Origin of the sequence: Nocardioides marinus (assembly GCF_013408145.1) — a bacterium.
Lineage (GTDB): Bacteria > Actinomycetota > Actinomycetes > Propionibacteriales > Nocardioidaceae > Nocardioides > Nocardioides marinus.
Genome location: NZ_JACBZI010000001.1, coordinates 793,251 through 1,019,009, shown reverse-complemented (window position 1 = coordinate 1,019,009; position 225,759 = coordinate 793,251). Strand labels below are relative to the sequence as shown.

Below are 225,759 nucleotides of genomic sequence, written 5' to 3'. Positions count from 1 at the left end.
CATAGAATGAAGTCAGATCGTTTGATTCCGACACAGGGAGGACCCCGACATGTCACACGAGATCGAGACCCACGGCACGCAGGCAGCAGCCGTCTTCGCCCGCAAGGACGCCTGGCACCGGCTGGGCACCACCGTCCGTGACCGCGCGTTCACCGCCGAGGAGGCCATGAGGCTCGGCCACCTGGGCGGCTGGGACGTCCGCAAGTTGCCGCTCACCACCGCCGAGGTCAGCGAGGGCGGCGTCACCGCCATCGAGGTCCCCGGCTTCGCCACGGTGCGCACAAACCCGTTCACCGGAGCGCCCGAGGCGCTCGGCGTCGTCGGCGGCGGCTACACCCCGCTGCAGAACGAGGACCACGCCGAGTTCCTGAACCTGCTGGCCGACGAGTCGGGCGCGATCTTCGACACCGCCGGGTCGCTGCGCGGCGGTCGGCAGGTGTTCATCACGATGCAGCTGCCGGACTCGCTCACGGTCGGCGGCAGCGACCGCGTCGACCTCAACATCGCCGCGCTCAACAGCCACGACGGGTCCAGCGCGTTCCGCATCCTCGTCACCCCGGTCCGTGTCGTGTGTGCGAACACCCAGAGCGCGGCCCTGCGCAACCACGAGTCGTCGTTCTCGATCCGGCACACCCGCAACGCCAAGGCCGCCGTGCAGGCCGCCCGCGACGCGCTCGGGCTGACGTTCACCTACGTCGACGCGTTCCAGGTCGAGGCCGAGCGGCTGATCCAGCAGACCATGACCGACGCCGCGTTCGATGCCCTGATCGACGCCACGTTCGGCAAGGCCGAGGCCAACGCCACCAAGCGAGTCCGCGAGACCGAGCGCCGCCGCCGCTCCCGGCTGCACTGGCTGTTCGCCGACGCCGACACCCAGGCCGGCATCCGCGACACCGCGTGGGCCGGCTACCAGGCCGTGGCTGAGTACGTCGACCACTACGCCCCGGTCCGCACCAAGGGCGACGAGCACGCCGCCCGCGCCACGCGGGTGCTCACCAGCGACGACCCCGACCGGATCAAGCGCCGCGCCTGGACCGCGCTCGCCCCGGCCTGACCGTCCGCCAGTTCCTGCGGTGGCGGGCTGAGACCCCGAGTCCGGCCCGCCACCGGCTCAACCGAAGGAGGAGCCATGACCGACACGACCGCCCACGCCAGCGCCGCCCCGGCGACGCCCGACACCACGCCGGTGGAGTGGCACACCGTGGACGCCGACGACCGCTGGCCGGGTCGCTGGACCGCGCACACCGCCAGCGTCCACGCCCATGGGCGCATCTACCTGATCCGGATCACGCCCGGTGACCACGCGACCTACCTCGCCCCGGGGTTCTACGCCGACATCGGCGGCGGCTACGGGCAGCGCTGGGCGATCAACACCCGCACGCTCGACGAGGCCAAGCGCCGCGCGATCGAGGACGTCCTGCGATGAGCCAGCCGACCGCCACGCCCGCCGACGTCGACGCCAGCGCCGCCAAGGACCGGCACACCCTCAGCGAGACGGCCTGCGACCTGATCGTCATCGAGCACCGGCTGCGCGACGTACGCCGCTGGACCCCCGAGGCCGCCCGCGCCCACCTGGACGCGGCCCTGTCCAGTGTTGCCACGGCACTGGACGCCCTGCACGCCGAGCACACCCACCGCACCACCGAACAGGAGCAGTTATGACCGAGCAGACCCAGCCCGACCCGACCGGCACTGTGATCAGCGCGGACGACCAGCGCGCCATCCGCGTAGCCATGAACGCAGTTCCCTACGCGGCTGACCTTCGCGTGCCGATCCCGCCACGCGGAGACCTCAGCGCCCGCGACGTTGTCGCCTTCCTCGACGGCCTGCGGGAGGTGCTGACCGAGGTCGCCGCACGAGCCGACGATCAGCACCGGCGTCTGCTCACCCTGGAGGCCGACGTGGGGGCGTTCCGCCGCCTCATCGGCACCGCGCCCGCCGAGGTGACCCCATGAGCGCGCACATCGAGTGGCTGGCCGCTCGCGAGACCAGCGTCCAGGTGTTCACCCCCGGCGAGGACTGGGTGGGTGCCGGTGAGCATCGTCAGCCGGTCCTCACCCTCGCCGGTGACGACGTGGTGGCGATCCAGGGCACGCCCGCCGAGTTGCGGGCGCTGGCCGCCCGGATCACCGCCGTGGCGACCGCCGCATCCGGGCGGCTCGACCTCGCCGCCCGGGAGGACCAGCCCGCATGAGCGACGACGCCACCCTGCGCGCTCTGGAGGCACGCGCCACGCCCGGCGCCTGGACTCCGGATGGTGACAAGATCCGCGCCACCGCCGCCGACGCCCTGCTGCCCGACAACATCCTCGTGGCCTACTACACCGGGCACGACCACCGGCTTGGCCTCAAGACCACCGGCCATGCCGCCGATGTCGAGTTCATCGCCGCCGCCCGTGACGCGCTCCCCGACCGTCTCGACCGACTCGACCGCATCCGCGATCTTCACGCCACGTGGGGCGAGCAGTCGCCCGAGGACGCTGACGGCTACCTCGACCTGTGGGAGACGCTCGGGGCCTCCTCGACGGCGAGCCCGCCTGACCCTCAGGCCGCAGGCCGCCCGTAGCGCTGTCCGCTGCGGGCGGCCTTCTGCGTCCGCCCAACCTCACCAGAGCGTCAGTTGCTCGCCCAGCAGCTCCTGGAGCCGCGCGAGGTCGTCGGCCACCAGCTGCGGGTCCTCGCGCGCCAGGTCGCGCAGTTCCCGCGCCCGCCGTCGCGGCCCGCGGGGATCGGCCAGCGGGCTGTACGGCAGCCGCCGCTGCACCGACCACTCCCGGCGGTTCTGCGCCGCGCTCGATACCACGACGTGATCCGGTGCGATCCGCTGGCACAGCGGGTTGTGACACCGATGCCCGAGCAGCCGCGCCTCCGCGAGCGCGTCCACCCCGTTCATCACCGCGAACGCGAACCGGTGCGCGATGATCACCCGCCCTGGCGCGTACCAGAACCGGCCATGTCCGCCGCCGTCCGTGCGCTCACGATCGGACCGACCGGCAACCGCGCCGGTCCACCACAGACACTCGCTCCCCGGCACCGTGGCGACCTTCGTCCGGTACCGCGCGAGCACGGCCGGATCGGTGATCGCTGCCGCGACCGCCGCGAGGCCGGCGTCATCCAGCCGACGAACCGGCACCCGCTCCCCCACTCCCAGCGGTCGCCAGCGCCGCATCGTCGCCGCCCTGCGCGCCGTCACGGTCGCTGTCCTGGTCGCCATCGTCGCCTGCCTGCGGCTCACTGGCGAGCCGCCGCAGTCGCGTCGCCTCGCGCACGGTGATCGTCTCGCCGCACCACTCGACGGCCTCGCCCAGGGACAGGCCCTCGCGCTCGGTCAACTCCCGCAGCGCCTCACCGGCTCGCTTCTCGGTCTCGGCCACCGCCGCGTCGCGCTCACCGATCGCGACCATGACCCGCTCGGCCAGGTCGATCACCCGGCGCTCCCGCTCCTCGCGCTCGCGCCGCCGCTTCTCGGCCATCTCCCGCGCCGTACGCCGTGCCTGCTGCTTGATCGTCTGCTGACTCATCCGGTCCTCACTCGTGTCGACATGGACCCTGACAGTCACCTACGACATTTCCCGGACCCCGAGCGATCACCGAACCGCAGAAGCCTTCAAACCCGCTCCCTCGACCCGTTCAGCCCACCCGATCCGAACCCGACGCCCCACCCGTCACCCATGCCCCTCAGCGTCCCCCCAGATTTCCGCGACCGACCAAGTGCCACACACCTCTTGCATTCTCGGTTCGCCGAATAGAAAGAACACCCCAGAAATCCGGTCCGAAGTGATCGCCCAGCCCGCCGGATCACACATAGGTGACCGTGACGATGAGCCTCCACAAGCTGACGGCCGGGTCGGGGTACGACTACCTGACCCGCCAGGTCGCAGCGATGGACGCCACCGACAAGGGCCACACCGGCCTTGCGAGCTACTACACCGAGAAGGGCGAGACGCCCGGCGTGTGGGTCGGCTCGAGCATGGAGGGCATCGAGGGACTCGACGCCGGCGACGTCGTCACCGCCGACCACATGCAGTCGTTGTTCGGCTCCGGCCACCACCCGCTGGCCACCCAGCGCACCAAGGAGCTGGACCTGCGCATCGGCCGCGACGACGCCGCCCGGCCGACCGAGGCCGACTACAAGACCGCGATCCGCCTCGGCACCCCGTACAAGGTCTACGACAACGACACCAGCCCGTTCCGGATCGAGGTCGCCAAGGGCATCGCGGCCCTGAACGAAGCCGCCGGCCTACCCGGGGACTGGCCGGTCCCCGCGGCCGACCGGGCCAAGATCCGCACCGAGGTGGCCGCCGAGTTCTTCCGTGCCGAGCACGGCCGCGAGCCGGCCGACGCCCGCGAGCTCGCCGCCACCATCGCCAAGCACTCCCGCCCGAAGACCAACGCGGTGGCCGGCTACGACCTGACCTTCTCCCCGGTCAAGAGCGTCTCGGTGCTGTGGGCGATCGCCGACCCCAAGACCGCCGCGGTGATCGAGCGGGCCCACCATGCGGCGATCAAAGACGCCCTGGACTTCATCGAATCCACGGCACTGTTCACCCGCCAGGGCACCAACGGCGTCCGCCAGGTCGACGTCCGCGGCCTGATCGCCACGGCATTCACTCACCGCGACTCCCGCGCCGGAGACCCCGACCTACACACCCACGTGGCCGTGGCGAACAAGGTCCAGACCCTCGACGGCAAGTGGCTAGCCATCGACGGGCGACCGCTGCACAAGGCAGTCGTCTCGGCCTCGGAGACCTACAACACCGCACTCGAGCGGCACCTGGTCGACGCCCTCGGCGTCCAGTTCGCCGAGCGCCCGAACGAGGACGCCCGCAAGCGGCCGATCCGCGAGATCGTCGGCGTCGACCCCAACCTCAACCGCCGCTTCTCCAAGCGCCGGCTCAACGTCGAGGACCGCCGCAAGGTCCTCGCGGCCGCCTTCCAGGCCACCCACGGCCGTCCGCCGACCCCGGTCGAGACCATCCAGCTGTCCCAGCAGGCGACGCTGGAGACCCGCGAGTCCAAGCACGAGCCGCGCTCGCTGGCCGAGCAGCGCGAGGCCTGGCACCGCGAGGCGGTCGAGGTGCTGGGCACCCCGCAGCGGGTCAAGCAAATGGTCCACGGCGCCCTCAACCCCAAGGGCGCGGCCCGCTCCCTGGCCGACTCAGCCTGGTTCACCAAGACCACCGACCGCATCGTGGCCACGATGGAGGGCAGCCGCAGCACCTGGCAGTACTGGCACGTCTACGCCGAGGCCCAGCGGCAGGTCCGGGCCGCCAATGTGCCCACCAACCAGGTCTCCCAGGTCGTCGACCTGCTCGTCAGCGAGGTCCTCGACGACCACTCGGTGAGCATGGCCCGCCCCTGGGACACCATCAACGAACCGGCCGAGCTGCGCCGCGCCGACGGCTCCTCGGTCTACACCCAGGCCGGCGCCGACCTGTTCACCTCGAGCAAGGTGCTGGCCGCAGAGCAGCGCCTGGTCGACGCCGCCGGCCGCCACGACGGGTACGCCGTCGAGGCCGCGTCGGTCGACCTGGCACTGCTGGAGTCGACCGCCAACGACATCACCCTCAACGCCGGACAGGCCACCCTGGTCCGGGAGATGGCCACCTCCGGCGCCCGGCTCCAGCTGGCGATCGCGCCGGCCGGATCGGGCAAGACCACCGCGATGCGAGCCCTGGCCAGCGCCTGGGCCGACGGCGGCGGAACCATCATCGGCCTGGCCCCCTCAGCCGCGGCCGCCGACGCCCTGCGCTCCCAGATCGACACCCAGACCGACACCCTGGCCAAGCTCACCCACTGCCTCGAGCAGGCCCGCGAGACCGGAGCCGCTATGCCGGACTGGGTCGCCGGCATCGACTCCTCCACCCTCGTGGTCATCGACGAGGCCGGCATGGCCGACACCCTCTCGCTGGACGCGGCGGTCTCCTACATCCTCGAGCGCGGCGGCAGCGCCCGGCTGATCGGCGACGACCAGCAGCTCTCCGCGATCGGCGCCGGCGGCGTGCTCCGCGACATCCGCGCCACCCACGGCGGGCTGCAGCTGACCGAGCTCGTCCGGTTCAAGGACCCCGCCGAGGGCGCCGCATCGCTCGCGCTTCGCGAAGGCAAGCCCGAGGCACTCGGCTTCTACCTCGACCGCGACCGCGTCCACGTCGGCGACCTGGCCACCATGACCGAGGACGTCTTCGCCGCCTGGCAGGCCGACCGCGCCGCCGGGCTCGACTCGATCATGCTCGCCCCCACCCGCGACCTGGTCAGCGAGCTGAACCAGCAGGCCCGCGCCCACCGACTCGAGGGGATCAACCCCACCGACGTCGCCGCCAATGGCCCGGTCCGCCGGCTCGCCGACGGCAACGAGGCCTCGATCGGCGAACTGATCATCACCCGCGAGAACAACCGCCGGCTGCGCACCTCAGCCACCGACTGGGTGAAGAACGGCGACCGCTGGACCGTCCTGGAGATCCACGACCGCGGCGACCTGACCGTCCAGCACACCCAGCACGGCCGCACCGTGCGGCTGCCCGCCGACTACGTCTCCCGCTCCACCGAGCTCGGCTACGCGTGCACCGTGCACACCGCCCAGGGCGTCACAGCCGACACCGTGCACGGCCTAGCCACCGGCACCGAGTCGCGCCAGCAGCTCTACACGATGATGACCCGCGGCGCGCACGCCAACCACGTCTACCTCGAGGTCGTCGGCGACGGCGACCCGCACTCGGTGATCCACCCGACCCTGGTCCGGCCGCTCACCCCCACCGACATCCTCGAGTCGATGCTGGGCCGCGACAACACGCAGCGGTCCGCGACCAGCCTGATCCGCGAGCAGGCCGACCCGGCCACCCGGCTCGGCGAGGCCGCACAGCGCTACCTCGACAGCCTCTACGTCGCCGCCGAGGACCTGCTGCGCCACGAGACCACGACCGGCGTCGACGGCACCACGGTCACCGTGGTCGACGCGCTGGACACCGCCGTCGAGACACTGGCTCCCGGATTGTCGGATGAGGCCGCCTGGCCCACCCTGCGCGCCCACCTGCTGCTGCTCGGCGCGGCCGGCGAGAACCCCGTCGAAGCCCTCCGGGCCGCCGCCGGCGACCGGGAGCTGGAGACCGCGCACGACCGCGCCGCGGTTCTGGACTGGCGCCTCGACGCCTCCGGCCTGCGCAACGCGGGCGCCGGGCCGCTGCCGTGGATGCCCGCGGTCCCGGCCCACCTGGCCGACGACCCGCACTGGGGCGCCTACCTCTCCCAGCGCGCTCACCTGGTCGAGCAGCTCGCCGACCAGGTCCGAACGCGGGCGACCGACCAGGCAGCACTGCCGGCGTGGGCACAGAACGGCCTCCGGCCCGAGGCCGCCACGGTCGCAAACGTCGAGGTCTGGCGCGCAGCCATGCAGGTCCCTGGCGACGACCGGCGACCGACCGGCGCACCGCAGCTGCAGAAGGCCTCCTCCACCTACCAGCGGCGGCTCAACCGCGCCGTCACCGGCGACCACACGCCGGCACTCAAGGAATGGCGCCAACTGCTCTACACCCTCGCCCCGCAGGTCCGCGACCACGAGTTCACCCCGCTGCTCGCCGAGCGGCTGGCCGCGATGTCCCGCGCGAGCGTCACCGCCCACGAGCTGCTGCGCACCGCCACCGCGCCCGACCACCCGGCCGGCCCGCTCCCCGACGAGCACGCCGCCGCCGCGATCTGGTGGCGCATGGCCCGTCAGCTCACCCCGGCAGTTGCCTCCCAGATCGGCGACGGCTCCCACGGCGAGAGCGTCACCACCGACTGGGCGCCTCGGCTCGCGGATCTGCTCGGTCCCGAGCGCGCCGCGAGCATCCAGGCCAGCACCTGGTGGCCCGCGCTCGTCGCGAACGTCGACCACGGCCTGCAGCGCGGCTGGCAGGTCGAGGCCCTGCTGGGCGCCGGCCGGGCAATGCCGAGCGACGGCTGGGAGGGCGTCGACGAGTGCCAGGCGCTGGTCTGGCGGACCTCGATCGCGCTGGAGACCGCCCCCGACGAGCACGCGCACGATGTCCACTTCGACGAGCCGCCCGCCGACCTGTGGGACGGGATCGAGCCGGACCCGGCAACGCTCGTCGACCACGCCGCCGACCCCGACTGGGCCGACTGGCCGCTCGCCGAGGACCCCGGCCCGTACGACGAGCTCGCGGCCGACGAGCACGTGGTGGATGCCGTCTCTGGCGACCTGGTCGACGTCGACGAGGCCCAGTACATCGAGTCCGACCTGACGCTGGCCGCCTACCTCCGCGACCTCGGCGGCACCCGCCTGGAGCCCACCGACGCCGACATCCGGCTCATGTACCAGCGCGCCGACGAGTGGCACACCTCCCCCGTCACGCGTGAGCGCATGGTCGAGATCAACGAGCTCACCCAGGCCTTCTTCGAGGCCCGGTTCACCGACTCGTGGGGCCGCGACTACCTCACCGGCCGGTTCGCCGTCGACCTCACCGGCGACGCGCGGTTCCGCCCCGGTCAGGCGCCGGCCGGGTGGACCAACCTGGTCGACCACCTCCGCGGCCGCGACGTCAGTGACGCAGAGATGCTTGCCACCGGCGTCGCCACCGAGGCCAGCACCGGCCGCCTCATCGACCGGTTCCGCGACCGGGTGATGTTCCCGGTGATCCACCAGGGCGAAGTGCTCGGCTTCGTCGGCCGCCGCCGCCCCGACCTCACCGACACCGACAAGGCCGGCCCGAAGTACCTCAACACCGCCGACACCCCGCTGTTCCACAAGGGCGCGCAGCTGTTCGGCGTCGTCGACGAGCTGCTCGCCGAGGGTGCCGTCCCGGTGATCGTCGAGGGCCCGATGGACGCCGTCGCCGTCACGATCGCCAGCGCCGGCCTCTACCTCGGCGTGGCCCCGCTCGGCACGTCACTGACCGATGAGCAGGTCGCGCAGCTCGCCGCCGTCGGCCGCGACCCGATCGTGGCCACCGACGCCGACCTAGCGGGCCAGGTCGCGGCCGAGCGCGACTTCTGGATGCTCACCCCGCACGGCCTGGACCCCGGCTACGCCCGGTTCCCCGACGGACTCGACCCCGCCGACCTGCTCGCTCAGCGCGGCCCAGCCGCGCTCACCGCCGCGGTGGCCAGCGGCCAGCCCGCCTTCCGGTCCCTGGGCGACCACCTCCTCACCGAACGCCTCGACAACCTCGGCGCCGAGCAGGCACGGGTGGCCGCCATGCGGGTCATCTCGGCACGTCCCAGCCTGGCCTGGGAGCCGGGCGCCAACCAGGTGCGGGCACGGCTGCAGCTCTCCCAGCTGCACGCCCGCCGGGACCTGCGGGACGCGGTTAGGACGTGGGATGCCGACCCGCGGAAGGCGGCCTTGGCCGAGCTGCACAAGAGCAGCGAGATCCGTGCCCGACTCTCGGCCGCGGCCGACAAGACGCCCGCCGAGCGGTGGGCGCCGCTGGCCCGCGAGCTCGACCCGCGCCTGCTAGAGCAGGGCGACTGGCCGGCCACCGCAGCGATGCTGCAGCAGGCCCACGAGCAAGGCCACGACGTCGGCGCCGCGACCCGCGCGATCGTCGCCGAGAAGCCCCTGGGCGACAGCCCCGCCCGCGACCTTCGCCACCGGATCGTCTCCCGTCTGGAGATCCCGATCGACACCGGCGAGAGCACCCCGGCGCCGACCACGTCGCAGGGAGCAGCGCGCGACCGGCAGGACGTCAACCGCCCGCGGCCGCCGCGGCGCGGCACTCCGCGACGCTGACTGGCCGGACTGTCCGGCCTCGGTCAGTAGCCTTGGGCGCCCACTCCCCCGGCCGATCAAGGTGTCATGTCTGCCACGAAGCGACCCCGGGGTGCGACGCGCGCTCAGGTGCGGCAGTTCCTTGCCGCCGCCGGCTACGCAGGTACCCCGCCGGACGAGTGGTCGACGCGTACGTAGATCTGGTGGGCGCCCGCAGGGCGCCCCGGCCTGCCGCGGCACCGGCTGGCGGTGCATCTGACCGCGCCGTCGCCGGGCTGGGTCGCTCCCTCGCTGGACGTCTTCGAGGCGGCGTGGCGAGAGCAGCAGCAGGCGCGCGCAGAGGCCGCCGCCACTGCACGGGCCGCAGTCGATCGGGTCACCGAGCTCGGCTAGGCGCCGGCCTTGCGGGAGCGGATCATCCGGACGCCCGCGCGTGAGGGAGTGCTGTCCTACAGCCCCTGAGCCGCGGTCTCTGGCCGTGGCCGGTGGTGCTGGTGGCGTCGAGGGCTAGTCGGCCGCCTGGTCGACCAGATGGCGGCGCATGGCGGCGAGCCGTGCCTGCGGCTCATGGTGGGTGGCGAACCAGCGTCGCTCGAGCCGCGCCCACGCTCGGCCGAGACCACCATCAGGCAGCGGCCGGGCGACGTTGTCCTCGTAGAACCGCATCAGCTCGGCGGCCGCGTCCAGGTCACGCGTCAGGTCGACGGCGAACAGATCGGCGGCGATCTCTTCGCGCCGGTCGAAGGCGACGCGCAAGCCCAGGAACGCTACGGCGGCAGTCATCGTGGCCAGCATCGCCGGGCCGGCCAGCTGCGGTGCAGCCGCGAGCGCCGTGACCGTGAGGCTGCCGCCGCTGGCGAGCACGAGCATCAGGTAGCCGAGGAGCCACGCGTAGCGCGCCGCGGCCGAGATCCGATCACGTCGGATGACGTGGGGCGAGCTCGTGGGCAGCCAGGCTCTGCTCCGCGGCGCAGCTGAGCCCGGTGAGTGCGGCTCGTGTGAACACCACGGTGGCCGGGTGTCCTGCTCGGAAACGGGTCACCGCCAGTCCGCCGTCTCCCACGACGCGGTCCGCGTCGCCGGTGGGCGCACCGAGGATCGCGACGACGTCGGTGGCAGGCGCTGCGATGTTCGCGAGCTCCGCGACGGTCGCCATCGCCGCGGCGGCCCGCTGCTGCAGCGCCTGGTCGACCGGCTCGGCGGCGCGGCGGGTGCGCCAGCCGTCCGACCAGGCGACCAGGACCTTGGCCAGCGCCGCGATCATCAGGACGGCGCCACCCAGGTAAGCGATCGCCGCGACGATGAGGAGGGCGTAAGCCACGGGGTCGGGCATGGCTCTAGGCCTTGACGGCAATAGCGGGCGGGATCGCTCAGAATCGCTCTGAGACAACGCACCGGCGCCCCGCGCCCGTGAGGCAAGGTTCCTGGTCTCTCAGCGGCGTTCTGAGGCCGATTCGAGCACCGAGCGCAGGCTTCGGCGTCATCTCGACGTGGCGGGAGCGAGTCCCACATCGAGTGCCGGCGTCGTCGACACCGGCGCACGGTCCTCCGCCGCGCGGCCGATGGCCTCTGACCGCTCCTTCATCTGCATTATGGGACGGCATGACCTTGGCGAGCGCTTTGCGCACGGCCAGGAAGTCGAGCGGGTAGTTGAAGCAGTCCGCGGCGATGTTCGAGTCCCCACGGTAGTCGAGGAAGTAGTGCTTGCCTTCGCCGGATCGGCGCGCGTCAGCGTGCGGTCGTGGCCGATGGCGTGTCCCGCGATCTGCCGCTTGATCTCGCCCTAGCCGCCGCGCTCGCGGGCCTGGTGCTCATGAGTGCTACCGCCGGCCACGGCTCCACCGCACCCGGCAGCCTCACCCGGTTCTCGGGCTCGCGCTGGCCGTCGGAGCAGGAGCAATCCACGCGGCACCGCGGTCACCGTTGAAACGCGGCCACCTTGGCGAACAGTTCGTCGGGCGTGATGCCAAAGGTCTCCCGGATGCGTGCCCCATCGGGGCCGAGGTCGACCACGCCGTAGTCGGTGTATACCCGGCTCACGCAACCGATGCCGGTGAGCGGCATTGTGCAGGCTTGGACGAGTTTCGGCGTGCCGTCCTTCGTGAAGAGGCTCATCATCACGTAGACGTCCTTCGCGCCGATGGCGAGGTCCATCGCGCCGCCGACGGCCGGAATGTCTCCGGACTTTCCGGTGCTCCAGTTGGCGAGATCACCGTTGGTTGCGACCTGGAAGGCGCCCAGCACGCAGACGTCGAGGTGACCGCCGCGCATCATCGCGAACGAGTCGGCGTGGTGGAAGTAGGAGCAGCCCGGCGTCTCGACGACGGGCACCTTGCCGGCGTTGGTGAGGTCCGCATCGACCTCCGCGCCCTCGGCCTTGCGGCCCATGCCGAGCATGCCGTTCTCGGTGTGGAGGATGACGTTGACGTTGCCGCTCTCGTCCTTGGGTAGGTGATCGGCGATCTTCGTCGGCTGGCCGATACCGAGGTTGACGTAGGAGCCTTCTGGGATGTCGTGGGCGATGACTGCGGCGAGTTGATCCATCGTCAGCGGTGCTCGGGTGCTGGTCTGAGCGGTCATCAGCGTGCTCCCTTGACGGTGTAGTGGCGGGCCTCGGTCTGGACGACCCGGTCGACGTAGATGGACGGGGTGACGATTCTCTCCGGGTCCAGGTAGCCAGTGGGGACGATCTCGTTGACCTGCACTATCGTGGTCGCAGCAGCGGTGGCCATGACCGGCCCGAAGTTGCGGGCGGTCTTGCGGTAGACGAGGTTGCCCATGACGTCCGACTGGTGGGCGCTGATCAGCGCGTAGTCGCCTCGGATGGGGTACTCGAGGATGTAACGCTTGCCGTCGATCGTGCGCTCCTCCTTGCCCTCGGCCAGGGGCGTGCCGACGGCTGTCGGACTGAAGAAGGCGCCGATGCCGGCACCGGCGGCGCGCATCCGCTCGGCGAGGTTGCCCTGCGGCACGACCTCGAGTTCGATCTTGCCCTCGCGGTAGAGCTCGTCGAAGACGTAGGAGTCGACTTGGCGAGGGAAGGAGCAGAGGATCTTCCGCACTCGTTTCGCCTTCAGCAGGGCCGCAAGCCCAACCTCGGCGTTGCCGGCGTTGTTGGCGACGATCGTGAGGTCTTTGGCGCCCTGCCGGATCAGCGCGTCGATCAGGTCGAAGGGCATGCCGGCCAGACCGAAGCCGCCGATAAGGATGGTTGAGGCGTCCTCGATGCCCGCGACCGCCTGGTCGGTCGTCGCCAAGATGCTGGCATGAGCCATGTCAGGCGACCTCGAGGTTTTCGAGGACGACGGCGAGGGCCTGGCCGACGCCGATGCAGATCGCGGCGACGCCGTAGCGCTCCTTCCTCTCCTGCAGGACCGCGGCAAGCGTGCCGATCAAGCGCCCCCCCGAGGCCCCGAGCGGGTGGCCGATCGCGATCGCACCGCCCTTGCTGTTGACGAGTTCGGGATCGGTCAGCCCCTCCTTGAGCCATGCGTCGATGCAGGCTAGCGACTGGACCGCGAAAGCCTCGTTGAGCTCGACGGCACCGACAGCCCCCCACGAGATGCCGGCGCCCGCGAGTGCCCGGTTGGCCGCCTCCACCGGGGCATAGCCGAAGTCCTGTGGGTCGAGGGCGAAGACGCCGCGACCGGCGATGCGGGCGATGGGGTCACGGCCGATCTTGGTGCTGGCTGATTCGGAGCCCAGCAGCACAGCGGACGCGCCGTCGTTGAGCGGCGAGGCGTTGCCGGCCGTGATTGTGCCGTCCTTGCGGAACACCGGCTTGAGGGCGGCGAGGGTTTCGGGCGTCGAGCTGGGACGGATGCCCTCGTCGCGGCGGAAGGTCTCGCCGTTGGGCAGCGTCACCGGGGTGACGAGCGCGTCGTAGAAGCCGGCCTCCCACGCGGCGTTGGCGAGCTGGTGGGAGCGGGCGGCGAACTCGTCTTGGCGTTCGCGGCTGATGCCGAAGCGCTCCCGGAGCTGCTCGTTGGCCTCGCCGAGGGCGACGGTCCACTCCTTCGGCATCTTCTCGTTGACCAGCCGCCAGCCCAGCGTGGTCGAGACCAGGGTTTCGTTGCCTGCTGGGAAGGGGCGGCTAGGCTTGGGCAGCACCCACGGCGCGCGCGTCATCGATTCGACACCCCCGGTCAAGATCACGTCGGCCTCGCCGGTGTCGATCGCGCGGGAGCCGATCATGACCGCGTCGAGGCTCGAGCCGCACAACCGATTGACCGTCGTCGCCGGCACCGACGGCGGCACACCGGCGAGCAGCAGCCCCATCCGACCGACGTTGCGGTTGTCCTCGCCAGCCTGGTTGGCACATCCCCACGCCGTGTCATCGATCACCGCCGGGTCCATGGAGGTCTCCGAGAGCACCGCGGCGACTGCCGCAGCAGCCAAGTCGTCAGGACGGACGCCGGCGAGCGTGCCACCGAGCTTGCCGAAGGGTGTGCGGGTCGCCGCGTACGCGAAGGCAGGCATGTCAATACCCTCGCTGAGGCTGGGTTCTGATCTGATCGGAACTCGCGTGCTCGGTGCTCATGGCAGGGATCCTTCCCAGGCTCCGCGCAGCAGCGCGGTGAGGTTCTCATCAGTGACAGGGGTGGGGTTGTTCATCGGGATGGCCGCCTTGGCTGGGCCTAGCGCTCTCGCTACGCCGGTTCGGGCATGCCGTAGTCCTTGAGCGCTCTGGGAAGACCGACGCTGATGTCGAGCCTGTCCCGCAGCGCCAGGAGCCCGTCGACGGCGGTGGTCGCCCCGAGAGCCGCTGCGATTCGTCGCTCGACATCGAGGGCGTTTGGTGCGTTGAACGCCAAGGACGTGCGGAAATCAGCAACACCTTCGATCGACCGAGCGCGCGAACCTCAGCCACCACTGCCTCAGCCGCACGACCGGCGTCGAGGACGACCCGTTGGCAGAAGGATTCATGCGTAATCCTCACCGGTTCGGCCGCAAGTCGGAGTCAGTGGTGCGGTCAAGTGGTCGCATCATCGTCGTTCCCGCTCCTTCCTGAGGGTCTGGCCAGCGAGCGCGGCCGCCCGGCCATCGTTTCCATACCGACCGGGAGTGCCTGCCACAACCAACCAAGGAATCGCCCGCCTCACCGTACGACTTCCGTTCTATCGACCACAAAGACGAACTGGGCGCCAATTCATTGATGTGTTGGATGAAAGCGCCTCGGCGTCATTTTCATGGGCAGCGTGCGGCGCTGGACGGTTACGCCCCCCGAGTCGACCGGTGCCGCTGACGAGCATGCCGAATCGCGGGCGCTCGGGCGCGCCAATGCGTTGATGACCGACTTCTCAACACCTCGGTGCGGAGGAACCTCGATGGCTGTCTACGACCGTAAGACCGTCCTCGAGGCGCCGGAACGTCTGCCCAAGGCAGGCTGGCGCAAGGCGCTGGACGCCGATGGCCAGCCTCGCGAGAGGTCGCCGAGCTCACTGCCGACCCGGTCAACGGCGTGGAGCGAGCCAAGGGCAACACGGTGACGTTGGGGGGCACCGTGTGGTCAGGTGGAAGCGCTTTGGTGGATGTCTGAGGGGTGCACGGCCAACGGGGTCACGTGTACCTCCATGTAGGTGAACAGGGGGAGGTTGGAGAGGATGGCGTGGAGCTCGTCGTTCGAATCGACGTCGAAGACCGAGTAGTTCGAGTACTCGCCGACGATGCGCCACAGGTGGATCCACTTGCCTTCGCGCTGCAGCTGCTGGGCGTAGTCCCTCTCCTGCCTCACGATCTGATCCCGGGTGTCACCGGGAAGATCGTGAGGCAGGTGGACGTCCATGCGGACGTGATAGAGCATCAGCTGGTGGGATCCAGCGTGACGTCGTACTGGACCAGAATGCTGCCGTCGGGCTGCTCTTGGGGGTCGAGCATGAGTTCGGGCTTGACGGCCTGCGCGATGTCGTCGTTGTTGTGGTCATCGCCGGGGAAGTAGAGCTGGGCGGTGAGCAGCTCGTGGCCAGGGGCCGAGACCTTGACGTGGATGTGAGCCGGTCGCCAGGCGTGCCAGCCCGCGGCCTCGATCAGGGCACCGGTCGCGCCGTCGTGTGGGATCTGGTACGGCTGGGGCTTGATGGTGTGGATGCGGAACTTCCCATCGTCCCCCACGGTGAAGACGCCGCGGAGGTTCCACTCCGGCTGGCCCTCGGAGAACTGGGAGTAGAAGCCCGCGTTGTCGTCCTGCCATACGTCGACCTTGCCGCCGGCTAGGGGGGTGCCGTCGGTGGACCTGATGACGCCTTCCCAGACCAGTGGCGTGCCGGACTCTTCCCGCTCGAGGGTGGATCCTTCTGCGCCGCGCTCGGGCGCGCCCGGGACGTAGTAGGGGCCTTCGATGGTGCCCTTGTTGCCCTTGCGGTGAGCGGTGGCCACCTCCTCGACTGCGTGCTCGACGAAGACATCGAGGAACAACGGCCACTCGCCGTCGGCACCGACCTGGATCAGCCACGCCTTGAGTGCGTTGTACTCGTCGTAGGTGACCTGGTGCTTGCGGATAGTGGCGTGGACAGCGCTGAGGACCTCGTGAGCCAGGGTGTCGACTCGGTCCTTGGGGACGTCCTTGACTGCGGCGAACGGGGACTTGTCCGCCTGGAACCGATCGGTTGCAGCTGCGCCGGAGGCCGACGCGGTGGCTGACTCGACTGTGGTCATGTTCTTCCTTCCATTCCTGTTGGTGCGACCTCCGGATGTTCCAGAGGGAGTCTGGTGCCCGGCCGTTCTTGGCTACTGGTCGAGCCGGTAGTAGGTGAGTTTCGATTCGTCGATCTCCACCGAGAGTCCGGCGCCCTGACGGACGACGAGCTCACCGTCATGAATCTCAAGGGGGTCGGTGAGGAGGTCGTCGCTCATGTCGAGGAAGTTCGACAGCTCTGCTGCTCGGCGCGAGGTCAGGCTGAAGGCCGCCCCGAACGCGGCGGTGCACATGGTGCCGAGCTGCCCGTCGATCTGGTTGCCCATGATGACTTCGAGGCCGAGTCCTTCGGCGAGGTGATGAACTCGTTGGCTCTGGGTGAACCCAGTCCTGGCGCACTTGATGCTCAGGGCTGTGGCGGAGCCGCCAAGGATCTCGCGGGTGACCTCGGCGGGGGTGGTAACCGATTCGTCGGCGACGAAAGAGATGTCGAGGTGGTCGACCAACCATCGCCGACCGAGAACGTCATCAGCTGGGCACAGTTCCTCGGCGAAGCTCAGGCCGAGGTCGGACATCTCCCGCATCGCCTGGAGCGCCTCCGTTGCGCTCCAGCCGCGGTTGCCGTCGACGTAGAGTTCGATCTCGTTGCCGAAGCGCTCGCGAAGTGTCCGGACGACGGCCGTGTCGAGGGTGTAGGGCTGCCGCCCAACCTTGACCTTGAAGGTCCGGATCCCATGGGTCTCGATCATCCGCTCGGCTTCGGCGACCATCTTCGCTGGCTCTTCGAATCCGAGCATGTGTGAGACGCGCAGGCGGTCGGTGTACCCGCCCAGCAGTGCGGTGACCGGCTGATTCAGGGTGCGTCCGAGGGCGTCCCACAAGGCGATGTCGATGGCGGACTTCGCTGCAGGATTGCCAACGGTGCGCTGGAGTCGCTGCTGGGCGCGTTCCCGGTCAAGGAGCGTGAGTCCGATCAGCTGCGGCGCGAAGATGGTCTCGATGACGGCCACGATGCCCGCCTGCGTCTCACCGTAGGTGAAGGGCCGCGGCGGCGCCTCGCCCACACCGACCACACCGTCATCGGTGTGGATCTTCACCAAGACGTGTTCGGCTGTGTGCACCTCGCCGCTGGCGAATCGCAGCGGCTTGACATACGGGATGGCGAACGGAATCGCCTCAACCTTGACGATCTTCACAGGCTGACCTCGTCGATGAACGAGCTGGACAGGCACGCAAGCTCGTGATCAGCCGCGAGGACACCCACGACGGCGCTGACGACAGGGCGCGGTTCCTCGGCGCGCCACCCGAGCGTCAGCTCAATGGACCCAGCGTCGGCGATGTCACGGAACCGCACACCGGCGAGCGGGAACGCTCGTGCTGAGGCCGGTACGAGGGCAATGCCCATGCCGGCAGCAACCAAGGACAGCAGGACAGCCGTCCCCGGCGCCTCATGGGCGCGATCGGGGACGAATCCGGCTGCCCGGCAGGCGCGGAGGATCGCATGGTTGACCGCGGAGTCCCGGCCGGCGTACCCGATGAAGTCCTCGTTGCGAAGGTCGATGAGTTGCGGGGCGGAGTGGCCGACGAGGCGGTGGTCCAGGGGAAGAGCCAGTATCAGCGGCTCCTCCTCGATCAGGTGGGTCGCGACACCGTCGCCCACCACCGGAGGGCGCAGCAGTGCGATGTCGATCGCTCCGGTCCGCAACCCTTCGCACAGCTCGGGGGTGAGGAAGTCGCCGCGTACGTCGATTGCGATGTTGGGCAGTTCGCGCCTGAGGGTCCGGACGACATGAGGCAGGTGAGAGATCGCCGCGGTGCCGACGGTTCCCAGCCGGACCAGACCGTGCTTGCCGTCGGCTAGGCGTCGCACCCCCCGCATGCTGTCCTCGACAGCGGCCAAGATCCGCCGGCTCTCCTCGAGGAAGAACTCGCCCGCAGGCGTGAGCGCGACGTGACGGGTGGTCCGGTTCAACAGTGTCACGCCAAGCTCGGACTCCAGGGACCGGATCGCCTGTGAGAGCGCGGGCTGAGCGATGAGCAGTCGCTCCGCAGCCTGTCCGAAGTGACAGGTCTCGGCGACAGCGGTGAAGTACCGAAGGTGACGCAGTTCCATACCGGGGCTCTCGTCTCTTGTCCGCGCACGGGTTGTGACGGGTATCACTTCACCGTAAGGGCTCTCTTCCATCACACACAAAGACCAATCACTCGTCGATTCATTGTCTAGCCCAATAAATAGGTTCAGGCGCTCAGATGGGCTATGAGGAGGTCGGCGACGGACTCAGGAGCCTCAATGGGCGCCAGGTGCCCCACGCCGGGTAGGACGGCGAGGTGGCCGTCTTGGACGCCCTCGGCGATCTCTCGCAGCAGTGGGACCGGTGTCGGGAGATCCTGGTCGCCAGCGATGGCGAGGACTGGCGCCTCGATCTCGGCGAGGCGGTCGGTGACGTCGAAGCCAGCCAGGGCATCGCAGACCTGCGCGTACCCGACGGTGTCGACCTCCAGGAGGCGCCGCGTGAAGGTGTCGGTGACGTCCGGCCGGCGTTGTGCGAAGCCCTGGGCGAACCAGCGCTGCAGTGACCCTTCGACCAGCACCTGGATCCCCTGGCCGGTGACCAGAAGCGCGCGTTCCCGCCACGATGCCCTGTCCCCGATCCGGGCACCGGTACAGGTCAGGATTGCAGCGGAGATCCGGGAACGGTGCTCCAGGAGCAGGTGGAGACCCACCGCGCCACCCACAGAGTCGCCGGCGTAGGCGAACCGAGGGTGACTGAGGCCGTTCATCTCAAGGAAGCGGTCGACGGAGGCCACCACACCGTATGCGATGGACTCCATCGACACGGGGTGCTCCGACACCGATCGGTTCGTGCCGTGTCCGGGTAGGTCCCAGCCGAGCACGTGAAAATGGTCGGTCAAGAGAGCGGCCACCTCCCCCCACAACTCTCGGACCGACGTTCCCAACGAGGGACCGACGACGAGGAGTGGGCTCGCGCGACTCGAGGTCAACTCGACGGTCGAGATAGCCGGTAGGTCAAGGACGGTCATGCCTGGCCCTGCAGGAGTTCCTTCAGGGAGAGACTGAGGTCATCTGCCCGATCAGGGTCGACGCCGCGCCCCTCCCCCAGTGCTCGCTTGACCGCCATGAAGTCCCGCGGGTTGTTGACCACGTCAGCGGCGATGAGGCGGTCCTGCTGGAAGTAGAGAACGGTGAGTCGGGCGGACTCCGCGCGCACGACGTAGGCGTCATACCCGTCGGAGATGCCGGCGATCTGGATCTTCAGATCAGCCTGATCGGACCAGAACCACGCGACCCCGCGGCGTGGCGTCTCCACCCCGGCGAGCACGTGGGCCGCCAGCTTGGACTGTTCCAACGCGTTGTTCACCGACTCGATCGTCAAACGCTGACCGGGAAGGTTCGGGTGGGGTTGTTCGGCGCAGTCACCCACCGCGACGACGCCGTCGATCGACGTCCGGCCCGCCTCGTCCACCACGATCCCGCGGCCACATTCCAAGCCCGCCTTCTCGGCGAGCTCTACATTGGGCAGGGCCCCCACACCCACGATCACGACATCGGCGGGAATCGTGGTTCCATCGGCAAGTCGGACGTGGGTGACCTGCCCGTCGACGTCGCCCATGAGCTCCACGACGCTGGTGTCGAGACGGATCTCGATGCCGGCTGCGGCGTGCCGCGTCATCAGGTGGTCGGACAGGGGCGGCGCGCATACCCGGCCCAGGAGACGTGGTGTCGCCTCGAGGACGGACACCTCGAGTCCACGTCGACGCGAGGCGGCGGCGACTTCGAGGCCGATGAAGCCACCGCCCACCACGACGAGCCGAGCCGTGTCCACGAGCGCGGACCGGACCTGTTTGGCATCCTCGATGGTGCGCAGGGAGTACACCCCGGCCAACGATGCACCGGGCACCGGCAACTCCCGTGCTCGGGCACCGGTGGCGAACGCCAGCTTCTCGAACTGCACCGTGGTGCCGTCATCGAGCGTCGCGGTCCCCCCCTCGTCGGCGAGGTCGACGCTCACGACCCGGCGGCCCTGGAGGACCTCGATGTCGTGCTCGTCAAGGAAGGCCGGTGCCCGCAGGGCGAGGTTGTCCTCGTCCTCCTTCCCTTCAAGGAAGCCCTTCGACAGCGGCGGCCGCTGGTAGGGAAGGTACGGCTCGCCTCCGATCACCATGATGTGCCCACCGAAGGCCAGGTCGCGCAGCTCGGTGGCCACCCCGAGTCCCGCTTCGCCCGCCCCCACGATCAGGACGTCGGTCTGCGACCTCGCGCCGCCTTGCTCGCTCACTGTTCGGGCGCGATCGTGAGTTCGAGGCCGTCGAGCTCCTCGGTCATCCGGAGCTGGCAGGACAGCCTGCTTCGCTCCTGGCGAGGTGTCTCGGCGTCATCGAGCATCTCGTCTTCAAAGTCCTCGGCCGCGCCGGTCGCCTCGATCCAGTGAGGGTCGACGAAGACGTGGCAGGTGGCGCAGGCCAGCGCACCGCCGCACTCTGCGACGATGCCAGGGACCCCGAGCTTGATCGCGGTCTCCATTGCTGAGGCACCGACCCGGGCCTCCACCTTGTGGGTGGTGCCGTCGGGACTGTGGAAGATGATCATCGGCATAGCGGATTCCTTCGGAGTGCGGGGCTCAGAAGAGCTCGAAGTACTCGCGGTGCTCCCAGTCCGTCACACCGTTGACGTAGGTGTCCGGGTCGGGGTTCGCCTCGACCCAGGCGTTGTAGCGGGTGATCTCGCTGCGCTTCATGGTGACCATGTAGTCGATGAAGACGTCACCGAAGGTCTTGCGGAAGAACGAGTCGGCCTCGAGGGCGTCCACGGCTTCGGCGAGGGTGGTGGGCAGCTGGGGCACGTCGGCGGCGTAGGGGTCTTCGCTGATCGGACCCGGGTCGACCTTGTTCAGGATCCCGTCGAGCCCCGACACGGTCTGGGCGGCGATGTAGAGATAGGGGTTGGCAGCGGAGTCCCCGACGCGGTTCTCGACGTGGGAGGCCACGTCGTTGGGTGCGCTGATAACCCGCATCATGGCGGCTCGGTTGTCCTGCCCCCAGGTGAGCCGGTCGGGGGCGAGAGAGTACGGACGGCGGCGCCGGTAGCCGTTGATAGTAGGCGTGGTGAACACGGAGGCGGCGATGCCGTGCTGCAGGCTGCCGCCGACGTAGTGCCGACCAAGTTCGGACAGCGGGGAGTTGTCAGTGGGGACCATCAGGTTCTCGCCGCTGTTGAGGTCGGCCAGCGAGGTGTGCAGGTGCCACCCGTTGGCGTAGAACCCGGCGATGGCAGGGGTACACATGAAGGAGGCGATGTGTCCACGGCGTTTGGCGATCTGCTTGACCGTCGTGCGGAACAGGGCTGCGGAGTCGGCAGCCTGGAGGCCTTCAAGGATGTCGAACGTTGTCTCGACCTGGCTCGGAGCCCACTCATCATCGAAGGAGCGCAGCGGCAGACCCATCTGGAGCAACGCCTTGCGGATCGGCTTGAGAACATCGTCGATCTCGTCGAGGTGATCGACGAGGAGGTAGTTGTATCCGCGACCGACCGGGGCCACGTGCGGCGGGTCCGCCGGGCTCCCTGGAGCGCCCAGGGAGCCACCGTCGAGTCGATTGTCGATCAGACGGGTCAGGTACCACTCCATCTCCACTCCGGCGATGAGCTTGGCGCCGGTGGCGGCGAGCGCGGCGAGGGACTCCTTGAGGATGGTCCGAGGAGCCAGCGGGAAAGGATGACCGTTGGACATGTAGAGGTCAGCGAAGACGAGGGCGGTGTTGTCGACCCAGGGCAGGATCGTGAAGGTGCCCGGATCCGGAACGGACTTCACGTTCGGGCTCCCGCCCAAGCCGTCGATGGCGAAACCGCCGTCTGCGCTGAAAGGGTTGAGCACGATCGCGTTCGCCGGGTCAAAGAAGAACGGGGCCATCGTGATGTCGTTGCCGGCCTCAAGCGCAGCAGCGTAGGCCGGCACGGTCAGCGCCTTGCCGCGCAGGAGCCCGTGCTGGTCGGGCCACACCAGGCGGACGATCTCGATGCCGTGCTGCTTGATGGTCTCCAGCGACCGCTGTGCGGCAGCCTGCTGCTCTGCGGAGTAGAGACCGTACTGCTCGACGAATTTTGCGGTTGTTGCCATGAATTGCCTCCGAATGAAGTGCGGACTGGTTGATGCGACCGGACGGGTTGAGCGACTCAAGACGTCGAGGCGCTGAGGCCCCGCAATGCTTGGAGCCAGTCGACAACCAGTCGTTCTCCTGGCGACGGTTCGGTCGCCGCGAGCTCTTGACGTAGTGCAGGGATATCGACGCCGAATGAGGCGAGCTTCTCGCCTTCGAACCCGAGCAGAGTCTCGATACCAGCCCGGTCCAGGTCGGGGTGGAACTGGATGGCCAGGACCGAGCCTGACGACCACGCTTGAACGTAGCGCTCGGAGACCGCGAGCGTTACCGCGTCGGGTGGCGGCACCATCGTGTCGGAGTGGAACGAGAAGAACCGACCCTCCAGGGCCTCCCCCGCGTCCTCAACGGCCTTGACATCGATGAACCCGACCTCGAGGCCCTTGTCGCCTGCCAGCGCGTGGCCTCCGAGTGCCTCAGCTGCGAGCTGGGACCCGAGGCACACGGCTATCGTCGGCACCCCAGCGTCGTACGCGGCGGCAATATATGCCTTCTCGTCGACGAGGTAGGGGTGGTTGTCGACGTCATAGGCACTTTGAGGTCCCCCCAGGACGATGATGCCCGCGACGTCTTGGAGCGGGGGGAGGGCATCGCCGACGACGGGCCGGGCGACGTGGTACGGGATGCCAACTTCGGCGGCGGCCTTCGCCACGACTTCGACGGAAGGGTTCTCGATGTGGCCGATGACGAGCACCGGACGCTGGTCGTTCATGGTTGGGTTCTCGGTTCGATTCGTGTGTGCCACGGGTCCCAGTGGTCGATTCCCGCCAGTGCGGCGAGCAGTTCGCTCGCGCTCTGGCGGTCGACGGCGACCCAGGTGTCATCAGGATGGACGCGGTAGGGGGTGAAGTCCCACAACTTGAGGGCCTTGGTCTGAGCGATGAGGGCGCGGGCTGCTTCGGCTTCCTTCTCCAGTCGGGCGACCCGACGGTGGAGGACAGCGTTCTCGCGGCGCAGGCGCTCCAGCTCGACGCTCGGGAGCGGTGGCGCTACGGATTCCTTGGCTTCGGTCATGTCAGTCATGGCTCAGAAGACGATCGTGAGGTTCTCGTGATACTGCTCGGAGTCGAGCAGGTTGGCTTGCTTGAGCCTGATCTTCCAGCCGTCGCCGTCTCGGGTGAGGACGTGCCCGTACCAGCCGGAGTAGGTCTTCGTCACGCCCGCACGGAACTCGTTGATGATGAAGTTTGACCGGACGAGCGTGTCACCGCCCGCGTGCTCGAGAACTGCGACGTTCCCGACGATCCGGATGGTGCGAGAAGCGGGGATCTGGCTGTACGCCAGCCCCGTGCGGAGCCAGTAGACCCGGTCGGTGAGCCGACGGCGGTCGTCGAAGGCGTGGGAGACCTCGGTGCGGGGCTCACCCCCGCCAGAGGTGACCGGGACCCAGTACAGGCAGTCGTCGGCGAAGAGGTCCAGCCAGTCGTTGAACCGCCCCTCGTCGATCACACGTGCTTCTCGAATCAGGAACGCCGTGACGTCAGCGAGGGTCGCCGCGTCTGGGGCCGGCCAGTCTTCGCCGAAGCTGTCGCGGTAGTGATCCAGGCGGTCGTAGAAGGCAGCGTCGACGTGATACGAGAAGGACGAGGTGTCGGCGTACTGGGCCGGGATCGATGAGGTATTCATGCCTGGTCTCCGTCCATGCGCTTGATCCATTCCACGTAGTAGCTGCGCATGTGCAGCTCGTCAGTGACGGCGGTCGAGACCACGCCGTCCTCCGGGGCGGACTGCCAGCCAGTTCCAAGACCGCGATTCATCAAAATCCACTCCTCTTCGACGACACCGAGGCCCCGCTGTACCTCCTCGAAGTTGGCTTGATCGTCGGGCTCGCCGAAGGCGGGAAAGTCTTCCTGGGTTCGCATCCGGACCGTGTTGACCTCTTCGGGGACACCTCCGATCGAGGTGGCGTGCCAGATGAGCTGGGTCTGGGCGACGGCGAGTGGTTCGATCACCTGGATCTGGTTCCCGATGATGAGCAGATTCGGGAAGATGCTGAGGTTGATCTGGGCGCCCACGCACAGGTCCAGGAGCTCGTCGGCGCGCTCGGGGTACTTGGCGCGGATCTCTTCCTCGAACCTCTCCCGTCCCGGCTGGGGGCGCTGGTTGACCCAGAAACCTCCCTCGTGGGCGGGCCGCTGGTCGATGACACTGTGCCCGTTGCCAAGCGAGTAGGAACGCATCGGTCCGTCGTCTGGGGTGCGACCGAAGTAGGACATGTCCTTGGAATCGCCCATGCGTGAAGCCATCTCCAGCAGCGACCGATGCGAGAAAGACGGGTGGTAGCCGTCGCCGGCGTTGTCGTAGGCCAACTTCCAGTTGCCGCGGTACCCCATCCGGTAGGCCGCGCTGCGGACGAAGACCTCGCCGTCGGGCGCTCGGTCGATCCAGTAGTCGAGCCACGTGGTGGCCGGTCCAAGCCAATCGGGCACCGAGGGGGCGTCCTCGTTGAGGGTGCCGAAGATGAAACCACGGTAGGTCTCGATCCGATTGACCTTGAGCAGGCCGAACTGCGACTTGTCGAAGTCCATCCCATAGCCCTCGGGCCACGGCGCGCCGACCAGCTCCCCGGTGTTGCGGAACGTCCATCCGTGGTACGGGCACTGGAAGCTCTTGGCAACCCCGGCCTCGTCGCGGCAGATGGTCGCGCCGCGGTGTGTGCATCGGTTAAAGATGCCGTGGAGGGCGCCGTTGCGGTCTCGTGTCAGGAGCAGCGGCCGCTGGCCCATCCGCACCGAGAGATAGGAGTGGGGCTTCGGCAACTGAGACTCGTGGGCCAGGTAGACCCACGACTGTCCGCCGAAGACCTTGACGATCTCCTCCTCGAACACGGCCGGATCGGTGTAGAGGGTTCGATGAACCCGGTCCTCCAGGACGCGATCACTCCACCGACTCAGTTCGGTGAGCGCACCGTCAGAGACCGTCTCGCCGATTGTCATCTTTTCCTCGCCCTCGTCGAATGCTTGGTCGTGCCCGCTGGAGCCCTTTCGCTGCGAATTTCGATTGCGCATAGTGGCTCCGTCGTAAGACGCTAACGATCCTGTGGCCAGTAACACAAAGACCAAATCAAGGCGAATTGATCAGTAGAATCAATGGATCGCTTGACTAGTCGCGCGGCTCCTTCTCAGTACGGGTGCGCGGCTGCGCACCGAGCAGGTCGTCCTTGATCTCACCGGTGTCCAGGTCGACCTCGACCAAGCGCGGTCGACCGACCGGTTCGGGCTGCTCATAGGCCCGTCGGTTGGCGGGCAGCGCGTCGACGTCGCGGGCGAAGGCGTTCTCACGCCGCTGGGTGCTGGCCTCGCCCAGGTGCTCGTTGTGTCGCGGCTTGGCCGGCCAACTCTTGTGCTCGTCGTCGCAGTGGGCCCGCAGCCGGTTGCGCATGCGGTCGGTGAAGGCGGGCAGGCAGTAGCGGTGCCACTCCTCGAGCGCGTCGCTGGTCATGGCCAGCCCAGCGCGGCGGCGCTGGTCGGCCAGCACCGCGATCTCGTGGACCATGTGCGGGTGCAGGGGCCAGCAGCTGGGGATGAGCCCGGAGACGTCCCAGGCGTACTCGCGGTTGAGCCAGGCCACGACGTCCTCGAGCCACTCCCACAGCTGGTACCGCAGCTCGGGGTCCAGGCACGTAGCCGGCTCCCAGGGCCGCGGCAGCAGGGCGTGGTGGCCCAGAGCCTTCTTCTCCTCCTCGGTGCCGTTGATGGCAATGTGGAGCTCGCGGTAGGCCAACCGGACCTGCTCCACAGGCACGGGGAACGGGAACACCATCGGACTGGGCGCGGCCCGTCGGGCCTGTTCGGTCGTCACAGCTCACTCCTTGTCGGTTCGGTGTCGTCGTCGACGAAGCCGAGACGGCGCGCCTCGACGAGCGCGGCGGTCGCCCGGGCCTCGGGGGTGATGACCATGCGGCGGTCGTTGGTGAGCCGCGCGCGCAGCGCCCGCTGGTCGGCCAGGAGCCGCTCGCCGGCCTTGCCCTCCACGCAGCGGTGCAGCTTGGCGATGATCGGCTTGCCGTTCTCGGCGATCACCAGGGCCCGCCGCTCGGGCAGCTGGCGGACCTCCTCGGGCCGCATGATGGGGATGTCGTCGCCGGAGAAGTTGCGGCCGCCGCCGTTGAACCCGCCGGTGGAGTGGGTGACGCGGCCGATGCGGACGGTTCCCAGCAGGTCGGAGATCTCCTGGTTGAACGCGACGTCCTTCGACCCGCCGAACATCACCAGCGTGTTGGTGAGCCCGAGAAGCGCCCGGGCCTCGTGCTCGCCGAAGATGCTGGTCAGCTGGGGCCGAGTCTGGGCGGCCCAGATGAACGACAGGCCCAGGGCACGCTCGTTGGCCATCCGGGTGCGCAGGGTCGGCAGCGGTGCGGTCGAGGGCAGCTCATCGAGCACCGAGACCAGGGGCGGGCACAGCCGGCCGCCCCACGGGGAGCTGTTGGCCAGCAGCAGGCCGGTGTCCAAGACGTGCTCGGCCACGGCGGTCATCAGCGGGCTGGCCGAGGCGTAGGGGTCTTCGCGGCCGAGCAGGTAGATGGTGCCGCGTCGACGGATCACGCCGGCGAGGTCGGTGGCGGGACGTCCGGGGCTGGGAATGCAGCGGCGGCGGATGTCGGCCTGGAAGAACAGCGAGACCGCCTGCTGCACCGTGGTGACGGTGTTGCCGGCGGTGCGGTCGTCACCGTTCAGCGCACCGTGCAGGAGGCCGTGCCAGAACGGCTCAGCGTGCGGGTGCCGCCGCAAGATCTCCATCGGCTGGGTGGCTGCGGTGGGGTTGGCGACCCACTGCAGCACGTCCTCGAGCGTCCTACCGGTCAGCGCCGCGGCGTGGAAGTAGCCCTGCAGCACCTTCGCGGACTCGGCGGCGTAGAACCGCGCAGCATCGTCGCCGGTGCCGCCGGTGATCGCGCCCTTGACGGTGCCGGCGGTGAAAGCCTTGGCGCGTCGCTCGGCGACCTTGGGGTCCACGCAGCCGGCGATCGGGTCCCAGATCAGCTCGTCGACGACGCCCTCGGCCAGTCCGAAGGGGTCGAGCACCACGCACGGCCGGTCGTCGCGGGAACGCTCGGTCAGGCTGAGCAGCAGGTCCTCGACCTTCGTCAGTGTCACCAGGGCGGCACCCGGAGCGCCGAGCAGCGCAGGGGTGAGCAGGTCGAGGGTCTTGCCGGATCCCTGCGGGCCGATTACGCCGGCGGTGCGGTCCCACGGCACCCACAGCTCGCCGCCTCGCGGCTCGTGGGCATCACCGATGCGCCAGCCCACGTCCCAGGGGTCGAACCTCAGCTTCATCGCGCCACCTCGGGAACGGTGTCCCCGCTCGGGGCGAGGCAGCGACGGCAGATCACCGCACGGCCGTGGCGTTCTTCTGCTCGGCGACCGAGGAGCAGGAAAGAGGCGTCGGACAGCAGGTCGCGCGCCTCGCAGAGGAGTTCCACCTGGCCGGCAGCCACGTAGTAGTGGCGCTCGACGAGGACCGGCCGGTGTCCGCGGCGGCGACAGCTGATGCCGCTCCGACGGCGGCCGCAGGTGCGAAGTGACGGGTTGCCGTGCAGTGGGGTCTCGTTGCTCATCGGTCTTCCTTCGTTCGGCGGCCGTCCAGGAGCCACGGGCTGAGGCCGTGGCCCAGCTGCGGGCCGGGTTGTTCGGTGAGGTCGCCGGCGGTGCGCTGGACCGGTGCCGGTGTCGCGGCGGCGTGCTTGCCGTAGAGGTCCGGGCGGACGATGCCGGCGACCTTGCGGAGCCGGGTGACGCCGAGCAGCTTCTCGGCCTCGGCTGCGGTCGCCATGCCTCGCATGCGGCCCGGGCCCCAGCGCTGGTAGGCCCGCGCGCCGAGCCAGATGGTCGCGGTGAGCAGCGCGACCTCGGCCAGGGCGAGGCTGACCCAGACCAGGCCGCTACCGGCCAGACCGTCGGACGTGGGGCTCGGCAGCCCGGCGTCGGCGTGTCCGCCGAGGACGCCAGGAAGGCTGGTCCAGAAGGCGGTGCCGATGGGTGAGGGGAACGCGCCGGCGTTGGCGTCGGGCCATGTCCATCCGGCGCCGGCGAGCAGATTGGCGACTGATCGTCCGAGCTGGATGCCGATGACACTGACGAACAGGGTCGCCAAGGCCACCGCTACGGGGATCTCCCAGGTCCACGGGTAGGGGTCTCGTCGTCGCTCACGCTGCATCGGTCTCGCCACCTCCAGGCGGTCGTGGGTCGTTGGGCCTCGCTGGTCACCTATGTGCCGTCAGTGCTCCGGTGCGATCACACGGCGCGGCTCGGGCGTGATGCGTTCTCTGCGAGCCAAGCCGAGGGATCGACGTTGTCGGGGCCGTAGATGGAGCCGTTCTTGAGGTGGACCTCGAAGTGGAGGTGGCAGCCGGAGACGTTGCCCTCCTTGCCGATCTGGCCGATCGGCTCGCCGGCTGCGACGGTCTGGCCGCGGCTGACGCTGACGGTCGCCATGTGGGCGTACCAGGTGGTCAGGGACCCGGCGCCGGTGGTGACCTTGACCAGCTGCGGCCCAGCCCAACGCCGAGTGGTGTCGATCTCGATGGTGCCGGCGTGGGCGGCGTAGACGGTGGTTCCGCAGGGTGCGGAGAAGTCGGTGCCGGTGTGCCACTTGGACCAGTAAGGGCCGGTCTCGTGCCAGTTGTGGTTGTCGGTCCCGACGTACTGCGCGGGCACCGGATAGACGACCTCGTCGCAGGAGGCGCCCTCGAGGCCGACCGGCTGGACGGAGGCGCCGGGCTTGACGTTGATGTGGACATGGTCGAGGTGGTTCTCGGTAGCGCTCCCCCGGTCCTCCATCGGCCGCCAGCCCTCGCCTGCGCGGGCGACCGACCAGATCCGCTGGTACCAGATGATGTAGTCGATGCCGAGCTTCTGGGCATTGGCCTTGGCGTAGGCGGCGAGACGGTCGCCCTGCGCGCGGCCCGCCGCGCTGAGTGGCACCATGAAGTCGGCCGCGAGCCCGGCCGGGTGGCCGTTGGGGTCGGTGGCGCTCTCGCGGTAGCCGCCGACGGTCTTGATGTCGAACATGGGGCCGAGGATGTTGACCAGCTGGGTCAGCTGCGGCTTGACCGGGCCGAGGTTGTACTTGGCCTCCGCGGTGTCGGAGTCGACTGCGCACCCGGCGCTGCTGCCGGCGGTGGTGGCGGTCACCAGCGGGTGGTCAGCGATCTTGCTGGCCTGGGTGCTGGTGTCGACCGCGGCGCTGGCCCAGGTGAGGTTCGCGCCGTAGACGTGGTCGATCGGCGCGTCCTGCTTGGGCTCCTTGCAGGGGTCGGCAGAGCCGCCGAAGGCGTTGCTCAGCTCAGGGGTCAGTGCGCAGTGCGAGGAGTTGTTGCCGTCCTTGCCGTCGTTGAAGTCGCCCAGGATCACCGCAGGGGTGCCGGTGCCGGCGAGCTCGGTCATCGTGGCCAACTGGCGGCGCAGCGCCTCCTGGCGGTGCCCGGCGGCGTTTCCTTGAGTGTTGGCCGGGTTGTGGATGCTCCAGACCCAGATCACCTGCCCGGTGGTCGTCGAGGTCAGCTGCACCAGGGGCATGCCGACGTCCTTGCCGCCGAAGTACGGGATGTCGACGAGGCGCCCGTCGGTCTGCTCCCACTCGTTGCGGTCCCAGATCACCCGGTTCTGTGCCTTCCCGCTGGCCGGGTAGATCCCCCACTTGGCCGCGTACTGGTTCTCCAGCGCCTGAGCCTGCGGGCCATGCACCTCCTGGAGGCCGGCGATCGTGACGCCGGCGTTCTCGATCGTGCGCATGGCGCCGGGCAGTCGCTTGTCCCAGGTGTCGTACCCGGGCCGCTCCCCCGGCTTGTCGGTGTGGCCGGCGCCGAGCAGGTTGAGGGTGCCGACGGTGATGGGGTTGACGGTCTCGCCCTGGCAGTTGGCGACGTTCGTGGTGGAGCCGTCGTCGGGCAGGTCCGGCAGGTCGCCGCCGAGCAGATCGGTGATGTCGCCGGCGACGTCCTCCCACTGGGCGTAGGCGTCGGGGTAGCCCGAGCGCTGGACGGCCTGCACGGCCTGGGTGAGCGGCATGTTCTGCCAGCCGGGGATGTCGAGGAGGCCGGGGTTGCCGGTGTGCTGGGCCTGGCCGAAGAACGCGCGGGCCGCGAGGACGGGGTTGGTGATCTCGGCCCGGCTTCCCCAGCCGGCCGAGGGGCGCTGCTGGAACAGGCCGCCGGAGTCGCGGTCACCTCCGGTGAGGTTGACCAGCTTGGACTCCTGGATCGCGGCGGCGATCGCGATCTGCAGCCCGTAGCGGGGAATCTCGAGGTCGCGGGCGACCTGGGCGATGGTGATCGCGTCGCGGGCCTGCTCGGCGGTCATGGTCGGGTAGTTGGACGCGAACCGCAGCCGCATCAGCTGGGCGAGCACGTCGCCGGCCGGCGGCTCGGCGGACGTCCGGGCGGTGGTCGCCGCGGGCACGATCCCGTCGGTCGTGGTGGTGGTCTCGGGCGCGCTCTCCGGGCCGGCGCCGTTCATCGCGATGCGAGCCGAGAGCCAGTGGTGATCCGACACCATCGTGCCGTCCCAGCCCTGCTCGAGACGGGCGCCCTGGTGGTGCGGGAAGAAGATGAAGTCGACGCCGTGGTTGTGCCATCCGTAGCCGGCGGCCTTCATCTTCGCGGCCGCCGTCCAGGGGATGTCGGTGTAGGAGGCCTGGGTGTTCGTGTCGCCGCCGATCAGCACCGGACCGTGGGCGGCCAGCGAGTTGCGCAGCTGCAGCAGGATGTCCATTCCGGCGCCGTACTGCTGGGGCCGGGTCAGCGGCGGGTTGCCGTGCTGCTTCGGCCAACGGTGCGGGTTGGTCATGTGGTGGGTGGAGACCACCGAGACCACGGCGCCGTCGGCGCGGCGCAGCATCACCCACGTCGCGAAGCGGTCCCAGGTGACGGGGCGGCCGTCGTAGAAGGTCTTGTCGTCGTCGACGAGCTGGACCCGGCCGCCGTTGACCTTCGTCCAGGTCGAGCTCTTCCAGAGCACGATGTTGCCCACGGCCTGCTCGGCACCGGCGCCGGTGCCGGCGGCTGCCTCCACCCGGAAGGCGGAGTAGCCGGGAGCAGCTGCTTCGATCTGCGCCAGGCTCCAGCCGCCGGCCTCGTTGAGGGTGACGAACTCCGGGTTCTTGGACAGCACCTTGGGCATCGAGGCCCGGAACCCGTCGAGGCCGGAGCGGCGCGGGATGTTGGCCTGCGCCATGGTGATCTTGCCCTTGACCGGGCCGCCCACCGGGCCGTCGATGGCACCGAGGTCACCGAGCTCGGTGGGTCCGGTCTGGTTGGTCTGCGTGCGGCACTCGGCGGCCGCGGTGGTGCTCATCACCACCATCAAGCTGACGAGGAGCGGAAGCCCCATGAAGATGATCAGGACGGGCAGTCCCGCGAGCAGCAGCTTCTTCATGACAGGTCAGTCCCGAGGGTCGCGCGCACTCAGGCGGCGGACTCGATCGCCTCGTTGGTGTAGTAGAGCTTCTTCTCCAGCGGGTGGAGCACCGTCTGGACCTTGTACATGGCGTCACCGATGCACCACAGCGCGCGGCCCTTGTCCTGCATGGCCCACCCGGAGACGAGGTCCTGAGCGATCGGGCCGAGACCGAGCATGGAGTCGAGCTCGCGGGCGACACGGGGCTTCTGGGCACCGAGGATCTTGATGTCGGCCAGCTCGAGGAGGTCCTTGGCGATCATCGCGGCCTGGGAGTCGGCGTCGCCGACCGAGAGCAGGTCCGAGGGCTTGTGGAGGTTGCAGAACTGGATGTCGCCGCCCTTGCCGGCCATGCCGCGCGAGAGCCGCAGGTCGGCGTCGAAGCTCGCCACCGCGGCGGTTCCGAGGCGCATCTGCTTCCAGACCTCGTCGCGCACGACGATGCGCAGGTCGCCGGGCTCGGCGATCTCCCTCAGCCCACGGCCCCAGGAGTTCATGCACAGCAGCGCGATGCCCACTGCCTCATCGCCCAGGCCGTCGAGCCGGGAGAGGCTGAACGACTGGATCGGCGCCTTCCAGTCGACCTCGATGTTGGTGAAGTCGTCGAAGAGACCGGCCAGCGTGCCGTTGACGAGCTCACCGAGCGCGTTGCGCAGCAGGCGGGTCTCGTCGAGGAAGACGCGGGTGTTCGCGTACTCGCACACCCGGACGAGCTCCTCGGTGGGGTTGCGCAGCAGGTCCCACAGCCGCGGGATGGTGGTCTCGGCCAGGACGCTGTTGCCGGCGGCGTAGCCGGTGAGGATCGCCAGGGCGTTGCGCACGACGTCGGACTCGTCGGGGCCGAACGGCACCCGGCGCTCGTCGTCGATCTTCATGCTGCCGACCAGGCCGCGGACCAAGACCAGCCACCGCTTGAAGATGATCGTGGCGCGACGCTGGGCTTCCTCGGCCGAGAGCTTCTCCCAGCCGTCGCCGAGCGGGCCCTTGTCCAGCGGGTTGACCCGGGCAGTGAAGCCGGGAGCGATGACGAAGGGCTCGACGCCGAGAGCGTGGCACAGCGACTCGTACTCGTCCTTGACGTCTCCGGTGACCAGGGTGCGGTAGCCGAACGGCATCATCCGGGTGCAGAAGCCCTTGGTGGTGCCGGACTTGCCGCTTCCCGGCTTGGCGAACTGGAAGATGTTGGGGTTGGTGGCGGGCACGTCGTCGCGCAGCACCCACCCGAACGGGTCGCAGTAGAAGCTGCCGCCGGAGAGCTGGTCGACGCCCATCTGCGCGCCGGTCGGGGGTAGGGCCGGCGCGGAGACGAAGGGCCAGAACACCGGGGCCTGGTCGCTGGTCATCCGCCAGGCCATTGCCGGGGCGGTGGAGGCGGCCCAGCCTCGGCCGGGTCGAGCGGCACCGCGGCGCGGCGCGTACCGGAAGAGCCGGGGCTCCTTGGGCTCCGGGGCGAGCGTGGGGATCGTGGGCAGGTCGTGCCCGAAGTCGGAGAGCAGGGCGGCCATGTCGCGGCCGCCGCGGCGGTTGCGGCGGGTGGTGGTGGTCATCAGGCGTCTCCGCTCCGGGTCAGGCTCGTGCCAAGGGGGATGGTGGACGCGGCGAACCCGACGTCCTGGGCGAGGTCGAGGCGCAGCGGCGCGAACCCGGCACGCCGGACCGAGGCGTCCAGGCGGCGACCGAACTCGGTGATCCTCATCGTCTTGGGGACGGTCACCGTGCACACGCCGTAGGGCCGGGTCAGCGAGTTGCCGCGGGCCAGCTTGGCGTCGAGCCCGCGCGCCTTGTGGGCCTCGTCGCGCTGCTTGGCGCGGGTCTTGCGGCCGAGCTTCTCGTTCATCCCCTCGGCCAGGTCGGCGGCCCACTCGGCGTTGCCGGACTGCCGGTCGGCCTTGGACTGGCACACGATCGGGTAGGCGACGACGAACGAGCGCCGCTCCCCGAACTCGCTGGGGGTCAGGATCGGCGCCAGGGCACCCATCGCGACGCCGCGGGTGGGGAGCTTGATGGTGGCGCTGACCGAGTTCCAGGCGTCGTGGCTGTAGTGCCGCACCGTCGCGTCGGCGCCGGACGGGCCAGCCATCGCCCACGGGACGTCGGCGTTGACGCTCGGGTCCTTCTCCCGCAGCGAGAGGGCCTCGACGATGCCGGCGCGGTCGCCGGGGGCGAACCCGGTCCGGCAGGCCAGGGCGAGCTCGGGGCTGGTGAGCCAGCGCACCGTCGTCATCCCCATCGGGCCGCGCAGCTGGGCCTCGATCTCGGCCATGAGCAGGTAGAGCTCACGGCAGCGACCCTCGAAGCCGCCTCCGGACTCCTTGGCCGACCGGGCGATCCGGGTCTCCGGGACGACGATGGTCACGAACGTCTCGGTGCGTACCGACGCCTGAGTGAGGCCGTGGGCCAGGTCGCTGTTGACGACCTCTGACAGCTCCGGGGCGTTGGGGCGGCGGTGACGGTTGACCCACAGGTCGCGCTCGGCGCCGTCCTCGGGGACGGTGCGCACCATAAAGAGGATCTCGTCGACCTTCTCGGTGCGGCCGGCGACGTCGAGCAGCCCGGCGAGCGCCTCGCCGTACCGGGCACGCTCCTCGACGTCCTTCATCCCGATGCCCGGGTGGACGATCGAGGCGGTGACCGCCCAAGTCTTCATGGCGTGGTTCTCGATGATCGCCACCCGCTGCAGCTGCGAGCCGTGCGGCGGGCCGTCGTGGATCTGGACGCCCTGCAGGACCCCGGGTAGGTCGGGGGTGTCGAGGTCCTCGGCGCGACCCTGGGTGGCCTTGGCGCGGAAGGAGGTCCATCCGAGCAGGCCGCCGACGGCGTACATCGTCGAGGCGAACACCCAGCCGGTGGCCGAGCGGCCCCGGACCGGGATGACGGTGATGGCCAGCAGGAACAGCCAGACCAGAGCGAACAGGAACGCGGAGAACCACGCTCCGCGGCTGATCCCCCAGAACGCCGGCAGGCTGGCCAGCGCCAGGAACATCAGCTGGCCTCCGGAGAGGCCGAAGAACCAGCCGATGCGGTCGCGCTGGTAGTCGGCGTAGGTCGTCATCGTCGGCTTCCTTTCTGGTCAGTGAGGTCGGCGGGTGTGGTCGGTTGGTGCTCGAGGTGGGGGCGCATCTGGCTACACCGCCACCGGTGGGATGCCGCCAGCTGCTGCGCCGGCACCGCCGGCACCGCCGGCCGCTCCCCCGCCGCCGCCTGCTGCCGGGGTCTTGGGGGCTGCGCCCGCTCCCCCGCCGCCCTGGCCGCCGCCGGAGCCGCCGCCGGGTCCGCCGCCGGTGGGCAGCGTCGGCGGGGTGGGCGGCGCTGGAGGCGTGGGCGGGGTCGGCATCGAGGAGTCACCGTCGCCCTGGTCGCCACCCTGCGGATCCGGCTGGCTCCCGCCCTGGCCGCCGGACTGGCCGCCGGACTGCCGGCCGCCCATGCCGCTGAAGTCGGGGCCGTAGGTGCTCTGCCCGACGCCGGCCTGGTTGGCCTCGTCCGACATCAGGGAGGTCGCCTTCGCGCCGGCGGAGTTGATCATCCCCATCCCGGCTGCGAGCGCCTGGCCGACGCCGCCGAAGCTGCCAAGGAAGCCCTGGGTGGACTTGTTGAACCGGTCGCCGGTCGAGGCCTCGGCGCTCTGCTCACCCGAGGAGCGGCCGTTGCCGTCGGTGGTCGACGCGGCCGACGAGCCGCCGCCACCACCGCCGCCGAGCAGGCCCTGGAGGCCGCCCTGGATGGCCATGCCCTGGCGGAACGATGCGCCGCTGGGGGTGCCGGGGTCGACGAAGGCGAGGAGCTTGAACAGCGACAGCGGGGCCACGACGCTGATCAGGATCGTCATCACGGCCGGCAGCGCGGTGCCGAAGGTCTTGGCGGTGTCCTCGGCCAGATGGGCCGCGACGCCGTTGGCGAACTGCACGCCGATGCCGAGCACCATGATCATCAGGACCGGGGTGAACGCCGCGGCGTGCAGCCACCGCAGGCTCTTCCAGAACCAGGACCGGGTGAAGTCCGAGACCAGGCCGGCGGCCGCGAGCGGGCCGGTGGCGGTGAGCACCAGGAGCGAAGCCGCGCGAGCCAGGTAGACCAGGAGGTGGCCGATGGCGGCCAGCCACAGGAAGATCCCAAGGAAGGCAAGCGCGGTGGCTACGCCGGCGTCGGTGATGTCGTCGACGCCGAGGCCGCCCAGCGGGTCCCAGTCGGGCCAGGTCTGGACCCTGAGCAGCGACTTCATCAACGCCCGGGTGATCGCACCACAGGCAGCGATCAGGGTGACGGCATAGCCGAACCAGCACGCGTTGATGACGACGAACTGGCCGGCTCCGATGAACGCCCGGGCGAGACCCTTACCCTCGCGCTTGAAGGCCGCGGCCCCCAGCTGGATCATCGCCAAGATGACCACCAGGGCCAGGGCGAGCCACAGAGTGAAGGCGTAGACGTCCTTACCGGGTCCGTCGGCCCGCAGGTCGGGGGTCAAGAACAGCTCGCTGAACGTGAGCACGATGCGCAGCACGAACAGGCCGGAGTTCCAGACCGCGAGCATGGCTGCGGTCCAGGCGTCCGCCGCGGCCTTGGCGATGACGTCGCCGATGGCCTCGAACGGGTTGGGGATGTCGCCTACGCCGGGGATGCCGCCACCGAAGAGGTCACCGACGTTCGGCAGACCGGGGATTCCCGGGAGGCCGGGAACGCCAGGCAGTCCCGGAAGCCCGGGCAACCCAGGCAGGTCTCCGCCGCAGATCGCGTCGAGGATCCCGCAGCCGTCAGACAGCAGCCCTGCTGCGCCGTCCAGGGCGTTCCCGGCGCCGTCGAGCAGGTTGCCGGCGCCGTCCTTCACGTCGCCGGCGGCGTCTTTGCCGCAGTCGATCGGGTCGCTGGCGCAGTCGAGTGCATCGCCGCCGAGATCGCACAGTGCGTCGGGCCCGGTGCAGCCCATCTTCACGTTGCCGCGGGCCGGCAGCTGGCCGGTGGCGAGGGCGGTGGCGTTGGCCGTGCTGGTCACCGGCTCGGCCGCGGCCGCGGTGGGCGCCTGCAGGGTGATAGCAGCTCCGAGGAGCGTGGTGAGGACCAGGACCGCCAGCGCGGCGATTCCCAGTCGGAGAGCCCGGGGTGCGATGGCGGTCGTGGTCACTGGGGCGCTCCGTTGATCCGGATCCAGCCGGCCTTCTCGAACTCGGGGGTGCCGGGGGCCACCGCCTGGGGCTGGCCCTCCGAGACCAGGTGCTGGATGTCGGCTTCACTGCCCTGGACCAGGCGCCAGTCACCGTCGAGCCACTGCATCAGCTGGGTGCCGGCGTAGAGGCTGTCGTGGACCTTGCCGTCGGCGGTGGTGAGCGTGACGTAGCTGAGCAGGTTGACCGCGTAGTAGCCGGTGTCGAGCTGCTCGAGGGTGTAGGCGACCGGGGTGAGGGCGTATGACGCGGGGGCGGGCACGTCGCCGTCCTTGGCGACGCCGGCCTGCTTGCGACGCAACTCGACCGCGGCGCGGGCGCGCTCCTCGAAGACGGCCTTGTCATCGGGGTCGGCGTAGAGGTCAGCGACGGTGACGGCCTGGTCGTAGTCGAATCCGACCTGGGCCTTGGCCACCTCGACCTGCAGCGCCACGGCGCCGAGGTCGGTGGCCGGGAACCCGGTCGGGTGGCCGTCGACCTGGTCGGTGCCGGTCGGGATCACCACACCGTCCGCGGGCGCGGTGTCCGGTGCGACCTGCTCGACCGAGGTGTTCTTGACCGTCTGGCTCGAGCTGTCCCCGCCGGACGTGCCGGGGGTGCCGGCGTCGTCGCCTCGGCTTTGGGCACCGAGCCAGACGACAGTGGCCACCATGGTCGCGATCGCCACCAAGATGCCGATGCGCACGAGGGTCGCGCGCGAGTCGTCGTTGCCGGTCGTCAGGTTCTTCATCAGTGGTCCCGTTCGATGTGGTCAGGGTCAGTGGTGGCGTCGGTCGACCAGGTGCGCCAACCGGCCTCATGTGCCAGTTGGGTGCCGGGCCAAGTAGCGGGAGCGGGGGCGGGCGGTGCGCCGGGGGCGACCATCCAGCGGCCGCCGACCCACTGCATGCGCTCGCAGTGGGCGAAGGCGATCTGCGCTTCCTGCTTGTAGGAGGCGGTGACCTTCATGAGCACGCAGACGGTGGTCCAGTCCGGACCGTCGGTGCCCTTCACGAGTGCGGCGGCCGGCTCCAGGGAGACCGAGGAGCTGGGGTCCTTGACCTCGCCCATGCCGGTGCTGGAGAGGAAGGCTCGGACGCTGGCGGTGATCCACCAGTCCTCGGCGCGGACCCCGCCGGGCAGGGCCCAGGCGTTGTAGACCTCCTCGGCGGTGGTCAGGCTCATCGACTGCAGCACCGCGAGGTCGATCTGGGCGAGCTGGCCGATCGCGCCCTCGGGGGTCTGCGGGAACCCGGTCATCACGAACGCGGGTCCGTTGACGCCGGCGCCGGCCGGGATCTTGATCTCCGGTGCCTTGGCGCTGGTGGTCTCGGCCGGGAAGGCGGCGCTCTCTGGCACGGTCAGCATCGGCTCGGCCGCGATGTCGTCGCGGTGAGCAGCACCCTGGGCAACTGTCGAGTGGTCGGACTCACCGGTCGCCACACCGGGGGCCGCGGTGGCGTCGTCGCCGATGCCGGCGAGGGCGAGGTAGCTTCCGTAGACGAGGCCCCCGATCAGGAGCGCAGCCACGACGACGGCCATGACCAGAATCCCGAGGAGGCGGCGACGGCTCCACTCGCTGGTGCCTTCTGCCTTCTTCGTGGCTGCGCGCCGCATCAGATGCAGCCCTTGCCGAGGATGCCGTTGAGCATGCCGGGCAGCACCAGGTAGGCGATCGCGCAGGCGAAAACGACCACCACCGAGATGACGCCGACCTTGGAGGCGTGCGGCAGCGAGAACACTCGGCCGGCGATGATCGCGCCGATCGCGATGATGATGCCGAGACCGAACAGGACGATGACGCCCCACAGCACGTAGCTGGTGATCTCGTTGGTGGGACCGACAGCACCCGGGGGCGCCTTCGGGCAGACAGCCATCACGGTGGTTGCGGTTGCGGTCATGACGTCCATGGGTGGACTTCCTTTCTGGGTTGCTGACCTCGGGCGGGTCAGGCGCTTTCGCTGGTGTTGTTGGTGGGCAGGTGTGCGGGCTCGAGCAGCTGACGTGCTGCCGAGATCAGGGGGGTCGGGACGGGTCGGGAGTCCAGGCCGTTGACCGCCAGCTCGCGGTCCTCGGGGATCTCCACGCACCGGTCCGCGTCCAGGGCGCGTCGTACGGCGGGGCCGCCGGCGTGCTCGAGGCCTCGGGGCCACTTCTTGCGGCGCGGCCCGCGCACGGCGAGGGTGATCTGCTCGGGCTGCCAGTGGTTGGCCAGCAGCTCGAGCGCGACCGAGGCGCGGCGCATCCCGGGGACGGTGGCGGTGGTGACCAGGACGACCTGGTCGGCGGTGCGGACGGCCTCGGCGAGCCAGCAGTCGGTGGCCAGGAGCTGGCCGGCCTCCCAGCCGACGTCGAGGATGGTCAGCTGGGTCTCGTGCTCGGCGTCGACCGGGAGCGGAACCTCGTCGACGCCGGCGAGGACCTCGCTGGCCCGCTCGAGCAGGACGTGGTCGCGCTTGCCCTGACGCCAGTCGGTCGGGTGCAAGCCGAGCTCGGCGGTGCTCGCCGCGGCGAGACCGGAGGCGGTGACCGAGCAGCACTCGATGACCCGGACCGGGGCGGCGGCGGCCAGGCCGGTGGCGAGGGCGACGGTGCTGGCTCCCACCGAGCCGGCGCATCCGATGACGGCGATGGTGTGCTCCCCCGCAGCGAGTGACCAGTTGTCGGCGGCGACGGTGCCGCGGCCGCGGGGTCCCTTGCCGGCACCGGGGTCGGTGCGGAACTCGCCGGCGTTCACCGCGTCCCAGGCCCGCTTGAGCTCGTCGACGCCGACCGGGCGGCTCGAGGCCGGGGCCGTGACCTGGGTGCTCACTGGGCCTCCCCGATACCGCCGCGGCGGAACTCGAGCGCGGCACGGACCTCAGCCGGGGTCAGGCTGGCCAGCTGGGCCTTGGCGGCCTGGACCTCGTGCAGCTGGGCCACACAGCCGGTGAGCTGCTCGATCGCCTCGACCTCGCGGCCGGCGATCGCGAACAGCTCGGCGATCTGCTGCGGCGTCCGGCTCTCGCCGTCGTCCTTGGTGTTTGTCATGGGCTTCACCACCTCCAGCCGCCTATGTGTCGTGGGGCGGTGGGAGCGATCACGGTTGCGCTCATTCGTCATGGCCGAACTTCCTCGGGGCGGCCGCGGCGAGGGCGCGCATGCTGCGCGAGCCGTGGCGACGGACGGTTGCCTCGGACACCCCGACGCGGGGCGCGACTCGGCTGGACACCTCGTTGCTGAGCAGGCCGCCGTAGCCGCGGGCGAGGTTTCGGGTCTCGACCCGGTCGGCCTCGTCGACCAGGCACAGCAGCAGGTAGCGGTCGGCCGGGCTGATGACCTGGTTCTCGCACGCCCACGCCAGCAGCTCCAGCAGCTCCTCGGTGGCCGAGGGCTCCTCATGCTCCGGGCCGGCGTCGGCGAGGATCTCGGGGCGGTGGAACAGGGCGCCGGCAACGCGCTCGGTCGGCATCGCCGCTGCGCTCCACGCGCTGGCGTCGCCGTCTGTCAGGTCGCCCGAGGAGAAGGACTCCACGAGGGTGGTGTTCGCCCAGGTGCGGTCGGCGCGGGAGACGTGGAAGAAGTCGCCGACCTCGCGGAGGACACCGACCCTGGTGTTGATCAGGATGTTGGCGGCGACCTTGCGCAGTCGACGCCATTTGAAGGTCCGGACCTCGATCCACAGCTGGGAGGCCACGAGCTCGTCGATCCGCTCGACGGCCGACCAGGATCCGGCGGCGACAGGTTGGCTGTCGCGGAAGACCTCGCGGGGAGGCAGGGTGCTCAGCCAGCCCGCGAGCCGGCACGCGCCGGGCAGCAGGCACTTGGCGAGCGCCGCAGCCGCGGCGATGTCGTCACCGCCATCGGGGGCCGCCAGCATGGCCAGCGCCAGGAGGACCTCGTCAGAGGCCGCGCTGTCCACCGAGGGCAGCCAGGCCCGCAGGTCGTCGAACCGTTCGACGACTCCAAGCCGCGGATCCGCGGCCACCCAGGCCGGCCACTTCTGGCGCGCCTGGTCGAGCAGTTCGCTGTTGTCGTCGAGGCCGAGCTGGTCTCCCACACTCATCGCACTCGCTCCTTTCGTCCGCGGCTGTGCACGGCAGAAAGGTCGCGAGCGGGCGTCCCCGTATCCGTCCCCCCAAACCCCTGATTTGGAGGGGGGACGCAGAGGGGGGACGCGCGTTTTCGCAGGTCAGAGGGCGTCCCCCCGAAAGTTGAGAAAGTTTTTCGGCTACCCCCTTGCGCGGGCCACTTGTCGAGATGCAGCGAATTCTGACTTTGCCCACGACAAGGTTGCCTTGTCTGATTACGTCAACCCGTCGGCTTTCACGGGGCGCGCGTCATGCTGCCGCTGCGCGCGGTTGATCCCCCCGTATCCACGTAACGGCCATTGACCTTCCCTCAGTCAGCGGTAGCGTCACGGCGTGCCCAAGTCCGGAGAAGACGCCATCCCCGACCCCGAATCGTGGGGCGTCTCCGCGGGCGACGCGCGCGAACTCCTGCGTCATCAGATGTGCCCTATCTGCGGCCGCGGACCCTGGAAGTCGCCGCTCAACCACGTCGCGCTCAAACACGGCATCGACAAGTTCACGATGCGGGACATCTGTGGGCTGAAGGTGAAGGAGTCTGTAGCCGACGCTGACCTCAGCGAGGCCTCGAGGCAACGGGCCGCAGCACAAGACAAGACCGCACTCCACGAGGCGCACAAGCAGGGACACGGGAAGTACCGCGTCACTCGTGCCGGCGCCAAGGGGAAGGCGGACGGAACCGCCGGCGTCGACATGACCGCCCTCCGAGACCGTGCCTTTACGCCAGAGGCCCTCGCGAAGCGGAGCGACTCATGGAGGCGGACATGGGAGGCCAAGTCGCCCGAGGCCAAGCAAGCGACGTTGGACCGGTTGTACGAGGCGAAGAAGCCGAGCCTCCGTCCGTGCGGCACGGTCGCCGCATACGGTCGCGGATGCCGCTGCGACCTCTGTCGAGCGGCCCACACCGCGTATCGCCGCGCTCGTCGAGAACCAGGCTCAGCACACGACTCGGTCGCACCCGACAGTCCAGCCGACAACCGGCACGCACTCTGACGGGAAAGACGTCGAGGTCTGGTCCGTTAGAACTTCCCCGCGGTCGGCCGATCAACCTTCACTGCATCTCAACACTTGTGTCGAGATGCAGCGAACCTTGACAAGTCGCTGTCAATGTCAAGATCTACCTAAGGGGTAGACATTGGGGTTCGTCCGAGCGGCACGCTTGTCACCTGTGGCGCCACGTCACAGAAGCGAGCCCTCCCAGAAGGGATGGGCTCGCGGAGCGACCCGGTGAGGGATCGCTTCTGCGAAGGCTCGCGAACGATCCTTCGCGTGGTCGATCGCGGGCTCTGGAGCGACGCGGGTGTGCCGGGATAGCGTCGGGTGGGTGGACCGTCCTTCCGGCGACATCGAGGCATGCCGAGACGCTCACGCGCGAATGACGGTCCTCATCACTGGCGCCGACGATTCGGTCGTTCGTCGTCCATCCCTTCTACCCGACTGGACCGTCGGGCACGTCCTGACCCACCTTGCTCGAAACGCCGACGCCATGTGCAAACGCGTCGAGGGAGCTATGCGCGGAGAGGTCGTCGAGCAGTATGCGGGCGGTGCGGCTGGCCGTGCGGCTGAGATCGAAGCCGGAGCCGCTCGTGATGCGCGACAGATCGTCGATGATGCGGTTCAGCGTGCTGCCCGAGTGGACGACTTGTTCGCCGGTCTGTCCGACGAGTGCTGGACCCGTCCGGTGAAGACCGTCCGCGGAGGCGAGCATCCTGCCGCGTTGCTGCCCTACAGGCGGTGGCGCGAGGTGGAGATCCACCTGGTCGACCTCGGGATGGGGATCACCAGTAGCGACTGGCCACCGGAACTTGTCGACCGTATGCTTCCGAGCCTCGTCGCGGGGCTTCCAGACAGGGCCGACTCTCGGGAGCTGGTCGCATGGCTTCTCGGCCGTGGCTCGCCACCGCACCTTCAGCCCTGGGCCTGAGCGTCTTGACTCGTCTCAGCACGCGACCGCTCCTGTTCGCACTCTCGCCCACCTCTCGATGACGGAACCGCCCCAGGCACCAGCCGGGGAACCATCGAGGGGCCGTTGCCTGGGATATCGGTCCCGTTGTGGGACGTTCCGCGTGCCGATCCCGCACCGGGTCGCTCCGCGAGCCCATCCCGCACCGGGTCGCTCCGCGAGCCCATCGGCTCGCGGAGTCCAGCAGGCAGTTGCCTTGGCGGTAGAGGCGAGTGTCGGCGTAGCCGGGTGCAAAGTTCGGCTTCACCGGCGGGAGAGGTGGCCGAGCAGGCTGCTGAGGAGGGCGTCGAGAGAAACCTGTTCGGTCGGACTGAGATCCGAGACGAGCTCGGTGAGGTTGGCGGTGTGGGCTGTCATGGCGGCGTCAATCACCTCGAACCCGGCCGAGGTCAAGGTGATGCGGAAGCTCGCTCGGTTGTCCGGATCAAGGGCGCGGTCGACCAGTCCTGCGGCTTCTAACCGATCGAGCCGTGCGGTCATGCCGCCTCTCGAGAGCATCAGGGTCGCAGCCAGCTCCGAGGGCGTCAGAACGTACGGCGCACCGGATCGTCGCAACGTCGCCAGTACGTCGAACTCTCCCCGATGCAGGCCATGGTCGACGAAGACCTTCTCCTGCAGGGGCCCCAAGAGAAGGACCGCGCGACTCAGCCGTGCAACGAGCCCCACTGCAGTGAGGTCGAGTTCAGGTCGTTCGCGACGCCACGCATCGAGTACGGCGTTGATCGGGTCCACGTTCACGATCGCGGGCTGCAAGTCCGGAGCCGCGTTGCGGGTCTGTCGCGCGTCGCGTTGATTGTTCACTCATAGAACGTAGCAACGATAGACTTCGCTGAACAGTCTTGACATAAAGTGTTCGATGATGAACTCTTTGGGATCGTTGCCAACCTAAGGAGTTCCCATGACGCAGTACCTGTTGTCCCTGCCCCACGACACCGAGGAGTCGCCGACGCTGGAGTCGATGGCTCCCGAGGACGCCGAGACCGCGATGGCCGCCGCAGGCGCCTTCATCGACGAGCTGATGAGCTCGGGCGCATTCGTCTTCGCCGGCGGCCTGCAGCCGCCGTCGACCGCGGTCACCGTCGACCACACGGGCCCGACGCTCCAGCGCACGGACGGACCCTTCGTGGAGGCGCCGGAGTATCTCGGCGGCTTCTGGGTTATCGACGCCGCCACCCAGGACGACGCCATCGAGTGGGCGGCCAAGGCCTCGAAGGCGCTGACCAGCCGCGTCGAGGTACGCGCCCTGCAAGAAGCTCCCGACCAGTGAGCCAGCCAGCAGCGGAGTCGACCGTGAATGAGCGATCGACCTCAGGGTTCGTCGTTGGCAGCATCGGCTGGGTCCGCGGAGGTCGCACCACCATGGATGACTCAGACCACTGGGGTCAGGTCGTCAGTGAGATCGCCGTAGACCCTGAACGGTTCGGACCAGATGGCCTGGTCGGGCTTGCTGGGTTCTCCCACGTCGAGGTTGTCTTCGTCTTCGACCGCACCACCGAACGATCGGACTACACGATTGCTAGACCCAGCCGTGGCCGGAGCGACCTGCCCGCGGTCGGAGTCTTCGCCGACCGCGGGCCGCGACGCCCCAACCGCATCGGGACCACCACATGCCAAGTCATCGACGTCAAGGCCTGCACGCTGCAGGTTCGCGGCCTCGACGCGCTCGATGGTTCACCGATACTCGACCTCAAGCCGGTGATGCGCCAACTGCTCCCAGAATCGGTCCGGCAGCCCGCCTGGGTCGACAGCCTCATGAGTCGCTACCTGGCTTGAGGCGTCCGTGCCTGGTGCCCGCACGTCGAACGACCATCGGGCCCTGTCGACGACCGCGCCGGGCACGGGGAATGTCCCGACGACCACCGAAAGCGGATCCGCTTGTGGAGCGACCCGGTACGGGATGGGCTCGCGGAGCGACCCGGTACGGGATCGGTGGCCGGCCACGGTCGACGCGGACCGTCTCAAGCTCGCGCTCCGAAAGTGTCGGCGTGCCGCACCGGTCACGCTGCATATTGACGATTCCGTACCGGACGCTTCGCGGGACCATGCCCCATCCGGAAAGCGTGCGCATCGGCTGGCGCTCTTGTGTTGTGCAACTAGCGACCTGACAGCCGCCGGCCTACAGGTAGCGGCAGACCTGGTCGGGGTTGCAGGACTCGGGTTCGGGCCGGGCCGCTTGGTCGCGTAGCTCGGCGATGGTGTCGCGCAGCGCGGCGAGCCCGGCGAGTTGTTGCTCGATTTCCGTCAGACGTGCGTCGAGCAGGTCGCGGACGTGGTCGCAGGGTGCTTGTCCTCGATCGCGGATGTCGAGGATCTGTCGGATCTGGGCGAGCGTGAGTCCGGCCGCCTGGCCGCGGTGGATGAAATCTATCCGGGCGACGGTCTCGGGCGTGTAGTCGCGGTAGCCGGCCGGGGTGCGCTCGGTCGGCGGGAGCAGCCCTTGGTCTTCGTAGAACCGCAGCGTTTTGGTGGTGGTGCCGGCCGTGTCGGCGATCTCCCCGATCCGCATCGCGCCTCCTGTGTCGCAGGTCTCCCTTGACCTTCCCCTGTACTGGAAGGTCCAGTATCGCCGCATCAAGGGAGTTTCTCAACGGACCGGGGAGGTACTGGCATGGGTTCGAGGTATGACCTGGCGGTGATCGGGTCGGGTGGGGCGGCGTTCGCCGCCGCCATCCGCGCGACCACGCTCGGCAAGTCGGTGGTGATGGTCGAGCGTGGCACGTTCGGCGGCACCTGCGTGAACACCGGCTGTGTGCCGTCCAAGGCGCTGATCGCCGCGGCCGAGGCCCGCCATGTGGCCGCTGACGCGAGCACCCGGTTCCCCGGCATCGCCACCACCGCCTCCGCGGTCGACATGCCGGGCCTGATCGGCGGCAAGGAAGGTCTGGTCGAGGCCCTGCGGAGCGAGAAGTACGTCGACGTGGCTGACGCCTACGGCTGGCAGGTCCGCCAAGGTGAGGCGAGCTTCACCGGCACCCCGGACGCACCGGCCCTCCAGGTCACCGCAGCCGAGGGCAGAGTCGAGGTGATCGAGGCCGAGAACTACCTGGTGGCCACCGGCGCCCAGGCCTGGGCCCCGCCGACCGCCGGCCTGGCGGAGGTCGGCTACCTGACCTCGACCACGGCGATGGAGCTGACCGAGGTTCCGGAGTCGCTCCTGGTGCTCGGCGGCGGCTACGTGGCCCTGGAGCAGGCCCAACTGTTCGCCCGGCTGGGCTCCAAGGTGACCATGTTGGTGCGATCGCGGCTGGCCTCGAAGGAGGAGCCGGAGGTCTCCAAGGCGCTGCAAGAGGTCTTCGCTGACGAGGGCATCCGGGTGGTCCGCCGCGCCGTCCTGAGCCGGGTCACCCGCGACGGGGCTACGGGGCAGGTCGTCGTGACCGCCGAGGTGTCCGGGGGCGTGCAGGAGTTCCGCGCCGACCAGGTCCTGGTCGCGCTCGGACGGCGTCCGGTCACCGACGGCCTCAACCTCGACGCGGTGGAGGTGAAGACCGGCGAGGCCGGCCACATCGTTGTCACCGACCAACTGCAGTCCTCCAACCCGCGGATCTGGGCCGCCGGCGATGTGACCGGACACCCCGAGTTCGTCTACGTCGCTGCCCACCACGGCACGATGGTCGCCGAGAACGCATTCGGCGCCGCCGACCGGTCCGTCGACTACAGCCGGCTGCCGAGGGTGACGTTCACCAGCCCCGCGATCGGGGCAGTCGGGATGACCGAGGCCCAGGTCCTCGAGGCCGGGATCCGCTGCGACTGCCGGGTATTACCGCTGGACTACGTACCGCGGGCGCTGGTCAACCGCGACACCCGCGGGTTCATCAAGCTGGTCGCCAACGCCGAGACCGGCGAGATCCTCGGTCTGACCGCGGTCGCCAAGGACGCAGGCGAGCTCGCCGCCGCCGGCGTCCACGTCCTGGGCAAGACCCTCACCGAGGTCGCCGAGGCGTGGGCGCCCTACCTGACCATGACCGAGGGCATCCGGATCGCCGCCAAGGCCTTCGGCGCCGACGTCTCGAAGCTGTCCTGCTGCGCCTGACCCCCGCACCCGAGGGCACTCTCACCCCGACAAGAACGGAGCCAACGCACGTGTCGAACCTCAGCACCGACCTGACCGACCGACTCACCCGACCCGAGGAGACCGGCCTGGACGCAGGCCTGCTCGTCCCGCTGTTGCGGCTGCTCGTGGACGGCGACCCCGTCACCCTCGAGCAACTCGCCGCCGCATCCGGCCGCACCGTCGACGACGTGCGCCGTGGTCTGGCCGCCGTGCCGGACACCGAGTACGACGACCAGGGCCGGATCATCGGCCAAGGCCTCACCCTGCGCCCCACCGCGCACCGGTTCACCGTGGCCGGCGAGGAGCTCTACACCTGGTGTGCCCTCGACACCCTGATGTTCCCCGCCCTGCTCGAACGCGCCGCCCGCATCGAGTCGGTCTCGCCGGTCGGCGGTGGCGCGATCCGGGTGGCCGTTGACCCCGCCGGCGGTGTCACCAGCGTCGAGCCTTCCACGGCTGTGGTGTCCCTGGTCAACCCCGACGAGATCACCTCGATCCGCTCCTCGTTCTGCGACCAGGTGCACTACTTCACCTCCCCCCAGGACGCGGCGGGCTGGCTCGCCGGGCACCCCGAAGCCGAAGTGGTCACCGTGGCCGACGCCTTCCAACTCGGCGCCGCCCTCACCGCCAGCCTGCTTGGCCGCCTCCAGGCCGACCCGACCGGGTCCGAGGACCCCCACTGCTGCTGACACAAGGCCGACGAGAGGGCCGACGAGAGAACGAGAGAGGAACACCCATGACATCAAACCGCGACAACCAACCAGGTGGCGGTGGCCTGCTCATGGCCGCCGGAGCCGGGCTGCTCATGGTCGCTTGCTGCGCCCTTCCCCTCCTCATCGCCGGCGGAGCACTCGCTGGGATTGGCGGGTTCATTCGCAGCCCGTGGGTGATTGCGGCAGGCGTCCTGCTCGTCGTCGTTGCGGTGCTGGCCGTCCCACGACGGCACAAGCGCGATAACGACGACTGCTGCGCACCCGACCCGTCCCGCAACGAATCCACGCCGGGCCGCGCCCGAGGAGAGGGCCGCTGACCAGTGCACCCCACTGACACTCCCGATCGCACCGGTACTGCTCGCCGCGCCCGCCCATTTCGGCGCCGATTCACTGCGCTGGGCATGATCAGCGTGCTCGCCGTCTTGTTGACCGCCTGCGGAGGCCTGACCAAGGACAACCCCTCCCCGGCAGGTGACGGAGGCGCCTCCACGGCAGGTTTCACCGCCCGCACCATCGCCGGCAGCTCCATCACGCTGCCCGGTGAGCGTCCGAGCGTGCTGCTGTTCTTCTCCGTCGAGTGCGGCGGCTGCGGACCCACCGCCAACGCCCTGGCCCAGGCGCGGGCCCAGGATCCCAAGGCGGCGGACTTCGGGGTCATCGACGTGGCCGCCTACGAGACGTCCAAGGACATCGAAGGATTCCTCAAGGACTACGACGCCACCGCCCTGGCCTACGCCAGTGACCCCGACGGCACGTTGACCGCCCGCTACGGGGTCACCCAGTTGAGCACCGTGGTAATCGTCGACCCCGACGGCAAGGTGGTCTTCCGGGGCGTGGAGCCCAACGCCGAGAAGATCCGTGCCGAGCTGGACAAGGTGACGGGCTGATGGGCGGGCTGCTTGCGCTTGCCTTCGCCGCCGGCATGGTGGCCCCCGTCAACCCCTGCGGGTTCGCGCTCCTGCCCGCCTGGATCACCCTCTCCCTGGGAGACACCACCCACCACACCGCCCTGGCGGGCCGCCTAGCCCGGGCCCTGCCGTCCGGAGTCGCGCTGACCATCGGGTTCGCCGGCACCCTGGTGGCCGTCGGACTCATCGTGAGCGCCGGAGCCCACGCGGTCATCAAAGCGGCGCCCTGGCTCGGGCTGGCCACAGGAGTGGTGCTGCTGCTGTTCGCGGGGGCGATGCTCACCGGTCGCTCACTGGGCCTCCGTCTGCCCGGCATCGGCGCGAAGCCCGCAGCGCGAGGCCACGGGGTGGGCCAATCGGTCGCCTACGGCGTCGGGTTCGCCGGGGCCTCGCTATCGTGCACCTTCGGGGTGCTCCTCGCGGTCATCGCTCAGGCCCAGGCCACCGCCACCTACACCGGCCTGATCGTGGTCTTCGCCGTCTATGCCGCCGGGGCAGCCACCGTCCTGCTGCTCCTCGCCATCGCCACCGCCATCGCCGGCACCGCCCTCACCCGGCGCACGGCCTCCCTGGCCCGGTACGGCCCCACACTCACCGCGATCGTCCTCGCGGTCACCGGCACCTACCTCATCTGGTATTGGTACCCGACCGCAGTGACGGGTGACCGCGCGACCAGCGGCACCGGCCTGACCAGCGTCGCCGCCACCGCCGCCACCTGGGTGCAAGCCCACGGCACGCTCATCGCCCTGTCCGCGACGGGAGCCGTCCTGCTCGCGCTCGCGGTGGTCATTCACCACCACCGAACCCGCCGCATCACCGACCCGGGGGAGGCCGCGGATCCGATGGTGACCGATCCCGAGGGCTGCTGCGCCCCCGCGCTCACAAGACCGCAGACACCCGCGCGCGACCAGGATCGTCGCGAGGGCCGTTCGCGGTGAGGCCGACAGCCACCTCACCCCACCTTGCCGGAGCCGCCGGCCGTCTCACATTGCGGCTGTTCGCGGTCATCGCGGCAGGGCTCGGCGCTGTGGCCGCCTTCATCGGAGCAGGGTTGGCGATGCTCGGCCTCTGCTGTGGCGCCCCCTTGGCCGTGGCCGGCGCCGGTACGGCTGCCGCAGGGGCCAGCGTGGACGGGCCCGCGTCCTGGCCGTTCTTCCTCGGCGCTGCCGCGCTCTTCGCCGCAGCGTGGATGCTGCACCGCGGCGCTTCGGCCCCGACTTGCCGCCCGCGCGCGCGGCGGGCAGATCGAGCTCGTCAGCACGTACCTGAAGGGTAGCTGGCTGCTGCTCGTCGCCAACGGATCGCCAAACATTTGCCTGGACGCCCCACCCACCGCCTCTTACAACTATTCCACTCTGGAGAGATGCAGATGAATGAACAGTTCGACCTGATCGTCATCGGCGCCGGCATGGCCGGTGTCGCCGCCGCCAACAAGTGCGCAGCGCAGGGATGGAAGGTGGCCATCGTGGACTCCCTGCCCTACGGAGGCACGTGCGCGCTGCGGGGGTGCGATCCGAAGAAGATCCTGCGCCGCGGGGCCGAGGTCATCGACAGCGCACGGCTGATGCGCGGCAAGGGCATCGACGACGCGGATCTTTCCATCAACTGGGCCGACCTGATGAAGCACAAGCACGGCTTCACCGACCCCGTGCCCCAGAACATGGAAGACGGCCTGAGCAGCCATGGCGTCACCACCCTGCACGGCCGCGCCAGATTCACCGGCCCACGCCAACTGGAGATCGAGGACACCGCCTACGACGCCGACCGCTTCCTGGTCGCCACCGGCGCCCGCCCCCGCCCCCTGGACTTCCCGGGCCACGAGCACCTCATCGACAGCACCGACTTCCTGAACCTCGAGCACCTCCCCTCCCGGATCCTGTTCGTCGGCGGCGGTTTCATTTCCTTCGAGTTTGCCCACATCGCCGTCCGTGCCGGCAGCTCGCCGACCATCGTCGACCGTGGCGAGCGCCCACTGAAGAACTTCGACCCCGACCTCGTCGAGCTGCTGGTCAACCGTGGCCACGAGATCGGCATCCAGCTGCGCCGCACCACCACCATCCGCGAGGTACTGCCGTCCGGTGATGGCTACCAGGTCACCCTGGAACACGACGGTGACCAGGAGACGGTCGAGACCGACCTCGTCGTCCACGGCGCCGGACGCGTCGCGGACCTGGCCGACCTGGGACTCGACGCCGCGGGCGTCGAGTGGGGCGAGCACGGCATCCACGTCGCCGACCACCTGCAGAGCATCACGAATCCCCACGTCTGGGCGGCCGGGGACTCAGCCGACACAGCGGGAATGCCGCTCACCCCGGTCGCGGTCTCCGAAGCCAAGGTCGCCGCCTCCAACATGCTCAAGGACACCACCACGGCCCCGGACTACTCAGGCATCCCCACCGCGGTCTTCACCATCCCTGAACTCGCCCGCGTCGGCATGCTCGAGGCCGAGGCCCGCGACATCGGCATCGACCTCATCGTCCGCTACAACGACACCAGCGACTGGTACTCCAACTACCGCATCGGGGAGACAACCGCAGCCGCGAAGATCCTCATCGACCAGACCAACGACCAGATCGTCGGCGCCCACCTCCTCGGACCCGAATACGGCGAACTTATCAACACCCTCGGCCTGGCCATCAAGCTCGGCCTCACCACTCGGCAACTCAAATCCGCGACAGCCGCCTACCCCACCGTCGGGTCCGACCTGGGCTCGATGCTGTGAGAACTCTCTGACCTTCCGGGCCGCCCGTTCATCAGGCTCGCCTCGCGGACGTGTGGTCGCCGAGCACAACCCAGCCGCCGCGGTCGCGAAGCCGTTGCCGTCGTGCCCGCGACCCAGCCCGACGCCGCGGGATGGCGTGACTAGCAGGCACACCACGGCTACATCCCGGCGCGGATGCTCAGCGGCCGTGAGAACCTTTCAACGCGACCTTTGGAGGAACAGTGCACATCCGACAAGCCGCCCTTGACCTGATCCTTGCCGCCGCCGCGGGATACGTCGGCACCAAGGCCATGGAACCGGTCAGCATGAAGTTGTACGACATGGAGTCCGCGGCTGACCGAGAGCGCGAGGACGCCGTACGCCCGGGACCGCCGTACCGGATCGCAGCAGAGAAGCTCAGCCGCCACGTCGGCTTGGATCTCAGCGACGAGCAGCTGGATCGCTTGAGCCTGGCCTTCCACTACGGCCTGGCCATCCAGTGGGCGCCGCTCTATCCCCTCCTGCGGCGTAGCACCGGGTGGTCTCCGCCAATCGCCGGGCTCGCGACCGGGGCCGCCATGAGTATCGTCGCCGACGAACTCATCACCCCCGCCTTCGGGTTCTCCGCAGCAAACCTCGACTATCCGCTCAGCACGCACCTCCGCGGAGTCATCGCGCACCTGGTCTTCGGGCTCGCCGTCGCCGGGACCGTCGAGGCCGGATGGGCGGTAGGCAGAGGGCGTACCTCGACGGCAAACCGACGGGTAGGCACGAGCGGGCCTTGACTCACGCAGCACATCGGCGATCTGGGGCCGTCCCTTACTGGAACCTCGTGCGGGACCTGAGCAGGCCAGCCCACTGACCAATGCCCGGGCGTCCCGGATGACCCGTCCGCGAAGCTCGCCGGTGACGGGGCGCTCTGCGGGGAGAGCTCGTGTCCGGACCGGCCTACCTTGACGGCAACCACGCAAATGGCCGATCTCGTCAAGGTCTCCCGCGGGCGGGCCATCAATCCTTCGTGCATCTCGACAACTTTGTCGAGATGCAGCGAATCTTGACAAGTCGCTGTCACGGTCAAGATCTACCAAGCGGGGCGACTTTGAGAAGGGATCGGCGCTAAGGTCCGTGGGGAGCAAGGGAGCGTCAGACGTGGATCCGAAGGTGACGATCGACAACGTCGGCCAGTTCGTCCAGGCACTCCGCGACCTCGGCGCTGGCGGCATGACGCGGCCGCTCTGGTTTCGAGGTCACCGAAACGCTGCCTATCGACTGCAAGCCAGTGCGTTGCGCGGCGACCGATTCCGGGAAAACGAGGTCGCCATGCTGAAGCGCTTCATGCAGGATGCGCTACCTCATCTTGCTGAGCCTCCTGCCAGCGACTGGGATTGGTTGCTCCTGGCGCAGCACCATGGGGTGCCGACCCGTCTATTGGACTGGTCCGAGAACGCACTCGTGGCCTTGTTTTTCGCCTGCGAGACTGACGACACCCGGCTGGAAGGGGTGCCCGAACCTGACGGCGACGTGTGGGTCTTGATGCCCGAAGGTCTCAACCGGCAGGCAGGTACATGGTCATCGAAGCACGTCGAGGACCTCCCGTTTGTCGGGGTCGACAGCAACTTGGATCCGTACAACCCGATGGCGGGCACCGCACCTCAGGTACCGCTCCGCCATGTCGCTGTTATCGCATCTCGGAACTTCCCGAGGATCATCAGTCAGTGGGGAACGTTCACGATCACGGGAGAGGAGACGGCCATCGAGCACCTGCCGGATGCAGCCAAGTTCCTAACTCGCATCCGGGTTGAGGGCGCGGCCAAGCAGCAGATCCTGGAGGAGTTGAGATCGCTGGGCGTCGAGGAAAGAACGGTCTACCCGGATCTGCACCGCCTGGGAAGCCGAGTCAGAGAGTTGTTCGCATGAGCCGGTTGGGCATCTCGCGGCGTGGGTTCCGTGTCGAGCAGCTGATCGGCTGGCAAGACAACTTCCTCCTCGATCCGGTCTATCAGCGTGAGGGCGGAATCTGGACTCGCAGCCGTCAGCAGCTGTTCATCGACAGCATCCTCAACGGGTTCGACGTTCCGCCGCTTTACCTGCACCAGCTGCGCCCTCCTGAGTTTCGGGATGGTCGCGCTGCCAGTTACGCCGTCATCGACGGGCGCCAGCGGTTGGAGGCGCTTGAGGAGTTCGCGTCCGGCCGGCTGCGCCTGGATGACGACTTCCGCTTGCTGGAGGACGTGGAGGATAGTCAAGCGGTTCTGTTGGAGGAGTTCGCCGGAGGACGCGGTCGATTCGGCGGACTCACCCTTGGTGAGCTCCGCGCGGAAGCGCCGTCTCTTGCGTACCGCTTTTTGGACTACGAAATCCCGGTCACGGTGGTCGACACGGAGGATCCGGAACTCATCGAAGAACTGTTCTTCCGGCTTAACGAGGGTGTCCCTCTCAACCCAGCTGAGAAGAGAACCCGAGGCGAGCTTTTGCGATCCCACGTCATACCGCTCGTTCGAAACGACGACTTGTTCCGTTGCGCCGGGTTCAGGAACGTGCGTCGCAAGCACGAAGACCTTCTCCTGCGGCTCCTCTTCGTCAAGTCGCGTCAGGGCACGATTCACGACGTGCCAGACATGAAGCGAACGCTGATCGACCAGTTCGCGTCTTCCTTCAGACCGGACTTCGGCGAATCGTTCAGCGACTCCGAGCGGCAGAACGTGCAACGAACCCTGGCTGCCTTGGTTGACGCCGTTAGGCCGACCCTCGAGGCGATGAACGAGATCTTCGAAGAGGGTGATCCACTTCTGCGTCAGCAGTCCACCTTCTTCATCTACTACCTCGTGATCGAAGACTTCCTGCGAACCGGTGAAGCACTGCCGGCTCGTGCCGACTTCGTGAGGTTCGGAGAGGAGTTAGGGTCGTTGCAGGGGCGCGAAGAAGAGCAACTGACGGCCGATCAGCGAGAAGCGTTGGAGTACGCCGCCCCACTACGCGAGACGACAACAGGGTCCTACACGCAAGAGAAGGCGCAGATCCTGCTGCGGTACTTGCGGGGGGAGTTGTCCGTCGTCTGACGTGCGCCGCGGTCCCGCTTCAGGTGATCTCGGCCTTGAGGTTCTCGTGCACCAACTCGCCCAGGAGCTTGACGAGCTGGACCTTCACGCGGTCGTCGGTGAAGAAGTAGTCGGCCATCTTGTGGTGGCTCGTCTGGTTCCCCAGGACGGCCTCGGTGACGGCGTCGGAGAGGTCGGGCGACTCGACGAACTGCTTGCGGGTGTTGGCGCCCGCCTGGGCGCGGATTGTGTCGTCGTCCATCAGGACGGTGACGAGGCCTTCGACCCACGACTGTTGCTCGGCGGGTGTGAAGTCCTCGCCGGCGAACAGGTCGTTGATCTTCGCCAGCACTTCGGCCAGGCGCACCATCCGCGGGTCGCGCGCGGAGCCGGTCCCGGTCGCGGACACCGGACGTAGCGCCACAGGCTCGCCGCTGTCGAGATCGAGAGCGTGGTCACCGGAGCGAGCCTGTTTGATGTGGGTGAGCTCGACGGTGGAGAAGTCGACCGTCTCGGCGCCCAGGCGTCCGGTCAGGCGGCCGGCGAGCAGTCGGAGGAAGAGGGATCGCTTCTCCAGGTCGGTGTCGGCGTAGTTCACGATCTGGGAGAGGAAGTCGTAGAGCCGCACGAAGCTCCCGACGTCCTTGCGGAAGAGGTCGAGTTCCTCGACGGTGGCGGCGTCACCGTCCACGACTGCGGCGGTGTAGCGGCTGTTGAACCGGTCGGCGGCAGCCTTGAGCGGCGCGGAGATCGCCCCGTGCTTGCCGGTCAGGTAGGCGGTCACGAACGCGTCGATCTCCGATTCGGTGTAGATCCCTGCTGCGTCGAGCTTGGCCTGCAGGTCGTGGACGATGTCGGGGTCGGTCGCACCCTCGATCGTGGCCTCGCGGTAGTAGGGCTTGAAGGAGCCGAGGATCTCGGCGGGATCGTTGACGAAGTCCAGGACGTAGGTCGTGTCCTTGCCACCGGCGGGATAGGTCCGGTTGAGCCGGGAGAGCGTTTGCACGGCTGTGACGCCGGAGAGTCGCTTGTCGACGTACATCGCACTCAACAGCGGCTGGTCGAAGCCGGTCTGGTACTTGTTGGCGACGATCAGAATCTGGAAGTCGTCGGTGCCGAACGCGACCGGCAGGGTCCGCCCCCGCAGCCCGGAGTTGAGGTTGGCTTCGGTGTACGGCGGCTCCGCGCCGGCGAACGCAACACCGTCGAGGGTGATCGAGCCCGAGAATGCGACCAGCGTGGCGAGCCGGTAGCCGCGCTTGGCGATGTAGGCATCGATCGCCTCCTTGTAGCGCACGGCGTGCTCGCGGGAGCTGGTGACGACCATGGCCTTGGCGTGCCCGTCGAGCAGGTGACGCACGTTGGCGCGGTAGTGCTCGACGATGATCTGCACCTTCTGAGCGATGTTCGTCGGGTGCAGTGACACCCAGCGCATCAGGCCCTTGGTGGCCTCGGACTCGTCGACCAGCTTCACCTCTTCCAGATGCTGCCGAGAGCGCTCGGCGATCTGGAAGGCGGTGTCGTACGTCGTGTAGTTGCGCAGCACGTCGAGGATGTAGCCCTCCTCGATCGCCTGCTGCATCGAGTACACGTGGAACGGCCGCGGAACGCCATCCGCGTCGGGGCGGCCGAACAGCTCGAGCGTCTTGTTCTTCGGAGTGGCGGTGAAGGCGAAGAACGAGAGGTTGGGTGATTCCGCCCGCGCCTCCATCTCCGCCGCGAGGATCGCCTCGGTGTCGATCTCGCCGCCGTCGTCGAGGTCCGCCAGCTCCTCAGCTGTGAGTACGGCGCGCAGCTGCTGCGACGTCCGCCCGGTCTGGGAGGAGTGGGCCTCGTCGGCGATGATCGCGAACCTCTTCCCGGCCAGGCCGGCGTTGTCGCGGATCGCCTGGAGCGCGAACGGGAAGGTCTGCATCGTGACGATCACGATGAGCTTGCCGGCGAGGAGCTCGGCGGCAAGGAGACCGGACTTGGATCCGGTGCCCGCGTTGCGGACCTGATCGGCGTTGATGGTGGCGACGGTGCCGTCGACGCCCTCGATCTGCTTGATCGCCTTCTGGAGCTGGTCGTCGAGCACGGTGCGGTCGGTGACGACGATGACGGTGTCGAAGACCTTCTGGTTGCGCTCGTCGAACAGGGTGGCCAGGCCGTGTGCGGTCCAGGCGATCGAGTTGGTCTTGCCCGAGCCGGCGGAGTGCATCGCGAGGTAGCGGTGTCCCGGCCCCTCCTGGGCGGCGGTCGCGAGCAGGTTGGTGACCAGCTCCCACTGGTGGAAGCGGGGGAAGAGCAGTGTCGTCTTCTTCGACGCCTCGCCGGTGATGGGGTCGATGTCGGTGCGGGTCTCGAGGTGGAGCAGCTTGCCGATGATGTGCAGCCAGGAGTCGCGCTGCAGGACCCGCTCCCACAGGTACGACGTCGCGGCACCGCGCGGGTTGACCGGGTTGCCCGCCGCGCCGTCGTTGCCCACGTTGAACGGCAGGAAGTGGGTCGCCTTCCCGGCGAGCCGCGTCGTCATCGCGACCTCGTCGTTGGAGACCGCGAAGTGCACCAGGCATCGATTGGCGAACCCGAGCAGCGGCTCGCCCTTCGGGTCGCGGTCGGTGCGGTACTGCGCCTTGGCGTGCTCGATCGACTGGGTGTTGTCGGTCTTGAGCTCGAGCGTGGCGACCGGCAGCCCGTTGACGAACAGCACCAGGTCGATCGAGCCCTTGTGCTCGCCTGAGTAGTAGACCTGCCGCATCACGCGCAGCCGAACGGCGGCATACCGCTCCATCGCTGCCGCGTTGAGCGTGGTGGCGGGCTTGAACTCGCACATCGCGAACCGGGCCGGCGTCTTCTTGAACCCCTTGCGGAGTACGGCGAGAGTGCCGCCGCCCGACTCCAACGGCAGGTCGAGCGTCTTCACGAGCCGGTCGAGCAACTGCTCCTTCGCGCGCTCCTGCTCAGCGGGTGACAGCGACGGCTTGACGACCTTCGCCCACTCCTCGGGTTGGGTCTCCTGGAGCCAGGCGAAGACGTCGGCGGGGAACAGGGCTCGAGTCTTGTCGTACCGATCGTCGGTCGGCGAGTAGAGCCAGCCGTCAGCAGCCAGGTGGGCGCAGATCTCGTCCTCGAAGGCCAGCTCGTGCTCGACACTCACACCCGTCACGCTAGTGCGCGGATGCATCGACCGTGGCCGACATCGCGAGAACCAGCGGCTCCAGACGCAGCAACTCGCTGCGGATCTGTCCGAGCGTCAGCGTCGGCGCGAACTGCATCCGTGCTCCGAACAGGCACTCTCGGTAGGCCTTGGTCGCGACCGCCATCCCGAAGCCCTTCCCGAGCCACTTCGGCCCACCTGCCACGACCATGGCGCTCCACGCCGCGCGGTCCACGGGGTGTCGCGGGTTGGCCGGCGTGAGCTGCCACGGCCAGTCCGGGAGCGCATCGCCGTTCTCATCGAGGACGTGCTCGGCAAACACGCGGCGTAGCAGCCCCCAGTCGAAAGCCTCCGAGGAGTCGACGTCGCTCAACCGCAACGACACCACCGGTGCGGGGCCCTTGAGCCGGTCGCGGTAGCGCCGTTCGGCGTCGGCCCGCCACTCGTAGGCAGTCATCCCCTCCTGTACCTCGACCTGCACCCGCAGATTCGGCACAGCCGTGTCGGCCCAGAAGCGCAGCACCCAGATCCCGCCACCGGAGGACTGGACGATGTCGCGCTCCAGCGTCGAGTCGCCGAGGTGGTGGGCAAGCCATGCGATCCGGGCGCGCAGGGCGAGCTCGAAGTCCCGCGCATCCTCCGGCACGTCGTTCCAGACCGTGTCCGCATCGACAGCCGGGACGAGATCGTCGAGCTGCGCGAGCCATGCCTTCGCTGTCGCGGCAACCCACGGCTGATCGCTCATGGAGTACGCCGCTAGCACCGACTCCCAGGAGAGCTCACCCCACCCCGGAGTCGCCGTCGTGTTCACCGGCAGGGAGGCCAGATGCAGCACGTAGCGGTGCTCGGCGTCAGGGAAAGCCGCGGTGTAGCGCGCGAGCTGATCGAGGCCAAGGTCGGAGAGCACCTTGACCTCGATCGCGGCAATCTGTCGCTCGCCGTGGGTGAGCAGGACATCGAGGCGGTCGGACTTCCGCGACGTCTCGCCGGGTACGGCTACCTCGCGGCGGACATCGTCCGGAATTGTCCCGATCAGTGAAGCGATCGGAGCCGGATCGGTCTTGATCAGCGAGGCGAGCAGATCGCTCCACCGGTTCTCGCTCCAGCCAGGGATGACGTAGCTTAGGTCCGGCTTACGCTGCACCATCATGCTGCTGCCCGCACGTCGATCTGCCCGGTCACCGCCGCGGTGATCAGGGCTGAGCGGCGTTCCTTGGAGAGCTCGATGAAGCGCTCGGTCTTCGCGATGAGCTCGTCGATCTTGGCTGTCTTCTCGTCGAGGTATCCGGCGATCTCGCTCTGCTCGGAGACGTCGGGGTGGGCGATGGAAATCTCCCGCAACTTCTCGCCAGTGAGGTGGACGAAGGACACGGATCCGTAGAAGCGGACATAGAAGTCGGACTCATAGAGGGCGAGCATCGACCAATACGCGAACCGAGGAACCAGGTCGGCGCCGGGCCGTAGGCGGTTGACGGTCTTCTGGAATGCGATCCCGGGCGCATCTGCTTCGAGGAAGCCGGGTCGACCAACCGTCGCGCCACCTTCTATCAACAGAACGTCGCCCCGTTGCAAACTGAACTTGCTCATTTCAGGGGCGGAGAAGGGCATCTCGTTGAGATCGGTGAGTCGGACGCTGCCGTCCGCCAGGATGTCCGCCGCACGAACGTAGGGCGCGAGACTGTCGTCGTCGCGCACAGCGCGACCGGCATCAAGCATCTTGCCGAGGGTCGTCGTCGCGAGGTGCTTGATCCGCGAGGTGGTCCAGCTATCCGCTGGCGTCAGGGCCCGCCTGACCAGCGACCGACGTCGCTCGCGCAGGGTTGCGATGAGCTGCTCCTGCTTGGCGATGAGAGTGTCGATCTGGTCGGTCTCGCGGTCGAGATAGTCGGAGATGGCGCGCTGCTCCTCAACCGGAGGCAGCAGGATGGGCATGAGCCGAAATTCGTCATTGTCGATCTCGGCCTGACCGATCCTCACTCCCCTGGAGAGAACGGCGTACCCGTTCGAGTACGCAGTCGAGCGCAGGAGCCAGTTGAGGTAGCGGTGGTCCTCGTTGTGCCGAGGTGCGAAGCAGATGTAGTGCCCGGAGACGATGCCTCGCAGCGAGGAGATCCCCACTGAGCCCTGCCATGCCTTCATCCGGTTCGCGACGAGCCAGCCAGGGTGGACCAGTTGGTAGATGCTTCTGTTCTCAGCCGTCTTGTTGATGTTGTCGTACGAGTCCTTCGCCACAACACCGAACTCGCGGAAGACTGAAAGCATCCGTTCCTCGGGGTGGTCGACATCCTTGATTCGTTCGAACAGTGACCAGAGTGGCTTGGTCTTCCACCCAGCTGGCACTCGCCCGAGCCACGGCACGCCGGAGTCGACAAGATCGGGCCGTGAGCGAGTCACTTCTCGACCTCGCGGAGCAGATCGAGGATCTCGGCGACGAGCTGGTTGAGGTCGGCGTCGATCTCGTCGAGTGGCCGCGGTGGGAGGTACTTGTAGAAGTGCCGGGTGAAGGGGATCTCGTAGCCGACCTTGGTCTTCTTCTCGTCCACCCACGCGTCGGGGATGTGCGGCAGCACCTCGGCTTCGACGTACGCCTTGATGGTGGCGTCGCGACCGTCGTCGCCGAGGTCGTTGCCGGCGTAGGTGAACGGGACGTTCTCGGTGTCGCGGAGTTTCGGGTCCGGCTTCGGGTTGCCCTTGCGGTCGCGGACGACCTCACCGTGCTCGTCGAGGAGGGGTCGTTCGACGGTGATGGTCCAGTAGCCGAAGGCGTCGGTGGGGAAGATCTTGGAGTGCTCGGTCTCGTCGTAGGCGGCGTAGAGCTTGACGATCTGTTCCCGGTCGGCAGCTGTGATCTCCCGGGACTTGTTGCCGAGGTTCTTCCGGATCTTGGAGTAGAACTCGGTTCCGTCGATGAGCTGGACCTTGCCGATCCGCTCGGCGGGCTTGGCGTTGTCGAGGATCCAGACGTAGGTGGCGATCCCGGTGTTGTAGAACATGTTGGTCGGCAGGGCGACGATCGCGTCGGCCAGGTCGTTCTCCAGCAACCAGCGGCGGATCTGCGATGGTCCGGACTCGGCTGCGCCGGTGAACAGCGGAGAGCCGTTGAGGACGATGCCGGCGCGGCCGCCGCCGTCGTGGACGGGCCGCATCTTGGTGGCGAGGTGCTGGAGGAAGAGCATCTGGCCGTCGCCGATCGAGGGGAGTCCGCCAGGAAAGCGCGACCGTTCGCCGGCCCGGGCGACCTCGTCCTTAACCGCCTTCTCGGACGCCTTCCAGTCCACGCCATAGGGCGGGTTGGACAGGCAATAGTCGAAGGTGGTGCCGGCGAACTTGTCCTCGGCGAGGGTGTCGCCGAGCTGGATGTTGGAGGCGTCCTGGCCCTTGGCGATCATGTCGGACTTGCAGATCGCGTAGGACTGGTCGTTGATCTCCTGGCCGTAGAGACGCAGCCGTGCGTCGGGGTTCAGGCCGGGGTGCTCGGGAGTACCTACCAGATGCTCCTCGGCGACCGAGAGCATGCCGCCCGTGCCCGCTGTCGGGTCGTAGACCGTGCGGACCACGCCCTTCTCGACCAGCGCCTGGTCGTCGCCCGCGAACAGCAGATCCACCATCAGCCGGATCGCGTCGCGTGGTGTGAAGTGCTCACCGGCAGTCTCGTTGGAGGCCTCAGCGAACTTGCGGATCAACTCCTCGAAGAGGTCGCCCATCTCCGCGTTGCTGACGGAGCTCGGATGGAGGTCGACCTCGGCGAACTTCTGGACGACGATGAGCAGACGGTTCTTCTCTGACAGGGTGGCGATCTGGTTGTCGAACCGGAACCGCTCGAAGACGTCGATGTTCTTGGAGAATCCCGCGATGTAGTCCGTCAGGTTCGCGGAGAGGCCGTCGGGGTCGCCCACGAGTCGGGTGAAGTCCCATGGGCTGGTGCTGTAGAAGCCCAGGCCAGTGGCGCGCTTGATCTTGACGTCCCGCAGTTCCTCACGCGATTCGGCTTCGGCGATCTGGCGGACCTGGTCACGGGTCGGCTCGAGGACGCAGTCCAGTCGCCGCAGGATCGTCATCGGCAGGATCACGTCGCCGTACTGGTGAGGCTTGTAGACGCCGCGAAGTTGGTCGGCGATCGACCAGACGAAGTTGCCGAGAGTGCTCACATGTCTCCTGTGCCGTGCTGAAGAGGGCGACCGTCGGGATGGTCTCGGCCCTCGGCTGAGGTTACGTGTCGGTCCCGGCGCTTTGAGTGGATCCCAGGGAATCGGCGGCCGCTGCGGCAGAGGGCGGGTACGCCGAGAGCAGCCACTCAAGGCGAGCCAGCTCCGAGCGGATCTCCCGCTCGCGTCGGTACGTGATGTCGCCCGCGAGAGCTCGGTGTCGCTCATCGATCTGCTGGACCAAGGCGGCGGCGGCATACAGCGCTCGCTTACGGCAGTTGGCTGAGCAGAAGAGCGGCGGACGCCCTCGTCCGGCACGCCAGGTGAGGCGCTGGCTGCACTCGGGGTTGTCGCATCGTCGAGTCATCGAGTCGTCATGGGCCGCGCGCACATTTTCGTCGGGGATCACGTCGGTTGCGCGACGTGCCATGGGACTCAACTCCTTTGGCCATCGCCCGCGGGGAGGCCACTTCTTCGCCGGCGCAGCGTGTCTGTCGGCATTTATTGTGCAGTCTGGCTGCGCATTTGTCACCGGCCGCCGTCGTGCCGACTTTGGCAAGATCGAGAGAAATGCACTAGTGCAGTCCATGGAGTCGTCTCGGGCGGACGTCTGAGATCCGGCCTCGGTCACCTTGAAATGTGCGGCCCGTGCTAGCGCATGCATGGCCGACAGGCATACGCTCGCGGCAGTTGACGGCTGGGCCGGGCGCCTCCATAGACCCGATTCACCTGCGGCACCTTCGCGGCACGTGCTCTACTTGGGCCAAGAGCCCCAGGTGACCCGAGACGCCTGGGGCTCTTTCACGTCCAGCAGCGTCGTACCGAGCCTTCTCAGGGGGGGCCTCGGGTGGGCGCGGGCCGGTGAATGAGACCAGGTCCCCGTCCTGCTCCTAGGACGGGGACCTGCCTTGGGGTTGAGCTACGGGGTGACGGCCCCGCCCATCATTGAGTGAGCACCTGAGCCTCGCCGATGCGGATCGACAGCGGCTCGGTGGTCAGGTCGAACTCGATGGTTCCGGACTGGCCGCCACCGGTCCACTCGACGACCCAGTGGCTGGTCGCGGTGACCTGGTACGCACCGTCCGGCTGGTCCGACGACATCTTCGCGTAGCGGTGACCGCAGGTCGGCGAGGGTTGCTTGCCGTAGTGATCTGCGTACGGCGTGCCCTTGCCGGTGCAGGTCACCTTGGTGCCGTCGCCCATGTTCCACACGATGCTGGAGACGCTGGCGGTCGCGCTGACCGAGACTGTCCCCTGGCTCGCGGAGCGGGTGATCGGGCCGAAGGTGTCCTCGGTCGGACTGTCGACCCACATCCACACCGGCAGGCCGACCAGGCCGGCGCGGTTGGCGCCCGACTCGGGAACGATGCCGATCTGGATCGGGTCCAGGTCCATCGAGGCGATCGCACGATTAGCGAGGACCACCGGGTCGATTCCGACCACGCCGGCCTCGATCCACATGTACTCCCACGACGACCCGGGCGGCGGGTAGTAGCAGACGTGCCACCACCCGTCCTCCTTGGTCTGGCCCTCGGGCGGGACCATGTAGTCCGGGCCGCGCGCGCCGATCCAGCACGCGTACTTGCTGCTCCAGACCGACCCTTCTGGGCCGGTGCACGGGATCTCCTTCCCGGCGTAGTTGCAGGTCGACGAACCTCCGGAGCCGGGGTCACCGTTACCGCCCCCGCCGTTGCCCGGGTCCTCGCAGACGAGCTTGACCTCCCCAGTGTTCGGGTCAGTCTCGTACCAGCAGTTCTCACCGCCGGCCGCCGCCGCGGGCGAGGTCGAGCCGACCACGACGAATGCGGCCGCGGCGAGCATCGCGGCGAGTGCTCGGGCTAGCACGGCTCGTCCCACAACACATTGGAGCTGGTGACCAGCCACCGGCCCTTCTCCAGTACCAACTCGTACTCAATCGGCACCGGGTTGCGCAGCGGGTTGCCTTCAGGGTCCTTCTGCTCTGGGACGGGCTTGCCATCCTTCGTCCGCTTCACTCCGGTGCGGTCCTCGCAGTCGATGATGAAGATCTGGTCGTCGGCGCGCTGGCGGGGCTCAGCGAGGGTGTGCACGTACTCCCCGGTGACCTTGCTTCCAGAGCGCTCGATCCCGGAGACGTTCTGCTGAACGTTGAGGAACTCTCGCCCCGTTGCCACTGGGTTGAGACGCTTGAAGTCGATCGTGGCGGCCCGGAACGCGTCGTCGCGGACGTCGAGGTAGGCGGTCAGCTGGGCGGCGGCCTTCTCCTCGGGGGTCTTTGGGGTTGGCGTGCTGGTGGGTGTCGGGGAGGGCGACTCGGTGGGGGTCTCCGTGACCTCGGGGTCGGTGTCGTCGCCGCCGCAGCCGGTTAGGGCCAGGGCGAGGGCGAGGGCCACTCCCCCGAGTGCGGAGTGGTGCTTCCTCATGCGGTGTCTCCTCCTGTGTTGGGCAGGGTCGTGACGGATCTGCTGACGTCGTTGACGATGTGCTCGAGGTGCTCTTCGGCGGCGTCGACGAGCTCGGCGAGCGAGCCGTTGTCGGCAGGGTCGATGCCGAACTTCTTGTCGGCGTTGTAGAGGGTGCGGATGGTGTCGCGCACGAACGCGGCCCGGGCGATACGTCGGGCGTCCGGGTCGGGGCGGTCTCCACCGGCCGCGGCGTAGCGGCCGGTGAGCTCCTGGTCGAACGTTGCCATGTGCTGGGGCTCCCTTCCCGAGTCAGCTCGCGAGCCAGCCATGTGTACGGATGATGGTCTTCGTGCGTTCCGACAGTTCCATGGGGGCGTCGCCGTCGTCGGACCGGTTGCAGATCTCCTCGCGCAGGATCCGGTCGGCCTCGAGTTGGTCGCCCTCGGCCTTCATGACGTGTGCCAGGCACAGTCGGGTGCTCTCGCCGTCGGGGTCTGCGCGGTTGGCGACGTAGGCGGCGGAGCGGGCCTTGATCAGGTCGCCGGCCGCGAGAGCCTCGGTGACGACGATGAGGGCGACGTCGGCGATCCAGCCGGCCGCCATGAGGTCGACGCGGTCGGGCTCGTTGGCCAGCCAGGACCATCCCTCCTCGCGGAGCTGGCTGAACGGCTGGGCCTCCCCGACCAGTTCGAGCGCGGTGCATAGGTCCGCGACGCCTTCTGCGCCCCCTCGGGCCTGGCCGCGCTTGCGTAACCGGAGGAACAGGTCCAGGTCGACGAGCAGGCCGTCGTCTACCTGGTAGACGTTGACGCCGGTGACCTTCGCGGCCGGTGCCTTGTCGGCGTAGGGCAGGTGGTCCTCGCCGGTGCGGGGGTTGGTGCCGAGCCAATCGCGGACGATGTTGGTGTAGTCGCGCACCTTGCCGTCAGAGATCGAGAACGCCTCGCGGATCTGCTCGCGGGTGGCGCCGTGCTTGCGGTGCAGGGCGAGGAACGCCAGCAGCTCGGTGAAGTACGGCTTGCGCTTGGCCAGCGCCTTGCCGTGGGCGCGTGCTGAGACCGGACCGAGCAGGGTGAGCCGGGGCCGGTCGCAGGTGGGTGAGAACCAGTCGGCGATGTCCTGGTCCAGGTCGGGGTCCTTTTCCTCGACCTCGGCGCGGACGTGACCCGGCACCTTGGGCGCGAGCGCCTCGAGGTCCTCCTGCACGATCGCGCTCTCGCGGATGTACTTCTCGTCCTGGCCTTCGAGGAGGGAGGACATCGGCTCGTCGACGGCGTCCTTGGGGGTGTTGCGCGGCAGGGTGTACTCGCGGCGCAGAGCCCCGGAGGAGTCGGTGTAGGCCTCCCAGCCGTCGGTGGCGGTCTCGTCCACTGGGGTGTCGACGTACTCCGGGGTCTCGCTCTGGGCGTAGACCAGGGCGCAGCCGCGGGCTTCGTCGCTGGTGAGGCCGACGGCGATGAGATTGAGGCCGGCGTGCTCGAGGACGACGCGGCCGGTGTTGGTCATGTGCAGCACCGCGCCCGGGGTGTTGGGGCGTTCGCCTGCGACGACGATGGAGGTTGCCGACTGCCCGACGTGGTCGTTGACCAGTTGCAGCAGCTGCTCGAGGTCCTCTGGATCACCGGCTGCCGCGTCGACCAGGAGCATCCGGGCGGGCCAGGTGTCGTCGTCGACGCTGCCGGTGCGGGCCGTGGACACGTCGGTGTCGTGGCGCTTGGCCCGGTCGACGGTGGTGACCGCGGCCGCGAGGGTCTCCGCGGTTGCCGGCGATCCGGCTGCTCCGGTCGGGTAGAAGCTGATCCGCTCGTCCATGGCGACGGTCTCCTCGGCTAGGCCGATGCAGTCGACCTGCACCCGGCGCGACCAGGGGTTCACGGCCAGCTGGGCGGCGAGGTGGCGGGCGAAGTCGCGGCCGTAGGTGGGGTCTCCGCTGATGGTGAGGGTGGACAACTCCTCGCAGTTCAGCAGCCACGTCTCGCCGGTGTCGCTCATCCCGATGGTGGCCAGGAGCGGGTAGGGCGGCTCGACGTTGTCGGTGTCGGGACCGAGTTGGTCGACGTCGGTGTCGGTGGTGACGTGCCAGTGGGTCTGGTCGGGGCTGCCTACCCAGGGGGCGGGGACGGTGGCCGGGGCGCTGAGGTGCAGGGTGAGCTTGCCGTGCCCGAGCTCCACCGCGGCGAGGGGCGGCATCGTGGTGCCCTGGGTGCCGACGGCGGCCGCGAGGCGGCGCAGCGCCTCGTCGGCGAACTCCACGGTGGCGGCCGCGGCGGCGCCGGTGGCGTTCAGGGTCATCTCCACCGGCGCGAGCTCTGGCGACGGGGCGGCGATCGCGCGGCCGGGCGGGCGGTTGCGGAACGCGGCGCGTCGGCGTGAGCGCAGGGCCATCAGCAGAGCCCCGGACAGCAGCACGCCCCCGCCGGTGAGACCGGCGAGGACCCAGGGTGCCTCGAGGATCGAGTCGTCGCTGTCGTCGACCTGGTCGACCTCGGCGGCTGCCGGCTGCTCGGCCTGGGGCGGCGCGACCTCGGGTGCCTCAGTCTCAGGTGCCGCAGTTTCGGGAACCTCCGGCACGTCGGGCTCCTGGACGACCGGCGGCTTCTCCTTGGCCGGCGGGTCGACGGGCTGCTGGCCCTCGGGGCTGGCGGGGTTCTCGGGCTCGACCTCACGTGGCTGCTGCTGGTTGTCGGCGCCGGGGATGTTGAGGGTCCAGCCGACGTCGATGAGGTCGGGGTCGGTCAGCTGGGCTCCGCCGGGCTGGGCGATGCCGGTGGAGGCCTGGTAGATCTCGGGCCACCGGTCGGCGTCGCCGAGCTGCTCGTGTGCGATCTCGCTGAGGGTGTCGCCGGCCTGGACGCCGTACTGGTGTGCGGGGGCGTCCTTGACCTGGTGCGCGGGGAGCTTGAGCACCCAGCCGGGCTCGAGGAAGTTCGGCTGCGTGCCGAGTAGGTCGCGGTTGAGCTCGGCGATCTCCTTGTACCTGGCTCCGTCGCCGAAGTGGTCCTCGGCGATCGACCAGAGGCTCTCCCCCGGCTTCACGGCGTGGTCGACGGTCTTGGGCGCTTGGCGCTCCTGCTTCGTCTCGGCCTTGACGTCCTGCTGCGCGGGGGCCTGGTCGACGGCGGCGGCGTGGACATGACCCACCGCGGCCGGGGCGGCAGCGGCGGGAGCGGCGGGGGCTGCCTGCGTCGCAATGGGTGCGGCGATGAAGAACAGGGCCGCGAGCCCGATCAGGTTGCGGGCGCCGGCCTGCGGGAGCCTGAGGCCGGGCAGCTGGGGTGCCTGGATGTTGCGGAGGCGTGCGATGGTCTCGACAACGAGGCTGAGCGCCATGAAGGCCCACGCGGCCCAGCCGATCACCTTGAACAGGCCGAGGACGAGGGTGCCGTCGTCGGGCGCGAGGAGCGCGTTCTTGATGCTGTCCAGGGTCGGGGCCTGGTCGGGGATCGGGCTGGCCCCGATGGCGAGGAACAGGGCAGGGAGCCCTACGAGGATGCCGAGCACGGCGACCGAGGCCGCGAGGCCGGTGAGCCGCTGGCCCAGAGTGGGGTGGGTGGGCGTGGTCATCTTTCGATGCCTCCTTCGGCGCGGATGAGCCGCGCGGACGCCTCCCCGGTGACCTGCATGGTGTCCAGGCCGATGATCCCGAGGAACTTGCTGGTGTAGGTGTCGGTGGTGGTGACGATCAGGGTGTCGCCGTCGACGACGCGCGCGTTGCCTTCCACGCCGGCGGCGTGGAGGTAGTCCATCGCGGCTGCCTTGGCGGCGTTGATGTCGACGCGGAGGTCCTCGCCGCGCACGGCGGTCGAGCCCTGGACCTCCTGGGCGCCGGTGCGGGCGGCCTGGGCGGCGGCGCTGCGGGCCTGCTGCTGGGTGTGGACCTTGCCGCCGAGGTCGACGGCCATCCCGACGAGGATGATCATCGCGAACGAGGCGGTGGCGAACCACACGCTGATGGAGCCTCGCTCGTCGCGCGCCCGGGCCGCCAGGAGGCGGCACAGCTGGCTGATCATCGGCGCTCCCGGTATGCGTCGACGGGGCTGCTGGCGGTCGCGGTGATCGTCCTGGTCCCCGGCAGGCCGGGGATGGCAAGGTCGGCGACGTCGACCTTGCAGGTCACCGTTGCGGTCACTTGGGCGGTGGTGCCCAGTGGCGCGTTGAACGCGGCGGCGTTGACCGTGACGTTGGTGGTCGCGCACTGCAGGCCCTGGTCGTGCAGGCTGCTGGTGGCTGCGGACTTGCCGGAGCTGATCGCCTCGTTCTGGGTCCGCTCGATGGAGGCGGCTCGGGCTGCTTCGTAGGCGGCTGCCTCTACTGACTGCTTGGCGATCTCCACGCGGCCGCCGAGGATGATCATCGCGATGAACAGGCCGAAGGCCGGGACGCCGATTGCGGCCTCGATCGCCACCGATCCTCGCTCGTCCCGGCGCCTGCGCGGCCAGCTGGTCCACCCGTGGAGTTGGCTGGTCATTCGGTGAGCCTCTCGACCGGCACGCTGGCGCTCTGGGAGACGGTGACGTGCCACCCCGGAATCACGCTCAGGGACTTGCCCGTGACCGTGATGGTGGCGGTGGTCGTGGTGCGTGACCCCGAGACGCTGGTCGACGTCATCACGTCGGAGCCGCCGGCGTGGTTGAGGAAGGTGTTCGCCGTTGCCAGACCGGACTCTCGGGTGCCGGTCTCGCTGCCCGCCTCGCGGGCGCCCTCCTGCGCGGCCGCGAGCGCTACCTGCTTCGCGTGGTAGTACAGCGCGCCCTGGAGGCCGAGGAACATCAGCAGGAAGAGGGCGGGCATCAAGAAGACCATCTGGATGGTCACCGACCCGCGCTCGTCTCGGCGACGGCGCTGAGAGGTGGCGGACATGACGAACTGGCTCCGGCCTACTTGATCTTGCCGGACTCGCTGGTCACGAAGGCCCTGATGGCGGCGACGACGATGCCGGCGATGGCGATGGCCGCCACTGCCCAGAGCACCTCCTGAATCGTGACGGAGCCGCGCTCGTCGCGCTGGATCCTGGCCCGGTCCTCGAGGACATCGCGCACGGTGAGCACCGCGAGCTGGAGGGCGATGAAGAGCTTCAACATCGGGTTGTTCCTTCCTTGGTTGTTCGGTTTGCGGTCTTGGGCGACCCGTGCCGGTGGGTGGGGTCGGTGTTAGGGCGTCAGGTGGCGAATCGGAGCATCGAGGGGGTGACGAGGATCGCCATGAAGACGATGCCGAGCAGGCTGGCGGGGATGTACATGCGCTCGGAGGCCGCGTTGGCCTTGCCGAGCTCGGCGCTGAGCATCGCCGAGCGGAGGGCCGCGGCCCGGGCGCGGAGGTTGTTGTAGATCTGGGCTCCGTCCTGGCCGGACTGCTGCATGATGTCGGCGAGGTCGTCGAGCTCGGGGACGCCGAGCTCGTCCGCCAGTTGGTGCAGGGAGTCCCACGGTGCGCGCGTCATGTACCGGGCGCGGCGCAGTTCGCTCTCGATCCGCTTGAACACCCAGGTGTCGCCGACCTCGGCGGCCGAGCGCAGCGCCTGCTGGCCGCTGGAGCCGTCGCGGACGCCGGTGGCGACCATGTCGATGTAGGCGCCGAGGGCGCGGTTGAACTCGATGCGCGCCTTCTTGGCCTCGTCGGTGGCGTTGTAGTTGGGCATGAACCAGAACAGGGCGGCCAGGGCCAGCGAGCCGAGCGTGGGGATAGCGAACGGCAGCGGGAGCCCGATCATCGTGAAGAAGCCGGCCAGCAGCGGCGGCATGGTGAGGCCGAGGAGGGCCCAGACGACCTTCTCGCCGTAGAACCGGGCCTCGCTGATCTGCAGGATGGCCAGGTCCTTGCGGGGCGTGTGCGCCCACGCGCCGCCGGGGAGGTTCTTCATTGCCCACAGGCCGATCCGGTCGACGGCCGAGCCGGTGTCGGTGCCGGCGTCGTCGGGGCCGGGGGTGCCGCGGCGGGGGACGACGCGGTCGGGAGAGAGCCGGTCCAGCGCGTCGACCAGGTCGGGGTCGGAGGGCGCGAGGCGCCACACGAGCAGGGCGAGGGCCAGCCCGAGGAGGGTGCCGCTGGCGAGCGCGAGCTGCAGGCCGGTCATGCCAGTGCTCCTTCCTTCTCGCCCGGTGCTGTGCGCTGGGCGGCGCGGTGCGCGTTGCGGGCCTGGAGGTCGAGGAACCGCGGGAGCGGCTTGGCAACGGCCATCCGCCGCATCCAGAGCAGGGTGGCCACGTACGCGGTGAGCAGGACGGCGAGGACGACCTGACCCAGCGGGGTGCCGTAGGGCTCGATGTAGTCGCCGGTGAACGCGAGGATGCCGAGGACAGCGAGGGTGATCACGGTGACGGTGCGTGCGGTGGTGCGGGGCTTGGCCTGGTCGGCGGCGATCTGGCGGCGTGCGCGGACGTCGGCCGCGACGGTCTCGGCGAGGGCGTCCAGTGCCTTCGACAGTCCGGCCTGTCCGCGGCCGCTGGCGGCCAGGATCAGCTGGCTGGCCACGACGTCGCCGGTGGAGTCGCTGAGGTCCTCGGCGAAGGCGCGCAGCACGTCCTCGGTGGAGGAGGTGTTGTTCCACAGCCGGGAGACCAGCAGCCCGACCTCGCGCTCGATCGGCTGCGGCGTCGACTGCAGCGACTTGATGAGCGCAGAGCGCAGGGACTGTCCGGCGGTCAGCTTGCCCGACAGGGAGCGGGTCCACTCCTCGAGCGCCTCGAGCTTCTCGATGCTCGCGGCCGCCGGTGGGGGCGTCAGCAGCAGCGGGATACCGACGATCGCGGCCGGCACGAGGACGATCGCGATCACCCAGCCGGTCAGCAGCGCCACCAGGAGACCGGTCACGGCGCCGCCGATCACCAGCAGCCGGGTACGGCGGTCGAGCCGGCCGAACCGGCTGCCCAGCCGGCCGAACGGGGTGACTGTCCGAGTAGGCCGCGGCGGCTTGGGCGGCGCCGGGATCAGCGCGTAGGCCATGCCGATCAGGCCGATGACGATGCAGGCGCCGAAGACGGCGGGCAGGAACGCCGACGATGTGGTGCTCATGACGTGGCCACCCCCGGGTTGGCCTGGGACTCGGCCTTGTACGCCTCGAGGTCGAACCCGTGGCGTGCCAGCTCCTGGGCGAGGAAGTTGTCGAGCTTGCCGGTCGCGACGGCCTGGCCGAGCTGGTTGGGCGCGAAGATCGGGGTGGTGGCGTACCCGCGGGCCGCGTCGATGCTCGGCTGGACGACCAGGACCTCCTCGACCCAGCGCTGCTTGCGGAAGGTGCCGTCGCCGTTGGGGACGACCTCGGAACGCAGGTACATCACGATGTCGATCGCGGCGGCCAGCTTGCTGATCGCCAGCTCGCGGGTGACCTGCGGTCCCTTCTCCATGGCGCAGGAGACGAGCTTCTCGATGGTGTGCTCGGCGCTGCGGGCGTGGGTGGTGCTGATCGAGCCCGGGCCGGACTCCATGGCCTTGAGCATGTTCCAGACCTCCGGGCCGCGGACCTCGCCGACGATCTGGCGGGCGAGGTTGAACCGGAAGGAGTGGTGGATGGCCTCCTCGAGGCTGAACTCACCGGCCTGGCGGCCGTCGAGGCCGACCTCACCTGAGCCGGGCCGGTGCTCCCAGGCGTGGACGATCTTGTGCCGGTCGACCAGCTCGTGCAGGTGCAGCTCGAACTCGGTCTCGAAGGTGCCGATCATCTCCCACGGCGGGATGCACGAGCACAGGGCGCGGACCCAGGTGGTCTTGCCGGAGCCCTGGACGCCGGAGACGACGATGCTCTTGCCGGCGCGCACGCAGGCAGCGAGGAAGTCGGCCAGGACCGCGGTGCAGGCCTTGCGGTCGTAGACCATCTCGTCCATGGAGACCTCGCGCATGCCGTGGCGTCGGATCACGACCGAGGTGTAGGCCATCACCCAGGAGCCGGCCGCGAGCCGCGCTCCCCCGGGCAGCCGGAGGTCCAGGTGCGGACGGGCCTCGGTGAAGGGTCGGTTCTGCCGGGCGCCGAGGTCGGCGAGGAACTCGCGCAGCTCGTCCTCAGAGTCAGCGATCGGGTCAGCCTCGACCAGGGTGCCGTCGACCAGCTCCAGCCACACCGCGCAGACTGGGCCGCGGGCGATGACGATGATGTTCTCGACGTCCTCGCGCTCGACGAGGGGCTGCAGGCGGCCCAGGCCGAACAGGGCGGCGTGGAGGGCGGACTTGAGCGCCTTCTCCTGGTCCTTGGTCCACGCCGGGCGGCCGGTGGAGACCAGCGTCTCGGCCTCGGACTTGATGAGCTCCTCGATCACGTCGAGGCCCATCTGCTCGCGGTCCTCCTCAGTGACCCGGCCACCTTCCTTGTCGAGCCGGGCGGTCAGGCGCGAGGAGATCTCCGCGCGGTACTGCGCGATCGACTCCCAGTCCAGCTCGACCTCGCCATCCGCTCCCTGGGTTTGGTGGTGCTCCTCCGGGGTGGGCGCAACGAGAGGGCGCAGGCTGAACTCGGAGCGGGCGCGCCCCGGCAGCTGCTCCTCGCTGGTCCAGGCGGAGGCGAAGATCGGCAGCGAGGTCGGGTCGTGGTCCTCCGTGGCCGGCGGGGGCGGGGGCGGCTGGGTGTTGCGACCGCGGGCGAAGGGCGAGGTGCGGTCGCTGGTCGCGGCGTGCCGTGCCTCGAGCCACTCGTCGGCGCGCAGCGGGTCGCGGCCGTTGGTCCCGGGCTGGTGTCCGTTGGTGCCGTTGGTGCTCATGCGCGACCTCCGTTCGTGGGAGCGAGGGCGGCCTGGTTGGCGCCGAGGATGGACTGGATGGCCGCGGCGCTGGCCCGGTAACCGCGCAGCAGCCCGGAGGACTCGAACTTGCGGGGCTTGCGGGCGCCGTGGGAGTAGACCTCGGCCACCTCGGGCTCCCATTCCACGGAGGCGACGACGGGGATCTGCAGGGCCTTGGCGATGTGGCGTGCGGTGTAGGGCCGGACGCGGGCTCCAGTGGGCACCGCGGGCCAGCGGCGGTCCTCGTCGACGAGGAGGACCCCGAGGCGTGAGAGGCCACCGACCGCGGCGAACTGTGCCCGCAGGGTCTTGGCCCAGCTGGTCGCGCCGGCCAGTGCCGGCAGGGAGTTGCGGGTGACGAGTAGGGTCAGGTCGGCAGCCCCGATGAGCGGCTGGGGCCATCCGGCGAGGCCGAGCCGTCCGGCGTCGACGATGACGTCCTGGCCGTTGCGCTCCAGCGCACGCAGCTGCTCGATGAGCGGATCCCACAGCGGGAGCAGGCTGGGAGCCTGCTCGTGGGCCCGGATGCCGGGCAGGAACCATGCCGACCGCTCGGCCGGCGCCTCGGGGTCGAGCAGGAGCGTCTCGCGGGGCAGGGCGTCGGCCAGCGTCCCCTCGCGCAGGGACAGGGCGAGGTTGATCAGTCCGCCGGTCGGCTCCTGGGTGCCGTGGAAGTAGCCGGCGAACACCGCGGACGATCCGGTCGGGTCGGCGTCGACCAGGAGGACGGGTCGGTGCCAGTTGAGGGTGAGGCCGAGCGCGGTGGTGGAGACGCCGGGCGAACCGCTCGCGGAGGCGAGGACGATCAGCGCCATTGCTCAGCGCTCCCGGGCGTCCAGGACGAGCGCGACCCGTCCGGTGGCGGCCCGGGCGGCCAGGTCAGCGGCCTCGCGCTCGGGCACCGAGACGTCGACGACGGTCTCCCCCGTCTCCTCGACGCGGCTAACACCAACCACCACTGCCTCGATGGTCACCGGCTCCTCGTCGGTCACCTCGCCCTGGTCGCCGGGCGTGGTGACGATCCGAACGGCGTCGCCGCCGTAGAGGGGCTCCGAGGGCATCTGGGCAGGAGTGAGGCTGATGCCCACCAGGGACTCCCCCTCCCCCGGCACCAGGCTGTCGGTGACTGCCTGCTCGGTGAGCAGGGTGCCGGCCCACAGATCGACCGCCGCGCGGCTGCCCTGGAGCTCGCCCTTCTGACTCCCGGCGACCGGGGTCAGCGCTGGGTCGACGCTCACCCGCACCACCGAGAGGTCCCCGACCTCGATGGTCTCGCCGCGCTTGATGTCACGGCTGACGACCAGGACCTCTTGGGTGTCGTTGACCGAGGTGAACGCGAACGCGGTTCCCAGGGCGCCGGCGGCGACGAAAGCAGCACAAAGTGCGAAAACCCACGGCCTGCGGCGCCGCTTGAGCCGTGGACTGTTGTTGAGATTGGGCGCAGGTCGACTGGTGGAGGGCGCCTCGCCCGACGCATTTTGAGCGGTGTTCAGCGACATGGATCCCGAGTCCTCTCGTGTCTCGATCACCTACGTGTCAAGACGGGCCCTCGGCGATCACCACGAGCCCAACTCGATACTCGCACACTAGTGCATTTCTATCGAACGGCTCGGTTTCCACAGGTGACCGATTCCGAGATGACATCGCCCAGTCCTGACCGGAAGGGTTGCGCAGCTCATTCCCCCGATGGAATTAGCGTCAACGCCTCCGAATGATCCGGAGTCCATGGGACCACAGATCGTCCGCTTCTTCCGGAATCAGCTTCTCGCCTGTGGATAGCGTCCAAACCCGGCTGCAGTTGCGCACTTGCGACGCCGTGCGGCTGCCGAAGGTCTCCTCAGGCCGAAGTGTCTCCGCCCCACTGGCGCTGTCGCTGCGACTCACGGAAAGCCGCGACCACCGCATCGACGGCCACCCCGTAAGCGCGGGCGAGCGCTTCAAGCGACTCAGGTGCAGGGAGTCGGGCCCAGCGCCCCTGCTCCCAGGCGTAGTAGGTCGGGACGGCTACCTTCACGGCCATCGCGAGCTTCTGCGCGCTGAGCCCTGCCTGCAGGCGCAACGCCCTGAGGTCGGGGACCTCACCGTCGATCTGGATCAGCCGAAGCGTCGGGATGTCGAGGGCCTTGGCGAGCCTCACCAGGAAGTCGGGGCGCGGAGATGACGTGCCCAACTCCCAGCGAGAGATGCGCTCACCCCCAGCCGCTCCCACCAAGCGCGCCAACTCATGCTGAGTCAACCCCGCTTCCTCGCGAGCAGCCCTCAACGCGTTGGGGTCGATTCCGGATGCCATCGCCGACGAACACTAGCGGTACCGATCGCCTGCGGGATCGGTCAGTCTGGGTCGCCCCGGACCGACGACGTGGGACCGCGGAGGCCGTCCGTCTCTCATCGAGTGCGCCGCTGGCCACGCGGACACTCCTCGCCGCTCGGCAATGACCTTGGGCACGAAATCCGCCCAGCCTCGGTGTCACCCTCGGTGGCCTCGCTCCCGGCTGGCCGCCCGGCGCAAGCCCCGCACAGGGCCGTGAGTTCTCCCGCGCGATAGCCGGCAGATTCTCCTGGTGTCGCAGATCGGGCTGATCGCTTACCTACCTCCTTCGCACCTAGGTGACCAGAAAGCGAGGTGGACCATGAGCATTCCCCCAGCCGAGAACCCGGTCCCCATTGTCGTCACCTTCACCGCCCGCGGAGACGCTGCCCTCGATCGTCTGGCCGAGGCCCTGGTGGCCGAGTGTGACGGCTCGTCAGGGGGCATCGCTGACATCCTCGAGCGGGTCCTGGAGGCCGACGTCGAGGACCTAGCCGAATGCCTGAGCGAGACGACCCGGCTGCACGCCGATCGACCTGGCCGCGGCGTCGACGAGGTCAGTTCCGCGGGCGAGAGCCCCGACGATGCCGCCCGTCGTCGACTCGGAGCGCGCACGCCAGGCGCTGCCAGCACGCCTGGGACACGCAGCTTCGACGTCGGGCGCTGATCCGGCTCGACGGCATACACTTCGTTACACAAGCCCGCTGTGTAACAGAATGTATGGGAGACCTCTGATGCTGCCCAACCCCTACGCACCGGGCGAACTGCCGCGGGTCCTGGCCGGGAGGGAACAACAGCAGGACAGGATCAGAGGCTACCTGAGCCGGATCGGCACCTACGGCGAGATGGGCGGCCCGCTCCTGGTGTTCCTAGGCCCGCGCGGGGTCGGCAAGACCTCCCTGCTGCGCGAGGCCCAGCGCGACGCCGAGGCCCACGGATTCATCACCGCATGGGTGGCCTGCCGCCGCAACGCGCCGTTCCTGCCCGACCTGGTGAGCCGTGTCGGCAAAGCGATCGAGACCGCGGACATCCTGCCCCGGGGCGAGAAGGGCTCCTGGAAGCTCCGCCTGGAGAGCATCGCCCTGGAGTTCGGGCTGCCGAGCGGGGTGAAGGTGAGCGCGACCGCGGCCGCCGACCGCTCCGGGGCGGACGCGCCTCCGAGCGGTGCGCAGATCTCGGCGATGGAGGACCTGCTGCACGAGACCAGCTCCCAGGTCCGCGCACGCGGTGGCGCCGGACTCGTGGTCTTCGTCGACGAGCTGCACGCGGCCGCCCGCGATGACCTCGCGGTCCTGCTCAACGCGATGCAGAACCTGGCTGGACGGCGCGAGGACAACCCGCTGGCCATCATCGGCGCCGGCCTGCCCTCGACTCCGGGAGTCCTGGTCAACGCAGCCACCTTCGGGGAGCGCAGCACGTTCCTCACCCTGCCCCGACTCGAGCCCGCCGCCGCGGCCGCCGCGGTGGCCGGGCCGGCCGCCGAGCTGGGCGTGACCTGGACACCCGCCGCGCTGCAGGCGATCGCGGCCGAGGCGCAGGGGTTCCCGTACCTGCTGCAGGTCCTCGCCCACGCGACGTGGGAGGTGGCCAAGCCCTCGGGAACCGGTGAGGTGCTCGACGTCGGCGAGGTCCAGGCGGGCCTGCCGCTGGCCGACGACCAGCTGACCTCCATGTACGCCGCCCGGTGGGCGGCCGCGACCGAGCTGGAGCGGCAGATCATGGCCGTGATGGCGCGGGTCGGCACGCCCACGGTGACGAGGGCGGAGATCGCCGAGCAGCTTGGCCGATCCACGCAGGCCCTGGGCGTTCCCCGCGAACGGCTGATCGACAAGGGGATCATCGAGCCCGCCGGGCGCGGCGAGGTGCGATTCACGATGCCCGGCTTCGACCGCTACATCCGGGAGACCCTGGCCGGCGAACCTGCGGACGCCGACCAGGGCACCGGCCAGCTGGCTACCGGGCGCCGCCGGCGTGAACTGCCGCCGGCCTCCGATCCCGGCCGCGGCACCCCTCGCCGCTAAAGCTGCCGGCGAGCCTGCCGCCGCAGGACGGGCTCGAGGTCGGCAACGCCCTCGCCCAGCGGCGTCGGGGGCGCGACGTCCGCCAGGTCGTCGAGCAGCTCGTCGACGTCGACGTTCTCCAGCGGCGCGGCGCTGTAGGCGTTCCACTCCCCCACCGCGGCTGCGAGCCGACGGTAGGCCCCGACGTCGGCCGGAGCGTTAAACCAGGCGGCCGCCGCCAATGGCCACGCGTCGCGCGATCAAGGCCGCCTGGTCGTCGATGGCCGATCAGTCTCCCGCCCGGACGCGCCGGAGGGAACCCCTGCGGCGCGGCTATCCACAGCCCACCGACCGCGTCCGCGCGTACGCCGGCGAGATCCGCGAGACTCAACGCCAACGAGACCTCCCCCAGCAGGAAGGGCGCCCTGGTGGACGACAACGACGAGCTCGAGGCGAGCGGGCACGCGACGGCGGCCCGTGAACACGTCTACGGCTTCAACCGCGCCACCCTGTGGGAGCGCGACCAGATCCCGGCCGAGACCTCGGATGAGCTCGCGGAGTTCGCCGACCTCGCGGCCGCGCTGCCCCAGGCGTTCTCGCAGGTGTCGAGCACGCTCGAGCGGGCACTGGCCGACCAGGTGCTCAGCATGGATGCGATGACCGACGAGTCCGACCCCGCCATGGCGATCGGCGTTGCGCGGCTCCATCTGGAGGAGGCCCGCGGCCTGGCGGTCGACCTCCACAAGCACCTGAACGCCGCCCGCAACGCAACCGCGCACATCATCAGCCAGGGCGTCGACGACGGGCAGGAGTCGATGCCCTGGGACCAGCCCTGACCTTTCGCGGCCAGATTTCTAGCCCTCGGTGATCGCCCGAGCGGGTCGACCTTCCTTTGGTGACTGAGAGATGACCCCGGTCAACCAAGGAGCTGCCCGTGAGCACGCCCACCGATTCCCCCTCCGGCGCACCCGACCGTGACCCGGTTCAGGAGGCCCGCGAACACCTCGAGCAGGCCCTGGCCGCGCTCGACCGTCTCCGCGACGTACTGCCCCCGTCGAGCAGCACACCCCCGCCCGACTCGGGAGGCGGTGAGTCCGCATGAGGACCGCCACCGCTCTCCAAGCCGCCGACGCCGTCTTCATGGCCGAGCAGGCCGTGGGACGCGCCCGCCGGGTCGTCGACGAGCTGCACAACACAATCAACTCCGCGCTCCGGGTGCTCGATGACGCTGAGCTCGACTCGGCCAAGGCCCGGCTCAGCGACCGTGGTGACTACTACCTCGAGGCCGCCGGCGAGCACCTGAGCCGCCTGCAGCGGCACTGCAGCGACAACGCCGAGCTGGCCGACGAACTCACCGGACACCTAGAGCGGGCATCGAACGCCATCGCGACCGCCCACGACCTCCTCCAGGACGCAGACACCTCCGATCCCGAGATCACCAGTGAGGTCGCGCAGCTCAAGCCGCGCCTCGCCGTGGTGGGCGAGATGATCGACCTGGCCAAGCCGATGGCGCGCCTGACCGCCCAGCACGTCGACAGCGCGCATCTGGCGACACAGCAGGTGACTCCACCGTCGCTGCTGGAGCCGGTCACCCTCGAGCGGAGCATCGCGACCGCCGGCAAGGAGCTCGGCCGCGCCGACGAGGACGTGCGCCTGCTCGAGAACGTCGTCGACCACGCCGCGGCCAACGCCCGGCAGTCGGCCGGGATCGCCAGCGACATCACCGACAACACCCGCCGGCGGATGGCCGAACAGGGACGCGCCCAAGTGCCGCGCCAGGCATCCCCGCCCGTCGCGTCGCCGGCGCAGTAGGCAGGAGGGGACGGTCATGAACCTCGATCAGGGCGGCCGCCAGCTGGCTAGCCTCATCCTCGATGCCGCCGGCCGCGGACAGCATGACCAGGTCGCCGACCTGGTCGCACCGCTGGACGCCGACCAGCTGCGGTCGCTGGTGGCCGTCCTCGCCGTCCAGGTCGACCAGACCCTGCCGGCGGCGCCGGCAACCGGACCGGCAGCGGTGTGCGAGCTGGCCATCAACGCCGCCGCGCCGATGTTCGGTACCACCCCCGAGGCGATCCTGAGCGCCGAGCGCAGCCGCCCCGTCAGCGACGCCCGCGCCGTGGCCATGACCGCCGCCCGCGAGGCCGGCCTGTCCCTGCCGGCCATCGCCGAGCACTTCAACAAGGACCACGGCTCGGTCATCCACGCCGTACGCCGCACCGCCGAACGCCCCCGGCTGGCCGACGCCGCGGCCCGGGTCACCGAGCACGTCAACGACCGCTACACCGCCCAACTCCCCCGACCCGAGGCCACCGTCGTCAGCCTCCACCAAGACCAGCCCGCGTCGACCTTCGAGCCCGATGGCCCGGTCGAGCACGCCGTCGTCGCGGCCGCCGAGGCCTTCGGCACCACCCCCGAGATCCTCCTGGGCGCCGATCGGACCCGGACGGCCGCCGACGCCCGAGCCGTGGCCATGACCGCGGCCCGCATCCACGGGCACAGCCTGCCGACGATCGCGCGGCACTTCGAGCGCGACCACACGACCGTGCTCCACGCCACCCGGCGGATCGAGAAGACCCCGCCACTGCGCGACCTCGCTGCGAAGATCGCCGCCGAGCTCCCCGATGAGCCGGCCGGTGCCAGCACCCGCGCGGCCGTCGACGAGCAGATCCCCGAGGCCGGCTACCGCTCTCCCGGCGCCCGGGCCCAGGAGCGCGCGGTTCCCGTCGCCGGCGAGCGCCCGCAGCTGAGGGTCGCCCGGTGAAGGCCCTCATCGGCCTGGCCGCCGCTGCCATCGCCGCGCTGACCGCCGGCGGCATCACCGCAACCCTCCCCGGCACCCCCACGGGCGCCGACCCAGCCGAGGGCACGGCCACCCAGGTCAGGGTGACGGCCGTCGTCGACGGAGACACCCTGCGCGTCGAGGACTTGGCCGGCCGCCCGCTCGGCCGAGTCCGCCTGCTCGGCATCGACGCCCCCGAAGTCGCCCACCCGCCAGCGCCGGCGGAGTGCTACGCCGACCAGGCAACCGACCTGCTCGAGGACCTCGTCCCGGTCGACAGCACCGTCCAGCTCGTCACCGACAGCGGACAGCCCGACCGCGACCGGTACGACCGTCTGCTGCGCTACGTCGACCACGACGACGTCGACGTAGCCCAGGAGCTCCTGGCCCGCGGCGCCGCACGCCGCTACGACGCCGCCCAGGATCTCGCCCGGGAAGACTCCTACTCCGCGGCCGCCGGCGACGCCCAGGAGGCCGCCAGCGGCCTGTGGGGCAGCTGCTGAGCGAGGGCCGGGCATGGACGACCAGCTGATGACGGCCGCCAAGACACTGGCCCGCTGGTGCTACGGTCGCGGCGTCGACGAGCGGATCCTCACCTGCGGTGACCAGCTGCTCAAGAAGGCCGTCGACCAGGCGATCGGCCGACCTGCGCCGCCGCACCTCGAGCACGCGCTCTGGCAACAGACCGCCACGCTGCTGCGCCAGCGGCGCGACTGGGACCGCGACCACCAAGTCACTCCCCCTCCAGCCGCGGCATGCCTTCCCTGCGCCGTTGCCGCCGAGCAGTGCCCACCCACGCCGGTCGACGCTGTCGCGCCTGCGGTAGCCAGCTGCACCGCATCGTCGTCGACGAGGGCTACGACACCCATCCGTGCTGCGACCGCCCAAGCTCCGCCGGTTCCCACACCGTCCTCGAGCACACGGCGCAGCTGCTGGGCGCCACGCCGCTGGCCCAGCCTGCCTGAGCCCGGGCCAACACGCCTTCCAAGGAGTTCGGCCGCCGGTGATCGCCTGGACCCTCGCCCCACACATAGGTGACCAGGAGGACCGGCGCAGCCGGTGCCGGTCCACAGATCCATGGGAGTTCAGATGAGTGACCCCGCTCGCGAGGAAGCCGCGCTCGAGGAAGAGGCACGCCAGCGCGCCGAGGAGGTCAGTGCCAGCGAGGAGGCAGCCGCCCAGGCCGCGGCCGCCGACACCGGCCCCTCCCCCGACGCCGAGATCGCGCAGGTTCACCGGTCCGGCCGCCAGCACAACCACACCGACACCGCCGCCTACCAACGGCCCCAGCTCGGCCGCCGCCGCGGCCCGCGCCGGTAGGAGGCCGCGATGACTACCGCACTCGCGCCGACCACCGGCCCCTCGACCGTCCGCTGGGTCGACTGCTCGCACAAGCTGGGTTCGCTGCCGTGCATGAACCACAAGCCGCACGAGGGCGACGGCCGCGGCTGCGTGCATCACTCCACGTCCGGCTTCGCCGACGACGAGTAGCCCACGTCGGGCCGCCGCGCGACCCGCCAGCGAACAGCCTCAGCCGTGCACCAGGTGCAGCCGCGGCCGCTGAGGCTGCTCGACGGCGGCCTCCAGCTGCCGCATCCGCTCGAGCGTCATCGGGTGCCCGAAGCGCCGCAGCAGACCTGCCAGCACGGGACCGAGACCGCGCGCGAGCACGAACCGGTCGGCCTCGGCCTCAATGCGGGGCCCGATCTGCCGGCCTGCTGCTGGCACCAGGTAGGTCAACGCGACGACCGCGCCGCCGAGCAGCCCAGGCGCGGCACGTCCCTCGGCGACCGACTGCACCACGCAGATGACCCCCACGACGCCCCGCAGCCTCCAGGCCAGCCGCATGAACGGAAGCCAGGCGAACGCCCGGCCCACGCCGCGGAACGTCGCCACCACCACTCGCCACGGCGTCGTCGCCGCGAGCACCGCCAGCTCCAGCCTCGGCCGAAGCGCCTGATGTCGGCCGACAGCATGAGCCACCGCGGCGGCCGCCTCCGCGCCAGTCACGCCACCGCGGTACGTCGCCTCGACCAGCCCAGGGCTGACCACCACGGTGCGCCGGCCGATCGCCGCCGCCACCGGGGTGCTCGGCCGCTGCACACGGCGTACGAACAACGCGCCGACGTCGACGCCGCGGCCGCCCAGCTCGGCCAGCACCGGCGCCAGCACGCCGTACTCGGCCTCGGTCGCCGGCCGCGACCTGGTCAACGCGGCGATCGCCGGCTCCTGCAGCTGCCCCAGCGCGAGCGCGACCAGCAGGCCGCCCGCAGCCATGAACACCACCAGGCCAAGCGCCGGCGGGAGCAGGGCGCACACCACCACGGTGAGGACGAAGCTCACCAGCAGTGCCGGCCCAAGCGTCACCACCCTCAGCACGGTCATCGGGCACCTCATCTCGACCCTCCTCCATCTTCCAGCACTAGTGCGGATCTCTTGACTTTGATCGCGGTGATCGTCCGACACCCGCCGGACGACATAGGCGAACGAGACCAGTTTGTGCCCAGGTGCCGACAGCACCCCGAGTTATCCACAGCCCGCCGCTCGGCGCAGCGGGCCGCGGCCGGGACGTGGGTTCATGGGCCAGACCGACCTCCAACCGAAAGGAACGCCCGTGGACACCCTCAACGCTGACGGCACCTGGGACCGCCTCGGCTCGATCGCCCAGCTGCTGCACCAGGCCGCTACCCAGGTGTGGACCGACGCCGACGCGGCCGCCGCCGACTCCCCGCTCCACGACCTCGGGCTAGGTGTCTACCTCGCCCACTCCCGAGCCAGCGCCCTACTGCCCGACGACTACGAGCTGCCCGAGGACGTCGACCTGCTCGCCGACCTCGAGGAGCGCACCCCGCTGCAGCTGCTCACCGAGGCCGAGGAACTGACCCGCCCACTGCCATTGCACCAGCCGGACCTGGTCCACGGCTCGCAGCTGGTCGTCGACCTGTGCGACCTCATCCGGGAAGCCCGCGGCCTTGGCTACTGACCTGCGCCCCGCATACGCCGACATCGACCAGGAGCTCTTCGACGTCGACCAGATCCCGATGACCTCGCGCGACGTGCGCAGCGTCGGCGAGATGCTCTTCGACGTCGACTACCTGGCCCGCCAGCTGCTCATGGACGTCGGAGGCGACGACGCCGGCACGCTGCTGCGCAGCTGGCCCACGATGGTCGCCGCCGCGGAGGACCTGTGGGCCTCCCTGCCCGGCCGCCGCCCGGACGTCGACGAGCGCGACCGCCCCATCACCAGCCTCTCCGCCCAGGCCGCCACCATCGAGTCCAGCCTGTCCAGCCGGAAGGCCTGGCCAGGTCAGGGCCCGACCAACCCCCGCGTCGACCAGATGACCCAGACCCTCCTCAACGCCGCCGCCCTGGTCCGCCGCTACGGCGCCGAGATCCCGCACGAGCAGACCGAGGCCCACCGCGACCTCGAGGCAGCGCGCACCAGGATCATGCACGGCCTCTACCTGACCGCCCACGCCGTCAACGTCGCCCTGCACGACAACGGCCGCGACCGCGTCACCGACGCCCGCGAATCAGGCCGCCGCGTCCAGCTGGCCCAGCACCACTCCCCCTACGCGGTGGCACCCACCGGGGTCTGGGTCGACCGGATGTCCGCATGCGAGAACACCGCCCGCAGCTACCTGACCGACTGGTTCCCCCACGCCCTCACCGGCGAGGCCATCCGGCCCGTCGACGACCCCGGCCGACTGGCCCAGGCGCTGGCCAACTGGGACATCCAGTCCCACCGTGCCCTGGCCCGCGACCTCGCGCCGGCCAACCTCCTGCTCATCACCCGCACCCAAGGACTCATCGCCGGCGCCAGCATGGTCCTCCTCGACGCGGGCGCCACCGCCGGCATCCTCGAGCCCTCGGACCGCCTGGTCCCCGCGATCGCCGACGCAGGCCGCTCCTGGAGCAACCTGGCCAGCCGCTGGGGCGACCTCGCTTCCCCCGGCGCCCGCCTCGAGGAGCCCCTGGCCCGCGCAGCCGCGGAAGTCCGAGCCGCCTACCGCCAGATCACCCACGACACCACCACGCTGGCGACACCAGAGGCCATCGCCACCCGGCCCGGGCTCCCCCAGGCCACCATGGCAACCCTCCGCGCGATCGAGGCCGGCTCCGAGCTCGCGCACGTCGTCGCCGAGAAGGCCGACACCCCCAACCTGACCGGCCCAGCGCGTGCTCTCTCCCGCCGAGCACACAACGACGTGGAGTCCGGACTGGCCAGCCCGCCGGCCGAGGGCGACGTCGTGTGGGTCTCCCCGGCCGACATCCTCGCCCGACGTGCCGTCAGAGTGCCGCAGCCGGTACGGGAGACCCTGCGCTCGGCAAGTACCGCCACCGCGACCGCGGCATCCACCGCGGCAGCCTCTGCCATGCTCGCGCACTCCAACTGCCCTAGCCATCGGCCCGGTGGGCCATCAACAACCGCCCACGCGCATGACGCCCACGTCACCTCGGCCTTGTCGCCGCAACACGGCGTGCCACCCAGAAAGCCACCCAGCAGCATTGATCGCTCGGCACCTGTTGGACCACTTAGGTGACCATCAGACACCACCGTGGGCTTGGATCCACCCGAGACCCACCACAGCAGGTCGGAGGACACGAGATGGAAACCGTCAAGGAGACCCTCATTGTTGGCGGTCGCCGGATGCTCGCTGCTCAGAGCGAACGCATCCCCGATGATGTAGGCGCAGACCCCGACGAGCTACGCCTGGCAGAACGCGGCCGACCCGCCCTGACCCCTGCGACAATGAACATTGCCCAGGCGGCTGCCTACATCGGGATCGCTAAGTCGACGCTCTATACCTGGCGCACGCGACGCCCGGGATTCGGACCACGCGCGGTGAAGGCCGGCGGCGCATTGCGGTACCGCCGTTCCGATCTCGATGCGTGGATCGAGGCCCACGCCGAGACCCTGGACCTCCAGGCGGAAACGGACATCGACGATGAGGGTCGACGCTCGGGGAGCGACCAGCAACCAACATCCCGCACACTAGGTTCCATGTCACGACGCTCCCGTCCGCGGCATCGCTAGCGCTCAGAGGTCAAGAAGGAAGGCACATGGCTCGCCCCCCGCTCCCCATCGGGACATTCGGGAGCATCACAACGAACGAGGTACGCCCTGGCGTGTACCGCGCGAGAACCCGCTTCCGAGACTTCGACGGCGTCACGCGCGAGATCAAGGGGACCGGTCGAAGCGCCGCCGCCGCAGTACGAGAACTCAAGACCAAGATCGCCGACCGAAGCGCCCCGTCCGGCGACCTCATCGGCCCCGACATGCGAATCAGCCAGGTGGCCGACATCTGGCTCTCGCTGTATCGCGCCGAACAGCGCTCCGAAGCAACTACCGCAAACGAATACCAACGCGTCATCGAGAACGTCATCAATCCAGCCATCGGCAACATCCGCCTGCGGGAGGCAACAGCTGGACGCCTGGAACGGCTAATCAGGTCCCAGGACTCCCACAGCCGCCGCAAGAAGACCAAGACGGTCCTCAAGATGATGTTTGACGCCGCGGTCATCGACGACGCGCTCCCAGCCAACCCGGTCTCCTCCACATCACGGCTTCGAGGCCAGAAGAAGGACGTCCAAGCGCTCTCGGTGGAGGACCTCAACGCCGTCCGCTCTGCCGTGGACTCCTGGATGACCAAGAAGCGGCCCGGTCCAAAGCCGAACCAGGACATGCCCGACATCATTGACCTGCTACTCGCCACAGGCTGCCGGATCGGAGAAGTACTTGCCATCCGATGGACGGACATCGACTTGAGTGCGACGCCACCGACCGTGTCAATCAGCGGCACGATCAAGACGGAGACGGGAAAGGGCACCTACCGCAAGCCCAAGCCGAAGTCCGACTCTTCGAAGCGCACCATCGCCCTGCCGCCGTTCGCAGTCGATGTTCTGATGAGGCGACGTGTCGAGCAACGACCGAATCACTACAACGCCGTCTTCGCCACCCGCAACGGCACATGGCACCAAGTCGGCAACATCGAGCGGCGGTGGCGCACGATCCGAGCAGACACAGGCTTCGACTGGGTAACGCCACATACCTTCCGCAAGACCGTCGCGACCTTGATCGACCGCCTAGTCGACTCGGACACCGCGGCCCGCGTTCTCGGCCACTCCTCAGACGCGATCACCAAAGAGTTTTACATCCAGAAGGACAGGACGACACCCGACGTGACGCACATCCTTCAGTCCTTCGCCGGCAAAGCCACGACGACCAAATCGGACGTCTGACGTCCCCCAGGCGGCCGCCTCGAGCGCCGGCCTGGCCCCAACCCCGGGACAACAATGGGCCGCCAACGCGGAGGTTTCCGGGACATAAACGCGGCACAAGGCTATGTGGCTCAAGAAACCAAGTGGCCCCCGACCTGCGTTTCCGCAGGTCAGGGGCCACTTTCTGGTAGCGGGGGCAGGATTTGAACCTGCGACCTCTGGGTTATGAGCCCAGCGAGCTACCGAGCTGCTCCACCCCGCGTCGGTGAACCCAACGTTACACACCGGCTCCGGACGGGCCAAATCGGGGTCCGCCCGGAGCCGGTGTCACGTCAGCTACGCAGCTCCAGCGCCCGGCCGATGAGGTCCTGGGCCCGCTCGACCTGGGTCTGGTACTCCGCGAGGTCACCGTCGGCGAGCGCCTGGTCGGCGGCCTCGAAGGCGGCCTCGGCGCGCGTGAGCAGCTGGTCGATCTGCTCGGCGACCGACCCCTCCAGCGGCTCCTCCGGGTCCTCGGGCTCCTGCGGCTCCCCCGTGCCCGGGTCCGGGTCGGGGTCCGGCGTGGGGTCGATGCTGCCGCCGGACTTCTGGAGCAGGTCCTGCAGCGACTCGCGCAGCGTGGAGCCGATGCCGATGTCGTCGCCGTACTTGGTGAGCACGAAGCGCAGGATCGGGAACGCGGCGTCGGAGAGCTGGCGCGCGGCGTAGACCGGCTGGACGTACATCAGCCCGTCGTTGACCGGCAGCGTCAGCAGGTTGCCGTAGACCGGTCGGGCACCCGAGCGGTCGAACTGCGCGAGCTCGAAGGCCACCTCCTCGTCGGAGGCGAACTGGTTGGCCACCAGGTTCGGGCCGGGGGTCTGCTCGTTCGGCAGCTCCAGCACCCGCATCGTGCCGTAGGTCTCGGAGGTCGCGTCGGAGTCGACGGAGACGAACGAGGCCAGGTTGTTCTTCTGGTACGGCACGTAGACGCTGGTCAGCGAGAAGGTCTCGTTCTCACCCTCGACGGTCGGCTCGTCCACGAAGAGGCGGTACGGCGGCTGGAAGGTGCGCTGCGCGTACGGGTCCTCCGGGACCTCCCAGCGGTTGTTGGACTGGTACCAGTCGCTGGGGTCGGTCACGTGGTAGCGCGCCAGCTGGAAGCGCTGCACCTTGAACAGGTCCTCGGGGTAGCGCAGGTGGTCGGCCAGCTCGGCCGGGATGGCCTCCTTGTCCTGGACGGTCCCGGGGAAGGCCTTCTTCCACGCCTGCAGCAGCGGGTCCTCGGTGTCCCACTCGTAGAGCGTGACCGTCCCGTCGTAGGCGTCGACGGTCGCCTTCACCGCGTTGCGCATGTAGTTGATCTGGTCGGTCGGGATCGTCTGCAGACCGGTCGTGGTGTCGGCCAGCGCGTCGTCGATCATGTCGGAGTAGGAGTCCTTCTCCGCCCCCGGGAACCGGTCGGTGGTGGTGTAGCCGTCCAGCACCCACAGGATCCGTCCGTCCACGATCGCGGGGTACGGGTCGGAGTCGACGGTCAGCCACGGCGCGACCTTCTGCAGCCGCTCGGTGGGGTCGCGGTCGAAGAGCACCCTGGAGTTGTCGTTCACGCGGCCCGAGAGCAGGAAGTTCGGCTCGCCGAACTTGATCGCGAACATCAGCTTGTTGAACGTCGAGCCGACACCGGCGTCGCCGCGACCCTCGAAGGTCGTCGTCGAGCCGTTCTCCGAGCCCTGCAGCGGCAGGTTCAGCTCGTAGTCCTCGGCGCCCTCGCTGGGCTTGCCGACGATGGAGTAGTCGGGGCTCTGCTCGCCGTAGTAGACGCGGTCCTCGTAGCCGCCGGTGGCCTCCTGCAGGTCGTCCTCGGAGACCTGCGTGCCCTGCGCCCACTCCAGGCCGGCGTTCTCGTCGCCGACGGACTCGGTGTCCAGCTGGCTGCGGTCGTCACGGCCGCGCTGGTTGGCGTACGCCGCGATGATGCCGTTGCCGTGGGTGTAGACGGTCGCGGTGTTGGTCCAGTTCTGGTCCGGGATGCCGTCGACGTTCAGCTCCCGCACGCCGAGCACCAGCGCACGGTCGGTGCCGTCGATGGCGTAGCGGTCGACGTCGAGCACCGGCGCGACGGAGTAGTAGGCGCGCACCTGCTGGGTCTGCTCGAAGGCGGCCCGCACGACCTGCGGGTCCACCAGCGGGATCGACTTGGTCTGACCGTCCAGCGAGGCCAGCGTCGCCCCGATCGAGGCGTCGGGGGTGTAGGGCTCGATCTCCACGTCGGTCAGGTCGTACGCCGCCCGCGTGGCCTCGATGTTGCGCCCGATGTACTCGCGCTCCTTGTCCAGCTCCGAGGGCCGGACCTGGAACTGCTGGACCAGGCCGGGCCAGATCATGCCCAGCAGCACCGCGGACAGCGCCAGCAGGGCGATCCCGACCGAGGGCAGCATCCAGGTGCGGCGCCACACGTTGAGGAAGAACAGGATCGCGCAGATCACGGCGATGCCGATGAGGATGTTCTTGGCCGGCAGCACGGCGTTGTCGTCGGTGTAGGTGACACCGGTGATCAGGCTGCCGGTCTCGGTGGGCAGGTCGTAGCGGTCCAGCCAGTAGTCCACGCCCTTGGCCAGCACGAACAGGCCCACGAGCAGGGAGAGCTGGGCCTGCGCCGCGCCGCTCATCCGCTCCCCGGAGGAGGACTGCAGCTGGATGCCGCCGTAGAGGTAGTGGGTCAGCGCCGCGGCGATCACCGAGAGCACCAGCACCGCCATCGCCAGGTCGGTGACGAAGTGGTACCAGGGCAGGTCGAAGACGAAGAAGCCGATGTCACGGCCGAAGTAGACGTCCTCGCTCCCGAAGTCGCCGCCGTTGCGCCACATCAGGTAGGTGCGCCACTGGCCGGCGCCCGAGGTGCCGGTGAAGACCAGCAGCACCAGGCCGATGCCCAGCACCACCAGGCGGCGGATGGGGGTGACGGCCTCGCGGTAGCGCCCCATGCCGTTGGGGTCGCCCATCCCGACGAAGATCGGCCGCATCCGGTAGGCCAGCACCACGTTGAGGCACACGACCAGGGCCATCAGCAGCCCCGTGGCCACGAAGAGCCCGATGCGGGTCCAGATCAAGGTGGTGAACACCCCGCCGTACCCGCCGGAGACGTACCAGAGCCGGTCGGTGTAGAAGCCCGAGAACGTGGTCAGGCCCAGGAAGGCCGCCACCAGCACGACGGCGGTGATGACCAGCGCCCGGGAGCGCGGGTTGCGCGCCGCCGGCGGCGGCAGGTCGGGGGTCTCGGCGGTGTTGCTCACGTGCGGTCGCTCTCCTCGTGTCCGTCACCCTGCTCGTCGGTGAGCGTGGCGTTCAGCAGCTCCAGCAGCGCGGGCACCAGGTCGGAGCCCCCCACCACCTTCGTGTCGTCGTCGTGGCTGCGGAAGCGCATGGCGCAGTACGTCGCGCCCGCGCGCGTCACACCGGCCACCATCCGCAGCTCCTGGCGGGCCGGGTGCGCGGCGGCGTACGCCGCGGCCTCGGCCGGGTCCTCGGGGATCTCGGAGTCGGCCTCGGGCGGGAGCACGAAGCGCTCCACCACCGCGGCGCACCCGGTGACCTCGGCGGGCCAGCTGATCGTCTCCAGCGAGCGCTCCAGCGGCACCGACGGGTCCAGGCCGTCCTGCTCCACGGGGGTCAGCGACCCCTGGGCGGCGGCGTCGTCGAGCCCCATGGCGGCAGCCAGGGCCGGCTCGCGCTGCACCAGCGCGGCGGTCTCGACAAGGGCGAAGAGCCGCGCCGGGCGGTCCCACCCCTCACCGCTGACGTGCTGCTCGATCTCGAGCACGGCGGCGGCCAGGGCCGGGTCGACGTCCAGGTCGCCGACCCGCGGGGTCTCCGGCCCGTCCTCGGGCAGGTCCTGGGGTACGTCGTCGGGCTGGGTCACTGGTCCGGCGTCTCCTCACAGCTGGGCAGGTCCGCGTCGTGGTCCTCGCCCCAGGCCCGGACGGCCTCGAGCGCGTCGTCGAAGGTCGCGACCCGCACCAGGCGCGGGTCGCCGTCGTCGACACCGAGGGCGTCGACGCAGTTGGCGGCGGGCACGAGGAACAGCTCGGCACCGTCGCGCTCGGCCCCGGCGATCTTCTGCTGGATGCCGCCGATCGGCCCGACGTTGCCGTCGAGGTCGATGGTGCCGGTGCCGGCGACCGCTCCCCCGCCGGTCAGCGAGCCGCGGGTGAGGGTGTCGTAGATGGCGAGGGAGAAGATCATCCCCGCGGAGGGCCCGCCGATGTCGGGGTCGATGTTGACGGCCACGTCGAAGGGGAAGCGGAAGCCCTGGCCCGGGGTGAACCCCACCCGCTTGATGCCGTCGTCCTCCACCCGCGGCTCCAGGGTGACGATGCGCCGCTTGCGGTCGCGCTCGACGACCAGGGCCACGGACTCGCCGTCCGGCGTGCGGCGGATGCTGCGCACCAGCATCTCCGCGTCGGTGATCGGCTCGCCGTTGACGCGCAGCAGCACGTCACGGACCTGCAGCTCGCCGTCGGCCGGCGAGTCGGGCACCACGTAGGCGACCTGCAGCGTGGACTGGACGTCGTAGTCGAGGGCGCGCAGCGCGTTGGCGATCGCGACGTCCTGGCTGGTCACCATGGAGACCGCGCCCTCGCGCCGGTCCTCCTCGGCCGTGACGTCCTCGGGGTGGACGTAGTCGTAGGGGTAGACCGCCTCGTCGTCGGACCACCACGCCGCCAGCAGCTCGGGCAGCGACAGCTTGTCGTCGACGCGGCTCACGCTGACCGTCGTCAGCCGCAGCTGGCCGTCCTCGCGGTAGGTCTTCACCCCGCGCACCTGGATCGTCTCCGAGCCGCCCGGCTGGTCGAGCACGTCGACGGTCGGGCCGGGGGCGTAGGTCGCGTAGGGCAGCTCGGTGAACAGCGCCGCCACGAGCAGCGCCAGCACCAGCGGGACCGCCAGGAGCCCGGCGAGGGTGCGCTGCGACATGCGCTCAGCCTCTCATCCCGGGCAACCGGCCCGGGCCCAGGTCCGGGCCCAGGTCCGGGCTCAGGTCCGGCGGGAGCGGCGCACCGCGATGCCGGTGCTGCGGTCCCGCTCGGGTCGGGCGGCCGCGTAGCGCAGCGGGGTCTCCTTGGTCAGGCCCTTCTCCAGGCGCTGCAGCAGCACCTCGCGGTCGGGCTCGGGGCGCTCGCGCCCGGCCCAGCCGGCCCAGCACATCGCCAGCACCGTCACCACGGCCGCCGGCGCCAGCCACAGCAGGATCTCCACCTGCTCACGGTAACCCTCAGGGGGTCCCGACCCACTCCTCCACGCCGTCGGTGAAGCGCTGGTGCTTCCAGATCGGCACCTGCGCCTTCAACGTGTCGATGAGGTCGCGGGAGGCGTCGAAGGCCTGGCCGCGGTGGGCGGCGCTGGTCGCGACGACGACGGCGATGTCACCGATGGCCAGGGCGCCGGTGCGGTGCACGGCCGCCACCGCGCGTACGTCGTGACGTGCCGCGACCTCCTCGCACACCTCGCGCAGCCGGGTCAGCGCCGTCGGGTGGGCGGAGTAGTCCAGGGCGACGACGTCGCGTCCACCGTCGTGGTCGCGCACCCGACCGACGAAGAGCGTCTCCCCCCCGGCGGACTCGTCCCCGATGGCCTCCAGCACCTCGACGACGTCGAGCGGGGTGTCGCGGATGTCGACGAGACGAACCGTCGCAGCCGCCTCCGGGCTCGTCTCCGGGCTCGTCTCCGGGCTCGTCGGACCGGTCTCGTCTGGGGTCACCCGGGCAGCGTAGCCAGTTGCCCGGGCGGCGTACCGTGGTCCGCATGAGCACCGGCGACGACCGCCCCGACGACGAGCAGCCCAACCCGTTCAAGGGCACGCCCTTCGAGCAGCTCTTCGGCCAGCTGGGTGGGGCCGGCGGGGCCGGCATGGGTGACCTCGGCGAGCAGCTGAACCGGTTCAGCCAGCAGTTCGGGGGGCAGATGCCCGACCTCACCCAGCTCTTCGGCCAGATCCAGGCGATGATGGCGCCGCACGAGGGCCCGCTGAACTGGGAGCTCGCGCTCGACACCGCCCGCAGGACCGTGGCCCAGGACCCCGACCCGAGCCCGACGCAGAAGCAGAAGGACGCCGTCGCCGACGCGGTGCGGCTGGCAGACCACTGGCTCGACGACGCCACCGAGCTCCCCTCCGGCATCACCGGCACCGCGGCCTGGTCGCGCGCGGAGTGGGTCGTGGCGACCTCCGACACCTGGCGCCACCTCATGGAGCCGATCGCGCGACAGTCGGTCGAGGCGATCTCCTCGGCGCTGCCGGAGGAGGCCCGCGCGATGTCGGGTCCGCTGGTCGGCATGCTCGGCAAGGTCATCGGCGGCATGCTCGCCGGCCAGACCGGCTCCGGCATCGGCACCCTGGCCAAGGAGGTGCTCAGCGTCTCCGACGTCGGCGTGCCGCTCGCCCCCGCCGGGAGGGCGGCGCTGGTCCCGGCCAACGTCTCCGCCTTCGCCGAGGGCCTCGACGTCACCGAGGACGACGTGCTGCTCTACCTCGCCCTGCGCGAGGCCGCGCACCAGCGCCTCTTCGCCGGCGTCCCGTGGCTGCGCGAGCACGTCGTGGGCGCTGTCACCGACTACGCCCGCGGCATCCAGATCGACACCGACGCGATCCAGTCACGCATCGAGGAGCAGATGCGCGGCATCGACCCCACCGACCCCGCAGCCATGCAGGGGCTGCTGGAGGGCGGGATGTTCGAGCTGCCCAAGTCCCCGCTCCAGCAGGCCGCCCTGCAGCGCCTCGAGATCGTGCTCGCCCTCGTCGAGGGCTGGGTCGACGAGGTCGTCGGCCAGGCCACCGCCCCCCGGATGCCCGCCGCCACGAAGCTGCAGGAGGCCGTACGCCGCCGCCGCGCCGCGGGCGGACCGGCCGAGGACACCTTCGCCGCCCTCGTGGGCCTCGAGCTGCGCCCCCGTCGTCTGCGCGACGCCTCCACCCTGTGGGGATCGCTGCGCAGCCGTCAGGGCATCGAGGGTCGCGACGGCGTGTGGATGCACCCCGACCTGCTGCCCACCGCCGCCGACCTCGACGACCCGCTGGGGTTCCGGGCGGACGCCTCGGCGCCCGACGCGCTCTCGGAGGAGGACTTCGACGCCGAGCTGCGCAAGCTGCTCACCGGCGACCAGCCCCAGGACCAGCCCGAGGACGAGTCCGGCGACCAGCCCGGGGACCAGGACAGCGACGACGCGTGAGCCTGCACGCCGACGTCCTGGCGGTCCTCACCGCCTGGCGCTCACCCACCCCTGCGCAGGAGGCCCTGCGCACGAGGTACGTCGAGCACCTGCACGCCCAGCCCGAGGGCACCTGGCGCCACTGCGTCCCCGACCACCTCACCGCCGGGACCCTCGTGGTCGACGCGAGCGGTGAGCACGTCCTGCTCAACCTGCACCGCAAGGCGCGTCGGTGGTTCGCCTTCGGCGGTCACTGCGAGCCCGGCGACACCACCCTGGCCGGCGTCGCGCTGCGGGAGGCGCTGGAGGAGTCCGGTCTGCCCTCCCTGGACCTCGACCCGGTGCCGGCGCACCTCGACGAGCACACGGTCCCCTTCTGCCACCCGGGGGTCGAGGTGCACCACCTCGACGTCCGCTTCGTCGCCCGGGCCCCGCACGACGCCCCGCACGCCGTCAGCGCGGAGTCGCTGGACGTGCGCTGGTGGCCGGTCGACGCCCTGCCCGACGGGCTGGAGACCGAGATGCACGACCTGATCGCCATCGCCCGGGCCCGGGTCGCCGGGCGGCCGGAGGCTCAGTCGAGGCTCTCCCCCGGCGGGTCGTCGAGCTCGGCGGCCGCCGACCAGCCCAGCAGGTAGCCCTTGGCCTTCTCGGCCTGCGGGTAGCGGTCCACCCACGCCCAGAACCCGTCGTTGTGGTGCGGCTCGATCAGGTGCGCCAGCTCGTGCACGAGCACGTAGTCGATGACCCACGTCGGCATCCCCTGCAGCCGCGCCGAGAGCCGGATCGTCCGGTCGCCGGGGGTGCACGAGCCCCACCGGGCCGACTGGTTGTCCACCCACCGCACCGACTCCGGCAGCGCGATCCCGCCGAAGTAGCGGTCCGAGAGCGACACGGCCCGCTCCAGCAGCTCGTCGTCGCTGGGGTTGCGCCGTGCCTCCGCCCGCTCCACCCGGGCGACCATGGTCTCGACCCACTCGGCCTCCTCGGCCCGGGTCAACGTGGCCGGCACCAGCACGATGATGCGGTCGCCGTCGCGGTAGGCGGACACGGTGCGGCGGCGGCGCTTGGACCTGCGCACCTCGACCGCCGCCATGCTCGGACCCTAGCCTGCCTCGCCGGGGCGACCGGCCCATTCGAGCAGCCGGTCCTTCGGCCAGGTCGTGACGATCCGCTCGGGGTCGATGCCCGCGGCCTCCGCGCGCTCGGCGCCGTAGGCCAGGAAGTCCAGCTGCCCCGGGGCGTGCGCGTCGGTGTCGATCGCGAACAGGCACCCGATGTCCCGGGCGAGCTCCAGCAGCCGCGTCGGCGGGTCGCGGCGCTCGGGGCGGGAGTTGATCTCCACGGCCGTCCCGGTCTCCGCGCAGGCCTCGAAGACCGCGCGGGCGTCGAAGGTCGACTCCGGCCGGGTCCCCCGGCCGCCGGTGACCAGCCGGCCGGTGCAGTGCCCCAGCACGTCGACCAGCGGGTGGTGCACCGCCGCGACCATCCGCCGGGTCATCGCCGCGGCGTCCATCCGCAGCTTGGAGTGCACGCTCGCGACGCGCACGTCCAGCCGCTGCAGCATCTCCTCGCTCTGGTCCAGCGACCCGTCGTCGAGGATGTCGACCTCGATCCCCTTGAGCAGGGTGAAGCCCGAGCCGTCGAGCTGGCCGTTGACCGCGTCGACGACGTCGAGCTGGCGGGCCAGCCGCTCGGCCGACAGCCCCCGGGCGACCTTCAGGCGCGGCGAGTGGTCGGTCAGCACCTGGTACTCCCGCCCGAGCTCCAGCGCGGTGAAGGCCATCTCCTCGATCGGCGAGCCCCCGTCGGACCAGTCGGAGTGGGAGTGCAGGTCGCCGCGCAGCAGCCCCAGCAGCTCGTGCCCACCGGCGGCCAGGGCACCGCCGTGCTCGGCCTCGAGGCGGGCCAGCCGCTCGGGCACGACGCCGCGGACCGCGTCGGCCACCACGGCCGCGGAGCTGGCCCCCACCCCCGGGATCGAGGACAGCGTGCCCTGCTCGACGTGGGCGGCCACCTCGTCGGGGTCCAGCGGCAGCAGCGCGGCGGCGGCCCCGCGGAAGGCCTTGACCTTGTAGGTGTCCTCGCGCCCGCGCTCGAGCAGGAAGGCGATGCGGCGCAGCGCGGCGATCGGCCCGTCGTCGTACGCCGGCGCGCTCATCGGCGCTCCCCCTGTCCCTCGCCCGTGCGGGTCATCGGTCCTCCACAGCGTCGTCCCAGCCTGTCATGACGTTCTCCACTGGTTCCGACGACTCTCCACACCCTGTCCACAGCTGTGTCCACAGGGTGGGGACAGGTCCGGCGCGCGTCGACCGGGAGCGTCGGCGTCAGCGGCCCTCGAAGCGGGCCGGCCGCCGCTCCTGCGCCGCGCGGATGCCCTCCTGCAGGTCGGCGGTGGCCAGGGTCACCGGCTGGGCCAGCCCCTCCCACTGCAGGGCGGCCTCGAAGTCGGCGTGGCCGCCGTCCTGCAGGGCCAGCTTGGTCAGCCGGCTGGGGATGGGAGCGGTGCCCGCCACGCCCACAGCGGTCTCCAGCACGATGTCGGCGAAGGTGTCCAGGGGCAGCACCCGCGAGACCAGGCCCAGCTGCACCGCTTCGTCGTCCTGCACGACGCGCCCGGTCAGCAGCAGGTCGCGGGCCGCGGCCAGCCCCACCGCCTGCGGCAGCAGGTGGGTGCCGGCCATGCCGGGGTGCATCCCGAGCTTGACGAAGGGCACCCCCATCCGCGCCCCCTGCTGGGCGTAGCGGATGTCGCAGGCCAGGGCCAGGCACAGCCCCGCCCCGATCGCCGGCCCGTTGATGGCCGCGATGGTGGGCACCTCCAGCCGCCGGATCGAGAGCCAGGCGCGGTAGAAGGCCATCATCCGCGTCCGCAGGCGGTCGACGCTGGCGTCCGGCTCACCGGCGATCCAGGAGGTGTTGCCGCCGGAGCAGAAGGCCGTTCCCTCCCCGGTCACGACCACGACCCGCACGGACGGGTCGTCGGCCAGCGCGTCGATGGCCGAGACCCACGAGGCCGTCATCTCCTCCGACATCGCGTTGCGCGTGTCGGGGTTGTCCAGGACCAGCCGGACCACGCCCTCCGCGGGGCGCTCCAGCCGGAGGTGGGTGAGCTGCAGGGACTCGGGAGAAGTGCTCATGGGACCAGTCAACCAGCGCCGTCCCTGCCCACCGGAGCGACCTCGGACGGGACGCCGCGACCCGCGGGACGGGGTGCCTGTCACGCCTGACGCTGAGCGTGCCGTAGGGTCGAGTCGGCCCGTCGGAAGACGCCGGGCCACCGATGCGAAGACCTAGAGGCAAGGAGGCCGTCATGGCGGAGACCTGGAGCGGCGAGTTCTACTGCGTGAAGTGCAAGGAGAAGCGCGAGGCCGAGGGCGAGATCAAGGTCAACGACAAGGGCACCCGCATGGCCAAGGCCGTGTGCCCGGTCTGCTCGACCAACCTCAACCGGATTCTCGGCAAGGCCTGAGCGCCACACCGCAGAGTTTCCTCACCGGACCGGCACCTGCCCCTCGGGGCGGGTGCCGGTCCGGTGCTTTCCGGGGGTCCTCGGCCCCTGTGGAGAACCATCGGAGGGGCCCGGCCGGAACGGGTAGACCTGCCCCATGGCCGACCACCCCGTCCCCCTGCTCCCGGACCACCCCAGGCTGCTGCCCGGCCTGAGGGTGCTGCGCCGCGACGCCGCGCACCTGCAGGTCGGCGTGGGCGCACGCGCGGTCCTGGTCCCCGACCACCCCGACGTACGCCGCCTGCTCGGCCTGCTCACGTCCGGCGCTGCTCCCGCGGGTGAGCACCTGCCCCGACCCCACACGCCCACCGGGGAGGTGCTGGCGCGGCTGGCCGGCGCGGGCCTCGTCGTGGACGGCGCTGCCCTGCAGACCGCGCTCCACCGCAGCGACGCGGACCCGGCCGGCGACCCCGCCGCGGTGGCCGCTGCATGGTGCTCCGACCCCGGCACGGCCCCCCAGCGGTGGGCAACGCGTGGCCGGGCGCAGGTGCACCTCGACGTACCGACGCGCGACCGGCCGGGACTGGAGCGGCTGGTCGCCGCCTGCGGGCTCTCGGTGGCGCCCGGCCCTGGGGGCCGGGTGACGGCGACCGGGTCGACGGCGGGCGGTCCCCCGGTGCTCGTGGTGCGGGAGCAGGAGCCTGCGCGCGAGGAGCTCGACCCCCTGCAGCGCGACGACGTCCCCCACCTGCTGGTCCGCTCGGAGCTGGACCGGGTCGTGCTCGGGCCCTTCGTGGCGCCGGGCCGCACGGCCTGCGTGCGGTGCCTGGACGCGCACGCCGCAGACCTCGACCCGCGCTGGCCGCTGCTGGTCGAGCAGCTCAGCCGGGCCTCGACGGGTGCCGGCCCGTCCGACCCGGCCCCGCGCGACCCTGCCCTGTGGCAGGTCGCCCTGGGCTGGGCGGTGCACGACCTGGTGCGCTGGTCGGAGGGCCGGCAGCCGAGCACCTGGTCGACGACGATCACCCTGGGGGCCAGCGGCTCACCACAGGTGCAGGTGCACCGACGCCACCCGCGGTGCGGGTGCGGCTGGGCAGACCTGGGCGGAGCGGGCCGGCGTCACCAGAAGTCGGAGTCCAGCTTGCCCTCCATCGAGCGGAGGTTCTCCCGCGAGCAGGTGTCGCAGTAGGTCTGGCGACGACCTCGCTCGACCGACGTGCTCCAGGCCAGGGTCGCGGCGTCGTCCTCCTCGGTGCGGCCGCAGAAGTCGCAGGTGCGCATCCCCCGACCCTACGCGCGTGCCGGCCGCGCGAGACCCGGAAATGCCGAGGAGCCGGGGCCCGACGGACTCTCCGTCGTGACCCCGGCTCCCCGGGTGACGCCCGCGATCAGGCGTCGGGTGGTGTGGTGCCTGGCGCAGCGGGGCTCACAGAGCCCGGGCGAGGGCCAGCCTCGCCTGCTGCGCAGCCGCCTCGGCCTTGCGGCCGAAGCGCTTGGCACGGGCCAGCTGGTGGCCCCGTCGCAGCTCGTGCGCCTCTCCCAGGCGCGCGGACATTTGCGCGCGGGCCAGGTTCTCGTGCATGAGGTTCATGGTGGTGCTCCGGTTCGGGTCGTGGTTCATGGTGTGTGGATCCGTGCTTCTTCGTGTCGTGGCGCTCAGAGCGCGCGGGCGAGGGCGAGGCGGGCCTGCACGGCGGCGTGCTCGGCGCGACGGCTGAAGCGGTGGGCTCGGGCGAGCTCGTGGCCCTGGCGCCGACGCTGTGCCTCTCCCAGGCGGGCGCTGATCTGCGCGCGAGCCAGGGACTCGGTCTGGAGGGACATGGTGGTTCTTCTTCCGGTGGTGGGTGGAGGTGGTGCTCGGAGGTCGTGCGGGTGGTGCGGGGCTCAGGCGGCCACGGGGTTCTTCCGCGGACGGCCACGGGGGCGCTTGCGCGGGATGACGACGCCTTGGAGGAACAGCTCGCCGCCCCAGACACCCCAGGGCTCACGACGCTCCAGGGCACCCGAGAGGCACAGGCTGCGCACGGGGCAGTCCACGCACAGGGCCTTGGCCCTCTCGACGTCGGCGGGCGACTCGGCGAACCACAGCTCGGGGTTGTTGACCCGGCAGGGCATCGACTCGTCGTCGGTCTTGCTCAGCTCGTCGTGGAGCTCGAGGACGCTGACAGTCATCGGTCTCATTCACCTCCTCTCGGTGGATCGGTCACGGATGGCGGTCCGGGAAACACGAAGGCCGCGGATCCCGGTTCGGGTTCCGCGGCCTGGAGAGGTGCCGATGACTGTTGGTCTCAACAGATCGGCGGTCTCCAGGCGGAGGCACCCGGGGCGGCTGCAAAGGCCGCGTTGGCGGTCTTGACGCCGCGATCGCGCACGACGCCGGTGCCGACGACGGCAGCGGAGATCGAGCCCTGGACGGAGGTCCAGAGGTGGCCGTACGCGGGCATGGCGATGCACGACGGGTTCAGGACCGTCGTCTGGCGAGTGATGTTCTCCATGGGGGCCACCTCCTTCAGGTGTCTGGCGCCGGTCTTGTCAGGACCGTGGTGCGCGGGTCAACAGGGCGTGAGCAGGAAGTTACTGCGTGCCCCTTGTAAGGGGCAAACCATTTATTGACTATTTCTTGATTTTCTTCTGGCAGGCTCAGGACAGCGGCCAGATCGGGTCCGGCGCGCGGTCAGGCCGGCGGGTCAGGCCAGCAGGGCGAGGACGTCGTCGCCGTACTTGTCGAGCTTGGAGCGCCCGATGCCGCTGATGCGCAGCAGCTCGGTCTCGTTGCCGGGGCGCACCTCGGCGATCATCTGCAGCGTGGCGTCGCTGAAGACGACGAAGGCCGGCACCTTCTCCTCCTCCGCGCGGGTCTTGCGCCACTCCCGCAGCCGCTCGAAGAGCGCCTCGTCGTAGGAGGCCGGGCAGTCCTCGCACCGGGCCCGCTTCTTCTCCACCGGGGTGGTGAGCGGACGCCCGCACTCGCGGCAGGTCATCGCACCCCGGCGGCGCGTGGACGGCTCGGCCGGGCGCGCGGAGTCGGGCAGCACGGGGTCGAGGAAGCGCGAGGGCCTGCGGCTGCCCCGTCCGCCGGGGTTGCGGGCCGCCGACCAGCTCAGCCGCAGCTCGCGCCGGGCACGGGTGACACCGACGTAGAGCAGCCGGCGCTCCTCCTCGACCTGCGCCGGGGTCTCGGCGTAGGTGATGGGCAGGGTGCCGTCCTGCAGGCCCACGCAGAAGACGGCGTCCCACTCCAGGCCCTTGGCGGCGTGGAAGGTCGCGAGCGTGACGCCGTCGGCGACCGGGGCGTGCTGCTCCGCGGCGCGGCGGTCCAGGTCGTCGACGAAGGCGTTGAGCGGGTCCTCGTGCCGGGTGCCCTCGCCCGCGGAGAACTCCTCGGCCTGGTCGACCAGGGCCTGCCAGGACTCCCAGCGGTCGCGCGTCTGGCCCCGGGCGGTGGGCGGCACCGAGGTCCACCCCATCCCGGCCAGCGTGGAGCGGACCGTCTCCACGAGGTCCTCCCCCGGCGCGCTGCGGGCGGCTCCGCGGATGCGGGTGACCGCCTCGCGGACCTCCGGGCGCTCGAAGAAGCGCCCGGCTCCGCGGACGACGTAGGGGATCTTGCGCGCGGTCAGCGCCTCCTCGAAGGCCTCGGACTGGGCGTTGATGCGGAAGAGCACCGCGATCTCGCCCAGCGGGTGGCCGGTCTTCTTCAGCTCCAGGATGCGTGCGGCGGTGGCCTCGGCCTCGGCGACCTCGTCGGGCTGCGGGGAGAAGCCGACCGGGGAGCCCGCCGGCTGCTGGGAGCGCAGCGCCACGCCCTGGCTGGGGGTGCCGGCCAGCAGGGTCGAGGCGGTCTGCACGATCTCGGGCGTGGAGCGGTAGTTGCGCACCAGCTCCACCGAGGTGGTGCCGGGGAACTTGCGTGGGAAGTCGCGCAGGTAGTCGGCGTTGGCGCCGGCGAAGGAGTAGATCGTCTGGGCCGGGTCACCGACGACGCAGATCTCGTCGCGGCCGCCGAGCCAGAGGTCCAGCAGCGCGGACTGCAGAGGGGAGACGTCTTGGAACTCGTCGACGACGAACCACTTGTACTGACGGCGCACCTGCGCCGCGACCCGCTCGTCCTCGGCCAGCAGGCCGGCGGTCAGCAGCAGGACGTCCTCCATGTCCATCCGGCCCTCGGCACGCTTGACGTCCTCGTAGGCGCCGAAGACCCGGCCCACGGTCTCGGCGTCCAGCCCGGTCACCTCGCGGCGCCGGGCGGTGGCGATGCGGGCGTAGTCGTCGGGGCCGACGTTGGAGACCTTGGCCCACTCGACCTCGGAGGCCAGGTCGCGCAGCTGGGCCTGGTCGGTGCGCAGGCGCTGGCGGCGGCAGGCCCCCGCGATCATGCCGAGCTTGGACTCGGTCAGCGTGGGCAGGTCGCTGCCGTGCACGTGCGGCCAGAAGTAGCGCAGCTGGCGCAGGGCCGCGGCGTGGAACGTGCGCGCCTGCACGCCGCCGGCGCCCAGGGTGCGCAGCCGCTGACGCATCTCACCGGCCGCGCGGGTGGTGAAGGTGACCGCCAGCACCTCGGTGGGGGCGTAGACCCCGGTGGCCACCCCGTGGGCGATGCGGTGGGTGATCGCGCGGGTCTTGCCCGTCCCGGCACCCGCCAGCACGCGCACCGGGCCGCGCAGGGCCTCGGCCACTGCTCGTTGCTCGGGGTCGAGGGCATCGAGCAGGGAGGCGGCGGGGGCCGGCGGCGGGATCAACGCGGGAACATCTCCGAGGGGTCGGTGGTTGGCAGAGGGACCAGCCTAGGACCAGGAGGGGACAGTCCCTGATGAGTGCCACCGAGACCGTCGCGACCGTCACGATGTACAGCACCCCGTGGTGCGGCTACTGCCACCGGCTCAAGAGCCAGATGGACCGTGAGGGCATCCCGTACGCCGTCGTCGACATCGAGCAGGACCCCGACGCCGCGTTCATCGTCGAGCAGGTCAACGGCGGCAACCAGACCGTGCCCACGCTGGTCTACTCCGACGGCTCGGCCCAGACCAACCCGTCGCTGGCCCAGGTCAAGGACAAGCTCGCCTCCCTGGCCTGATCCCCCGCCGAACCGGCGTATCAATACGCCGGCTCGACCCACGCAGCACGCCGAACCGGCGTATCAATACGCCGACTCGACCCGTGGGGCCTGATCGGTCACCACTGGCCGGGGAGCGGGCCGCCGTACCAGTGCTCGATGAGCGACCGGCTGATCGAGACGCCACCGGGGAGCACGAGCGAGCCCGCCTCGGCCTGCTCGCGCATCTCGGCGCGGGTGAACCAGCGGGCGTCCTCGAGCTCCTCGCGGTCGACCTCGATCGCCGTGGTCTCGGCGCGGGCGACGAAGCCGACCATCAGGCTGGCCGGCAGCGGCCAGGGCTGGTTGCCGAAGTAGTCGACGCGACCGACGTGGACGCCGGTCTCCTCCAGCACCTCGCGGCGCACGGCGTCCTCGAGGGTCTCGCCGGGCTCGCAGAACCCCGCCAGCGTCGAGAACCGTCCCTCGGGCCAGATCGCCTGACGGCCCAGCAGGCAGCGCTCGTCGTCACTGCCGGGCTCGCCGGAGGTGACGACCATGATCACCGCCGGGTCGGTGCGCGGGAACTGCGGCTTGCCGCACTGCGAGCACACCAGCTCGTGGCCGGCGCGCCGCGGCTCCAGCGCCCCGGCGCACCGCGGGCAGAAGCGGGTGACGAAGAGCCACTCGGCCAGCCCGAGGGCGTGGAAGACCAGCGGGGCGTAGGCCAGCGCGTCGTCGGCCAGGGCGGGCAGCAGGCCCCGCAGCGGCAGCCAGCCCTCGCCGCCGCGCGAGAGGCCGGCGTCAGCGACCACCGCGAACCAGGCGCGGCCCTGCCACTCCCCCAGCAGCACCCGCAGCCCGTCGGGCGCCTCGGAGGGGCTGACCCACTCGACCTTCCCCTCGACCGGCCGGATGCGGGTGCCGGAGACGACCAGCACCCGGCTGTCGGGGTCGGCCCACCGCTCCTCGAGCCACGCGTCGTCGGTACGCCGCAGGGCGGCCCGGTCGTGCGGGTCGGCGGCCATCTGCTGGTGGGCGAAGCCCGGCACGTCGCTCACGGGTAGCTCACCTCCGCGCGCCACTCGTGCGGGTCCTGCCGGGTCGCGGCCAGGATCGCCTCCGCCACCTTGTCGGGGGTGAAGGTGCCCTCGGAGGAGAGCGACCCGCGCACGGTCACCGAGACCGCACGGATGCCGTCGGGCTCCAGGGTGCGGTCCAGCGAGATCACCAGGTTGCGCAGCCCGGCCTTCTGCACCCCCAGCGACGCGGCGCGGTGCCACGGCTCGTCCGCGGCCATCGACCCGGTGGCGCTCACGCGTGCGCCGGCGGACATCCACGGGTGGGCCGCCTGGACGGCGACCAGCAGGGCGCCCACACCGACCGCGACGTCGTCGAGGAGGTCCTCCAGGCGCAGCCGCAGCGGGTCGGCCTCACGGAAGACGCTGGGGTTGACGTGCAGGACGTCCACGCGGCCCAGCCGCTCGGCGAGGTCCTCCACGGCCTGGCCCCCGGTCACCGGGTCGGCCACGTCGGCCACCCGGCGCTCGACCCGCACGCCGTGCAGGGTCGCGGCGAGGTCGGCCAGGGCCGCCTCGTCGTTGCCCACCAGGCCCACCGACCAGCCCTGTGCTGCGTAGAGACGGGCGAGGGATCCGCTGACCCCCGGGCCCGCGCCGACGATGATGACCGCGCTCATGGACCCGAGCCTACGGACCCTCGGGGACCTCCCCCGGCCGACCCGTCAGCAGCGCCTCGAGCTCGTCGCGACCCGGCAGGTCCTCGGGCTCGACGACCCGGCCGGTGCGCACGTAGTAGAAGGCGGTGCGCACCTCCTCGGGCGTCAGGTCGTGCAGCTCGGCCCACGCGAGGCGGTAGAGGGCGAGCTGGAGCGGGTCGGCGTCGGCGCGGCGATTGGTCTTCCAGTCGACCAGGAGGAAGGCGCCGTCGGGCTCGCGGTAGACCGCGTCGATGCGCCCGCGCACCACCTGGCCGCCGAGCACCAGCGAGAAGGGAGCCTCCACCTGGTGCGGCACCCGGGACCCGAACGGCCCCTCCTCGAAGGCGGCGACGAGGTCCTTGAGGTCGGCCTCGTCCTCGATCCCGGCGTCGCCGCGACCGGGCAGGTCGTCGGCGTCGAAGAGGTCCTGCTGGCCGAAGCGCGCCTCGACCCAGGCGTGGAAGCGGGTGCCGAAGCGAGCCGCCGACGACGGCGGCCGCGGCATCGGCCGGGCCAGCTCGCGGGCGAAGCCGTCGGGGTCCTCGCGCAGGCGCGCGACCGCCGTCGCGGACAGGCTGCTGGGCAGGCGCACCTCCAGGCGTGCGGCACGGTCGCGCCGCGCCTCGGCGAGCAGCCGGTCGAGCTCGGTGTCCCAGTCGGCGACGACCGCCGCCTCGAGCATGTCCAAGCCCTCGTCGGCGGTCGCCGGGTCGGCGGCGCGCACACGGGCCGCGGCCTCCAGCCGCAGCGCCGCCTCACGACCGGTCGTGGTGACCGGCCAGGGGCGGGAGGGGTCGACGGCGTCGTACGGGTTGGGGTCGCCCTTGGCCGGCTTGTCGCGCCACCCGGGCACCTCCAGCCCCCACTCCTCGAGCTGCTCCCTGAGGACCTGCTGGTACTCCGAGGGGCCGAACGGGGTCGCGCGCTCGGACCAGCAGTAGGAGGTCACGCAGAGCCGGTGCGCGGCGCGGGTCACCGCGACGTAGCCCAGCCGCAGCTCCTCCTCGGCGTCGTGGGCACGGGTGGCCTGGCGGTAGGCGTCGAGCGCGGGCTTGTCGTGCCCCTCCAGCTGCGGGAGGTCGGCGGCGTCACCACGCAGCGGGGCCGGCAGCACCGCGGGCGAGGAGGTCCACAGGGTGCGTGAGCGGTTGCTGGGGAAGCGGGTCTCGCAGGTGCCGACGAGGAACACCGTGCCCCACTCCAGACCCTTGGACCGGTGGACGGTGAGCAGCTTGACGGAGTCGGCGAGCGTGGGGGTGGCGAGGTCAAGGCCGTTGCCCTGGTCGTCCTCGGCGGTGAGGTAGGCCAGCAGCGCGGGGAGCGTGACCGCGCCGTCGACCGCCTGGAAGTCGGCCACCGCCTTCACGAACAGGTCGAGGTTGTCGCGCCGGGCCTCGGCGGCCGGGCTGACCGCGGAGGCCAGCTCCACGTCGGCGCCGGTGGTGTCGATGATGCGGCGTACGACGTCGAGCAGCGGCTCCCCGACCGAGGACCGCAGCGCGCGCAGCTCGCCGGCCAGCAGGGCGAAGCGCTCCCGGGCCTCCTCGGAGTAGGGCAGGTCCCCGGGGTCGGAGAGCGCGTCGTCGAGCGAGGGCACCTCGGCCGGGTCGACCCCGTCGGCGATCGAGACGAGCTGGTCGAGGACCGTCGCGTGCTCGACCCGGGTCTGCACCCCGGCGATCCGGCGGGCGCGCTCGGCCAGCAGCCGCAGGTCGCGCGGGCCGATCGCCCACCGGGGACCGGTCAGCAGGGTCAGCAGCGCGTCGTTGGCGGTGACGTCGTGGAGCAGGGTGAGCACGGCGACGACCTCGGCGACCTCCGGCAGGCGCAGCAGCCCGGAGAGGCCGACGATCTCGACGGGAACCCCGGCCGCGGTGAGCGCGTCGAAGACGTCGGCGGCGTGCTGGTTGTCGCGGACCAGCACGCCGATCTCGGACCACGACTGACCGCCCTCGTGCACGGCCCGCACCTGCTCGGTCAGCCAGGCCAGCTCGTCGGCGTGGGTCTCGTGGACGGCCACCTCGACGGTGCCGTCCTCCGCCTCGGGCTTGGGCTCCAGCGGCTCGACCTGGGCGTAGGCCGCCAGCAGGGGGCCGGCGAGCCGGTTGGCGGCCTGGAGGATGCGCCGGTCCGAGCGCCGGTTGACCGTGAGCGGGTAGGTCGGGACGCTCCCACCCTCGACGGCCGGGAAGGTGTGCTCGAAGCCGAGGATGTTGGAGACCGAGGCCCCCCGCCAGCCGTAGATCGCCTGGTTGGGGTCGCCCACGGCCGTGACGGCGTGACCGCGTCCGGTGGTGGGCGTGGGCCCGGAGAAGAGCCGGCCGAGCATGACGGCCTGCGCGACCGAGGTGTCCTGGTACTCGTCGAGCAGCACGACCTTGAACTTGCCGCGCTCGACCGCACCTACCGACGGCTGCTCGGAGGCCAGCCGGGCACCGAGCTCGATCTGGTCGGAGAAGTCCATCAGGCCCAGGTCGGCCTTGAGCCGCCGGTAGCCGCCGACCAGGCCGAGCAGCTCCTGGCGACGAGCGATCGCGTGCAGCGCCTTCTCGACCGGCTCGCGCCAGGTCTTGCGGTTCTTGCCGACCTCCTCCTGCGCCAGCGCCCGGCGGAAGGACTCCGCCGCCTGCGCATCGACGCGCTCGACGTCGGCCGGGGAGACCAGGTGCTCGCTCATCGCACTGTCGAGGGCGAGGAGGTTCTGGATGACCGTGGGCGGGTGGTCCGACAGCGAGCGCACGTCGCCGGTCCAGCCGTCGACGACCCGGGCACCGAGCTGGTAGCGCGCGGCGTCGGTGATGACGCGGGTGTCGGGCTCGTGCCCGATCAGCAGGCCGTGCTCGCTGAGCAGGTTGGCGGCGTAGGCGTGGTAGGTCAGCACCGTCGGCTCCACCGCGTCGTCGGGTGCCTCCTCCTCCAGCGGCCGCTGCTCCACGTCCAGCACGCCGGCGGCGCGCAGCGCGTCTCGGATGCGCGAGCGCAGCTCACTGGCGGCCTTGGTCGTGAAGGTCAGGCCCAGCACCTCGTCGGGGCGGACCTGGCCGGTCAGCACCAGGTACACCACCCGGGCGGCCATCAGGGTGGTCTTGCCCGACCCGGCGCCCGCGACCACCACGGCCGGGGTGAGCGGCGCCGAGATCGCCCGCCACTGCTGCGGGCTCGCGGCGTAGGGGGTCCCCATCGCGGCCTGGAGCTGCTCGGGGGTGCGGATGTCCATCGGCGTCGACTGCTGGGCCTGCTCGGTCACTGGCTCACCACCGGTCCCGCGGACTTGATCGGGCACAACGGGACGAAGGGACAGTCGCGGCAGTGCTGCCCCGCGATCGCCGGGAAGCTCTCCTGGCGCAGCATCACCGCGGCGGTCTGCAGCCGGCGGCGCAGCTCCTGCCGGGCCTGGCCGTCCTCGGGCTGCACGTCCTGCGGTTGCACCTTGGCGGTGTCGCTGCCGTCCTCGAGCCCGAGCTGGACCAGCTCGGCGCCACCGGCCACGCCCGGCCCACCGGTCAGCGGGGAGACGATCGGGTCGAGCGCGCCGCGGTCGACGGCGTACTGGTAGAGGCCGAGCTGGAGGTGGGACTGCACCGAGGTCTGGCTGGGGGCGTTGCGGCCGGTCTTGAGGTCGACGACCACCACCCGGCCGTCGTGGTCGAGCTCGACGCGGTCGGCGTAGCCGATCAGGCGCACCCGCTCCCCGTCGGGCAGGTCGACCTCGGTGGTGAACCGGGACTCGGTGCCGACCAGGCGGCGGCGGTTGTCGTGGTGCCAGCGCAGGAACCGGGCCAGCGCGACCTGGATGCGCTCGTGCTCGCGGGCCCGTGACCACGGGGTGCGGAACTCCAGCCGGCTCCACACCGCGTCGACCTGCTCCATGAGCAGCGCCAGGCCGGCCTCGTCGGGCCCGGCGTCGAGCTCGCCCGCGGACACGCGCTCGGCGATGGCGTGCACCATCTGCCCGAGGTTGGCCGACTGGTGGGCGCGGACGATGCCGCCGGCCTCGTCGGCGAGGAACCAGCGGGTCGGGCAGATGCCGAGGGCGTCGAGCACGGAGGCGGAGATCGAGACCGGCTGCTCGGGGTCACGCAGCGGCTGGGCCGCGAGCGAGGCCGACCGGGTGCCCCACCAGGAGGCGGGGTCGGCCTGCGGCACCAGCTGACGGGTGTGGGAGCCGGAGCCGACGTGCTCCCCGGCGAGGCGACGCAGCCGCACGGCTGCGGCCTGCCGCAGCGGCTCGCTGGTGGCGGGGTCGGCCAGGGTGCGGCGCAGCTCGGCGACCAGGCCGTCCATCGACAAGGGACGACGCGGCCGGCCGATGACCGGCTCGATGCTCACCCCGAGCTCCTCGAGGAAGCGCGAGGGCTGCTCGCCCTCGTCGTCGGGCGAGGCGACCGCGGTCACCACGAGGCGCTCACGGGCTCGGGTCGCGGCGACGTAGAAGAGCCGGCGCTCCTCCAGCAGCAGCTCGCGACGCGAGACCGGTGGCACCAGCTCGCCGGCGCCGATGCGGTCGGCCTGCAGCAGCGTCGAGCGTCGGCGCAGGTCGGGCCACGCGTCGGCCTGCACGTGGGCGATGACCACCAGCCGCCACTCCAGGCCCTTCGAGCGGTGCGCGGTCAGCAGGCGTACGGCGGCACCGCGTGCCCCGCGCTCGGCCAGCGTGTCGGCGGGGATCTGCTGGGCCACCAGGGTGTCGAGGAAGGCGCGCACGCCGAGGTGGTCGCGCTGCTCCTCGGCCCGCGCGGCGATCTCGAACAGCGCGCAGACGGAGTCCAGGTCCCGGTGCGCGCGTCGTGCCGCTCCCCCGCCCTGCTCCACCTGGCGACGCAGCCGCTCGGGCCACCCGGTGCCGGACCACAGCCGCCACAGCAGCTCCTCGGCGGAGTCCCCCGCGTCCAGCGCGGCACGGGCCCCGGCCACCAGGTCGGCCACCGCCCGAGCCCGGTCGACCTCGGGTGCCTCGGCGCCCGAGGGCAGCCCCTCGAGGGCGGCCGGGTCGACCACGGCCCCGCGCAGCAGGTCGCGCGAGGGTCGCGGCGTGCGCTCCTCGGCGTGGGCGCGCTCCTTCTCGCGTGCCCGCAGGCGGCGCGCCAGCCGGCGTACGTCTCCGGCGTCGAGGCCGCCCAGCGGCCCGGTCAGCAGCGCCTCGGCGCGGGCGGGGCCGACGTGGTCGGGGTGGGCCGGGTCGTCCTCGTGCAGGTGCACCACGGCGCGCAGGGCGTCGAGCAGCGGCAGCACCGCCGGGTCGCGCACCAGCGGCAGCTCGTCGCTGGCGACCTCGACCGGCACCCCGGCAGCACCCAGCGCGCGTCGCAGTGGCGGGATGGAGCTGCGGCCCGAGCGCACCAGCACCGCCATCTCGTCCCAGCCGATGCCGTCCTCGAGGTGGGCGCGGCGCAGCAGGTCGGCGAGGTGCTCGGCCTCGGCGCGCTCGGTGTCGAAGGTCCGCACGACCACCCGGCCCTCGACCGGGGCCTGCGAGCGGGGCATCAGGAAGGCCTCACGCGCCGACTCGTCGATGGTGCCCGGGAGCCCGAGCCGGCCGGCCACCCGCTGGGCGGCCACGAGCAGGCGGGGCCCGAAGCGACGGGTGGTGCGCAGGGCGACGACCGGGGCCGGGCTGCCGTCGGAGCGGGGGAACTGCGTGGGGAACTCCAAGATGCCGCGCACCTCGGCACCGCGGAACGCGTAGATCGACTGGTGCGGGTCGCCGACGACCACCAGGTCGCGCCCGTCGCCGGCCAGCGCCCGCAGGAGCGCGACCTGACCGGGGTCGGTGTCCTGGTACTCGTCGACGAAGACGTGCCGCAGGCGCGCGCGCAGCTGGTCGCGGTGCACCTCCGCCTCCAACGTCGCGCGCCGGATCAGGTCGGGGTAGTCGGTGGCGCCCTGCGCGTCGAGGTTGGTGAGGTAGGAGTCCAGGAACAGCCCCGCGGCGACCAGCTCGGGCGCGCCGTGCTCACGCCCCAGCTGGGCCAGCTCGTGCCCCTCCAGCCCCTTCTCGCGGGCGCGGGAGAGCACGGCGTGCACCTCCTTGGCGAAGCCGCGGGTCCCCAGCGCGTGGTCGAGCGAGGACGGCCAGCGCACCGACTCCGGCGTGTGCGCCAGCAGCTCGCGCAGCACCACGTCGCTCTCCGGCGCCGAGAGCAGCCGCAGCGGCGACTCGTAGAGCTCGGCGGGCGCGAGCTCGCGGATCAGGCCGTAGGCGAAGGAGTGGAAGGTCGAGGCCAGCGGGGTGCTCATCGTGCGCCCCAGGCGCGCGGTCACCCGGTCGCGCAGCTGCTCGGCGGCCTTGCGCGAGAACGTCAGCGCCAGGACCTGCTCGGGGCGGGCGCCGTCCTCGATGCGCCGGGCGATCGCCTCGACCAGCGTGGTGGTCTTGCCGGTGCCCGGGCCGGCCAGGACCAGCATCGGCCCGCCGGCGTGGTCCACGACGCGCTGCTGGTCCTCGTCGAGGGTGGGCACCGAGGTGCCCGGGGCCTCCGGGCGCACCAGGACGTACGACGTCTGGTCGGTCCCCCGGGACGGCTCTGGCGCAGGCACCGGCCCATCAGACCATCCGGCGCCGACAGCCGGTCCGCCGGCCGGCCCGTTCACCGACTCGTCCCCCGGCACGCTGAGAGCGAGCTGCGCACCAACCCGCACCTGCGCTGGACCAGCAACCGACGCGGCTACGTGATGGCGACCCTCACCCCCGACCTGCTGACCGCGGACTTCCGCACGTTGCCGTTCGTCGAGAAGCCGGGCGCCACCGCCACGACCGCCCGCCACCTGGGTGGTCGAGTCCGGTCGCGCTGGACTGGTGCCGTCCTGAGCGATCTGCCCTAGCGTCGCACCATGCAGACCGAGGTCCTCTACTCCCCCGCCTACGCCACCGCCAAGCTGACCCTCGCCGCCGGCGAGGCCGTCCGTGCGGAGTCGGGCGCGATGCTCGCGATGTCTCCCGGCATCGCCATGGAGACCTCCACCCAGGGCGGGGTCCTCAAGGGCCTCAAGCGTGCCGTGCTGGGCGGGGAGTCATTCTTCGTCAACACCTTCACCGCCCAGGTCGACGGCGCCGAGCTCTACGTCGCCCCCTCGCTCCCCGGCGACGTCGTCGCCTGGCCGCTCAACGGCCAGCTCTTCGTGACCTCCGGCTCCTACCTGGCCTCCTCCGCCGGCATCGAGGTCGACACCCAGTGGGGCGGCGGCAAGACGTTCTTCTCCAGCGAGGGGCTGTTCATGCTCCGCGTCGCCGGCCAGGGCGAGCTGGTGCTCTCCTCCTACGGCGCCATCCACCACATCGACCTGCAGCCCGGGCAGACCTACACCGTCGACACCGGCCACATGGTCGCCTGGACCGACGGCGTCCAGTACGCCGTGCGGCGCGTCGGCGGCTGGAAGTCCACCCTGCTCTCCGGCGAGGGCCTGGTCTGCGACCTCACCGGCCCCGGCCGGATCTACCTCCAGACCCGCTCCCAGGACGCCTTCCTGTCCTGGCTGATCCCGCAGCTGCCCAAGCCGTCCTCGAGCTGAGACCGGCCAGGCCGGTCGGACGAACACAGGCACAAGCGCACCCCGGCCGGCCTCGCAGGCGGGAGGATCTCGGTGTCGAGCCCGTTGTGCCTGTCTTCGTACGACGGCGGCTGCCCCGGCTCAGGCGTCGGGCGCCCGCTCGTTGTAGCCCGGCGCGCGCTCCTGGCCGGTCAGGCCTGCGATGGCGTCCATGACCTCGTCGGTGAGCACCCGCCGTGCCTTGCCCGACGCCATGCCCTCGAAGCGTCCCGCCACCTCGATGGGGACGCCGAAGCGGACGTCGACCTGGACGATCCGCGGCAGGGACGACCCGACCGGCTGGAGCCTCTCGGTGCCGACCAGGCCCACGGGCACGATCGGGACGCCCGCGGTGAGCGCGAGGTGGGCGACACCCGTGCGCCCGCGGTAGAGCCGACCGTCGCGCGAGCGCGTCCCCTCCGGGTAGAGGCCGAACGCCTCGCCGCGGGCCAGCACCTCCAGCGCGGTGTCCAGCGAGCCGAGCGCCGCACGCGGGTCGTCGCGGTCGACCGGCAGCATCCCGAGCCCCTCGAACCACGCCCGGGACAGCGCGCCCCTCACCCCCGTGCCGGTGAAGTAGTCCGACTTGGCGAGGAAGACCACCTTGCGCGGCACGACGACCGGGATCACCACCGAGTCGACGAAGGACAGGTGGTTGCTGGCCAGCAGCACCCCGCCGGTGGCAGGCACGTGCTCGAGCCCCTCGACACGGGGCCGCCAGATCGCCTTCGCGACCGGCGGGACCACGGCGTGCAGGGTCCGGTAGAGGCTCACCCGGCCAGTCTCGTGGTTACCGGCGGGTCCGCCGAACGGGCGTCGTCAGGCGAACCTCAGGAGATGAGCCCGGCCTTGCGACCGAGCTTCTGCGCCACCTCGGCCGGCGACAGCTCGCCGCGGATCAGCTTCGAGGTGGTCCAGCCCGACGTGTCGATGCCGGAGAGACGCTCGAACAACGGCAGGTCCTCCGCGTACGCCGCCAGCAGGACCTCGATGTCCTCGGCCGTGGGCGCCTCGCCCTCGAGATCGGTGCGCGAGGCCGAGCGGGCCTGCGGCTCGACGACCTTCTGGTACGGCGCCAGCCCGAGCGCCTCGACCAGCCGCTCGGCCGTGCCGTGCTGGTCGCGGACGAACTCGTGGAAGTCCAGCAGGTGCAGCTGCTCGGCGGGAAACAGCGACTGCGCGTGCGCCAGCTGCGCGCCGTACAGACCGCGGCCCACGACCGAGCGGGTCCGCAGGTCCTTGTCGCTCCATCCCTCGGGGCGGCTGCCGATCCACGACGGGTCGTAGCCGATGCGGACGGTCTCGGCGAAGGAGATCCGCTCCTCCGGCGCCAGCCTGCGGGTGTAGTTCATGACCCAGTGCGAGAACGCCCGGTCGACGGGGTCGCGGAAGCACAGCACGAGGGGGACGTCGGGGTTCCAGGCACGGATCCGCTCCAGGGCGCCGGGCCAGAACAGGTACGACGGGCTCGCGTCGACCGACATCGTGGCCCTGGCCCGCGGGCCGCGGCGGGCCACCTCGTAGCCGGTGAAGTCGAGGTCGGCCCAGTCCCGCGACTCGTCGTCGAAGAAGTGCCACTCCTTCTGCGGGGCGCGCGCGATCGACTGGTGCGAGACCAGGACGCGGTAGAGCGTGCTCGTGCCGGCCTTCTGCACGCCGGCCACCACGACCCCGATCGGGAGGGTGCCGTGCGGGGCGGTCAGCGGGTCACCGTCGGGACGGGGAGCGATGGTGTCCTCCTGGGAGAGGGCTGGTCAGCGGCGGGTCGGGCGCGCCCGAGACTAGCCGACCTCGTGCCCCGTCCTCAGCCCAGCCCGCGGGCCCGCACCGCCAGCAGCACCTGGTCGTCGTCGTGGGTCAGCGCCTCGCGCAGCAGGACGTCGCACAGCTCCTCGGGCCCCAGGTGCGCGTGCGCACCCACCGTCTCCACCAGCCAGGCCAGCCCCTCGTCGAGGTCGGCACCGCGCCGCTCGACCAGGCCGTCGGTGTAGAGCAGCAGCAGGTCCCCGGGCGCCAGCTCGAGCCGGTGGTCGAGCCGGTGCGCCGACGGGTCGAGCCCGAGCAGCAGGTCGGCCCCCTCGTCCAGCAGCCGTACGCCGCCGCCCGCCGTGACCAGCAGCGGCGGCGGGTGCCCGGCGTTGGCCCAGTGGACGAGCTGGCCGTCGGGCCCCTGTTCCTCGAGCACCGCGACGACCGCCGTGGCGACCACCTCCATGCCCAGCCCCTCCATCGCCAGGTCGAGGTCCTGCAGCACCTGCGAGGGCAGCCACACGTCGGCGGAGTAGGCGACCCCGCGGGCGAGGTTGCGCAGCTGACCCATCGCCGCGGCCGCCGCCAGGTCGTGACCGGCCACGTCGCCGACCATGACCGCCACCGCACCGTCGGGCAACGGGTAGCAGTCGTACCAGTCGCCTCCGACGCGCGCCTGCTGGGAGGCCGGCTGGTAGCGCACCGCCACCTCGAGGGCGTGCCCCGCCTGGGGCTGCGTGAGCAGGCTGCGCTGCAGCGCCTCGGAGATCGCGCGCTGGGACTCCGCGGTGGCCACGCTGTCCAGGGCGGCGCCCACGCCGGCGGCCACCGTCCGCAGGAACTCGGTGTAGGCCGGGTCGAGGGGCAGCCGCGGGCTGAGCCGGCCCCTCAGGTGTCGGGTGCGGGTGCTGGCGTGCCGGCGAGGCACCTCGACGCGGCACAGCACGCCGCGGTGCGGGTCCCCTCCGGTCTCCAGGGTCAGGCCGGCGCCGGGAGCCGCACCCAGCGGCAGCGCCACCTCGGCCAGGTCGTCGCCGGCCTCGAGCACCGCGCGGGTGCGCTCGACCACGTCGGCCTCCGTCGCCGCGTCCTCCAGGCTCGCCAGCAGCTGTGCCACGAGGTGGCTGCGTCGCCGGGCGAGCACCACGGGCGTCGCCTCCACCGCGATGTCGAGGACCCCCTCCACCTCGCCGTCGGGGCCCCGCACGGCGGAGTAGGACCAGGTGAACCAGCAGTCCTCGACGTACCCGGCGCGCTGCAGCGGCAGCAGCACCTCCTCGCTCCAGGTCGCCTCGCCCCCGGCGCGCACCTGCTCCAGCAGCGGGCCGATGGTGCCCATCGCCTCGGGGAAGACCTCGGCGCAGCGCCGACCCAGCGCCGGGTGCTTGTCACCGATCAGCTCGGTGTAGGCCTCGTTGTAGAGCAGCACCAGCTCGGGCCCCCACAGCAGGGTCGCGGGGAACCGGGTGCCCCAGACCAGGCCGAGCGAGGCCCACAGCGCCGGGCTCCAGGCCTCCGGCGCACCCATCGGGCCCGCGGACCAGTCGACGTCGGCGTACTCCTCGCGCAGCGCGCCCGCGCGCGCGAAGGGGTCGGGCGCGGACGGCGGCATGGCCACATCGTGGCAGGTCAGCCCCACACCCGCAGGGCAACCGCGACGTCGAGCCGGACCCGGGCATCGCTGCTCACCGGCCCCACGAGCCGCTCGATCTTGGCCAGCCGGTAGCGCATGGTGTTGTAGTGGAAGAACTGCGCCCGCGCGGCCTCGGCCACGTTGAAGTTGGTGTCCAGCAGCGCCTGCAGGGTCACCCGCAGGCCCTCGGACTCGGGGTCCTCGTCGGCCAGCGGCCCGAGCACGTCGCGGGCGAAGTCCCTCAGCTCCCCCCGGTCGGGCACCGAGGCCAGCAGCCGGTCCAGGCCGAGGTCGTCGAAGAACGCGGTCACCCCGCCGCCGTGCACGCGTCGGCCCACCTCGACGGCCCGGCCCGCCTGCTCGTACGCCGCGGGCAGGCCCGTGACCCGGGCGGCCCGGCTGACCCCGCAGGTGAACTCCCCGACCTCGCCGGCCACCGTGGCGACCGCGCGCTGCACGAGCTCCTCACCGGCCCTGCGCACCGACGGCTCACCGGCCAGCGGGAGCAGCGCCACCACCTCGGAGGCGAGGTCCGCGCACGGTGCGTGGGAGTCGAGCCGATCGGTGGCCGAGCGCCAGGCGGCAGCGAAGTGCGCCTGCTCGGCCTGCCGGTCCTCGGCCGGACGGTCCAGCCTCGCGACCAGCACCACCCAGTGCGTCGCGGCCCGCTCGTCGTCGAGCCCGAGCTCGGCCAGCACGTCCTGCGGGGCACGGCCGGACAGCACGTCACGCAACAGGTGCCCGACGTACGCGTCGTGCTGGTGGTCCGAGATCTGCCTACGCACGGTGCTCTCCTCACAACGTCGCAGGGGGCAGAGACTAGGCGACGTCCGGAGCGGGTGGAACTCCCGGTGGCTGCCAGAAGGCCGCGCGGATGTCCACCGCGCCCGAGCGACGCAGCGGGGTGCCCTCCTCCAGGTAGGCCTGGCGCGCGGTGTCGTGGTGGCTGTCCGGGAGGGAGCCGTCGGCGCGCACGACGCGCCACCAGGGCACGCCCCCGCCGTGGGTCGACATCACGTTGCCGACCCGACGCGGGCCGTAGCGTCCCACGGCGTCGGCGATCGCGCCGTAGGTCGTCACCCGTCCCCGGGGCACGGCCTCCACGCAGGCGAGCACGGCCTCGACGTAGTCCTCCGGGTGCCTCACCCCTCGATCCTCTCCCCCACGGCGACGTACGCCGCCAGCAGGCCGCCGGCCGCCACCAGGACACCCGCGAGCGGCCACACCCAGCCGGGAGGCCGGCCGGCGTCGAGGAGCACCGTCCCCACGGCCCACACCGGCAGCGCCGACCCCGCGAGGAGCAGGGCGCGACGTCCCCACAGCTCCAGCACCTCGTGCCCCGGCCGCAGGTCCACCGGGCCGTAGCCCAGCACCAGGGCGGCGACGTGCGCGACCAGCAGCAGGGCGGCCGCGGGCACGACGGCCGGCGGCAGGCCCGGCTCCGCCCACGCCCACCAGCCGGCGACCCCGACCAGGCACAGCACGCCGGCGGGGCCCTCGGGTCGCACCGCCCACCACACCGAGCACACGGCCAGGACGCCCCACACCCACCCCGGCGGGGCGCCGGCCGGCAGCGCCAGGGCCAGCGCGGCCGACGGCCCGGCGGCCACCAGCCCGCGCAGCAGCCAGGACGACGGCCCCCACCGCCTCACGTGCGCACCCGCGGTGCCCGGGCGCGGCGGCCGAGGGCGGACAGGACGCCGTCCAGGGAGCCCGGCCCGCGCCAGGCCGCGGTCGGGCAGCCCGCCCCCTCGAGTGCGGAGAGCACCCGCTCGCGGTCCAGCAGCCGCAGCCGCCAGGCGGCCTCGACCACCTGCGCGTCCACGCCGGACGGCGCCGCCGGGGCGGCCCCGGGCGGCAGGCAGTCGACGACCAACGCCGTCATCCCCCGCCGCTGCGTCGCCGCGGCGACCGCCGCCACCCGGTCGTCGAGCAGGGCCGAGAGCACGACGATGAACGACCCGGCCGCGGCCCCCAGCCGCAGCGGGACGCCCGGCGGCTCCGCGTCCCCCGGGGCCACGGAGGCGAGCGCGACCTCGACCCTGCGCAGCTGACGCCGCCCGCCGCCCGAGGGAAGCGACAGCCCCGGTCGGCCCAGCACCCGCAGCGCGACCCGGTCACCGCCGCGCAGGTGGTGGGCCGCAAGGGCGGCCGCCGCGCGCACCGTGAGGTCGAGGCTGCTCGGCGGCCCGTCCACGCCGCCGGACTCCCCGTGGTCGGCGAAGGCGTCCACCACCAGCAGCACGCCGGCGTCCTGCTCGGCGAGCGCGGCGGTGACGTGGAGGCGACCGCTGCGGGAGGACACCGGCCAGTGGATCCGGCGCAGCCGGTCCCCGGGCGCGAACTCCCGCACGTCACCGAGCTCCACCCCCGACCCGATCCGGGAGGAGCGGTGGGCACCGACCAGGCCGGAGGGGGACGGCAGGGCGGCACGCGAGTGGTAGGCCACGGCCTGCGGCAGGACCCTCAGCTCGGTTCCCCAGCGCGGCTGCGGCCCCCAGCGGAAGCCACCCCACGCACTGTCGGCGCAGACCTGCTCCTCCCCGAGGCTCACCCGGCCCCAGCGGTCGGGGCGCACGACGATCTCGGGCAGGGCGACCACCCCGTCGGCCGCGGCCCGGTGGCCCACCAGGGCACCGACCGTCCCCGACGGCGGGTCCATGGCGACGTACGGCGCCGGGTCGGTGCTCCGGACGACGTGCTCGACGTCCTCGGCGTGCTGCAGCAGGGCGCTGGTGCGGACCGCCTGTCCCTCACGGATCCCGGCGCCACGGGTGCTCGACCCGATGCGCGGGACCTCCCGCGGCCGGCGCCGCAGCGCGCACACCACCCAGACCGCGAACGGCGCCGCGAGCACCACGAGGGCAGGGCGCCCGGCCGCCAGCGCGAGCGCCGGGACCACCCCGGCGACCACCACACCGCGGGCCAGCGCGGCCGTGGGCTTCCACGTCATCGTGCGCCGGCGCTCGCGCCGTGGTCCGAGCCGGAGGTGGACGGGGTGGGGACCGAGCCGAGCACGTCACGCACGACCTCGGCTCCGCTGCCGCCCCCGAGCCACAGCTCGGGACGCAGCACCAGTCGGTGCGCCAGCACCGCAGGGGCGACCGTCTTGACGTCCTCGGGGACCACGAAGTCGCGGCCCTCCAGCAGCGCCCAGGCCCGGGCGAGCAGCACCAGCGCCAGCGAGCCGCGGGGCGAGGCACCGACGGCGGTGTCGCGGTGCGCCCGGGTGGCGGCGGCCAGGTCGACGCAGTAGCGCCCGACCGACTCCTCGACGCCGACGGTCTCGACGCACGCCTGCATGGCCAGCACGCCCCGGGCGTCGGTCACGGCGTCGAGCGCCACCTCCTCGCGACGGCGCGCGACCCGGCGCAGCACGACGTCGAGCTCGTCGTCGGCAGCGGGGTAGCCGAAGGAGACCCGGGTCAGGAACCGGTCCAGCTGCGCCTCGGGCAGCGGGTAGGTGCCCTCGTGCTCGACGGGGTTGGCCGTGGCCAGCACGACGAAGGGCGATCCCAGCGGGTGGGTCACCCCCTCGACGGTCACCTGGTGCTCCTGCATCGCCTCGAGCAGCGCGGCCTGGGTCTTGGGCGGGGTCCGGTTGATCTCGTCCGCGAGCAGCACCTGGGTGTGCACCGGGCCGGGTCGGAAGACCATCTCCCCGCTGTGCTGGTGGAACAGGTAGCTGCCGGTCAGGTCGGCCGGCAGCAGGTCGGGGGTGAACTGGGCGCGCGCGAAGTCCAGCCCCAGCGCGGTCGCCAGCGAGCGCGCGGCGAGCGTCTTGCCCAGCCCCGGCAGGTCCTCCAGCAGCACGTGGCCACCGGCCAGCACGGTGGCCAGCACCAGCCGCAGCGCGTGATGGTTGCCCACCACGGCCCGACCGACCTCCTCCAGCACCCGACCGGCCGTCCGGCCGGCCTCCTCCACGCTCATCTCGGGCAGGGGTCCAGCAGTCACAGTGCCTCGATCCTCTCCAGGTGGGTCAGCAGGTCCCGCGCGCCGAGCCGGCGCACCGGGCCGTGCAGCAGGTCGTCCAGGTCCGTGCCGAGCAGCTCGCGTCGCTGCGTCGGGTCCAGGTCGTCGAGCCGCAGGCCGTGCCGCGTCAGCACGACGTCGGCCACCGTGCGACGCACGCGGTCGCGCAGCTCCGGGCCCGGCCGGGCTGCGGCCCGGTGGTCCTCGAGCACCCGGACCCACGTGGCCGTGGCCCGGTCCTGGCCCGGGGCCAGGTGCGGCGCCACCACGGCCCGGCGCCAGGGCGAGGTGTGGTCCGGGAGCAGCTCCCAGACCAGGACCGCGACCAGGAGCCCCAGCAGCGCCAGGACGGCGACGCGGTCGACGTGCGGCTCGGTGCCCAGCAGCACCACGACCACGACCGCGGCGACCGCCGCGAGCAGCGTCGCGACGCCCCGCACGCGCAGGCGCAGCCGGTCCCCGCTCACCGGGCCCCCTGGCGCGCCCGCACGCTCGCGTGCACGTGGTCCAGCGCGCGCAGCGCGCGGGAGCGGTCCTGCGCGCTCACCGGGACCTCGGAGTAGCGCGCACGGTGGTAGGCCTCCGCCAGCACCGACACCGCGTGCTCGTCGGCCCCCAAGGCGTCGAGCAGGCGTCGGGCCAGCTCGGTCGCGGTCTCGGCGGGCCGACGTCGTACGCCGCCGGCGGCCGCGACCTCCTCGATCTCGAGCCAGCAGGCGACCACGGCGTTGCGCGGCGGGCCCTCCTCGAGCCGGGCCCGGCGGCCGGCCGCGCCACGCATCAGCTCCTCGGTCAGCGCCTCGGTGTCGAGGACCTCCTCGGCCCCGGTCAGGGAGGTCGCCGGACCGGCCGGCCGGTCCCGTGCGTCCCAGCGCTGCCAGGCCCAGCGTCCGGCCCGCCACAGCACCCCGGCGAACGCGACCACGACCGCGACCTCGATCACGAGCAGCACCGCACGGACCACGGCCCGCAGCCACGTGGGGACGTCGCGGGTCTCCTCGCTCGGGAGCATCTGCTCGCCCGAGCCCGCCTCCGCGGACTCCGACGTGGGCGTCGGGTCGCTCAGCGTGACCCGGTCACGCCCCTCACCCTCCAGGACCGTGCCGGGGCCGGCGGCCGCCGCCCACAGGACCAGCACGACCGCGCCGACCATGAGCACGCTGGCGAGCAGGGCGAGCGCAGCACGCGCCGCCCCGGCATCTCCGAGTCGATGCTCCACGCGGGCAACGTACCCGCCCTCGGCTCAGAGCAGCGGCGAGAACGGCTCGGTGCCGAGCGCCAGCTTCAGGCCGGGGATGCCGGAGTGCTCCTGGGCGAAGGCCAGCTCACGCGCCAGGTCGCCGATGTTGTTCGACAGCGGGAACGGGGTCAGGCCCAGCGTGGAGAGGGTCCCGACCGCCAGGCCGTCGGCGCTGAGGAAGCCCGAGCCGGAGTCACCGGGGACGCCGGGCGTCACGGTGTAGAGCAGGTGCGACCAGCCCTGGTCGGCCGCGTCGTCGCCGAGCGCGATGCCCTGCTTGGGCGAGAGCAGCTCGATGCCCGCGCGCAGCGAGGAGTTCCCGTAGCTCCACACGCTCTCGCCGGCGCCGAGGCCGTCGGTGTCGATGCCGGTGGGTCCGCCCCAGACCGGGACGCTCGGGTTCACCTTCGACACGTCGCTGCCGGCGACCTTGACCAGCGCGAAGTCGTTGAAGTCGCACACGACCGGGTCGGTGGTGCCCAGCCGGTTCATCGTCTCCCAGGAGCTGTAGACGAGGGTGCCGCGACCCAGCACCGTGCCGGAGGTCAGCAGGCTGCCGCCGCGCTCGAAGGTGACCGGGGTGCCGAGGGGCACCGAGTCCTGGCCGCAGCCGCTGGTGTCGGTCGCCTCTCCGAGCCCGGCGCAGTGCGCGGCGTAGCCGACGTACACCCCGCCGTTGCGGTCGGTGAAGACGAAGTTGGCGGTGCACTGGCTGCCGTCGGTGTACATCTGCACCCCCGGCGTGATGGTCGCCGAGGCCGCCGGTGCCCACGTGACCGCCCGCTTGCGCTTGCGCTTGGCCGCGTCAGCGGTGGGGGCGAGGGTCGCGACGAGGGCCAGGGCCAGCGCGCAGACGAGGAGCAGGACCGGCACGGTGCGGGAGCGCAGCAGCGTCATGCCCCCACAACGAGGCAGGGCCCCGACCGGCTACGCGGGTCGGGGCCCTGTCTCACAGGGTGGGCTGTCAGATCACAGCCCGCGGGTCACAGGAGCGGCGAGAAGGGCTCGGTGCCCTCCACCAGCTGCAGGCCGGCGATGCCGGAGTGCTGCTGGGCGTAGGCCAGCTCGCGGCCCAGGTCACCGATGTTGTTCGACAGCGGCAGCGGGGCCAGGCCGAGGGTCGACAGCGTGCCGATGGCCGCACCGTCCTCGCTCAGGAACGCCGAGCCCGAGTCACCGGGGACGCCCGGGGTCACGGTGTAGAGCGGGTGGCTCCAGCCGTCGTCGGCCGCGGAGTCGCCGAGGCTGATGCCGGTGTGGGGCGAGAGCGCCTCGATGCCGGCGCGCAGCGAGGAGTTGCCGTAGGTGTAGACCCGGTCGCCCGCGGCGGTGCCGTCGGTGTCGATGCCGGTCGGGCCGCCCCAGAACGGGATGCTCGGGTTGACGTCGCCGACGTAGGCCGCGTCGACCTTCACCAGCGCGAAGTCGTTGTAGGCGCAGGCGTTCTCGTCGGTCTCGCCGAGGTCGCGCATGGTGCGCCAGGAGGAGTAGGCCAGGGTGCCGGTGCCGACGGTGGTGCCCGAGGTGACCAGCGAGCCGCCCTCGACGAAGTCGACCTTGGTGCCCAGCGGCACCGAGTCGTTGAGGCAGCCGTTGGTGTCGGTGGCCTCGCCCAGGCCGGCGCAGTGGGCGGCGTACCCGACGTAGACGTTCGACGAGGCGTCGGTGAAGACGAAGTTCGAGGTGCACTGGGCGCCGTCGGTGTACATCTGCGTGCCGGGCGTGATCGTGGCCTCGTCGGCCGGGGCCCAGGCGGGGGCGGCGGACGCGGGGGCGACGGTCGCGGTGGCCGCGCCGAGGACGGCGGCGCTGGCCAGGGCGGCCAGGGCAGCGAGGCGACGGGCGGGCTTGGGGGGGTTCAGCAAGGGACTCATCCTCCAGGGAGCACTGGTGCCGGCCCCCGAGTAGGCCGGCTCGACAGGAGCCGACCTACCCGGTGTGGCACGGACTACACCTGGTGGAACGTGTTTTTACCGCCCGGTAACCCCAAGACCTGTCTCAGTCCCGGCGCCCTGCCTGCTCAGTACGACGGCTGGCTGGGGTCGATCTGGTTGACCCACGCCACGACGCCACCGCCGACGTGCACGGCGTCGGCGAACCCGGCGCCCTTGAGCACCGCCAGCGCCTCGGCCGAGCGGACTCCGGACTTGCAGTGCAGCACGACCGGCTTGTCCTGGGAGAGCTGCTCGAGGGCGTTGCCGTTGAGGAACTCGCCCTTGGGGATCAGCACCGAGCCCGGGATCTGGTTGATCTCGTACTCGTTGGGCTCGCGCACGTCGACCAGCACGAAGTCCCGGCTGCCCTCCTCGCGCTCCTTGAGCATCGACTCCAGCTGGGTGACCGAGATGGTCGACCCGGCCGCGGCGTCGGCGGCCTCGTCGGAGATCGCACCGCAGAAGGTGTCGTAGTCGATGAGACCGGTGACGGTCGGGTTCTCGCCGCACAGCGCGCAGTTGGGGTCCTTGCGGACCTTCAGCTTGCGCCACGACAGTTCGAGGGCGTCGTAGATGACCAGCGAGCCGACGGCGGGGTCGCCGGCACCGGTGATCATCTTGATGGCCTCGTTGACCTGGATCGAGCCGATTGAGGCGCACAGCACGCCCAGCACGCCGCCCTCGGCGCACGAGGGGACCATGCCCGGCGGCGGCGGCTCGGGGTACAGGCAGCGGTAGCAGGGGGCGCCCTCGACCTGCTTGGGCGCGAAGACCGACGCCTGGCCGTCGAAGCGGTAGATCGAGCCCCACACGTAGGGGATCCCGAGGAAGTACGCCGCGTCGTTGACCATGTAGCGGGTCGCGAAGTTGTCGGTGCCGTCGACGATGAGGTCGTAGCCCTCGAAGACGTCGAAGACGTTGTCGTTGTCGAGGCGCTCCTCGTGGAGCACGACGTTGACGTGCGGGTTGGCCTCGGCGATCGACTCCTTGGCCGAGACGGCCTTGGACTTCCCGATGTCGGACTGGGTGTGGATGATCTGGCGCTGCAGGTTCGACTCGTCGACCTCGTCGAACTCCGCGATGCCCAGGGTCCCGACGCCGGCCGCGGCCAGGTAGAGCAGCGCGGGGCTGCCGAGACCGCCGGCGCCGATCACCAGGACCTTGGCGTTCTTCAGGCGCTTCTGCCCGGTCATGCCCACGTCGGGGATGATCAGGTGACGGCTGTAGCGGCGTACCTCGTCGACGGTCAGCTCTGCTGCCGGCTCCACGAGCGGCTCGATGCTCACGGGGGTCTCTCCTCGCCTTGGGGGCTGGGTTCTCAGGAGGTCCTCGGTAGGTCCTCGGTCGCGGGCACAACGCCCACGGCGGGCTCCATGTTCCCCCACGGTCCTCGACGCGCGACACGTCCACCCAGAGCCTGGACAGCGGCGGCGCCCCCGCGGCGGGTTAGGCTCCAGTCCCCCGTAAGTGACCCGGCAGTAGTCCCCGCCGCGGTCCGTGCAGCACCCCACCAGGACGACCAGGAGACCAGCAGTGACGGCAGACCAGCGAGACGTCGGCGGCCTGCGCCCCCGCGGGGCCCGGATGCCCCGCCGCGAGCGTCGCGCCCAGCTGCTGGAGTCCGCGCTCGAGGTGTTCGTCGCCCAGGGCTACCACGCCGCCGCGATGGACGACATCGCCGAGCGCGCCGGGGTCTCCAAGCCGGTGCTCTACCAGCACTTCCCCGGCAAGCTCGAGCTCTACCTCGCGTTGCTGGACCGCTCCTGCGACCAGATCATCGACAACTGCCGCGCCGCCCTGGAGTCCACCGACGACAACAAGCAGCGCGTCGAGGCGACGATGGCGGTCTTCTACGAGTACGTCGCGCACGACACCGGCGCGTTCCGTCTCGTCTTCGAGTCCGACCTCACCAACGAGCCGGCCGTGCGCGAGCAGGTCGACCGCGTGACGGCCGAGTGCGCGCGCCTCATCGCCGGCGTCATCCACGAGGACACCGGCCTGCCCGACGAGGCCTCGCGGCTGCTGGCCGTCTCGCTGGTCGGCATGGCCCAGGTCAGCGCCCGCTTCTGGCTCACCGAGGCCGGTGGCCTGGGCCGCGACCAGGCGGCGGCGCTGGTGGCCGGGCTGGCCTGGCGCGGCATCGGTGGCTACCCGCGCACCGACGAGCCTTCCGTCGAGCACTAGGCTGGCTGCGTGGACGTCAAGATCGGTATCCAGCAGGCCCCCCGCGAGATCACCCTCGAGACCGAGGAGTCGGCCGAGGCCCTGACCTCCCAGGTCGCCGAGGCCGTCTCCTCCGACGGCCTGCTCTCGCTCACCGACACCAAGGGCCGGGTCGTGATGGTGCCCGGCTCGAAGATCGCCTACGTCGAGCTCGGCTCGACCACGGTCGCCGCGGTCGGCTTCCGCAGCTAGCTCTCCAGGCCGAGCTCGGCCATCCGCTCGGTGTGCCGCTCGGTGAGCCGGGCGAACATCCGGCCGATGGCCGCGAGGTCGAGCCCGGGGCGGTCGGTGCCGCCGGCCAGCAGCGCCGAGAGGGCGTCCCGCTCGGCGGCCACCCGCTGCGCCTGGATCAGCGCCTCCCCCATCAGCCGACGGCCCCACAGCGCCAGCCGGCCGCCGAGGCGGTGGTCGGCGGCGATCGCGGCACGCACCCGGTCCACGACGAACGCCGCGTGCCCGGAGTCCTCGAAGGTGCCGACGACCAGGTCGCGGGTCTCTGCGTCGAGGTAGGCCGCGATCTCGCGGTAGAAGTCGTCGGCCAGGCCGTCACCGACGTAGGCCTTGACCAGGCCCTCGTACCAGTCGGCCGGGGCGGTGTGGTCGTGGAAGCGGTCGATGGGCTCCTGGAAGGGCGCCATCGCGGCGAAGGGGTCGGCACCCAGCGACTCGAGGCGGCGTCGCAGCGCGTCGACCTTGGAGAACTCCGCGGAGGCCATGGTGGCGATCGCGACCTTGTCCTCCAGCGTGGGGGCCAGCTTGGCGTCCTCGGCCAGCCGCTCGAAGGCGCTGATCTCGCCGTAGGCGATGACGCCGAGCAGGTCGACCATGGCCTCGCGGTAGGTCGGGTCCTCGAAGGCCAGGGGCGTGTCGTCGCCTCCGGCTCGCCCACCCGACTCCGGCCCGGTCTCGACCTGGGATTCAGTCATGCTCGCACCCTACCGATAGAGTCTCGAGACGTATGTGCGCGGTTGGCCGGGTCCCGGGTCGGCCGCAGCGGTTGTGGCAGCGCCGCCCAGCAGACAGACCTGACGGGGCCAGCAACCACGAAAGCAGAACACTGTGACCACCTTCCGTGAGCTCGGGGTGCACCCCGAGATCTGCGACGCGCTCGAGCGCGGCGGCATCACCACCCCCTTCGCCATCCAGGAGATGACCCTCTCGGTCGCCCTGATGGGCACCGACCTCATCGGCCAGGCCCGCACGGGCACCGGCAAGACGCTGGCCTTCGGCATCCCGGTGCTCCAGCGCAGCGTCTCCCCCAAGGACCCCGACTACGCCGACCTGCCCCAGGGCAAGCCGCAGGCGCTCATCGTCGCCCCCACCCGCGAGCTGGCCCTCCAGGTCTCCTCCGACCTCACGCTGGCCTCCGCCGATCGGGGCCTGCGGGTCCTGACGGTGTACGGCGGCGTCGGCTACGAGCCGCAGCTGGAGGCGCTGGAGACCGGCGTCGACATCGTCGTCGGCACGCCGGGTCGTCTCATCGACCTGGCCAACCGCAAGTCCCTGGACCTCTCCCACGTCCACGCCGTCGTCCTGGACGAGGCCGACGAGATGCTCGACCTCGGGTTCCTCCCCGACGTCGAGAAGCTGATGCGGATGACGCCGGAGACCCGGCAGACGATGCTGTTCTCGGCGACGATGCCGGCCGCGATCGTCTCGCTGGCGCGCACCTACATGCGCCACCCGATGAACATCCGCGCCGAGTCCTCCTACGAGAACGCCACGGTGCCGGCCACCGCCCAGTTCATCTACCAGTGCCACGACCTGGACAAGCCCGAGATCATCGGCCGCCTGCTCCAGGCCGAGGACGCCGACAAGTTCATCGTCTTCACCCGCACCAAGCGCCAGGCCCAGCGCGTCGCCGACGACCTGGCCGAGCGCGGCTTCGCCGCCTCCCCGCTGCACGGCGACATGGCCCAGGTCGCGCGCGAGAAGGCGCTGGCGAAGTTCCGCGAGGACAAGATCCGGGTGCTGGTCGCCACCGACGTCGCCGCCCGCGGCATCGACGTGCGCGGCGTCTCCCACGTCATCAACTACACCTGCCCCGAGGACGACAAGACCTACGTCCACCGCATCGGGCGCACCGGCCGCGCCGGCGCCACGGGCATCGCCATCACGCTGGTGGACTGGCAGGACCTGCACCGCTGGAAGCTCATCAACAAGGCGCTCGACCTGCCCTTCGAGGAGCCGCAGGAGACCTACTCCACCTCCGAGCACCTCTTCCACGACCAGGGCATCGCCCCGGGCACCAAGGGCCGCATCGTCGACCCGAAGCCGGTCGAGAAGAAGGAGCCTCGGGAGCGCTCGGGCGAGCGTGCGCCGCGCAACCGCAACCGGACGCGCACCCGCTCGCGGTCCGGTGAGGTCGTCGCCGAGGTGAAGACCACCGAGTCCGGCGAGAAGCAGGTGGAGAAGGTCGAGGCCTCGGCCGGCTCCGGCTCGGGTTCCTCCAGCAGCCGCAACCGGCGTCGTCGCCGCTCGCGCGGTGGTGGCGGAGGCCAGGGCGGCCAGCAGGGCGGCAACGGCGGCGGCTCGGCCCCGGCCGGCGACTGAGCCCGCTCAGCCCCACGCAGACGTACGACGAGGCCCGCTCCCCTCCAGGGGGAGCGGGCCTCGTGCGTGTCTCAGCGCTTCTTGCGCCCCGCGCGCGTGACCAGGTTCGCGGCGACCTCGCGGTAGGCCTGGGCACCCTTGCTGGTGCGGCTGGTGGCCAGGATCGAGCGGCCGGCCGCGGGGGCCTCGGCGAACTTGATCGTCTTGGGGATCGGCGGCTCGACGACCTCGAGCTCGTAGGTCTCGGCGATGGTCTCCAGCACCGTGCGCGAGTGGTTGGTGCGGCCGTCGTACAGCGTGGGCAGCACGCCCCACACCTCGAGCTTGCGGTTGGTGAACCGGCGCACGTCGTGGACGGTGTCGAGCAGCTGGCCCACGCCCCGGTGCGAGAGCGTCTCGCACTGCAGGGGGATCAGCACCCCGCGCGCGGCGGTGAGCGCCGCCACGGTGAGCACGCCCAGGGAGGGCGGGCAGTCCAGCAGCACCCAGTCGTAGTCGTCCTCGACGTCCTCCACGACCATCTTCACCACGTGCTCGCGCCCGGTGCGGGTGAGCAGGTCGGCCTCGGCGCGGGCGAGCTCGATGGTGGCCGGGAGCAGGTGCACGCCGTCCTCGGTCTCGATGATCACCTCGCGCGGGTCGGTGCCCTTCGTGAGCACGTGGTGCACCGAGACCTCGAGGTCCTCGGGATCGATGCCGAGGGAGAAGGTCAGGCAGGCCTGCGGGTCGAGGTCGACGAGCAGCACCCGCTGCCCGAGCTCGGCGAGGGCCGCGCCGATCGAGGCGACGGAGGTGGTCTTGGCGACGCCTCCCTTCTGGTTGGCGACGGCGAGTGTCGTGGTCATCGAGGGTCATCATGCCGGACGGGTCGCCCACGTCCGAGGTGGGACCTGTTCTACTCGGGTCATGTCTCGCTCCCTGGTCACCGGCCCGACCGCCGGCATCGGACGTTCCTTCGCCCACCAGCTCGCCGCACGCGGCGACGACCTCGTGCTCGTCGCCCGTGACGCCTCGCGCCTGGAGGAGCTCGCCACCGAGCTGCGCGCCCAGCACGGGGTCGAGGTGGAGGTGCTGGCCGCCGACCTCGCCGACCGCGACCAGCTGCGCCGCGTCGAGGAGCGGCTCGCCGACCTCCAGAGCCCGGTGGACCTGCTGGTCAACAACGCCGGGTTCGGCCTCAAGGGCCGCTTCCTCGACAACGACGTCGACGCCGAGACCGCCATGCTGGACGTGCTGGTCACCGCCGTCCTGCGCCTGACCCACGCCGCGCTCGGGCCGATGGCCGCGCGCGGCCACGGCGGCGTCATCAACGTCTCCAGCGTCGCCGCCTTCCTCCCCCGCGGCACCTACTCCGCGGCCAAGGCCTACGTGAACCGCCTGGGCGAGTGGGCCGCGGCGGAGTACGCCGACCAGGGCGTCACCGTGACGACCCTGTGCCCGGGCTTCGTGCGCACCGAGTTCCACGAGCGGATGGGCGTGGGCCGTGACTCCGCCCCCTCGTGGATGTGGCTGGACGCCGACGACCTCGTGCGCGACGCGCTGGCCGACCACGCGAAGGGGAAGGTCTACTCGATCCCCAGCGCGCAGTACAAGGTCATCGCCGGTGCCGCTCGACTGGTCCCGAGCGGGCTGCTGCAGCGCTTCCAGGGCCTGGGCCGCAAGTAGCCCGCGCACCCGGCGGACGTCATACGGGCAGGACGTCCGCTGTCGCGGGACGTATGACGTCCCAGGGCGGCCGCTTCAGAGCCCGAGCGGCTCGGGGGCGGGCCGTCCCGACGCGGCACGGGCCCGCGCCGCGGCCTCCAGCAGCCGCTCCAGCTCCTCGGGGGCCGTGGTGTTGCACGCCAGGTCGTGCCCGACCTTGCCGGCGCCGTGGTGGTCGCTGGAGCCGGTGACGACCAGGTCGAGGTTGCGCGCGATCGCGCGCAGCGCGTCCCGCGCACCGGCGTCGTGGTCCTGGTGATCGACCTCGAGGCCGACCAGACCGACGTCGGCGAGCTCGGCGATGGCCGCCTCGTCCGGCGTGCGGGTACGCCGGCGCCCCCACGCGTGGGCGATGACGCTCACGCCGCCCGCCTCGGTCACCACGCGGATCGTCTCGCGCAGCGGGGCGGCGTACCGGTCGACGTACCCGGGCATGCCGGGGTTGAGGAAGCGGCGGAACGCCTCGTCACGGTCCGCGACGACGCCCGCGACCACCAGCGCGTCGGCGATGTGGGGGCGCCCGCTGGCCGCCGCGTCACCCGACACCCGGGCGACGTCGTCCTCGGTGAGCTCGACGTCGACCGCGCGCAGTCGCTCCAGCACCGCCGGCACCCGCGAGGACCGACCCTCGAGGACCCGGTCGAGCAGGCCGACCAGGGGCGGGTACGTCGGGTCGGGCAGGTAGGCCAGCAGGTGCACGCCCCGCCCGTCGAGGCGGGTGCTGACCTCCATGCCGCGCACCAGTGCCAGCCCGGCGTCGGCTGCGGCACGGGCCGCCTCGTCCCAGCCCTCGGCGGTGTCGTGGTCGGTCAGGCCGAGGACGTCCACCCCTGCCGCGACCGCCGCGTGGACGAGCTCGGTGGGCGACTGGGTGCCGTCGCTGGCGCGGGTGTGGGTGTGCAGGTCCACCCTCATGAGGGCCCCCTCACCACGGCGGCGCCGGACCCGCGAAGGGCAGCTCGACCAGCGGCGGGCCCACCGGCGCGACGTCGCGCAGGATCCAGTCGTCGCGCAGCAGCAGCACCGCCGAGGCCGGCCGGACCACGATCCACAGCCACCGGCCGAAGGCCTCCCCCGCCACGACCGAGCGGTCCCACTCCCCGCTGGAGGCGCTGGTCGAGACCGACCACAGCGGCACCTGCTTCTGGTCCAGGCGCACCCGCACCAACGGCTGTCCCTCGAAGTGGCCCAGGCCGGGGTCGTCGTGGGGCGTGCCGGCCACCCGGGCACCCAGGCCCGTGCCGGGCTCCTCGCTGACGACCAGGACGTCCACGGGCCCGTCCAGCTCGCTGGTGCCGGTGACGCACGTCAGGGTGCCGCGCACGCGCTCGCCGTCGGTGACGGCGGCCAGGTCGCTCACCGACCAACCGGGGCTCAGCGGCCACGGGAGGTAGGTCGGGAAGCCGCGGGTGCGACCCAGGTGCGAGGCCAGGGCGTCGTACGACGCCGAGGCAGGGCGCCACAGGGCGTGGGTGGGGCCGTGCTCCGGGCACGACCAACCGCCTCCGGCCTCCGTCGCGATGGACACCACGGGGGCCGAGCAGCGGGAGCAGGCGGGCTGCACGGGCACGGGCCTACCGTACCGAGCCGGTCAGGTCCGCGGGGTGCTGCGCTCCACCAGCAGCTCGACCTGGGCCCGCAGGGCGGCGATCTCCGCGCGCAGCTCCTCGCGCTCCGCGGCCGAGCGCCGCTCGTCCTCGGCGTCGTCGGCGTCGGTGACGCGCTCGACCAGCCAGCTGGCGAGGGTGGCGGTGACGACACCGAGCAGGGCCACCCCGGTGATCATGAGCAGGGCACCCACGACCCGCCCGCCGGTCGTGACCGGGTACGTGTCGCCGTACCCGACGGTGGTCATGGTGGTGAGTGCCCACCACATGGCGTCCCCGAACGAGGTGATCGAGGCGCCCTCGGCGTACCGCTCGGCCTGCAGCGCAGCCAGCGCCGCGACGTAGGCGACGATGCCCGAGCCGAAGCCGACGTAGAGACCGACCCGGCCGCGCAGGCCCTCGGACGCCGAGCGGTTGAGCACCTTGACCAGCAGGACCAGCTGCAACGGCCGCAGGGCCGGCAGCAGCAGCACCGCCGCGTCGAACGCGTGCCGCCACGCCCAGCGGAAACGGTGGTCCGCCGCCACCAGCCGCACGACGAAGTCGACGATGAAGACCAGCCAGAGCACGCCGACGACCGTGGCGCACAGCGCCTTCCACCTCCCCGGCATCCCGGGGTCGAGGATCGGCAGCGAGTACGCCACGAGGAACACCAGCGCGGCGGCCGCGAGCGGCCACCGCGTCCAGCGCTCCCAGGTGCTGCTGGTGGGGGTCCTCACGGGACCGGTCAGTCGGCCTTCGCGTCGGGTCCGGGCCAGTTCTTGTCCGGCTGCGGGGTCGGGCGGCCGGGCTGCTCGCCGCCGCGCGCCTCGAGGTAGTTGTCCTTCGGCACCATCACCTTGCGGCGGAAGATGCACACGACCTTGCCGTCCTGGTTGTAGCCGATGGTCTCGACGTGGACGACGCCGCGGTCGTCCTTCGAGGTCGACTCCCACTTGTCGAGCACGGTCGTCTCGCCGTACAGCGTGTCACCGTGGAAGGTCGGCGCGACGTGGCGCAGCGACTCGATCTCGAGGTTGGCGATCGCCTTGCCGGAGATGTCGGGCACCGACATGCCGAGGAGGATGGAGTAGACGTAGTTGCCCACCACGACGTTCTTGCCGAACTGCGTGGTCTCCTCGGCGTAGTGGGTGTCCAGGTGCAGCGGGTGGTGGTTCATCGTGAGCAGGCAGAACATGTGGTCGTCGAACTCGGTGACCGTCTTGCCGGGCCAGTGCTTGTAGGTCGCACCGACCTCGAACTCCTCGTAGCTGCGACCGAACTGCACGTCTGCTCCTCTGCTCTGCTGCTGGTGACTGATGGGTAACAAGGTCCCCGCGTCATCCTGCCACGCGGAACCGGCCCGGAGGGGCTAGCGTCTCAGCACCATGAGCATGCCGCGCATCACCCTCCACCGAGCACTGGGGACGACCCTGGCCGGCCTCCTGCTGCTGCCGCTCGCGGCGTGCAGCGGCGAGGACGAAGTGGCCCGCGACCCGGGCACGGAGCAGGGACCGTCGTCGGAGCAGGACGTGGAGGCCCAGGAGCCCACCAGCGGACCCGACGTGGGCTTCGGGCCCGCCGACTACGCCTTCACCCTCCAGGTCTCGTGCTTCTGCCCGTACGCCGCCGTGCCCGTGCGGGTCACGGTCGAGGGCGACCGGGTCGTCGAGGCGGTCTTCGAGAAGGGCGGCGGACGCGGCGGCGCGAAGGCCGGCGACCCGGCACCGGAGTTCTTCGAGCTCACCATCGACGACATCATCGCCGAGGCGGAGGCCGCCGAGGAGGCCGGCGCCGCCCGGGTGGACGTCACCTGGCCCGAGGGTGGCGACTACCCGACCGAGGTCTACATCGACCGCGACGAGCGGATGGCCGACGAGGAGATCGGCTACACGCTCTCGGACGTGAAGGTGGTCGGCGAGGGTATCGGCGGCTGAGCATCGTGCCGAACCGGCGTATCAATACGCCGGCTCGACCCGTGCACCCCGGCCCCGAGACGCCGAACCGGCGCATCCTTCCGGAAGGACACGCCGGTTCGGCCCGGACCAGGTGGGGTGGATCAGCTGGGGTGGATCAGCTGGGGTGGATCAGCTGGGGTGGATCAGGTGGATCCGTCGGAGAGGCCTCCGGTCAGATCTTGTACTCCTTGAGGAGCTGGCGACCGATGATCATCTTCTGGATGTCGGAGGTGCCCTCGCCGATCAGCATGAACTTGACCTCGCGCATCAGCCGCTCGATCTCGTACTCCTTGGAGTAGCCGTAGCCGCCGTGGATGCGGAAGGCGTCCTCGACGACCTCGTTGGCGTACTCCGAGGCAACCATCTTGGCCATGCCGGCCTCGACGTCCATCCGCTCGCCCTTGTCCTTGAGGCGGGCGGCGCGGACCATCATCGTGTGCGCGACCTCGACCTTGGTCGCCATCTCCGCGAGGCGGAAGAGGACGGCTTGGTGGTCGGCGATGATCTTGCCGAAGGTCTTGCGCTGCTGGGCGTACTCGACGGCCAGCTCGAAGCCGCGCCAGGCCAGGCCGCAGGCGCGGGCCGCGACGTTCACGCGGCCGACCTCGACGCCGTCCATCATGTGGAAGAAGCCCTTGCCGGGCTCACCACCGAGGATCTGGTCGGCGGAGATCTTGTGGCCCTCGAGGACCAGCTCGGTGGTCTCGACGCCCTTGTAGCCCATCTTGTCGATCTTGCCGGGGACGGTGACGCCCTGGGCGGTCTCGCCGAAGCCGGCCTCCTTCTCGATGAGGAAGGTCGTCATGTTCTTGTAGACCGAGTCGCTGCCCTCGTCGGTCTTGACCAGGCAGGCGACCAGCGTGGAGGTGGCGCCGTTGGTCAGCCACATCTTCTGGCCGGTGATCTCGTACGACCCGTCGTCGGCCTTCGTGGCCTTGGTCGAGATGGCCGAGACGTCGGAGCCCAGCCCGGGCTCGGACATCGAGAAGGCGCCGCGCACGTCCCCGACGGCCATCTTGGGCAGGTACTTCTGCTTCTGCTCCTCGGTGCCGTGCTGCATGAGCATGTAGGCCACGATGAAGTGGGTGTTGATGACGCCGGAGACGCTCATCCAGCCGCGCGCGATCTCCTCGACGCACAGCGCGTAGGTCAGCAGCGACTCCCCGAGGCCGCCGTACTCCTCGGGGATCATCAGGCCGAAGACGCCGAGCTCCTTGAGCCCCTCGATGATGTCGGTGGGGTACTCGTCGGCGTGCTCGAGCTCGTTCGCGACCGGGATGATCTCCTTGTCCACGAAGGCCCGCACGGCCTTGAGGATCTCGGACTGGTCCTCGGTGAGGCCCTCGGTCGTGCACAGGCGGGTCATGGGGGTCCTTCCAGGTCGGCGAACGGACTGTTACCGGAGAGTAACCGACGGGCGGTGACCGCGGGAGGCCCGTTCGGGCCCGGGGCGGTGTGACGGCTCCTACACTGGTCGGGTCAGATCATGACAGGCGCATCGACCGACACGGGTGGTGGAATGGACGGGCCGAGACGGCCGTGGCTCGAGGCGATCGGCCTGGTCCTCGTCCTCAGCCTGGCGGCCACGGCGTTCTTCGTCTCCCGCCAGCCCACCCGCACGCAGCCGGTGACCGCGCCCGGCCAGTCCACGGCGACCCCCGGTGCGCGCCCGGCCCAGGACGTCGTCACCGGCGGCGACCCCATCGAGGGCACCACCGGCAAGCAGGGCAGGGGCTCGAGCGGTACGGCGGCGCTCCCCAAGCCCCAGCGGTTGCCCGGCGGCCTGCCGAAGCGGGCAAGCAGCTGTGTCGTGAGCACCGAGTCCTCCTTGGAGGTCGCCACCTTCAACATCCACTCGGGGTGGAACCGGGGCCGCAGTCGCCAGATGCTGCCGCAGATCGCGCGCGAGATGGCCGCGCTGGACGTGGACGTGTGGCTGCTTCAGGAGGTCGACAAGAACCGCGTGTGGAGCGGCCGGGTCGACCAGGCCGCCTACCTCGCCGGCCAGCTCGGGATGGAGTACGCCTTCGCCACCAACGTGCTGCGCCCGGGCGAGAGCCGCTACGGGACGGCCGTGCTGTCGGCGTACCCCATCAAGGAGTCGAGCAACACCCTGCTCCCCCGGCCGGCGGGCACCCAGCAGCGCGGCCTGCTCCGCGTCGTGGTGGAGCCGTTGCCCGGTCAACGGGTCAGCCTCTTCACCACGCACTTCGAGCACACCTCGCAGGACGCCCGGTTGACCCAGGCGCGCACGGTGGCGCAGGTCCTCGCCGACGACCCCCACCGCGTCGTCCTGGGCGGGGACCTCAACGCCCGGCCCGCCTCGCCGCCGATCACCACCCTGCGCGGGGTCGCGGCCGACACCTGGGCCACGGCCGGCCGGGGCGCCGGGCTGACCCACCCCTCGGCGAACCCGCGCAGCCGCATCGACTACCTGATGCACCGCGGTCAGCTGGGCGTGAACGTCGTGAGCACCCACCCGAGCCGGGTCTCCGACCACCGCGTCGTGCGCGCGTCCTACGACCTGACGCCGGGCGTGCCCGACGAGATCGTGGTGCCGCTCATCTGCTGACGGCGTGGGGCCACCGGCCTCAGACGCGCAGCATCCGCCGCAGCCGACCCCGCCAGCCGCGGGCGGCCCGCTCGGCGGCCTCGGCCGCCGCCCGGTCCTTGCGCCTGCGGTGCGTGACGAGCTGGCGCGAGACCATCGTGGTGAGGGCGTCGACCGCCACCTGGGCGACCTGCTCCTCGGTGACCTCCTGCTCGTCGGGCGCGAAGGCCGAGTCGCGCGGCAGGAGGTCCTCGACGTCGCCGACCACGTGGTAGCCGCCGGCGCGCACGTGCTCGACGTAGCGACGCGACAGCTCCTCGCACCACGCCCGCTCGCTCTCCGGCAGCAGGATGGGGCGTCCCTCGGCCCCGCCGAGCACCTTCACCGAGAAGCCGCGCTTGCCCACGTCGCCGTAGACGTCGCGGCGCTTGAGGTCGTCGGGGATGCCCGCGTTGACCCGGCGCAGCACCTCGGCCTGCTCCAGGCGCAGCCCCCTGTTGGCCCGGCCGACCGAGGACTGGTCGAGCAGCCCGGCGTCGATCCCGAGCACGGAGCAGAAGCGCTCCAGCAGCAGCCCCTTGTCGGCACCCGGCGGCGGCACGGTGACGACGTGGATCCGCTCGGCCGGGACGTGCCGCGTCCACTTCTCCAGCACCGCGGGCAGGTCCTTCTGCCACCAGATCGGGGCGGGCGTGCCCTGCGTCTTGTGCAGGCGCGCGAGGTAGTCGGGGAAGGTCATCGCCCGGCCGGACTGCAGCCCCTGCTGCCACACCGAGGGGATCTGGCGACCGAGGTCGCGCGCGGTCACCACGACGTGCACCTCGCGGTCCGAGCAGGCCGCGAGCAGCCGCTGGATCTGTGCGTCCTCGGCCGGCGAGAAGGACTCCTCCGAGACCAGCGCCGCGCGGCCCTGCGCCGCGTCGAGGTTGCCGGGCAGGTCACGCAGGACCTCGCGGGCCTGCGCCGGGTCGTGGGGGCGGAACCGGTCGCGCACGTCGAGCATCAGCCAGTACGCCGCTCGGCGCTGCGTCGGGTAGACGTCGAGCCCGGCCTCGCGCAGCGCGTCGACGGAGCCGAGGAAGAGTCCCTGGAGGTACGACGTGCCGGTCTTCTGCAGACCGATGTGGAGGTAGAGCGGGCGGGTCACGCGCACACCCTAGGGGGCCGCGGTCTCCTCGGCGCCCGGCGCGTCCCCGGTGGGCTCGGCCGTGGGCTCACCGGTCGGCTCGGTCGGCTCGGCCGAGGGCGGGGCCGCATCAGCCTCGAAGGCGCGGACCTGCTTCTTGTAGGCCTTCTTCTTCGTCTCCAGGCGCAGCACGGTGCGCTGGCTCACCATCGTCCGGGACAGGCCGCGGTCCAGGGACAGCGAGGTCCAGGGCGTGATGCCGGCGCGGGACGCGAGCAGCACGGAGGACGTCTGGCCGGGCTCGAAGGCGTCGGGGCGGTGCCGCACGTAGGAGCCCGGGACCTCCGCGAGCTGCTTGGTCAGCCAGCGCTCCGGGGTCGTGGAGTCGGTGGTCCCGGTGACGACCTTGACGGTCACCCCGCGGCGGGCCGCGGCCAGCAGCTTGGCCGCCACCCGGCGTACGTCGAGGGAGGAGGTGCGCACCCGCAGCTCCTCACCGGCCGGCACGGCCTTCACGACGCCCTGGATGGAGCGGATGACGGTGCTGCGACCGCGCTGGGACACCGAGGCCGGGTCGTTGACGGTGGTGCCGGCCGAGAAGCTGATCACCGGCTCGCCGACGGTCTGCTCCGGCAGCGACAGCTCGACGACGACGGCGTCGTGGTCGGAGTTGAGCTCGCGGGTGCGCTGGGAGAGCACGGAGAAGGCCTCGGCGGGGCGCACCATGACGTAGTCGATGGTGGCGCCGTGGTGGTCCCCGGTGGGCTCGTAGCGTCCGGAGAGGTCGTAGACCGCGTTGAGGCGGGCCGCGTCGAGCAGCGCGCGGGGGTACTCCGAGGACTTGTAGTGACGGTTGAAGTCACCGCCCACGAGCACCGGGCCGCTGCCGCTGAGCTGCCCGACCAGCGCGCCGAGGCGCTGGATCGAGGGACCGAGCAGCTTGGTGGTGCGCGCCGACTTGGGGGCGATGTGCACCGCCACGACCGAGACCGTCTGCTTGCCGTCGATCGAGCGCAGGGTCACCCAGTTGGCGTAGCGCACGCCCCACATGACGTGCTGGCCCTTGCCGTAGCCCTGCTTGTTGCTGATCATCGTCGTCCCGCGGGCCTCGGGGACCCAGCGGTCGGTGCGCCACACCACCGGGTTGGCACCGGTGTACTGCCCCGGGGTGCGGAAGATGTCGTAGCCGGTCGGGGCGAGGTACTGCGGCTGGCGCATCGGGACCTCGTTGAAGGTCACGAAGTCCGGGCAGGTGCGGAAGACCTTGCGCAGGTCGGCCTTGAACTTCTTCAGCACGGTGCCGGACTTGATGTTGGCCTGCACCATCTCGACCGAGGTCACCGGCTCCGGGGCCGTGGTGGGCTCGGGCTCGGTCGTGGCGGTCGGCGCGGAGGTGGCCTTCGCAGGGCTGGCACTGGCGGTCGGGCCGGCGGTCGGGCTGGCGCTCGCGGTCGGGCTGCTGGTCGGGGTCGGCGTGGGGGTGTACGTCGTCGGGTCGGGCTCGCTCGCGCACCCGGTCGCCGCGGCGAGCGCGAGGTCCCCGGGGGCACCGCGCAGGCCACCCACGGGTCCGGCGGTGACCGCCAGCGCGGCGACGCCGGCGGTCGCCACGGCAGCACTCAGTCCGGTCGCCAGGGCCCCGCGCAGCATCATCTCGACTCCTCGTCTCGCAGCAGGCGAGGGCGCTCCGTGCGCCCTCGTCACAGGAATCACAACAGCAACACAGGCCACACGACAAGACGTGCGCGACAACTACAGACGTGTAATTCTCCGGCGCCCGCCCGCGCTCCTCACGAGCGCTCCTCACCAGGGCGATCGGCCTCGAGACGCAGCTCCTGAGCCAGGGCGTCGGCGAGGTGCACCGAGTAGGCGGTCGTCATGTGCTCGGAGTCGCGCATCGTCACGAAGCTGCCCACCACCGAGGGGCACCGGCGCCGCTCGCAGAACCACTTCTCGGCGTCGACGGTCTCCAGCCCCAGGCCCGCCGCCACGTCCATGAACCCGCGCTGCAGCTTCCGGGGGCCGCGCTCGGGCGAGAGCAGGCAGTCCCCGAGGTCGTCGGCGCGGGAGAGGCAGACCGCCTGCTCCCGCGGCAGCTTGGGGGTGTTGGCCAGCAGCACGACCCGACCGGCGCTCTCGGCGAGCTCGGCCAGCGCCACCTCGAGACCGCGGTCGACGGCGGCCGCGTAGGCCTCGCGTCCCTCGCCCTTGGTGACGACCTCGCCCGAGTCGACGTCCTCGACCGGGGCCAGCGGGGCGTTGGAGACCAGCACCAGGTCGGGCCGGAGGTCGCGCACGGTCTGCTGGGTGAACTCCACGAAGTCCTCGCAGGCCTCCCAGTGCCGGCCGGTCTCCGGGTCCAGGCGGATCGCGGCGTTGGTCGGGCAGCCGGTGTAGGCCAAGGTGTGGACGCGGTAGCCCAGGCGCTCCCCCAGGGCCCGCACGGCCGGGCTCCAGGCGCGCGCGTGCGAGTCCCCGGCCAGCACGATGGTCCGCTCGGCGTCGGGGTCGCCCTCGGCGCACAGCTGCCGGGTGCCCGAGCGGTAGTCGCACTCGCCCAGCGACGCGGTGTCGCGGCGGATGTCGAGCAGCCCCGGCACCAGACGACCGGGGATCGGCCGCCCGTCCTCCGCGGCCAGCACCGAGGCCTGCACCAGCGCCCGGACGGGGTCGCGGCTCAGGTCGGCGTCGGCGTAGTCGGCCGGCGCCACGGCCGGGTTGCTGCGGGTGGAGTCCACCCGGTGGTCGAGCCAGGTCTGCGAGGCGAGCACGCCCAGGGCGAGCACGGCGACGGCCGCGGGGTACATCGGCACCGCCCAGCGGGCGAGGTCCCAGCGGCTCCCCCGACGACGGAACGGCTGCTCCACCAGGTGGTAGGTCAGCCCGCTGAGCACCCCGATGACCACCACGCAGACCACGGCGGCCGCCGGCGACAGGCCACCGAGGTGGCTGCGCGCCACGATGATCACCGGGAAGTGCCACAGGTAGATCGAGTAGGACCAGTCGCCCACGACCTGCATCGGGCGGACGGACAGCCCGCGGGCCACCCAGGTGCGCTCCCCACCGGGCTGGGCGCCGGCGAGCAGCAGCAGGACGGTGCCGGCCACCGCGGGCAGCGCCACCACGCCGGGGACCGGGGAGGCCGGCGTCAGCACCAGCGCCGAGGCCACGACGAGCAGCAACCCGAGCACCGCGAGCACCCCCGGGCGCCGGCCCACCGTCGTACGACGGTGCAGGACGACGGCGAGCAGCGCGCCCGCTCCCAGCTGCCAGCCGCGGGTCAGCGTCGAGAAGTAGGCGGTGTCGGGCGAGGCGTAGGTCGCCCAGGCCGACCACGCGAGGGAGGCGAGCACCAGCACCGTCAGGACGTGCTGGACCGCGGTTACCGGGTCGCGGCGCCGGCGCAGCGACAGCCCGGCGACCACCAGCAGCAGCACCGGCCAGACGAGGTAGAACTGCTCCTCCACCGACAGCGACCAGTAGTGCTGCAACGGGGAGACCGGCCGCCCCTCGGCGAAGTAGTCGGTCTCGACCAGCGCGAAGCGGATGTTGGCGGCGAACAGCGCCGACCACCACGCGTCGGTGAGGATCTCCCCCACCCGCACGACTGGCAGGACCAGGGCGGAGATGCCGCAGGTGGCGACCAGCACGACCGTGGCTGCGGGGAGGATACGACGGGCGCGACGGGCGTAGAAGTCCACCAGGGCGCCGCCCAGCCCGGGGGCGTCGGGGCGCTCGCGTGCCCGCAGCAGCAGCCCGGTGATCAGGAAGCCGGAGATGACGAAGAAGACGTCGACCCCGAGGTAGCCCCCGGAGACCGCGTCGACGCCGAGGTGGGCGACGACCACGAGCAGGACCGCGACGGCGCGGAGGCCCTGGACGTCGCTCCGCATCGCTCCTCCGACTGGTTCAGGCTCAGGTAGACTCACCCGGTCATGTCGGACCCCAGCAAGCACCGCGCCCCGACCCCACGTGCCTCCCGGAGTCTAGTGCGGCGACTGGTGCCCGCGGTCATCGCCGTGGCGCTCGTGGCCGGTGGCGTCACCGCCGCCGGCGTCGTCGACCCGTTCGCCGAGGACCCTCCCGCGCAGCGCACGGTCGGCATGAGCATCAGCGGAGCGATGACCGCCGCGCTGCTCGAGGACGCCCCCCAGCCCGTCGTGGCGGGCCAGGAGCTGCGGCTCACCAGGGCCCGCAAGGCCGAGCTGCGGCGCCAGGAGGAGCAGCGCAAGGCGCGGCTGAAGGCCGAGCGGATCGCTGCCAAGCGGGCAGCACAGCCGTTCTCGTTCCAGATCGCCTCGTTCAACGTGCTCGGCAGCAACCACACCGGCCCCGGCGGGGCGCGGCGCAGCTTCCCTGCCGCCGGCACCCGTACCCCGCAGGGCGTCGGCGTGCTGCGCAGCCACGGCACCGACGTCATCGGCCTGCAGGAGGCCAAGCCCGACCAGCTCGGCACGATCATGCGGATGACCGGCTTCGCGGGCTACCCCGGCCCCGGTGCCGCCGACCCCGACAACACCGTGCTGTGGGACCCCAGCCGCTTCGAGCTCGTCTCCGGCTCGACCTTCCCGATCGTCTTCATGAACCGCACCCGTCCCCAGACGGTCGTGCGCCTGCGCGACCGGCCCACGCAGCGCGAGTTCTACGTCGTCAACATGCACCCCTCCGCCGGCCACGACGCCCGCAACACCTCCACCCGCGTGGCCGGGTGGCGGCGCGGGGTGGCCGAGGTCAACGCCCTGCGCGAGAGCGGGCTCCCGGTGTTCGTCACCGGCGACATGAACGACCGGGCCGCCTTCTTCTGCGCGTTCCTGCCCCCCACCGGCTTCGTCGCCGCCGTGGGCGGGAGCACGTCCGGCGGGTGCCGTCCGCCGGGCCGGATGCCCGTCGACTGGATCGTCGGCAGCCCCGACGTCTCCTTCAGCGGCTACGTCATCGACGAGTCCACGGTCAACCGACGCATCAGCGACCACTTCTACATCAGCGCGACGGCGACCGTCGCCCCCGCAGGCGACTGAGCAGGCTGCGCCTGCCCGCGGGGCGGTCCCCCGCACCCGCGCCGCGCTCGGCCTTCATGGCCCGCACGTCGCCGAGCAGGCCCGCGATCACCTCGGCCGCGGCGTCGGCGACCTCGGTGTCGCTCACCGTCTCCGGCGTACGACGCTGCTCGAGCGTCTCGGGGACCCGCAGCCACGCGGGGTCGCCGACCAGGTCCACGCCGCGCTCGGCCAGCAGGGCGACGGCGCGCTCACCGCGGGCCCGGCAGTCCTCGACCTGGTCGGGGTAGGGCCAGAACCGCTCCCCGCCGCGGGTGACCAGCCGCTCGTCGGCCAGGTAGGTGCGGATCCACACGCCCCGGTCGAAGGCGGAGCGGAAGTCACCGAGGTGGGCGTTGACGCGCCGCAGCAGCTCGGCCTCGACCACCCCCATCGACTCGTTGGGGAAGGAGCCGGACACGTCCACCGCCGTCGGGTCCAGGCCGACCACCCCGGCGAACCGGCGCCAGATCTCCTCGCGGTCCGCGGACCGGTCCAGCGGCAGCACGTGGGTGCGGTCGGCGGGCACCGCCTCCAGCCAGCGCTCCAGCACCAGGGAGAGGTCCAGGGTGCGCCAGTCCCAGATGTCCTGGGGGCTCTGCGACTCGCTGCGGCCGTAGTCACGCAGGGCGGTGGTGCTGCGGTTCTTCAGGCTCTCCTGCCAGCTGGCCGTGAACAGCCCCAGCGGCTCCCGGGCGGTGAGGACGACGTGCACCTCACGGCCGGTCGCCGCCAGCTGCTCGACGAACGCCTGCGCCTGCGCCGTCGAGGCCGCGGCGAAGAACTCGTGGGAGACCAGCACGTCGCCGTCCCAGGCGGCCACGTCGGCCAGCACCCGGGCCATCGCCTCGTGCTCGCGCTCGGGCCGCCGCTTGCGCTCCGGCTCCTCGCGCACCACGCGCGAGACCCACAGGTGGTCGCGCCGCTCCCGACCGGGCAGCAGCAGCCCCTGGGCGGCCACGGCGTCGCGCTGGCCCCACAGGATCGTCTGCAGGTAGGTCGTGGCGGTCTTCGGCAGCCCGAGGTGCAGGAAGGCCCGCTTCGTCACCGGACTCCCCGGGTCACAGGGCGTCCTGAAAGGCGGCGATCGCCGCGTCCACCCGCTCCTGGTCACGCTGGGCCATCGGCACCAGCAGCTCCTGCACGACGTCGGCCAGCTCGGCCAGCCGCAGGTTGTGCCGGCGCAGGTCGGCGACCTCGCGCTCGAGGCGGGCCACCCGCTCGGCCAGCTCCTGGTCGCCACCGCCGGGCGCGACCCGCTTCAGTGCCTGCTTGAGTCCCTGCTTCATCGCCACTGCGCGACCACCTTTCCGACCGATCCCTTGCCGCCGTCCGATCCTCCACCGGGCGACTCCGACACGTCGAGCACGGTGCCGCCGTGCCGCTCCACGAGCCTGCGCACCTGCTGGGTGCGCACGGGCACCAGACCCGCTCCCCCGCGCCCCTTGCCGGTCCAGGTCTGGACGTAGAGACGCCCACCCCCGCGCAGGGTCATCGAGGCCAGGCGGCCCAGCGACTGCCGACCCAGGTCGTCGGTGGCGTCGAGCACGTGGCGGGCCAGCATCGCCCGCGGCCCGTCCCCGGACCGGCTGACCCGCGCGCCCTCGCTGAGCACCCAGCGCCACTCGTCGAGGTTCAGCCCGCGGACCTCCAGCGGCAGGTCCCGGCGTCGCGCGGTGCGGCGCGCCTTCTCCAGGCCCCGGGGGGCGAAGTCGTAGGCGGTGGTCGGGAAGCCCTGGCGGGCCAGCCAGAGGGCATCACGCCCCCGCCCGGCACCGACGTCGAGCACGGCGGTGCCCTCGGCCTCGGTGCGTCGCAGCTGCTTGGCCAGGGCCGAGGACCCCTTGGGGACGGGGCGACGACGACGCTGGGCGGCGCGGCGCTCCCAGTCCCGCCGGGCGTGCCCGGTGCCGCGGAACCACTGGTTGAGCACCTCGGTGGTCTCGCGGGGGGTCTCGAACTTGAAGGCCGGGTCCGGCACCTTCCAGGACGGGCCGTACATCGCCTCGAGGAGCTTCTCGGGGCGCGCGGGGGCGGGGTACTCACGCCCGCGCAGCGACACCGTGCCCAGCGGCAGCAGCCAGCCGCGCTCGAACGGGGTGCCGACCTCGCCCATGAGGTAGAGCCGACCACCGTCGAGGAAGCCGCCGAAGACGTCGAGGAAGCGGGTGGCGCCGTCGGCCTCGACCACGTCCACCCGGAAGGCCAGGCCGCTGTAGCGGTAGGTGCGGAAGCCCGCGGCGGCCACGACGCGCTGCAGCTCGAAGGACTCCCGGATCACGTCCACCGGGGTGGAGCGGGAGGAGACGTAGCCCAGGTCGGCGTCGGAGTCGTGACCGAGGAAGTCGCCCTCGCGCACGGCCCCGAGCAGCGTGCCGTACGCCGGGAACGCGGCCACCCCGGCGCCCCCGAGCACCTCGAGCAGCTCGGTCATCGCGTCCAGCAGCGGGTCGAGGTCCGCGGCGCTCCGCTCGGAGAACACCGGGCTGAACCGGTTGGCCTTGTCCAGGGCGATCGGGTGCCCCTGACGGTCCACGAAGTCCACGCGCCGGTCGTCCTGGCTGAAGCGGACCTCGCCGCTCCATACGTCGGCCCCGGAGACGTGGTCGCGAAGGGTGACCGCGCCCGTGCCCGACAGGTGCGGGCGCATGGCCGGCGGCCAGGCCACCGAACGGACCGGCCGGGCCGCCCCGCGACCCGGCTCGGTGTCGCGGCGTACCCAGAAGGACCAGATGCGGCGCCCGTCGAAGAGGACGTCGACGACCCGGTCCGAGCCGAGCACCACGAGCCCGACGCCCTCGGCGTCGACGCGACGCACACGCAGGTCGAGCACCGCGGCCTCAGTCCATGTCGACGTGCTGGTACGGGTCGACGTTCGGGTCGGCGTCGGCCCGGCGACCGGCGTTCGGCGGCGGGTTCTCGAACCAGCGGTCGATGAAGCGCTGGTACTGCAGCGTGTTGCGCTTCCCGACCAGCTTGCCGATCTGCTCGTCGGACCTGCTGGAGGGGTCGGAGGTGTTCGCCGAGCCGTTGAACGTCACGTAGGAGGTGCGGTCGGCACCGATCCGCCCGTTGATCGTCAGCACCTTGAGGTGGAAGTAGTTGTCGAAGTCGCCGTCGCCGTCGAAGTCCTGGACGAGGTGACGCATCGGCACGGGCCCGCGGCCGCCGCCGCCGTTGAGATGCTTCTTCACGTCGCGACCCATCACGGTGTAGGCGATGCGGACGTCGCAGCCCTGGTCCCACAGCGTCTTGAGCCGGCGCGCGGCGATCATGCCGCGCTTGCCGCGGATCACGTCGGGGGCGCTGCGCACGATCGTGCGGCCGTTGGCGTTGCCGGCCTTCTGCGCGCCCTTGCACTTGATCCGGTCCATCATCTGCTGGACCGGGTCGCCCTCGAAGTACTTCCCGTAGTAGGGCGAGAAGTACAGGCTGTAGCGGCTGCCCTCGAACGCGCGGTAGGCGTTCTTGGTGGTCTTGTCCCGCCACATCTGGTCGAAGATCTCCTCGGCGAAGTCGTAGATCTTGTCGCGACCGACGTAGGTGTAGACCTCGTTCCACTGGTTGGCCGCAGCAGCGGTCGTGAGGTTGGCGCTGCCCTGGATCAGGACGTTGCGCGAGAGACCGACCTTGTCGAAGAGGAACATCTTGGTGTGCGCGGCACCGCTCTTGCCCCGGCACGACCCCCTGCACATCCGCGCGAAGGACTTGGTGGCGCCCTTCTCGTTCTTGCCGTTGGTGGCCTTCAGGCCCTTCTTCAGGCGGCGGAACGACGGGTTGTCGGTGTCCTCGTCGTTGTTGTTGGCGTCGATGAGCACCCGCACGGTCGTGCCCTTCTGTGCCCGCTGGATGAGCGCGTCGGCCGCCCCGGCATTCATGAAGTTCCAGGTCATGATCTTGATCTGGCCCTTGGGCGAGGTGTGCCGGATCGTCTGCAGCAGCAGGTCCAAGATGGCGCGGCGGGACTGCTGGTCGCCGATCGCGGTGTTGAAGGTCGGCCCCTCCTTCACCGTGTACGTCGGCTTCTGCTCAGCGCTCGACGTGGCCGCGACGGCCCGTGGACCGGTCGGGGCGAGCAGCACGGCAGCGGCCGAGGCGAGGACCAGGGCGAGCGCGAGGACCATCGTGGCCAGGCGCGCGCGAGGGGTGTGGAGACGGAGCACGGAACTTCTCCCGGGTGTTCGGACGCCCTCCGCTGCGCGGCCGGACGCCTAGGAGCACGACTCCGCGAGGGTACACGTGACCGGGGGGTCCCACCCGCATCGGCCCGGTGCGGCTGCGCTACCGTCCGCGGCCGCCGAGCAGCCCGCGCCGGCGCCCGGGAGTCGGCGAGGTCGCTCCCGGACCGGCCGGCGAGGTCCCCCGGAAGAGCTCCTCCTCCGGCTTGGCCCTCCCGCGCCACGCCTCCAGGGCGGCGTCCAGCTCGGCGACGGGCACGGCACCCGGAGGTGTCGGGGCCCCGGGCAGCGGGACCAGCGGGTCGACCTCGTCGACCACCTGCAGGTCCCGCAGCGTCGCGAGGTCCTCCTCGACCTCCAGCCGGTAGAAGCGCTCGAGCTGACGACGCAGCGCGTCCGGTGCCAGGCCACGGCTGATCAGGTCACGCAGCGTGCGGGCGACCTGTCGGCGCTCGGCCCGGTAGGCCGCACGGGGGCCGGAGGCGACCATGGCGGTCCACTTCCGGCAGAAGTCCTCCAGGGAGTAGGACTCGTAGTGGAAGACCAGCCAGGCCCCGTCCTCCAGGCCGGGCTCGTGGCTGCGGTCCTCCCGAGCGACCTTGTGCAGGGTCAGCCACCGCTCGGCCCCGATCCGCACGGCGGACTTGCCCATCACGTGGCCACGGATCCACACCTGGTTGCTCGGCTCGTCGATCACCCCCAGCCCGTGCAGCAGGGCGAGGTCACCGTCCTCGAGCTCGGCCTTGAAGGCGGTCGGCTGCCCCTGCCAGGTGCTGCTCGAGACGGCCTCGCGCACGCCCAGGCGCAGGGCCAGGGCGTCCTCGGGCACGCGCGCGAGGGCCTCACGGTCCACGCGCACCACCTCGTCGCCGTCGATGTGGAGCAGCCACCCGTGCCCCAGGCCCAGCCCGGCGAGCACCCGCCGGGTCACGTTGGCGTTGATGCACTGGCGGACGTTGAGCTCACGCGGGCGCTGCCCGCCCCACCACGCACCTCCGGCACGGACGACGCTGACCCGCGGGTGCTCGGCGAGCTCGGCGAGCACCTCGTCCTGGCCCTCCTCGGACGGGGCGTCGAGGAAGACCACGAGGTGGTCGACCCCGCCGGCGAGGTTGCCCTCGACGTAGCGACGCACGTGGTCGGGGCTGTCCTTGATCGTGCTGACCGCGATCAACGGGGCCTGCGAGCCGGGCTGCATGCCCCGCACCCTAGTGCCGCCGCGTCAGCCCCGACGCCACCAGCGGGGGCGGCGGGCCGTGGTCTGCGCCGAGCCACCCTCGGCGCGGGTGCGCAGCATCGCCACGACCTGCTCCGGGTCGAGGTCGGCCGGCGGGTCGGTGTCGGGCGCCGGGTCCCCGGGCCCGGCCACGACCGGCTCGAGGTCGTCGACCGCGCCGTGCACGACGTGGCCGGCCGCCACCACCTCCTCCAGCCAGGCGTGGCTGCGGTCGGCCAGCAACCCGGCCGCCGTGGCCGGGGTCCGGGCGGGCAGGGAGTCCCGCGCGGCCAGCTCCCCCTCGGCGTACTCCCTCTTCACGACGCGGTGGCGGACGTCGGTGGGCATCGAGTCCCCCAGGCGTCGGTTGACCTCGCGCAGCAGCGCGACCTCGGCGGCGCCCAGCGAGGAGTTCGCGCGTACGTCGGCCGTGGCGTCGACGAGGTCCTCCGGGAGCCCGGCCGCCTCGGCGAAGCGGTGCCACAGCTCCTCCCCGGGCGCGCCGGGGGCCGGGCAGACCACCAGGTGACCCCGCTCGGGGGGCAGCGCGAAGGTCCAGCGGCGCAGGGTGTCGGCGAAGTCCTGGCCGTGCCAGAAGCGGGGTCGGACCCCACCGGCGTCCGGACCCCGGTCGCGCCCGGAGTCGCCGAAGAGCTCCTCGCGCTCGAAGTCGGTGAAGCTGCGGGTCTCCCCCAGCTTCACCCGCTCCTGCCAGTGCGCCACCGCCTGGCGACCGAGGTCGCGCGCCGTGACCACGACGTGCACCTCCAGGCCCTCGAGGGCCCGCAGCGCCCGGTCGGCCTGCTCGGGCGTCGCGCCCGCCAGCACCTCGTGACCGATGACGGCGTCGCCGCCGGTCGTCTCCACGTGCTCGCGCGCCTGCGCGCACAGCCGCTGCCAGGCTCCGTCCACCTCCTCCGGCGTCAACCCGAAGACCCCGGCGCTGCCCCGCACGTCGACGGCGCCACGGAAGTGCAGGCCCGGGGGCTGCGTGGGGTAGAGGACGCCGGCCCCGAGCAGCGCGGGCGCATGGGCGGCCAGCAGGCCCTGGAGATGTGTGGTGCCCGTCTTGGTGAGACCCACGTGGACGACGACCCGCACGTCGACATCGTGCCACTGAGCGGCCCCGGCGTGCGCGATGGCCCGCCCCGGATGGCCTAGCCTCGTCCCGTGAGCTCGAGCCCCGTCCGCGTGTACGCCGCACGGCTGGTCGGGCTCCCCATCTTCGACCCGCAGGGCGACCAGGTGGGGAAGGTCCGCGACGTCGTGGCGGCCGTCCGCTCGGAGACCAGCGAGCCGCGGGTGCTCGGCCTGGTCGGCGAGGTCTTCGGCAGGCGCCGGATCTTCGTGCCGATGACGCGGGTGACCAACATCGACGCCGGGCAGGTCTACACGACCGGGCTGCTCAACATGCGCCGCTTCGAGCAGCGCACCACCGAGACCCTGGTGATCGGCCAGATGCTCGACCGCACCGTCACCATCACCTCCAGCGGGGTGAGCGGCGTGGTCTACGACGTGGCGCTGGAGCAGGCCCGCAACCGCGACTGGGTGCTGTCCCGGGTGGCGGTGCAGGAGCCCGGCAAGGGGCTGCGCCGGCGCGGCCAGACCCACGTCGTGCAGTGGCGCGACGTCGAGGGACTCACCCGGCGCGAGGAGGCGCAGGGTGCCACGCACCTGGTCCACGCCCTCAACGAGATGAAGCCGGCCGACGCGGCCCACATGATCCACGAGCTGCCTCCCGAGCGGCGTTCGGCCGTGGTCAGCGCCCTGGCCGACGAGCGGCTCGCCGACGTCCTGGAGGAGCTGCCCGAGGAGGACCAGGTCGAGATCCTCAGCCACCTCGAGGACGAGCGCGCCGCCGACGTCCTGGAGGAGATGTCCCCCGACGACGCGGCCGACCTGATCGCCGAGCTGCCGCCCGAGACCGCGACGGCCCTGCTGGACCTCATGGAGCCCGAGGAGGCCGAGGACGTGCGGCGGCTGATGTCGTACGTCGAGGACACCGCCGGCGCGATGATGACCCCCGAGCCGGTGATCCTCGGCCCCGACGCCACCGTCGCCGACGCCCTCGCGCACGTGCGCAACCCCGACCTCACCCCGTCGCTGGCCTCCCAGGTCTACGTCTGCCGGCAGCCCCTGGAGACCCCCACCGGCAAGTTCCTCGGGGTCGGCCACATCCAGCGACTGCTGCGCGAGATGCCCTCGTCGCTGGTCGCGGGAGCGCTCGACGAGGGCAACGAGACGCTGCGACCCGAGATGAGCATCGACGAGGTCGCCGCCCACCTGGCGACCTACAACCTCGTCGCGGCACCGGTCGTCGACGAGAACGGCCACCTGCTCGGCGCGGTCACCGTCGACGACCTGCTCGACCACATGCTGCCCGAGGGCTGGCGCGACTCGCTGAGCATGTCCCGACGCGGACGCCGCTCCTCCCAGCTCGGGTCGCAGGCCGGGGCCCGACCGGCTCCCCCGGCGGGTCGTCGTGGCTGAGCAGCGGCCGCGGCTGGACACGCCCCGGGAGGTCCGGCGCCAGCTCGTGCGGCGGCCCAGCTACGACGCGGACTCCTTCGGCGTCTTCGCCGAGCAGTTCGCCCGCTACATGGGCACCGCCCGGTTCCTGCTGTGGATGACCGTGTTCGTCCTGGTCTGGGTGCTCTTCAACGCCGTCGCCCCCGACTCCGCGGCCTTCGACGCCTACCCCTACATCTTCCTCACCCTCATGCTCAGCCTGCAGGCCTCGTACGCCGCACCGCTGATCCTGCTGGCGCAGAACCGCCAGGAGCAGCGCGACAAGGTGGTCGCCGAGCAGGACCGGCAGGCCAACGCGCGCGCCCACGCCGACATGGAGTTCCTCGCCCGCGAGGTGGCCTCGTTGCGGATGGCCGTGGGCGAGGTCGCCACCCGCGACTTCGTGCGCTCGGAGCTGCGCGCCCTGCTCGCCGAGATCGAGGAGCGGTCCGAGCGGGGGACCGAGGACGGCGAGGACACACCCCGCCCGTAGACTCGAGCATCATGAGCAGCACCCTCCTCGAGCAGGTCCGCGCCGCGCTGGCGACGGTCAACGACCCCGAGATCAAGCGGCCCATCACCGACCTCGGCATGGTCGACTCCGTCGAGATCGACGACGCCGGCGGCGTGGACGTCACGGTCCTGCTGACGGTCGCCGGGTGCCCGCTCAAGGACACCATCAACCGCGACGTCACCGCCGCGGTCGCGGCCGTCGACGGCATCAGCGACGTCCGGCTGACCCTCGGGGTGATGACCGACGAGCAGCGGGCCGGGCTCAAGGAGATCCTCAGCGACGGCAAGGCGCAGCGCGAGATCCCCTTCGCCCAGCCCGGCTCGCTGACCAAGGTCTTCGCGATCGCCTCCGGCAAGGGCGGCGTGGGCAAGTCCTCGGTCACGGTCAACCTGGCCCTCGGCATGGCCGCGCAGGGGCTCAAGGTCGGTGTCGTGGACGCCGACATCTACGGCCACTCGGTGCCCGCCATGCTCGGCGTGGCCGACTCCCGCCCGACGCAGGTCGACGACCTGATCATGCCCGTCCCCACGGCCTCCGGCGTCTCGGTCATCTCCATCGGCATGCTCAAGCCGCGTCGCGACCAGGTCGTCGCCTGGCGCGGCCCGATGCTCGACCGGGCGCTGGTCCAGATGCTCGCCGACGTCTACTGGGGCGACCTCGACGTGCTGCTGCTCGACCTGCCGCCGGGCACCGGCGACATCGCGATCTCCCTGGGCCAGCACCTGCCCGGCGCCGAGGTCGTCGTGGTCACGACCCCGCAGGAGGCGGCCGCCGAGGTCGCCGAGCGCGCCGGCACGATGGCCTCGATGATGCACCAGCGGGTCGTCGGCGTCGTCGAGAACATGAGCTACCTCCCCTGCCCGCACTGCACCGAGGAGGGTCGCGAGCACCGGCTCGAGGTCTTCGGCTCCGGCGGCGGGCAGCGGGTCGCCGAGACCCTCTCCTCCCGCTTCGGGTACGACGTCCCGGTGCTCGGCCAGGTCCCGCTGGACACCTCCCTGCGCGAGGGCGGGGACGCCGGCAAGCCGATCGTGGAGTCCGACCCCACGGCCCCCGCCGCGGCGATCCTGCGCGACATCGCCCAACGTCTCGCCGGGCGCGGCCGCGGCCTGGCGGGCATGCAGCTCGGGCTCACCCCGGCCAACAAGCTCTAGGATCTCGACCGTGTGGGGAGTCGGGCTCTCGGAGCTGGCGGTCATCGCGTTCGTGGCCGTGCTGGTCTTCGGGCCCGAGCGGATCCCCGTGCTGGCCAAGCAGGCCGGTCAGTGGATCAAGGTCGCCCGTCGCTTCGCCCACCAGGCCCGGGACGAGCTGCGCAACGAGCTCGGCCCGGAGTACGCCGACCTCGAGCTGCGCGACCTCGACCCCCGCACGGTGGTGCGCAAGCACATCATCGAGGCGATGAACGACGCCGAGAACGACGACGAGGACGACGACGACCGCTCCTCGCGCCGCGGCCGTCGCAAGCAGCGACCGTTGGACGAGGGCGAGGTCCCGCCCTACGACCTCGACGCCACCTGACAGACCGCGACCAGCGCGTCCAGCGCCACCAGCACGCTCTCCCCCGACGCCCCTGAGCGCAGCTCGACGAAGTCGGCCCCCGCCCGGACGGGGACGCCCTCCGTGCGCGCGCCGTCGAGCCGGTGCCACCAGCACGGCAGGGCCTCGTCGGCGAGGCGGCGCAGCGCCGACCCGACCCCCACCCGGTCCGCGACCGACCACGCGACCTCGGGGACCGCGCGCGGGGAGGCGCCCCGCACCTCGACCACGGCGCTGGTGCGCACGACCCACTCCTGACCCGCGACCTGCAGCCGTAGCCACCCGGCCGACACCCGGTCCAGCACGCCGACCAGCCGACCCACGCCGCGCACCTCCAGGGCGATCGGCTCCCCCACCCCGGCGGCCAGGCGCGCGGCCAGCGTGACCGAGGCGTACTCCGCGCGGGCACGGTCGGCCAGCTCCGGGCCGCGCTCGGCCGCGTACAGCGCCTCGGCCTGCTGCTCGAGGTCCTCGAGCAGCGAGAAGACCTGCTCCTCCCACGCCATGCCGATCGCCTCCCCCGTGCGGCACGACGGCAAACCGGGAGGCGGCGCGTCGTCCACAGCGCATCCCGCACCTGATTGACAACGCTCTCAATCGGGCGTTCACTGGCTTTACTTGAAGCAAACGGACGCAAACGCAAGGTTCTCTCGGATGATCTCTCTCGGGCCCACCGTCCCCCGCTGCCTCGGCGTGTGGGGCGGCGTCACCGCGGCCGGCGCCCTGGTCTGCCGCGGCGTCGCCGCCGACCTGCGCGTCGCCGGCGACGCCGACCTGGAGACCTGGCTGGTCGCCGTGGCCGCCGCTGCCCTGGTCCTGGCCGCGTGCTGGGCCAGCGCCGTCGCCGGCGTCGTGTGCGTGCAGGTGGCGCGCCGGGCACCCGTCCCCCGGGCGGGTGTCCCGGCGCCCGTGCGCCGGCTCCTGCTGCGGGCCTGTGGGTTCGCGGTCGCCGGCGGCCTGGCCGGTGGGCTGGCGCTCACCCCCGCAGGCGCCACCCCCGGCAGCCTCGAGCGGGAGCGCCCCGCCGCCGCCGCGACGCCGTCGGCTCCCGCGGCGCCCTCGGCGTCCTCCGCCCCCGCGCCCGCGCCCGCGCCCGCGCCGGCCGACCGTGTCGTGGTGGTCCGCCCCGGCGACTCGCTGTGGCGCATCGCCGAGGCCGAGCTGCTGCGCCGCACGGGCCGGGCCGCGTCGGTCCCCGACGTGGCGGCCTTCTGGCCGCGCATCCACGCCGCCAACCGGGCCCTGGTCGGCCCGGACCCCGACCTCGTCCGCCCCGGCGTGCCCCTGACGATGCCCGCCCCGTCCCCCCAGGAGTCCTGATGCCCGCCCGCCCTCTCGCCACCCACCCGTTCGAGTCGGTCCCCTTCGCCGAGGTCCAGGGGGCCCTGGCCCTCGACGTCTCTCCCGACCCGGTGGTCGACCCCGTGCTCGACCTGGCGCCCGACCCCTCGCTGGACCCGGCACCCCCGGGGGCCCCCACGGCCGGCGTGGTGCCGATCGACCGGCGGGCCCGTGGCGAGGCCGAGCGCTGGGCGCGGCACATCGTCCAGGCGGCCCTCGAGGTCGTGGCGGGGATGCGCCCGTCCTCCCAGCTGGTGCGGTGGCTCTCCCCCACGGTGTACGCCGACCTCCGTCGCCGTACCCACCTGCTGGCCCTGGCCACCCACCGCGAGCCCGAGCGGGCCCACCCCGTCCGGGCCCGGCTGCAGTCGTTGCACGCGACCTACCCTGTCCCCGGTGTGCTCGAGGCCGCCGTGCACGTGCGGCACGGCCACCGCTCGCGGGCGCTGGCGGTCCGCTTCGAGCAGCGGGCCGAGCGCGGCTGGGTCTGCACGGCGCTGGACTTCGCCTGACCCCACTCGAAGGGTCCGTTCGCCAGATCGGTCGTGGCACGCCACCGTCCGCTCACACCGGGTTCACCGCCGCCCCGCAGCCTCAGGGTCATGGTGTGGGCAGGTGTCCCGGCTCGCGACCTGCTGCGGGCGGCGTTCCTGGTCGCCGTCGTCGCCTTCGCCGCCTGGGGCCTCCAGGGCAGCTGGCGCGAGCTGGTCGGGGCACTCTCCTCGACCCCTCCGGCCGGCCTGGCGGTCGCCGCCGGGCTGGTGCTCCTCGGACTGCTGACCACCTGCGGGGCCTGGCTGCGACTCCTCGCCGGCTACGGGCACCGGCTGCCCCGCGAGGACGGCCGCCGGGTCTTCTTCGTCGGTCAGCTCGGGAAGTACATCCCCGGCTCGGTCTGGTCGATGGGTGCGCACGCCGACCTCGCGCGCGGCTTCGGCGTCCCTGTGCGGGTCACCGTCGGCACCTCGTTGGCCTTCCTCGGCCTCAACGTCGCCACCGCGGGCCTGCTGGCCTTCGGGATGCTGGCAGCCGGGATGCCGACGCTGCCGCTGCCGCGGTGGGGCGGTCTGGTCGGTGCGCTCGGCTGCGCCGTCGCCCTCACACCGCCGGTCGTGGCGCGCCTGGGCAGCCTCGTGGCCGGCTCCGCCGGCACGCTGCGCCTGACGTGGGGCTCGCTGGCGGTCCTGGTGGCCCGGATGGCGCTGACCTGGACCTGCTACGCCGGGGCGATGGTGGCACTGATCCCCGGGACCACACCCGGGCACGCGGCCGAGCTGCTCGCCATCGCCGCGGGCGGCTTCGCCGCGGCGTACGTCGTCGGGGTGGCCGTCGTCGTCGCCCCCGCGGGGGTCGGCGCCCGCGAGGTCACGCTCGTGGCGCTGCTCTCGCCGGCCGTCGGGCTGGCCACCGCGACCGCCGTCGCCCTGGTCACCCGGGTGCTGCACACCGCGGCCGACCTCACGCTGGCGGCGGTCACCACGCTGCGGCGGGGCCGCAGCCCCGCCGTCCAGCGCTGACCCGCCGAGGGCGGCTCAGCGCTTGCGTGACTTCTTGTTGCTGCCGCCCTTGCTCTTCCAGCCCTCCGAGGCCTTGGGGCCGTCCCGGCGGACCTCCGCCTCACCGGTCTCGTCGGGTGCGGAGTAGGTGAGGTTGGCCGGCGAGGCCGGCGTGTCGAGGCCCTTGGCGTGGATGTGCGGCTGGCCGACCGGCGAGCGCAGGCTCGGGTCGATGACCAGCACGTCCTCGTCGTCCTCGTCGTAGTCGGCGTCCTCGTCGTCCTCCACGGTCACCTGGACGTTGAAGAGGTACCCGACGGTCTCCTCCTTGATGCCGTCCATGACCGCGGCGAACATGTCGAAGCCCTCGCGCTGGTACTCCACGAGCGGGTCGCGCTGGGAGTAGGCGCGCAGGTAGATGCCCTCGCGCAGGTAGTCCATCTCGTAGAGGTGCTCGCGCCACTTGCGATCGAGCACCGAGAGGATCACGCGCCGCTCGAGCTCACGCATGACCTCGTCCCCGAGCTCGGCCTCGCGGGCGTCGTACGCCTTGTGGGCATCGGCCTTCAGGGCCTCGATGAGCTCGTCGCGGTCGAGGTTGACCGCCCCGTCGACGGCCGCGGCCATCGCCTCGAGGTCGAGGGTGAGGGGGAAGATCTGGCGCAGCGCCGTGGCGAGCTGGTCGACCTCCCACTCGGGCTCCTGGGTGGCGCCGGTGACGTAGCCGGTGACGACGTCGTCGATGAAGGTGCGGATCTGGGCCTCGAGGTCCGCGCCCTCGAGGATCTGGCGGCGCTCGGCGTAGATGACCTTGCGCTGGCGGTCCATCACGTCGTCGTACTTCAAGACGTTCTTGCGGGACTCGAAGTTCTGCGACTCCACCTGGCCCTGGGCGTTGGCGATGGCGCTGGTGACGCGCTTGTTCTCGATCGGGACGTCGTCGGGGATGCGCAGCACCTGCAGCACCCGGTCGACCCAGTCGGACTTGAACAGCCGCATGAGCTCGTCCTGCAGCGAGAGGTAGAACCGCGACTCGCCGGGGTCGCCCTGACGGCCGGAACGACCGCGCAGCTGGTTGTCGATGCGGCGCGACTCGTGGCGCTCGGTGCCCAGCACGTAGAGACCGCCGAGCTCCTTGACCTCGTCGTGCTCGGCCTTGACCTGCGCCCTGACCTTCTCCAGCGTCGCGGGCCAGGCCTCGTCGTAGGCCTCCGCGGTCTCGCCGGTCGGCTCGAGGCCCTGCTTGCGCAGCTCGGCGTCGGCGAGGAACTCCACGTTGCCGCCGAGCATGATGTCGGTGCCTCGACCGGCCATGTTGGTGGCGACGGTGACCGCGCCCTTGTGGCCGGCCATCGCGACGATCTTGGCCTCGTCGGCGTGCATCTTGGCGTTCAGCACGCTGTGCGGGACGCCCTTCTTCTTCAGCAGCGCCGAGAGGTAGTCGGACTTCTCGACCGAGACGGTGCCGACGAGGATCGGCTGGCCGGTGCGGTGCTTCTCGGCGATGTCCTCGGCGACCGCGTCGTACTTGGCCTCCTCGGTGCGGTAGACGAGGTCGGGCTGGTCGACGCGGACCATCGGCCGGTTCGTCGGGATCGGGACGACGCCGAGCTGGTAGATCTTGTCGAACTCCGAGGCCTCGGTCATGGCCGTGCCGGTCATGCCGGAGAGCTTGTCGTAGAGGCGGAAGAAGTTCTGCAGGGTGACGGTCGCGAGCGTCTGGTACTCCTCGCGGACCGTGACGTTCTCCTTGGCCTCGATGGCCTGGTGCAGGCCGTCGTTGTAGCGGCGGCCCGAGAGGATGCGGCCGGTGTGCTCGTCGACGATGAGAACCTCGCCGTTCATCACGACGTACTCCTTGTCGCGACGGAACAGCTCCTTGGCCTTGATGCCGTTGTTGAGGAACGAGATCAGCGGGGTGTTGGCGGCCTCGTAGAGGTTCTCGATGCCGAGGTGGTCCTCGACCTTGGTGATGCCGGGCTCGAGGACGGAGATGGTGCGCTTCTTCTCGTCGACCTCGTAGTCCTCGTCCTTGACCAGGCGCGCGACGATCTTGGCGAACTCGCCGTACCACTTGACCTCGTCCTGGGTCGGGCCGCTGATGATCAGCGGGGTCCGCGCCTCGTCGATGAGGATCGAGTCGACCTCGTCGACGATGGCGAAGTTGTGGCCGCGCTGCACGCACTCCTCCAGCGAGGAGGCCATGTTGTCGCGCAGGTAGTCGAAGCCGAGCTCGTTGTTGGTGGCGTAGGTGATGTCGCAGTTGTAGGCGGCGCGACGCTGGTCGGGGCGCATGTCGGGCAGGATCACGCCGACGGTGAGGCCCAGCCAGTTGTGCACGCGGCCCATCTGCTCGGACTGGTACTTCGCGAGGTAGTCGTTGACGGTGACGACGTGGACGCCCTTGCCGCCGATCGCGTTGAGGTACGCCGGGGCGACCGCGACGAGGGTCTTGCCCTCACCGGTCTTCATCTCGGCGATGTTGCCCAGGTGCAGCGCCGCGCCACCCATGATCTGGACGTCGAAGGGGCGCATGCCCAGCACGCGCTTGGCGGCCTCACGCACCGTGGCGAAGGCCTCGGGCATCAACTCGTCGAGGGACTCACCGTCGGCGTGCCGCTTGCGCAGCTCCTCGGTCATCCCCTGCAGCTCGGCGTCGGACATCGCGACGAAGTCGTCCTCGATGGCGTTGACGGCCTGCGCGACCCCCTCGAGCTGGCGGAGGATCTTGCCCTCACCGATGCGGAGGATCTTGTCGAGAATCGCGGGCACGGCGTTGCTGCTCCTCTGAAGGTGGCTGTCCCGGACAGGTGCCCCGGGCCGCGCTCACTCTACCCAGCAGGGTGAACCATCCCTAACCGACTGCCGACCCGGATGTGGGCACGGCCGCGGCCAGCTCCGGAGCCAGGTCGCCGCGGGGGGCGACCGTGATCCCCGCCAGCCCCAGCCAGCCGGCCAGGCGCCACAGCTCGGCGGCCAGCTCGGCGGCTGTCGACCCCGGAGCACCCGGCTCGGCCCAGGCGGCCGCGACCCGGAGCAGGCCCCCGTCGCCGGTGGCCCGGTCGGCCTTGAGGTCGACGCGCGCGACGATCTCCTCCCCCAGCAGGAAGGGCAGCACGTAGTAGCCGTGCACCCGCTTCTCCGGCGGCGTGTAGATCTCGATGCGGTAGTGGAAGTCGAAGAGCTGCTCGGTGCGCTCGCGCTCCCACACCACCGGGTCGAAGGGGCTCAGCAGCGTGCGGGCGCCCACCCGTCGCGGCAGCCGGGCGTCGCGGTGGAGGTAGGCCTGGCGCCGCCACCCCTCGACCCGGACCGGCTCGAGCTCGCCGGCCTCGACGAGCCGCTCGATCGCGACCGCGGTGCTGGGCAGCTCGGGGCGCTTGGGGTCGTGCTGCTGGCGCAGGCGGTAGTAGTCGGCCAGGCAGGAGGCCGTGGCGACCCCGTGGGAGCGGGCGGCCCGGCGTACGAGCTCGGTGACGGCGTCCTGCGGGTCGGGCACCGGGAGGTCGAGGACGTGGGCGGGCAGGACCCGCTCGGGCAGGTCGTAGCGGACCTCGAACTGCGAGGTGCGACCGGAGATGGCCAGCTCGCCGATCTGGTAGAGGTAGTCGAGGGTCTTGCGTGCCTCGGACCAGTTCCAGCCCCAGTGCTCCTTCGAGCGCGCCCCGCCTGAGCCGATGACCTGCTCGAGCTCACGCGCCGTGACCGGCCCGGGCTGCGCCGCCACGGCGACCCGGACCCGCTCGATCATCGAGTCCTCGACGTCCTTCCACCACTTGCCTCGGGCGGCGCGGTAGAAGTCCATCCGGTGCTGCATGAGCGGCCACAGGTCGACGGGCATGAACGCCTGGACGTGCGCCCAGTACTCCACCACCCGCCGAGGGCGCTTCTCAGCGGCCCGCGCCAACAGGCCGGTGCGCGGGTCGGCGTCGTAGGGGCCCATCCGGGAGTAGAGCGGCATGTAGTGCGCCCGCTGGAGCACGTTGACCGAGTCGACCTGCAGCACCCCGGTGCGCGCCAGGGTGCGGTCGAAGGTCCGCATCGTCGGCTCGGCGTGCGGCTTGTCGAGGAAGCCCTGGGCGGCCAGCGCGACCCGGCGGGCCTGGGAGCGGCTCAGCGTCTGGGTCTGTCCCTGGGTCGTCGACACGGGCCGAACTCAACCACGCCGGACCGACACCTCGGCGTTCACGCACCCGTTGGTCACGGTCCGGTCACGATGCCCCGGGCCCTGCTGGAGAAGGAGTCTGGGCGTCTCGGAATGTCGGTGCTGCCTGGTTGAGTCAGCTCATGGAAGGGCTCGGGCAGCACCAGATGGACCGCGGTGTCGCGGTCATCGCCGGTGCGCTGACCGACCTCGACGAGGTCTCCCTGCTGGGTCTCGACCAGGCGGCAACTGCGGCCTCGTTGGTGGAGATCGCTGCGGCCGAGGCACGTCTGGGTGAGCTCAAGCACCGCGTCCTGGCCCATGCCTCGCAGGTACGGGTCGAGGAGGCCACCGGCGCCGCCACCACCGCGACCTGGCTGGCCCGAGCCACCCGCACCACCGTCAGGACGTCCCGGCGTGCGGTGCACCTCGCGACGGCGTTGGAGACCTATCAGCGGCTGCGGGAGGGGTACGCCGCCGGGCGGGTGAACACCGAGCAGGCCGAGGTCATCGCCCGCGCCCTCGACGCCCTGCCCGCCGACATCCCCGTCACTGTGCGGGCTGCTGCCGAGCAGCGGCTGGTCGACCTCGCTGCGCACCACGACGCCTGCGACCTGCGCGTGCTGGGTGACCGGGTCCTCGACGTCGTAGCCCCCGCCGTCGCTGACGCCCACGAGGCCGCGCGACTCGAGGCGGAGGAACGCGCAGCCGCGCGGAAGACGATGCTGACCATGACCCCCGACGGGCAGGGCAGCGTCCACGGCCGCTTCACCGTCCCCGAGCTGCACGCCGGGATGCTGCGCAAGCAGCTGCTGGCCCTGGTCGTCCACGACAAACCCGCCCTGACGTCCAGTCCTGCCGCGACGCGCGAGCAGGTGGAGGGTGAGCGGCCGGAGCCGGTCAAGGCCGCCTCCGCCGTCGAGCTCGGTGCCGCCCTCTGCGAGCTGTTGGAACGTCTCGACGGCTCCCAGGTCCCGGAAATGTCGACCGGCGCGACCGTGGTGGTCACCATGACCCTCGAGACCCTGACCGGTGGGCTGGCGGCCGCCACCCTGGACACCGGTGACCGGATCGCCGCCCACACCGCCCGCCGCCTGGCCTGCGAGGCCGGCATCATCCCCGTCGTCCTCGGTGGCAGACGCGAGGTCCTCGACCAAGGCCGCAGGAAGCGGCTGTTCACCCGCGCCCAACGCATCGCCCTCGCCACCCGTGACCGCGGCTGCACCGCGGTCGGCTGCCGCATCGCGGCATGGTTCTGCCACGCCCACCACGACCAACCCTGGGCCACCGGCGGCACCACCGACCTGACCAACGGCCGGCTGCTGTGCCCCACCCACCACCGCACCGCCCACGACCCCCGCTACGACACACGCGTCCTGCCCGACCACCAGATCGAGTTCACCCTCAGATGCTGAGTCGCTGGGCCCCTCGAAGATCCGCTTCTCTCGATGTGCGGATGCTCATTCACCTACGGGCGGCATCGGCCAAACCCGTCGGCGTCGCTTCTCGTGCCAGTTCGCGAGGTCTGCGCCGGTCCAGGGTTCAGCGATGGAGCCTGCGAGGTCTACGAAACGCGCAATCCGCAGTGTCACCGTGTCGTCGTCCGTAGACAGGACGCCTTCGAAGGTCACCGAGTCGCGAGGCCGGTCGACGGTGACATCGACCTCATCGAAATTCAGGGTCTCCACCAGAGCCTCTCCGTGGATCACCACGGTTAGCACCTCGGCGCAGACCCACGCGAGGTCCTGATCGCTGAACACGAAGGCTTGAAGAGCGGGCAGTCCGACTTCATCCACCTTGTCCACACTAGTGCTCCGGTGCCCCCTTCATGCCGCACCGTGTGCCCTTCGCCTGACAGACGCATGTGGAGTGCAGGCGTCACGCATAGCGTGTCGAGAGGACTCCACATGCGGGTTCTCGGGGCTTCGACCCCGCACAGGCGACGTCCTGAGATGCGGCGAGCGCGCTCGCTAGACCGCCGCACTCCGCGCCGCTGCGGGCGCCGCACCGACGGTTGTCGCCGTCGGCGACCGCGCCACCGGGTCTCGACACGCGGGTCACGGCTTCGCAGGCTCAGCCGTGCCGCTCGCTCGACCACCGATGATCTTCTGAGATGGCTTCGCCATCACGGAAGATCGAGCAGCTTCTCCTTGACGGCGTACATGACCGCCTCCATGCGCGAGTGCAGCTGCAGCTTCTCCAAGATGTTGCGCACGTGGTTCTTCACGGTGTTCTCGGAGATGAAGAGGTCCTTAGCGATCTCGCGGTTGTTCTTGCCCGTGGCGACCAGGCGCAGCACCTCGAGCTCGCGCTCGGTGAGTCGCAGGCCGGGCATGTGCTCGCGCTCGGGCTTGCTCATCTGCTTGAACTCGTCGATGAGCTTGACCGCCATCGAGGGGCTGATCAGCGACTGGCCGTCGGCGACGACGCGGACGGCCTGGGCGACCTCCTCGATGGAGGAGTCCTTGAGCAGGTAGCCGGCGGCGCCGCTCTTGACCGCCTCGTAGAGGTCGGCCTCCTCGTCGGAGACGGTGAGCATGATGATCTTGGCCGAGGGCACGGCCTCCTTGATCGCCTTGCACGCCTCGATGCCGGTGCGCTTGGGCATCCGCACGTCGAGCAGGACCACGTCAGGGGCCGCGGAGGCCGCGAGCTCGGTGCCCTCGATGCCGTCGCCGGCCTCACCGACGACGTCGATGCCCTCCTCGACGGAGAGCAGCATCGTCAGACCTCGGCGGAACAGCTCCTGGTCGTCGACGACGAGGACTCGGACGGACTCGTCGCTCTGGCTCTGGGACACGCGCCGCATCATGGCACGTTCGGGCCCCCCGTGGGGGACCCGAACGTGTCATCAGGCGGTGCGCGGGCCTAGCCCGCGCTGGTCACTCCCCGCCGAGGTCCAGCGAGATGACCCCGTAGTCGTAGCCGCGACGGCGGTAGACCACGGCCGGGCGCTCGCTCTCCTTGTCGACGTAGAGGAAGAAGTCGTGACCGACCAGCTCCATCTCGTAGAGGGCCTGGTCGAGGGTCATGGGCGAGGCAGGGTGGGTCTTCTCGCGCACCACCAGGGGCCCGTCACCGGTCACCGCGATCGGGCCGACGTAGCGGTCCTCGCTGTGCTCACCACTGGGCTTCTCGTCCTCGACGACGAGCCCGCCGGGGCCCTCACCGGGCAACGGCAGGCCGGCGGTGGCCTGACCCACGGACATCGGGCGCTTGCCGCCGCGGTGGACGCGCTTGCGGTCGGCCGCCTTGCGCATCTGCGAGGCCATCTTGTCCAGCGCGAGGTCCAGGGCGCCCATCTTGTCGTCGGCGGCCGCCTCGGCCCGGATCACCGGGCCCTTGGAGAAGGCGGTCAGCTCCACGTGGACGGCACGGTCGTGCTGACGTGGGTTCGGCTCGCAGTCGACCTCGACGTGGACCCGCATGATGTGGTGATCGTGCTTCTCGAGCTTGGTCAGCTTCTCCGCGACATGAGCACGGAAGCCCTCCTTGATCTCGCAGTGACGACCGGTCACGACAACGTCCATGGCAATCCCTCCTCAGCGCGCACCGTCGGTGGTGCGCCGTGGGTGTGTGGCAGGAGGAGTCCGTCCGGCCGACCTGGTCTTCGTCCCCACAATCGCCTGCTGAAGCGTTCGCAGCTTCTCTGCCACTACTGGCCTTCTCCCGACTTCGGTCACATCTGGTGACCTGGTCGAGGCAGGACTTACGTCTAAGCCGCACCGTGATCCCGCCCGGAGGCGGTTACGTGGACCGTTTCGCCTGCGACTGGCATCGGCTTGCCGTGAGGGCGTCCGGACTGACCGGGGCGCCCTGACGACGCAACCACGGACCCGGACGGACTCCATGTCGAGACGATAGGCCCAACAGCAGGTGCACGGAAGGGAACGAGGACCCCTCTTGGCAAAGCCTCAGGTGCGCCGTCCTCCCCCGGCGACCCGCCGGGCGGTGGCCGCCACGGTCGCGCTGCCGAGGACCGGCACGCCGACCGCCAGCAGGGCGCGCTGCGCCTCCAGGAGCGTGGCCCCGGTGGTCACGACGTCGTCGCAGACCACCACCCCGGCGACAGCGGGTACGCCGCTGGCCAGCCGTCCCAGCGGCCCGGCCCGCACCCGGAAGGCCCCCCGCAGGTTGGCGGCGCGCGCGTCGACGTCGAGCCCCGCCTGGTCCGCCACCCCCGACCGGGTGGCCAGCAGCGGGGCGCACGTGGCCGGCACGCCGGCCTCGCCGAGCGCACGGGCCGCTGCGCGGACCAGGGCGCGCGTGGCGTCCCGCCCCCGGGCCCGGACCGCGGCGGGGCGCGACGGCACGGGCACCAGCACCACCGGGGCCCCGACGGGGACCCCGACCGGAGCCGTGGCGGAGCCGACCAAGCCGGTGACGCTCTCGGCGAGCAGCGCCCCCAACGGTCGGGTCAGCTGGTGGCGTCCGTGCTCCTTGTGCGCCAGCAGCAGGGCGCGCAGCGACCCGGTGTAGCCACCGCAGGACCACACCGGCAGCAGCCCCGGCGGGCAGGGCTGGGGCCGGGTGGCTCGCCGCGCGAGCGGCGCCTCGACCATGAGCCGGTCGCGGCAGGAGCCGCACAGCACTCCCCCGGGTCGCTCGCAGGCGGCGCACCGGCCGCCGAGCAGCAGGTCCCGGGCGCCGTCGAGCAGGGAGGTGGGGTCCACCGCGCCAGTCCACCGCGCCACAGCACGGCGCCGGGCCGGTCGCCGGTGGCCGGTGGACAGCCGCGCCGGCCGACGGTCGTGTGGAGGGTCGGCGGGTCAGCCGGCGTACGTCACGAAGGTGAGGCCCTCGTCGAGGACCCGGGGCCCGCGCACGGTGGCGTTGAGGTCCGCGAGCCCGGTGTCGGTGACGGCGTAGACGCGGGTGCCGGCGGCCGGCGAGCCCACCAGGGCGGTGGCACCGGAGAGGGTCGTGATGATGCCGCCCAGGCCGCCCGGCGAGCCGTCGACGCCGACGGTGACCACCTTGGCCGACACGTCGGTCAGCCGGTTGAGGACCGCCAACGTGGTCGTCGAGGTCCACGCCACGTCGCGGATGCGCCGGCTAGGATCGTCGTCGAGCCGCAGTGCGCGCGACCGCGACGCACCCACGACCTGCTCGCGCCCGTCGCTGCGGATCCGGGCCACCCGCACCGTGTCCGAGCGCGGGCCGCGCACCACGGCCACCAGGCGGGTGCCGTCGCGCGAGACTAGGAAGTCGCGGACCTCGGCCCCGGTGATGCCGGGCACCTCCAGCACCCCGCTGCGATCGCCCTGCACCCAGCTGACGACCGCACCGGAGGAGGTCCGGTCCAGGAGCCACAGCCGGTCGTGGACGTCCCAGGCCGGGGGCAGCAGGTCGGTGCCGACCGCGGCGGTGCTGACGTCGGCCAGGCCGGGGTCGGCGGACGGGTCCTCGAGGAGCGCGTCGCCCTCGCCGTCGGTGAGCGGGGCGAGCAGCACGGTGCCGCCGGCCTCGGAGACCGCAACGACCCGCGTGCCCAGGAGGTCCACGGCCACCGAGCGGACACCGAGGTCGACGCGTCCCATCACGCCGCCCACGGGGTCCAGGGAGCCCGGGGTGCCGGAGACCAGCAGGCCGTCGCGCAGCCCGTGCAGCAGCGAGTCGGTCTGGAAGCCGACCGGGTCCAGGCGGTCGCCCACCGCCACCGGGATGCGGGTCTCCCCACCGGCGGTGCGCACGGGACGCCCGTCGATCTCGAGGGTGAAGGCGTCGACGTCGGGGTCCTGGCGCAGGGTCCAGGCCAGCTGGGCGAAGAGCAGGTCGGTGTCGGCCGGGGAGAACGCGCTGGCCTCGCCGGTGAGGCTGATGGCCGCCAGGCCGTCGGTCACCGGGACCGAGAGGTCCACGCGCAGGTCCGAGGGGAGCTGGGTGCTCAGGACCCCCTGCAGGCCGCGTCCGGGCCCGCGCAGCAGGCCGGAGACCAGGGAGGAGGCGAAGGTCGGGTCGTCACCGACGAAGACCGGCTCGGGGACCAGCACCGAGCCCGAGGGGTCGGGGAAGTAGAGCGCGACGCGACGGTAGCGCTGCTCGAACCAGGTCTCCGGCACGACCAGCGCGGCCGGCAGGTCGGCGATGCGGTACTCACCGTCCTCGGTGACCAACCGGAAGCCCAGGATGCTGTCCTCCGCGGCGAGCTCCCCCTGCCAGGCTCCGCGCGCGTCCAGCCGGCTCGCGCCCCCGAGGCGCACCTCGACGCGCGCGGCACCGCCGGAGGGCGGCAGGGCGTCCTCGTAGACGATCGTGCCGGCGGGCGACCAGGTGGAGCGGATCTCGGAGGCCAGGAACTGCTTGGCCGTGGCCAGCTCGGTCGGCCAGGCCTGCATGGCGTCGAGGAACCCCTTGACCACCTCGGCGGCCGACTGGCCCTCCTGCGGGGGCCGGGCGTCGATCGCCGCCGCTCCGCCCGTGTCGGTCGACGAGCCGCGCGACTCCTCCACCTCCACCACCGGCCCGGTCTCCGGCAGCGACACGCAGCCCGACAGCGCACTCAGGCAGGCGGCCGCGACCACGCCGGCGGCGACCCGGCGCCTCACACCGACTCCACGACGTCGTCGGGGATCAACGGGATCGGGCTGCGTCGCAGCGGGTCGCCGTTGCGACGCGGCAGCGTCAGCCGGAACTGGGCCCCCTCCGAGGGACGACCCCAGGCCTGCAGCCAGCCGCCGTGCAGGTGGGCGTCCTCCAGGGAGATCGACAGCCCCAGGCCGGTGCCGCCCGACGTGCGCGCCCGCGCCGGGTCGGCGCGCCAGAACCGGTTGAACACCATCGCCGACTCCCCCGGCGCCAGGCCGACCCCGTGGTCGCGCACGGCGACGGCGGCGGCGTGGTCGTCACCGGCCACCCGGACCACCACCGTCGGCGTCGCGCCCGGCCGACGGGGACCGGCGTGGTCGATCGCGTTGCTGACCAGGTTGCGCAGGACACGCTCCACCCGGCGTACGTCGGCCTCGGCCAGGCAGGGACGGTCGGGGGCCCGGACCACCAGCCGCACGCCGCGCTGGTCGGCCAGCGGCCGGGTGCTGTCGACGACGCGGTGGGCGACGTCGACGAGGTTGACGTCGTCGACCTCGAGCTGGGCCGCGCCGGCGTCGAAGCGGCTGATCTCCAGCAGGTCCGCCAGCAGCGTCTCGAAGCGGTCGAGCTCGGTCTGCAGCAGTTCCGCGGCCCGTGCGGTGACCGGGTCGAAGGAGCCCTTCGCGTCGTGGAGGACGTCGCCGGCCATCCGCACCGTGGTCAGCGGGGTGCGCAGCTCGTGGGAGACGTCGGAGACGAAGCGGCGCTGGACCCGGCTCAGCTCCTCCAGCTGGCGGATCTGGCGCTGGAGGTTGGAGGCCATCTGGTTGAACGAGGTCGCCAGCCTGGCCAGGTCGTCCTCGCCGGAGACCTCCAGCCGCTCCTGGAGCTGCCCCGCCGCCAGCCGCTCGGCGACCCGACGGGCCATCCGGATCGGCGTGACGACCTGCTGGGCCACCAGCCAGGTCACCCCGGCGACCAGCAGGAGCAGCAACACGCCCGCGGTGAGCAGGGCGCGCGTGACCAGGGCGAGGGTCTCCTCGTCCTCGGAGGTCGGGAAGAGCAGGTAGAGGGTGTAGGTGCGACCGTCGGCCGGCAGCGTCACCTGCGATCCGACGGCGATCCCCGGCTCGGAGAGCACCGACTCACCGCCCGGGGCCAGCCGCCGGATCGTGGTGTAGGTCCACGACGGCGTGGCGACCGAGGAGAAGTGGTCGACGAGCGAGCCCGGCACCGAGGTGCGGTCCAGGCCGAAGGTGTACGTCGCGCCGCCGCCGCCCGGGTCGGCTGCCACGCCGCTGGGGCCGGCCGGCCCGGCCAGCACGACGGCGAAGTCGCGGGTCAGGCCGCGCTGGATGATCGGGTCGACCAGCGCCCGCTGCTGCTCAGCGGCGTCGACGTCGCTGAGCGTCGCCGACGCGAGCCGGGTGCGGGCGTCCTCGGTCTCGTCGAGCGCCTCGGCCACCACCGCGTCGACACGGTCGTCGAGCAGTCCGTCGCGGGTCTGCCGCAGCAGGAACCAGCCGACGACGCTGACCACCACGAAGGACAGCACGAGGGTGCTGGCCACCACCCGTGCCTGGATGGAGCGGCGCCAGAAGGTGAGCGCGGCCACCCGTCGCCCGCTCAGGCGGTGCCGGCCTTGTAGCCGACGCCTCGCACGGTCACCACGATCTCGGGGTTCTCCGGGTCGTGCTCGACCTTGGAGCGCAGCCGCTGGACGTGCACGTTGACCAGGCGGGTGTCCGCGGCGTGCCGGTAGCCCCAGACCTGCTCGAGCAGCACCTCGCGGCTGAAGACCTGCCAGGGCTTGCGGGCCAGGCAGACGAGGAGGTCGAACTCCAGGGGCGTCAGGCTCACCGGGCGACCGCCGCGGGTGACCTGGTGACCGGCGACGTCGATGTGGACGTCGCCGATGGTGAGGGTCTCGGCCTGCGCGGTCGCATCGAAGCGGCGTACGCGCGCCCGGATGCGGGCCACGAGCTCCTTGGGCTTGAACGGCTTGACGACGTAGTCGTCAGCGCCGGACTCCAGGCCGACCACGACGTCGACGGTGTCGCCCTTGGCGGTGAGCATGACGATCGGGACGCCGGACTCGGCGCGGATCTCCTTGCACACGTCGATGCCGTCGCGACCCGGCAGCATCAGGTCGAGCAGGACGACGTCGGGGCGGTAGTCGCGGAACGCCTCGACTGCCTCGTCGCCGCGCAGGCACATGCGCGAGTCGAAGCCCTCCTGGCGCAGCACGATGGTGAGCATCTCGGCCAACGAGGCGTCGTCGTCGACGACGAGGACCCGACCCTTGGTCGCGTAGTCGTCCTGCGGCGCGGCCTCACTCATGGTCACCATCTTGCACCCTCCCCCCTGGCGGGCGTGCGAACGGCGGCCCCGACACCGCGGGGCCGCCGTGCGCGATCGATCAGTAGCGGTACTCGTCGGACTTGAACGGGCCCTCGACCGAGACACCGAGGTACTTGGCCTGGTCGTCGGTCAGGGTCGTCAGCCGCACGCCGAGGGCGTCGAGGTGCAGGCGGGCGACCTCCTCGTCGAGGTGCTTGGGCAGCACGTAGACGCCGACGGGGTAGTCCTGCGGCTTGGTGAAGACCTCGATCTGCGCCAGCACCTGGTTGGTGAAGGAGTTCGACATGACGAACGACGGGTGGCCGGTGGCGTTGCCGAGGTTCATCAGGCGACCCTCGGACAGCACGATGATCGCGTTGCCCTCGCCCTCGGGGAACGTCCACAGGTCGACCTGCGGCTTGACGTTCTTGCGGACCACGCCGGGGTAGGTCTCCAGGCCGGCCATGTCGATCTCGTTGTCGAAGTGGCCGATGTTGCCGAGGATGGCGTTCTTCTTCATCCGGCGCATCTGGTCGACGCTGACGACGTCCTTGTTGCCGGTGGCGGTGATGACGATGTCGGCGGTCTCGATGACGTCGTCGAGGGTCGACACCTGGTAGCCGTCCATCGCGGCCTGCAGCGCGCAGATCGGGTCGATCTCGGTGACGATGACGCGGGCGCCCTGGCCGCGCAGCGACTCCGCACAGCCCTTGCCGACGTCGCCGTAGCCGCAGACGACCGTGACCTTGCCGCCCATGAGGACGTCGGTGGCGCGGTTGATGCCGTCGACGAGGCTGTGGCGGCAGCCGTACTTGTTGTCGAACTTCGACTTGGTGACCGAGTCGTTGACGTTGATGGCCGGGAAGAGCAGCGAGCCCTCGCGCATCATGTCGTAGAGGCGGAGCACACCGGTGGTGGTCTCCTCGGTGACGCCGATGATCTCGCGGGCGACGTTGGTCCAGCGGTCCTTGCTCGCGGCGAGGCTGCTCTGCAGCACCTCGAAGATGATCCGCTGCTCGGTGCTGGTGGCGGTGGCCGGGTCCGGCGCCTCGCCCTTCTTCTCCGCCTCGACACCGAGGTGGACCAGCAGGGTGGCGTCACCGCCGTCGTCGAGGATCATGTTCGCGAAGCGCTGGTTGCCCTCGGCGTCGGTACCCCAGTCGAGGATCTGCTGGGTGCACCACCAGTACTCCTCCAGGGTCTCGCCCTTCCAGGCGAAGACCGGCACGCCCGCAGGCGCGTCGACGGTGCCCTCGGGGCCGACCGCGACGGCCGCGGCCGCGTGGTCCTGGGTGGAGAAGATGTTGCAGGAGGCCCAGCGGACCTCGGCACCCAGGGCGGTCAGCGTCTCGATGAGGACCGCGGTCTGGGTGGTCATGTGCAGGGAGCCCGCGATGCGGGCGCCGGCCAGCGGCTTCTCCGCGCCGTAGCGCTCACGCATGGCCATCAGGCCGGGCATCTCGTGCTCGGCGAGCTCGATCTCGGTGCGGCCGTAGTCGGCCAGGGACAGGTCGGCGACCTTGAAGTCCATCAGGGTGTCTCCTCGCAGGGGGTTGGAGCCAGGCCTGCGTCGCGCATCTGCGCACCGTCGGGATCTCCCACGCAGTCCGCCGTCCAGCGTAGGCGGACCGACGCGACGACCGGGAATCCCGGAGGGTGGTGGGCTGGAGCGCCCAGCCGGGGCCGGCCGAAGGGTCAGTGCGCGCCGCGGCGCGGCACCAGGTGCATGACCAGCACCAGCACGGCGCCGATGGCCAGCCCCAGGACCGCCGAGCAGCCGGTGTTCGTCAGCCAGCCCAGGACCGACCCGAGAGCACCCGTGGCGTCGTGCACGGCCTCCTCGAGGTGGTGCACGGCGTCGTACGGCGGGTGCCAGCCCAGGTCGTGGGAGCCGACGAGCACGATGTGCCCCCCGACCCACAACATCGCGGCCGTGCCCACGGCGCCGATGACCTCCAGCACCCGCGGCATGGCGTGCACGAGCCCGCGCCCGACCCGCTGCGCGAGCGCGCTGGAGCGCTGGGCCAGGGAGAGGCCGACGTCGTCCATCTTCACGATCAACGCCACCACGCCGTAGACGACCGCGGTGATGAAGACCGCGACGACCACCATGATCGCCGCGCGCGACCAGAAGCTCTCGCCGGCCACCTCGTCCAGGGAGATCACCATGATCTCGGCCGAGAGGATCAGGTCGGTGCGGATCGCCCCCGAGATGAGGTTCTTCTCGGTCTCCGCGGGGGTGCCGGCGGCGACCTTCTCGATCGCCTCGTCCCCGTGGTGCCCCGGCCCGAACTTCTCCCAGATCTTCTCCGCGCCCTCGTAGCAGAGGTAGGCGCCACCGCACATCAAGATGATCTTGAGCAGGCTGGGCAGCAGCTCGCTGAGCAGCAGCGCCACCGGCAGGATCAGCAGCAGCTTGTTGCGGATCGAGCCGACCGCGATCTTCTTGATGATCGGCAGCTCGCGCTCGGCCGCCACGCCCTGGACGTACTGCGGGGTGACCGCGGTGTCGTCGACCACCACGCCGGCGGCCTTGGCGCTCGCGCGCCCGGCAGCGGCGCTGACGTCGTCGATGGAGGCGGCCGCCAGCTTGGCGAGCGCCGCGATGTCGTCGAGCAGTGCGAAGAGTCCACCGGCCACGGGGAGAGACTAGTGGTCGCTCAGGTGCGCACGGTCTCCCGCCGCACGTGGTTCTCGATCCGGGCGGCGAGCTCGTCGGCCTGCTTGGTGGCCTCGGAGACCTCCATCGCGTCCTTGACCCGGCGCTCGCCCCAGCCGAGCGGGTCGACGGCGTGCTGCAGCACCCGCGCCACCGGCGGGCTGGCCAGCATCAGCGCCACCACGACCGACCCGAGCGTGGTGACGGCCAGGCCGAGCAGCACCCGGTCGCCGAACAGCTCGCCGTACCCGGCGTAGCCGAGCCCCTTCACCACGAAGCCGTGGAAGAGGTAGACCACCAGCGTGTAGGCGCCCATCTGGGTGAACCAGCCGCGCACCCGCGGCACCAGCGCCAGGAAGGCCCAGGTGCCCAGGGTGCCCAGCACCAGCAGCGCCGCGCGGGTCAGGAACGCCTGCCCGTCGCTCACGTCGAGCTCCTCGTAGCGGGCGCGGTAGTAGAGCCACTCCGTGCCCGCCCAGTCGTCGGTGCGTGAGGTCAGGAACCAGATGCCCACGAGGGTGCCGGCCGCTGCCACCTGGGCCGCGCGACTGCGCAGCAGCTCGAGTCGCTCCGGGGTGGCCTTGAGGCCGAGGACGAAGAACGGCAGCAGACCCAGCACTCGCGCCACGTCGAGCGTGTCACCGGCGTACAGACCGGCGACCAGCGAGATGACCACGGCGAGCCCGACCCCGCCCCACATGTTCTTGAACACCGGGGTCAGCAGCCGCCAGAAGAACAGCGCGGAGAGGTACCACATCGGCCAGTGCGGGTCGCGCCAGAGGTTCTCCAGCTCCTCGCCGCCCACGTGGATGCGGAACATCGCGATCACGGCCTCGAAGAGCACGTACGGCACCGCCACCGTGCGCACCAGCTGCCACATCCGGGCACGGGTGTAGGTCCAGCGCTGGGAGAGGTAGCCGGTCAGGAACACGAACGCCGGCATGTGCCAGGCGTAGAGGAAGTCGTAGAGGTGGTCGTTGGTCGCCGAGTCCGGCAGCAGCACCCACGCGTGTCCCACCACGACGAGGGTCACCAGCGCCATCTTGGCGTTGTCGAACCACGGGTCCCGAGAAGAGGCCATGGGTTTCCTTCTTCCCGCCCCTCACCCGCCGCGAAACGTGACGCGTGCCCCTCTCAGGGACTCCTCAGGCCCGTCCGCCGGTCCAGGTGCGAGGAGCGCCAGCGCCTTCGCCTCCGCTGGTCGAGGTGCGAGGAGCGCCAGCGACGAAGCCTTGAGACCCCGTACGCCGACAGCAACCTCATTCACGGGCGACTGGAGGGTCTGTCGTGACCCCCTTTCACGCCACGCCCTCCTGTCCACGGGGGTGGTCCGTGGTCGCCGCGGGTGGGCGCCTGGACGTTCGCGCTGCAGCAGGTCCTTCATTTATCGAAGCCGTGCTTGCGGTGGGCATTGATTTCGGTACCTGGTGACGGTCCGCCCGAACGGTCCGGCATCGCTGGGGTGCTCGCTTGGGTTGCGGCTGGATCGTCCTCCACAGATTCACTTCGGGGCCCTCACGACCATTCCATTCGAACACTTGTTCTAGTAGAATCTGGTCATGGCACTCGGGCACCAGGATCACTCGGCACAGGACACCGCTCCTGTCCCGACCGGTGACCTGCTGTCCCTCGCCGTCGCGCAGAAGCAGGCCGCCGACGACGCCGACCGGCAGCTCTTCATCACCGTCGCCGCCTGGGCCGACCGGCACACCACCGGCCAGCTGCTCCCCGACCTCTACGGCACCTACGGGCTGGCCGACGACGACGCCCACACCGCCGCCGAGAACGCCTGGGTCGCCCGTTTCGGGATGCCCGGCGCCGACACCATGCTCCAGCTCGCCGGCCCCGGCGCCCCCGAGGTCTCGGAATTCGCGGTCATCGAGCTCGCCGCCGCCCTCGGCCGTTCCACCGACTCCGGGCGGGCCCTGCTCTCCGACGCGGTCGAGGCCAAGCACCGGCTGCCGAAGATCTGGCAGCGACTCCTCGACGGCCAGGTGCAGGTGTGGCGCATCCGGCGGGTCACCGAGGTCACCCGCACCCTCACCGCCGAGGCCGCTGCGTTCGTCGACGCCCACCTGGCCCACGTCGTCCACACCGCCTCCTTCGCCACCGTCAAGCGGCTCGCGGCCGAGGCCACAGCACGGTTCGACCCCGAGGGATGTGAGATGGAGGAGGTCGACACCGCCGCGTCTCTCCACGTCCACCTCGACCTCACCACCGCCTGGACCATCGGCACCGCGTCCGGTGTCCACCTGACCGGCCTGCTGGACCGCGCCGACGCCGAAGAGCTCGAGCACGCCATCCGCACCATCGCCGACCAGCTCCTTGCCGCCGGCTCCACCGACACCCTCGACGTCCGCCGCGCCAAGGCCCTGGGCTACCTCAGCCGCGGCGACCTCACCCTCGACCTCGACACCTCACCGGCCGAGCCAGGTGCTCGAGCAGGGACCGACGGCACCGACGCAGGTGGTCGAGCAGCGACGAGCGCCAGCGAGGAGCGGGCGTCGAGACCACCCCGCAACCCCCGCCAGGTCGTCCTCCACCTCCACCTGTCGGAATCAGCCCTGGCAGGCACCCCGGAGATCGACCCCGACACCGGGAAGCTCGGCCTCCACCTCGCCCGCCTCGAGAACCACCACCAGACCCTCACCGCCGACACCGTCCGCGAGTGGCTCGCCGTCCCCGGCACCCAGATCACCGTCAAGCCCGTGGTGGACCTGCACGACCAGATCGCCGTGGACTCCTACGAGATCCCCGACCGCATCAGCCAGCGCGTCAAGCTCAAGCGCACGACCTGCGTCTTCCCGCACTGCACCCGCACCTCAGCAAGGGTCGACCTCGACCACATCGAGGAGTACGTCCCACCAGACGAGGGCGGACCACCCGGCCAAACAGCCACCGACACCCTCGCCCCCTTGTGCAGGCGACACCACCGAGCCAAGACCCACCCATCCCCGGCCTCGACAAGCACGACCACCGTGGCCTGGGACTACCACCAGCTCACCCCCACCACCTGGCTCTGGACCAGCCCCCACGGCATCCGGTTCCTCGTCCACCCCGACGGCACCACCCAGCTCTGAGCGCGCAACTCGCGTGCGCTCGTCTCACACCGCTGCCACAGTGCAGCCGTGACCCGGGTGATCTTCATGTGCGGGCCGTCGGGGGCCGGCAAGACGACGTACGCACGTCGCCTCGAGGGGGCGGGGATGGTGCGCCTCTCGTTCGACGGCCACCTCTGGGCCCGTGGCATCAGGTCAGGTGAGGTGCCGGCCATCGTGCGCGACGAGGTTCGCGACCTGCTGCGCACACAGCTGGCCGCTCTCCTGGGCGCCGGCCAGGCCGTGGTGCTCGACTTCTCGTTCTGGTCGCGAGCCATGCGCAGCGAGTGGCGCGCTCTCGCGGCCGAGCACGGGACCACGCCAGAGACCATCTACCTCGCCACGGACCGCCGGACCGTGCTCGCGCGGATCGAGGACCGGAGGGGCGCCGACGCCGACGACTTCCCCGTCGACCTCCAGACCGCTGCTGGCTACGTCGACCGGTTCGAGGTCCCGACTCCCGAGGAGGGACCGCTCACGATCGTGGTCGAGGGCGAGGAGTTCGCGGTGACGCGACGCGCGCCGGGGGTCTACGACTACCACTGGCTGAACCACCGGCACGGTGGCTACGGCTTCAGCTCCGCCACGTCGGACCACTCACCAGTCGACGGGCTCGGGCACGTGGACGGCATCCGGGACTTCCTCAGGGCGATCGATCCGGAGACCGGCTTCATCGAGGACGACGACGAATGACGTCCGGTCAGTCCTCGACGAGCCCCAACCGGAGGTACTCCGAGGCGTAGGTGCCCGAGAGCATCAGCGAGGCGTAGCGCGCGACCTCGGTGGGCGCCTCGCTGGTGAGGGTCTCGACGCGCACGCCGCGCTCGGCGGCGGTGGCCTGCAGCCGGCCGCGCTGCTCGCGGACGGTGGCGTCCTCGGAGCCGTCGTCGAGGACGACGAGAACGGGGCGGGGGCCGGAGCCGCCCTCGGCGAACGGGTCGTCGAAGACGTCGCGGGGTCGGGCGGCCTCGATGACGGGGAGCAGGTGCTCGGCGTCGCCGGCGATGGCGGTGCGGCCGGAGGCGCGGCGTACCTGCTCGGCGACGCGGCGGGCGGCACGGGCCGCGAGGACCGAGCCTCCCCACACGACGGGCGTCGCGTCGGCGAGCGCGATCGCCAGCATCTTCGCCTCGTTGACGGCGAGGTCCTTGCGCGGGCCGCAGTCCATCGCGACCTGGTCCAGGGCGTCGGCGACGGAGTCGGGCGCGGTCTCGGGGCCGAGCTGGACGCGGTGCAGGTAGGAGAGCATCACCACGGCGGCGGCGAGCTGGTCACCGGTGGTCGAGGGCAGGACCGTGGCGTAGCGGCCGACGGTGTGCTCGGCGACCAGCGAGCCCGGCGGGCAGGCGACGACCACCTGGCACCCGCGGCGCACGGCCTCGGCGACGGCGGAGGCCGTCCCGCTGTCACTGCCGTCGGGGGCGAGGACCACGACGAGGTCGAGGCTGCCCGCCCAGCCGGGCAGCGCGGGACCGGGCCAGGCGACGAACGGCACCGGGCACCACGGCTCGAGCACGGCGCGCAGCAGCCGGGAGTCCGGGCCGGCCGCGATGACCGCCCGAGGACGGTCCAGCTCACGGGCACGCTCGACCGCGCCGTCGGCCGCCTCCGAGGCGTCGCCGACCTCGCGACGCACCCGTGACCCCGACTCCGCCAGGTGGCGCAGCCGCAGGTCGATGGAGCCGAGGGCCGAGTCGTCGTCGAGGCGGGCCTCGTCGAACCAGGTCACGGAGTGCGGGCCTCGTCGACCAGCAGCACCGGGATGTCGTCGCGCACCGGGTAGGCACGCCCGCACGTCCCCTGGCACACCAGCTCGTCGGACCCGTCGGGGCCGGCAGCGGGCGCCAGGTCCCCGTGGCAGTCGGGGCACACGATGATCTCCATCAGGGCCGGGTCGATGTTCACGCCACTCCTCCACGGATCTTCGCCAGCACGTCGTCGCGCACGGCAGCCATCGTCTGCTCGTCGCGTCCCTCGGCGTTGAGCCGCAGCAGCGGCTCGGTGTTGGAGGGACGCACGTTGAACGTCCAGTCGGCGTGCGTCACGCTCAGCCCGTCGAGCCGGTCCGTCGTGACGCCCTCGCGCCCGGCGAACTCCGCCTCGAGGGCGTCCATCACCGCCGCCTGGTCCTCGACCTCGGAGTTGATCTCCCCCGACATCGGGTAGCGCTCGTACGCCGCCAGCAGCTCGCTCAGCGTGACGTCGGCGCCCGCGAGGGCGGCCAGCGCGTGCAGCGCGGCGAGCATGCCCGAGTCGGCACGCCAGAAGTCACGGAAGTAGAAGTGGCCCGAGTGCTCGCCGCCGAAGATCGCGTCGGTCTCGGCCATCGTGGCCTTGATGAAGGAGTGCCCCACCCGCGTGCGCACCGGCGTGCCACCCAGCTCGGTCACCAGCTCGGGCACCGCCCGGGAGGTGATCAGGTTGTGGATCACCGTCGAGCCCGGCTCCTTGGCCAGCTCGCGGGCCGCGATCAGCGCCGTCAGCGTCGACGGCGAGACCGCGCGGCCCTGCTCGTCGACGAGGAAGCAGCGGTCCGCGTCCCCGTCGAAGGCCAGGCCGATGTCGGCACGCTCCGCGAGCACCCGCGCCTTGAGGTCGGCCAGCGTGGTCTCGTCGAGCGGGTTGGCCTCGTGGTTCGGGAAGGTGCCGTCGAGCTCGAAGTACATCGGGACCAGCTCGACCTGCTCGGGACCGATCCGGTTGAAGACCGCCGGGGCGGTCCAGCCGGCCATGCCGTTGCCGGCGTCGGCGACGACCTTGAGCCGCCGACCCGTGACGGGGGCCAGCGAGAGCAGATGCGCGGCGTAGGCCTCCAGCACGTCGTGCTCGCTGATCGCACCGGCCTGCGGGGCGGGAGTGAACCCGTCCGTGACGGCCCCGGAGGCGATCAGGTCGCGGATCTCGTGCAGCCCGGTGTCGGCACCGACCGGCACCGCGTGGGCGCGGCACATCTTGATGCCGTTGTACTGGGCTGGGTTGTGGCTCGCGGTGAACATCGCACCGGGATGACCGAGGTGCCCGGAGGCGAAGTAGAGCTGGTCGGTGGAGGCCAGCCCGATCATGATGACGTCGGCGCCGGCCTCGGAGGCGCCCTGCGCGAAGGCACCGGCCATCCCCGGCGAGCTGGGCCGCATGTCGTGACCGACCACGACGGTGCTCGCCCCCACGACGCGGACGTACGCGCGTCCGGTGGCGAGGGCCAGGGCCTCGTCGAGCTGGTCGGGGACGGTGCCGCGGACGTCGTAGGCCTTGAAGATGGCGTGGACGTTCTCGGCACTCAGGGTGTCGGCCATGCCACGACCTTAGTGGTCCCTCAGTGGTCCGTGGTCAGGACCCGCAGGTGTCCCTTGCGCCCCGTCTCGCGGCCGGTCTCCTGCTCGGGGGCGACGCGCCGCGGGGGTTGCGGGCGTCCGGCCTCACGGACCGCGTCGGCCAGCGCCAGCAGGTCGTCGTTGCTCGGCCCCGGGGGTGCCGGCTGCGCCAGTCGCAGCACCTCCCAGCCCCGCGGCGCGGAGAGCCGCTCGCTGTGCGCCTCGCACAGGTCGTAGGCGTGCGGCTCGGCGTAGGTCGCCAGCGGGCCCAGCACGGCGGTCTGGTCGGCGTAGACGTAGGTGAGCGTCATGACCGCCGGACGACCGCAGGCGGTGCGGCTGCAGCGACGGGCGGGACTCACGCGGCAGACGCTACCCGGCCCACCTCCGCACGGCGACTAGGCTCGCGGACATGACTCGTGACCGCCGGGGACGCGGCATGCGCGGCCCCGGTGTCCTGCCGCTCGAGCCCGGTCGCCCCGTCCTCCGGACCCGGCGCGAGCGCTTCGACGACCTCGTCCTGGACGTGGTCACCACGATCGAGGAGCGCTGGGCCGACCGCCTGGGCCTCGTCGAGTACGCCGTGGAGGACGCCCCCCAGGTCCCCGACGACTGGGACAGCCCGACCGTCCCGCTGTCCTCGCTGGTCCGCGGGGCCGGCGAGGAGCCGACCCGCCTCGTGGTGTTCCGGCGTCCCATCGAGCACCGTGCCGAGCGCCGCAGCGACCTCGAGGCGCTCGTGCTGACCGTGGTGGTCGAGCAGGTGGCCGAGCTCCTCGGTGTCGACCCGTCGGTCGTCGACCCGCGCTACACCGCCGAGGACTGAGGCCTCACCGCAGGCCGGGGCGCACGTCGGGCACCAGCCCCTCGCGCAGCAGCTCGCGCAGCCCGACGACCGCCGCACCGTCGGCGTTGGTGAGCACCAGCGCGCCCTCGACCGAGGTGTCCTGCGGCTCCACCCGCAGCAGCGCGGCCCGCCCCGGGACCTTCACCTCGACCGCGGCCTCGGGGCCGATCTCGACCACCTTGCTGCCGACCTCGCGGCCCCGGCCGTCGTAGGACACGACCTCGACCGTGCCGAGCGTCTCCGCACCCCCGAGGACCAGTCGCGCCCCGGGGTGGGCGACCGGCACCAGCGTCGCCTCGGTGACCGGCCCCGCCGGGACGATGGAGAGCAGGTCACCACGGACCCGTCCACGGAAGGACGCGGTGGCCGGCTGGGAGGAGACCACCTCGATGCCGAGCACCCCCTCCGCGACGTCGGAGCGCAGGAGCTTGGTGATGGAGAAGCGCCGGACGCTCGCCGGGTCGACCAGCACCTCCTCCAGCTCCGTGGGCGTGAAGGTCGCCTCGGCCGTGACCAGCCGCAGCGACACCCTCGAAGCGCTGTCGGAGGTGTTCGCGACGACCACCTCCGGGTCGTCGACGCCGTCGGGCAGACCCAGGAGCAGCTGGGAGGTGGCCGGCTCGCGCTGACCGCTGAGGTACTCCTTGGTCGTCTCGCCGCGACCGATCGGCACGAACGCGTCGATCACCGTCGCCGCCAGCCGCCCCCGCTCGGTCGTCACGTGCAGCGCGAGCTCCTCGCGCTTCGGGATCTCCGACCCGAGGTCGAGCCGGACCGTGGCCCCACCGGCCACGGACACCCCGCGCAGCCGTCCACCGGCGCCCACCGGTCCGGACTGGCCGAGCACCGTGATGGTCGCGGTCGCGGGGCCGGTGTCGGGGTTGTGCAGCTCCAGCACCGAGGTGTGCTCGGCGCCGGCACCCACCCCGGTGAACCACTGGTCGCTGCTCGTCGCGGGGCAGTCCACGGCCCGCAGCCCGGGTGTCGACCACCGCTGGACGACCAGGCCACGGGCCAGAGCCCCGACACCGCTCACGCGCGTGGCGTCGTCGAGGTCGACGCGCCGGTCGGGCGACACCTCGACGGTGCGGGGCTCGCTGGCCCTGCCCCCGGCCACCGCCTGCACCTCGCCGGCCTCACCGGCGTCGGAGGCGATGAAGACACCGCCGGCCTCGCTCCCGGTGGGGCAGACCAGGTCGGTGCGCGCCAGCGGCACCTCGCTCGGTGCCCGGTCGACCGGCTCGACCTGCACGTCCGCGTCGGCCAGCAGCGCCGCGCAGATCGCGAGGACCGGCACGGCCGCGGTCACGACCGCGAGGCGGCTCACGGCGGGGCGTCTCACGTGCGGCTCCCCTCGGTCCGGCTGGCACCTCGGGTGGGGGCGCACTGGACCAGTGCCACCACCAGGGCTGCGAGCTGCACCAGCAGGAGCACGGGCCGCAGCCACGAGCCGGGGCCGTCCAGGGCGTCGGGTGCCGGCTCCCGGGAGACCCGCCACGCCCGCGTGGCGCGGTCCTCGGCGGAGGCCTGCACCAGGCCCGCCGCCGCGTCGAGCACCGAGGCGACGTCGCCGTCGGCGGGCGCGGGCAGCACGACGTACTCGATGCCGCGCTCGGACAGGTCGGTGGCCAGCGCGTCGTCGGGCTCGCTGACGGCCCGGCGCACCAGCTCGGCCAGTGCCGGGTCGCGGGGCGAGAGACCGAGGACCTCGTCCTCGCCCACGCTCACGCCGTCGCCGCGGCGCACGACGTAGTCGACGCCGTCGCGCACCGAGCCGGTGAGCACCAGGATCCCCCGCTCGGGGGCCTGGGCCGCGCTCTGCACCATGTACGCCGGGACGCCGGCCGCGTCCTCCTCGACCAGCCGGTGCTCACCGCCGGCGAACCAGCCCAGCCCGACGAGCGGGACGAGCGCGGCGACGACGCCGAGGGCGACCAGTCCGGTCCGCCAGGGGGTCGGCATCGGGGTGGAGGAGGCGCGGCGCAGCTCCACGGCCCCGAGGGCGCCCAGCACCACGGCGGTCACGAGGGCGCCCTGCCAGACGACGACCAGCACCGCCACGGAGGCGGGGGTGGAGCCGCCGGCCACGTCGAGGGTCACCCAGGAGAGCACCAGGGTGAGCAGCGCGGTGACCGCGGCCAGCAACCAGCAGATCAGCACCGGGATGCGGGTCGGGCGCGGCCACAGTGCCACCAGCGCGAGGACGACCACCAGCAGGCCGGTCCAGGCGGGTGCGCCCAGGCCGCCGAGCCGACCGGCGAGGACGTCGAGCCCGTCGGGCATCGGGGCCGGCAGTCGGCCTGCCCCGAGCAGCAGCCCCTCGGCGGCGCGGTGCTGGATCGCCGGGAGCCACCACGGCAGCAGCAGGACGACGGGGAGACCGAGTGCCAGGGCGGGTGGCCCCCAGGCCGACCGACGGCGACCCGCGTCCGGCACCAGACCGGCTGCGGCCGCCACACCGAGCCCGGCCAGCACCAGCGCCAGCAGCCAGGCGACGGGCGCGAAGGCGACCAGCAGGGCGAGCAGCACGCCGCTGCGCCAGGCCGCGCGCCACCGACGGTCGGCCTCGGGGTCCGCGAAGCCCACCGCGGCGTGGGCCAGCCAGGGCAGCACGGCCACGGCGGCCACGACGCCGAGCCGGCCCTGGCCCCACGCACCGCTGGTGGCCGGCACCAGGGCGTAGGCCACGGCACCCCACAGCAGCAGCCAGCGGGGCAGCCCGCGCGGACTGACCAGCCGACCCAGCAGGCCCAGCAGCCGCCAGGCGCCCCAGAGGGAGACGGGCACGGCCAGCAGCATCACCGCCGAGACGGCCGCGGTGGCGCTGCCGCCGAGCAGGGTGCCGAGCAGGGCCATCGGCAGCAGGTACGGCGGGGCGGGCACCGCGGTCCCGGCCCCGAGCGGGTGCCACGACTCCAGGTGCAGCCGCCACCAGTCGCCGACGCCCTGCGGGGCCGGTGAGAGCGCACCGCCGGTCACCGGACCGAAGGCCGCCCGCGCGCCGACCAGGCTGACGAGGACGACCACCGCCAGCAGGACCGCCACCGGGTTGGACAGGAAGCGGGCGACCCAGCCAGAGTCCGCCTCGAGGACGTCGTCCTCCTCGACCGGACGGCGGGCGGCGAAGGACTCCGGGTCGCGCTCGGCGGCCGCGATCCGTCGGCGCTCGGCGACGTCGGCGGCCTGGTTGCCCGCGGCCGCCACGACCCCGCCCACGAGGTCCAGGCCGTGCCGGTAGGGCAGCCACCACGGGGCCAGCAACCGGCGTACGTCGGCGCCCCCGCGGCCCGACCGCTCCCGCCGGGCCCGCAGCAGCGACCGCGGCCGCAGCGACACCAGGGCCGCGAGCTCGTCGAGCGCCTCGCCGGGCGAGCGCACGAGCAGGAACCCGAGCACCCGCAGGAGGGTGCCGAGGGTGAGTCGGACGACCTGGAGGGGCAGGGTGCGGCCGGGGCTGTTGACCAGCAGCGTGAACAGCGCGGCCCGGCGCTCCTGGAAGTGGGTGTGCCTGCCGGTGAGCGGCGTGCGGCGTACGCCGCGGTGGGCGGCCTCGGCGTGGAAGACCACGGCCTGTGGCACCACGAGCGTCGTGCGACCGGCGGCGGCGGCGCGCCAGCCGAGGTCGAGGTCGTTGCCGAAGACGGGCAGCTGGTCGTCGAACCCGCCGAGGGCCTCGAAGGCCTCGCGGCGCACCAGCATGCCGGCGCTGTTGACGGCCAGGACCCGGCGGACCTCGTCGTGCTGGCCCTGGTCGTACTCGCCGCGCTCGAGCCCGGTCTCGCGGCGGCCGGTGCCGGAGATGGTGACGCCGACCTCGAGCAGGCGGCGCAAGGATGGCCACTCGCGCAGCTTGGGGCCGAGCAGGTCGGCCTCGGGGTGGTCCTGCGCGGCGGCGAGCAGCTGCTCGAGGGCGTCGGGGGCCGGGGTGGAGTCGTCGTGCAGGAGCCAGAGCCACTCGACGTCACCGACCTCGGCCAGCCCCAGCCGCACCGCCTCGGGGTAGCTCGTGCCGGCCGGGGCCGAGCGGACGGCGCCGAAGGCGGCCTCCAGGAGGTCGGGCCCCTCGTCCCGGCTGCCGGTGTCGACGCAGACGACGTGGTCCGGCGCGCGGGTCTGGGCGCGCAGACCATCGATCACGAGCGGCAGCCAACGGGCGCCGTCGTGGCTCACCACGAGGGCGGCGACCGCCCCCCGACCTGCCGCGGACACGATCGCAGACAGTAGCGCGGGCACTCTCAAATGCGAGCGGCCCCGGTCGTCACGACCGGGGCCACGCTCACCTCAGACTGCGCGCTTCTTCAGCTTGCGCCGCTCCCTCTCGGAGAGACCGCCCCAGATCCCGAAGCGTTCGTCGTTGCTCAGCGCGGACTCCAGACAGTCCTGGCGCACCTCGCAGGTGAGGCAGACCTTCTTGGCCTCGCGGGTGGATCCACCCTTCTCGGGGAAGAACGCCTCCGGGTCGGTCTGAGCGCACAGTGCGCGCTCCTGCCACGACCCTTCCTCGGTCTCCGCCTCGAGCAGAAACAGCTCTCTCATGGCTCAACGCCCTTTCGACCCTGGTGTGCTCCTCGTCCGGCACCGAAGAACACTGTTGGAATTACATGCCTGTCGTAGCACTGCCGTCAAGCGGAAGTCTGGTATTGGTCCCTCTCGCCACCCGCGCAGGAGCCCGCGGGGGCGCTGCGGCAGAGTGAGGGCATGCAGATCAGTCGCATCACCGTGTTGTCCGGCGGCATGGGCGGTGCCCGTTTCCTGCAGGGGCTCCTGCACGGCATCCGCGGCGGCGAGGTGCCCGGGGTCTCCCCCGAGGCGCAGGTCACGGTCGTGGCCAACACCGCCGACGACATCTGGGTCCACGGGCTCAAGGTGTGCCCCGACCTGGACACCGTGATGTACACCCTCGGCGACGGGATCGACCCCGAGCGCGGGTGGGGACGCCGCGAGGAGACCTGGAGCGTCCGCACGGAGCTGGCCGAGTACGGCGTCGAGCCGACGTGGTTCGGGCTCGGCGACCGGGACGTGGCGACCCACCTGGTCCGCACCCAGATGCTCGAGGCCGGCTACCCGCTCTCGGCGGTCACCGAGGCGCTGTGCCGGCGCTGGTTGGCCCCCGTCCACGGCGACGGCCTGCGGCTGCTGCCGATGACCGACGACCGCGTCGAGACCCACGTGGCCGTCGCCGACCCCGACGAGCCCAGCGGTCGTCGGGTGATGCACTTCCAGGAGTACTGGATCCGCCTGCGCGCCTCCGTCCCCGCCGAGACCGTCGTGATGATCGGTCTGGACCGGTCCTCCCCCGCGCCGGGGGTGCTCGACGCGATCCGCGACGCCGAGCTGGTCGTCCTGCCGCCGTCGAACCCGGTCGTGTCCGTCGGCACCATCCTCGGCGTGCCGGGACTGCGTGCGGCCGTCCGCGACACCGCGGCCCGCGTGGTGGGCCTGTCCCCCATCGTCGGCGGCACGCACGTGCGCGGCATGGCCGAGCAGATGCTGACCAGCATCGGCGTCGAGGTCAGCGCCGCGGGCGTCGGCCGCCACTACGGCGCCCGCTCGCGCGGCGGGGTGCTGGACGGCTGGCTGGTCGACACCCGTGACGAGGACGCCCTCCCCGCGCTGCGCGACGCCGGGCTGGAGGCGGCGGCCGTGCCGCTCATGATGACCGACCCGGACGCGACCGCCGCGATGGCCGCGGCGGCGGTCTCCCTGGTGGCTCCCGGAGCCACCGCGTGAGCGCAGACCTGGTCGTCAGCGCACCGGACGGGGTCGGTGAGGTCACCGAGGGCACCGACCTCGCGGCGCTGCTGGTCGGCGCGCTGGCCGAGCCGCTGCGGGACGGCGACATCGTCCTGGTGACCAGCAAGGTGGTCAGCAAGGCCGAGGGCCGCGCCCGGCGCGGGGACCGTGGGACCGCCCTCGACGAGGAGCTGTCCGCCCCCGGCGCCCGGGTCGTCGCCCGGCGCGGGCCGACCACGATCGCCCGCACCCGCCACGGCCTGACCATGGCCGCGGCCGGGATCGACGCCTCCAACGTCGAGCGCGGCACCGTGCTGCTCCTCCCCCTCGACCCCGATGCCTCGGCGGCGGCGCTGCGCCGGCGCCTGCACGAGCTCACCGGCGCCCGGGTGGGCGTCGTCGTCACCGACACCGCCGGTCGTGCCTGGCGCGAGGGGCAGACCGACATCGCCATCGGCGCCGCCGGGCTGCTGGTCGCCGAGGACTTCGCGGGCCGCGTCGACGGTCACGGCAACGAGCTCGCGGTCACCGCCCCCGCCGTCGCCGACGAGCTGGCCGGCGCCGCGGAGCTCGCCCAGGGCAAGCTCGGCGGCCGCCCGTTCGCCCTCGTGCGCGGCCGGGCCGACCTCGTGCTCCCCCTCGACGACGACGGCCCCGGAGCCCGTGCGCTGGTGCGCCCCGAGGGCGGGGACCTCTTCGGGTACGGCGCCCGCGAGGCCGTCCTCCGGGCGCTGGTCGGCGACCCCGCCGACCGTGCGCCGTTCGGCGCCCCGGCCACGGCCGAGGAGGCCCGATCGGCCGTCGAGGCCGTGACGGCCCGCGCCTGCCGCGAGGAGGACGGGGCCGTGCTCGTGGGCGTCGCGCCCGGCGTCGTACCGCTGCTGGAGGTGCTGGCGTTCGCGCTCGGCTGGGAGGTCCGGGTGCCGCGGGAGGGTCTCGACCAGGGGTCCGGTGTCGGGCCCGATATCGACGTCGAGGCACGGCTGCGCCCGCTCACTCCGTAGACTCCCCCGCGACCAGCGCACCACACCCCACCGCACCACACGAGGACTGCCGAACCGTGGCCAAGACCGTCAAGTCCGAACGACAGGCGAAGCTCGACAAGATCCGCAAGCAGCAGCGCGGAGCCGAGAGCCGCCGCAGCTTCGCCATCATCGGCACGTGCGCGCTGATCGCCGTCGCGATCGTGGCCGCCGCCGCCTACCAGCCGATCAAGGGCTGGTGGGACCAGCGCGGCTTCTCCGACACCGACCTGGCTGCCATCGGCGCCCCGGCCTCGGTGTGCGGCGAGGTCACCACGAAGTCCGCCGAGGGCAGCGGCAACCACGTCGACGACGGCCAGCAGGTCTTCTACGACGACGCCCCGCCGGCCTTCGGCCCGCACTGGAACGTCTTCGGCAAGGCACCGGTCCCGATCGGTCGTGAGTTCTACACCGAGTCCGACCGTCCCGAGCTCGAGCAGCTCGTGCACAACCTCGAGCACGGCTTCACGATCATGTGGTACGACGAGACCGTCGCCGACGACGCCGACCAGCTCACCGAGCTGCGCGCGATCGCGCGGAAGTTCTCCGACACCACCGACCGTCGCAACGCCTTCATCATCGCGCCGTGGACCGAGACCGACGGCGCCGACTTCCCCGACGGCAAGCACGTCGCCCTGACCCACTGGTCGGCCGGCGGCGTCGGCGTGGCCGAGGGCGAGCAGGTCGGGGTGTGGCAGTACTGCGACTCCCCCAGCGGCGAGGCCGTGGACAGCTTCGTCCGCGAGTACCCGCAGCAGGACAGCCCGGAGCCCGACGTCGCGATGTGAGGCGTCCCGGCCGGGGCGACCTACACCAGGTCGGTCCGGCCGGACTCCTTCAGCGCGGCCACCACGGCCTTGACCTCCTGCGCCCTGGCGCGGGAGGTCACCAGCAGCGCGTCGGGGGTGTCGACGACCACGACGTCCTCCAGGCCGACAACGGCGACCGTGCGGCCGGCGGTGACGACCAGCCCGGTGGCGTCGACCGCGTGCACGGCAGCGGCATCACCCAGGACGGTCATGGGCTCGTCCCCGGCCAGCAGCGTGGCGAGGGAGTCGAAGTCGCCGATGTCGTCCCAGGCGAAGGAGGCCGGCACCGTCGCCACGCGACCCGCGTCGGCCGCCGGCTCGGCAACGGCGTGGTCGAGCGCGATCTTCGGCAGCGAGGGCCACACCGTGGCCAGGGTGTCGGGCTCCGCGGCGATCGCCCGCAGGGAGGCGGCGAAGCGCGGGTGCCACTCGGCGAGCAGGTCGAGCAGCACGGTCGGCCGGACGACGAACATCCCGGCGTTCCAGCGGTAGCCGCCCTCGGCGAGGTAGCCCGTGGCGACCTCGACCGAGGGCTTCTCCACGAACGCCGCCACGCGCTGGGCACCCGGGTGCCCGTCGAGGTCGGCACCGGAGCGGATGTAGCCGAAGGCCGAGGAGGGGAAGGTCGGCTCGATGCCCAGGGTGACCAGCCAGCCCTCGCGGGCCACGGCGACCGCGGTCCCCACGGCCTCGGCGAAGCCCTGCTGGTCGGTGATGACGTGGTCGGCCGCGAACGAGCCCATCACCGCGTCCGGGTCGCGACGCTCGAGCAGCGCCGCGGCCAGCCCGATGGCGGCCATGGAGTCGCGGGCCGACGGCTCGGCGATGATCGCGTCGGCCGGCAGCCCGGGCAGCTGGTCGGCGACGGCGGCGGCGTGGGCGGTGCCCGTGACCACCATCAGTCGGTCGCCGGCGAGCGGGGTCAACCGGTCGTGGGTCTCCTGGATCAGCGTGCGCCCGCTCCCCCGCAGGTCGCGGAGGAACTTCGGCGCACCCGCCCGGCTCACCGGCCACAGCCGGGTGCCGGCACCGCCGGCGGGGACGACGGCCCAGAAGTTGTCGATCATGGCCCTCACCCTAGTGACGCCTAGGGTCGGGGCGTGACCACGTTCGCCGATCTGCTCGCCGCCCAGGTCCGCCGGGACCCGGGGCGCCCGTTCCTGACCTTCTACGACGTCACGACCGGTGAGCGCACCGAGCTGTCGCTGACGACGTACGCCAACTGGGTGGCCAAGGCCGCCGGGCTGCTGGAGGACGAGCTCGGCCTCGACCACGAGGACGTGCTGCTGCTCGACCTGCCCTCCCACTGGTTGGGCCCGGTGTTCCTGGGTGCGGCGTGGAGCGTCGGTCTCGAGGTCGCCTTCCCCGGCGGGACGTCCACTCCCGACGCCGTGGTGTGCGGTCCCGACGGTCTGGACACGTGGGGGCCGCGCGCCGGCACGCTGCCCGTCGTGGCCTCCGCGCTGCACCCTCTGGGCCTGCGCTTCACCGACCCGCTGCCGGGCGGCGTCCACGACCTCGGGGTGGAGATCTGGGGCCAGCCCGACGCGTACGCCGGCCTCAACCCGCCCGGCCCCAGCGAGCCGGACTGGGAAGCGGCCGCCACCGGGAGTCTCCTCGCCGACGGCGGCCGCCTCCTGTCGACGCAGAACCCGGCTTCCCCACCGGGGATCTGCGTCCTCACCGAGCCGCTGGCCCGCAGCGGCTCGCTGGTCCTGGTCGTGGGTGCCGACGACGACCGGCTCGAGTCGGTCGCGACCGACGAGCGCGTCACCGCGCGGCACCTCTGAGCTTCCCCACCCAGACCACCAGGTCATCGATCAGTCCACGAGGTCGTAGGCCTCCGCTCCGTCGGCGATCACCCGCGGCGCCTTGAACCCGTTGGCGCGGCTCTCGACGAGCAGCAGCCGGCCGGTGCCGCGCTCGCGGACCACGAGGTCCGGCCGGTTGCCGAGCGTGACGTCGGGGACCCCGGTCAGCAGGTCGTAGTCGGAGAGGTCCAGCGACAGGGCGCGCCCACCGGTCAGCCCGCCCGGGCCGTTGCCGGTGTAGACGAGCAGCTCGTCGCCGCGCCGCACCAGGGTGTCGGGCGCTCCGTCGCCGTCCCAGCGTCCGACGCCCACCTGGCGGGTCCCCGAGACCGCCGAGTGCGCCTGGTAGGAGGGGCCGAGCGGCTCGACACCCCGGCCGGGGTAGATCCGCATCGCCCCGCCGACGGGCTGACCCATCAGGTCCGGCCAGCCGTCGCCGGTCATGTCGCCGACGACCTCGAGCATCCGCACGTCGCCCATGTCGTGGCCGATCTTGACCGCCCTGGCGAAGCTGCCCCGCCCGTCGCCGGTGCGCACCTTGACCGCGCCGTTCTTGCGCTGGCGCACGATCAGGTCGCCCTGCCCGTCGCCGTCCCAGTCGCCGGCGTTGAGGACCAGGTCGGCGCCCTTGGCGCGCACGTTGGTCTCGACGACCGCGCCGGTGTCGAAGGTGCCGGTCCCGGCGAAGACCAGCATCTGGTCGCCCCGGCGGGAGACCAGGTCGGGCGCCGCCGAGCCGGCCAGGTCACCGGCGCCGGACAGGTCGCCGCGGCCCTTGAGCCGCTTGACCGGACCCCGGGCCGCGCCGACGGTGCCGTCACCGCGGCCCGGGAGCACGTAGGCGTGGCCGCCCTCACGGCGCACCACGAGGTCGACGAGACCATCACCGTTCCAGTCCGCCGACCCGGTCACCGCGTCGTAGCGCGGGCCGCCCTGCACGAGCAGGCTCGGCGTGCCGGCACCACCGCGGGGCAGCAGCCACAGCGAGCCGGCGGCGTCGCGGGCGACCAGGTCGCCGACACCGTCACCGTCGAGGTCGCCGACGCCGGCCAGCAGATCGTAGCCACGCCAGTCACCACTCATCGCCGCGGCGGCGAACCCACCGTTGCCGCGACCGCGGAACAGCGTGGGACGCCCGGTGCCGGCGTCGCGGCCGACCAGGTCGCCCAGGCCGTCCCCGTCCACGTCACCAGGGGCCGCGAGCAGGTCGTGGCCACGGGTGGCGGTGGCGGTGCGGAGCACCTGGCCCTCCACCCGGACCTCGACGGACCCGTCACCGGTGCGCCCGAGGAGGTCGGGTCGGCCGTCCCCGGTCAGGTCGGGCGAGACCAGCGTGGCGTCGTACGCCGCCCAGCCGGTGGAGTCCACGACCGGCTTGCGGACCTTGGTCAGCCCGCCGGTGGGGATGACGACGACGCGGTGGTCGCTGGTGCGGCGCGCCACGACGTCGGGGTGCGGGGTGCCGAGCAGGTCGGAGTCGAGGTCGCGTCCCTCCCACCCGGTCTGCGCAGCGGCGGCGAGGGTGCGGATGTCACCGAGCCGGTCGTAGAGGTAGCGGCCGGGGCAGGCGGTCGAGCCGGCGTCGCGGTGGCCGTTGATCGCCGGGAAGGTCTTGGAGCCGACCTGCTGCTGGCCCGAGGACGCGTCCACGCCGTGCAGCGAGAGCTTCCAGGCGAAGAGCGCACCGTAGGCCTCGACCACGGCCTGGCTGGGCTTGACCTGCTCGAAGTTGCCGATGGCCGACATCGCGAAGGCGTAGTCGTTGTAGCCGAGGGTGTGCGCACCGACGACCGGGCGGTCCACCCCACCGAAGCGGCCCTCCCAGATCCGGCCGAAGCGGTCGACGAGGAAGTTGTAGCCGATGTCGGACCAGCCGCGGGACTTGGTGTGGTACGCGTAGATGCTGCGCAGGATTCCCGGCACCTCGTCGCGGCTGTAGTCGTTGGCGTTGACCGTGTGGTGCACGAAGCCGGCGTGCACCTCGTAGTAGCGCAGCGAGCTCTTGTCGCGCATCCGCTCGTCGGCCCCCCACTGAGCGCGGGAGAAGATCTGCGGCTCGGGCGTCACGCCGCCGCGGGCCGCCGGCTCCGCGGGAGTGGAGTCCGTCGTGTCCAGGGCGGCACGCTGGCTGGTGGTACGGGTCGGGGTGCCCGGGTCGATGACGGCCAGCCGCAGGTCGGCGGGCGCGGCGCCGGCGGAGTCGACCACCCGCACCTGGACCCGGTCGACCTCACCGACGTACAACGGCTCGGTGCCGGGGCGGGCCAGTCGTCCCTCGCGCGAGTCGGGGTCGGGGCCGTGCTCCTCGTGGTACTCCAGCGCCGCCCAGTCCGACCACTCGCCGTCCACGAGGGTGCGGGCCGCGATGGCCAGGTCGTCCTCGTCGACGTCGGCGCCGTGTGCCCAGGTGACGCCCACCATGCCCTCACCGGTGACGACCTCGGGGCGGCTGACCAGCCGCTCACCGCCGCCGGCGACGGCCCGGGCCGCCGCGGTGCCGGTCAGGGAGACCTCCCGCACGACGGGGTCGACGGCACCGACCGGCAGCGTCGCGCTGCGCCGCGCCACCCTGCCGTACGCCGACAGCGCACCCGCGTCGGTGCCCGTGACCGTGCTCCCGGCAGGCGGCTGACGCACCACGTCGAGGCTGATCAGGCTGGCGGCGGGGGTGAGGACGGCGAGGACGGCACCGAGCGCCAGCAGCTGCTGGCAGGCGGTGACGAACCGGGACCGGAAGAGCGACATCGAGGACCTTTGCGTGCGCGGGGAAGTTCACACTGCGCGCAACTTTCACACGAGTCACATACGTCACGGAAGAGTTCGTGAGTAACTACAAACGTGTAATTTCCACTCGACACGCCGAGCGGGTCCGACTTTCTCCTAGACGTCGGCGCCGAGCTCGTCGTCGTCGTTGTTCTCGTCGTCGGAGTCGTAGTGGAGGTACTTGATGCCCTCGTCGACGTCTCCGTCGAAGCCGAGCCGGCCGTTCTCCAGCACCAGGACCCGGTCGCACATGCGGCGTACCGAGCCCGCGGCGTGGCTGACGTAGAACAGCGTGCGACCGGAGTCGCGCACCTCCTCCATCTTCGACATGCACTTGCGCTTGAAGGGCTTGTCCCCCACCGCCAGCAGCTCGTCGGCCAGGAAGATGTCGCAGTCGACGTTGATCGCGATCGCGAAGCCCAGCCGCGAGCTCATGCCCGAGGAGTAGTTGCCCACCGGCGAGTCGAGGTGCCGACCGATGTCCGCGAACCCGGCGATGTCGTCGAAGCGGTCCTTGGTCTCCTCCTCGGTCAGCCCGAAGACCGCCGCGTTGAGGTAGATGTTGTCGCGGCCCGAGAGCTGCGGGTGGAACCCGGCGCCGGTCGCGATGAGCCCGGCGATCCGGCCCCGGGTCAGCACCTGACCGGAGTCCGGCTTCATCGTGCCGTTGATGAGCGTGAGCAGCGTCGACTTGCCGGAGCCGTTGAGACCCATCAGCCCGATCGACTCGCCCTGCTTGACGGTGAACGAGACGTCGTCGACGGCGTTGAACTCGTCCTTGGTCCTCTGCCCGCGGAACTTCGCGACCGTGACCTGCTTGAAGGTGCGGTGGTAGCGCAGGCTGAAGGTCTTCGTGACGTTCTCGACGACGATCGAGGTGTCCGGGGAGTAGGCGTCGGTGCTGCCGATCGGGCTCACGTGAGTCGCTCCGGGATCTTGTTCTCGAACCGGCGGAACACGAACTGGGCGACCACCAGGAGCACGACCGAGATGCCCAGCATGAGCAGACCGCGGCCGATCAGGTGGTCGGGCAGCTCGGTGGCGGCGGTGGCCGCGGGGTCCTCGGTCGTGCCGACCCAGAAGGCGCGCTGCACCAGCAGCACGGCGTTGGACAGCGGGTTCCACAGGTAGTACTCGGCGGCGGGCCCGAACCGCTCGCTGACGATGGAGTACGGGTAGATCATCGGCACGCCGAAGCGCACGAAGTTGGTCATGATGTTGACCACGCTGGCGAAGTCGCGGAAGTAGACGTTGGCGACGCTGAACATCAGTGCCAGGGCGGTGCCCAGCACCATCACGATGCCCAGCGCCAGGACGAACGAGCCCAGCCCCACGGCCGAGGGCGACCACCCGACGATCAGCACGGTCACGGTGAGGATGACCAGCTGCGGCGCGACGTGGAACAGCGAGACCATCATCGACGCGACCGGGAACATCTCCTTCGGCAGCGCCATCTTCCGGATCAGCGCCTTGTTGCGCACGATCGAGCGGGTGCCGGCGTTGAAGGTCTCCACGAAGAAGTGGACGACGATCAGGCCGCAGAAGATGTGGATCGGGAACTGCTCCGTGCGCCCGCGGTCCAGGAGCTCGCCGAAGACGACGATGTAGATGAACAGCTGGGACAGCGGGTTGATGTAGGACCAGATCAGCCCCAGGAACGACCCGGAGTAACGCGCGTTGATCTCTCGGCGCACCAGCAGCTTGAGCAGGTAGCGGCGCCGGAAGACCTCGAGCAGGCCCTGGGTGGCCGTGGGCGGCGCGAGCGGTGCGTCCACGACGTACCCGCTCCTGCCCGCCTCACTCATCTGCGCCCATCCACGGCGACAGCGTGCGCTCCCAGGTCTCCGGCGAGGTGATGTCGCCCAGCGCGGCGCGGTACTCCTGCGCCAGGCGCGGCCACTCCTTCTTCAGCTGCTCGTGCAGCTTCAGGGTCTTCGAGAGCAGCTCGCGGAACTTCTCGGGGTCACGCTGGTAGAACGCCGCCGAGGTGCCGTCGTTCATCGAGACGATCGCGGAGTCGTAGGAGGCCAGGCGGTACCACTTGGCGTCCATCGCGCGGACCTCCGCCTCGGGGAACTCCCGGGAGAGGTCGCGCGGCTTCTTCAGCTGGCGCAGCGGCTGCAGGCCGGCGCTGACCAGCTGCGAGACGCGGCTGGGGACCTCGGCGGAGTCGCGGCCCTTGCGGGGCGGCTTCTCCCGGCGTACCGGCGGGAAGGCGTCGCGGTCGACCTCGAGCTTGGCGTCCTGGAACGGCTTGCGGATGCCGTTGACGTAGGTCAGCGTCTCCGGCAGCCGCTGGTGCAGGTGCGCGGGCCCGGAGAGCACGTCGAGCAGCGCCTGGTGACGCATCTCGACGGTGGAGTACTGCATCGAGACCAGGTGGGCGATCTGGTGGTTGCGGCTCTCGCGCACCATCCGACCCCCGTTGGGGTACGTCGAGTGCAGCAGCGCCGCGACGAAGCGGTTGCGCTGGTGGAGGTAGGACTGCCAGTCGACCGCGTCGTTCTTGTCCGTCCACGGGACGTGCCAGACCGCCGCACCGGGCAGGGTGACGGTCGGGAAGCCGTGCGCGCGGGCGCGCAGGCCGAACTCGGAGTCGTCCCACTTGAGGAACAGCGGCAGCGACAGGCCGACCTCCTCCAGCACCACACGCGGGATCAGGCACATGAACCAGCCGTTGAAGTCGACGTCCACGCGCTTGTGCAGCCAGCGCGCAGAGCGCAGGTTGCGGGCCGCGAAGTCCCAGTCGGGGAAGGTGTCCTTGGGGCTCTCCCACCAGAACTTCCACGGCTGGACGATCTCGCCGAAGCTGTGAAGGCGCGAGCGGCTGTAGATGTTGAACATGTGGCCGCCCACGATCGTGGGGCGCTTGGCCAGGTCGGCGAAGGTGACGGCGCGGATGATGCCCTCGGGCTCGCAGACGACGTCGTCGTCCATCATCAGCGAGTACGTCGCCGAGCCCCGTCGCACGGACTCCAGCTGCCCGCGGGCGTACCCGCCCGAGCCGCCGAGGTTGCCCTGCTCGAGCACCGTCAGCGTGGAGCCGAGCAGCTCCTCGGCCCGCGCGAAGTGCTCGGAGCCGGTCACCTTGTCGGTGCCCTGCTCCATCACCATCACGGTGTCGAGGAAGGGGTGCAGCTCCTCGGCCTCGCCGAGCTGGACGAGCAGCTCGGCGCAGAAGTCGGGGCGGTTCATCGTGGTGATGGCGATGTCGGTGGTGCCGTGCTGGGCGCGGTCCTCGGGCACCTCGGCGGTCCACTCGGCGGACTCGACGACGACGTCGCCGTCACCGGCCACGACGTCGTACCAGTACCAGCCGCCGTCGATGAACGGCTTGAGGGTGAGGTCGAAGGTGAAGGTCTGGGCGCCGCTGCCGCTGGTCTCGGCGGAGTCCACGCGCTGGGCGTGGCCGCGGGCCATGGACTTGTAGACCAGCAGCGTGGCGCCCTCGCCGCGCAGCGTGACGCTGAGCCGGACCGCGTCGACCACGGTCCAGCGCCGCCAGTAGGAGGCGGGGAAGGCGTTGAAGTAGGTGCCGAAGGAGAGCTTCTCGCCCTGCGGCACCCTCAGCGCGGTGCGCGACTCGATCTGGTCGGGGTGCAGGCTCTTGCCGGTGCTCGTGGACTGGCGGACCGCGGCGTTGTTGAGGTCCTTGGCCGCCCGGTTGCCGCCGACCTCGTACTTGTCGGCGTCGAGGCGGGCCTCCTCGGGGTCGACGTAGAGGGCCAGGACGTCGAAGTCGCGGTCCAGCGGCATGATCTGCCGTTGGAGCATCCTGCGCGTGCTCATGCCACACCTCCGCTGGCGAACGGCGCACCCTCGGCGAAGTGCGGCTTGATCTTGTTGTCGTACATCGACAGCGCCGAACCGATGGCCATGTGCATGTCGAGGTACTGGTAGGTGCCGAGCCGGCCGCCGAAGAGCACCATGTCCTCGGCCTTGGCCTTCTCGCGGTAGCGCATCAGGATCTCGCGGTCGGCGGCGGTGTTGACCGGGTAGTACGGCTCGTCGCCCTGCTCGGCGAAGCGGCTGTACTCGTGGACCACGATCGTCTTGCCGGGCAGGTAGGTGCGCTCGGGGTGGAGGTGCTTGAACTCCAGGGTCCGCGTGTAGGGCAGCTCCTGGTCGTTGGCGTTGACCACGCCGGTGCCCTGGTAGTCGTCGACGTCGACGGTCTCGGCCTCCAGGTCGATGGTGCGCCACGACAGCCGGCCCTCGGAGTTGCCGAAGTACTCGTCGACCGGGCCGGTGTAGACGACCGGGACCTTGCCGACGTACTCGTGCCGGACGTCCAGGAAGTCCACCTCGAGGCGGACCTCGATGTTGGGGTGGTCGGCCATCCGCTCCAGCCACGCGGTGTAGCCGTCGACCGGCAGCCCCTCGTAGGTGTCGTTGAAGTAGCGGTTGTCGAAGGTGTAGCGCACCGGCAGCCGCGTGATGATGTCGGCGCTGAGCTCCTTCGGGTCGGTCTGCCACTGCTTGGCGGTGTAGCCCTTCACGAACGCCTCGTAGAGCGGGCGGCCGATGAGGCTGATCGCCTTCTCCTCGAGGTTCGTGGCGTCCTCGGTGGCGATCTCGCTGGCCTGCTCGGCGATCAGCGCCCGCGCCTCGTCAGGGGTGTGGGACTTGCCGAAGAACTGGTTGATCAGCCCGAGGTTCATCGGGAAGGAGTAGACCTGCCCCTGGTACTTCGCGAAGACCCGGTGCTGGTAGTTGGTGAAGTCGGTGAACCGGTTGACGTACTCCCACACCCGCTTGTTGGAGGTGTGGAAGAGGTGCGTGCCGTACTTGTGCACCTCGATCCCGGTCTCCTCGTCGAACTCGGAGTAGGCGTTGCCGCCGATGTGGTGACGACGCTCGAGGACGAGGACCTTCAGGTCGAGCTCGGTGGCGCAGCGCTCGGCGACGGTGAGACCGAAGAAGCCGGAGCCGACGACGACCAGGTCAGGGAGCTCGGGGGAATCTGGGGCTGACACGATCGGTCAGTCTACGGACGACGGGGGCAGCGAGCGCATCCCCCACGCTGCGCGCATGGCCCGGATCACGTTGCCCGCCTCCGCCCGTCCGCCGCGCACGGGAGCGAGCAGCAGCACGGCCAGCACGATGAGCAGCGGCTTGAGCCGGACGGCCGGGTTCTCGCCGTACCGCAGGTGCACCGCGAAGAGGTTGCGGTACATGTAGTAGCCCTTCCACCCGGCCAGGTCGTGCTGCTGGTCGAAGTCGAGCTGCCGCACGAGGACCGCGTCACGCACCGCCCAGATGCGGCGGCCGCTGCGCCGGGCGCGGATCGCGAAGTCCACGTCGTCGTAGAAGATGAAGTACGTCGGGTCGGGCAGCCCGATCTCGGCCACCACCGACCGGCGCACCATGAAGCCCTCGAAGGCGACGTTCTCGACCTCGACCCGCTCCGGCATGGCTGCTCGGGAGCCGAAGTCCTCGACCATGCCCGTCTTGGGCTTGATCGCCCAGGGATGGGTCAGGTCGAAACGGGTGGCGGCCTTCTCGCAGAGCCGGCCGTGGGAGTCCTCCCGGACGCTGGTGAGGCAGTCCTCGTCCTGGGCCATCAGCACGGTGAGGCAGTCCGGGGCCGGGACGACGTCGTCGTCCATCAGCCAGGCGCGGTCCCAGCCCTGCTCGTAGGCGGTGCGCAGGCCCAGGTGGAAGCCGCCGGCGCCGCCGAGGTTCTCCTCGGTGCGGATCACCTGCAGGGGCAGCCGGGCGCGGGCCTGCTCGTCGGCGAGGACCTGCGGCGTGTGGTCGGTGCTGTGGTTGTCGACCACGACCACGGCGTCGGGGCGGTGCTCGAGGGCGGCCAGGCCGTCGAGCATCCCGGTGAGCAGGTCGGCGCGGTTGAAGGTCACCACGACGACGGCGACGGTCTCCGTGCTCACCGCAGGTACCTCCGGTGGCCGGTGAAGTCGCCGCGCAGGCCGGCGTACGCGGCTCGGGCGCTGAGCGCGAGGCGGGCCGGGTCGCGGCGGGTGAGCAGGTAGAACCACACCGTCTTGGCCCAGAACAGCAGCACGTGGACCCAACCGCGGTACTCCCGCAGGTTGAGGGTGTTGTTGCGGGCCATGCAGTAGGCCTTCAGGTCGCTGGGGCTGTGGTTGTACGTCGTGCGGCCGGCCATCATCGGCGTGCCCAGCTCCCCCACGGACGGGTGGTGGACGCGGGCGTCGGTGACGGTGGCGATCCGGGCACCGGCACGCTCGGCGCGCAGGCGGTACTCGTGGTCGTCGCCCCAGATGAAGAACTCCTCGCGCGGGTAGCCGATCTGCTCGACCAGCGCGCGGGTCACCAGCACCCCGTTGAACGGGATGACGATCTCGTCGATGCGCTGCCGCGCTCCCCCGGCGCGCTCGACGTCGGCCAGCGCACGGACCACGCGGGTGCCGCCCGGCAGCCGGATCGGGAAGACCAGTCGGCCGGTGTCCTGCTCGTCGACGACCAGGGGCCCCCAGAAGTCGAGGTCGTCCTCGCGCAGCAGCCGCTCCAGGCATCCCACCTCGGGCAGGCCGTCGTCGTCCATCAGCCACACGAGGTCGGCGTCGGTCTCCTCCACGGCCCAGCGCAGCCCGGCGTGGAAGCCGCCCGCGCCTCCGCGGTTGTCCGGGAGCGTCCGGCTGGTGACCTCCGTGCACTCCGCGAGCCACTCCCCCGTCCCGTCGGTGCTGGCGTTGTCGACCACCAGCACGTCGACCAGCGCCGGGGTCCGCTCACGGACCTCGGTCAGCCGCGCCACCAGGGGCTCCAGCAGCCGCAGGCGGTTGTAGGTCACGACGACGGCCACCACACGGCGTACGGGCTGGTCGGTCGGCACGGGCGCCACCCTAGGAGAGTCGCGCTCGCACGGCACCACGGCGCGCGCTGGCTAGCCTGTCACCGTGACCGGGGGCACGCAGCGAGTGACCGTCCAGTTCCACCCGAACTGGCCGCACGGCAGCGGCCTGGTCGTCGAGTCGATGGCGCGCGACGGCGCCTATCGCTCCCAGTTCGAGACCGGCATCTCCAACGGCGGCCTGACCGCGCACCCCGGTGGGGACCGCTGGCGCTGGGAGAGCCGGCTCTTCGAGGGTCGCTACGACGACGCGCCCGCCTCCGAGCGGCCCGTGTACGGCGCCTGGAACCGGGCGGGCGACCCGTACGGCGGAGCCGTCCGTTTCGGCTCCGCCCATCTCCGGCTGCGGCCCGAGGTCACTGCGCGCAGCACCTTCTGCTTCCCCGACTCGGTCTTCGAGCCGGTCGACGTCGGCGGGCCGGACCAGTTGCCACACCTGTGCCGGCTGGCCGAGGAGTCCGGCATGGACGAGCTGGACGACTGCGTCGAGGCCCATGTGCACGGGGGCGTGAGGTTCGATCGGGACGTCGAGGCCGTGGTCCTCGACCCTTGTTTCGCGGACACCGAGGTCGAGGCGGCGGCTCACCGGCTCGGCTGCGCTGTCGAGTTCCATCCCGGCTTCTCGGTCTCTCCTGACGCCATCGACCCGGACTACCGCGGTGCACACATCGTCAGGTTGGCCAGGACGCTGGGCGACCGGCTCACCCCGGACCTCGTGGGGCGGGCAGCGCGGGCAAGCCAGCACCCCGCCCAGCACGTGAAGCAGGTGTGGCACTGCCTGGCACGCTTCGGCCGACAGCTCCCCGGCTGACGCAGAGCGCGTCCGAACCTCAGAGCTCGGTGGTGCCGTCGGGGTGGACGAGCAGGCGGATGTCGTGGGGGCTGGTCCAGAGCCAGGTGGTGGGGGTGAGCTGCTGGTAGTCCCACCTGGTGCTGGTCGAGCTCGGGGATGGGTGGGTCTTGGCTCGGTGGTGGCGTCTGCACAGGGGGGCGAGATTGGCTGTTGATGTTTGCCCGGGTGGTCCACCTTCGTCGGGTGGGACGTACTCCTCGATGTGGTCGAGGTCGACCTTGGCTGAGGTGCGGGTGCAGTGCGGGAAGACGCAGGTAGGGCGCTTGAGCTTGACGCGTTGGCTGATGCGGTCGGGGATCTCGTAGGCGTCGACGGCGATCTGGTCGTGCAGGTCCACGACCGGCTTCACCACGATGTTGGCGCCGGGGACGGCGAGCCACTCGCGGACGGTGTCGGCGGTGAGGGTCTGGTGGTGGTTCTCGAGGCGGGCGAGGTGGAGACCGAGCCGGCCGGTGTCGGGGTCGATCTCTGGGGTGCCGGGTCCTTCGTTTCCGCGGAGGGCGGCGTCTGAGAGGTGGAGGTGGAGGACGACCTGGCGGGGACGGCTCGAGCGGGGTGGTCTCGACGCCCGCTCCTCGCTGGCGCTCGTCGCTGCACGACCACCTGGCTCGGCCGGTGAGGTGTCGAGGTCGAGGGTGAGGTCTCCGCGGCTGAGGTAGCCCAGGGCCTTGGCGCGGCGGACGTCCAACGAGTCGGTGGATCCGGCGGCGGCGAGCTGGTCGGCGATGGTGCGGATCGCTGCCTCGAGCTCTTCGGCATCGGCACGGTCGAGCAGACCCGACAGGTGGACACCGTTGGCGGTGCCGATCGACCAGGCGGTGGTGAGGTCGAGGTGGACGTGCAGGGACGCTGCGGTGTCGACCTCTTCCATCTCAGCCATCTCGGGGTCGAACCGTGCGGCTGCTTCGGCGACGAGCCGCTTGACGGTGGCGAAGGAGGCGGTGTGGACGACGTGGGCCAGGTGGGCGTCGACGAACGCGGCGGCCTCGGCGGTGAGGGTGCGGGTGAGGTCGGCGACCCGGCGTACCCGCCACACCTGCACCTGGCCGTCGACCAGGCGCTGCCAGCACTTCGGCAGCCGGTAGCGGGCCTCAACGGCATCGGACAGCAGCATCCGCCCCGAGTCGGTGGAGCGGCCGAGGGCGGCGGCGAGCTCGATGACCGCGAACTCGCTGACCTCGGGGGCACCGGGGCCGGCGAGCTCGAGCATGGTGTCGGCACCCGACATCCCGAACCGGGCGACCCAGGCGTTCTCGGCCTCGGTCAGTGCGTTGTCGTCGGGCAGACCGTAGGTGCCGTAGAGGTCGGGGAGCAGCTGACCGGTGGTGTGGCGGTCGGCCCAGGCGGCGACGGTGATGAAGAGCTGCCGGTCGGCGTCGTCGGCGGCCTGCTTCTGCGCGACGGCGAGGGACAGCAGGTCACCGGTCGGGACAGGAGCGGTGTCCTGTGCCGAGTGATCCTGGTGCCCGAGTGCCATGACCAGATTCTACTAGAACAAGTGTTCGAACGGAATGGTCGTGAGGGCTCCGAAGTGAATCTGTGGAGGACGATCCAGCCGCAACCCAAGCGAGCACCTCAGCAATGCCGGACCGTTTGACCGGACCGCAACCAGGTACCGAAATCAATGCCCACCGCAAGCACGCCTTCGTCAAATGAAGGACCTGCTGCAGCGCGAACGTCCAGGCGCCCACCCACGCCGACCACGGAGTCGAAGCGGACCGGAGGGCGTGGCGTGAGAGGGGGTCACGACAGACCCTCCAGTCGCCCCGTGGGGGAGGTTGCTTTGGCGGCGTACGGGGTCTCGACGACGGCTCGCTGGCGCTCGCCTGCTCGACCACCAGTGCGGTCGCTGACGCTCGCCTGCTCGACCACCAGGGGGCTCGACCAGCGGAGGGGCGGAGGACTCAGCAGGCGGAGGCCAGGTCGCCGGCCTGGTTGGCGGCATACCCCTGCGACAGCGAGCCGAGCGAGCCGCCGGTGACGGGGGCGTCGGCGTTCTTCTTGGAGGTCTTCCCGTTCGACGGGGCGGCGGTGCCCTCGGCCTTCTCGATCGCGGCGGTCACCTTCCGGTGCACGAGGTCGATGTCGGGGTCGGCGGTGTTCACCATCGGCGGGACGATCGAGAGCGTCGAGATCTTCTGGGACTTCGCCTTCAGCGCCAGCTCGAGGAAGGTGTCGACCTCGGAGGCGGGGACGTTGGTCGAGATCAGCTCGGAGGAGGCCTGGGCGATGGACTGGAAGTTGCGCAGCGCGACGCTGGGGCTGACCTGCTGGAGCATCGCGTTCATGACGCACTTCTGCCGCGCCATGCGCGAGTAGTCGTCGGAGTCGTAGCGGGCCCGGGCGTACCAGAGCGTCTCGAAGCCGGAGAGCTTGCGCGTGCCGGGCTCGATGTAGCGGAAGAAGTCGTCGTGGGGCAGGCCGACGGGGATGGCCTGGCGGACGTTCAAGGTGATGCCGCCGACGGCGTCGACGAGGTCCTTGAACCCCTGCAGGTTGACCATCGCCCAGTAGTTGATGCGCAGGCCGGTGATGCCCTCGACGGCGGAGATGGTGGCGTCGATGCCCGGGTTGTCGCTGCCCTCGAAGAGCTCGGTGTTGTCCTGGGCCCAGGTGCTGACGCCGTTGAGGTAGTCGGCGTCGAAGCCCTCGGGGAACTGCTCGGCCATGACAGAGCCCTCCTCGAAGGGGAAGTTCTGCATGTTGCGCGGCAGGGAGACCAGCACCGTGCGCCCGGTGACCTCGTCGATCGAGGCGACGGTCAGGGAGTCGGGGCGCAGGCCCCAGCGCCCGGCACCGGAGTCACCGCCGAGCAGCAGGACGTTGAAGCGGCCGTGGTGGGCGTCGGTGACCTGCCCCGAGCCGAACATCGTGAGCATCAGGTCGCGCTGGACGCCGACCACGTGCGCACCGAAGAGCAGCGCGCCTGCGACGGAGAGGCACAGCACGCCGTTGACGCCCACGGCCGCGCGCCGGTGCGCCAGCCCGAGGGTGAGCGGCTGACCCAGGCGCCAGGCGTCCATGAACAACAGGGCCCACCCGATCGCGCCGACCAGCAGGGCCAGGCGCAGCAGCAGCAGGAACCAGGGGGTGGAGCCGAGGGTGAGCGCGAGCCCGTGGTCCAGCGCCACCGCGACCCCGCCGACGAGCACCAGCAGCCACATCGCCACCCAGGTCCGGAGCGCGACGAGCCCGACGCGCCGGTTGCCGCCCGCGGCCAGCTGCGCCGAGCCGGGCGCCAGCAGCGTCATCACCATCAGCGAGAGGGCGCGACGGAACCGGATCCGCGCGGCACGCTCGGCGACCGAGGTGCGCGCTGCCTGGACGGGCGACCCGGGGGAAGGGACGGGCATGCCCAGCAGTATCACCAGTCACAGGCGCCCCACGGGTCTCGACACGCGGGTCGCGCCTTCGTCCCTCAGCCGCGCCGCTCGCTCGACCACCATCAGGAAGTCCGCTGACGCGTCCTTCCTAGGCGCGCCGACCCGCCTCGATCTCGGCCTTGCGCGCCAGCCGGTGGGCCCGACGGATCTCGGCCTCCCGGTGCCGGCGCAGGTCGTCGGCGGTGTCAGGGACCAGCGGCGGCACCTCGCGAGAACGCCCGTCCTCGTCGATGGCGACGAACACGAAGTACGCCGACGCGACGTGCAGGCCGTCGGCGCTCGGGTCGTTCCAGGGCTGCGCCTCGACGCGCACACCGATCTCCATGGAGGAGCGCCCCGCCCAGTTGACCTGCCCCAGCGTGCGGACGATGTCGCCCACGTGGACCGGGGCCAGGAAGACCATCTCGTCCAGTGCCGCCGTGACGGCCGGGCCGCCGCTGTGCCGCTGCGCGACCGCACCCGCGGTGGAGTCCGCGAGCTTCACGATCTCGCCACCGTGGACGTTCCCGAGCAGGTTGGCCTGCGGGGAGTGGGTCATCACCGCCAGGGAGACCCGGGCGAAGGCCGGGGACCGCGCGTCGAGGGAGGCCACAGGCACGCACGGTAGCGTCCCGGCCATGACGGAGCGTCCCCCCACCGGCGGCGATGGCGAGAAGCCGCCCTACGACTGGCTGTACGGCGCCCAGGGTCGTCCCGCCGACGGCACCGGCGCCGACCCCGATGCCACCCGCCGCATCCCGGTGCAGCCTCGCGCGCCCCGCCAGCAGCCGCAGCCGACGCCCTCACCCCAGCCCCAGCCCCGGCCGACCCCGCCGCTGGCCCCTACGCCCCCCTCGGCGCGTCGTCCGCGGCGCCGACCGCGCTTCCGGCTGCGGTACCTGCTGCTGCTGCTCGTGCTGTGGCTGATCTTCCTCGTCTACACCCCGTTCCACGCCTGGACGAAGATCTCCGAGTCCGGCTTCGAGCCCAAGGGTGAGCGGCCGGCCGAGCAGCCCGGCACGACGTACCTCATGGTCGGCAGCGACTCCCGGGCCGGGCTCTCCGCCGAGGAGCGCAAGGAGCTCGGCACCGGCAACGCCGCCGGTCAGCGCACCGACACGATCATGATGCTGCACACCGGCTCGGGGCCGAACCTGCTGATGTCGATCCCCCGCGACTCGCTGGTCGAGGTGCCGGGCTACGGCACGACCAAGATCAACGCGGCGTACGCCTTCGGCGGACCCAAGCTCCTGACGCAGACCATCGAGCAGAACACCGGCATCCGGGTCGACCACTACGTGGAGATCGGGATCGGCGGGTTCGTCGACCTCGTCGACGCCGTCGGGGGCATCGAGATCTGCCCCAAGATGGCCATGGACGACCCCCAGGCCAACCTGAAGGTGAAGAAGGGCTGCCAGGAGGCCGACGGCAAGACCGCGCTGGGCTACGCCCGCTCCCGCAAGCTCTACACCGGGCTCGGGGACATCCAGCGCGCCCAGGCCCAGCGCGAGGTCGTCTCCGCGGTCGGGGCCGAGGTGCTCTCGCCCTGGTCGGTGCTCAACCCGCTGCGCTACTGGAACCTCAACATGGCCGCGACCCGCACCGTGGAGTTCGGCAAGGGGATGTCGCCGGTGCGAGCCGGCCTGTGGGCGATGGCGATGACCCGCGTCAACGGCAAGGACGGCCTGACCTGCGGGGTGCCGATCAGCGACCTGTCCGTGCGGTGGGACGCCGAGCGGGCACCGCGCATGTTCCAGGCGATCATCGACGACGACACCGACCGCATCGGCAAGCAGCTCTGCTCTCCCTCAGGATTGGCCTCATGACCTCCCAGAAATCCCACGAGACGACCTACGAGACCCTCGACTGGGAGGTGGACGCCGACGGCGTCGCGACGCTGACCCTCACGCGGCCCGACGCCCTGAACGCCTTCGACCTCACGATGGCGCGGGAGCTGGAGCAGGTCTTCCGCACCGACGCGCGCGCCGACGACGTGCGGGCCGTCGTCGTCACCGGCGCCGGTCGGGCCTTCTGCGCGGGCATGGACCTCTCGGCCGAGGGCAACGTCTTCGGGCTCGACGAGTCGGTGCGACCGACGCCCGAGGAGTTCCGGGCCGCCTACGACGAGCCGCCGTACGACGCGGGCGTCCGCGACACCGGCGGCAAGGTCACCCTGGCCATCCACGCCCTGCCCAAGCCGGTCATCGCCGCGATCAACGGCCCGGCGGTCGGCATCGGCGCCACGATGACCCTCGCCATGGACCTGCGCCTGGCCTCCACGACCGCGAAGATCGGCTTCGTCTTCGGCCGGCTGGGGATCGTGCCGGAGGCCTGCTCGACGTGGTTCCTGCCCCGTCTCGTCGGGCCGCAGCAGGCCCTGGAGTGGATGTACTCCGCGCAGGTCCTCACCGCGGACCAGGCGCTCGCGGGCGGCCTGTTGCGCTCGGTCCACGAGCCCGACGACCTGCTCCCCGCGGCCCTGGAGCTCGCCCGCTCCTTCGTGGTGGACCGCTCCCCGATGGCGCTGGCCCTGGCCAAGCAGATGGTCTACCGCAACGGTGCGGCCAGCCACCCGCTGGAGGCGCACCTCTCGGACTCGCTGGCGATGTACTGGACCTCGATCGGGGACGGCAAGGAGGGCGTGGCCGCCTTCCGCGAGAAGCGTGCGCCGCGGTTCACGCGCAAGGCCTCGCAGGCCCCGCGGATCTACCCGACCTGACGGGCCTGGGCGGGCTCCTCCATCGCCGCGCGCAGGCGCGTCAGGATGCCGGCGAGCAGCCGGGAGACCTGCTCCTGGCTGACGCCGACGGCCTCGCCGATCTCGGACTGGGTCCGGTTGTCGAAGAAGCGCATGCCCACGATCGTGCGCTCGCGCTCGCCGAGCCCGACCAGCAGCGGCAGCAGGGCCAGGCGGGCCTCGGTCGAGGCGAAGGCCGGGTCCTCGTCGCCCAGCCTCGCGACCGGGGACTCCTCCATGGCTGGGCGAGGGGCGTCCAACGAGACCGGTGCGTAGCACCCGTCCGCGGTGAGGGCGTCGCGGACCAGCGTGACCGTCAGGCCCAGGTGGGCGGCGATCTCCTCCACGCCGGGCTGGCGCCCTAGTCGTTGGGAGAGCTCGGCCTCGGCCGAGACCGCGGCCGCCTGGGTCTCCTGCACCGAGCGAGGGGGGCGCACCGTCCACCCGGCGTCGCGGAAGTGACGCCTCAGCTCCCCGCGCAGGGTCGGCACGGCGAAGCTGAGGAAGTCGTCGCCGAGCGTGGGGTCGAAGGCGCGCACGGCCTTGACCAGCCCCAGGCTGGCGACCTGGTCGAGGTCGTCGTCGGCGATGCCGCGATTGCGGTATCCGCGGGCGATGTCGCGCGCCACCGGGAGGTTCAGCGCCACGACCTCGTTCTCGTAGCGCGTCCGAGCGGCGCCCGTGGAGGCACGGGCGCGCAGGAGGAGCCGGGCGGTCTCAGCGCGCCGCCTGGCGTCGCCCACCCCTGCGGCGAGTCCCTCCCGGTCGTGCCCCACCCGATGATCGTGGCACGGGCGGGGCGACCGGGAGGGCGTTTCCCGCAGTCTCGTGTGTGACCTGCCTCAGCCCGCGGCCTTGGCCGCCTGCTCCTCGGAGCTGGCGCCGTCGGTGGCGAGCGCCCCGCTCTTGTCCTCGAGGTGGGCGCGGATGAACCAGTGGAACAGCTCCAGCTTGTCGGTCTGACCGATGAACATGTCCTCGGTCACCGGGTCGAGCTCGCCGAGCTCCTTGATCGCCTCGCGGTAGCTGGTGATCACACCCTGGTAGACGACGTCCAGGGCACCGAGGTGCTCCTGGGTGGTCGCCCGACCGATGGAGTACTCGTCCCACGAGCGGTTCTCGACGATCGCGGCCGGCGTACCGACCGGCGAGCCACCGAGCGTCGCGATCCGCTCAGCGAGGTCGTCGGCGAAGCCGCGCACCTCCTCCACCTGCGGGTCGAGCATCTCGTGCACGGCGATGAAGTGCGGGCCGACGACGTTCCAGTGCACGTGCTTGAGCGTGAGGTGCAGGTCGTTGGCGGCGTAGAGGCGGTCCTGGAGCAGCTCGACGACGCGCACGGCGTCCTTCTCGTCCAGACCGGGGGTCGTGTACTTCAGGTTGATAGCCATGGTTTCGAACGTACCCACGGCAAAACAGGGTCATACCACCCTTCCGGGGAGGGGGCCGGTGCCGTGTGGGGGGCAGCACCGGCCTCCCCGAGCGGAAGTGCCGCACCCGTCCGTACCCGGCTCGGGTCGACCGATGCATCCTCGCTTCGGTGGTCCAGACCGTGCCCTGCCCAGACCTACCCGGGCCGCCCACGGACCGCTCGCTGCGTGCCTCGCGCCGCGAGGGCGACCAGCCCCTCCAGCGGCCCGCGGCGGCCCGTGGCGGCCATCGCGACGCCGATCACCACGACGACCGCGGCCTGCACCACGGCCCCCTGGCGATCATCTGCGGGCGGCAGGACCTCGGAGGTCATCAGCACGTGCAGGGTGTAGAGCGTCAGCGTCATGGCCCCGGCGCCGGTCAGCACGGCCACGGCACGTCGGACCCACCCCTCCAGCGACCGGGTCGCCCACACGCAGGCGGCCACGACCACCAGGGCGGCGCCGCCGGTGCGCAGCAGGTCGAAGGTGGTGCTCGAGTGCGGCGCCGCGACCAGCATCCACTGCCACGCGCCGTCGGCCGGGGTCTGACCGTAGAGGCCGGTGTCGATGACGCGGTGCAGACGCTCCAGTGCCTCGGCGTCGTCCCGGCCGGCCAGCCGCCACAGGTCCCGGTCGAGGGCCGCGACGGTTCCCGCACGTGCCAGCAACCGGTCGGAGGCGACCTCCGCCGTCACGGCGAGGACCGCTCCGGCCAGCGCGATGCCGCCGAGCACGCGACCGCGGACCGCGCGCAGGTCCACGCGACCCAGGGCCATGCCAGCCAGCAGGTAGGCGCTCCACACGAGCACCGGGTAGTAGCCGGTGACCAGCACCTCGGAGACGAGGCGACCCGGCTGCTCCAGTCCCTCGAGCGAGGGGCTGTCGAAGCCCCGGGGAGGCAGGTGGGGTCGCAGCCACCACAGCAGCGCGGGGGTGAGGAGCGCCGATGAGAGTGCGAGCCCGGCGAGCACCCGGGCCGAGCAGCCGACGACCAGGACGCCGAGGGCCATCAGCACCCCGTAGTTGACCAGGATGACCGCCACGCCGGAGTCGATGCCGCCGAGGAGGAGACCGACGACTCCGACGGCCAGGGCGCGCACGAGCAGCCCGGCGCTCCGCGCGACCCGCTCCTCCCCCCGCACCGGACGCGAGCCGCCCGTCATGAGGGACAGGCTCACCCCGGCCAGCAGCGCGAACAGCGCCGAGGCCCGGCCCGAGAACAGCTCGGCGACCCAGGTGGGCTCCCCCGCCTCGCTGCGCGTGGCCAGCAGGTGGGTGGCCATCATCCCGAGCAGTGCCAGGAATCGCGCCGCGTCGAGACCGAGCAGCCGCGCCCCGGCCCTGGGTGACGCGACGCCCACAGGGACCGCCGGAGACCTAGAAGCCGAGGCGGCGCTCGGGCTGCGCCTCGCGGCGCACGACCTCGCCCTTGGCGTGCGCGGTCTCGCGCAGTGAGTCCTGGAAGGCCACCATGCGCTCGCGCAGCGCCGGGTCGGAGGCCGCGAGGATGCGGACGGCGAGCAACCCCGCGTTGCGCGCGTTGCCCACGGCCACGGTCGCGACGGGGACGCCGGCCGGCATCTGCACGATGGAGAGCAGGGAGTCCATCCCGTCGAGGTACTTCAGTGGCACGGGCACCCCGATGACCGGCAGCGGGGTGACCGCGGCCAGCATGCCGGGCAGGTGGGCCGCGCCGCCGGCGCCGGCGATGATGACCGACAGGCCGCGCTCGGCGGCCTGCTCACCGTAGGTCAGCATCTCGTGCGGCATCCGGTGGGCCGAGACGACGTCGGCCTCTATCTCGACGTCGAACTCCCGGCACGCCTCGGCGGCGGCCCGCATGACCGGCCAGTCGGAGTCCGACCCCATGACGATGCCGACCCGGGGGCCGATCCCGGCGCCGCTGACCTGCTCGCTCATCTCACTCGCTCTCGTTGCCGAGGTCGCCGCGGAACCAGGCGGCGGCGTGCCGCGCCCGCTCCAGGCAGTCCTCGAGGTCGTCGCCGTAGGCGTTGACATGACCGACCTTGCGGCCGGGGCGCATCTGCTTGCCGTAGAGGTGGACGCGCAGCTGCGGGTCGCGGGCCAGGGCGTGGGGGTAGCCGTCGTACAGCCGCCCGACGTCTGGATCCGGTCCGCCGAGGATGTTGACCATGACCGTCCACCGGGCCCGCGGCGCCGGGGACCCCAGCGGCAGGTCCATCACCGCGCGCAGGTGGTTCTCGAACTGGGAGGTCACCGCGCCGTCCTGGGTCCAGTGACCGGTGTTGTGGGGCCGCATGGCCAGCTCGTTGACCAGGATCCGGCCGTCGGAGGTCTCGAAGAGCTCGACCGCGAGGATGCCGGTCACCCCGAGCTCGCCCGCCACGGTCAGGGCGATCTGCTGGGCCCGGCCGGCGAGCTCCTCGGAGAGGTCCGGCGCGGGGGCCACGACCTCGTGGCAGATGCCGTCGAGCTGCGTGGAGGCGACCACCGGGTACGCCGCGGCCTGCCCGCTCGGCGAGCGCGCGACCAGTGCGGAGAGCTCGCGTCGGAAGTCGACCAGCTCCTCGGCCAGCACCTGGACCCCGGCGGCACCGGCGGCGGCGAACGCCTCGGAGCAATCCTCGGGCCCGCGGACCACCCAGACGCCCTTGCCGTCGTAGCCACCGCGCGTGGTCTTCAGGACGCAGGGGAAGCCGAAGGCGACGACCTCCTCGACGTCGGCGACGACCGCGTTGCGCGGGCAGGGGATGCCGAGCTCGGCCAGCCTCCGCCGCATCACCGCCTTGTCCTGGGCGTGGACCAGGGCGTCGGGGCCGGGACGCACGGCGACCCCGTCGGCCTCGAGGGCGTGGAGGTGCTCGGTCGGGACGTGCTCGTGGTCGAAGGTGACCACCGGGCAGCCGTCGGTCACCCGGCGCAGGGTGGGCAGGTCGGTGTAGTCACCGACGAGCTGGTCGACGACGACCTGGGCGGCGGAGACACCCTCGGCCTCGGCGAGCAGTCGCAGCGGGAGGCCAAGGGCGATGGCCGGCTGGGCCATCATCCGGGCGAGCTGACCGCCCCCGATGACGGCGAGGGTGGGCGCGTGGGACTCGGGCACCGGCTCAGCCTAGGGCCGTCCGGGGGTCGGGCGTGCCGTGGGGTCAGGCCGCCGGCGAGGACTTCTCGAAGCGCAGGCCCTTGCCGCGGATGGTGGTGATCAGGTGGGGACGGCGGGAGTCGTCGCCGAGCTTGCGGCGGACCCAGCCGAGGTGGACGTCGATGGTCTTGGAGGAGGTCCAGAAGGAGGTGTGCCACACGTCGCGCATCAGCTCCTCGCGCGTCACGATGTCGCCGGCCCGGCTGATGAGGGCGTGGACCAGGTCGAACTCCTTGCGCGACAGCGTGATCTCCTCTCCGGCACGCCAGGCGCGGCGGGTGGTGGGATCGATGCTGATTTCCTGGACCTTGATCACCCGCCCATCGTAAAAAGCAAAATGCGTCCCCGGTAGGGGTTTGGCCGTCTTTGACAGTGACCTCTTCCTGCCAGTTGTCGGGGGGCCTTCACGGCCCCTTCACAACCTCGGCACCATCCGGTCACCCCGCGCCGCAGATGGGCCGGGCCGCCCGCGGGAGGATCGGGTCGTGTGACCGAGCGAGGTGACCGGCATTGACAGAGACTTCTGTCACTTGCCTGGGGCCATCCCCCCGGGCGGTCCAGACCGTGTGACGCCCCGACTCAGTGCCGCCGGACGGCGACGGGCTCCACGATCCCGAACCCGCGCACGGGTCGGGCGGCCATCCGTCGGGTCTCGAACTGGTCGGCCGGAAGCCGGCTGGCGGTGCCGGAGTCGATGATGATCCGGTTGCGACGCGCGACGTTGGTCAGGCGCGCTGCCATGTTCACCGGCGGGCCGAACACGTCACCGAGCCGCATGACCACCGAGCCGCTGGCCAGGCCCACCCGCACGTCGGGCATCCGCGGGTCGCGCCCGATGACCTGGATGATGCCCTCGGCGGTGTCGTAGGCCCGGACGGGGTCGTCGTTCACGAACAGCACGGAGTCACCGATGCTCTTGATCACCCGGCCGCGTTGCGTGGCCACGACGTCGGCACAGCGCATCTCGAACAGCTCGACCAGGTCGCCGATCCGGTCCTCGGTCAGCGTGTTCGACAGCGCGGTGAAGCCGACGATGTCGGCGAACCCCACCGTCAGGTCCGTGACGTGAAGGTCCTCGTCGTCCTGGTGGGCGAGGGCCTCGATACGCCCGGCCGCCGCAGCCAGGTGTCGGCGCCACGCATAGATCAGCAGCTCCTCGAAGGGCCGGGAGAACTGCTCCACCAAGGCCACGGCCGTCTCGATCCGCGTGCGTCCGCCCCCCTCGGCGGTCATCTCCTCCACCCGCTGGGTCAGCGACGAGATCTCCCAGTCGGCGAGCCGCGCCATCGTCTGGCCCAGCGCCCGGATCAGGTTGACGGCCAGGTCCATGTCGAGGACCCCGGCCTCCATGACCTCCCCCAGCAGCCCCATCGCGTCGGCGTCGGCCGCCAGGAAGGCCGGGATGTCGTCGGGGTACTCCGGGAAGCCCAGGGCGCGCCAGAGCCGGCGCGCCTGCTCGGCGGTCACACCGGCCGCGGCGGCCAGCTCGGGCGCCGTCAGCTCGGGAAGACCGCCGAGGATCGCCTGCTCGAGGTTCCCCGGCTGCGGCCCCGGCATCGGGCCCGCTACAGAACCGGTCGAGGGGCCGGTCGAGGGGCCGGGCTCAGGCTCCCCCGTCACCACGACCACCCCGGGAGTGCAACGCGTGCAGCAGGTCGTTGAGCCGCGCCTGGGCCTCGCGCACCTTCGGGATGTCGGGGAGCGCGACCGCCCCGTCGGGGCTCGCGTCCCCGATGATGAGCGTCCCGCAGCCCAGCAGCCGGTCGGTGAGGTGCCGCTCGACCTGCACGTCGCTGATCCGGGACAGCGGGATGTCGTGGCCGCGACGGGTCAGCACACCGGTGCGCGTCAGGATGCGTCGGTCGGTGATCGTGTAGTGCCCGACCAGCCAGGTCAGCAGCGGCCAGACGAACAGCCAGAGCACCCCGACGGCGACGACTGCCCACACGACCCACGCCAGCAGCCGGGCGTCGCCGTCGACACGGGTCTCCACGAAGGTCCCGAGCGCGAGCAGCAGCACCAGCGCGAGGACGGGCAGCAGCAACGCCTTGGGGTGGGTGCGGGTCGAGACCACGACCTGCTCCCCCTCGCTCAGCAGCGTGCGTGAGATGGCCACCCGCCGATCATGTCACCTCTTCGCGGGGAGCGGCGATCAGGCGGGACGGACGTGGACGACGTCCCCGGCGCCCACCGGGACCTCGGGCCCGGCGGCCGGGGCGACGACCAGCCGGCCGTGCTCGTCGATGCCGCTCGCGCGCCCCACCAGGCGCTCGGCGCCGGGGAGCGACACCTCCACGTCCCGGCCGACGGTGTCGCAGACCCGCATGTAGGACTCCCGCAACCGTGCCACCGCCCCGTCCTCGACCCCCTCCTGCCAGGCACCGTAGGTCTCCAGCAGGGTCTGGACCAGGGACGCCAGCAGCACCGTGCGGTCGGGGACCGGGTGCCCGAGGCCCGCGGACTCCACCAGCAGGGAGGTCGCCGTGGGCACCGGGAGCTGCTCGGCCGGCAGCAGGACGTTGAGCCCGATGCCGACGACGGCGGCGGGGCCGTCCGGGGTCTCCACGCGCTCGACCAGGATGCCGGCGACCTTGCGGTCGCCGATCAGCACGTCGTTGGGCCACTTCAGCACCGCGGCGAACCCCGCGGCCGCCAGCGACTTGGCCACGGCGTACCCCGTGAGCAACGGCAGCCACGGCCACGTGGCCGGCGGGACCTGGGGCCGCAGCAGCGTCGAGAAGGTGAGCGCCGTGCCCGCCGGTGTCTCCCAGGTGCGGTCCAGCCGGCCCCGCCCCGCGGTCTGGTGCTCGGTCGCGACCACCAGCCCCTCGGGCGCCCCGGAACGCGCCCGTTCGGCCAGCACCGCGTTGGTCGAGGGCGTCAGCGGCAGCACCTCGACGCCCAGCTCGGCGAGGGCGACGGGGTCGAGCGGGTTGTCGACAGGTGGGCGCTGCTCGGAGAGGTCGGTCACGGGCACTAGATTGGCGTACGACGCACCGACGGACCAGAGGAGAGTCGCACCTGTGAGCGCAGCGCCGGACCAGAGCCCCGAGCCCGACATCCACACCACGGCCGGCAAGCTGGCCGACCTGGACCGTCGGCTCGACGAGGCCGTGCACGCCGGATCGGCCAAGGCGGTCGAGAAGCAGCACGCCAAGGGTCGCAAGACCGCGCGCGAGCGGATCGAGATGCTCTTCGACGAGGGCTCCTTCGTCGAGCTCGACGAGCTGGCCCGACACCGCTCGACCGCCTTCGGCCTGGAGAAGACCCGTCCCTACGGCGACGGGGTCGTCACCGGCTACGGCACCATCGACGGTCGCCAGGTCTGCGTGTTCTCCCAGGACTTCACCGTCTTCGGCGGCTCGCTGGGCGAGGTCTACGGCGAGAAGATCGTCAAGGTCATGGACCTCGCGATCAAGACCGGCTGCCCCATCATCGGCATCAACGAGGGTGCCGGCGCCCGCATCCAGGAGGGCGTGGTGTCCCTGGGTCTGTACGGCGAGATCTTCCGCCGCAACGTGCACGCCTCGGGCGTCATCCCGCAGATCTCGATGATCATGGGCAACTGCGCCGGTGGGCACGTCTACTCCCCCGCCGTCACCGACTTCACCGTGATGGTCGACCAGACCTCGGCGATGTTCATCACCGGCCCCGACGTCATCAAGACCGTCACCGGCGAGGACGTCACGATGGAGGAGCTCGGCGGCGCGCGCACGCACAACACCAAGTCCGGCAACGCCCACTACATGGGATCGGACGAGGAGGACGCGATCGAGTACGTCAAGGCGCTGCTGTCCTACCTCCCGCAGAACAACCTCGACGAGCTCCCGACCTTCGTCGAGGACCCCGTCATGGAGATCACCGACGAGGACCGCGCCCTCGACACGATCATCCCCGACGGCGCGAACCAGCCCTACGACATGCACGACGTCATCGCCTCGATCGTCGACGACGGCGAGTTCCTCGAGGTCCAGGAGCTCTTCGCCCCCAACCTGATCATCGGCTACGGCCGCGTCGAGGGCTCCCCCGTCGGCGTCGTGGCCAACCAGCCGATGCAGTTCGCCGGCACCCTCGACATCGACGCCTCGGAGAAGGCCGCCCGGTTCGTGCGGTTCTGCGACGCCTTCAACATCCCCGTCCTGACGTTGGTCGACGTGCCCGGCTTCCTGCCCGGCACCGACCAGGAGTGGAACGGCATCATCCGCCGCGGGGCGAAGCTCATCTACGCCTACTCCGAGGCCACCGTCCCACTGGTCACCGTCATCACCCGCAAGGCCTACGGCGGCGCCTACGACGTCATGGGCTCCAAGCACCTCGGGGCCGACATCAACGTCGCCTGGCCCACCGCCCAGATCGCCGTCATGGGCGCCCAGGGCGCGGCCAACATCGTGCACCGCAAGACCCTGGCCGCCATCCAGGCCGAGGGTGGCGACGTCGAGGCCAAGCGGGCCGAGCTCATCGACGAGTACGAGACGACGCTGGCCAACCCCTACATCGCGGCCGAGCGCGGCTACATCGACGCCGTCATCCAGCCGCACGAGACCCGGGTCGAGGTCATCCGCGCACTGCGCCTGCTCAAGACCAAGCGGGCCTCGCTGCCGGCCAAGAAGCACGGGAACATCCCGCTGTGAGCAGCCAGGACCAGGCCCCCCTGCTGCGGGTCGTCAACCCCGACGCGACGCCGGAGGAGGTGGCGGCCGTCGTGGCCGTCCTCTCCGCCCTCGGCGGGGACGAGCCCGCCCCGCCCCCGCGGCGCTCGGAGTGGGCGGCCCCGCACCGCCAGGTGCGACGCACGCTCCCGCACGGTGTCGGTGCGTGGCGGGCAAGTGGCCTCCCTCACTGACCACGTCCACTAGCATCCCCCCAGGAACTCCTGCGGAAATCTTGAGCAATCGCAGGGGCGGTCTTGAGGTCGACTCCCCAGACTGGTGGTGAGACGCCGACAGGGCGCCACACATGGGAGAGACGATGAGCGACGACACCCGGCTGGACCCCCACCCGCAGTCCTGGGCACCCCCGGCGGCGACGCCCGCCGTGCCCGACTACGTCCGTCGGGCCGACCCGGGCATGGAGGCCTACGCCGACGAGTTCATGGACGGGCTCGACTCGATCCCGACCTACCGCCCCACCGTCGGCTGCATCATCCCCGCCTACAACGAGGCCGAGACGATCGCCGGCGTGCTGGACTCCCTGCTCCAGCAGACCCGCCTGCCCGACGTCATCCACCTGATCGTCAACAACACCTCGGACGAGTCGGTCGAGATCGCCAGCCACTACGCGGGCCCGCACACCCGGATGACCCCCAGCGGCGAGCAGCACACCACGATCTACGTCCACGACATCGGCAAGAACCCCGACAAGAAGGTCGGGGCGCTCAACTACGGCTACTCCCTCGTCGAGCACATGGACTACCTCCTCGGCGTCGACGGCGACACCACGCCCGAGCCGGACGCCATCCAGCACCTCGTCGACGAGATCGCCAGCGACGACCGGATCGGGGGAATCTCCGCGGTCTACTCCATCGACGACAGCGCACTGAGCAGTTGGATGGAGAAGTTCCTCATCGCCGGGCAGCGCGCCCAGTTCTCGGCCTTCAACATGCAGAACCTCCTCAAGGGCCGCAACATGGCCGTCCTCGGTGGGCAATTCTCCATCTTCTCGACCCAGGCACTGCGTGACGTGATGCGCGACAGCCACCAGCGCACCCCCTGGGTGAGCGACTCCGAGGTCGAGGACTCGCTGCTCTCGCTGCAGATCAAGTCCGCGGGCTACCTCACCAAGATCTCCGCGCGGGCCCGCGCCCACGTGGGCGGCATGAACACGCTGCGCTCCCTGGACGCCCAGCAGGTCAAGTGGAACTTCGGCGCGATCGACCTGATGTGGCCCGGCCAGCGCGGCGACACCCGCGGGCAGCCCTTCCACCCCAACCTGCGGCTGCGCTGGTTCGAGCACCTCTCGATGGTGCAGAACATGACGACCCGGTTCCTGTTCATGGTGCTGCTGGCGTGGTCGCTGCTCTTCGACGCCTTCGTCTTCAGCCCGCTGTGGCTCATCCCGCCGCTGGCCGCGGTGTGGCTGAACTTCCGGGTGGCGCACTCGATGGAGTTCCGCAACAAGCGCGACTACCTCTTCGTGCTGCTGATCTTCCCGGCTGAGCTGTACATGTTCACGCGGATGGGGCACTTCGTCCGCGCGTGGTGGAAGTTCTTCACCAACCAGCAGTCGGACAACTGGGCCGCCCAGGCCAAGGCCGAGCGCGGCAAGGGCTCGGCCTGGATCTACCCCTTCGCCATCGCGGGCGCGATCTACGCCGCGCTGGTGGCCGGCTGGGAGTTCGGGCCGTGGAGCGTGGACCTGAAGTCCGACGTCCTCTACGTGGGGTGGCGGGTGCTCGGGGTGCTCACGATCCTGCAGACTGCCTGGATGATCATCAAGGCGAGCAAGCGCTACAAGGGGTACAAGGCATGAGTCACCGCTCCACGCGGGGCCGGTCGGCCTCGCGGACCGTCGCGCTCGCGCTGGCCGCCTCGCTCTCCCTGGCCGGGTGCGGCCTGCTGGACAACGGCGGCAGCGAGCCGACCCCCGCCGAGACCGAGCCCGCCCTGGAGCGCGTCTACGACTCCCAGTTCACCCGCGACGGCACGTTCCAGAGCCACATCTCCGTCGACGGCGCGCAGGACATCGACTTCGTCTACACCCTCTACCCGACCAAGTCCACGCCGCGCACCAACGAGTGGTACCCCCGCGGCAAGAAGTACTTCTCCTTCACCTTCCAGGCCTACGACCTGGCGCGCGACCTGCGCGACCCCTTCCGCACCAAGCGCAAGGTCTACCTGCAGAAGATCAAGGTCACCTCGCGCACGATCACCAGCGGTGGCGGCAAGACCCAGAAGCCCTACCAGCTCAACGCCATCGCCAGGAACATCACCTTCGACCCCGAGCCGCTGTCGACCAAGTACGGCATGCTCATCACCTCGCCCAAGGGCGCCTTCGAGCTGCGCAACCAGGCGATCAAGCCGACCTCGCTCGACACCAGGGGCATCGACCTGATGTTCACCGCGACCGTGTGGATCCAGACCGAGGCCGGCGGCTCGCAGTACGTCCAGCGCGAGGTGAAGCAGACGGTCCCGATCGCGATCTTCGAGTCCGAGGAGAAGACCGAGGTCGCCGAGATCCCGATCAACGCGAATTGACGCGACGGCGGAGCCGGCGCGATCAATTCGGGTCGAGCGAGCACCGCGACCGAGCCTGCGAGGTCGCGACGTGCGTGTCGAGACACCACTGACCGAAGCGGAGGCAACTCGACGCGACGGCGGAACCTTCGATCAGGTCAGAGCGACTCGGCCAACCGGTAGCCCACGCCCCGCACGGTCTCGATGAACTTCGGGTTCGTCGAGTCGTCGCCGATCTTGCGGCGCAGGTTGGCCACGTGCACCTCCACCGAGCGCTTGTCGGCCTCGTTGACGAAGTACGACGTGACGTACTGCTGCCCGCGCATCGTGAGCACGAGGTCAGCCTTGGAGCGCACGCGTCGACCGGTGCTGAGCAGGGAGGCCAGCAGGTCGAACTCGGTGCGCGTGAGCTCGACCGAGCCCCCGTCGACGGTGACGATCCGGGTGTCGTTGTTCAGCGCCAGGCCGTTGAAGCGGATCCAGGCCCCATCAGCCGCCGGCCCGCCCGGAGCGGCGGCCACCGGCGGCACCGGCTGGCCAGGCACCGGCTGGAGGTAGGTCTGCTGGGCGACCGGCTGCTGGACCGGAGCCGGCTGGACCGGAGCCGGCTGGACCGGAGCCGGCTGGACGGGAGCCTGCTGGTAGGTCGGCGGCTGGGAGGGAGCCGGCGGCGCCGGGTCGACCGGTCGACCGGCGTGCGAGCCACCCCGGGGTGTCTCGTCGGCGAACTGCCGGGCCGCCTTCTGGGCCCAGGTCTCCTCCACGGGCGGCGAGGGCGGAGCGGCCGGGGAGGCGGCCGCGGCGACGTCCGAGCGACCGCGCGGGCGTCGCAGCATCGAGTCGGCGCGGGCTCGCAGCTCACGGGGCCGGAACGGCTTGACGAGGTAGTCGTCGGCGCCGGCCTCGAAGCCGGTCACCACGTCGATCTCGTCACCCAGCGCGGTGATGAAGATGAGGTAGGTGTTGCTGAACTCGCGCAACCTCTTGGCGACCGCGAAGCCGTCCATGCCCGGCATGTTGACGTCCAGGGTCGTGATCAGCGGGTTGTGCGTGCGCACCGCGTCGACGCCCTCGAGACCGTCCTCGGCCAGGATGGTGCGGAACCCCGACTGGCTGAGCACGAGGTCGATGAGATCCCGGACGTCGGGATCGTCCTCGATGATGACTGCGGTCCAGTCGGCACCTTCCATGCGCAGGAGCCTATAGCAGGTTAAGGATCACCAACCGGCGGCACGGGCAAGCTCGACGGCCTGGTCGAGGTAGACCTCCCCCGCGGGCGGTCCCTCGTTGCAGGTGCCGTCGGACTCGGCGGGCGGCTTGACCCACAGGTAGGCGTCGAGCCCGGTGCCGCCGTCGACGAAGCCCGGCAGCTTGCCGAGGGCCCGACCGTCGGGGTTGCACCAGATCTCGGTGGCGCCGTTGCCGTTGCGGCCGCGGTCGGTGACCCAGTGCGTCCCTCCGATCTGGGCGCTGAGCCGCTCGGCGAAGACCAGCTCGTCGGCGTCGGTCTGGTAGTTCGACACGTTGGTGCTGAAGCCGCGGACACGGTCGATGCCCGCGTCCTGGAGCATCCGCGCCATCGGACGGACAGAGACCCAGTCGGAGTGACCGGCGTCGACGTAGGTCGTGATCCCCGCCGTCGCCAGGACGTCGACCGCCTCGCCCACCAGGCGCACCCGCTGGTCGACCACCCCGCACTCCGGCGCGGAGGCCAGGGCGTCCGGCTCCACGACGACCACCGCCGTCGCCTCCGCCGTGAGGATCGCGTCGGCCACCTCCTGGACCCAGGGGCGGTAGGACTCCTCGTCCAACCCGCCCGCCGAGAAACCACCGCTGCAGTCGCGCCCCGGGATGCCGTAGAGCACCAGGAGCGGCAGCTCGTCGGCCTCCTCGGTGGTGGCCACGAGGCCGGCGACGTACTCACCGACGACCCCCGGCGGGAACTGCTCGGGGGTCAGCCAGATGCCCGAGGGGACGGCTGCCATCCGCATCAGGAGGTCGGCGTCGTCGGCCCGACCGTCGGCGCGCAGCTGGTCGGCTGCCCGACGGGTGCGGTTGAGCGGGTCGACGTACTGCGCGCGCTCGGCGAACAGGTTGCGGGTCGAGGGGTCGGCCTCCTCGAACGGGCCCCACTGCTGCGCGCGCGCCACGAGGATGCCGGCCACGACGAGCGCGACCGCGACCCCGACGGCCAGCAGGACCCTGACGACTCCGCGCTCCCCACGTCTCACGTGCGCCATGGTCCCATGATGCCGGTACGGTCCCTGCCGTGCCGTCCTTCGTCCTCGCCTCCGCCTCGCCCGCCCGGCTCGCCACCCTGCGCAGCGCCGGTCTCGACCCGGTCGTCGTGGTCTCCGGCGTGGACGAGAGCGTCATGGACGGCCTCCCGCCTGCCGACCTCGCCGTCGGTCTCGCCGAGCTGAAGTGCCGGGCGGTCCTCGACTGCCCCGAGGTGCCGACCGGCGCCCTGGTCCTGGGCTGCGACTCCGTGCTGGAGCTGGACGGCCGGGCGCTCGGCAAGCCCTCGTCGCCCGAGGAGGCCGTCGAGCGGTGGCGGGCCATGCGCGGGCGCAGCGGCGTGCTGCGCACCGGGCACTGCCTGCGCGACACCTCCACCGGGCAGGAGCGCTCGGTGACCGCGTCGACCACCGTGCACTTCGCCGCCCCGGACGACGAGGAGGTCGCGGCGTACGTCGCGCGGGGCGAGCCCCTGCACGTCGCCGGTGCCTTCACCGTCGACGGGTTGGGCGGGGCCTTCGTCCGGGGTGTCGAGGGCGACCACCACAACGTCGTGGGCGTCAGTCTCCCGGTGCTGCGCGAGATGGTCGTGGAGCTCGGTCATCGTTGGACCGACCTGTGGGCTCCTCCTCGCTGAGGCTGTCGGCGGGGCGGAAGACCAGCAGGCGGAAGAGCGCGAACCGGGTCAGGAAGCCCAGGAACAGGCCGACGAGGTTGGCAGCGACGTTGTCGGCGGCCGCGGAGTCGAGCATCAGCACGTTGCGGCTGATCCACAGGCACGCGACCGGGATCACCAGGCTGGCGGTGCTGATGGCGAAGAACAGCGGTGCGCCGCCGAGGAAGCCGGTGGGCTCGCGGTGCCGGAAGGCCCAGACCCGGCTGAGCTGGTAGGTCAGCAGCATCGAGATGCTGTTGGCGAGCAGGAAGGCCGTGACCGGCCAGCCGTTCAACCAGGCCCCGAACCCGCCGGGCTCCCAGTGCACCAACCAGTTGAACAGGCCCGCGGCCACCAGGGACGCCAGCGTCCCGATCACCGCCGAGCGGCTGAACTCGTGACCGATGCTCACCCGCTCATCCTCGCCCAGGGCTCACTCGACCGGCAGACCCAGTCCGCGGGCGATGAGCATCCGCTGGACCTCCGAGGTGCCCTCGCCGACCTCGAGGACCTTGGCGTCGCGGTAGAAGCGGGCGACGGGGTACTCCTCCATGAAGCCGTAGCCGCCGAAGACCTGCGTCGCGATCCGGGTGGCCGTGACCGCGGACTCGGTGGAGTACAGCTTGGCGACGGCGGCCGCCTGCTTGAACTGCTGGTACGGCGCGCCGGCGTCCTTGAGGGCCGCCGCCCGGTAGGTCAGCATCCGCGACGCGTGCAGCATCACCTCCAGGTCGGCGATCTGGAAGGCCACGCCCTGCTTGCGACCGATCGGGCCACCGAAGGTCTGGCGCTCACCGGCGTACTCGACCGCCATGTCCAGGCAGGCCTGGATGCAGCCCACGGACAACGCGGAGATCGCGACCCGGCCGTCGTCGAGGGTGGCGAGGAACTGGGCGTACCCGCGACCCTGCTCGCCGAGCAGGTGGTCAGCCGGGACGTGGCAGTCCTCGAAGGAGAGCGGGTGGGTGTCCGAGGCGTGCCAGCCGAGCTTGTCGTAGGCCTTCTCGGCGGTGAAGCCGGGCGTGCCGGACGGGACCATGATCGCGGAGATCTCCGGGCGACCGTCCTCGCGGGTGCCCGTGCGCGCGGTGACGGTGACCAACGAGGTGATCGAGGAGCCGGAGTTGGTGATGAACTGCTTGGCGCCGTTGACGACCCACTCGTCGCCCACGAGCTCGGCCCGGGTGCGGGTGGCGCCGGCGTCCGAGCCGGCTCCCGGCTCGGTGAGGCCGAACCCGGCCAGCTGCTCGCCGGCCACCAGCGCCGGGAGCCACTGCTCCTTCTGTGCGGCCGTGCCGTAGGTCAGGATCGGGTTGATCCCCAGGCCGACGCCCGCCTGGAGGGTGATGCCCATCGACTGGTCGACGCGACCGATCTCCTCGATGGCCACGCACAGGCTCGTGAAGTCGCCGTCCTCCCCCGCTCCACCGAACTCCTCGGGCGCGGTGAGGCCGAAGAGCCCCAGGGCTCCCATCTTCTGGACCACGTCCACCGGGAAGTGGTGGTCGCGGTCCCACTGCGCGGCGTGCGGAGCGATCTCCGCCTGCGCGAACTCGCGGACGCTGCGACGGAACTCCTCGTGCTCCCGGGAGAGCTCGAACGCGGTGCCGGTGGGGTGGGTGCCAGTCATGCCGGCGAGCGTACCGCCGCTGGTTAGCGGTTGTTAACCGCCAGGGGCGGGGTGCTGATGACGATCGGCTCCCCGAGCAGCCCGACCGTCAGGGTGATCGAGCCGGTCTCGCTGTCGACGGCCACGTCCAGGGGCGGCGTCTCGGGCTCGGGCTGGGGCTCGGGCTGGGGCTCGGGCTGGGGCTCGGGCTGGGGTGCGGGCTGCTCCCCCGGGGTGGGGATCGGTCCAGGACCCGGCTCGTTCCCCGGCCCGACCGGGACGTCGGTGCCGGCCGCCGGGACGCGGGCGGATGCGTCCGCGGTGCGTGCGGCAGCGGTCGTGGCGGGCGCGATCCGCGCACCGGCGAGGACCAGCACCTCCTGCTCGTCCGGGGTCCCGGGCGCCTCCGCGGCCTGCGCCGGCGGGGCTGCGACCACCACGTCGAGCGGGGCGTCGGCGCCCCGGAGGCCGCCGGCCAGGGCGACGGCGGTGACCGTCGTGGCCACCAGGCCGACGCCCAGGCCGATGCGTCGGCGGTCCACGGGCGGGGCCGGCCGCTCCACGCCCGGCACCCAGCTGCGGCGCGGGCGCGCACTGAGCCACGAGGCACCCTCGACGCCGAGCGCCATCCGGGCGACCCGCGAGCGCAGCGAGGCGTGCAGCGCGAGGATCTCGGTGACCGCGGGCGCGCAGTCGGGGCAGGCCGCGGCGTGGGCGCGCAGCGCGCGCTCACGGGCGGCGTCCAGCGCGAGGTCCTCGGTCCGGTGGGCGGCCACCAGGGCACAGCCGTCCCCAGTGCCGACCGACAGCTCCCGCAGCACGGTCTGCCGGAAGGCGACGACGCTGGAGGCGGCCAGGTCGCGGGCGGCGGTCTCGGTGGTCCCGAGGCGGGTCGCCAGGGCGCTCAACGGCTCGGCGCCCGCGGCGCCGTGGACCAGTGCGGTACGCCGCTCGGGGCTGAGCCGGTCGAAGGCGGGTGCCCACTCGTCGCGCGGCATCGGGACCACGGGGCCCGCCACGGCGGGTGCCGCCGCCGGCCCGCCCGGGGCGGCGTCGAGCTGGAGGAGGCCGTCGCGCAGCCGGGCGTCGAGCTCGAGTAGCTCGCCCACCCCACGCGCGCAGGCCGGGCAGGTGTCGGCGTGGGCGGCCAGCGCCTTGCGCTCCGGGCGGGTCAGCCGCTCACCGGCGCTGTCGACCAGGCGCAGCACCAGGGAGCCGCACTCCTCGTCGTACCCCGTGCCGATGCCGAGCACGACCTCGCGCCGGAACGCCAGGAGCGTCGAGGCGACCAGGGCCTCGGTGTCCTCGACCGTGCGTCCCAGGCGCTCGGCGAGCGTCGCCACCGGCTCGCGGTCGACGACGCGCGCCCACAGGGCGGTACGACGCTGCGGGCTCAGGGCGGTCCAGGCGGCTGCCCACGGGTGGGTCAGGGTCGACTCGGTCACACGCTGCCCAACGCGCGCACGCGTGCACGGTCATGGTGACCTGGTTCACGTCTGGACCAGTGGGCAGGGACCGCGACCGGGCGTCGGTGTCCGAACGACGTACCTGCCCCGAGCGGGTGCTCGGCGAGCGATACCCTGCGTCGCGGACCACCCACGGTCCGCCCTCAGCCACCCCGCACCATGCCAGGCAGGAGTCCACGTGCCGGAGATCAAGCCACTGCAGAAGGTCCTCATCGCCAACCGAGGCGAGATCGCGGTCCGGGTCATCCGGGCCTGCAAGGACGCAGGCATCGGCAGCGTGGCGGTCTACGCCGAGCCCGACCGCGACGCCATCTTCGTGCGGATGGCCGACGAGGCGCACAGCCTCGGCGGCGCCACCCCTGCCGAGTCCTACCTCGACATCGAGAAGATCATCGCGGTGGCGCACAAGTCCGGCGCCGACTCCGTGCACCCCGGCTACGGCTTCCTCGCCGAGAACGCCGAGTTCGCCCAGGCCGTCATGGACGCCGGGCTGACCTGGATCGGTCCCCCGCCGGCCGCGATCGAGGCGCTGGGCGACAAGGCCAAGGCCAAGCACATCGCCGACCGCGCGAACGCGCCGCTGGCGCCGGGCACCAAGGACCCCGTCGCCGACGCCGACGAGGTCGTGGAGTTCGCCAAGGCCAACGGCCTGCCGGTCGCCATCAAGGCCGTCTTCGGCGGCGGTGGCCGCGGCCTGAAGGTGGCCCGCACCCTCGAGGAGATCCCCGACGCCTACGAGTCGGCGGTCCGCGAGGCCGTCACCGCGTTCGGTCGCGGCGAGTGCCTGGTCGAGAAGTTCCTCGACAAGCCGCGTCACGTCGAGACCCAGTGCCTGGCCGACAAGCACGGCAACGTCGTGGTGGTCTCCACCCGCGACTGCTCGCTGCAGCGCCGCAACCAGAAGCTGGTCGAGGAGGCGCCCGCGCCGTTCCTGACCGAGGAGCAGATCACCGAGCTCTACGAGTCCTCCAAGCGGATCCTCAAGGAGGCCGGCTACTACGGCGCCGGCACGTGTGAGTTCCTCGTCGCGCAGGACGGCACCATCTCCTTCCTCGAGGTCAACACCCGCCTCCAGGTCGAGCACTGCGTGTCCGAGGAGGTCACCGGCATCGACCTGGTCCGGGAGATGTTCCGTGTGGCCGCGGGCGAGGAGCTCGGCTACGGCGACCCCGAGATCCGCGGCCACTCCATCGAGTTCCGGATCAACGCCGAGGACGGCGGCCGCAACTTCATGCCCGCCCCCGGCACCCTCTCGGCGTGGACCCCGCCGCAGGGCCCCGGCGTGCGCGTCGACGGCGGCTACGAGAACGGCCAGACCGTCCCCGGCTCCTTCGACTCCCTCATCGCCAAGCTGATCGTCACCGGCAACAGCCGCACCCAGGCGATCGAGCGGTCCCGTCGCGCGCTGTCGGAGTTCGAGGTCGACGGCATGCCCACGGTCATCCCGTTCCACAAGGCGGTGCTCGAGGACCCGGCGTACGTCGGCGCCTCGACCCCGACCGGTGAGGGCGAGTTCACCGTCTACACCCAGTGGATCGAGACCGAGTTCGACAACCAGATCGAGCCCTACTCCGGTGACGTCGCGGAGGCCAAGGAGGCCGGCGAGCGCCAGAGCGTGGTCGTCGAGGTAGGCGGCAAGCGGCTCGAGGTCGTCATCCCCGCCGGGCTGGGCGGTCTCGCCGCCGGTCCCGCCGCGGGTGGGGCGAAGAAGCCGAAGCGGGCCGCGGGCAAGAAGGCCGGCGCCGCCGCCTCCGGCGATGCCGTCACCTCCCCCATGCAGGGCACCGTGGTGAAGGTCGTGGCCGAGGAGGGCGCGAGCGTCGCCGAGGGCGACACCGTCGTGGTCATCGAGGCCATGAAGATGGAGCAGCCCCTCAAGGCGCACAAGGCCGGCACCGTGACCGGCCTGACCGCCGAGGTCGGCGCCACCGTCACCAACGGCCAGGTCATCTGCGAGCTCAAGGACTGACCTCCCCAGGCTCGACTCGTAGGGTCGGGGGCGTGACGTCGTTGCGCCCCCCGGCCCACCGGGTCCACCCCCGCGCCCGTCTGATGTGGCAGCTGGCGGCGGGCACCGAGGTGCTGGTCCTGACGGCTGCGCTGGTCATCACCGGCGTGGTCCTGCACCTGTACGCCCTGCGCTGGTGGATGCCGGTGCTGCTGGCGGCGTACGCCGTCGTGCGCGTCGTCGTGGTGCCCGTCTGGCGCTTCCGGGTGCACCGGTGGGAGGTCACGCCGCAGGCGGCCTACACCCAGACCGGGTGGTGGTCCCGCGAGCGTCGGTTGGCGCCGATGAGCCGGATCCAGACCGTCGACTGGGACCAGGGGCCGCTGGAGCGGCTGCTGGGCCTGGCCAACGTCACCATCACGACCGCGTCGGCCGCCGGGGCACTGAGCATCGGCGGGTTGGACCAGGCCACGGCCGAGTCGTTGGTCGCCGAGCTGACCGCGAAGGCGGAGGCTGCCGGCGGGGACGCCACGTGAGCGACTGGCAGCGCCTCGACCCGCGGATGCTGGTCGTGGAGCCGGTCTCTGAGCTGCGCAGGTTCCTGCCGGTCCTGGTGGGGGCGCTGCTCGCCGGCGGCTTCGCCCGCGGGGGCGGGCTGGGCTGGGAGCTGCTGGCCGTGGTCGTCCCGGTCGCCATCGGGGTGGCCCGCTACCTCACGACGCGCTACCGGATCCTCGAGGGCCGGGTGGAGCTGCGCCGCGGGCTGCTGCAACGCACGCTGCGCACCACCCAGCTCGACCGGGTCCGCACCGTCGACCTCACCGCGAGCCTGGTGCACCGGCTCCTCGGCCTGGCGACCGTGCGGATCGGGACGGGCGCGGGGGCCGACCAGGACCTCGAGCTCGACGGGCTGCGCGCGGCCGACGCCCAGCAGCTGCGCGAGGCGCTGCTGGCCCGGATGGCCGCCGTCGTCCCCGGGGGCGCTCCCGGGACCCCTCCCGACGAGGACGTTCCCGCCCCGCTCCCGCCGGACCGGCCGGTCCTGCGGCTGGACCCGGCGTGGGCCCGCTACGCCCCACTGACCAGCGCGGGGGTCGTCGCCACCGCGGCGCTGCTGGGTGTCGCCTCGCAGGCACTGCCCGACTCCGCGTGGCGGCTCGACCGGCTGCCCGAGCTGGCCCCCGCGGGCTGGGGCTGGCTGCTGCTCGCGGTGGTCGGGGTGCTCGGCGCGGCGGTCTCGAGCGCGGTGCTCGCGGTGATCGGCTACCTGGTCACGCACTGGGACCTCACCCTCACCCGCACCCCCACCCAGTGGCGCCTGACCCGAGGACTGCTCACCACCCGCGAGACCTCCGTCGAGGACGCCCGCCTGGCCGGGGTCGTGGTCCGCGAGCCGCTGGGGCTGCGTCTCGCGGGCGCCGCCGAGCTGGCCGCGGTCGTCACCGGCCTCGGGGACGGAGAGAAGGGGACGCTCACCCTGGTCCCGCCCGCACCGACGGCGGTCGTGACCGGGGTCGCCGGCACGGTCCTCGGCGACGACCTCCCGACCGAGCGCCCGCTCACGGCCGCGCTGCGCGCCCACGGGCCCGCCGCCGTACGCCGGAGACGGCTGCGTGCGCTGGCACCGGCCGCGGCCCTCGTGGCGATCGTGGCGGCGCTGGTGGTCGCGGACGTCCTGACGCCCTGGGCGCTGGTGCCGGCGGCGCTGACGCTGCCCGCCGCCGTCGTCCTCGGCGAGGACCGCGCCCGCGCGCTGGGACACCTGGGGGTGGACGGGTTCCTGGTGTCCCGCTCGGGCAGCCTGGTCCGCCGCCGGGAGGTGCTGGGCGCGCAGCACGTCATCGGCTGGACCGTGCGCGACACGTGGTTCCAGCGCCGCTCCGGGCTGGTGACCCTGGAGGCGACGACCGCCGGCGGGAGCCAGCGGGTCCGGGTGCTCGACGTGCCCGAGGGCGACGGGCTGGTCCTCGCGGCGGCCCTCACGCCGGGTCTGCTGGCGGAGGTCGGATACCGGACACCCGCGTCGCAGTGACGCCGGTCACCGAGACGGGCGGTGCCCAACGGTGAGCGGCGTCGGTAGGTTCGCGCCCATGTTCTCCAAGGTGCTGGTGGCCAACCGGGGCGAGATCGCGGTCCGGGCGTTCCGGGCCGCCTACGAGCTCGGGGCCCGCACGGTGGCGGTCTTCCCGCACGAGGACCGCTGGTCCGAGCACCGTCTCAAGGCGGACGAGGCCTACGAGATCGGCGAGCGCGGCCACCCGGTGCGTGCCTACCTCGACCCCGAGGGCATCGTCGAGGTGGCGGTGCGTGCCGGCGCCGACGCGGTCTACCCGGGCTACGGGTTCCTGTCGGAGAACCCCGCCCTCGCCGAGGCCTGCGCGGCGGCCGGCATCACCTTCATCGGCCCCGGCTCCGAGGTGCTCGAGCTCACCGGCAACAAGGCGCGCGCCATCGCCGCGGCGAAGGCTGCGGGCGTCCCGACGCTCAAGAGCGTCGAGCCCGGCACCGACGTCGACGCCCTGGTCGCGGCCGCGGAGGCCAGCGACATCCCCTACCCGCTGTTCGTGAAGGCCGTCGCCGGCGGTGGGGGCCGCGGGATGCGCCGCGTGGACTCCCCCGACGCCCTGCGCGAGGCGGTCGAGACCTGCATGCGTGAGGCCGACGGCGCCTTCGGCGACCCGACGGTCTTCATCGAGCAGGCCGTGGTCGACCCGCGTCACATCGAGGTGCAGATCCTCGCCGACGGCACCGGTCCCGACGGGGTCATCCACCTCTACGAGCGCGACTGCTCGGTGCAGCGCCGGCACCAGAAGGTCGTGGAGATCGCCCCGGCCCCGAACCTCGACCCCGAGCTGCGCGACCGCATCTGCGCCGACGCCGTCCGCTTCGCCCGCGAGATCGGCTACAAGAACGCCGGCACCGTGGAGTTCCTCCTCGATCCCGACGGCCACTACGTCTTCATCGAGATGAACCCCCGCATCCAGGTCGAGCACACGGTCACCGAGGAGGTCACCGACGTCGACCTCGTGCAGTCGCAGATGCGGATCGCCGCGGGCGAGACCCTGGCTGACCTCGGCCTGTCCCAGGACACGGTCCGCCTGCGCGGCGCGGCACTCCAGTGCCGCATCACCACCGAGGACCCGGCCAACAACTTCCGCCCCGACACCGGCGTGATCACGACCTACCGCTCCCCCGGCGGCGGTGGCGTCCGCCTCGACGGCGGCACGGTCTACACCGGCGCCGAGGTCTCCGCGCACTTCGACTCGATGCTGGCCAAGCTGACCTGCCGCGGCCGCACCTTCGAGCAGGCGGTGGAGAAGGCCCGCCGGGCGCTGGCGGAGTTCCGCATCCGCGGCGTCTCCACGAACATCCCCTTCGTCCAGGCCGTGCTCGACGACCCCGACTTCGCGGCCGGCCGCGTCACCACCGCCTTCATCGAGACCCATCCCGAGCTGCTCCAGGCCCGCGGCAGCGGCGACCGCGGCACCAAGCTGCTGACCTACCTCGCCGAGGTCACCGTCAACCAGCCGCACGGCCCGGCCCCGGTGGAGCTGGACCCCCGGACCAAGCTGCCGGCGACCGACCTGGAGGTCGCGCCGCCGCCCGGCACCCGTCAGCTGCTGCGCGAGGTCGGACCCGAGGAGTTCGCCCGCCGACTGCGCGCCCAGGACCGGGTCGCGGTCACCGACACCACCTTCCGCGACGCCCACCAGTCGCTGCTGGCCACCCGGGTCCGCACCGCCGACCTGCTCGCGGTGGCGCCGCACCTGGCCCGGACCACCCCCGAGCTGTGGAGCCTGGAGTGCTGGGGCGGCGCGACGTACGACGTGGCGCTGCGCTTCCTGGCCGAGGACCCGTGGGACCGGCTGGCCGCGCTGCGCGAGGCCGTGCCGAACGTCTGCCTGCAGATGCTGCTGCGCGGTCGCAACACCGTGGGCTACACGCCCTACCCCACCGCGGTCACCGACGCCTTCGTCCAGGAGGCCGTCGACACCGGGCTCGACGTCTTCCGCATCTTCGACGCCCTCAACGACGTCGAGCAGATGCGCCCGGCGATCGAGGCCGTGCGCTCCACCGGCACGGCTCTGGCCGAGGTGGCGCTGTGCTACACCGGCGACCTGTCCGAC

220 protein-coding genes and 1 tRNA gene (1 of these 221 cut by a window edge) are annotated in these 225,759 nt (G+C 71.4%); 73 read left to right on the top strand and 148 right to left on the bottom strand.

Annotation, left to right across the window (positions count from 1 at the left end; translation table 11 throughout):
* Positions 1–49 precede the first annotated feature (49 nt).
* The 6 genes from BKA05_RS04915 (at position 50) to BKA05_RS04890 (ending at position 2,565) form a co-directional block, all read left to right on the top strand.
* The gene (locus BKA05_RS04915; protein ID WP_179530434.1) at positions 50–1,054 is read left to right on the top strand and encodes a DUF932 domain-containing protein; all 1,005 of its coding nucleotides are present in this window, start codon (positions 50–52) and stop codon (positions 1,052–1,054) included.
* A gap of 75 nt (positions 1,055–1,129) precedes the next feature.
* Positions 1,130–1,426 (top strand): hypothetical protein, encoded by a 297-nt coding sequence (locus BKA05_RS04910; RefSeq protein ID WP_179530433.1) that lies wholly within the window; start codon positions 1,130–1,132, stop codon positions 1,424–1,426.
* Entirely contained in the window at positions 1,423–1,662 is a 240-nt protein-coding gene (locus BKA05_RS04905) for a hypothetical protein (protein ID WP_179530432.1), read from the top strand. The genes BKA05_RS04910 and BKA05_RS04905 overlap by 4 nt, the downstream gene beginning before the upstream one ends.
* Positions 1,659–1,955: a hypothetical protein gene (locus BKA05_RS04900; RefSeq protein ID WP_179530431.1), complete on the top strand. Its 297-nt coding sequence runs from the start codon at positions 1,659–1,661 to the stop codon at positions 1,953–1,955. Before BKA05_RS04905 ends, BKA05_RS04900 begins: the two co-directional genes overlap by 4 nt.
* A complete protein-coding gene (locus tag BKA05_RS04895; RefSeq protein ID WP_010832688.1) occupies positions 1,952–2,194 on the top strand; it encodes a hypothetical protein in 243 nt (80 codons plus the stop codon). The genes BKA05_RS04900 and BKA05_RS04895 overlap by 4 nt, the downstream gene beginning before the upstream one ends.
* Entirely contained in the window at positions 2,191–2,565 is a 375-nt protein-coding gene (locus BKA05_RS04890; RefSeq protein ID WP_179530430.1) for a hypothetical protein, read from the top strand. The genes BKA05_RS04895 and BKA05_RS04890 overlap by 4 nt, the downstream gene beginning before the upstream one ends.
* 39 nt (positions 2,566–2,604) lie before the next feature.
* Here the strand turns inward: BKA05_RS04890 and BKA05_RS04885 are convergent, their stop codons facing one another.
* Entirely contained in the window at positions 2,605–3,132 is a 528-nt protein-coding gene (locus BKA05_RS04885) for a hypothetical protein (protein WP_179530429.1), read from the bottom strand.
* Positions 3,110–3,520 (bottom strand): hypothetical protein, encoded by a 411-nt coding sequence (locus BKA05_RS04880; protein ID WP_218842286.1) that lies wholly within the window; start codon positions 3,518–3,520, stop codon positions 3,110–3,112. Before BKA05_RS04880 ends, BKA05_RS04885 begins: the two co-directional genes overlap by 23 nt.
* Before the next feature lie 299 nt (positions 3,521–3,819).
* On the opposite strand from BKA05_RS04880, the gene mobF reads away from it, so the two are divergent.
* Positions 3,820–9,726, top strand: a complete 5,907-nt coding sequence (gene mobF, locus BKA05_RS04875; RefSeq protein WP_179530427.1) for a MobF family relaxase — start codon at positions 3,820–3,822, stop codon at positions 9,724–9,726.
* Positions 9,727–10,212: 486 nt separating this feature from the next.
* Here mobF and BKA05_RS04870 read toward each other — a convergent pair whose 3' ends face one another.
* The 31 genes from BKA05_RS04870 to BKA05_RS04720 all read right to left on the bottom strand — a co-directional run bounded on the left by BKA05_RS04870 (position 10,213) and on the right by BKA05_RS04720 (position 41,091).
* Positions 10,213–10,578, bottom strand: coding sequence for a M48 family metalloprotease (locus tag BKA05_RS04870; RefSeq protein ID WP_343045777.1), 366 nt, complete (start codon positions 10,576–10,578; stop codon positions 10,213–10,215).
* A 43-nt stretch (positions 10,579–10,621) separates the two neighbouring features.
* Positions 10,622–11,026 carry a hypothetical protein gene (locus tag BKA05_RS04865; RefSeq protein ID WP_179530425.1) on the bottom strand — a complete coding sequence of 135 codons (405 nt, stop codon included), beginning with the start codon at positions 11,024–11,026 and terminating at the stop codon, positions 10,622–10,624.
* Positions 11,027–11,622: 596 nt separating this feature from the next.
* Entirely contained in the window at positions 11,623–12,285 is a 663-nt protein-coding gene (locus BKA05_RS04860; RefSeq protein WP_179530424.1) for a CoA-transferase, read from the bottom strand.
* On the bottom strand, positions 12,285–12,980 hold the full coding sequence (locus BKA05_RS04855) for a 3-oxoacid CoA-transferase subunit A (protein WP_179530423.1): 696 nt from the start codon (positions 12,978–12,980) through the stop codon (positions 12,285–12,287). Before BKA05_RS04855 ends, BKA05_RS04860 begins: the two co-directional genes overlap by 1 nt.
* Position 12,981: 1 nt before the next feature.
* Positions 12,982–14,184 (bottom strand): thiolase family protein, encoded by a 1,203-nt coding sequence (locus tag BKA05_RS04850; RefSeq protein ID WP_179530422.1) that lies wholly within the window; start codon positions 14,182–14,184, stop codon positions 12,982–12,984.
* Between the two features lie 1,030 nt (positions 14,185–15,214).
* Complete coding sequence (catC, locus tag BKA05_RS04845; RefSeq protein ID WP_179530421.1) at positions 15,215–15,508, bottom strand: muconolactone Delta-isomerase; 294 nt, start codon at positions 15,506–15,508, stop codon at positions 15,215–15,217.
* Positions 15,508–16,359 carry a catechol 1,2-dioxygenase gene (catA, locus tag BKA05_RS04840; RefSeq protein WP_179530420.1) on the bottom strand — a complete coding sequence of 284 codons (852 nt, stop codon included), beginning with the start codon at positions 16,357–16,359 and terminating at the stop codon, positions 15,508–15,510. The genes catC and catA overlap by 1 nt, the downstream gene beginning before the upstream one ends.
* Positions 16,360–16,431: 72 nt before the next feature.
* Positions 16,432–17,535 (bottom strand): enolase C-terminal domain-like protein, encoded by a 1,104-nt coding sequence (locus tag BKA05_RS04835; RefSeq protein ID WP_179530419.1) that lies wholly within the window; start codon positions 17,533–17,535, stop codon positions 16,432–16,434.
* Complete coding sequence (locus BKA05_RS04830) at positions 17,532–18,452, bottom strand: LysR substrate-binding domain-containing protein (RefSeq protein ID WP_179530418.1); 921 nt, start codon at positions 18,450–18,452, stop codon at positions 17,532–17,534. The genes BKA05_RS04835 and BKA05_RS04830 overlap by 4 nt, the downstream gene beginning before the upstream one ends.
* Before the next feature lie 125 nt (positions 18,453–18,577).
* Entirely contained in the window at positions 18,578–19,381 is an 804-nt protein-coding gene (locus BKA05_RS04825; RefSeq protein WP_179530417.1) for an alpha/beta fold hydrolase, read from the bottom strand.
* Positions 19,378–20,637, bottom strand: a complete 1,260-nt coding sequence (locus tag BKA05_RS04820; protein WP_343045524.1) for an NAD(P)/FAD-dependent oxidoreductase — start codon at positions 20,635–20,637, stop codon at positions 19,378–19,380. The genes BKA05_RS04825 and BKA05_RS04820 overlap by 4 nt, the downstream gene beginning before the upstream one ends.
* Entirely contained in the window at positions 20,634–20,954 is a 321-nt protein-coding gene (locus tag BKA05_RS04815) for a 2Fe-2S iron-sulfur cluster-binding protein (protein ID WP_179530416.1), read from the bottom strand. The genes BKA05_RS04820 and BKA05_RS04815 overlap by 4 nt, the downstream gene beginning before the upstream one ends.
* A 25-nt stretch (positions 20,955–20,979) precedes the next feature.
* A complete protein-coding gene (locus BKA05_RS04810; RefSeq protein ID WP_246289755.1) occupies positions 20,980–22,533 on the bottom strand; it encodes a glutamine synthetase family protein in 1,554 nt (517 codons plus the stop codon).
* The gene (locus tag BKA05_RS04805) at positions 22,530–23,225 is read right to left on the bottom strand and encodes a type 1 glutamine amidotransferase (RefSeq protein ID WP_179530415.1); all 696 of its coding nucleotides are present in this window, start codon (positions 23,223–23,225) and stop codon (positions 22,530–22,532) included. Before BKA05_RS04805 ends, BKA05_RS04810 begins: the two co-directional genes overlap by 4 nt.
* Positions 23,222–23,536, bottom strand: coding sequence for a hypothetical protein (locus tag BKA05_RS04800; protein ID WP_218842284.1), 315 nt, complete (start codon positions 23,534–23,536; stop codon positions 23,222–23,224). Before BKA05_RS04800 ends, BKA05_RS04805 begins: the two co-directional genes overlap by 4 nt.
* 3 nt (positions 23,537–23,539) lie before the next feature.
* Positions 23,540–24,169, bottom strand: coding sequence for an aromatic-ring-hydroxylating dioxygenase subunit beta (locus BKA05_RS04795; RefSeq protein WP_246289754.1), 630 nt, complete (start codon positions 24,167–24,169; stop codon positions 23,540–23,542).
* Complete coding sequence (locus BKA05_RS04790; RefSeq protein ID WP_246289753.1) at positions 24,136–25,521, bottom strand: aromatic ring-hydroxylating oxygenase subunit alpha; 1,386 nt, start codon at positions 25,519–25,521, stop codon at positions 24,136–24,138. The genes BKA05_RS04795 and BKA05_RS04790 overlap by 34 nt, the downstream gene beginning before the upstream one ends.
* A 94-nt stretch (positions 25,522–25,615) precedes the next feature.
* Entirely contained in the window at positions 25,616–26,314 is a 699-nt protein-coding gene (locus tag BKA05_RS04785) for a hypothetical protein (protein ID WP_343045523.1), read from the bottom strand.
* Positions 26,311–27,789, bottom strand: a complete 1,479-nt coding sequence (locus BKA05_RS04780; protein WP_179530414.1) for a type IV secretory system conjugative DNA transfer family protein — start codon at positions 27,787–27,789, stop codon at positions 26,311–26,313. Before BKA05_RS04780 ends, BKA05_RS04785 begins: the two co-directional genes overlap by 4 nt.
* Positions 27,786–28,070: a hypothetical protein gene (locus BKA05_RS04775; RefSeq protein WP_179530413.1), complete on the bottom strand. Its 285-nt coding sequence runs from the start codon at positions 28,068–28,070 to the stop codon at positions 27,786–27,788. The genes BKA05_RS04780 and BKA05_RS04775 overlap by 4 nt, the downstream gene beginning before the upstream one ends.
* Entirely contained in the window at positions 28,067–28,669 is a 603-nt protein-coding gene (locus tag BKA05_RS04770; protein WP_165763411.1) for a hypothetical protein, read from the bottom strand. Before BKA05_RS04770 ends, BKA05_RS04775 begins: the two co-directional genes overlap by 4 nt.
* 77 nt (positions 28,670–28,746) lie before the next feature.
* Positions 28,747–31,887: a VldE C-terminal domain-containing protein gene (locus tag BKA05_RS04765; RefSeq protein WP_179530412.1), complete on the bottom strand. Its 3,141-nt coding sequence runs from the start codon at positions 31,885–31,887 to the stop codon at positions 28,747–28,749.
* 29 nt (positions 31,888–31,916) lie between these two features.
* On the bottom strand, positions 31,917–33,455 hold the full coding sequence (locus BKA05_RS04760; RefSeq protein WP_179530411.1) for an ATP-binding protein: 1,539 nt from the start codon (positions 33,453–33,455) through the stop codon (positions 31,917–31,919).
* Positions 33,455–34,960 (bottom strand): SCO6880 family protein, encoded by a 1,506-nt coding sequence (locus BKA05_RS04755; protein ID WP_179530410.1) that lies wholly within the window; start codon positions 34,958–34,960, stop codon positions 33,455–33,457. Before BKA05_RS04755 ends, BKA05_RS04760 begins: the two co-directional genes overlap by 1 nt.
* A 72-nt stretch (positions 34,961–35,032) precedes the next feature.
* A complete protein-coding gene (locus tag BKA05_RS20200) occupies positions 35,033–37,027 on the bottom strand; it encodes a type IV secretion system protein (protein ID WP_179530409.1) in 1,995 nt (664 codons plus the stop codon).
* Positions 37,024–37,797, bottom strand: coding sequence for a hypothetical protein (locus BKA05_RS04745; protein ID WP_179530408.1), 774 nt, complete (start codon positions 37,795–37,797; stop codon positions 37,024–37,026). Before BKA05_RS04745 ends, BKA05_RS20200 begins: the two co-directional genes overlap by 4 nt.
* Complete coding sequence (locus BKA05_RS04740) at positions 37,797–38,663, bottom strand: hypothetical protein (RefSeq protein ID WP_179530407.1); 867 nt, start codon at positions 38,661–38,663, stop codon at positions 37,797–37,799. The genes BKA05_RS04745 and BKA05_RS04740 overlap by 1 nt, the downstream gene beginning before the upstream one ends.
* Entirely contained in the window at positions 38,663–38,956 is a 294-nt protein-coding gene (locus tag BKA05_RS04735) for a hypothetical protein (protein ID WP_109691870.1), read from the bottom strand. Before BKA05_RS04735 ends, BKA05_RS04740 begins: the two co-directional genes overlap by 1 nt.
* 38 nt (positions 38,957–38,994) lie before the next feature.
* Positions 38,995–39,858 carry a CpaE/TadZ family protein gene (locus BKA05_RS04730; RefSeq protein WP_179530406.1) on the bottom strand — a complete coding sequence of 288 codons (864 nt, stop codon included), beginning with the start codon at positions 39,856–39,858 and terminating at the stop codon, positions 38,995–38,997.
* Complete coding sequence (locus BKA05_RS04725; RefSeq protein ID WP_179530405.1) at positions 39,855–40,076, bottom strand: hypothetical protein; 222 nt, start codon at positions 40,074–40,076, stop codon at positions 39,855–39,857. Before BKA05_RS04725 ends, BKA05_RS04730 begins: the two co-directional genes overlap by 4 nt.
* 61 nt (positions 40,077–40,137) lie before the next feature.
* Entirely contained in the window at positions 40,138–41,091 is a 954-nt protein-coding gene (locus tag BKA05_RS04720; protein ID WP_179530404.1) for a hypothetical protein, read from the bottom strand.
* 358 nt (positions 41,092–41,449) lie between these two features.
* On the opposite strand from BKA05_RS04720, the gene BKA05_RS04715 reads away from it, so the two are divergent.
* Both BKA05_RS04715 and BKA05_RS04710 read left to right on the top strand, forming a co-directional pair.
* Positions 41,450–42,106: a hypothetical protein gene (locus tag BKA05_RS04715; protein ID WP_179530403.1), complete on the top strand. Its 657-nt coding sequence runs from the start codon at positions 41,450–41,452 to the stop codon at positions 42,104–42,106.
* A 307-nt stretch (positions 42,107–42,413) separates the two neighbouring features.
* Positions 42,414–43,037: a maleylpyruvate isomerase N-terminal domain-containing protein gene (locus tag BKA05_RS04710; protein WP_343045522.1), complete on the top strand. Its 624-nt coding sequence runs from the start codon at positions 42,414–42,416 to the stop codon at positions 43,035–43,037.
* 282 nt (positions 43,038–43,319) lie between these two features.
* Here BKA05_RS04710 and BKA05_RS04705 read toward each other — a convergent pair whose 3' ends face one another.
* Positions 43,320–43,877 carry a MarR family winged helix-turn-helix transcriptional regulator gene (locus BKA05_RS04705; RefSeq protein ID WP_343045521.1) on the bottom strand — a complete coding sequence of 186 codons (558 nt, stop codon included), beginning with the start codon at positions 43,875–43,877 and terminating at the stop codon, positions 43,320–43,322.
* Positions 43,878–43,974: 97 nt separating this feature from the next.
* On the opposite strand from BKA05_RS04705, the gene BKA05_RS04700 reads away from it, so the two are divergent.
* Together BKA05_RS04700 and BKA05_RS04695 are read left to right on the top strand one after the other, a co-directional pair.
* Positions 43,975–44,343: a YciI family protein gene (locus BKA05_RS04700; protein ID WP_179530401.1), complete on the top strand. Its 369-nt coding sequence runs from the start codon at positions 43,975–43,977 to the stop codon at positions 44,341–44,343.
* 92 nt (positions 44,344–44,435) lie between these two features.
* Complete coding sequence (locus tag BKA05_RS04695) at positions 44,436–44,849, top strand: SAM-dependent methyltransferase (RefSeq protein WP_179530400.1); 414 nt, start codon at positions 44,436–44,438, stop codon at positions 44,847–44,849.
* A 343-nt stretch (positions 44,850–45,192) separates the two neighbouring features.
* Here BKA05_RS04695 and BKA05_RS04690 read toward each other — a convergent pair whose 3' ends face one another.
* Positions 45,193–45,582, bottom strand: coding sequence for a heavy metal-responsive transcriptional regulator (locus tag BKA05_RS04690; RefSeq protein WP_179530399.1), 390 nt, complete (start codon positions 45,580–45,582; stop codon positions 45,193–45,195).
* A 102-nt stretch (positions 45,583–45,684) separates the two neighbouring features.
* Between BKA05_RS04690 and merA the strand changes: the two genes are divergently transcribed.
* The 8 genes from merA (at position 45,685) to BKA05_RS04650 (ending at position 54,511) form a co-directional block, all read left to right on the top strand.
* Entirely contained in the window at positions 45,685–47,109 is a 1,425-nt protein-coding gene (merA, locus tag BKA05_RS04685) for a mercury(II) reductase (protein WP_179530398.1), read from the top strand.
* Positions 47,110–47,159: 50 nt separating this feature from the next.
* Positions 47,160–47,819, top strand: a complete 660-nt coding sequence (gene merB / locus BKA05_RS04680; protein WP_179530397.1) for an organomercurial lyase MerB — start codon at positions 47,160–47,162, stop codon at positions 47,817–47,819.
* A 425-nt stretch (positions 47,820–48,244) separates the two neighbouring features.
* On the top strand, positions 48,245–48,730 hold the full coding sequence (locus BKA05_RS04675) for a TlpA family protein disulfide reductase (protein WP_179530396.1): 486 nt from the start codon (positions 48,245–48,247) through the stop codon (positions 48,728–48,730).
* The gene (locus BKA05_RS04670) at positions 48,730–49,689 is read left to right on the top strand and encodes a cytochrome c biogenesis CcdA family protein (RefSeq protein WP_179530395.1); all 960 of its coding nucleotides are present in this window, start codon (positions 48,730–48,732) and stop codon (positions 49,687–49,689) included. The genes BKA05_RS04675 and BKA05_RS04670 overlap by 1 nt, the downstream gene beginning before the upstream one ends.
* A gap of 425 nt (positions 49,690–50,114) precedes the next feature.
* Entirely contained in the window at positions 50,115–51,473 is a 1,359-nt protein-coding gene (locus tag BKA05_RS04665; protein WP_223396682.1) for a dihydrolipoyl dehydrogenase family protein, read from the top strand.
* A gap of 221 nt (positions 51,474–51,694) precedes the next feature.
* Positions 51,695–52,237, top strand: coding sequence for a DUF1440 domain-containing protein (locus BKA05_RS04660; protein ID WP_179530394.1), 543 nt, complete (start codon positions 51,695–51,697; stop codon positions 52,235–52,237).
* A gap of 376 nt (positions 52,238–52,613) precedes the next feature.
* Positions 52,614–53,369 carry an FRG domain-containing protein gene (locus BKA05_RS04655; RefSeq protein ID WP_179530393.1) on the top strand — a complete coding sequence of 252 codons (756 nt, stop codon included), beginning with the start codon at positions 52,614–52,616 and terminating at the stop codon, positions 53,367–53,369.
* Entirely contained in the window at positions 53,366–54,511 is a 1,146-nt protein-coding gene (locus BKA05_RS04650; protein ID WP_179530392.1) for a DUF262 domain-containing protein, read from the top strand. Before BKA05_RS04655 ends, BKA05_RS04650 begins: the two co-directional genes overlap by 4 nt.
* Before the next feature lie 19 nt (positions 54,512–54,530).
* Here the strand turns inward: BKA05_RS04650 and BKA05_RS04645 are convergent, their stop codons facing one another.
* The 18 genes from BKA05_RS04645 to BKA05_RS19985 all read right to left on the bottom strand — a co-directional run bounded on the left by BKA05_RS04645 (position 54,531) and on the right by BKA05_RS19985 (position 75,156).
* Positions 54,531–57,629, bottom strand: a complete 3,099-nt coding sequence (locus BKA05_RS04645) for a type I restriction endonuclease (protein ID WP_179530391.1) — start codon at positions 57,627–57,629, stop codon at positions 54,531–54,533.
* 10 nt (positions 57,630–57,639) lie between these two features.
* Entirely contained in the window at positions 57,640–58,779 is a 1,140-nt protein-coding gene (locus BKA05_RS04640; protein WP_179530390.1) for a hypothetical protein, read from the bottom strand.
* A complete protein-coding gene (locus tag BKA05_RS04635) occupies positions 58,776–60,023 on the bottom strand; it encodes a restriction endonuclease subunit S (protein WP_179530389.1) in 1,248 nt (415 codons plus the stop codon). The genes BKA05_RS04640 and BKA05_RS04635 overlap by 4 nt, the downstream gene beginning before the upstream one ends.
* Complete coding sequence (locus BKA05_RS04630; protein WP_179530388.1) at positions 60,020–61,777, bottom strand: N-6 DNA methylase; 1,758 nt, start codon at positions 61,775–61,777, stop codon at positions 60,020–60,022. Before BKA05_RS04630 ends, BKA05_RS04635 begins: the two co-directional genes overlap by 4 nt.
* A 939-nt stretch (positions 61,778–62,716) precedes the next feature.
* Entirely contained in the window at positions 62,717–63,619 is a 903-nt protein-coding gene (locus BKA05_RS04625) for a hypothetical protein (RefSeq protein ID WP_179530387.1), read from the bottom strand.
* Complete coding sequence (locus tag BKA05_RS04620) at positions 63,613–64,176, bottom strand: hypothetical protein (RefSeq protein ID WP_179530386.1); 564 nt, start codon at positions 64,174–64,176, stop codon at positions 63,613–63,615. The genes BKA05_RS04625 and BKA05_RS04620 overlap by 7 nt, the downstream gene beginning before the upstream one ends.
* Positions 64,173–64,445, bottom strand: a complete 273-nt coding sequence (locus BKA05_RS04615; RefSeq protein ID WP_179530385.1) for a hypothetical protein — start codon at positions 64,443–64,445, stop codon at positions 64,173–64,175. Before BKA05_RS04615 ends, BKA05_RS04620 begins: the two co-directional genes overlap by 4 nt.
* A 22-nt stretch (positions 64,446–64,467) precedes the next feature.
* On the bottom strand, positions 64,468–67,722 hold the full coding sequence (locus BKA05_RS04610) for a LysM peptidoglycan-binding domain-containing protein (protein ID WP_179530384.1): 3,255 nt from the start codon (positions 67,720–67,722) through the stop codon (positions 64,468–64,470).
* Positions 67,719–68,168, bottom strand: a complete 450-nt coding sequence (locus BKA05_RS04605; RefSeq protein ID WP_179530383.1) for a TadE/TadG family type IV pilus assembly protein — start codon at positions 68,166–68,168, stop codon at positions 67,719–67,721. Before BKA05_RS04605 ends, BKA05_RS04610 begins: the two co-directional genes overlap by 4 nt.
* Positions 68,165–68,626, bottom strand: a complete 462-nt coding sequence (locus tag BKA05_RS04600; RefSeq protein ID WP_179530382.1) for a TadE/TadG family type IV pilus assembly protein — start codon at positions 68,624–68,626, stop codon at positions 68,165–68,167. The genes BKA05_RS04605 and BKA05_RS04600 overlap by 4 nt, the downstream gene beginning before the upstream one ends.
* On the bottom strand, positions 68,623–69,018 hold the full coding sequence (locus BKA05_RS04595; protein WP_179530381.1) for a TadE/TadG family type IV pilus assembly protein: 396 nt from the start codon (positions 69,016–69,018) through the stop codon (positions 68,623–68,625). Before BKA05_RS04595 ends, BKA05_RS04600 begins: the two co-directional genes overlap by 4 nt.
* Before the next feature lie 17 nt (positions 69,019–69,035).
* Entirely contained in the window at positions 69,036–69,239 is a 204-nt protein-coding gene (locus BKA05_RS04590) for a hypothetical protein (RefSeq protein ID WP_179530380.1), read from the bottom strand.
* 77 nt (positions 69,240–69,316) lie between these two features.
* The gene (locus tag BKA05_RS04585; protein WP_179530379.1) at positions 69,317–70,231 is read right to left on the bottom strand and encodes a type II secretion system F family protein; all 915 of its coding nucleotides are present in this window, start codon (positions 70,229–70,231) and stop codon (positions 69,317–69,319) included.
* Positions 70,228–71,169, bottom strand: coding sequence for a type II secretion system F family protein (locus tag BKA05_RS04580; RefSeq protein WP_179530378.1), 942 nt, complete (start codon positions 71,167–71,169; stop codon positions 70,228–70,230). The genes BKA05_RS04585 and BKA05_RS04580 overlap by 4 nt, the downstream gene beginning before the upstream one ends.
* Positions 71,166–72,845 carry a TadA family conjugal transfer-associated ATPase gene (locus tag BKA05_RS04575; protein WP_179530377.1) on the bottom strand — a complete coding sequence of 560 codons (1,680 nt, stop codon included), beginning with the start codon at positions 72,843–72,845 and terminating at the stop codon, positions 71,166–71,168. The genes BKA05_RS04580 and BKA05_RS04575 overlap by 4 nt, the downstream gene beginning before the upstream one ends.
* Complete coding sequence (locus BKA05_RS04570; protein ID WP_179530376.1) at positions 72,842–73,681, bottom strand: MinD/ParA family ATP-binding protein; 840 nt, start codon at positions 73,679–73,681, stop codon at positions 72,842–72,844. The genes BKA05_RS04575 and BKA05_RS04570 overlap by 4 nt, the downstream gene beginning before the upstream one ends.
* A gap of 3 nt (positions 73,682–73,684) precedes the next feature.
* A complete protein-coding gene (locus BKA05_RS04565; RefSeq protein WP_246289752.1) occupies positions 73,685–74,365 on the bottom strand; it encodes an SAF domain-containing protein in 681 nt (226 codons plus the stop codon).
* A gap of 338 nt (positions 74,366–74,703) precedes the next feature.
* A complete protein-coding gene (locus tag BKA05_RS19985) occupies positions 74,704–75,156 on the bottom strand; it encodes a helix-turn-helix domain-containing protein (protein ID WP_179530375.1) in 453 nt (150 codons plus the stop codon).
* 271 nt (positions 75,157–75,427) lie between these two features.
* Between BKA05_RS19985 and BKA05_RS04555 the strand changes: the two genes are divergently transcribed.
* Together BKA05_RS04555 and BKA05_RS04550 are read left to right on the top strand one after the other, a co-directional pair.
* Entirely contained in the window at positions 75,428–75,841 is a 414-nt protein-coding gene (locus BKA05_RS04555; RefSeq protein ID WP_179530374.1) for a hypothetical protein, read from the top strand.
* 67 nt (positions 75,842–75,908) lie between these two features.
* Entirely contained in the window at positions 75,909–77,195 is a 1,287-nt protein-coding gene (locus BKA05_RS04550; RefSeq protein ID WP_179530373.1) for an AAA family ATPase, read from the top strand.
* Here BKA05_RS04550 and BKA05_RS04545 read toward each other — a convergent pair.
* A complete protein-coding gene (locus tag BKA05_RS04545; RefSeq protein ID WP_179530372.1) occupies positions 77,192–77,350 on the bottom strand; it encodes a hypothetical protein in 159 nt (52 codons plus the stop codon). The genes BKA05_RS04550 and BKA05_RS04545 overlap by 4 nt on opposite strands.
* Positions 77,351–77,602: 252 nt before the next feature.
* Between BKA05_RS04545 and BKA05_RS04540 the strand changes: the two genes are divergently transcribed.
* The 7 genes from BKA05_RS04540 (at position 77,603) to BKA05_RS04510 (ending at position 81,447) form a co-directional block, all read left to right on the top strand.
* Entirely contained in the window at positions 77,603–78,010 is a 408-nt protein-coding gene (locus tag BKA05_RS04540; RefSeq protein ID WP_179530371.1) for a hypothetical protein, read from the top strand.
* 262 nt (positions 78,011–78,272) lie between these two features.
* Entirely contained in the window at positions 78,273–78,986 is a 714-nt protein-coding gene (locus BKA05_RS04535) for a hypothetical protein (RefSeq protein ID WP_179530370.1), read from the top strand.
* A 16-nt stretch (positions 78,987–79,002) separates the two neighbouring features.
* On the top strand, positions 79,003–79,938 hold the full coding sequence (locus tag BKA05_RS19980) for a helix-turn-helix domain-containing protein (RefSeq protein ID WP_179530369.1): 936 nt from the start codon (positions 79,003–79,005) through the stop codon (positions 79,936–79,938).
* On the top strand, positions 79,935–80,459 hold the full coding sequence (locus BKA05_RS04525; protein ID WP_179530368.1) for a thermonuclease family protein: 525 nt from the start codon (positions 79,935–79,937) through the stop codon (positions 80,457–80,459). Before BKA05_RS19980 ends, BKA05_RS04525 begins: the two co-directional genes overlap by 4 nt.
* 252 nt (positions 80,460–80,711) lie before the next feature.
* Positions 80,712–80,921: a hypothetical protein gene (locus BKA05_RS04520; RefSeq protein WP_179530367.1), complete on the top strand. Its 210-nt coding sequence runs from the start codon at positions 80,712–80,714 to the stop codon at positions 80,919–80,921.
* 124 nt (positions 80,922–81,045) lie between these two features.
* A complete protein-coding gene (locus BKA05_RS04515; RefSeq protein ID WP_179530366.1) occupies positions 81,046–81,276 on the top strand; it encodes a hypothetical protein in 231 nt (76 codons plus the stop codon).
* 9 nt (positions 81,277–81,285) lie between these two features.
* Positions 81,286–81,447 (top strand): hypothetical protein, encoded by a 162-nt coding sequence (locus BKA05_RS04510; RefSeq protein WP_179530365.1) that lies wholly within the window; start codon positions 81,286–81,288, stop codon positions 81,445–81,447.
* Positions 81,448–81,486: 39 nt separating this feature from the next.
* Here the strand turns inward: BKA05_RS04510 and BKA05_RS04505 are convergent, their stop codons facing one another.
* Positions 81,487–82,341, bottom strand: coding sequence for a hypothetical protein (locus tag BKA05_RS04505; RefSeq protein ID WP_179530364.1), 855 nt, complete (start codon positions 82,339–82,341; stop codon positions 81,487–81,489).
* A gap of 229 nt (positions 82,342–82,570) precedes the next feature.
* On the opposite strand from BKA05_RS04505, the gene BKA05_RS04500 reads away from it, so the two are divergent.
* The 4 genes from BKA05_RS04500 (at position 82,571) to BKA05_RS04485 (ending at position 86,199) form a co-directional block, all read left to right on the top strand.
* A complete protein-coding gene (locus BKA05_RS04500; protein ID WP_109691898.1) occupies positions 82,571–82,939 on the top strand; it encodes a hypothetical protein in 369 nt (122 codons plus the stop codon).
* The gene (locus BKA05_RS04495; protein ID WP_179530363.1) at positions 82,929–84,500 is read left to right on the top strand and encodes a hypothetical protein; all 1,572 of its coding nucleotides are present in this window, start codon (positions 82,929–82,931) and stop codon (positions 84,498–84,500) included. The genes BKA05_RS04500 and BKA05_RS04495 overlap by 11 nt, the downstream gene beginning before the upstream one ends.
* 65 nt (positions 84,501–84,565) lie before the next feature.
* Positions 84,566–84,994 (top strand): helix-turn-helix transcriptional regulator, encoded by a 429-nt coding sequence (locus BKA05_RS04490; protein WP_218842278.1) that lies wholly within the window; start codon positions 84,566–84,568, stop codon positions 84,992–84,994.
* A gap of 92 nt (positions 84,995–85,086) precedes the next feature.
* A complete protein-coding gene (locus tag BKA05_RS04485) occupies positions 85,087–86,199 on the top strand; it encodes a tyrosine-type recombinase/integrase (RefSeq protein ID WP_179530362.1) in 1,113 nt (370 codons plus the stop codon).
* 164 nt (positions 86,200–86,363) lie between these two features.
* On the opposite strand, the gene BKA05_RS04480 is transcribed toward BKA05_RS04485, so the two are convergent.
* The 6 genes from BKA05_RS04480 to BKA05_RS04455 all read right to left on the bottom strand — a co-directional run bounded on the left by BKA05_RS04480 (position 86,364) and on the right by BKA05_RS04455 (position 91,918).
* Positions 86,364–86,440 (bottom strand) — tRNA-Met (locus tag BKA05_RS04480).
* A gap of 70 nt (positions 86,441–86,510) precedes the next feature.
* Positions 86,511–89,453 (bottom strand): UPF0182 family protein, encoded by a 2,943-nt coding sequence (locus BKA05_RS04475; protein ID WP_179530361.1) that lies wholly within the window; start codon positions 89,451–89,453, stop codon positions 86,511–86,513.
* A complete protein-coding gene (locus BKA05_RS04470) occupies positions 89,450–90,079 on the bottom strand; it encodes a PPA1309 family protein (RefSeq protein ID WP_343045520.1) in 630 nt (209 codons plus the stop codon). The genes BKA05_RS04475 and BKA05_RS04470 overlap by 4 nt, the downstream gene beginning before the upstream one ends.
* A complete protein-coding gene (locus BKA05_RS04465; RefSeq protein ID WP_179530360.1) occupies positions 90,076–91,134 on the bottom strand; it encodes a YlbL family protein in 1,059 nt (352 codons plus the stop codon). Before BKA05_RS04465 ends, BKA05_RS04470 begins: the two co-directional genes overlap by 4 nt.
* A gap of 60 nt (positions 91,135–91,194) precedes the next feature.
* On the bottom strand, positions 91,195–91,416 hold the full coding sequence (locus BKA05_RS04460; RefSeq protein WP_179530359.1) for a hypothetical protein: 222 nt from the start codon (positions 91,414–91,416) through the stop codon (positions 91,195–91,197).
* Positions 91,417–91,432: 16 nt separating this feature from the next.
* Complete coding sequence (locus BKA05_RS04455) at positions 91,433–91,918, bottom strand: molybdenum cofactor biosynthesis protein MoaE (protein WP_179530358.1); 486 nt, start codon at positions 91,916–91,918, stop codon at positions 91,433–91,435.
* 44 nt (positions 91,919–91,962) lie between these two features.
* On the opposite strand from BKA05_RS04455, the gene BKA05_RS04450 reads away from it, so the two are divergent.
* Together BKA05_RS04450 and BKA05_RS04445 are read left to right on the top strand one after the other, a co-directional pair.
* A complete protein-coding gene (locus tag BKA05_RS04450; RefSeq protein ID WP_179530357.1) occupies positions 91,963–93,384 on the top strand; it encodes a zinc-dependent metalloprotease in 1,422 nt (473 codons plus the stop codon).
* Positions 93,381–94,001: an NUDIX hydrolase gene (locus BKA05_RS04445; protein ID WP_343045519.1), complete on the top strand. Its 621-nt coding sequence runs from the start codon at positions 93,381–93,383 to the stop codon at positions 93,999–94,001. Before BKA05_RS04450 ends, BKA05_RS04445 begins: the two co-directional genes overlap by 4 nt.
* Here BKA05_RS04445 and BKA05_RS04440 read toward each other — a convergent pair.
* The 3 genes from BKA05_RS04440 to BKA05_RS04430 form a co-directional block, all read right to left on the bottom strand.
* Positions 93,938–94,459 (bottom strand): M48 metallopeptidase family protein, encoded by a 522-nt coding sequence (locus tag BKA05_RS04440; protein ID WP_179530356.1) that lies wholly within the window; start codon positions 94,457–94,459, stop codon positions 93,938–93,940. The two genes, BKA05_RS04445 and BKA05_RS04440, sit on opposite strands and share 64 nt — an antisense overlap.
* A gap of 9 nt (positions 94,460–94,468) precedes the next feature.
* Positions 94,469–95,524, bottom strand: a complete 1,056-nt coding sequence (locus tag BKA05_RS04435; RefSeq protein ID WP_179530355.1) for a PHP domain-containing protein — start codon at positions 95,522–95,524, stop codon at positions 94,469–94,471.
* A 166-nt stretch (positions 95,525–95,690) separates the two neighbouring features.
* Positions 95,691–96,503: an enoyl-CoA hydratase/isomerase family protein gene (locus BKA05_RS04430; RefSeq protein WP_179530354.1), complete on the bottom strand. Its 813-nt coding sequence runs from the start codon at positions 96,501–96,503 to the stop codon at positions 95,691–95,693.
* Between the two features lie 173 nt (positions 96,504–96,676).
* Between BKA05_RS04430 and BKA05_RS04425 the strand changes: the two genes are divergently transcribed.
* Positions 96,677–96,835, top strand: coding sequence for a DUF5679 domain-containing protein (locus BKA05_RS04425; RefSeq protein WP_179530353.1), 159 nt, complete (start codon positions 96,677–96,679; stop codon positions 96,833–96,835).
* Between the two features lie 136 nt (positions 96,836–96,971).
* The gene (locus BKA05_RS04420) at positions 96,972–98,003 is read left to right on the top strand and encodes a TOMM precursor leader peptide-binding protein (protein ID WP_179530352.1); all 1,032 of its coding nucleotides are present in this window, start codon (positions 96,972–96,974) and stop codon (positions 98,001–98,003) included.
* Here BKA05_RS04420 and BKA05_RS04415 read toward each other — a convergent pair.
* The 6 genes from BKA05_RS04415 to BKA05_RS04390 all read right to left on the bottom strand — a co-directional run bounded on the left by BKA05_RS04415 (position 97,934) and on the right by BKA05_RS04390 (position 101,553).
* Positions 97,934–98,095, bottom strand: coding sequence for a hypothetical protein (locus BKA05_RS04415; RefSeq protein WP_179530351.1), 162 nt, complete (start codon positions 98,093–98,095; stop codon positions 97,934–97,936). The two genes, BKA05_RS04420 and BKA05_RS04415, sit on opposite strands and share 70 nt — an antisense overlap.
* 145 nt (positions 98,096–98,240) lie before the next feature.
* Complete coding sequence (locus tag BKA05_RS04410) at positions 98,241–98,435, bottom strand: hypothetical protein (RefSeq protein ID WP_179530350.1); 195 nt, start codon at positions 98,433–98,435, stop codon at positions 98,241–98,243.
* Between the two features lie 35 nt (positions 98,436–98,470).
* Positions 98,471–98,635: a hypothetical protein gene (locus BKA05_RS04405; RefSeq protein WP_179530349.1), complete on the bottom strand. Its 165-nt coding sequence runs from the start codon at positions 98,633–98,635 to the stop codon at positions 98,471–98,473.
* Positions 98,636–98,698: 63 nt separating this feature from the next.
* Positions 98,699–98,986: a WhiB family transcriptional regulator gene (locus BKA05_RS04400; RefSeq protein WP_218842276.1), complete on the bottom strand. Its 288-nt coding sequence runs from the start codon at positions 98,984–98,986 to the stop codon at positions 98,699–98,701.
* A 116-nt stretch (positions 98,987–99,102) separates the two neighbouring features.
* Complete coding sequence (locus BKA05_RS04395; RefSeq protein WP_179530347.1) at positions 99,103–99,309, bottom strand: hypothetical protein; 207 nt, start codon at positions 99,307–99,309, stop codon at positions 99,103–99,105.
* A 192-nt stretch (positions 99,310–99,501) separates the two neighbouring features.
* Positions 99,502–101,553, bottom strand: a complete 2,052-nt coding sequence (locus BKA05_RS04390; protein ID WP_218842274.1) for an ATP-dependent DNA helicase UvrD2 — start codon at positions 101,551–101,553, stop codon at positions 99,502–99,504.
* 71 nt (positions 101,554–101,624) lie between these two features.
* Here BKA05_RS04390 and BKA05_RS04385 point away from each other — a divergent pair, with 71 nt between their 5' ends.
* Positions 101,625–101,888: a mycoredoxin gene (locus BKA05_RS04385; RefSeq protein ID WP_179530346.1), complete on the top strand. Its 264-nt coding sequence runs from the start codon at positions 101,625–101,627 to the stop codon at positions 101,886–101,888.
* A 98-nt stretch (positions 101,889–101,986) separates the two neighbouring features.
* On the opposite strand, the gene nudC is transcribed toward BKA05_RS04385, so the two are convergent.
* From nudC to BKA05_RS04365, 4 genes are read right to left on the bottom strand one after another with little or no spacing between them, the layout of a single operon-like run.
* A complete protein-coding gene (nudC, locus tag BKA05_RS04380; RefSeq protein WP_343045518.1) occupies positions 101,987–102,907 on the bottom strand; it encodes an NAD(+) diphosphatase in 921 nt (306 codons plus the stop codon).
* On the bottom strand, positions 102,904–103,545 hold the full coding sequence (locus tag BKA05_RS04375; RefSeq protein WP_179530345.1) for an SDR family oxidoreductase: 642 nt from the start codon (positions 103,543–103,545) through the stop codon (positions 102,904–102,906). Before BKA05_RS04375 ends, nudC begins: the two co-directional genes overlap by 4 nt.
* 10 nt (positions 103,546–103,555) lie before the next feature.
* The gene (locus BKA05_RS04370) at positions 103,556–106,813 is read right to left on the bottom strand and encodes an ATP-dependent helicase (RefSeq protein WP_343045517.1); all 3,258 of its coding nucleotides are present in this window, start codon (positions 106,811–106,813) and stop codon (positions 103,556–103,558) included.
* Positions 106,810–110,103: a UvrD-helicase domain-containing protein gene (locus tag BKA05_RS04365; RefSeq protein ID WP_179530344.1), complete on the bottom strand. Its 3,294-nt coding sequence runs from the start codon at positions 110,101–110,103 to the stop codon at positions 106,810–106,812. Before BKA05_RS04365 ends, BKA05_RS04370 begins: the two co-directional genes overlap by 4 nt.
* Positions 110,104–110,238: 135 nt before the next feature.
* Between BKA05_RS04365 and BKA05_RS04360 the strand changes: the two genes are divergently transcribed.
* Positions 110,239–110,388, top strand: coding sequence for a hypothetical protein (locus tag BKA05_RS04360; RefSeq protein ID WP_179530343.1), 150 nt, complete (start codon positions 110,239–110,241; stop codon positions 110,386–110,388).
* A 9-nt stretch (positions 110,389–110,397) separates the two neighbouring features.
* On the top strand, positions 110,398–111,075 hold the full coding sequence (locus BKA05_RS04355; protein ID WP_179530342.1) for a TIGR00266 family protein: 678 nt from the start codon (positions 110,398–110,400) through the stop codon (positions 111,073–111,075).
* A gap of 120 nt (positions 111,076–111,195) precedes the next feature.
* Here BKA05_RS04355 and BKA05_RS04350 read toward each other — a convergent pair whose 3' ends face one another.
* The 13 genes from BKA05_RS04350 to moeZ all read right to left on the bottom strand — a co-directional run bounded on the left by BKA05_RS04350 (position 111,196) and on the right by moeZ (position 122,910).
* Positions 111,196–111,867 (bottom strand): lysophospholipid acyltransferase family protein, encoded by a 672-nt coding sequence (locus BKA05_RS04350; protein ID WP_179530341.1) that lies wholly within the window; start codon positions 111,865–111,867, stop codon positions 111,196–111,198.
* Positions 111,868–111,923: 56 nt separating this feature from the next.
* Positions 111,924–112,757, bottom strand: a complete 834-nt coding sequence (locus tag BKA05_RS04345; protein ID WP_179530340.1) for a sulfotransferase domain-containing protein — start codon at positions 112,755–112,757, stop codon at positions 111,924–111,926.
* A gap of 140 nt (positions 112,758–112,897) precedes the next feature.
* On the bottom strand, positions 112,898–114,454 hold the full coding sequence (locus tag BKA05_RS04340; RefSeq protein ID WP_179530339.1) for a PP2C family protein-serine/threonine phosphatase: 1,557 nt from the start codon (positions 114,452–114,454) through the stop codon (positions 112,898–112,900).
* A 17-nt stretch (positions 114,455–114,471) separates the two neighbouring features.
* Positions 114,472–115,260 (bottom strand): helix-turn-helix domain-containing protein, encoded by a 789-nt coding sequence (locus tag BKA05_RS04335; RefSeq protein WP_179530338.1) that lies wholly within the window; start codon positions 115,258–115,260, stop codon positions 114,472–114,474.
* A gap of 34 nt (positions 115,261–115,294) precedes the next feature.
* Positions 115,295–115,621 (bottom strand): MGMT family protein, encoded by a 327-nt coding sequence (locus BKA05_RS04330; RefSeq protein WP_179530337.1) that lies wholly within the window; start codon positions 115,619–115,621, stop codon positions 115,295–115,297.
* Positions 115,618–116,127 (bottom strand): hypothetical protein, encoded by a 510-nt coding sequence (locus BKA05_RS04325; RefSeq protein WP_179530336.1) that lies wholly within the window; start codon positions 116,125–116,127, stop codon positions 115,618–115,620. Before BKA05_RS04325 ends, BKA05_RS04330 begins: the two co-directional genes overlap by 4 nt.
* Entirely contained in the window at positions 116,124–117,428 is a 1,305-nt protein-coding gene (locus BKA05_RS04320) for a DUF58 domain-containing protein (RefSeq protein WP_179530335.1), read from the bottom strand. Before BKA05_RS04320 ends, BKA05_RS04325 begins: the two co-directional genes overlap by 4 nt.
* Positions 117,425–118,408: an AAA family ATPase gene (locus BKA05_RS04315; RefSeq protein ID WP_179532976.1), complete on the bottom strand. Its 984-nt coding sequence runs from the start codon at positions 118,406–118,408 to the stop codon at positions 117,425–117,427. The genes BKA05_RS04320 and BKA05_RS04315 overlap by 4 nt, the downstream gene beginning before the upstream one ends.
* 20 nt (positions 118,409–118,428) lie before the next feature.
* On the bottom strand, positions 118,429–118,917 hold the full coding sequence (locus tag BKA05_RS04310) for a hypothetical protein (protein ID WP_179530334.1): 489 nt from the start codon (positions 118,915–118,917) through the stop codon (positions 118,429–118,431).
* Positions 118,914–119,669, bottom strand: a complete 756-nt coding sequence (locus BKA05_RS20195) for a DUF4129 domain-containing protein (protein WP_179530333.1) — start codon at positions 119,667–119,669, stop codon at positions 118,914–118,916. The genes BKA05_RS04310 and BKA05_RS20195 overlap by 4 nt, the downstream gene beginning before the upstream one ends.
* A gap of 24 nt (positions 119,670–119,693) precedes the next feature.
* Entirely contained in the window at positions 119,694–120,587 is an 894-nt protein-coding gene (locus BKA05_RS04300) for a hypothetical protein (protein WP_179530332.1), read from the bottom strand.
* 86 nt (positions 120,588–120,673) lie between these two features.
* On the bottom strand, positions 120,674–121,564 hold the full coding sequence (locus BKA05_RS04295) for a hypothetical protein (RefSeq protein ID WP_179530331.1): 891 nt from the start codon (positions 121,562–121,564) through the stop codon (positions 120,674–120,676).
* A gap of 146 nt (positions 121,565–121,710) precedes the next feature.
* Entirely contained in the window at positions 121,711–122,910 is a 1,200-nt protein-coding gene (gene moeZ / locus BKA05_RS04290) for an adenylyltransferase/sulfurtransferase MoeZ (protein ID WP_179530330.1), read from the bottom strand.
* 298 nt (positions 122,911–123,208) lie between these two features.
* On the opposite strand from moeZ, the gene BKA05_RS04285 reads away from it, so the two are divergent.
* On the top strand, positions 123,209–123,808 hold the full coding sequence (locus BKA05_RS04285; protein ID WP_179532975.1) for a TetR/AcrR family transcriptional regulator: 600 nt from the start codon (positions 123,209–123,211) through the stop codon (positions 123,806–123,808).
* Positions 123,809–123,817: 9 nt separating this feature from the next.
* Positions 123,818–124,039, top strand: coding sequence for a DUF3107 domain-containing protein (locus BKA05_RS04280; RefSeq protein WP_179530329.1), 222 nt, complete (start codon positions 123,818–123,820; stop codon positions 124,037–124,039).
* On the opposite strand, the gene BKA05_RS04275 is transcribed toward BKA05_RS04280, so the two are convergent.
* Positions 124,036–124,773, bottom strand: a complete 738-nt coding sequence (locus BKA05_RS04275) for a ferritin-like fold-containing protein (protein WP_179530328.1) — start codon at positions 124,771–124,773, stop codon at positions 124,036–124,038. The genes BKA05_RS04280 and BKA05_RS04275 overlap by 4 nt on opposite strands.
* Positions 124,774–124,906: 133 nt before the next feature.
* Between BKA05_RS04275 and BKA05_RS04270 the strand changes: the two genes are divergently transcribed.
* The gene (locus tag BKA05_RS04270) at positions 124,907–126,400 is read left to right on the top strand and encodes a DEAD/DEAH box helicase (protein WP_343045515.1); all 1,494 of its coding nucleotides are present in this window, start codon (positions 124,907–124,909) and stop codon (positions 126,398–126,400) included.
* Positions 126,401–126,471: 71 nt separating this feature from the next.
* Here the strand turns inward: BKA05_RS04270 and BKA05_RS04265 are convergent, their stop codons facing one another.
* Positions 126,472–127,245, bottom strand: coding sequence for a ParA family protein (locus tag BKA05_RS04265; RefSeq protein WP_179530327.1), 774 nt, complete (start codon positions 127,243–127,245; stop codon positions 126,472–126,474).
* Between the two features lie 61 nt (positions 127,246–127,306).
* Here BKA05_RS04265 and BKA05_RS04260 point away from each other — a divergent pair, with 61 nt between their 5' ends.
* On the top strand, positions 127,307–128,065 hold the full coding sequence (locus tag BKA05_RS04260) for an SDR family NAD(P)-dependent oxidoreductase (RefSeq protein ID WP_179530326.1): 759 nt from the start codon (positions 127,307–127,309) through the stop codon (positions 128,063–128,065).
* Positions 128,066–128,140: 75 nt separating this feature from the next.
* On the opposite strand, the gene BKA05_RS04255 is transcribed toward BKA05_RS04260, so the two are convergent.
* Genes BKA05_RS04255 through BKA05_RS04240 form a run of 4 tightly spaced genes read right to left on the bottom strand, consistent with a single transcriptional unit; the run spans position 128,141 to position 130,978 of the window.
* Positions 128,141–129,019 (bottom strand): PHP domain-containing protein, encoded by an 879-nt coding sequence (locus BKA05_RS04255; RefSeq protein ID WP_179530325.1) that lies wholly within the window; start codon positions 129,017–129,019, stop codon positions 128,141–128,143.
* A gap of 10 nt (positions 129,020–129,029) precedes the next feature.
* Positions 129,030–129,674 (bottom strand): DUF6758 family protein, encoded by a 645-nt coding sequence (locus tag BKA05_RS04250; protein ID WP_179530324.1) that lies wholly within the window; start codon positions 129,672–129,674, stop codon positions 129,030–129,032.
* A gap of 21 nt (positions 129,675–129,695) precedes the next feature.
* Positions 129,696–130,430: an ion channel gene (locus BKA05_RS04245; RefSeq protein WP_218842270.1), complete on the bottom strand. Its 735-nt coding sequence runs from the start codon at positions 130,428–130,430 to the stop codon at positions 129,696–129,698.
* 8 nt (positions 130,431–130,438) lie between these two features.
* On the bottom strand, positions 130,439–130,978 hold the full coding sequence (locus BKA05_RS04240) for a MaoC family dehydratase (RefSeq protein ID WP_179530323.1): 540 nt from the start codon (positions 130,976–130,978) through the stop codon (positions 130,439–130,441).
* Between the two features lie 100 nt (positions 130,979–131,078).
* Between BKA05_RS04240 and BKA05_RS04235 the strand changes: the two genes are divergently transcribed.
* Positions 131,079–131,627 carry a DUF6174 domain-containing protein gene (locus BKA05_RS04235; RefSeq protein ID WP_179530322.1) on the top strand — a complete coding sequence of 183 codons (549 nt, stop codon included), beginning with the start codon at positions 131,079–131,081 and terminating at the stop codon, positions 131,625–131,627.
* A gap of 193 nt (positions 131,628–131,820) precedes the next feature.
* On the opposite strand, the gene BKA05_RS04230 is transcribed toward BKA05_RS04235, so the two are convergent.
* Positions 131,821–133,014: an acyl-CoA dehydrogenase family protein gene (locus tag BKA05_RS04230; RefSeq protein WP_179530321.1), complete on the bottom strand. Its 1,194-nt coding sequence runs from the start codon at positions 133,012–133,014 to the stop codon at positions 131,821–131,823.
* A gap of 153 nt (positions 133,015–133,167) precedes the next feature.
* On the opposite strand from BKA05_RS04230, the gene BKA05_RS04225 reads away from it, so the two are divergent.
* A complete protein-coding gene (locus BKA05_RS04225; protein ID WP_179530320.1) occupies positions 133,168–134,220 on the top strand; it encodes an endonuclease/exonuclease/phosphatase family protein in 1,053 nt (350 codons plus the stop codon).
* Positions 134,221–134,239: 19 nt separating this feature from the next.
* On the opposite strand, the gene BKA05_RS04220 is transcribed toward BKA05_RS04225, so the two are convergent.
* From BKA05_RS04220 to BKA05_RS04210, 3 genes are all read right to left on the bottom strand, one after another.
* Positions 134,240–135,346 (bottom strand): hypothetical protein, encoded by a 1,107-nt coding sequence (locus BKA05_RS04220; protein ID WP_179530319.1) that lies wholly within the window; start codon positions 135,344–135,346, stop codon positions 134,240–134,242.
* 9 nt (positions 135,347–135,355) lie between these two features.
* Positions 135,356–136,978 carry an endonuclease/exonuclease/phosphatase family protein gene (locus BKA05_RS04215; RefSeq protein WP_179530318.1) on the bottom strand — a complete coding sequence of 541 codons (1,623 nt, stop codon included), beginning with the start codon at positions 136,976–136,978 and terminating at the stop codon, positions 135,356–135,358.
* A 137-nt stretch (positions 136,979–137,115) separates the two neighbouring features.
* Positions 137,116–139,218, bottom strand: coding sequence for an acyltransferase family protein (locus BKA05_RS04210; protein ID WP_179530317.1), 2,103 nt, complete (start codon positions 139,216–139,218; stop codon positions 137,116–137,118).
* Between the two features lie 42 nt (positions 139,219–139,260).
* Here BKA05_RS04210 and BKA05_RS04205 point away from each other — a divergent pair, with 42 nt between their 5' ends.
* Positions 139,261–140,343: an endonuclease/exonuclease/phosphatase family protein gene (locus BKA05_RS04205; RefSeq protein WP_179530316.1), complete on the top strand. Its 1,083-nt coding sequence runs from the start codon at positions 139,261–139,263 to the stop codon at positions 140,341–140,343.
* Here BKA05_RS04205 and BKA05_RS04200 read toward each other — a convergent pair.
* The 6 genes from BKA05_RS04200 to BKA05_RS04175 all read right to left on the bottom strand — a co-directional run bounded on the left by BKA05_RS04200 (position 140,306) and on the right by BKA05_RS04175 (position 146,856).
* Positions 140,306–141,409 (bottom strand): hypothetical protein, encoded by a 1,104-nt coding sequence (locus tag BKA05_RS04200; protein WP_179530315.1) that lies wholly within the window; start codon positions 141,407–141,409, stop codon positions 140,306–140,308. The two genes, BKA05_RS04205 and BKA05_RS04200, sit on opposite strands and share 38 nt — an antisense overlap.
* Positions 141,410–141,422: 13 nt before the next feature.
* Positions 141,423–141,650 carry a DUF6752 domain-containing protein gene (locus BKA05_RS04195; protein WP_179530314.1) on the bottom strand — a complete coding sequence of 76 codons (228 nt, stop codon included), beginning with the start codon at positions 141,648–141,650 and terminating at the stop codon, positions 141,423–141,425.
* Positions 141,647–143,194, bottom strand: a complete 1,548-nt coding sequence (locus tag BKA05_RS04190) for a methyltransferase domain-containing protein (RefSeq protein WP_179530313.1) — start codon at positions 143,192–143,194, stop codon at positions 141,647–141,649. Before BKA05_RS04190 ends, BKA05_RS04195 begins: the two co-directional genes overlap by 4 nt.
* Before the next feature lie 7 nt (positions 143,195–143,201).
* On the bottom strand, positions 143,202–144,524 hold the full coding sequence (locus BKA05_RS04185; protein ID WP_179530312.1) for a phospholipase D-like domain-containing protein: 1,323 nt from the start codon (positions 144,522–144,524) through the stop codon (positions 143,202–143,204).
* A 118-nt stretch (positions 144,525–144,642) separates the two neighbouring features.
* On the bottom strand, positions 144,643–145,737 hold the full coding sequence (locus BKA05_RS04180; protein ID WP_179530311.1) for a hypothetical protein: 1,095 nt from the start codon (positions 145,735–145,737) through the stop codon (positions 144,643–144,645).
* 24 nt (positions 145,738–145,761) lie between these two features.
* Positions 145,762–146,856 (bottom strand): serine/threonine-protein kinase, encoded by a 1,095-nt coding sequence (locus tag BKA05_RS04175; protein WP_179530310.1) that lies wholly within the window; start codon positions 146,854–146,856, stop codon positions 145,762–145,764.
* A gap of 69 nt (positions 146,857–146,925) precedes the next feature.
* Between BKA05_RS04175 and BKA05_RS04170 the strand changes: the two genes are divergently transcribed.
* The 4 genes from BKA05_RS04170 to BKA05_RS04155 are packed head-to-tail and all read left to right on the top strand — an operon-like array spanning position 146,926 to position 150,298.
* Positions 146,926–148,245, top strand: coding sequence for a magnesium transporter MgtE N-terminal domain-containing protein (locus BKA05_RS04170; RefSeq protein ID WP_179530309.1), 1,320 nt, complete (start codon positions 146,926–146,928; stop codon positions 148,243–148,245).
* Positions 148,238–148,756: a DUF1003 domain-containing protein gene (locus BKA05_RS04165; protein ID WP_179530308.1), complete on the top strand. Its 519-nt coding sequence runs from the start codon at positions 148,238–148,240 to the stop codon at positions 148,754–148,756. Before BKA05_RS04170 ends, BKA05_RS04165 begins: the two co-directional genes overlap by 8 nt.
* A gap of 11 nt (positions 148,757–148,767) precedes the next feature.
* Positions 148,768–149,931 carry an Mrp/NBP35 family ATP-binding protein gene (locus BKA05_RS04160; protein ID WP_179530307.1) on the top strand — a complete coding sequence of 388 codons (1,164 nt, stop codon included), beginning with the start codon at positions 148,768–148,770 and terminating at the stop codon, positions 149,929–149,931.
* 10 nt (positions 149,932–149,941) lie between these two features.
* Positions 149,942–150,298, top strand: coding sequence for a sec-independent translocase (locus BKA05_RS04155; RefSeq protein WP_179530306.1), 357 nt, complete (start codon positions 149,942–149,944; stop codon positions 150,296–150,298).
* On the opposite strand, the gene BKA05_RS04150 is transcribed toward BKA05_RS04155, so the two are convergent.
* Positions 150,277–150,822 (bottom strand): hypothetical protein, encoded by a 546-nt coding sequence (locus tag BKA05_RS04150; RefSeq protein ID WP_179530305.1) that lies wholly within the window; start codon positions 150,820–150,822, stop codon positions 150,277–150,279. The two genes, BKA05_RS04155 and BKA05_RS04150, sit on opposite strands and share 22 nt — an antisense overlap.
* A gap of 148 nt (positions 150,823–150,970) precedes the next feature.
* Here BKA05_RS04150 and BKA05_RS04145 point away from each other — a divergent pair, with 148 nt between their 5' ends.
* The 3 genes from BKA05_RS04145 to BKA05_RS04135 all read left to right on the top strand — a co-directional run bounded on the left by BKA05_RS04145 (position 150,971) and on the right by BKA05_RS04135 (position 153,174).
* Entirely contained in the window at positions 150,971–151,636 is a 666-nt protein-coding gene (locus tag BKA05_RS04145) for a LysM peptidoglycan-binding domain-containing protein (RefSeq protein ID WP_179530304.1), read from the top strand.
* Positions 151,636–152,169 (top strand): Rv3235 family protein, encoded by a 534-nt coding sequence (locus tag BKA05_RS04140; RefSeq protein ID WP_179530303.1) that lies wholly within the window; start codon positions 151,636–151,638, stop codon positions 152,167–152,169. Before BKA05_RS04145 ends, BKA05_RS04140 begins: the two co-directional genes overlap by 1 nt.
* Before the next feature lie 90 nt (positions 152,170–152,259).
* Positions 152,260–153,174 (top strand): lysylphosphatidylglycerol synthase domain-containing protein, encoded by a 915-nt coding sequence (locus BKA05_RS04135; protein WP_179530302.1) that lies wholly within the window; start codon positions 152,260–152,262, stop codon positions 153,172–153,174.
* A 15-nt stretch (positions 153,175–153,189) separates the two neighbouring features.
* On the opposite strand, the gene secA is transcribed toward BKA05_RS04135, so the two are convergent.
* Together secA and BKA05_RS04125 are read right to left on the bottom strand one after the other, a co-directional pair.
* Positions 153,190–155,925: a preprotein translocase subunit SecA gene (gene secA / locus BKA05_RS04130; protein ID WP_179530301.1), complete on the bottom strand. Its 2,736-nt coding sequence runs from the start codon at positions 155,923–155,925 to the stop codon at positions 153,190–153,192.
* Positions 155,926–156,007: 82 nt separating this feature from the next.
* The gene (locus BKA05_RS04125; RefSeq protein WP_343045514.1) at positions 156,008–157,300 is read right to left on the bottom strand and encodes a winged helix-turn-helix domain-containing protein; all 1,293 of its coding nucleotides are present in this window, start codon (positions 157,298–157,300) and stop codon (positions 156,008–156,010) included.
* A 140-nt stretch (positions 157,301–157,440) separates the two neighbouring features.
* Here BKA05_RS04125 and BKA05_RS04120 point away from each other — a divergent pair, with 140 nt between their 5' ends.
* Positions 157,441–158,712, top strand: a complete 1,272-nt coding sequence (locus tag BKA05_RS04120; protein ID WP_179530300.1) for an HNH endonuclease signature motif containing protein — start codon at positions 157,441–157,443, stop codon at positions 158,710–158,712.
* Between the two features lie 45 nt (positions 158,713–158,757).
* Here the strand turns inward: BKA05_RS04120 and BKA05_RS04115 are convergent, their stop codons facing one another.
* From BKA05_RS04115 to BKA05_RS04070, 10 genes are all read right to left on the bottom strand, one after another.
* Entirely contained in the window at positions 158,758–159,093 is a 336-nt protein-coding gene (locus BKA05_RS04115) for a hypothetical protein (RefSeq protein WP_179530299.1), read from the bottom strand.
* A 329-nt stretch (positions 159,094–159,422) separates the two neighbouring features.
* Positions 159,423–160,097 carry a response regulator gene (locus BKA05_RS04110; protein WP_298759964.1) on the bottom strand — a complete coding sequence of 225 codons (675 nt, stop codon included), beginning with the start codon at positions 160,095–160,097 and terminating at the stop codon, positions 159,423–159,425.
* Positions 160,098–160,179: 82 nt separating this feature from the next.
* Positions 160,180–160,827, bottom strand: a complete 648-nt coding sequence (gene hpf / locus BKA05_RS04105) for a ribosome hibernation-promoting factor, HPF/YfiA family (RefSeq protein ID WP_179530297.1) — start codon at positions 160,825–160,827, stop codon at positions 160,180–160,182.
* Between the two features lie 384 nt (positions 160,828–161,211).
* Positions 161,212–161,970, bottom strand: coding sequence for a ComF family protein (locus BKA05_RS04100; protein ID WP_343045513.1), 759 nt, complete (start codon positions 161,968–161,970; stop codon positions 161,212–161,214).
* Positions 161,971–162,066: 96 nt separating this feature from the next.
* Positions 162,067–163,845, bottom strand: a complete 1,779-nt coding sequence (locus tag BKA05_RS04095) for an LpqB family beta-propeller domain-containing protein (RefSeq protein WP_179530296.1) — start codon at positions 163,843–163,845, stop codon at positions 162,067–162,069.
* Complete coding sequence (gene mtrB, locus BKA05_RS04090) at positions 163,842–165,440, bottom strand: MtrAB system histidine kinase MtrB (protein ID WP_343045512.1); 1,599 nt, start codon at positions 165,438–165,440, stop codon at positions 163,842–163,844. Before mtrB ends, BKA05_RS04095 begins: the two co-directional genes overlap by 4 nt.
* An 11-nt stretch (positions 165,441–165,451) precedes the next feature.
* On the bottom strand, positions 165,452–166,174 hold the full coding sequence (gene mtrA / locus BKA05_RS04085) for an MtrAB system response regulator MtrA (protein ID WP_425489685.1): 723 nt from the start codon (positions 166,172–166,174) through the stop codon (positions 165,452–165,454).
* A 70-nt stretch (positions 166,175–166,244) separates the two neighbouring features.
* Positions 166,245–167,696, bottom strand: a complete 1,452-nt coding sequence (gene ahcY, locus BKA05_RS04080; protein ID WP_179530295.1) for an adenosylhomocysteinase — start codon at positions 167,694–167,696, stop codon at positions 166,245–166,247.
* A gap of 164 nt (positions 167,697–167,860) precedes the next feature.
* On the bottom strand, positions 167,861–168,805 hold the full coding sequence (locus tag BKA05_RS04075; protein WP_179530294.1) for a DUF808 family protein: 945 nt from the start codon (positions 168,803–168,805) through the stop codon (positions 167,861–167,863).
* Between the two features lie 20 nt (positions 168,806–168,825).
* Positions 168,826–169,905: an acyltransferase family protein gene (locus BKA05_RS04070; protein ID WP_179530293.1), complete on the bottom strand. Its 1,080-nt coding sequence runs from the start codon at positions 169,903–169,905 to the stop codon at positions 168,826–168,828.
* Between the two features lie 478 nt (positions 169,906–170,383).
* Between BKA05_RS04070 and BKA05_RS19975 the strand changes: the two genes are divergently transcribed.
* Both BKA05_RS19975 and BKA05_RS04060 read left to right on the top strand, forming a co-directional pair.
* Complete coding sequence (locus tag BKA05_RS19975) at positions 170,384–171,904, top strand: HNH endonuclease signature motif containing protein (protein ID WP_179530292.1); 1,521 nt, start codon at positions 170,384–170,386, stop codon at positions 171,902–171,904.
* Between the two features lie 48 nt (positions 171,905–171,952).
* The gene (locus BKA05_RS04060) at positions 171,953–172,615 is read left to right on the top strand and encodes an AAA family ATPase (RefSeq protein ID WP_218842266.1); all 663 of its coding nucleotides are present in this window, start codon (positions 171,953–171,955) and stop codon (positions 172,613–172,615) included.
* A gap of 7 nt (positions 172,616–172,622) precedes the next feature.
* On the opposite strand, the gene BKA05_RS04055 is transcribed toward BKA05_RS04060, so the two are convergent.
* The 4 genes from BKA05_RS04055 to BKA05_RS04040 are packed head-to-tail and all read right to left on the bottom strand — an operon-like array spanning position 172,623 to position 175,595.
* Positions 172,623–173,651: an SIS domain-containing protein gene (locus BKA05_RS04055; RefSeq protein ID WP_179530291.1), complete on the bottom strand. Its 1,029-nt coding sequence runs from the start codon at positions 173,649–173,651 to the stop codon at positions 172,623–172,625.
* Positions 173,648–173,827 (bottom strand): Trm112 family protein, encoded by a 180-nt coding sequence (locus BKA05_RS19505; RefSeq protein WP_179530290.1) that lies wholly within the window; start codon positions 173,825–173,827, stop codon positions 173,648–173,650. Before BKA05_RS19505 ends, BKA05_RS04055 begins: the two co-directional genes overlap by 4 nt.
* A complete protein-coding gene (locus BKA05_RS04045) occupies positions 173,824–175,215 on the bottom strand; it encodes a phosphomannomutase/phosphoglucomutase (RefSeq protein ID WP_179530289.1) in 1,392 nt (463 codons plus the stop codon). Before BKA05_RS04045 ends, BKA05_RS19505 begins: the two co-directional genes overlap by 4 nt.
* A 20-nt stretch (positions 175,216–175,235) precedes the next feature.
* Positions 175,236–175,595, bottom strand: coding sequence for a DUF3499 domain-containing protein (locus tag BKA05_RS04040; protein WP_179530288.1), 360 nt, complete (start codon positions 175,593–175,595; stop codon positions 175,236–175,238).
* A gap of 50 nt (positions 175,596–175,645) precedes the next feature.
* Between BKA05_RS04040 and BKA05_RS04035 the strand changes: the two genes are divergently transcribed.
* Positions 175,646–176,059 (top strand): metallopeptidase family protein, encoded by a 414-nt coding sequence (locus BKA05_RS04035; protein ID WP_246289749.1) that lies wholly within the window; start codon positions 175,646–175,648, stop codon positions 176,057–176,059.
* A 4-nt stretch (positions 176,060–176,063) separates the two neighbouring features.
* Here BKA05_RS04035 and BKA05_RS04030 read toward each other — a convergent pair whose 3' ends face one another.
* The 3 genes from BKA05_RS04030 to BKA05_RS04020 all read right to left on the bottom strand — a co-directional run bounded on the left by BKA05_RS04030 (position 176,064) and on the right by BKA05_RS04020 (position 180,616).
* Entirely contained in the window at positions 176,064–177,407 is a 1,344-nt protein-coding gene (locus BKA05_RS04030; RefSeq protein ID WP_179530287.1) for a DUF5719 family protein, read from the bottom strand.
* An 11-nt stretch (positions 177,408–177,418) separates the two neighbouring features.
* The gene (locus tag BKA05_RS04025) at positions 177,419–180,289 is read right to left on the bottom strand and encodes a glycosyltransferase (RefSeq protein WP_179530286.1); all 2,871 of its coding nucleotides are present in this window, start codon (positions 180,287–180,289) and stop codon (positions 177,419–177,421) included.
* 72 nt (positions 180,290–180,361) lie between these two features.
* Positions 180,362–180,616, bottom strand: coding sequence for a WhiB family transcriptional regulator (locus tag BKA05_RS04020; RefSeq protein ID WP_179530285.1), 255 nt, complete (start codon positions 180,614–180,616; stop codon positions 180,362–180,364).
* Positions 180,617–180,778: 162 nt separating this feature from the next.
* Here BKA05_RS04020 and cofD point away from each other — a divergent pair, with 162 nt between their 5' ends.
* The 3 genes from cofD to BKA05_RS19500 are packed head-to-tail and all read left to right on the top strand — an operon-like array spanning position 180,779 to position 183,623.
* Positions 180,779–181,810, top strand: coding sequence for a 2-phospho-L-lactate transferase (gene cofD, locus BKA05_RS04015; protein ID WP_179530284.1), 1,032 nt, complete (start codon positions 180,779–180,781; stop codon positions 181,808–181,810).
* Positions 181,807–182,817 (top strand): coenzyme F420-0:L-glutamate ligase, encoded by a 1,011-nt coding sequence (gene cofE, locus BKA05_RS04010; protein WP_179530283.1) that lies wholly within the window; start codon positions 181,807–181,809, stop codon positions 182,815–182,817. Before cofD ends, cofE begins: the two co-directional genes overlap by 4 nt.
* A gap of 56 nt (positions 182,818–182,873) precedes the next feature.
* On the top strand, positions 182,874–183,623 hold the full coding sequence (locus BKA05_RS19500) for a DUF3105 domain-containing protein (protein ID WP_179530282.1): 750 nt from the start codon (positions 182,874–182,876) through the stop codon (positions 183,621–183,623).
* A gap of 20 nt (positions 183,624–183,643) precedes the next feature.
* On the opposite strand, the gene BKA05_RS04000 is transcribed toward BKA05_RS19500, so the two are convergent.
* Positions 183,644–184,711 carry a mannose-1-phosphate guanylyltransferase gene (locus tag BKA05_RS04000; protein WP_179530281.1) on the bottom strand — a complete coding sequence of 356 codons (1,068 nt, stop codon included), beginning with the start codon at positions 184,709–184,711 and terminating at the stop codon, positions 183,644–183,646.
* 33 nt (positions 184,712–184,744) lie between these two features.
* Between BKA05_RS04000 and BKA05_RS03995 the strand changes: the two genes are divergently transcribed.
* Positions 184,745–185,434: a TIGR03089 family protein gene (locus BKA05_RS03995; RefSeq protein WP_179530280.1), complete on the top strand. Its 690-nt coding sequence runs from the start codon at positions 184,745–184,747 to the stop codon at positions 185,432–185,434.
* Positions 185,435–185,464: 30 nt separating this feature from the next.
* Here BKA05_RS03995 and BKA05_RS03990 read toward each other — a convergent pair whose 3' ends face one another.
* The 7 genes from BKA05_RS03990 to BKA05_RS03960 form a co-directional block, all read right to left on the bottom strand.
* Positions 185,465–188,200, bottom strand: a complete 2,736-nt coding sequence (locus BKA05_RS03990) for a peptidoglycan recognition protein family protein (RefSeq protein ID WP_179530279.1) — start codon at positions 188,198–188,200, stop codon at positions 185,465–185,467.
* Between the two features lie 135 nt (positions 188,201–188,335).
* Entirely contained in the window at positions 188,336–189,136 is an 801-nt protein-coding gene (locus BKA05_RS03985; protein ID WP_298755948.1) for an ABC transporter ATP-binding protein, read from the bottom strand.
* Positions 189,133–190,023, bottom strand: a complete 891-nt coding sequence (locus BKA05_RS03980; protein WP_179530278.1) for an ABC transporter permease — start codon at positions 190,021–190,023, stop codon at positions 189,133–189,135. The genes BKA05_RS03985 and BKA05_RS03980 overlap by 4 nt, the downstream gene beginning before the upstream one ends.
* Positions 190,016–192,007 (bottom strand): glycosyltransferase, encoded by a 1,992-nt coding sequence (locus BKA05_RS03975; protein WP_179530277.1) that lies wholly within the window; start codon positions 192,005–192,007, stop codon positions 190,016–190,018. Before BKA05_RS03975 ends, BKA05_RS03980 begins: the two co-directional genes overlap by 8 nt.
* On the bottom strand, positions 192,004–193,194 hold the full coding sequence (gene glf, locus BKA05_RS03970) for a UDP-galactopyranose mutase (RefSeq protein ID WP_179530276.1): 1,191 nt from the start codon (positions 193,192–193,194) through the stop codon (positions 192,004–192,006). Before glf ends, BKA05_RS03975 begins: the two co-directional genes overlap by 4 nt.
* A gap of 6 nt (positions 193,195–193,200) precedes the next feature.
* Positions 193,201–194,109 carry a glycosyltransferase gene (locus BKA05_RS03965; protein ID WP_179530275.1) on the bottom strand — a complete coding sequence of 303 codons (909 nt, stop codon included), beginning with the start codon at positions 194,107–194,109 and terminating at the stop codon, positions 193,201–193,203.
* On the bottom strand, positions 194,106–195,038 hold the full coding sequence (locus BKA05_RS03960) for a glycosyltransferase (protein ID WP_179530274.1): 933 nt from the start codon (positions 195,036–195,038) through the stop codon (positions 194,106–194,108). The genes BKA05_RS03965 and BKA05_RS03960 overlap by 4 nt, the downstream gene beginning before the upstream one ends.
* Before the next feature lie 64 nt (positions 195,039–195,102).
* Between BKA05_RS03960 and BKA05_RS03955 the strand changes: the two genes are divergently transcribed.
* Positions 195,103–195,867, top strand: coding sequence for a DUF3626 domain-containing protein (locus BKA05_RS03955; RefSeq protein WP_343045511.1), 765 nt, complete (start codon positions 195,103–195,105; stop codon positions 195,865–195,867).
* Between the two features lie 19 nt (positions 195,868–195,886).
* On the opposite strand, the gene BKA05_RS03950 is transcribed toward BKA05_RS03955, so the two are convergent.
* The 3 genes from BKA05_RS03950 to BKA05_RS03940 form a co-directional block, all read right to left on the bottom strand.
* Positions 195,887–197,386, bottom strand: coding sequence for an HNH endonuclease signature motif containing protein (locus tag BKA05_RS03950; protein WP_179530273.1), 1,500 nt, complete (start codon positions 197,384–197,386; stop codon positions 195,887–195,889).
* A 427-nt stretch (positions 197,387–197,813) separates the two neighbouring features.
* Positions 197,814–199,262 carry an LCP family protein gene (locus BKA05_RS03945; protein ID WP_179530272.1) on the bottom strand — a complete coding sequence of 483 codons (1,449 nt, stop codon included), beginning with the start codon at positions 199,260–199,262 and terminating at the stop codon, positions 197,814–197,816.
* Between the two features lie 118 nt (positions 199,263–199,380).
* Positions 199,381–199,884 (bottom strand): acyl-CoA thioesterase, encoded by a 504-nt coding sequence (locus BKA05_RS03940; RefSeq protein WP_343045510.1) that lies wholly within the window; start codon positions 199,882–199,884, stop codon positions 199,381–199,383.
* A gap of 25 nt (positions 199,885–199,909) precedes the next feature.
* Here BKA05_RS03940 and BKA05_RS19970 point away from each other — a divergent pair, with 25 nt between their 5' ends.
* Together BKA05_RS19970 and BKA05_RS03930 are read left to right on the top strand one after the other, a co-directional pair.
* On the top strand, positions 199,910–201,097 hold the full coding sequence (locus tag BKA05_RS19970; RefSeq protein WP_179530270.1) for an LCP family protein: 1,188 nt from the start codon (positions 199,910–199,912) through the stop codon (positions 201,095–201,097).
* Complete coding sequence (locus BKA05_RS03930) at positions 201,094–201,990, top strand: crotonase/enoyl-CoA hydratase family protein (protein ID WP_179530269.1); 897 nt, start codon at positions 201,094–201,096, stop codon at positions 201,988–201,990. Before BKA05_RS19970 ends, BKA05_RS03930 begins: the two co-directional genes overlap by 4 nt.
* Here the strand turns inward: BKA05_RS03930 and BKA05_RS03925 are convergent.
* From BKA05_RS03925 to BKA05_RS03885, 9 genes are all read right to left on the bottom strand, one after another.
* Positions 201,978–202,784: a sigma-70 family RNA polymerase sigma factor gene (locus tag BKA05_RS03925; RefSeq protein WP_179530268.1), complete on the bottom strand. Its 807-nt coding sequence runs from the start codon at positions 202,782–202,784 to the stop codon at positions 201,978–201,980. The genes BKA05_RS03930 and BKA05_RS03925 overlap by 13 nt on opposite strands.
* A 66-nt stretch (positions 202,785–202,850) precedes the next feature.
* Complete coding sequence (dps, locus tag BKA05_RS03920) at positions 202,851–203,399, bottom strand: DNA starvation/stationary phase protection protein Dps (RefSeq protein ID WP_179530267.1); 549 nt, start codon at positions 203,397–203,399, stop codon at positions 202,851–202,853.
* 176 nt (positions 203,400–203,575) lie between these two features.
* A complete protein-coding gene (locus tag BKA05_RS03915) occupies positions 203,576–204,781 on the bottom strand; it encodes a heparan-alpha-glucosaminide N-acetyltransferase domain-containing protein (RefSeq protein ID WP_179530266.1) in 1,206 nt (401 codons plus the stop codon).
* A 16-nt stretch (positions 204,782–204,797) separates the two neighbouring features.
* Positions 204,798–205,340 carry a 5-(carboxyamino)imidazole ribonucleotide mutase gene (gene purE / locus BKA05_RS03910; protein WP_179530265.1) on the bottom strand — a complete coding sequence of 181 codons (543 nt, stop codon included), beginning with the start codon at positions 205,338–205,340 and terminating at the stop codon, positions 204,798–204,800.
* Position 205,341: 1 nt separating this feature from the next.
* Positions 205,342–206,505 carry a 5-(carboxyamino)imidazole ribonucleotide synthase gene (locus BKA05_RS03905; protein ID WP_179530264.1) on the bottom strand — a complete coding sequence of 388 codons (1,164 nt, stop codon included), beginning with the start codon at positions 206,503–206,505 and terminating at the stop codon, positions 205,342–205,344.
* A 43-nt stretch (positions 206,506–206,548) separates the two neighbouring features.
* Positions 206,549–206,860, bottom strand: coding sequence for a winged helix-turn-helix domain-containing protein (locus BKA05_RS19965; protein ID WP_179530263.1), 312 nt, complete (start codon positions 206,858–206,860; stop codon positions 206,549–206,551).
* A gap of 263 nt (positions 206,861–207,123) precedes the next feature.
* The gene (locus BKA05_RS03895; RefSeq protein ID WP_179530262.1) at positions 207,124–208,101 is read right to left on the bottom strand and encodes an adenylate/guanylate cyclase domain-containing protein; all 978 of its coding nucleotides are present in this window, start codon (positions 208,099–208,101) and stop codon (positions 207,124–207,126) included.
* A gap of 46 nt (positions 208,102–208,147) precedes the next feature.
* Positions 208,148–208,660 (bottom strand): PH domain-containing protein, encoded by a 513-nt coding sequence (locus BKA05_RS03890; RefSeq protein ID WP_179530261.1) that lies wholly within the window; start codon positions 208,658–208,660, stop codon positions 208,148–208,150.
* Between the two features lie 36 nt (positions 208,661–208,696).
* Positions 208,697–209,515, bottom strand: a complete 819-nt coding sequence (locus BKA05_RS03885) for a biotin--[acetyl-CoA-carboxylase] ligase (protein WP_343045509.1) — start codon at positions 209,513–209,515, stop codon at positions 208,697–208,699.
* Positions 209,516–209,567: 52 nt separating this feature from the next.
* Between BKA05_RS03885 and BKA05_RS03880 the strand changes: the two genes are divergently transcribed.
* The 4 genes from BKA05_RS03880 (at position 209,568) to BKA05_RS03865 (ending at position 213,737) form a co-directional block, all read left to right on the top strand.
* On the top strand, positions 209,568–211,175 hold the full coding sequence (locus BKA05_RS03880) for a carboxyl transferase domain-containing protein (RefSeq protein ID WP_179530260.1): 1,608 nt from the start codon (positions 209,568–209,570) through the stop codon (positions 211,173–211,175).
* Entirely contained in the window at positions 211,172–211,387 is a 216-nt protein-coding gene (locus tag BKA05_RS03875; protein ID WP_179530259.1) for an acyl-CoA carboxylase epsilon subunit, read from the top strand. Before BKA05_RS03880 ends, BKA05_RS03875 begins: the two co-directional genes overlap by 4 nt.
* 125 nt (positions 211,388–211,512) lie before the next feature.
* Positions 211,513–213,012, top strand: coding sequence for a glycosyltransferase family 2 protein (locus tag BKA05_RS03870; protein WP_179530258.1), 1,500 nt, complete (start codon positions 211,513–211,515; stop codon positions 213,010–213,012).
* Complete coding sequence (locus tag BKA05_RS03865; protein ID WP_179530257.1) at positions 213,009–213,737, top strand: hypothetical protein; 729 nt, start codon at positions 213,009–213,011, stop codon at positions 213,735–213,737. The genes BKA05_RS03870 and BKA05_RS03865 overlap by 4 nt, the downstream gene beginning before the upstream one ends.
* 137 nt (positions 213,738–213,874) lie before the next feature.
* Here BKA05_RS03865 and BKA05_RS03860 read toward each other — a convergent pair whose 3' ends face one another.
* Positions 213,875–214,906 carry a response regulator transcription factor gene (locus tag BKA05_RS03860; protein WP_179530256.1) on the bottom strand — a complete coding sequence of 344 codons (1,032 nt, stop codon included), beginning with the start codon at positions 214,904–214,906 and terminating at the stop codon, positions 213,875–213,877.
* Positions 214,907–214,933: 27 nt separating this feature from the next.
* Positions 214,934–215,956 (bottom strand): glycoside hydrolase family 6 protein, encoded by a 1,023-nt coding sequence (locus BKA05_RS03855; protein WP_179530255.1) that lies wholly within the window; start codon positions 215,954–215,956, stop codon positions 214,934–214,936.
* Positions 215,957–215,985: 29 nt separating this feature from the next.
* On the opposite strand from BKA05_RS03855, the gene BKA05_RS03850 reads away from it, so the two are divergent.
* The gene (locus BKA05_RS03850) at positions 215,986–216,591 is read left to right on the top strand and encodes a Maf family nucleotide pyrophosphatase (protein WP_179530254.1); all 606 of its coding nucleotides are present in this window, start codon (positions 215,986–215,988) and stop codon (positions 216,589–216,591) included.
* Here BKA05_RS03850 and BKA05_RS03845 read toward each other — a convergent pair.
* Genes BKA05_RS03845 through BKA05_RS03835 form a run of 3 tightly spaced genes read right to left on the bottom strand, consistent with a single transcriptional unit; the run spans position 216,515 to position 219,663 of the window.
* Positions 216,515–217,021, bottom strand: coding sequence for a GtrA family protein (locus BKA05_RS03845; RefSeq protein WP_179530253.1), 507 nt, complete (start codon positions 217,019–217,021; stop codon positions 216,515–216,517). The genes BKA05_RS03850 and BKA05_RS03845 overlap by 77 nt on opposite strands.
* 21 nt (positions 217,022–217,042) lie before the next feature.
* Positions 217,043–218,239, bottom strand: coding sequence for an acyl-CoA dehydrogenase family protein (locus tag BKA05_RS03840; RefSeq protein ID WP_179530252.1), 1,197 nt, complete (start codon positions 218,237–218,239; stop codon positions 217,043–217,045).
* Positions 218,240–218,262: 23 nt separating this feature from the next.
* Positions 218,263–219,663, bottom strand: a complete 1,401-nt coding sequence (locus tag BKA05_RS03835) for a hypothetical protein (protein ID WP_179530251.1) — start codon at positions 219,661–219,663, stop codon at positions 218,263–218,265.
* Between the two features lie 199 nt (positions 219,664–219,862).
* On the opposite strand from BKA05_RS03835, the gene BKA05_RS03830 reads away from it, so the two are divergent.
* The 4 genes in view from BKA05_RS03830 to BKA05_RS03815 are tightly spaced (at most 58 nt apart) and all read left to right on the top strand, a layout consistent with a single transcriptional unit that may run on beyond the window.
* A complete protein-coding gene (locus BKA05_RS03830; protein ID WP_179530250.1) occupies positions 219,863–221,653 on the top strand; it encodes an ATP-binding protein in 1,791 nt (596 codons plus the stop codon).
* A gap of 32 nt (positions 221,654–221,685) precedes the next feature.
* Positions 221,686–222,168, top strand: coding sequence for a PH domain-containing protein (locus BKA05_RS03825; protein WP_343045508.1), 483 nt, complete (start codon positions 221,686–221,688; stop codon positions 222,166–222,168).
* Positions 222,165–223,664 (top strand): PH domain-containing protein, encoded by a 1,500-nt coding sequence (locus BKA05_RS03820; RefSeq protein WP_179530249.1) that lies wholly within the window; start codon positions 222,165–222,167, stop codon positions 223,662–223,664. The genes BKA05_RS03825 and BKA05_RS03820 overlap by 4 nt, the downstream gene beginning before the upstream one ends.
* 58 nt (positions 223,665–223,722) lie before the next feature.
* On the top strand, positions 223,723–225,759 hold the 5' portion of the coding sequence (locus BKA05_RS03815) for a pyruvate carboxylase (protein WP_179530248.1). The gene runs 1,365 nt beyond the window's last position; 2,037 of the gene's 3,402 nt are visible here — the first part of the coding sequence; it begins with the start codon at positions 223,723–223,725; its stop codon lies beyond the right edge, outside the window.

Bases quoted from the DNA above. Each gene is read 5' to 3' on its own strand.
- BKA05_RS04915 (WP_179530434.1), top strand. From the start codon at position 50: ATGTCACACGAGATCGAGACCCACGGCACGCAGGCAGCAGCCGTCTTC.
- BKA05_RS04910 (WP_179530433.1), top strand. From the start codon at position 1,130: ATGACCGACACGACCGCCCACGCCAGCGCCGCCCCGGCGACGCCCGAC.
- BKA05_RS04905 (WP_179530432.1), top strand. From the start codon at position 1,423: ATGAGCCAGCCGACCGCCACGCCCGCCGACGTCGACGCCAGCGCCGCC.
- BKA05_RS04900 (WP_179530431.1), top strand. From the start codon at position 1,659: ATGACCGAGCAGACCCAGCCCGACCCGACCGGCACTGTGATCAGCGCG.
- BKA05_RS04895 (WP_010832688.1), top strand. From the start codon at position 1,952: ATGAGCGCGCACATCGAGTGGCTGGCCGCTCGCGAGACCAGCGTCCAG.
- BKA05_RS04890 (WP_179530430.1), top strand. From the start codon at position 2,191: ATGAGCGACGACGCCACCCTGCGCGCTCTGGAGGCACGCGCCACGCCC.
- BKA05_RS04880 (WP_218842286.1), bottom strand. From the start codon at position 3,520: ATGAGTCAGCAGACGATCAAGCAGCAGGCACGGCGTACGGCGCGGGAG.
- mobF (WP_179530427.1), top strand. From the start codon at position 3,820: ATGAGCCTCCACAAGCTGACGGCCGGGTCGGGGTACGACTACCTGACC.
- BKA05_RS04860 (WP_179530424.1), bottom strand. From the start codon at position 12,285: ATGACCGCTCAGACCAGCACCCGAGCACCGCTGACGATGGATCAACTC.
- BKA05_RS04855 (WP_179530423.1), bottom strand. From the start codon at position 12,980: ATGGCTCATGCCAGCATCTTGGCGACGACCGACCAGGCGGTCGCGGGC.
- BKA05_RS04850 (WP_179530422.1), bottom strand. From the start codon at position 14,184: ATGCCTGCCTTCGCGTACGCGGCGACCCGCACACCCTTCGGCAAGCTC.
- catC (WP_179530421.1), bottom strand. From the start codon at position 15,508: ATGCTCTATCACGTCCGCATGGACGTCCACCTGCCTCACGATCTTCCC.
- catA (WP_179530420.1), bottom strand. From the start codon at position 16,359: ATGACCACAGTCGAGTCAGCCACCGCGTCGGCCTCCGGCGCAGCTGCA.
- BKA05_RS04830 (WP_179530418.1), bottom strand. From the start codon at position 18,452: ATGGAACTGCGTCACCTTCGGTACTTCACCGCTGTCGCCGAGACCTGT.
- BKA05_RS04825 (WP_179530417.1), bottom strand. From the start codon at position 19,381: ATGACCGTCCTTGACCTACCGGCTATCTCGACCGTCGAGTTGACCTCG.
- BKA05_RS04815 (WP_179530416.1), bottom strand. From the start codon at position 20,954: ATGCCGATGATCATCTTCCACAGTCCCGACGGCACCACCCACAAGGTG.
- BKA05_RS04805 (WP_179530415.1), bottom strand. From the start codon at position 23,225: ATGAACGACCAGCGTCCGGTGCTCGTCATCGGCCACATCGAGAACCCT.
- BKA05_RS04800 (WP_218842284.1), bottom strand. From the start codon at position 23,536: ATGACTGACATGACCGAAGCCAAGGAATCCGTAGCGCCACCGCTCCCG.
- BKA05_RS04795 (WP_246289754.1), bottom strand. From the start codon at position 24,169: ATGGATCAAGCGCATGGACGGAGACCAGGCATGAATACCTCATCGATC.
- BKA05_RS04790 (WP_246289753.1), bottom strand. From the start codon at position 25,521: ATGCGCAATCGAAATTCGCAGCGAAAGGGCTCCAGCGGGCACGACCAA.
- BKA05_RS04780 (WP_179530414.1), bottom strand. From the start codon at position 27,789: ATGAAGCTGAGGTTCGACCCCTGGGACGTGGGCTGGCGCATCGGTGAT.
- BKA05_RS04775 (WP_179530413.1), bottom strand. From the start codon at position 28,070: ATGAGCAACGAGACCCCACTGCACGGCAACCCGTCACTTCGCACCTGC.
- BKA05_RS04770 (WP_165763411.1), bottom strand. From the start codon at position 28,669: ATGCAGCGTGAGCGACGACGAGACCCCTACCCGTGGACCTGGGAGATC.
- BKA05_RS04765 (WP_179530412.1), bottom strand. From the start codon at position 31,887: ATGAAGAAGCTGCTGCTCGCGGGACTGCCCGTCCTGATCATCTTCATG.
- BKA05_RS04760 (WP_179530411.1), bottom strand. From the start codon at position 33,455: ATGACCACCACCACCCGCCGCAACCGCCGCGGCGGCCGCGACATGGCC.
- BKA05_RS04755 (WP_179530410.1), bottom strand. From the start codon at position 34,960: ATGACGACCTACGCCGACTACCAGCGCGACCGCATCGGCTGGTTCTTC.
- BKA05_RS04745 (WP_179530408.1), bottom strand. From the start codon at position 37,797: ATGAAGAACCTGACGACCGGCAACGACGACTCGCGCGCGACCCTCGTG.
- BKA05_RS04740 (WP_179530407.1), bottom strand. From the start codon at position 38,663: ATGCGGCGCGCAGCCACGAAGAAGGCAGAAGGCACCAGCGAGTGGAGC.
- BKA05_RS04735 (WP_109691870.1), bottom strand. From the start codon at position 38,956: ATGGACGTCATGACCGCAACCGCAACCACCGTGATGGCTGTCTGCCCG.
- BKA05_RS04725 (WP_179530405.1), bottom strand. From the start codon at position 40,076: ATGACAAACACCAAGGACGACGGCGAGAGCCGGACGCCGCAGCAGATC.
- BKA05_RS04720 (WP_179530404.1), bottom strand. From the start codon at position 41,091: ATGAGTGTGGGAGACCAGCTCGGCCTCGACGACAACAGCGAACTGCTC.
- BKA05_RS04700 (WP_179530401.1), top strand. From the start codon at position 43,975: ATGACGCAGTACCTGTTGTCCCTGCCCCACGACACCGAGGAGTCGCCG.
- BKA05_RS04695 (WP_179530400.1), top strand. From the start codon at position 44,436: ATGGATGACTCAGACCACTGGGGTCAGGTCGTCAGTGAGATCGCCGTA.
- BKA05_RS04690 (WP_179530399.1), bottom strand. From the start codon at position 45,582: ATGCGGATCGGGGAGATCGCCGACACGGCCGGCACCACCACCAAAACG.
- merA (WP_179530398.1), top strand. From the start codon at position 45,685: ATGGGTTCGAGGTATGACCTGGCGGTGATCGGGTCGGGTGGGGCGGCG.
- BKA05_RS04675 (WP_179530396.1), top strand. From the start codon at position 48,245: ATGATCAGCGTGCTCGCCGTCTTGTTGACCGCCTGCGGAGGCCTGACC.
- BKA05_RS04670 (WP_179530395.1), top strand. From the start codon at position 48,730: ATGGGCGGGCTGCTTGCGCTTGCCTTCGCCGCCGGCATGGTGGCCCCC.
- BKA05_RS04665 (WP_223396682.1), top strand. From the start codon at position 50,115: ATGCAGATGAATGAACAGTTCGACCTGATCGTCATCGGCGCCGGCATG.
- BKA05_RS04650 (WP_179530392.1), top strand. From the start codon at position 53,366: ATGAGCCGGTTGGGCATCTCGCGGCGTGGGTTCCGTGTCGAGCAGCTG.
- BKA05_RS04640 (WP_179530390.1), bottom strand. From the start codon at position 58,779: ATGATGGTGCAGCGTAAGCCGGACCTAAGCTACGTCATCCCTGGCTGG.
- BKA05_RS04620 (WP_179530386.1), bottom strand. From the start codon at position 64,176: ATGAGGAAGCACCACTCCGCACTCGGGGGAGTGGCCCTCGCCCTCGCC.
- BKA05_RS04615 (WP_179530385.1), bottom strand. From the start codon at position 64,445: ATGGCAACGTTCGACCAGGAGCTCACCGGCCGCTACGCCGCGGCCGGT.
- BKA05_RS04610 (WP_179530384.1), bottom strand. From the start codon at position 67,722: ATGACCACGCCCACCCACCCCACTCTGGGCCAGCGGCTCACCGGCCTC.
- BKA05_RS04605 (WP_179530383.1), bottom strand. From the start codon at position 68,168: ATGATCAGCCAGCTGTGCCGCCTCCTGGCGGCCCGGGCGCGCGACGAG.
- BKA05_RS04600 (WP_179530382.1), bottom strand. From the start codon at position 68,626: ATGACCAGCCAACTCCACGGGTGGACCAGCTGGCCGCGCAGGCGCCGG.
- BKA05_RS04595 (WP_179530381.1), bottom strand. From the start codon at position 69,018: ATGTCCGCCACCTCTCAGCGCCGTCGCCGAGACGAGCGCGGGTCGGTG.
- BKA05_RS04590 (WP_179530380.1), bottom strand. From the start codon at position 69,239: ATGTTGAAGCTCTTCATCGCCCTCCAGCTCGCGGTGCTCACCGTGCGC.
- BKA05_RS04585 (WP_179530379.1), bottom strand. From the start codon at position 70,231: ATGACCGGCCTGCAGCTCGCGCTCGCCAGCGGCACCCTCCTCGGGCTG.
- BKA05_RS04580 (WP_179530378.1), bottom strand. From the start codon at position 71,169: ATGAGCACCACATCGTCGGCGTTCCTGCCCGCCGTCTTCGGCGCCTGC.
- BKA05_RS04575 (WP_179530377.1), bottom strand. From the start codon at position 72,845: ATGAGCACCAACGGCACCAACGGACACCAGCCCGGGACCAACGGCCGC.
- BKA05_RS04570 (WP_179530376.1), bottom strand. From the start codon at position 73,681: ATGGCGCTGATCGTCCTCGCCTCCGCGAGCGGTTCGCCCGGCGTCTCC.
- BKA05_RS04565 (WP_246289752.1), bottom strand. From the start codon at position 74,365: ATGTCGCTGAACACCGCTCAAAATGCGTCGGGCGAGGCGCCCTCCACC.
- BKA05_RS19985 (WP_179530375.1), bottom strand. From the start codon at position 75,156: ATGGCATCCGGAATCGACCCCAACGCGTTGAGGGCTGCTCGCGAGGAA.
- BKA05_RS04550 (WP_179530373.1), top strand. From the start codon at position 75,909: ATGCTGCCCAACCCCTACGCACCGGGCGAACTGCCGCGGGTCCTGGCC.
- BKA05_RS04535 (WP_179530370.1), top strand. From the start codon at position 78,273: ATGAGGACCGCCACCGCTCTCCAAGCCGCCGACGCCGTCTTCATGGCC.
- BKA05_RS19980 (WP_179530369.1), top strand. From the start codon at position 79,003: ATGAACCTCGATCAGGGCGGCCGCCAGCTGGCTAGCCTCATCCTCGAT.
- BKA05_RS04520 (WP_179530367.1), top strand. From the start codon at position 80,712: ATGCCTTCCCTGCGCCGTTGCCGCCGAGCAGTGCCCACCCACGCCGGT.
- BKA05_RS04515 (WP_179530366.1), top strand. From the start codon at position 81,046: ATGAGTGACCCCGCTCGCGAGGAAGCCGCGCTCGAGGAAGAGGCACGC.
- BKA05_RS04510 (WP_179530365.1), top strand. From the start codon at position 81,286: ATGACTACCGCACTCGCGCCGACCACCGGCCCCTCGACCGTCCGCTGG.
- BKA05_RS04505 (WP_179530364.1), bottom strand. From the start codon at position 82,341: ATGACCGTGCTGAGGGTGGTGACGCTTGGGCCGGCACTGCTGGTGAGC.
- BKA05_RS04490 (WP_218842278.1), top strand. From the start codon at position 84,566: ATGGAAACCGTCAAGGAGACCCTCATTGTTGGCGGTCGCCGGATGCTC.
- BKA05_RS04465 (WP_179530360.1), bottom strand. From the start codon at position 91,134: ATGTCGCAGCGCACCCTCGCCGGGCTCCTGGCGGTCCCGCTGGTGCTG.
- BKA05_RS04450 (WP_179530357.1), top strand. From the start codon at position 91,963: ATGAGCACCGGCGACGACCGCCCCGACGACGAGCAGCCCAACCCGTTC.
- BKA05_RS04440 (WP_179530356.1), bottom strand. From the start codon at position 94,459: ATGGCGGCGGTCGAGGTGCGCAGGTCCAAGCGCCGCCGCCGCACCGTG.
- BKA05_RS04435 (WP_179530355.1), bottom strand. From the start codon at position 95,524: ATGAGCGCGCCGGCGTACGACGACGGGCCGATCGCCGCGCTGCGCCGC.
- BKA05_RS04430 (WP_179530354.1), bottom strand. From the start codon at position 96,503: ATGAGCACTTCTCCCGAGTCCCTGCAGCTCACCCACCTCCGGCTGGAG.
- BKA05_RS04425 (WP_179530353.1), top strand. From the start codon at position 96,677: ATGGCGGAGACCTGGAGCGGCGAGTTCTACTGCGTGAAGTGCAAGGAG.
- BKA05_RS04420 (WP_179530352.1), top strand. From the start codon at position 96,972: ATGGCCGACCACCCCGTCCCCCTGCTCCCGGACCACCCCAGGCTGCTG.
- BKA05_RS04415 (WP_179530351.1), bottom strand. From the start codon at position 98,095: ATGCGCACCTGCGACTTCTGCGGCCGCACCGAGGAGGACGACGCCGCG.
- BKA05_RS04410 (WP_179530350.1), bottom strand. From the start codon at position 98,435: ATGAACCACGACCCGAACCGGAGCACCACCATGAACCTCATGCACGAG.
- BKA05_RS04405 (WP_179530349.1), bottom strand. From the start codon at position 98,635: ATGTCCCTCCAGACCGAGTCCCTGGCTCGCGCGCAGATCAGCGCCCGC.
- BKA05_RS04400 (WP_218842276.1), bottom strand. From the start codon at position 98,986: ATGACTGTCAGCGTCCTCGAGCTCCACGACGAGCTGAGCAAGACCGAC.
- BKA05_RS04395 (WP_179530347.1), bottom strand. From the start codon at position 99,309: ATGGAGAACATCACTCGCCAGACGACGGTCCTGAACCCGTCGTGCATC.
- BKA05_RS04385 (WP_179530346.1), top strand. From the start codon at position 101,625: ATGAGTGCCACCGAGACCGTCGCGACCGTCACGATGTACAGCACCCCG.
- BKA05_RS04375 (WP_179530345.1), bottom strand. From the start codon at position 103,545: ATGAGCGCGGTCATCATCGTCGGCGCGGGCCCGGGGGTCAGCGGATCC.
- BKA05_RS04360 (WP_179530343.1), top strand. From the start codon at position 110,239: ATGGCGACCCTCACCCCCGACCTGCTGACCGCGGACTTCCGCACGTTG.
- BKA05_RS04355 (WP_179530342.1), top strand. From the start codon at position 110,398: ATGCAGACCGAGGTCCTCTACTCCCCCGCCTACGCCACCGCCAAGCTG.
- BKA05_RS04340 (WP_179530339.1), bottom strand. From the start codon at position 114,454: ATGCCGCCGTCCGCGCCCGACCCCTTCGCGCGCGCGGGCGCGCTGCGC.
- BKA05_RS04320 (WP_179530335.1), bottom strand. From the start codon at position 117,428: ATGACGTGGAAGCCCACGGCCGCGCTGGCCCGCGGTGTGGTGGTCGCC.
- BKA05_RS04315 (WP_179532976.1), bottom strand. From the start codon at position 118,408: ATGAGCGTGGAGGAGGCCGGCCGGACGGCCGGTCGGGTGCTGGAGGAG.
- BKA05_RS04300 (WP_179530332.1), bottom strand. From the start codon at position 120,587: ATGACGCTGCTGCGCTCCCGCACCGTGCCGGTCCTGCTCCTCGTCTGC.
- BKA05_RS04295 (WP_179530331.1), bottom strand. From the start codon at position 121,564: ATGAGTCCCTTGCTGAACCCCCCCAAGCCCGCCCGTCGCCTCGCTGCC.
- BKA05_RS04285 (WP_179532975.1), top strand. From the start codon at position 123,209: ATGCCCCGCCGCGAGCGTCGCGCCCAGCTGCTGGAGTCCGCGCTCGAG.
- BKA05_RS04275 (WP_179530328.1), bottom strand. From the start codon at position 124,773: ATGACTGAATCCCAGGTCGAGACCGGGCCGGAGTCGGGTGGGCGAGCC.
- BKA05_RS04265 (WP_179530327.1), bottom strand. From the start codon at position 127,245: ATGACCACGACACTCGCCGTCGCCAACCAGAAGGGAGGCGTCGCCAAG.
- BKA05_RS04260 (WP_179530326.1), top strand. From the start codon at position 127,307: ATGTCTCGCTCCCTGGTCACCGGCCCGACCGCCGGCATCGGACGTTCC.
- BKA05_RS04255 (WP_179530325.1), bottom strand. From the start codon at position 129,019: ATGAGGGTGGACCTGCACACCCACACCCGCGCCAGCGACGGCACCCAG.
- BKA05_RS04235 (WP_179530322.1), top strand. From the start codon at position 131,079: ATGAGCATGCCGCGCATCACCCTCCACCGAGCACTGGGGACGACCCTG.
- BKA05_RS04230 (WP_179530321.1), bottom strand. From the start codon at position 133,014: ATGACCCGCCTGTGCACGACCGAGGGCCTCACCGAGGACCAGTCCGAG.
- BKA05_RS04225 (WP_179530320.1), top strand. From the start codon at position 133,168: ATGGACGGGCCGAGACGGCCGTGGCTCGAGGCGATCGGCCTGGTCCTC.
- BKA05_RS04215 (WP_179530318.1), bottom strand. From the start codon at position 136,978: ATGATGCTGCGCGGGGCCCTGGCGACCGGACTGAGTGCTGCCGTGGCG.
- BKA05_RS04210 (WP_179530317.1), bottom strand. From the start codon at position 139,218: ATGCGGAGCGACGTCCAGGGCCTCCGCGCCGTCGCGGTCCTGCTCGTG.
- BKA05_RS04205 (WP_179530316.1), top strand. From the start codon at position 139,261: ATGTCGGACCCCAGCAAGCACCGCGCCCCGACCCCACGTGCCTCCCGG.
- BKA05_RS04195 (WP_179530314.1), bottom strand. From the start codon at position 141,650: ATGAAGCAGGGACTCAAGCAGGCACTGAAGCGGGTCGCGCCCGGCGGT.
- BKA05_RS04180 (WP_179530311.1), bottom strand. From the start codon at position 145,737: ATGCAGCCCGGCTCGCAGGCCCCGTTGATCGCGGTCAGCACGATCAAG.
- BKA05_RS04160 (WP_179530307.1), top strand. From the start codon at position 148,768: ATGAGCAGCACCCTCCTCGAGCAGGTCCGCGCCGCGCTGGCGACGGTC.
- BKA05_RS04150 (WP_179530305.1), bottom strand. From the start codon at position 150,822: ATGGCGTGGGAGGAGCAGGTCTTCTCGCTGCTCGAGGACCTCGAGCAG.
- BKA05_RS04145 (WP_179530304.1), top strand. From the start codon at position 150,971: ATGATCTCTCTCGGGCCCACCGTCCCCCGCTGCCTCGGCGTGTGGGGC.
- BKA05_RS04140 (WP_179530303.1), top strand. From the start codon at position 151,636: ATGCCCGCCCGCCCTCTCGCCACCCACCCGTTCGAGTCGGTCCCCTTC.
- BKA05_RS04135 (WP_179530302.1), top strand. From the start codon at position 152,260: ATGGTGTGGGCAGGTGTCCCGGCTCGCGACCTGCTGCGGGCGGCGTTC.
- BKA05_RS04120 (WP_179530300.1), top strand. From the start codon at position 157,441: ATGGAAGGGCTCGGGCAGCACCAGATGGACCGCGGTGTCGCGGTCATC.
- hpf (WP_179530297.1), bottom strand. From the start codon at position 160,827: ATGGACGTTGTCGTGACCGGTCGTCACTGCGAGATCAAGGAGGGCTTC.
- mtrA (WP_425489685.1), bottom strand. From the start codon at position 166,174: ATGGTGACCATGAGTGAGGCCGCGCCGCAGGACGACTACGCGACCAAG.
- ahcY (WP_179530295.1), bottom strand. From the start codon at position 167,696: ATGGACTTCAAGGTCGCCGACCTGTCCCTGGCCGACTACGGCCGCACC.
- BKA05_RS04070 (WP_179530293.1), bottom strand. From the start codon at position 169,905: ATGGCCTCTTCTCGGGACCCGTGGTTCGACAACGCCAAGATGGCGCTG.
- BKA05_RS19975 (WP_179530292.1), top strand. From the start codon at position 170,384: ATGGCACTCGGGCACCAGGATCACTCGGCACAGGACACCGCTCCTGTC.
- BKA05_RS04045 (WP_179530289.1), bottom strand. From the start codon at position 175,215: ATGGCCGACACCCTGAGTGCCGAGAACGTCCACGCCATCTTCAAGGCC.
- BKA05_RS04035 (WP_246289749.1), top strand. From the start codon at position 175,646: ATGACTCGTGACCGCCGGGGACGCGGCATGCGCGGCCCCGGTGTCCTG.
- BKA05_RS04020 (WP_179530285.1), bottom strand. From the start codon at position 180,616: ATGAGAGAGCTGTTTCTGCTCGAGGCGGAGACCGAGGAAGGGTCGTGG.
- cofD (WP_179530284.1), top strand. From the start codon at position 180,779: ATGCAGATCAGTCGCATCACCGTGTTGTCCGGCGGCATGGGCGGTGCC.
- BKA05_RS04000 (WP_179530281.1), bottom strand. From the start codon at position 184,711: ATGATCGACAACTTCTGGGCCGTCGTCCCCGCCGGCGGTGCCGGCACC.
- BKA05_RS03990 (WP_179530279.1), bottom strand. From the start codon at position 188,200: ATGTCGCTCTTCCGGTCCCGGTTCGTCACCGCCTGCCAGCAGCTGCTG.
- BKA05_RS03980 (WP_179530278.1), bottom strand. From the start codon at position 190,023: ATGAGTGAGGCGGGCAGGAGCGGGTACGTCGTGGACGCACCGCTCGCG.
- BKA05_RS03975 (WP_179530277.1), bottom strand. From the start codon at position 192,007: ATGAGCACGCGCAGGATGCTCCAACGGCAGATCATGCCGCTGGACCGC.
- BKA05_RS03950 (WP_179530273.1), bottom strand. From the start codon at position 197,386: ATGGCACTCGGGCACCAGGATCACTCGGCACAGGACACCGCTCCTGTC.
- BKA05_RS03945 (WP_179530272.1), bottom strand. From the start codon at position 199,262: ATGCCCGTCCCTTCCCCCGGGTCGCCCGTCCAGGCAGCGCGCACCTCG.
- BKA05_RS19970 (WP_179530270.1), top strand. From the start codon at position 199,910: ATGACGGAGCGTCCCCCCACCGGCGGCGATGGCGAGAAGCCGCCCTAC.
- BKA05_RS03930 (WP_179530269.1), top strand. From the start codon at position 201,094: ATGACCTCCCAGAAATCCCACGAGACGACCTACGAGACCCTCGACTGG.
- dps (WP_179530267.1), bottom strand. From the start codon at position 203,399: ATGGCTATCAACCTGAAGTACACGACCCCCGGTCTGGACGAGAAGGAC.
- purE (WP_179530265.1), bottom strand. From the start codon at position 205,340: ATGAGCGAGCAGGTCAGCGGCGCCGGGATCGGCCCCCGGGTCGGCATC.
- BKA05_RS03895 (WP_179530262.1), bottom strand. From the start codon at position 208,101: ATGCCGGGGCCGCAGCCGGGGAACCTCGAGCAGGCGATCCTCGGCGGT.
- BKA05_RS03870 (WP_179530258.1), top strand. From the start codon at position 211,513: ATGAGCGACGACACCCGGCTGGACCCCCACCCGCAGTCCTGGGCACCC.
- BKA05_RS03865 (WP_179530257.1), top strand. From the start codon at position 213,009: ATGAGTCACCGCTCCACGCGGGGCCGGTCGGCCTCGCGGACCGTCGCG.
- BKA05_RS03860 (WP_179530256.1), bottom strand. From the start codon at position 214,906: ATGGAAGGTGCCGACTGGACCGCAGTCATCATCGAGGACGATCCCGAC.
- BKA05_RS03855 (WP_179530255.1), bottom strand. From the start codon at position 215,956: ATGGCGCACGTGAGACGTGGGGAGCGCGGAGTCGTCAGGGTCCTGCTG.
- BKA05_RS03840 (WP_179530252.1), bottom strand. From the start codon at position 218,239: ATGACTGGCACCCACCCCACCGGCACCGCGTTCGAGCTCTCCCGGGAG.